The 230,686-nt window shown below is 70.1% G+C and carries 192 protein-coding genes and 1 other RNA gene (2 of these 193 cut by a window edge); 85 read left to right on the forward strand and 108 right to left on the reverse strand.

What is annotated here, in order from left to right; translation table 11 throughout:
- The 4 genes from ggt to OHA25_RS57890 all read left to right on the forward strand — a co-directional run.
- A protein-coding gene (gene ggt / locus OHA25_RS57875) for a gamma-glutamyltransferase (protein WP_327585277.1) crosses the window boundary here: on the forward strand, positions 1-1,258 show its 3' portion. 473 nt of this gene lie to the left of the window's left edge; 1,258 of the gene's 1,731 nt are visible here — the last part of the coding sequence; its start codon lies beyond the left edge, outside the window; the stop codon is at positions 1,256-1,258.
- 91 nt (positions 1,259-1,349) lie between these two features.
- Positions 1,350-1,550, forward strand: coding sequence for a hypothetical protein (locus OHA25_RS57880; protein ID WP_327585278.1), 201 nt, complete (start codon positions 1,350-1,352; stop codon positions 1,548-1,550).
- A gap of 90 nt (positions 1,551-1,640) precedes the next feature.
- On the forward strand, positions 1,641-2,525 hold the full coding sequence (locus OHA25_RS57885; protein WP_327585279.1) for an urease accessory protein UreH domain-containing protein: 885 nt from the start codon (positions 1,641-1,643) through the stop codon (positions 2,523-2,525).
- A 52-nt stretch (positions 2,526-2,577) separates the two neighbouring features.
- A complete protein-coding gene (locus OHA25_RS57890; protein ID WP_327585280.1) occupies positions 2,578-3,963 on the forward strand; it encodes a tetratricopeptide repeat protein in 1,386 nt (461 codons plus the stop codon).
- On the opposite strand, the gene OHA25_RS57895 is transcribed toward OHA25_RS57890, so the two are convergent.
- Positions 3,960-4,328 carry a VOC family protein gene (locus OHA25_RS57895; RefSeq protein WP_327585281.1) on the reverse strand — a complete coding sequence of 123 codons (369 nt, stop codon included), beginning with the start codon at positions 4,326-4,328 and terminating at the stop codon, positions 3,960-3,962. The two genes, OHA25_RS57890 and OHA25_RS57895, sit on opposite strands and share 4 nt — an antisense overlap.
- 60 nt (positions 4,329-4,388) lie before the next feature.
- On the opposite strand from OHA25_RS57895, the gene OHA25_RS57900 reads away from it, so the two are divergent.
- Both OHA25_RS57900 and OHA25_RS57905 read left to right on the forward strand, forming a co-directional pair.
- On the forward strand, positions 4,389-4,706 hold the full coding sequence (locus OHA25_RS57900) for a PadR family transcriptional regulator (protein ID WP_327585282.1): 318 nt from the start codon (positions 4,389-4,391) through the stop codon (positions 4,704-4,706).
- Complete coding sequence (locus OHA25_RS57905; protein ID WP_327585283.1) at positions 4,703-5,152, forward strand: VOC family protein; 450 nt, start codon at positions 4,703-4,705, stop codon at positions 5,150-5,152. The genes OHA25_RS57900 and OHA25_RS57905 overlap by 4 nt, the downstream gene beginning before the upstream one ends.
- On the opposite strand, the gene ald is transcribed toward OHA25_RS57905, so the two are convergent.
- Together ald and OHA25_RS57915 are read right to left on the reverse strand one after the other, a co-directional pair.
- On the reverse strand, positions 5,149-6,258 hold the full coding sequence (gene ald / locus OHA25_RS57910) for an alanine dehydrogenase (RefSeq protein ID WP_327585284.1): 1,110 nt from the start codon (positions 6,256-6,258) through the stop codon (positions 5,149-5,151). The genes OHA25_RS57905 and ald overlap by 4 nt on opposite strands.
- 52 nt (positions 6,259-6,310) lie before the next feature.
- Entirely contained in the window at positions 6,311-7,693 is a 1,383-nt protein-coding gene (locus tag OHA25_RS57915; RefSeq protein ID WP_327585285.1) for an aspartate aminotransferase family protein, read from the reverse strand.
- A 235-nt stretch (positions 7,694-7,928) separates the two neighbouring features.
- On the opposite strand from OHA25_RS57915, the gene OHA25_RS57920 reads away from it, so the two are divergent.
- A complete protein-coding gene (locus OHA25_RS57920; protein WP_327585286.1) occupies positions 7,929-9,281 on the forward strand; it encodes a dipeptidase in 1,353 nt (450 codons plus the stop codon).
- An 8-nt stretch (positions 9,282-9,289) separates the two neighbouring features.
- Here the strand turns inward: OHA25_RS57920 and OHA25_RS57925 are convergent, their stop codons facing one another.
- Complete coding sequence (locus OHA25_RS57925; protein WP_327585287.1) at positions 9,290-9,745, reverse strand: NUDIX domain-containing protein; 456 nt, start codon at positions 9,743-9,745, stop codon at positions 9,290-9,292.
- A 40-nt stretch (positions 9,746-9,785) separates the two neighbouring features.
- Between OHA25_RS57925 and OHA25_RS57930 the strand changes: the two genes are divergently transcribed.
- Positions 9,786-10,412 (forward strand): class I SAM-dependent methyltransferase family protein, encoded by a 627-nt coding sequence (locus OHA25_RS57930; protein WP_327585288.1) that lies wholly within the window; start codon positions 9,786-9,788, stop codon positions 10,410-10,412.
- Between the two features lie 125 nt (positions 10,413-10,537).
- Here the strand turns inward: OHA25_RS57930 and OHA25_RS57935 are convergent, their stop codons facing one another.
- From OHA25_RS57935 to OHA25_RS57945, 3 genes are read right to left on the reverse strand one after another with little or no spacing between them, the layout of a single operon-like run.
- Positions 10,538-10,723, reverse strand: coding sequence for a hypothetical protein (locus tag OHA25_RS57935; protein ID WP_327585289.1), 186 nt, complete (start codon positions 10,721-10,723; stop codon positions 10,538-10,540).
- Positions 10,723-11,271, reverse strand: a complete 549-nt coding sequence (locus tag OHA25_RS57940) for a helix-turn-helix domain-containing protein (protein ID WP_327591203.1) — start codon at positions 11,269-11,271, stop codon at positions 10,723-10,725. Before OHA25_RS57940 ends, OHA25_RS57935 begins: the two co-directional genes overlap by 1 nt.
- A 21-nt stretch (positions 11,272-11,292) precedes the next feature.
- Positions 11,293-11,799 (reverse strand): pyridoxamine 5'-phosphate oxidase family protein, encoded by a 507-nt coding sequence (locus OHA25_RS57945; RefSeq protein WP_327585290.1) that lies wholly within the window; start codon positions 11,797-11,799, stop codon positions 11,293-11,295.
- 76 nt (positions 11,800-11,875) lie between these two features.
- Between OHA25_RS57945 and OHA25_RS57950 the strand changes: the two genes are divergently transcribed.
- Positions 11,876-12,514: an alpha/beta fold hydrolase gene (locus OHA25_RS57950; RefSeq protein ID WP_327585291.1), complete on the forward strand. Its 639-nt coding sequence runs from the start codon at positions 11,876-11,878 to the stop codon at positions 12,512-12,514.
- Here the strand turns inward: OHA25_RS57950 and OHA25_RS57955 are convergent.
- A complete protein-coding gene (locus tag OHA25_RS57955; protein WP_327585292.1) occupies positions 12,493-13,017 on the reverse strand; it encodes a cysteine dioxygenase family protein in 525 nt (174 codons plus the stop codon). The two genes, OHA25_RS57950 and OHA25_RS57955, sit on opposite strands and share 22 nt — an antisense overlap.
- Before the next feature lie 116 nt (positions 13,018-13,133).
- Between OHA25_RS57955 and OHA25_RS57960 the strand changes: the two genes are divergently transcribed.
- The 3 genes from OHA25_RS57960 to OHA25_RS57970 all read left to right on the forward strand — a co-directional run bounded on the left by OHA25_RS57960 (position 13,134) and on the right by OHA25_RS57970 (position 20,497).
- On the forward strand, positions 13,134-14,009 hold the full coding sequence (locus tag OHA25_RS57960; protein ID WP_327585293.1) for a LysR family transcriptional regulator: 876 nt from the start codon (positions 13,134-13,136) through the stop codon (positions 14,007-14,009).
- Between the two features lie 21 nt (positions 14,010-14,030).
- Entirely contained in the window at positions 14,031-14,657 is a 627-nt protein-coding gene (locus OHA25_RS57965; RefSeq protein WP_327585294.1) for a LysE family translocator, read from the forward strand.
- A 101-nt stretch (positions 14,658-14,758) separates the two neighbouring features.
- Positions 14,759-20,497 (forward strand): hypothetical protein, encoded by a 5,739-nt coding sequence (locus OHA25_RS57970; protein WP_327585295.1) that lies wholly within the window; start codon positions 14,759-14,761, stop codon positions 20,495-20,497.
- Here the strand turns inward: OHA25_RS57970 and OHA25_RS57975 are convergent.
- The 5 genes from OHA25_RS57975 to OHA25_RS57995 are packed head-to-tail and all read right to left on the reverse strand — an operon-like array spanning position 20,487 to position 26,670.
- Positions 20,487-22,073 carry an acyl-CoA synthetase gene (locus OHA25_RS57975; protein WP_327585296.1) on the reverse strand — a complete coding sequence of 529 codons (1,587 nt, stop codon included), beginning with the start codon at positions 22,071-22,073 and terminating at the stop codon, positions 20,487-20,489. The genes OHA25_RS57970 and OHA25_RS57975 overlap by 11 nt on opposite strands.
- A complete protein-coding gene (locus tag OHA25_RS57980; RefSeq protein ID WP_327585297.1) occupies positions 22,073-23,221 on the reverse strand; it encodes a thiolase domain-containing protein in 1,149 nt (382 codons plus the stop codon). The genes OHA25_RS57975 and OHA25_RS57980 overlap by 1 nt, the downstream gene beginning before the upstream one ends.
- Complete coding sequence (locus OHA25_RS57985) at positions 23,221-24,240, reverse strand: thiolase domain-containing protein (protein ID WP_327585298.1); 1,020 nt, start codon at positions 24,238-24,240, stop codon at positions 23,221-23,223. Before OHA25_RS57985 ends, OHA25_RS57980 begins: the two co-directional genes overlap by 1 nt.
- A complete protein-coding gene (locus OHA25_RS57990; RefSeq protein WP_327585299.1) occupies positions 24,237-25,136 on the reverse strand; it encodes a Zn-ribbon domain-containing OB-fold protein in 900 nt (299 codons plus the stop codon). Before OHA25_RS57990 ends, OHA25_RS57985 begins: the two co-directional genes overlap by 4 nt.
- Positions 25,126-26,670: an acyl-CoA synthetase gene (locus OHA25_RS57995; protein WP_327585300.1), complete on the reverse strand. Its 1,545-nt coding sequence runs from the start codon at positions 26,668-26,670 to the stop codon at positions 25,126-25,128. Before OHA25_RS57995 ends, OHA25_RS57990 begins: the two co-directional genes overlap by 11 nt.
- 115 nt (positions 26,671-26,785) lie before the next feature.
- On the opposite strand from OHA25_RS57995, the gene OHA25_RS58000 reads away from it, so the two are divergent.
- Positions 26,786-27,595, forward strand: coding sequence for a crotonase/enoyl-CoA hydratase family protein (locus OHA25_RS58000; RefSeq protein WP_327585301.1), 810 nt, complete (start codon positions 26,786-26,788; stop codon positions 27,593-27,595).
- Positions 27,596-27,636: 41 nt separating this feature from the next.
- Here OHA25_RS58000 and OHA25_RS58005 read toward each other — a convergent pair whose 3' ends face one another.
- The 5 genes from OHA25_RS58005 to OHA25_RS58025 form a co-directional block, all read right to left on the reverse strand.
- The gene (locus OHA25_RS58005; RefSeq protein ID WP_327585302.1) at positions 27,637-28,743 is read right to left on the reverse strand and encodes an NAD(P)H-dependent flavin oxidoreductase; all 1,107 of its coding nucleotides are present in this window, start codon (positions 28,741-28,743) and stop codon (positions 27,637-27,639) included.
- A gap of 84 nt (positions 28,744-28,827) precedes the next feature.
- Positions 28,828-29,565, reverse strand: coding sequence for an SDR family NAD(P)-dependent oxidoreductase (locus tag OHA25_RS58010; protein ID WP_327585303.1), 738 nt, complete (start codon positions 29,563-29,565; stop codon positions 28,828-28,830).
- Complete coding sequence (locus tag OHA25_RS58015) at positions 29,562-30,881, reverse strand: FAD-binding oxidoreductase (protein ID WP_327585304.1); 1,320 nt, start codon at positions 30,879-30,881, stop codon at positions 29,562-29,564. The genes OHA25_RS58010 and OHA25_RS58015 overlap by 4 nt, the downstream gene beginning before the upstream one ends.
- On the reverse strand, positions 30,878-31,765 hold the full coding sequence (locus tag OHA25_RS58020) for a decaprenyl-phosphate phosphoribosyltransferase (RefSeq protein ID WP_327585305.1): 888 nt from the start codon (positions 31,763-31,765) through the stop codon (positions 30,878-30,880). Before OHA25_RS58020 ends, OHA25_RS58015 begins: the two co-directional genes overlap by 4 nt.
- On the reverse strand, positions 31,762-32,682 hold the full coding sequence (locus OHA25_RS58025; RefSeq protein WP_327585306.1) for a DUF3068 domain-containing protein: 921 nt from the start codon (positions 32,680-32,682) through the stop codon (positions 31,762-31,764). Before OHA25_RS58025 ends, OHA25_RS58020 begins: the two co-directional genes overlap by 4 nt.
- A gap of 118 nt (positions 32,683-32,800) precedes the next feature.
- On the opposite strand from OHA25_RS58025, the gene OHA25_RS58030 reads away from it, so the two are divergent.
- Complete coding sequence (locus OHA25_RS58030; RefSeq protein WP_327585307.1) at positions 32,801-34,054, forward strand: acyltransferase family protein; 1,254 nt, start codon at positions 32,801-32,803, stop codon at positions 34,052-34,054.
- Here the strand turns inward: OHA25_RS58030 and OHA25_RS58035 are convergent.
- Complete coding sequence (locus OHA25_RS58035) at positions 33,991-35,979, reverse strand: hypothetical protein (protein ID WP_327585308.1); 1,989 nt, start codon at positions 35,977-35,979, stop codon at positions 33,991-33,993. The two genes, OHA25_RS58030 and OHA25_RS58035, sit on opposite strands and share 64 nt — an antisense overlap.
- A gap of 34 nt (positions 35,980-36,013) precedes the next feature.
- On the opposite strand from OHA25_RS58035, the gene OHA25_RS58040 reads away from it, so the two are divergent.
- A complete protein-coding gene (locus OHA25_RS58040; RefSeq protein ID WP_327585309.1) occupies positions 36,014-36,754 on the forward strand; it encodes a class I SAM-dependent methyltransferase in 741 nt (246 codons plus the stop codon).
- Here OHA25_RS58040 and OHA25_RS58045 read toward each other — a convergent pair.
- The 8 genes from OHA25_RS58045 to OHA25_RS58080 form a co-directional block, all read right to left on the reverse strand.
- Complete coding sequence (locus OHA25_RS58045) at positions 36,695-37,663, reverse strand: DUF3068 domain-containing protein (protein ID WP_327585310.1); 969 nt, start codon at positions 37,661-37,663, stop codon at positions 36,695-36,697. The two genes, OHA25_RS58040 and OHA25_RS58045, sit on opposite strands and share 60 nt — an antisense overlap.
- Positions 37,664-37,668: 5 nt before the next feature.
- Complete coding sequence (locus tag OHA25_RS58050; RefSeq protein ID WP_327585311.1) at positions 37,669-39,519, reverse strand: hypothetical protein; 1,851 nt, start codon at positions 39,517-39,519, stop codon at positions 37,669-37,671.
- Positions 39,516-43,667 (reverse strand): alpha-(1->3)-arabinofuranosyltransferase domain-containing protein, encoded by a 4,152-nt coding sequence (locus OHA25_RS58055; protein ID WP_327585312.1) that lies wholly within the window; start codon positions 43,665-43,667, stop codon positions 39,516-39,518. The genes OHA25_RS58050 and OHA25_RS58055 overlap by 4 nt, the downstream gene beginning before the upstream one ends.
- A complete protein-coding gene (locus OHA25_RS58060; protein WP_327585313.1) occupies positions 43,664-44,878 on the reverse strand; it encodes a glycosyltransferase family 4 protein in 1,215 nt (404 codons plus the stop codon). The genes OHA25_RS58055 and OHA25_RS58060 overlap by 4 nt, the downstream gene beginning before the upstream one ends.
- Positions 44,879-44,964: 86 nt before the next feature.
- Entirely contained in the window at positions 44,965-45,096 is a 132-nt protein-coding gene (locus OHA25_RS58065; protein WP_260477562.1) for a hypothetical protein, read from the reverse strand.
- Positions 45,097-45,220: 124 nt separating this feature from the next.
- Entirely contained in the window at positions 45,221-46,699 is a 1,479-nt protein-coding gene (locus tag OHA25_RS58070) for a hypothetical protein (protein ID WP_327585314.1), read from the reverse strand.
- Between the two features lie 71 nt (positions 46,700-46,770).
- Positions 46,771-49,029: an acyl-CoA dehydrogenase gene (locus tag OHA25_RS58075; RefSeq protein WP_327585315.1), complete on the reverse strand. Its 2,259-nt coding sequence runs from the start codon at positions 49,027-49,029 to the stop codon at positions 46,771-46,773.
- A 69-nt stretch (positions 49,030-49,098) separates the two neighbouring features.
- Positions 49,099-50,088: a hypothetical protein gene (locus OHA25_RS58080; RefSeq protein ID WP_327585316.1), complete on the reverse strand. Its 990-nt coding sequence runs from the start codon at positions 50,086-50,088 to the stop codon at positions 49,099-49,101.
- 126 nt (positions 50,089-50,214) lie between these two features.
- Between OHA25_RS58080 and OHA25_RS58085 the strand changes: the two genes are divergently transcribed.
- Positions 50,215-51,285: a S1C family serine protease gene (locus tag OHA25_RS58085; RefSeq protein ID WP_327585317.1), complete on the forward strand. Its 1,071-nt coding sequence runs from the start codon at positions 50,215-50,217 to the stop codon at positions 51,283-51,285.
- Between the two features lie 4 nt (positions 51,286-51,289).
- On the opposite strand, the gene OHA25_RS58090 is transcribed toward OHA25_RS58085, so the two are convergent.
- From OHA25_RS58090 to OHA25_RS58110, 5 genes are all read right to left on the reverse strand, one after another.
- Positions 51,290-51,841 (reverse strand): OmpA family protein, encoded by a 552-nt coding sequence (locus tag OHA25_RS58090; RefSeq protein ID WP_327585318.1) that lies wholly within the window; start codon positions 51,839-51,841, stop codon positions 51,290-51,292.
- Positions 51,825-52,418 carry a hypothetical protein gene (locus OHA25_RS58095; protein WP_327585319.1) on the reverse strand — a complete coding sequence of 198 codons (594 nt, stop codon included), beginning with the start codon at positions 52,416-52,418 and terminating at the stop codon, positions 51,825-51,827. Before OHA25_RS58095 ends, OHA25_RS58090 begins: the two co-directional genes overlap by 17 nt.
- A 74-nt stretch (positions 52,419-52,492) precedes the next feature.
- A complete protein-coding gene (locus tag OHA25_RS58100; RefSeq protein ID WP_327585320.1) occupies positions 52,493-55,342 on the reverse strand; it encodes an AfsR/SARP family transcriptional regulator in 2,850 nt (949 codons plus the stop codon).
- 19 nt (positions 55,343-55,361) lie between these two features.
- Entirely contained in the window at positions 55,362-57,212 is a 1,851-nt protein-coding gene (locus OHA25_RS58105; protein WP_327585321.1) for a serine/threonine-protein kinase, read from the reverse strand.
- Between the two features lie 31 nt (positions 57,213-57,243).
- Positions 57,244-58,212, reverse strand: a complete 969-nt coding sequence (locus OHA25_RS58110) for a GlxA family transcriptional regulator (RefSeq protein ID WP_327585322.1) — start codon at positions 58,210-58,212, stop codon at positions 57,244-57,246.
- Positions 58,213-58,312: 100 nt separating this feature from the next.
- Between OHA25_RS58110 and OHA25_RS58115 the strand changes: the two genes are divergently transcribed.
- The gene (locus tag OHA25_RS58115) at positions 58,313-58,720 is read left to right on the forward strand and encodes a hypothetical protein (RefSeq protein ID WP_327585323.1); all 408 of its coding nucleotides are present in this window, start codon (positions 58,313-58,315) and stop codon (positions 58,718-58,720) included.
- Here OHA25_RS58115 and OHA25_RS58120 read toward each other — a convergent pair.
- The 5 genes from OHA25_RS58120 to OHA25_RS58140 form a co-directional block, all read right to left on the reverse strand.
- The gene (locus tag OHA25_RS58120; RefSeq protein ID WP_327585324.1) at positions 58,668-59,828 is read right to left on the reverse strand and encodes an ARPP-2 domain-containing protein; all 1,161 of its coding nucleotides are present in this window, start codon (positions 59,826-59,828) and stop codon (positions 58,668-58,670) included. The two genes, OHA25_RS58115 and OHA25_RS58120, sit on opposite strands and share 53 nt — an antisense overlap.
- Complete coding sequence (locus OHA25_RS58125; RefSeq protein WP_327585325.1) at positions 59,825-61,216, reverse strand: hypothetical protein; 1,392 nt, start codon at positions 61,214-61,216, stop codon at positions 59,825-59,827. Before OHA25_RS58125 ends, OHA25_RS58120 begins: the two co-directional genes overlap by 4 nt.
- Before the next feature lie 147 nt (positions 61,217-61,363).
- Positions 61,364-62,206 carry a phosphatidylinositol-specific phospholipase C/glycerophosphodiester phosphodiesterase family protein gene (locus OHA25_RS58130; protein WP_327585326.1) on the reverse strand — a complete coding sequence of 281 codons (843 nt, stop codon included), beginning with the start codon at positions 62,204-62,206 and terminating at the stop codon, positions 61,364-61,366.
- A 66-nt stretch (positions 62,207-62,272) separates the two neighbouring features.
- Positions 62,273-62,881, reverse strand: a complete 609-nt coding sequence (locus OHA25_RS58135) for a hypothetical protein (protein WP_327585327.1) — start codon at positions 62,879-62,881, stop codon at positions 62,273-62,275.
- A complete protein-coding gene (locus OHA25_RS58140) occupies positions 62,878-63,741 on the reverse strand; it encodes a hypothetical protein (protein ID WP_327585328.1) in 864 nt (287 codons plus the stop codon). The genes OHA25_RS58135 and OHA25_RS58140 overlap by 4 nt, the downstream gene beginning before the upstream one ends.
- Positions 63,742-63,913: 172 nt before the next feature.
- Between OHA25_RS58140 and OHA25_RS58145 the strand changes: the two genes are divergently transcribed.
- Positions 63,914-65,026, forward strand: coding sequence for an SGNH/GDSL hydrolase family protein (locus OHA25_RS58145; RefSeq protein WP_327585329.1), 1,113 nt, complete (start codon positions 63,914-63,916; stop codon positions 65,024-65,026).
- Here the strand turns inward: OHA25_RS58145 and OHA25_RS58150 are convergent.
- The 5 genes from OHA25_RS58150 to OHA25_RS58170 are packed head-to-tail and all read right to left on the reverse strand — an operon-like array spanning position 64,998 to position 70,468.
- Positions 64,998-66,365 carry an alpha-L-fucosidase gene (locus OHA25_RS58150; protein WP_327585330.1) on the reverse strand — a complete coding sequence of 456 codons (1,368 nt, stop codon included), beginning with the start codon at positions 66,363-66,365 and terminating at the stop codon, positions 64,998-65,000. The genes OHA25_RS58145 and OHA25_RS58150 overlap by 29 nt on opposite strands.
- Complete coding sequence (locus OHA25_RS58155) at positions 66,358-67,185, reverse strand: carbohydrate ABC transporter permease (RefSeq protein ID WP_305919225.1); 828 nt, start codon at positions 67,183-67,185, stop codon at positions 66,358-66,360. Before OHA25_RS58155 ends, OHA25_RS58150 begins: the two co-directional genes overlap by 8 nt.
- The gene (locus tag OHA25_RS58160; protein WP_327585331.1) at positions 67,185-68,150 is read right to left on the reverse strand and encodes a carbohydrate ABC transporter permease; all 966 of its coding nucleotides are present in this window, start codon (positions 68,148-68,150) and stop codon (positions 67,185-67,187) included. The genes OHA25_RS58155 and OHA25_RS58160 overlap by 1 nt, the downstream gene beginning before the upstream one ends.
- Before the next feature lie 42 nt (positions 68,151-68,192).
- Positions 68,193-69,485 carry an ABC transporter substrate-binding protein gene (locus OHA25_RS58165; protein ID WP_327585332.1) on the reverse strand — a complete coding sequence of 431 codons (1,293 nt, stop codon included), beginning with the start codon at positions 69,483-69,485 and terminating at the stop codon, positions 68,193-68,195.
- A gap of 2 nt (positions 69,486-69,487) precedes the next feature.
- Positions 69,488-70,468 carry a carbohydrate kinase family protein gene (locus OHA25_RS58170; protein ID WP_327585333.1) on the reverse strand — a complete coding sequence of 327 codons (981 nt, stop codon included), beginning with the start codon at positions 70,466-70,468 and terminating at the stop codon, positions 69,488-69,490.
- A 144-nt stretch (positions 70,469-70,612) separates the two neighbouring features.
- Between OHA25_RS58170 and OHA25_RS58175 the strand changes: the two genes are divergently transcribed.
- Genes OHA25_RS58175 through OHA25_RS58185 form a run of 3 tightly spaced genes read left to right on the forward strand, consistent with a single transcriptional unit; the run spans position 70,613 to position 75,763 of the window.
- Positions 70,613-71,365, forward strand: a complete 753-nt coding sequence (locus OHA25_RS58175; protein WP_327585334.1) for a DeoR/GlpR family DNA-binding transcription regulator — start codon at positions 70,613-70,615, stop codon at positions 71,363-71,365.
- On the forward strand, positions 71,362-72,702 hold the full coding sequence (locus tag OHA25_RS58180) for a 6-phospho-beta-glucosidase (protein ID WP_327585335.1): 1,341 nt from the start codon (positions 71,362-71,364) through the stop codon (positions 72,700-72,702). Before OHA25_RS58175 ends, OHA25_RS58180 begins: the two co-directional genes overlap by 4 nt.
- Before the next feature lie 7 nt (positions 72,703-72,709).
- Positions 72,710-75,763 carry an alpha-mannosidase gene (locus OHA25_RS58185; protein ID WP_327585336.1) on the forward strand — a complete coding sequence of 1,018 codons (3,054 nt, stop codon included), beginning with the start codon at positions 72,710-72,712 and terminating at the stop codon, positions 75,761-75,763.
- A 61-nt stretch (positions 75,764-75,824) separates the two neighbouring features.
- On the opposite strand, the gene OHA25_RS58190 is transcribed toward OHA25_RS58185, so the two are convergent.
- From OHA25_RS58190 to OHA25_RS58200, 3 genes are read right to left on the reverse strand one after another with little or no spacing between them, the layout of a single operon-like run.
- Positions 75,825-76,151, reverse strand: a complete 327-nt coding sequence (locus tag OHA25_RS58190; protein ID WP_327585337.1) for a hypothetical protein — start codon at positions 76,149-76,151, stop codon at positions 75,825-75,827.
- Positions 76,129-76,449 (reverse strand): helix-turn-helix domain-containing protein, encoded by a 321-nt coding sequence (locus OHA25_RS58195; RefSeq protein ID WP_327585338.1) that lies wholly within the window; start codon positions 76,447-76,449, stop codon positions 76,129-76,131. Before OHA25_RS58195 ends, OHA25_RS58190 begins: the two co-directional genes overlap by 23 nt.
- The gene (locus tag OHA25_RS58200; protein WP_327585339.1) at positions 76,446-76,844 is read right to left on the reverse strand and encodes a type II toxin-antitoxin system RelE/ParE family toxin; all 399 of its coding nucleotides are present in this window, start codon (positions 76,842-76,844) and stop codon (positions 76,446-76,448) included. The genes OHA25_RS58195 and OHA25_RS58200 overlap by 4 nt, the downstream gene beginning before the upstream one ends.
- 313 nt (positions 76,845-77,157) lie before the next feature.
- Between OHA25_RS58200 and OHA25_RS58205 the strand changes: the two genes are divergently transcribed.
- Entirely contained in the window at positions 77,158-79,974 is a 2,817-nt protein-coding gene (locus tag OHA25_RS58205; protein WP_327585340.1) for an ATP-binding protein, read from the forward strand.
- A 51-nt stretch (positions 79,975-80,025) separates the two neighbouring features.
- Here the strand turns inward: OHA25_RS58205 and OHA25_RS58210 are convergent, their stop codons facing one another.
- From OHA25_RS58210 to ftsE, 6 genes are all read right to left on the reverse strand, one after another.
- The gene (locus tag OHA25_RS58210; protein ID WP_327585341.1) at positions 80,026-81,918 is read right to left on the reverse strand and encodes a hypothetical protein; all 1,893 of its coding nucleotides are present in this window, start codon (positions 81,916-81,918) and stop codon (positions 80,026-80,028) included.
- Between the two features lie 642 nt (positions 81,919-82,560).
- Positions 82,561-82,944, reverse strand: a transfer-messenger RNA (tmRNA) gene (ssrA, locus tag OHA25_RS58215).
- A gap of 312 nt (positions 82,945-83,256) precedes the next feature.
- On the reverse strand, positions 83,257-85,116 hold the full coding sequence (locus tag OHA25_RS58220; protein ID WP_327585342.1) for a penicillin-binding transpeptidase domain-containing protein: 1,860 nt from the start codon (positions 85,114-85,116) through the stop codon (positions 83,257-83,259).
- Between the two features lie 7 nt (positions 85,117-85,123).
- Positions 85,124-85,591, reverse strand: a complete 468-nt coding sequence (gene smpB, locus OHA25_RS58225) for an SsrA-binding protein SmpB (RefSeq protein ID WP_327585343.1) — start codon at positions 85,589-85,591, stop codon at positions 85,124-85,126.
- 48 nt (positions 85,592-85,639) lie between these two features.
- Positions 85,640-86,548, reverse strand: a complete 909-nt coding sequence (gene ftsX / locus OHA25_RS58230; RefSeq protein ID WP_305919236.1) for a permease-like cell division protein FtsX — start codon at positions 86,546-86,548, stop codon at positions 85,640-85,642.
- 20 nt (positions 86,549-86,568) lie between these two features.
- Entirely contained in the window at positions 86,569-87,258 is a 690-nt protein-coding gene (gene ftsE / locus OHA25_RS58235; protein ID WP_091079803.1) for a cell division ATP-binding protein FtsE, read from the reverse strand.
- A 202-nt stretch (positions 87,259-87,460) separates the two neighbouring features.
- Between ftsE and OHA25_RS58240 the strand changes: the two genes are divergently transcribed.
- The gene (locus tag OHA25_RS58240) at positions 87,461-87,652 is read left to right on the forward strand and encodes a hypothetical protein (protein ID WP_305919237.1); all 192 of its coding nucleotides are present in this window, start codon (positions 87,461-87,463) and stop codon (positions 87,650-87,652) included.
- A gap of 4 nt (positions 87,653-87,656) precedes the next feature.
- On the opposite strand, the gene prfB is transcribed toward OHA25_RS58240, so the two are convergent.
- Entirely contained in the window at positions 87,657-88,775 is a 1,119-nt protein-coding gene (gene prfB / locus OHA25_RS58245; RefSeq protein ID WP_327585344.1) for a peptide chain release factor 2, read from the reverse strand.
- Between the two features lie 96 nt (positions 88,776-88,871).
- Between prfB and OHA25_RS58250 the strand changes: the two genes are divergently transcribed.
- From OHA25_RS58250 to OHA25_RS58270, 5 genes are all read left to right on the forward strand, one after another.
- Entirely contained in the window at positions 88,872-89,918 is a 1,047-nt protein-coding gene (locus OHA25_RS58250; protein ID WP_327585345.1) for a hypothetical protein, read from the forward strand.
- A 99-nt stretch (positions 89,919-90,017) separates the two neighbouring features.
- The gene (locus OHA25_RS58255) at positions 90,018-90,251 is read left to right on the forward strand and encodes a hypothetical protein (protein WP_305919240.1); all 234 of its coding nucleotides are present in this window, start codon (positions 90,018-90,020) and stop codon (positions 90,249-90,251) included.
- Entirely contained in the window at positions 90,248-90,727 is a 480-nt protein-coding gene (locus OHA25_RS58260) for a Clp protease N-terminal domain-containing protein (RefSeq protein ID WP_327585346.1), read from the forward strand. Before OHA25_RS58255 ends, OHA25_RS58260 begins: the two co-directional genes overlap by 4 nt.
- Before the next feature lie 186 nt (positions 90,728-90,913).
- Entirely contained in the window at positions 90,914-91,816 is a 903-nt protein-coding gene (locus OHA25_RS58265) for an ABC transporter ATP-binding protein (protein WP_442942019.1), read from the forward strand.
- Positions 91,813-92,658 carry an ABC transporter permease gene (locus tag OHA25_RS58270; RefSeq protein WP_327585347.1) on the forward strand — a complete coding sequence of 282 codons (846 nt, stop codon included), beginning with the start codon at positions 91,813-91,815 and terminating at the stop codon, positions 92,656-92,658. Before OHA25_RS58265 ends, OHA25_RS58270 begins: the two co-directional genes overlap by 4 nt.
- Positions 92,659-92,739: 81 nt before the next feature.
- Here OHA25_RS58270 and OHA25_RS58275 read toward each other — a convergent pair whose 3' ends face one another.
- The 4 genes from OHA25_RS58275 to OHA25_RS58290 all read right to left on the reverse strand — a co-directional run bounded on the left by OHA25_RS58275 (position 92,740) and on the right by OHA25_RS58290 (position 99,287).
- Positions 92,740-97,614: an NAD-glutamate dehydrogenase gene (locus tag OHA25_RS58275; protein ID WP_327585348.1), complete on the reverse strand. Its 4,875-nt coding sequence runs from the start codon at positions 97,612-97,614 to the stop codon at positions 92,740-92,742.
- Between the two features lie 38 nt (positions 97,615-97,652).
- A complete protein-coding gene (locus tag OHA25_RS58280; RefSeq protein WP_327585349.1) occupies positions 97,653-98,456 on the reverse strand; it encodes a tryptophan 2,3-dioxygenase in 804 nt (267 codons plus the stop codon).
- Between the two features lie 88 nt (positions 98,457-98,544).
- A complete protein-coding gene (locus OHA25_RS58285) occupies positions 98,545-98,742 on the reverse strand; it encodes a zf-HC2 domain-containing protein (protein ID WP_305919245.1) in 198 nt (65 codons plus the stop codon).
- A complete protein-coding gene (locus tag OHA25_RS58290) occupies positions 98,742-99,287 on the reverse strand; it encodes a sigma-70 family RNA polymerase sigma factor (RefSeq protein WP_127939938.1) in 546 nt (181 codons plus the stop codon). The genes OHA25_RS58285 and OHA25_RS58290 overlap by 1 nt, the downstream gene beginning before the upstream one ends.
- Positions 99,288-99,404: 117 nt before the next feature.
- Here OHA25_RS58290 and OHA25_RS58295 point away from each other — a divergent pair, with 117 nt between their 5' ends.
- From OHA25_RS58295 to OHA25_RS58315, 5 genes are all read left to right on the forward strand, one after another.
- A complete protein-coding gene (locus OHA25_RS58295; protein ID WP_327585350.1) occupies positions 99,405-100,049 on the forward strand; it encodes a DUF4142 domain-containing protein in 645 nt (214 codons plus the stop codon).
- On the forward strand, positions 100,046-101,476 hold the full coding sequence (locus tag OHA25_RS58300) for a DUF1996 domain-containing protein (RefSeq protein ID WP_327585351.1): 1,431 nt from the start codon (positions 100,046-100,048) through the stop codon (positions 101,474-101,476). The genes OHA25_RS58295 and OHA25_RS58300 overlap by 4 nt, the downstream gene beginning before the upstream one ends.
- A gap of 109 nt (positions 101,477-101,585) precedes the next feature.
- Positions 101,586-102,404 carry a hypothetical protein gene (locus tag OHA25_RS58305; protein WP_327585352.1) on the forward strand — a complete coding sequence of 273 codons (819 nt, stop codon included), beginning with the start codon at positions 101,586-101,588 and terminating at the stop codon, positions 102,402-102,404.
- A 28-nt stretch (positions 102,405-102,432) separates the two neighbouring features.
- On the forward strand, positions 102,433-104,064 hold the full coding sequence (locus tag OHA25_RS58310) for an NADH-ubiquinone oxidoreductase-F iron-sulfur binding region domain-containing protein (protein ID WP_327585353.1): 1,632 nt from the start codon (positions 102,433-102,435) through the stop codon (positions 104,062-104,064).
- Between the two features lie 89 nt (positions 104,065-104,153).
- Entirely contained in the window at positions 104,154-105,584 is a 1,431-nt protein-coding gene (locus OHA25_RS58315; protein WP_327585354.1) for an FAD-binding oxidoreductase, read from the forward strand.
- Here OHA25_RS58315 and OHA25_RS58320 read toward each other — a convergent pair.
- On the reverse strand, positions 105,581-106,288 hold the full coding sequence (locus OHA25_RS58320; RefSeq protein ID WP_327585355.1) for a L,D-transpeptidase family protein: 708 nt from the start codon (positions 106,286-106,288) through the stop codon (positions 105,581-105,583). The two genes, OHA25_RS58315 and OHA25_RS58320, sit on opposite strands and share 4 nt — an antisense overlap.
- Before the next feature lie 225 nt (positions 106,289-106,513).
- Here OHA25_RS58320 and OHA25_RS58325 point away from each other — a divergent pair, with 225 nt between their 5' ends.
- The 4 genes from OHA25_RS58325 (at position 106,514) to OHA25_RS58340 (ending at position 109,309) form a co-directional block, all read left to right on the forward strand.
- On the forward strand, positions 106,514-107,161 hold the full coding sequence (locus OHA25_RS58325) for an HAD family hydrolase (protein ID WP_327585356.1): 648 nt from the start codon (positions 106,514-106,516) through the stop codon (positions 107,159-107,161).
- Between the two features lie 94 nt (positions 107,162-107,255).
- Positions 107,256-107,774, forward strand: a complete 519-nt coding sequence (locus OHA25_RS58330) for a DUF6912 family protein (protein ID WP_327585357.1) — start codon at positions 107,256-107,258, stop codon at positions 107,772-107,774.
- A gap of 88 nt (positions 107,775-107,862) precedes the next feature.
- Positions 107,863-108,489, forward strand: coding sequence for an HAD family hydrolase (locus OHA25_RS58335; protein WP_327585358.1), 627 nt, complete (start codon positions 107,863-107,865; stop codon positions 108,487-108,489).
- A gap of 91 nt (positions 108,490-108,580) precedes the next feature.
- The gene (locus tag OHA25_RS58340) at positions 108,581-109,309 is read left to right on the forward strand and encodes an HAD family hydrolase (RefSeq protein WP_327585359.1); all 729 of its coding nucleotides are present in this window, start codon (positions 108,581-108,583) and stop codon (positions 109,307-109,309) included.
- A gap of 302 nt (positions 109,310-109,611) precedes the next feature.
- Here the strand turns inward: OHA25_RS58340 and OHA25_RS58345 are convergent, their stop codons facing one another.
- Positions 109,612-111,129, reverse strand: coding sequence for a penicillin-binding transpeptidase domain-containing protein (locus OHA25_RS58345; protein ID WP_327585360.1), 1,518 nt, complete (start codon positions 111,127-111,129; stop codon positions 109,612-109,614).
- Between the two features lie 159 nt (positions 111,130-111,288).
- Here OHA25_RS58345 and OHA25_RS58350 point away from each other — a divergent pair, with 159 nt between their 5' ends.
- The 5 genes from OHA25_RS58350 to OHA25_RS58370 all read left to right on the forward strand — a co-directional run bounded on the left by OHA25_RS58350 (position 111,289) and on the right by OHA25_RS58370 (position 117,813).
- Positions 111,289-112,206, forward strand: a complete 918-nt coding sequence (locus tag OHA25_RS58350; protein WP_327585361.1) for a LysR family transcriptional regulator — start codon at positions 111,289-111,291, stop codon at positions 112,204-112,206.
- The gene (locus OHA25_RS58355) at positions 112,203-113,060 is read left to right on the forward strand and encodes a serine hydrolase (protein ID WP_327585362.1); all 858 of its coding nucleotides are present in this window, start codon (positions 112,203-112,205) and stop codon (positions 113,058-113,060) included. The genes OHA25_RS58350 and OHA25_RS58355 overlap by 4 nt, the downstream gene beginning before the upstream one ends.
- Before the next feature lie 58 nt (positions 113,061-113,118).
- Positions 113,119-115,086, forward strand: coding sequence for an acetoacetate--CoA ligase (locus tag OHA25_RS58360; RefSeq protein ID WP_327585363.1), 1,968 nt, complete (start codon positions 113,119-113,121; stop codon positions 115,084-115,086).
- A 182-nt stretch (positions 115,087-115,268) separates the two neighbouring features.
- Entirely contained in the window at positions 115,269-116,927 is a 1,659-nt protein-coding gene (locus tag OHA25_RS58365; protein ID WP_327585364.1) for an alkaline phosphatase D family protein, read from the forward strand.
- A 130-nt stretch (positions 116,928-117,057) separates the two neighbouring features.
- Positions 117,058-117,813 carry an SDR family NAD(P)-dependent oxidoreductase gene (locus OHA25_RS58370; protein WP_327585365.1) on the forward strand — a complete coding sequence of 252 codons (756 nt, stop codon included), beginning with the start codon at positions 117,058-117,060 and terminating at the stop codon, positions 117,811-117,813.
- Positions 117,814-117,840: 27 nt separating this feature from the next.
- On the opposite strand, the gene OHA25_RS58375 is transcribed toward OHA25_RS58370, so the two are convergent.
- The 5 genes from OHA25_RS58375 to OHA25_RS58395 form a co-directional block, all read right to left on the reverse strand.
- A complete protein-coding gene (locus OHA25_RS58375) occupies positions 117,841-118,668 on the reverse strand; it encodes a FadR/GntR family transcriptional regulator (RefSeq protein ID WP_305919261.1) in 828 nt (275 codons plus the stop codon).
- Between the two features lie 79 nt (positions 118,669-118,747).
- Positions 118,748-120,973, reverse strand: coding sequence for a hypothetical protein (locus OHA25_RS58380; protein WP_327585366.1), 2,226 nt, complete (start codon positions 120,971-120,973; stop codon positions 118,748-118,750).
- Positions 120,974-120,996: 23 nt separating this feature from the next.
- Complete coding sequence (locus OHA25_RS58385; RefSeq protein ID WP_327585367.1) at positions 120,997-121,818, reverse strand: carbohydrate ABC transporter permease; 822 nt, start codon at positions 121,816-121,818, stop codon at positions 120,997-120,999.
- Positions 121,815-122,678, reverse strand: a complete 864-nt coding sequence (locus tag OHA25_RS58390; protein ID WP_127933608.1) for a carbohydrate ABC transporter permease — start codon at positions 122,676-122,678, stop codon at positions 121,815-121,817. The genes OHA25_RS58385 and OHA25_RS58390 overlap by 4 nt, the downstream gene beginning before the upstream one ends.
- A gap of 6 nt (positions 122,679-122,684) precedes the next feature.
- Positions 122,685-124,034 (reverse strand): ABC transporter substrate-binding protein, encoded by a 1,350-nt coding sequence (locus tag OHA25_RS58395; protein WP_327585368.1) that lies wholly within the window; start codon positions 124,032-124,034, stop codon positions 122,685-122,687.
- A 123-nt stretch (positions 124,035-124,157) separates the two neighbouring features.
- Between OHA25_RS58395 and OHA25_RS58400 the strand changes: the two genes are divergently transcribed.
- Positions 124,158-125,387 carry a mandelate racemase/muconate lactonizing enzyme family protein gene (locus OHA25_RS58400; protein WP_327585369.1) on the forward strand — a complete coding sequence of 410 codons (1,230 nt, stop codon included), beginning with the start codon at positions 124,158-124,160 and terminating at the stop codon, positions 125,385-125,387.
- An 87-nt stretch (positions 125,388-125,474) separates the two neighbouring features.
- Here OHA25_RS58400 and OHA25_RS58405 read toward each other — a convergent pair whose 3' ends face one another.
- Positions 125,475-127,142 carry an alcohol dehydrogenase catalytic domain-containing protein gene (locus tag OHA25_RS58405; protein WP_327585370.1) on the reverse strand — a complete coding sequence of 556 codons (1,668 nt, stop codon included), beginning with the start codon at positions 127,140-127,142 and terminating at the stop codon, positions 125,475-125,477.
- 89 nt (positions 127,143-127,231) lie between these two features.
- On the opposite strand from OHA25_RS58405, the gene OHA25_RS58410 reads away from it, so the two are divergent.
- From OHA25_RS58410 to rhaS, 5 genes are all read left to right on the forward strand, one after another.
- Positions 127,232-128,209, forward strand: a complete 978-nt coding sequence (locus OHA25_RS58410; protein ID WP_327585371.1) for an AraC family transcriptional regulator — start codon at positions 127,232-127,234, stop codon at positions 128,207-128,209.
- A gap of 126 nt (positions 128,210-128,335) precedes the next feature.
- Complete coding sequence (locus OHA25_RS58415; RefSeq protein ID WP_327585372.1) at positions 128,336-129,850, forward strand: sugar ABC transporter ATP-binding protein; 1,515 nt, start codon at positions 128,336-128,338, stop codon at positions 129,848-129,850.
- The gene (locus OHA25_RS58420; protein WP_327585373.1) at positions 129,847-130,887 is read left to right on the forward strand and encodes an ABC transporter permease; all 1,041 of its coding nucleotides are present in this window, start codon (positions 129,847-129,849) and stop codon (positions 130,885-130,887) included. The genes OHA25_RS58415 and OHA25_RS58420 overlap by 4 nt, the downstream gene beginning before the upstream one ends.
- Positions 130,877-131,929, forward strand: a complete 1,053-nt coding sequence (locus OHA25_RS58425; protein WP_327585374.1) for an ABC transporter permease — start codon at positions 130,877-130,879, stop codon at positions 131,927-131,929. The genes OHA25_RS58420 and OHA25_RS58425 overlap by 11 nt, the downstream gene beginning before the upstream one ends.
- A gap of 11 nt (positions 131,930-131,940) precedes the next feature.
- Positions 131,941-133,005: a rhamnose ABC transporter substrate-binding protein gene (gene rhaS, locus OHA25_RS58430; protein WP_305919272.1), complete on the forward strand. Its 1,065-nt coding sequence runs from the start codon at positions 131,941-131,943 to the stop codon at positions 133,003-133,005.
- Between the two features lie 2 nt (positions 133,006-133,007).
- On the opposite strand, the gene OHA25_RS58435 is transcribed toward rhaS, so the two are convergent.
- Positions 133,008-133,667, reverse strand: coding sequence for a response regulator (locus tag OHA25_RS58435; RefSeq protein WP_305919273.1), 660 nt, complete (start codon positions 133,665-133,667; stop codon positions 133,008-133,010).
- Positions 133,668-133,689: 22 nt separating this feature from the next.
- Entirely contained in the window at positions 133,690-135,075 is a 1,386-nt protein-coding gene (locus OHA25_RS58440) for a sensor histidine kinase (protein ID WP_327585375.1), read from the reverse strand.
- Between the two features lie 135 nt (positions 135,076-135,210).
- Between OHA25_RS58440 and OHA25_RS58445 the strand changes: the two genes are divergently transcribed.
- The 5 genes from OHA25_RS58445 (at position 135,211) to OHA25_RS58465 (ending at position 141,285) form a co-directional block, all read left to right on the forward strand.
- Positions 135,211-136,128: an ATP-binding cassette domain-containing protein gene (locus OHA25_RS58445; protein WP_327585376.1), complete on the forward strand. Its 918-nt coding sequence runs from the start codon at positions 135,211-135,213 to the stop codon at positions 136,126-136,128.
- Complete coding sequence (locus OHA25_RS58450; RefSeq protein ID WP_327585377.1) at positions 136,125-137,702, forward strand: ABC transporter permease subunit; 1,578 nt, start codon at positions 136,125-136,127, stop codon at positions 137,700-137,702. Before OHA25_RS58445 ends, OHA25_RS58450 begins: the two co-directional genes overlap by 4 nt.
- Positions 137,699-138,475 carry an ABC transporter permease gene (locus OHA25_RS58455; protein WP_327585378.1) on the forward strand — a complete coding sequence of 259 codons (777 nt, stop codon included), beginning with the start codon at positions 137,699-137,701 and terminating at the stop codon, positions 138,473-138,475. The genes OHA25_RS58450 and OHA25_RS58455 overlap by 4 nt, the downstream gene beginning before the upstream one ends.
- Positions 138,476-138,812: 337 nt before the next feature.
- The gene (locus OHA25_RS58460) at positions 138,813-139,973 is read left to right on the forward strand and encodes an FxsB family cyclophane-forming radical SAM/SPASM peptide maturase (RefSeq protein ID WP_327585379.1); all 1,161 of its coding nucleotides are present in this window, start codon (positions 138,813-138,815) and stop codon (positions 139,971-139,973) included.
- Between the two features lie 10 nt (positions 139,974-139,983).
- The gene (locus OHA25_RS58465; RefSeq protein WP_327585380.1) at positions 139,984-141,285 is read left to right on the forward strand and encodes an HEXXH motif domain-containing protein; all 1,302 of its coding nucleotides are present in this window, start codon (positions 139,984-139,986) and stop codon (positions 141,283-141,285) included.
- Here the strand turns inward: OHA25_RS58465 and fxsT are convergent.
- Entirely contained in the window at positions 141,275-143,812 is a 2,538-nt protein-coding gene (gene fxsT, locus OHA25_RS58470; protein WP_327585381.1) for an FxSxx-COOH system tetratricopeptide repeat protein, read from the reverse strand. The genes OHA25_RS58465 and fxsT overlap by 11 nt on opposite strands.
- Before the next feature lie 146 nt (positions 143,813-143,958).
- On the opposite strand from fxsT, the gene OHA25_RS58475 reads away from it, so the two are divergent.
- From OHA25_RS58475 to OHA25_RS58490, 4 genes are all read left to right on the forward strand, one after another.
- The gene (locus tag OHA25_RS58475; protein WP_327585382.1) at positions 143,959-144,108 is read left to right on the forward strand and encodes a hypothetical protein; all 150 of its coding nucleotides are present in this window, start codon (positions 143,959-143,961) and stop codon (positions 144,106-144,108) included.
- A gap of 200 nt (positions 144,109-144,308) precedes the next feature.
- Positions 144,309-146,219 carry a tetratricopeptide repeat protein gene (locus tag OHA25_RS58480; protein WP_327585383.1) on the forward strand — a complete coding sequence of 637 codons (1,911 nt, stop codon included), beginning with the start codon at positions 144,309-144,311 and terminating at the stop codon, positions 146,217-146,219.
- A gap of 36 nt (positions 146,220-146,255) precedes the next feature.
- A complete protein-coding gene (locus OHA25_RS58485; protein ID WP_327585384.1) occupies positions 146,256-147,686 on the forward strand; it encodes an MFS transporter in 1,431 nt (476 codons plus the stop codon).
- Positions 147,687-147,750: 64 nt separating this feature from the next.
- The gene (locus OHA25_RS58490; RefSeq protein ID WP_327585385.1) at positions 147,751-150,498 is read left to right on the forward strand and encodes a P-loop NTPase fold protein; all 2,748 of its coding nucleotides are present in this window, start codon (positions 147,751-147,753) and stop codon (positions 150,496-150,498) included.
- A gap of 18 nt (positions 150,499-150,516) precedes the next feature.
- On the opposite strand, the gene nagZ is transcribed toward OHA25_RS58490, so the two are convergent.
- The 6 genes from nagZ to OHA25_RS58520 all read right to left on the reverse strand — a co-directional run bounded on the left by nagZ (position 150,517) and on the right by OHA25_RS58520 (position 156,484).
- Complete coding sequence (nagZ, locus tag OHA25_RS58495; protein ID WP_327585386.1) at positions 150,517-151,812, reverse strand: beta-N-acetylhexosaminidase; 1,296 nt, start codon at positions 151,810-151,812, stop codon at positions 150,517-150,519.
- A gap of 807 nt (positions 151,813-152,619) precedes the next feature.
- The gene (locus tag OHA25_RS58500) at positions 152,620-154,365 is read right to left on the reverse strand and encodes a putative PEP-binding protein (protein WP_327585387.1); all 1,746 of its coding nucleotides are present in this window, start codon (positions 154,363-154,365) and stop codon (positions 152,620-152,622) included.
- An 11-nt stretch (positions 154,366-154,376) separates the two neighbouring features.
- On the reverse strand, positions 154,377-154,640 hold the full coding sequence (locus tag OHA25_RS58505; RefSeq protein ID WP_327585388.1) for an HPr family phosphocarrier protein: 264 nt from the start codon (positions 154,638-154,640) through the stop codon (positions 154,377-154,379).
- Positions 154,641-154,724: 84 nt separating this feature from the next.
- The gene (locus OHA25_RS58510; protein ID WP_327585389.1) at positions 154,725-155,171 is read right to left on the reverse strand and encodes a PTS sugar transporter subunit IIA; all 447 of its coding nucleotides are present in this window, start codon (positions 155,169-155,171) and stop codon (positions 154,725-154,727) included.
- A gap of 9 nt (positions 155,172-155,180) precedes the next feature.
- Complete coding sequence (locus tag OHA25_RS58515; protein WP_305919282.1) at positions 155,181-155,417, reverse strand: PTS glucose/sucrose transporter subunit IIB; 237 nt, start codon at positions 155,415-155,417, stop codon at positions 155,181-155,183.
- A gap of 32 nt (positions 155,418-155,449) precedes the next feature.
- Positions 155,450-156,484, reverse strand: a complete 1,035-nt coding sequence (locus OHA25_RS58520) for an SIS domain-containing protein (RefSeq protein WP_327585390.1) — start codon at positions 156,482-156,484, stop codon at positions 155,450-155,452.
- A 198-nt stretch (positions 156,485-156,682) separates the two neighbouring features.
- Between OHA25_RS58520 and OHA25_RS58525 the strand changes: the two genes are divergently transcribed.
- The 4 genes from OHA25_RS58525 (at position 156,683) to OHA25_RS58540 (ending at position 160,747) form a co-directional block, all read left to right on the forward strand.
- Positions 156,683-157,423, forward strand: a complete 741-nt coding sequence (locus OHA25_RS58525) for a GntR family transcriptional regulator (protein WP_305919284.1) — start codon at positions 156,683-156,685, stop codon at positions 157,421-157,423.
- A gap of 53 nt (positions 157,424-157,476) precedes the next feature.
- Entirely contained in the window at positions 157,477-158,814 is a 1,338-nt protein-coding gene (locus OHA25_RS58530) for a PTS transporter subunit EIIC (RefSeq protein WP_442942021.1), read from the forward strand.
- A 69-nt stretch (positions 158,815-158,883) separates the two neighbouring features.
- Positions 158,884-160,182, forward strand: a complete 1,299-nt coding sequence (locus tag OHA25_RS58535) for a PTS transporter subunit EIIC (RefSeq protein ID WP_442942022.1) — start codon at positions 158,884-158,886, stop codon at positions 160,180-160,182.
- Between the two features lie 175 nt (positions 160,183-160,357).
- A complete protein-coding gene (locus OHA25_RS58540; RefSeq protein WP_327585391.1) occupies positions 160,358-160,747 on the forward strand; it encodes an Rv3235 family protein in 390 nt (129 codons plus the stop codon).
- Positions 160,748-160,811: 64 nt separating this feature from the next.
- Here OHA25_RS58540 and secA read toward each other — a convergent pair whose 3' ends face one another.
- The gene (gene secA, locus OHA25_RS58545; protein ID WP_327585392.1) at positions 160,812-163,601 is read right to left on the reverse strand and encodes a preprotein translocase subunit SecA; all 2,790 of its coding nucleotides are present in this window, start codon (positions 163,599-163,601) and stop codon (positions 160,812-160,814) included.
- A gap of 164 nt (positions 163,602-163,765) precedes the next feature.
- Between secA and OHA25_RS58550 the strand changes: the two genes are divergently transcribed.
- Positions 163,766-164,086, forward strand: a complete 321-nt coding sequence (locus tag OHA25_RS58550; RefSeq protein ID WP_305919287.1) for an HGxxPAAW family protein — start codon at positions 163,766-163,768, stop codon at positions 164,084-164,086.
- Between the two features lie 188 nt (positions 164,087-164,274).
- Positions 164,275-165,468: a winged helix-turn-helix domain-containing protein gene (locus tag OHA25_RS58555; RefSeq protein WP_327585393.1), complete on the forward strand. Its 1,194-nt coding sequence runs from the start codon at positions 164,275-164,277 to the stop codon at positions 165,466-165,468.
- Between the two features lie 32 nt (positions 165,469-165,500).
- Here OHA25_RS58555 and OHA25_RS58560 read toward each other — a convergent pair whose 3' ends face one another.
- The 6 genes from OHA25_RS58560 to mtrA form a co-directional block, all read right to left on the reverse strand.
- Positions 165,501-166,199 carry a response regulator transcription factor gene (locus tag OHA25_RS58560; RefSeq protein ID WP_327585394.1) on the reverse strand — a complete coding sequence of 233 codons (699 nt, stop codon included), beginning with the start codon at positions 166,197-166,199 and terminating at the stop codon, positions 165,501-165,503.
- Positions 166,200-166,362: 163 nt separating this feature from the next.
- Positions 166,363-167,031, reverse strand: a complete 669-nt coding sequence (hpf, locus tag OHA25_RS58565; RefSeq protein ID WP_305919290.1) for a ribosome hibernation-promoting factor, HPF/YfiA family — start codon at positions 167,029-167,031, stop codon at positions 166,363-166,365.
- Between the two features lie 629 nt (positions 167,032-167,660).
- Entirely contained in the window at positions 167,661-168,401 is a 741-nt protein-coding gene (locus OHA25_RS58570) for a ComF family protein (RefSeq protein ID WP_327585395.1), read from the reverse strand.
- Positions 168,402-168,432: 31 nt separating this feature from the next.
- Positions 168,433-170,166, reverse strand: coding sequence for an LpqB family beta-propeller domain-containing protein (locus OHA25_RS58575; protein WP_327585396.1), 1,734 nt, complete (start codon positions 170,164-170,166; stop codon positions 168,433-168,435).
- Entirely contained in the window at positions 170,153-171,892 is a 1,740-nt protein-coding gene (mtrB, locus tag OHA25_RS58580; RefSeq protein ID WP_442942023.1) for an MtrAB system histidine kinase MtrB, read from the reverse strand. The genes OHA25_RS58575 and mtrB overlap by 14 nt, the downstream gene beginning before the upstream one ends.
- Before the next feature lie 18 nt (positions 171,893-171,910).
- On the reverse strand, positions 171,911-172,588 hold the full coding sequence (gene mtrA, locus OHA25_RS58585) for an MtrAB system response regulator MtrA (RefSeq protein ID WP_043620615.1): 678 nt from the start codon (positions 172,586-172,588) through the stop codon (positions 171,911-171,913).
- Between the two features lie 478 nt (positions 172,589-173,066).
- On the opposite strand from mtrA, the gene OHA25_RS58590 reads away from it, so the two are divergent.
- From OHA25_RS58590 to OHA25_RS58610, 5 genes are all read left to right on the forward strand, one after another.
- Positions 173,067-174,113, forward strand: a complete 1,047-nt coding sequence (locus tag OHA25_RS58590; protein WP_327585398.1) for a glycerophosphoryl diester phosphodiesterase membrane domain-containing protein — start codon at positions 173,067-173,069, stop codon at positions 174,111-174,113.
- Entirely contained in the window at positions 174,110-175,366 is a 1,257-nt protein-coding gene (locus tag OHA25_RS58595; protein ID WP_327585399.1) for a DUF4129 domain-containing protein, read from the forward strand. The genes OHA25_RS58590 and OHA25_RS58595 overlap by 4 nt, the downstream gene beginning before the upstream one ends.
- On the forward strand, positions 175,363-176,577 hold the full coding sequence (locus OHA25_RS58600) for a DUF4350 domain-containing protein (RefSeq protein WP_327585400.1): 1,215 nt from the start codon (positions 175,363-175,365) through the stop codon (positions 176,575-176,577). The genes OHA25_RS58595 and OHA25_RS58600 overlap by 4 nt, the downstream gene beginning before the upstream one ends.
- 13 nt (positions 176,578-176,590) lie before the next feature.
- Entirely contained in the window at positions 176,591-177,547 is a 957-nt protein-coding gene (locus tag OHA25_RS58605) for an AAA family ATPase (protein WP_327585401.1), read from the forward strand.
- A 70-nt stretch (positions 177,548-177,617) separates the two neighbouring features.
- On the forward strand, positions 177,618-179,000 hold the full coding sequence (locus tag OHA25_RS58610) for a DUF58 domain-containing protein (RefSeq protein ID WP_327591207.1): 1,383 nt from the start codon (positions 177,618-177,620) through the stop codon (positions 178,998-179,000).
- 4 nt (positions 179,001-179,004) lie between these two features.
- On the opposite strand, the gene OHA25_RS58615 is transcribed toward OHA25_RS58610, so the two are convergent.
- Entirely contained in the window at positions 179,005-179,997 is a 993-nt protein-coding gene (locus OHA25_RS58615; RefSeq protein ID WP_305919298.1) for a stage II sporulation protein M, read from the reverse strand.
- A gap of 51 nt (positions 179,998-180,048) precedes the next feature.
- Between OHA25_RS58615 and OHA25_RS58620 the strand changes: the two genes are divergently transcribed.
- Complete coding sequence (locus OHA25_RS58620; protein ID WP_327585402.1) at positions 180,049-181,074, forward strand: RDD family protein; 1,026 nt, start codon at positions 180,049-180,051, stop codon at positions 181,072-181,074.
- A gap of 4 nt (positions 181,075-181,078) precedes the next feature.
- Here the strand turns inward: OHA25_RS58620 and OHA25_RS58625 are convergent, their stop codons facing one another.
- Positions 181,079-182,458 (reverse strand): LVIVD repeat-containing protein, encoded by a 1,380-nt coding sequence (locus OHA25_RS58625; RefSeq protein ID WP_327585403.1) that lies wholly within the window; start codon positions 182,456-182,458, stop codon positions 181,079-181,081.
- A gap of 88 nt (positions 182,459-182,546) precedes the next feature.
- Positions 182,547-183,932: an LVIVD repeat-containing protein gene (locus OHA25_RS58630; protein WP_327585404.1), complete on the reverse strand. Its 1,386-nt coding sequence runs from the start codon at positions 183,930-183,932 to the stop codon at positions 182,547-182,549.
- A 167-nt stretch (positions 183,933-184,099) separates the two neighbouring features.
- Between OHA25_RS58630 and OHA25_RS58635 the strand changes: the two genes are divergently transcribed.
- On the forward strand, positions 184,100-184,750 hold the full coding sequence (locus OHA25_RS58635) for a DUF305 domain-containing protein (protein WP_327585405.1): 651 nt from the start codon (positions 184,100-184,102) through the stop codon (positions 184,748-184,750).
- 60 nt (positions 184,751-184,810) lie between these two features.
- Here the strand turns inward: OHA25_RS58635 and OHA25_RS58640 are convergent, their stop codons facing one another.
- Both OHA25_RS58640 and ahcY read right to left on the reverse strand, forming a co-directional pair.
- A complete protein-coding gene (locus OHA25_RS58640) occupies positions 184,811-186,046 on the reverse strand; it encodes an adenosylhomocysteinase (protein ID WP_327585406.1) in 1,236 nt (411 codons plus the stop codon).
- Between the two features lie 351 nt (positions 186,047-186,397).
- Positions 186,398-187,825, reverse strand: coding sequence for an adenosylhomocysteinase (gene ahcY, locus OHA25_RS58645; RefSeq protein ID WP_327585407.1), 1,428 nt, complete (start codon positions 187,823-187,825; stop codon positions 186,398-186,400).
- A 103-nt stretch (positions 187,826-187,928) separates the two neighbouring features.
- On the opposite strand from ahcY, the gene OHA25_RS58650 reads away from it, so the two are divergent.
- Positions 187,929-188,258, forward strand: coding sequence for a MerR family transcriptional regulator (locus OHA25_RS58650; RefSeq protein WP_305919305.1), 330 nt, complete (start codon positions 187,929-187,931; stop codon positions 188,256-188,258).
- 3 nt (positions 188,259-188,261) lie between these two features.
- Here OHA25_RS58650 and OHA25_RS58655 read toward each other — a convergent pair whose 3' ends face one another.
- From OHA25_RS58655 to OHA25_RS58685, 8 genes are all read right to left on the reverse strand, one after another.
- Positions 188,262-189,200 (reverse strand): cation diffusion facilitator family transporter, encoded by a 939-nt coding sequence (locus tag OHA25_RS58655; protein ID WP_327585408.1) that lies wholly within the window; start codon positions 189,198-189,200, stop codon positions 188,262-188,264.
- Between the two features lie 49 nt (positions 189,201-189,249).
- Complete coding sequence (locus tag OHA25_RS58660) at positions 189,250-190,356, reverse strand: SIS domain-containing protein (protein WP_327585409.1); 1,107 nt, start codon at positions 190,354-190,356, stop codon at positions 189,250-189,252.
- Positions 190,353-190,520: a Trm112 family protein gene (locus OHA25_RS58665; protein ID WP_127939884.1), complete on the reverse strand. Its 168-nt coding sequence runs from the start codon at positions 190,518-190,520 to the stop codon at positions 190,353-190,355. The genes OHA25_RS58660 and OHA25_RS58665 overlap by 4 nt, the downstream gene beginning before the upstream one ends.
- A gap of 150 nt (positions 190,521-190,670) precedes the next feature.
- The gene (locus OHA25_RS61755; protein ID WP_442942253.1) at positions 190,671-190,814 is read right to left on the reverse strand and encodes an inositol monophosphatase family protein; all 144 of its coding nucleotides are present in this window, start codon (positions 190,812-190,814) and stop codon (positions 190,671-190,673) included.
- A complete protein-coding gene (locus OHA25_RS58670) occupies positions 190,814-191,236 on the reverse strand; it encodes an inositol monophosphatase family protein (RefSeq protein ID WP_327585410.1) in 423 nt (140 codons plus the stop codon). The genes OHA25_RS61755 and OHA25_RS58670 overlap by 1 nt, the downstream gene beginning before the upstream one ends.
- Positions 191,237-191,488: a hypothetical protein gene (locus OHA25_RS58675; RefSeq protein ID WP_327585411.1), complete on the reverse strand. Its 252-nt coding sequence runs from the start codon at positions 191,486-191,488 to the stop codon at positions 191,237-191,239. It abuts the gene before it with no gap.
- A gap of 87 nt (positions 191,489-191,575) precedes the next feature.
- Positions 191,576-192,367 carry an HAD-IIB family hydrolase gene (locus OHA25_RS58680; RefSeq protein WP_327585412.1) on the reverse strand — a complete coding sequence of 264 codons (792 nt, stop codon included), beginning with the start codon at positions 192,365-192,367 and terminating at the stop codon, positions 191,576-191,578.
- 37 nt (positions 192,368-192,404) lie between these two features.
- Positions 192,405-192,770, reverse strand: a complete 366-nt coding sequence (locus tag OHA25_RS58685) for a DUF3499 domain-containing protein (protein WP_305920342.1) — start codon at positions 192,768-192,770, stop codon at positions 192,405-192,407.
- Between the two features lie 307 nt (positions 192,771-193,077).
- Between OHA25_RS58685 and OHA25_RS58690 the strand changes: the two genes are divergently transcribed.
- The 5 genes from OHA25_RS58690 to OHA25_RS58710 all read left to right on the forward strand — a co-directional run bounded on the left by OHA25_RS58690 (position 193,078) and on the right by OHA25_RS58710 (position 196,829).
- Positions 193,078-193,518, forward strand: a complete 441-nt coding sequence (locus OHA25_RS58690; protein ID WP_442942024.1) for a metallopeptidase family protein — start codon at positions 193,078-193,080, stop codon at positions 193,516-193,518.
- Positions 193,519-193,804: 286 nt separating this feature from the next.
- On the forward strand, positions 193,805-194,188 hold the full coding sequence (locus OHA25_RS58695) for a VOC family protein (protein ID WP_327585414.1): 384 nt from the start codon (positions 193,805-193,807) through the stop codon (positions 194,186-194,188).
- A gap of 160 nt (positions 194,189-194,348) precedes the next feature.
- Positions 194,349-195,287, forward strand: a complete 939-nt coding sequence (locus OHA25_RS58700) for an ABC transporter ATP-binding protein (RefSeq protein ID WP_327585415.1) — start codon at positions 194,349-194,351, stop codon at positions 195,285-195,287.
- Positions 195,284-196,039 carry an ABC transporter permease gene (locus tag OHA25_RS58705; RefSeq protein ID WP_327585416.1) on the forward strand — a complete coding sequence of 252 codons (756 nt, stop codon included), beginning with the start codon at positions 195,284-195,286 and terminating at the stop codon, positions 196,037-196,039. Before OHA25_RS58700 ends, OHA25_RS58705 begins: the two co-directional genes overlap by 4 nt.
- Entirely contained in the window at positions 196,032-196,829 is a 798-nt protein-coding gene (locus OHA25_RS58710) for an ABC transporter permease (RefSeq protein ID WP_327585417.1), read from the forward strand. Before OHA25_RS58705 ends, OHA25_RS58710 begins: the two co-directional genes overlap by 8 nt.
- Before the next feature lie 44 nt (positions 196,830-196,873).
- Here the strand turns inward: OHA25_RS58710 and OHA25_RS58715 are convergent, their stop codons facing one another.
- The 4 genes from OHA25_RS58715 to OHA25_RS58730 form a co-directional block, all read right to left on the reverse strand.
- Positions 196,874-198,184, reverse strand: a complete 1,311-nt coding sequence (locus OHA25_RS58715; protein WP_327585418.1) for a DUF5719 family protein — start codon at positions 198,182-198,184, stop codon at positions 196,874-196,876.
- Positions 198,181-201,069, reverse strand: a complete 2,889-nt coding sequence (locus OHA25_RS58720; RefSeq protein ID WP_327585419.1) for a glycosyltransferase family 2 protein — start codon at positions 201,067-201,069, stop codon at positions 198,181-198,183. The genes OHA25_RS58715 and OHA25_RS58720 overlap by 4 nt, the downstream gene beginning before the upstream one ends.
- A 110-nt stretch (positions 201,070-201,179) precedes the next feature.
- The gene (locus OHA25_RS58725; protein ID WP_020546325.1) at positions 201,180-201,440 is read right to left on the reverse strand and encodes a WhiB family transcriptional regulator; all 261 of its coding nucleotides are present in this window, start codon (positions 201,438-201,440) and stop codon (positions 201,180-201,182) included.
- A gap of 318 nt (positions 201,441-201,758) precedes the next feature.
- Positions 201,759-203,594 (reverse strand): hypothetical protein, encoded by a 1,836-nt coding sequence (locus OHA25_RS58730; protein WP_327585420.1) that lies wholly within the window; start codon positions 203,592-203,594, stop codon positions 201,759-201,761.
- Between the two features lie 179 nt (positions 203,595-203,773).
- On the opposite strand from OHA25_RS58730, the gene cofD reads away from it, so the two are divergent.
- The 3 genes from cofD to OHA25_RS58745 all read left to right on the forward strand — a co-directional run bounded on the left by cofD (position 203,774) and on the right by OHA25_RS58745 (position 206,828).
- A complete protein-coding gene (cofD, locus tag OHA25_RS58735; RefSeq protein ID WP_327585421.1) occupies positions 203,774-204,712 on the forward strand; it encodes a 2-phospho-L-lactate transferase in 939 nt (312 codons plus the stop codon).
- Positions 204,709-206,013, forward strand: a complete 1,305-nt coding sequence (locus OHA25_RS58740; RefSeq protein ID WP_327585422.1) for a coenzyme F420-0:L-glutamate ligase — start codon at positions 204,709-204,711, stop codon at positions 206,011-206,013. The genes cofD and OHA25_RS58740 overlap by 4 nt, the downstream gene beginning before the upstream one ends.
- A gap of 80 nt (positions 206,014-206,093) precedes the next feature.
- Positions 206,094-206,828, forward strand: coding sequence for a lytic polysaccharide monooxygenase (locus OHA25_RS58745; RefSeq protein ID WP_327585423.1), 735 nt, complete (start codon positions 206,094-206,096; stop codon positions 206,826-206,828).
- Between the two features lie 61 nt (positions 206,829-206,889).
- Here OHA25_RS58745 and OHA25_RS58750 read toward each other — a convergent pair whose 3' ends face one another.
- The 7 genes from OHA25_RS58750 to OHA25_RS58780 all read right to left on the reverse strand — a co-directional run bounded on the left by OHA25_RS58750 (position 206,890) and on the right by OHA25_RS58780 (position 216,370).
- On the reverse strand, positions 206,890-208,638 hold the full coding sequence (locus OHA25_RS58750) for a substrate-binding domain-containing protein (protein ID WP_327585424.1): 1,749 nt from the start codon (positions 208,636-208,638) through the stop codon (positions 206,890-206,892).
- Positions 208,639-208,713: 75 nt separating this feature from the next.
- Positions 208,714-211,284 (reverse strand): bifunctional FO biosynthesis protein CofGH, encoded by a 2,571-nt coding sequence (locus OHA25_RS58755; RefSeq protein WP_327585425.1) that lies wholly within the window; start codon positions 211,282-211,284, stop codon positions 208,714-208,716.
- Between the two features lie 49 nt (positions 211,285-211,333).
- A complete protein-coding gene (locus OHA25_RS58760; protein ID WP_327591208.1) occupies positions 211,334-212,227 on the reverse strand; it encodes a DNA-3-methyladenine glycosylase family protein in 894 nt (297 codons plus the stop codon).
- A 53-nt stretch (positions 212,228-212,280) separates the two neighbouring features.
- Positions 212,281-213,360 carry a sugar phosphate nucleotidyltransferase gene (locus OHA25_RS58765; protein WP_442942026.1) on the reverse strand — a complete coding sequence of 360 codons (1,080 nt, stop codon included), beginning with the start codon at positions 213,358-213,360 and terminating at the stop codon, positions 212,281-212,283.
- 32 nt (positions 213,361-213,392) lie between these two features.
- Entirely contained in the window at positions 213,393-214,508 is a 1,116-nt protein-coding gene (locus OHA25_RS58770; protein WP_327585427.1) for a glycosyltransferase family 4 protein, read from the reverse strand.
- A 93-nt stretch (positions 214,509-214,601) separates the two neighbouring features.
- Positions 214,602-215,489 (reverse strand): lysylphosphatidylglycerol synthase domain-containing protein, encoded by an 888-nt coding sequence (locus tag OHA25_RS58775; protein WP_327585428.1) that lies wholly within the window; start codon positions 215,487-215,489, stop codon positions 214,602-214,604.
- Positions 215,490-215,542: 53 nt separating this feature from the next.
- A complete protein-coding gene (locus OHA25_RS58780) occupies positions 215,543-216,370 on the reverse strand; it encodes a class I SAM-dependent methyltransferase (RefSeq protein WP_327585429.1) in 828 nt (275 codons plus the stop codon).
- A gap of 82 nt (positions 216,371-216,452) precedes the next feature.
- Between OHA25_RS58780 and OHA25_RS58785 the strand changes: the two genes are divergently transcribed.
- Both OHA25_RS58785 and OHA25_RS58790 read left to right on the forward strand, forming a co-directional pair.
- On the forward strand, positions 216,453-217,571 hold the full coding sequence (locus OHA25_RS58785; protein ID WP_327585430.1) for an SPFH domain-containing protein: 1,119 nt from the start codon (positions 216,453-216,455) through the stop codon (positions 217,569-217,571).
- 20 nt (positions 217,572-217,591) lie between these two features.
- On the forward strand, positions 217,592-218,647 hold the full coding sequence (locus OHA25_RS58790) for a hypothetical protein (RefSeq protein WP_327585431.1): 1,056 nt from the start codon (positions 217,592-217,594) through the stop codon (positions 218,645-218,647).
- Between the two features lie 31 nt (positions 218,648-218,678).
- Here OHA25_RS58790 and OHA25_RS58795 read toward each other — a convergent pair whose 3' ends face one another.
- From OHA25_RS58795 to OHA25_RS58805, 3 genes are all read right to left on the reverse strand, one after another.
- Entirely contained in the window at positions 218,679-220,700 is a 2,022-nt protein-coding gene (locus OHA25_RS58795) for a transposase (protein ID WP_327585432.1), read from the reverse strand.
- A gap of 184 nt (positions 220,701-220,884) precedes the next feature.
- The gene (locus OHA25_RS58800) at positions 220,885-222,525 is read right to left on the reverse strand and encodes an LCP family protein (RefSeq protein ID WP_327585433.1); all 1,641 of its coding nucleotides are present in this window, start codon (positions 222,523-222,525) and stop codon (positions 220,885-220,887) included.
- A 168-nt stretch (positions 222,526-222,693) separates the two neighbouring features.
- Positions 222,694-224,193, reverse strand: a complete 1,500-nt coding sequence (locus tag OHA25_RS58805) for a hypothetical protein (RefSeq protein WP_327585434.1) — start codon at positions 224,191-224,193, stop codon at positions 222,694-222,696.
- A gap of 92 nt (positions 224,194-224,285) precedes the next feature.
- Between OHA25_RS58805 and OHA25_RS58810 the strand changes: the two genes are divergently transcribed.
- From OHA25_RS58810 to OHA25_RS58820, 3 genes are read left to right on the forward strand one after another with little or no spacing between them, the layout of a single operon-like run.
- Positions 224,286-226,277 (forward strand): glycosyltransferase family 39 protein, encoded by a 1,992-nt coding sequence (locus OHA25_RS58810; RefSeq protein ID WP_327585435.1) that lies wholly within the window; start codon positions 224,286-224,288, stop codon positions 226,275-226,277.
- A gap of 56 nt (positions 226,278-226,333) precedes the next feature.
- On the forward strand, positions 226,334-227,263 hold the full coding sequence (locus OHA25_RS58815) for a glycosyltransferase family 2 protein (protein ID WP_327585436.1): 930 nt from the start codon (positions 226,334-226,336) through the stop codon (positions 227,261-227,263).
- A 4-nt stretch (positions 227,264-227,267) separates the two neighbouring features.
- The gene (locus OHA25_RS58820) at positions 227,268-228,329 is read left to right on the forward strand and encodes a glycosyltransferase family 4 protein (RefSeq protein ID WP_327585437.1); all 1,062 of its coding nucleotides are present in this window, start codon (positions 227,268-227,270) and stop codon (positions 228,327-228,329) included.
- Here the strand turns inward: OHA25_RS58820 and OHA25_RS58825 are convergent.
- A complete protein-coding gene (locus tag OHA25_RS58825) occupies positions 228,230-229,189 on the reverse strand; it encodes a lysylphosphatidylglycerol synthase transmembrane domain-containing protein (RefSeq protein ID WP_327585438.1) in 960 nt (319 codons plus the stop codon). The genes OHA25_RS58820 and OHA25_RS58825 overlap by 100 nt on opposite strands.
- A gap of 271 nt (positions 229,190-229,460) precedes the next feature.
- On the opposite strand from OHA25_RS58825, the gene OHA25_RS58830 reads away from it, so the two are divergent.
- Positions 229,461-230,686 carry the 5' portion of an acyltransferase family protein gene (locus tag OHA25_RS58830; RefSeq protein WP_327585439.1) on the forward strand. Its footprint extends 202 nt past the window's final position, so only the first 1,226 of its 1,428 coding nucleotides appear in the window; it begins with the start codon at positions 229,461-229,463; the stop codon falls past the right edge of the window.

Raw genomic sequence — 230,686 nt, forward strand, 5'->3', positions numbered from 1 at the left:
GGCCATCGAGGTGGCGGCCAAGGGCTTCGTCGTGGACCAGACGTTCTACGACCAGACGGCCGCCAACGCCGCCCGCTTCAAGGACTTCACTTCCACGGCCGCTTTGTACCTGCCGAACGGCGCCCCGCCGCCCGTCGGCTCGGTCTTCAGGAACCCGGAGCTCGCGGACACGTACCGGGAGCTGGCCAAGCGCGGCCCCGGCTGGTTGTACGGCGGCCGGCTCGGCGAGGAGATCGTGACCACCGTCAAGCAGCCCCCGGTCACCCCGGGCAGCACCCGCAACGTGCGGCCCGGCCTGATGGAGCTGGCGGACCTGCGTGCGTACCGCGCCCTCATGCGCGAGCCGACCAAGATCTCCTACAAGGGCATGGACGTCTACGGCATGGCTCCCCCGTCCTCCGGCGGATCCACCGTCGGCGAGGCGCTCAACATCCTGGAGTCCCTGCCGGAGGTCGGGCTGCACGAGTACCTGGAGGCGTCCAGGCTGGCCTTCGCCGACCGCGGCAAGTACGTCGGCGACATCCCCGGCGTCCCTCTGGAGGAGCTGCTGTCCGACGGCTTCGCCAAGGAGCGGGCGTGCCTGATCGGCGAGCGGGCGATGACGCACCCGGCCGCGCCGGGCAGCCCGGACGGCTCGTACGAGCCCTGCGCCCAGCCCGTCGGCAGTGCCACCCCGGTCGCGGACGAAGGCCCCGAGACCACGCACCTGGTCGTGGCCGACCGCTGGGGCAACGTGATCGCCTACAACCTGACCATCGAGTCCACCGGCGGCAACGGCATCGTGGTGCCCGGTCGCGGCGTGCTCCTCAACAATGAGCTGACCGACTTCACGCCCGGCCCGGCTCCCGGCGACCCGAACCTGCCGGGCCCGGGCAAGCGGCCGCGCTCGTCGATGGCGCCCACGCTGGTGTTCGACGACGGCAGGCCGATGCTGGCGGTCGGCTCCCCCGGCGGCTCGACCATCATCACGACCGTGCTGCAGATCCTTCTCAACCGGTACGAGTTCGGCATGAAGCTGCCCGAGGCGCTGGCCGCGCCGCGCGCCACGCAGCGCAACACCGCACAGACGCAGGCCGAGCCGGCGTTCCTGGCCCTGCACCAGAAGGATTTGATGGACCGCGGGCACAGCTTCGCCCCCAACCCGGAGATCGGCGCCGCCACGGCGCTGGAGTTCCTCGGCGGGGGCCGCATCCAGGCCGTGGCCGAGCCGGCGAGACGAGGCGGCGGCAGCGCGATGGTGGTGGTGCCGACCAGATAAACCTCACCAAGGGTGCAACTACTGTCACTGGCCGCGTCCAGGAGGTCGCGTTACGTTGCGTATACGGCTTCCGAATGAGTGGGGGACACGCATGCAGTCCATCGCCAGGTTCTGCGGCCAGTGCAGCTGCGGTTGCCCTGAACTGTTCGTCGACCGGGACGCGCCCGAGGAGCGTCAGGTCATCATCACCGACGACTTCGGGCAGCGCGTGGAGATGAGCCTCGACCAGTTCGGCTCCATCGTGGAGGCGGCCAAGAGCGGGTCCCTGGACAGCCTGGCGCTCGTCCACTGAGCGCGCGGGAGCGAACCCGACGCAGTGAGCGGAGTGGAGGCCCGACGAAGGAGGGACTCCGCGAAGCGAATGAGGAGCGGTGAGCGACCAGTGAGCACAGCAGCCAGCTTGCTGGCCGGTGGGATTGCCGCGGGGCTGGTGGCCGGGACCGCGACCTGCACCGCGACGCAGGGCGGGCTGCTCATGGGCCTGGCCGGTCGGCCTCACGGGCGTGATCCGGCGCTCGTGGGGTGGTTCCTGGCCGGGCGGCTGGCCTCGTACACGTTGGCCGGGGCGCTGCTCGGGCTGCTCGGCTCGGCCATCAGCCCGCCGCCCGCGGCCCGTGCGGCGCTGCTGGTCGCCGCCGGTGTCACGGTGATCGTCTTCGCCGTCAGGGTCATGCGGCGCGGGCACTGCGCGGCGCCGCGCGACGGCCAGGTCTCCCGCTACAAGGCCCCGCTGCTGGGCGCGGCCACCATCCTCGTGCCGTGCGGCGTCACGCTGAGCATGGAGATGATCGCCGTCTCCAGCGGCTCGCCGCTGGCGGGCGCGGCGGCCATGGCGGGTTTCGTGGCCGGCACCGCCCCGGCGTTCGCGCTGCTCGGCTACGTGTTGCGGCGGGTCTCCCGCACCAGGCTCGCCAGGCTCACCGGGCTCGTGGCGATCGCCGCCGGGCTCTGGACCGTCGGTGCCGGGCTCAACCTGGGCGGCTGGCTGCCCGCGGCCCCGCCCCCGGCCGCGGCGCGCCCCGTCTCGACGACCGTCACCGTGTGGGCGACCCGGGACGGCTACCGCCCGGCCATGGTGCCGGCGCCCGCCGGCGTCCCGGTCGAGATCGTCTTCAAGCAGGCCGACCGGGGTTGCACCGGCACGGTCGTGATCGGCGGGCGCGACATGGCGCTGCCGGCCACCGTACGGCTGCCACCCCAGCCACCCGGCACGCTGCGGTACGTCTGCGGGATGGGCATGTACGCGGGCTTCATCAACTTCTCCTAGTGTGTCGGCCATTACGGTTCGCGATCGCGTGATCACGTGCCACCCTGTCGCCATGGCCTGGCAAGGAGAAGTGGCGGCGCCTGCCATACCGGCGCCCCGCGTGGGAGACGAGCCCGAGCTGCTGGCCGCCGCGCGCGCAGGCGACCCGCAAGCCGCGCACCGGCTCGGCAAGCTCTATGCGCAGCATGGCGACCGGGTGGCCGCCAGGCACTGGTGGGAGCGGGCCGCCCTGAGCGGCAACGTCGACAGCGCCTTCAACCTGGGCGTCTGGCACGAGAAACACGGCAGCCTGGACGCGGCGATCACGTGGTACGAGACGGCCGCCGCGACCGGCGACGCCGAGGCCGCGACCAACCTGGCGACGCTTCTGCTGGAGCAGCGCGGCGACGTCGCCGGGGCCAGGAGGTGGTTCGAGAGCGCGGCCCTCGCCGGTTCCCGGGCCGCGGCGCGCAGGCTGGCGCTGGTGTGCGAGGACGCGGGCGAGCTCGGCGGGGCCCGCGAGTGGCATCGCCGCGCGGCGATCGACGGCGACCCGGCCTCGGCGCACGACCTCGGCTTCCTGGCCTACGCGGCGGGCGACGACGAGGAGACCGTGCGGTGGTGGGAGTACGCCGCCAGGGCCGGCCACGCCGAGTCCGCGTACTGCATGGGCCTCTACCTGAACGCCGGGCGCGACCCCGAGGGCGCCGAGGCGTACTTCCGGCTGGCCGCCAAGAGCGAGCACCCGGGCGCCGCCTCCTGGCTCGGCGGGATCGCGCTGTCCAGGGGCGACCTGCGTACCGCACGGGCCTGGTTCGAGCAGGCCGCGAACGCGGGCCGGGTCGAGGACCAACGGATGGCCGGGTTCGTGTGCGTGGAGCTGAGCGACTGCGGGGCGGCCAGCCACTGGTTCGGCCGGGCGGCGGCCGGCGGGGACGCCGAGTCGGCCTTCAACTACGGCCTGCTGCTCATCGCCGAGTTCGGTGACCTGGCCGGCGGCCGGCACTGGTTCCGCCAGGCCGCGCTGGCCGGCCACCACGGAGCGGCGCTCGAGCTGGGCGGGCTGTTGTCGGTGGCCGGCGAGCTGGGCGAGGCGCGGGAGTGGCTGTCCGACCCGCCGCCGCCTGCATGGGCCGGCCCCGCGGAGCCCGAGCTGGCCGCGCGGGCCGAGCTGGCCGCGGCCGCCACCGGCCGCAGAGGCGGGGTCCCGCTGGACGTGGCGGCGCTGACCGAGGTCCTGGGCACCTGGGACGTGGTGACCAGGCCGCTGCACGACCATTCGGACGTGGTGGGGTGGCTGGTGCGGCGCAGCGGAGTGCACGTGAGCGCCATCGAGCACCTGGCTTCGGTACGCGGCACGTTGCTGCGCCCGGGCAGCGCACCGTGGCCGAGTCCCGGCGAGATCCAGCACGTCCTGGCCACGGCCAGGGACCTGCGCAAGCGGCTCGGCGTGCGTTAACGCTGGCCGAGGTGGAACAGGTGGCCGTCCTCGTCCTTGAAGACCGCCGACCAGCCCCACGGCTCCTGCTTCGGCGCCTGCGTGAACTCCACGCCGCGGGCGGCGAGCTCCTCGTGCGTCTTGACGATGTCGTCGGCCTCGAACAACACGTAGTTGGGCATGTCCTTGACCATCGCGGGCCACTTGGGGTCGGCCTTGAGGATGGCCAGCCTGGTGCCGCCAGCGGGCGGCTCGACCTCGATCCAGCGGTCCTCGCCGTAGGGCATGTCCCTGGTGACCGTGCAGCCCACCTTGCCGCTCCAGAAGTCGAGGGCACGCTGCTGGTCCTCGACGTAGATGGTGACCTGGCTGATGCCGAGCGCCATTGCTCCTCCTCCGATTGTATCCACGTTGGATATAACCATCGCGGTGTTATCGTGTCAATCATGCTCACCGCGGCCGGGTTCCACGTTCTGCTCGCCCTGGCCAGCGGCGCGGGGCACGGCTACGCGGTGATGCGGTTCGTCGAGGAGGTCAGCGGCGGCGCGATCCGGCTGGGCCCTGGCACCCTTTACCGGACGATCAGCCGCCTGGTGGCGGACGGCCTGGTCGAGGAGTCCGACGTCGCCGACCCCGCGGCGCCGCACGATGCCAGGCGGCGCTATTACAAGCTGACACCGGAGGGCGAGCGGGCCGCGCGAGCCGAGGCCGAGCTGATGACCCGCGTGGTCGGCGCGGCGCGTGAGGCAGGATTGATCGCATGACATCGCTACGGCCGCAGGGGCTGTGCCCGCACCTGTTCGTGCGCGACGCGCAAGCGGCGATCGCTTTCTACCGCGAGGGCCTGGGCGCGGTGGAGGTGTTCCGCAACACACTGCCGGACGGAACGATCCTCTTCGTGGAGCTGCAGCTCGGGGCCGGGCGGCTGCTGGTGAGCGAGGAGACGCCGGGCCTGGGCGCGCTGGCGCCGCCGACGCTGGGCGGCAGCCCGGTGCTGATCCTGCTGGAGGTGGCGGACCCCGACGCGGTGGCCGAGCAGGCTATTGACGCCGGGGCCGAGGTTGAACAGCCGGTGCGGGAGGTCTTCTGGGGTGAGCGCTACGGCGTGCTGCGCGACCCCTTCGGCCACCGGTGGGCGGTGACGACGGCCAGGGAGCAGCTGACGCCCGACGAGATCGTGCGGGGCACGACGTACCGCCCAGAGGACTAGACGACCTCGGCGACCGGGGTGAAGGGCAGGCCGAGCGCCTCGGCGACCGGCTGGTTCGTCAGCAGGCCGGCGTGCGTGTTGAGGCCGCCCGCGAGGGCGGTGTCGGCCTTGACCGCGTCGCGCCAGCCCTGGTTGGCCAGCTTGACCGCGTACGGGAGGGTCGCGTTGGTCAGGGCGTACGTGGAGGTGTTGGCCACCGATCCCGGCATGTTGGCCACGCAGTAGAAGACCGACTCGTGCACCTTGTACGTCGGCTCGGCGTGCGTGGTCGGGCGCGAGTCCTCGAAGCAGCCGCCCTGGTCGATGGCGATGTCGACGAGCACCGAGCCCGGCTTCATCCGCGCGACCAGGTCGTTGGAGACCAGCGTCGGGGCCTTCGCGCCGGGGATCAGCACCGCGCCGATGACCAGGTCGGCCTGCAGGACCTCCTGCTCGATCGCATAGCGCGTGGAGACCAGGGTCTTGAGCCGGCCCTGGTAGATGGCGTCGATGGAACGCAGGCGGTCGATGTTGGTGTCGAGGACGGTGACCTCGGCGCCCATGCCGACGGCGATCTGCGCCGCGTTCAGCCCGGAGACCCCGCCGCCGATCACGACCACCCTCGCCGGGGCCACGCCCGGCACGCCGCCCGGCAGGATGCCGCGACCGCCGTTGAAGCGCATCAGGTTGTACGCCCCCACCTGCGGCGCCAGGCGGCCGGCGACCTCGGACATCGGGGCGAGCAGCGGCAGCGCGTTGCCGACCTGGACGGTCTCGTACGCGATGCCGGTCGTCTTCGCGCTCAGCAGCGCATCCGTGCAGGCGCGGGAGGCGGCCAGGTGCAGATAGGTGAACAGCACCAGCCCCTCACGCAACCGGTGGTACTCCTCGGCGATCGGCTCCTTGACCTTGAGCACCATGTCCGCCTCGCCCCACACGGCGTCGGCGCCGTCGAGGATCTTCGCGCCCGCGGCGAGGTATTCCTCGTCCGTGATGTGCGAGCCCAGGCCCGCGCCCCGCTGAACGAGGACCTCGTGGCCGTTGCGCACCAGTTCGTGAACGCCCGCGGGCGTGGCGGCGACGCGGTACTCATGGTTCTTGACCTCGGCAGGGACGCCGATCTTCATTGGAGTGGTTCCTTTCGGGAACCGGCACAGCGATGTGCCGGATGGAGGGGTATCAGAGCCGGGCCCAGGCCTCGGTCAGCACGCTGCGGAGGACCGAGCCGATCTCCTTGAATTCCTCGGGGCCGGCGACCAGCGGGGGTGCGAGCTGGATGACGGGGTCACCGCGGTCGTCGGCGCGGCAGTAGAGCCCGGCGTCGAAGAGGGCCTTCGACAGGAAGCCGCGCAGGAGCCGCTCCGACTCGTCCGCGGTGAACGTCTCCTTGGTGGCCTTGTCCTTGACCAGCTCGATGCCCCAGAAGTAACCGGCGCCGCGCACGTCGCCGACGATCGGCAGGTCGCTCAGATCGTCGAGGGTCTGCTTGAACAGGGGCTCGTTCCTCGTCACGTGCCCGAGCAGGTCCTCGCGCTCGAAGATGTCGAGGTTGGCCAGGGCCACGGCCGCGGACACGGGGTGCCCGCCGAAGGTGTAGCCGTGCGCGAACATTTCGTCGCCGTTCTTGAACGGCTCGAACAGCCGATCGTGCGCGATCATGGCGCCGATGGGCGAGTAGCCGCTGGTCATGCCCTTGGCGCAGGTGATGATGTCCGGCACGTAGTCGAACTTCTGGCCGCCGAACATGGTGCCCAGCCGGCCGAAGGCGCAGATGACCTCGTCTGAGACCAGCAGCACGTCGTACTCGTCGCAGATCTCGCGCAGGCGCTGCCAGTAGCCGGGGGGCGGCGGGAAGCAGCCGCCGGCGTTCTGCACGGGCTCGGCGAAGACGGCGGCCACCGTGTCGGGGCCCTCCATCTCGATGGCGCGGGCCACGCGGTCGGCGGCCCAGATGCCGTACTCCTCGGGCGTCATGCCCTTGACGCCGGTGATCTCGTCGGCACGGTAGTGGTTGGTGTTGGGCACGCGCACGGACCCGGGCACGAGGGGCTCGAACATCTGCTTGAACGCCGGGATGCCGGTGATCGACAGCGCGCCCTGCGGGGTGCCGTGGTAGGCGATCTGGCGGCTGATGACCTTGTGCTTGAGCGGCTTGCCGATCAGCTTGTAATACTGCTTGGCCAGCTTCCACGCGGTCTCGACGGCCTCGCCGCCGCCGGTGGTGAAGAAGACGCGGTTCAGATCGCCGGGAGCGAGGGCGGCCAGGCGCTGGGCCAGCTCGGCGGCCTTGGGGTGGGCGTAGGACCACAGCGGAAAGAACGCGAGCTCCTGGGCCTGCTTGGCGGCGGCCTCGGCCAGCTCATGGCGTCCGTGGCCGACCTGGACCACGAAGAGCCCGGCCAGGCCGTCGAGGTAGCGCTTGCCGTGGATGTCGTAGACGTACGACCCCTCACCGCGCACGATGGTGGGGATCTCGGACTGCTCATAGGCGCTGTGCCTGGTGAAGTGCAACCACAGGTGGTCTTGCGCGGCCTTCAGGACATCGTGTTCCGGCTGCGTCATGGTTATCTTCCCTCGTCTCTGAACTCCCCACAGTCTGCATGTTCACCTGCGGTTTGCCAAGCGAATCGGTCGCGCCATTGTGGATGAAAGTCGAGATCCGCAGAACCACTATGTAACAGCAACGAAATCCGCATGTAGATTGACCCGGTGGTCACGCGTGTTCCCACACCCAGGGGTCCTGGTGTGATCCAATGAGAGACAAACTGTCCAGATTTGTTTACCGGGGGACCCGTCCGTGACTCCTGATCAGATTGAGAGCGCCGTCGCCGCCTCGATGCCCCAGGCCGTCGAGGAGCTCAAGCGGCTGGCCGCCATCCCCTCCGTGGCCTTCCCCGGGCACCCGCAAGAGCCCGTTCTCGCCGCCGCCGCGGTGACCGAGGAGCTTCTGCGTTCCGTCGGCCTGCCGCACGTCCAGCAGGTGGCCGTCGAGGGCAGCTTCCCCGCGATCTACGGCGAGGCGCCCGCGCCTCCCGGCACGCCGACGGTCCTGCTGTACGCGCACTACGACGTGCAGCCCGCCGGCGACCCGGCCGCCTGGCGCACGCCGCCCTTCGAGCCGACCCTGATCGACGGCCGCCTCTACGGCCGCGGCTGCGCGGACGACAAGTCGGGCATCATTTCCCACGTCACCGCCCTGCGTGTTTTCCAGGGCCGGTTCCCCGTGGGCATCAAGGTCATCATCGAGGGCCAGGAGGAGTACGCGGGCGAGCGTCTGGAGGCGTTCGCCGAGCGCAACCCCGACCTGCTGCGGGCCGACGCCATCGTGGTGGCCGACACCGGCAACCCGCGCGTCGGCGACCCGGCCGTCACCACCTCGCTCCGCGGCATGGCCGCGTTCACCATCGAGGTCCGCACCCTGAGGGAGGCCGTGCACAGCGGCTCCTTCGGCGGCGCCGCTCCTGACGCGCTGGCCGCACTGATGCGCATGCTGACCGCGCTGCACGACGACAACGGCGACATCCGCGTGCCCGGGCTGCCGCGTGGGTCCTTCCTCGGGCAGGGGCCGTCGGAGGAGGAGTTCAGGAAGACGGCGGGCGTTGTGGACGGCGTGTCGCTGGTGGGCTCGGGGTCGCTGGCGGACCGGCTCTGGTCCTCCTACGCGATCACCGTCACCGGCCTGGACGTGCCGACGGTGTCCGGCGCCGTGAACGCCGTGCAGCCGGTCGCGCGCGCCCGCGTCACGGTGCGCGTGCCCCCGGCCGGAGACCCGAAGACGACCGTGAACGCGGTGGTGGAGTTCCTGCGCCAGGTGGCCCCGTGGGGTGTGCAGGTGGCGTTCGGCGACTTCACGGTGGGCTCGGGCTTCCAGGCCGACTCGGGCGGCAAGGCCCGTTCGGCCCTGAACCGGGCGATGGAGCGCGCCTTCGGCCGGCCGCCGCGCGACGTGGGCGCGGGCGGCTCGATCCCGCTGGTCAACACGCTGCTGCGGCAGTTCCCCGCGGCGGAGATCCTGCTGTTCGGGGCCGAGGACGAGGACGCGGCCATCCACGCGCCGAACGAGCGGGTGGACCTGGAGGAGCTCCGCAAGGTGGCCACGACGGAGGCCCTGTTCCTCCAGGAACTCAGCCTGCCCTCGCTGGGCATCTAAGTCGGTCGTCAAAGGTGTGAGCAGAGCTCGAGAAGCTGCCGGTGGGAGCCCTGTGTTCCCTCCGGCAGCTGATCGGGCCGGCACCACTTCGCTTCAAGGATCTCCAGCGGGTCGAGCTTGAGCGTGCCGCCCGTCAGCACGGCCTCGTAGGCCACCTCCACCCGCAGCGCGAAGCCGCTCTTCAGCCGGATGAGCCGGCCTGCCTTCACGGTGAGTCCGGTCTCCTCGAAGACCTCCCGTTCGACGGTGCGCTCGAACGTCTCCGACCGCTTCGCGTACCCGGTGGGGAACCCCCACTGGCGGCCCTCCGGCCAGAGCCGGTGCTTGAGCACCAGCACCTGCCCTTCGTCGTCCCGTACGACCCCCGTGACACCGACCATGAACGTGGCGTGCTTCAGCCACACCAGCCGCCATTGCAGGCGGCCGCCCAGAGACCGCCACACCCGGGTGAGCAGCCGTAGCACTGTGCCCCCTTCGACTTGATCGTTCCCTAGAGTCTGTCTCATGGACTGGCAGGAATGGCATGACGAATACGATCGCCCGGACTCACGCCTATCCCAGCGGCTGCGGGTCGTCCAGGGCCGTCTCCGGCAGGCGCTGGATGCCGCTGCGCCGGGGCCGGTGAAGGTGATCAGCCTGTGCGCGGGGCAGGGCCGCGATCTCCTGCCCGTGCTGGCCGACCATCCACGCCGTGGTGACGTGCGAGCGCGTCTTGTGGAGCTGGATCCGGGTAACACCGCGGCCGCGCGATCCGCAGCCGAGGCCGCCGGGCTGGATCAGGTCGACGTGGTGACGGGCGACGCGACGCTCACCGACCAGTATCACGGCATGGCGCCGGCCGACATCGTGATGTTGTGCGGGATCTTCGGCAACATCGCCGAAGACGACATCAAGCGCGCCGTCGGGTTCTCCCCGCAGCTGTGCGCCGGCGGCGGCGTGGTGATCTGGACCCGCCATCGCCGTGCGCCTGACCTCGTTCCGGTGATCTGTGCCTGGTTCGAAGAGCTCGGTTACGAGCGGGAATGGGTGTCGGATCCCGGCGCGGACTTCGGTGTGGTCGTCCATCGTTTCACCGGCCCGTCCCGGCCTCTGGCGGTCGGTGAGCAGATGTTCCGCTTCGCCAGTCGATAAGCGCAAGGCGGAGCCATGGCCCGGCTGTGTACGAGGCGCCGGGCCCCACGATCGGAACGGAAGCCGCGAGGGCAGGTGCACGCCCGCCACCGGCTCAGTTTGATGCGGCACCAACTTCAGCTGGATCAGTAATGCGCGGCGCGGCGGTGGACCAGGCGGAGGCCCGTTTCCACCAGGGCCCAGCCCAGGCGGGTGCGTAAGGTACGCATCACCGGCTCGGAGGCGGGAGCCGCCAGGCGGTGGTGCGCGGCCTCGGCGCGAAGCTCGCGGGCCCGCGCTCTCTCGATGTACAGGAAAAGGTCGGGATCCATCAGCTCTCCTTACCGCCGGGGCTCCACGATCGGAACGGGAAGCCGTACAGGTGGACGGCGACGTTCTCGCGGCCTTCCGTGTCGCCTGCCTCGCGAGCCGCCACGCCGTGCGCCCGCCACTTCGCGGCCAGTTCGTTGAGCTCTTCGCCGAGGCGGCTCAGCTCGTCGGGCGTGAGCAACATCAGGTATTCGGCGCTGAACGCCGCGTTGCGCCAGGCGTCGTCCCACGTCGGCTGGGTGTCGAGATAGCTCTCGTACAGCTCGTGCTGCTGGCGGGCATGCATACGACTCACGGCGGAATGGGCGGCGGCTCGCTCCGGGGCGTCGCGGAAGTCCTCGTCCCTGGTGGAGAGGCCGGCGGCGGCCGGCCGCCACCACCGCTCCCGGGCGTCCCCGCTGCCCGCCTGCGCCTCCTCGATGAGGCCGTGGGCGGCCAGCTTGCGCAGGTGGTAGCTGATCAGGGAGACAGCCTCGTCCACTTGGTCGGCGAGTTGCGAGGCCGTCGCCGTGCCCGCCACATTGAGGGCGCGGTAAAGCTTCATGCGCAGCGGGTGCGCAACTTTTCTTTTCTATCTCGGGAAGCGCCAGCTGGTCTGGCTGTATTCGCCCTTGCGGAAGCCCAGCACCTTGGCCGGCCGCACTTCGAACACCAGCGCTTCCCCGCCCTGCGGGTGGGTGAACACGCCGTCCCCCACGTCGAAGTGCCACGCGCTGCCGTACTTCGCCTCCCAGGCGGTGGCGAGGACCTTGAGCTTGCCCGGGTCGGTGACGCGCTCGGCGGCGCCCTCGACCACCAGGTCGAGCCCTTCGTGCAGGGCGCTCGCGCCGGTCGTGAGCGCGCAGTTGCGGTTGGACTCCAGGTTTCTGGCCTTCTGCTCCTCGGCGCCGGTGCAGAAGTAGATCGCGTCGTCCTGCCAGACGGCCAGCAGCGTGGTGACGTGCGGGCGGCCGTCGGCGCGCACGGTGGTCAGCCAGTACGTTTCCGCACGTTCCAGCTGGTCGCGGGCCTGAACCCAGGAGGTCGCGGTGGCGTTCGGGTCGCTGAAACGGGCATCCAGTTTCGTGGTCGGTTCCATGGCATCTCCTAAGCCGGGCTCCTACGTTTGGATGGACCTACCGGAGCTCAGGAACTCATCGGCGGAAGGTGAAGCGATGGCGACGTTCGCGCTGATTCACGGTGGCGGCGGGTCCGCCTGGGAATGGCATCTGGTGGCGGAGGAGCTACGCGGCCGGGGACACGAGGTCGTGGCGGTGGACCTGCCGATCGAGGACGAGTCCGCCGGGCTGTGGGACTATGCCGACGCCGTGGTGGACGCTGTCGGGGAGCGGCGAGACCTGGTCGTGGTGGCACATTCGTGGGGCGGGTTCGTCGGCCCGCTCGTCTGCGCCCGCCTGGCCGCCGACCTCCTGGTACTGGTCACGGCCATGATCCCGGTGCCGGGCGAACCGCCGAGCGACTGGTGGGGCAACACCGGATTCGGACACAAGGACATCAGCGACCCGATCGGGTTGTTCCTGCACGACGTGCCCCGGGAGCTGGCGGAGGAAGCGGTCAGGAGAGAGCGCGAACACGTGGGCATGGCGTACGGGGAGCCGTGGCCGCTGGAGGCGTGGCCGGACGTGCCCACCAGGTTCCTGTTGTGCCGCGACGATCGGTTCTTCACGCCTGAATTCATGCGCGGTGTCGTCCGCGACCGGCTCGGCATCACGCCGGACGAGATCGACGGCGGGCACGCCCCCATGCTGGCGCGTCCCAAGGCGCTGGCCGATTACCTGATCGGCAGGTCGTAGACGCGGCGGACGCTGCTGCCGAGCCGGCTCACGTCGGCCCCGTACACGTGGATGGACACTCCCACCTCACCGCTGGTGTTGCGGACCTTGTGGATGTCCCCGGGCGGGGCGAACCCGCTGACCTCCCCAGGCCGGTTGTCGGCGCGGCCGATCTCCAGCAGATGGTCGCCCATGTCCCGGTAGAGGGTCTCGTGCTCGATGCCGCTGATGATGCCGAACGTGCACCACGCCACGTGGTCGTGGATCACCGTCTCCTGGCCGGGGCGCCACACCACCGACACGATGGAGAAGTCCTCCTGGGCGTGGAGCGGGCGGGAGACGTACCCGTCGGGCGAGCCTTCGCGCTCCTGCGGCGTGAGGATGTCGAGGCGGGGCAGGCGGTCGCGGAGCAGGTCGGAGACGGTGTACGCGGTGCGGCGGGGACCGAGCCGCCGGGCCACGATGTCAGAGATGCCGGTCACGAGCGGCTCGAGGCCCGGTCTGGCCAGAGTGATGGTGGGCATATTCATGGTGTCCCCCTAGGGAATGAGGATAATCATCCTTCCCCTTCTACGGTCCTACGCCGCGACCGATAGGTCCAACAGAAGTCTTATGGGCGAGCCATAGATATGATTGATGAATGCTGGATGTCGTCCGTCTCCGTGTCCTCCTCGCGGTCGCCCGCAAGGGCTCGCTGACCGCGGCCGCCAAGGAGCTGCACTACTCGCAGCCGTCCGTCAGCCACCACCTCGCCCGGCTGGAGGCCGAGACCGGCGCCCGGCTCATCCAGCGAGCGGGCCGCGGCATCAGGCTCACGGACGCGGGCAGGCTGCTCGCCGAGCGGGCCGCGGAGATCATCGGCCGGCTCGACGCCACCGCCGAGGAGCTGGCCGCACACGTGGGGATGCGGGCCGGCCGCGTGCGGCTGGCCGCCTTCCCCTCCGCGCTCGGCACCTTCGTCCCGAAGGCGGCGACGGTGCTGGGCGAGGCGCATCCCGGCCTGCGCCTGCACCTCACCGAGACCGAGCCCCCGGAGGCGCTCAGGCTGCTGCGGGCGGGGCGGGTGGACGTGGCGGTGGTGTTCAGGTACGACGACACCGCGCCCGAGGACAGCGGCATCACCATGATCCATCTCCTCGACGACCCCAGCTACCTGGTGTCCCGCGCGCCCACGGACGGAGAGCTGGCCGGGCACGCCGAGGCGTCCTGGATCGCGGGCTGCGACCGGTGCCGCAGCCACCTGCTGGACATCTGCGAGAAGGCGGGGTTCGAGCCGCGGATCTCGTTCACCAGCGACGACATCGTGGCCGTGCAGGCGCTGGTGGCGGCGGGGCTCGGGCTGACGATGCTGCCGGGACTGGCGTTGCGCGCCCACCGGCATCCCGACGTGGAGGTGGCGGAGGTGCCGGGCTCGACCAGGCACGTGTACGCCGCCGTCTACGGCGACCCGCCCCACCCACCGGCCACCGGTGCGCTGCTGGAGGCCCTGCGGGAGGCGCTGAAAGAAAGGCTTTGACGCCGCTCCTACGATGGCTTCATGCCGGATATTTCGACACTCGCCCTCTTCAGTGTGGTCACGCTCGGCCTGCTCGTGGTGCCCGGGCCGGCGGTCCTGTACATCGTCACCCGGAGCGTCTCCCAAGGCCGCGCGGCAGGCATGATCTCCGTGCTGGGCGTGCACGCGGGCTCGGTCGTGCACGTGGCCGCGGCGGCGCTGGGCATCAGCGCGCTGCTGGCCGCCTCCGCCACGGCGTTCACCGTGGTCAAGTACGTCGGCGTCGCCTACCTGGTCTGGCTCGGCGTACGCAAGCTGGTGCGGCGGTCCGAGGGTGAGCAGGCGATCGAGCTGCGGGTGCAGTCGAAGCAGCGGCTGTTCTGGGAGGGGTTCGTGGTGAACGTGCTCAACCCCAAGACGGCGATCTTCTTCCTGGCGTTCCTGCCGCAGTTCGTCAAGCCGGACGCCGGCCCGGTCGGGCCGCAGATGCTGCTGCTCGGGCTGCTGTGGATCGTGCTCGGCATGGCCTCCGACGGCACGTACGCGATGCTCGCCTCGGCGCTCGCCGATAGGGTACGCCGCTCGGCCCGCGCACGCCGGCGGCTCGATGTGGGCAGCGGGCTCGTGTACCTCGGGCTGGCGGCCTGGCTCACCACCGAGAAGGCGTGACAAGCCAGGAAATTTCTGGCCCTTAGTGCGATAGTGAGATCAAACGCTGATCGAGGGGACGGCACGTCCGGACGTACCAAGTAGGCCTATAGGCGGACCCCATGGACACGCCACCGCACCGCCTCGGGCTCGAGCGGGCCGTCGAGGTTTATTCCGGTCACGATGACCTCGTCGGCGTGACCGGTTCGGGCTATGCCATCGGCGCCGATCTCGTGCTCACCTCCGGCGACCTCGTCGATCCCGAGGCGCCGTGCCGGGTGCGCGCGGCGTGGTCGCCGCGGTGGGTCCGCGCCGAGGAGGTCTGGCGGGGGCGCGGCGGCACCGGGGCCGCGCTGCTGCGGGTGACCGGCGCCTCGTCCGACGAAACACCCTGGCGTGGGGTGCCGGGCATCGACCACGTGCGCTGGGCCCGGGTCGGTCAGGGACCGTACAGGCTGCGCTGCGTGGCCAGGGGCTTTCCCAGGGACGGGGAGGGGGCCGCGCAAACATTGTCGGGTCTGGTGGACCCGCCTGCGGGCGCGGTGTCGAAGGCGCTGGCGGCCGGTGTGCTGGATTCCCTGCCGATCGCCCTCTGGGAGGGCATGTCGGGCGCCGCCCTGCTGGCCGAGCCGGCCGGGCAGGTCATCGGCGTGATCGTCACCGGCCGCGACGGGTACGCCCAGCGGCGCCTCGACGTCATCCCGGTGACCGCGTTGCTGAGTGACGAACGCTTCCGCGAGCTGGCGAACGTGCCGCCCGGGCGGCTCGAAACCGTGGCCGAGGGCGACCCGTCGGTGCTCCTGCCCGATCTGCTCTCGCCCGCCCGCGAGGACCTGCCGCCGGACTGCCCGGACTGGAGACTGCTGATGCCGCGGCACGCGGTGGTGCCGTTCCTGGGCAGGGCGGAGGAGCTGGCCCGGTTACGGGAGTGGGCCGACGAGCCTGGGGCGCTGTCGATCGCCGTGCTGAGCGGGCGCCCCGGCACGGGGCGGACCAGGTTGGCGGGCGAGCTGTGCGAGGTGCTCGAGCGCGCGGGGTGGGACGCCGGGTTCCTGCCGCTGGGCTCCGTCTGCGCCGCCCTTTCCGGTGAGGCGGCGGCCCGGGCCGTGACGTTGGACGTGCTGCGCCCGACCCTGCTGGTGGTCGACCACCCCGAGCCGTCCTCGCCGCTGGTCGGAGAGCTGGTGCGGCGGCTGGCCAAGCACGAGCACAACCCACCCGTACGGATCCTGCTGCTGGTCCGTGAGCCGGGCGAGCCCGAATGGTGGCGGCGGCTCGACACGGCCGCGGGAGGCTGGCTGCGGCGGCTCAACACCGCGACCGTCCAGCTCAACGCCCGTCCGCTCACCCTGGACGAACGGACCGAGCACGCGCACGCGGCCATGAAGGCGTTCGCGCCCAGCAGGGCGGCCCTTCCCTGGCCGCCTCCTCTCGACGACCCCGACTTCGGTCTGCCGCTCCATGTCCACCTGGCCGCCCTGACGCGTCTGCGGGACGGAGCTCACGGCAACGTCGAGGCGGGCGGGCTGGTGGACCGGCTCTTGGAGCGCGAATTCGAGCAGTGGGCGCACGTGTGGCCGGGTGAGCGGGTGAACGACCTGCCAGCGCGGCACGCCGTAGCGGTGGTCACGCTGACCGCCCCGGCCCCCGCCGAGCTGCCCGGCCTGCTGACGGCCGTGCCGGGTCTCCACATCGGCGCCGCGATGCAGTGGCTCGGCCGGATCTTCGACGACGGCCGGCCGCTGGGGCCGGATGTGCTGGCCGAGCGGCTTCTGGCCGAGACGCAGGACCTGGACCGGCTCGTGCTCGCCCTGCACGATCACGAGGGCCGTACGGCGCGGCACCTCGTGCGCATGCTCGACGCCCTCCGGCTGTCGGCGGGCTCGGGGCAGGTCAGGTCGGCGCTGCGGGGGCTGGTGGCGGCCAGGATCGACAGCATGGTGGCGGAGGCCGCGGCGGCGTCGGGGACGCGGCTGGGAGACGCGCTCCATGCGGCGCTGGGGTTGTTCACCGGCGATCGGGAGATCGCGCGCGCAGGAGCTCGCGCTGCCGGGCTCCCGGTACGGCGGGACGTGCGGCTGGGGCTGCGGGCCCTCCACGTGACGATCGGTGAGCTGGCCGTGCGGCACCTGCGGGCGGAGAGCAGGCCCATCGCGCTGGCCGGTGCGCTGTCGGTGTTGTCGGAGCGGCTGGCGGCCGCGGGCCGGGTGGGTGAGGCGGTCGTCGCGGCCGCCGAGGCCGTCGACATCTTCGCCGCCGCTCCCCCGTACGAGGCGGCGGGCGCGCAGGCGGAGGCTCTGGACAACCTGGGCGCTTGCCTGTTGCTCGCGGGCGAGCCCGGCAGTGCGCTCAAGCCCGTCCAGGAGGCGGCGGCGAGGTTCCGCATCCTCGCCGAAGAGGAGCACGAGCCCCGGTATGCGGGGCGGGCCGCGCGGGCGCACTACAACCTGGCGTGTGCGCTGCTGGGAGTCGGGCGGACGGACGAGGCCGTCCAGGCGTTCTCGGCGGCAGGCGGCGATCCCGAGGTCGCGGCGAACGTGGCAGGCGTCCTGTCCGCCGCCGAGCCGCTGCCCCCGTTCGAGGAGCTCATCACCGCCGCGCCGCTGGCGCCGTTCGAGGGTCTGGAGGACGGGCCACCCACCGCCGCGCTTGCGGAGCTGGCCGCCTGTCTCACCATCGCCGCCACGACGGCCGTCAGGACCGTCGCTCCCACGGACCGCGACCTGGCCCACCGCCTCCACCTGCTCGCGGCCTGGCTCCACGACCGCGGCAGGACCACCGATGCCCTCGTCCCTGCGGCCGAGGCGGTGGCGCGGCTGCGCGGCCTGGCGGCTGAGGAGCCCGGGCTGCGGTTCCTGCTGGCCACAGCGGCCGGCCTGCTGTCCCAGCTGCACGGCGCTCTGGACGACCTGGACGCCGCCGCGCGGGCCGCCGCCGAGGCCACGCGCAACCTGCGTGCGCTCGTCGTGCTCGATCCCGGCGAACATCGCCCCGCGCTGGCCGGGCAGCTGCTCGACCTGGGCGAGCTCCTGCTGCTGGATGACCGCCCCGAGGAGGCGCTCGACCCGCTGCACGAGGCCATGGGCGTGGCGGACGGGCGGCACCCGCAGGCCAGGGCCAGGCGGCTGCTCGGCCTGTGCCTGGACGAGCTGGGACGCTCCGCGGACGCCCTGGCGCAGCTCGAGATCGCAGCCGAGCTGTACGACGTCCTGAGCGCGGACGACGACGCCTACCGGCGCCATCTCGCCGAGATACGAGCCCGGCTGGGCCGCACGCGAACGGTCCCGGCGCCGGGCGGCGCGCGGCACTGGATGCTGGCGCTGGTCACCTCCCGGCCCGACGAGGCCGTGGCACGCGCTGAGCAGCTGGTGACCGAGCGCCGCGAGTCCATCGAAGGCGCCGGCGAGCCGAAGCTCGAGGAGATCCACGCGTACCTGTCCGCCCAAGCCATGCTGGCCCGCGCCTGGTCGGACGCGGGCCGGGCGGCGGACGGGCTCGCGCTGGCGATGCGGGCGGCCGAGCTGCTCCAGCGGCACGCGGGACAGGATCGGCCGCACGCGATGGCGGTCGGCCAGGTGGCGGCGGCACTCGGGCGCACGCTCGTGGGCCTCGGGCGGCACAAGGAGGCCGTACCCCACCTGCTTACCGCCATCGAGTCCCACGGGCAGGCCGGGGCGAGCCCGGCGTCGGGGAAGGAGCTGGCCGAGCTGCTCATCCTGGAGGCCGTCGCGCTGTCCCACGCCGCCTGCGCGGCGGACGCGGAGGCGGCGGCGGATCGGCTGGTCAGGCTGTACGCCGCGCTCGTGTCCGAAGGCATCGAATCCCCCGTGGCCCTCGCCGGGGCGCTGCTCCTCCAGGGCGGCATCCGCTTCACCCGGCAGGACATGGGCGGCGCGCTCAAGTCGGCGACCCGGGCTCTCGACGTCCTCGCGCAGGAGCCGTCGAGCGGCGATCGGCTGGTGAGCGCCGCCTGCCTGGAGCTGAGCGGCCTGTGCCTGGCCGAGCTGCACGACGAGGACGCCGCCAGGAGCAAGCTGGCCGAGGGCACCGCCTTGATGGCCGAGCACGGTCCCCCGCCCGCCGATCTGGCGGAGGTGCACCTGTCGGCCCTGGTACGCCTGGCCAGGCTGCGGGCCCGCGAGGAAGGCCCGGCCGCCGGGATCGTCATGTACGCCCGGATCCTGCAGACGCGCCCGCTCCCGGAGGCCGGCGTGCTCAGGACCCTGATCGACGAGCTCACCGCGTACCTGAGCGATCTGCCGGACGGCGCGGATCTGGCCGTGCTGCTGCCGCCGCTCACGACCTTCACCGAGGCGCTCGAACGCGAGGTGCCGCTGAGCGCCGACGCCGACCTGCACGACAGGCACGCCCGCTGCTTGTCCCGCCTCAGCACCGCCGCCGCGCAGGCGAACGACACCGAGAGCGCCGTTCAGGCCGCCAGGCTGGCCGTCCGCGTGCACCGGGCCCTGACCGCCTTCTCCAGCGCACACCGCGGCCGGCTGGGACTGGCGCTCGCCGCCCTCGCCAGGCTCGACCGTACCGATCTGGCCGCCGCCGAGCAGGCGATCGCGCTGCTCGACGACGCGGAGCACGGCAGGGAGCTGGCCTCCACCCTCGCCCGGTACGCGGCCGAGCTGCTCGAGCGCGGCCGCCCTGTGGAGGCCCTGGCCCACTGCGAACGGGCCGCGGACCTGTGCGACGAGCTGGACGACCCGGCCGTCGCCGCCGCCGTCTACGCCCAGCTGGGCGACAGCCTGGCCGCCCTGGACCGACCGCACGCCGCGCTGGAGGCGGTCACGTGGTCGCTGGCCGAGCTGGAACGGGCGTCCGAGCGTGGGCAGGAGCTGCCGCACGTGCGCGCCCAGGCCATCGTGGTGCGTGGGAGGGTACTGCGGGCCTCGGGGCGGACGCACGAGGCGCTGGCGCACCTGGTGGAGGCGCTGCAGATCTACACGCGGCTGTCGCACCGATCGGCCACCGCCGAGGTCGCCGCGATGATCGCCGACGATCTGCTGGCCGGCGGCCGCGCGGAGGAAGCCGCCGAGTACGCCAGGACCGCCACGACCGGACACGAGCCGGGCACGGTCAAGCACGCGCTCGCCCTCCAGCGGCTGGCCAGGTGTCACATGATGCTGGGCGAGCTGACCGAGGCCAACGCCCTCGTGGAGCAGCTGATCCCCCTAGCCAGACGGTCGCCGGACGATCTCACGTACCGGGCGATCCTGGCCGACTCCCTGGCCCAGAGCTCGGAGCTGCTGCCGCTGCTGCAGCTGGACGGCGGCACCGAGGCCGAGGCCAGGGCCCGCGAGGCCATCGCGATCTACGACGACCTGATGACCACGGGCATGAACGCCGAGGCCCTCCATACCAGCCGGGCAGGAGCCAGCCTCACACTGGCCGCCGCCCTGCGGATGCGCGACCTCGCCGCGGACGCGGTGCGGCCGCTCCGCGAGGCGGTGGCGGCGCTGGAGAGGTACGCGCCGGGCAACCCTCCGCTGTCCGGGCTGCTGGCCAGGGGGATGCTCATGCTGGGCGACGCACTCATGGAGGCGGGTCGTCCGCTGGAGGCCGGTCTGGTCTTCCACCGGGGCACGCAGGTGACGCGCGACGTGCTCTCCAGGGCCGTCGCGCACGCCCGGCTCGGCCTGTGCCAGCAGGAGCTGGGCAGGGACGACGCGGCCGACGCCGCGCTCCGGGTCGCGGCGGGGCTGCTGTGTGAGCTGCTCGCCGGCGAGCGCGACGAGGGCCTGGCGGACCTGCTGCGCGACGTGCTGCGCAGCAGACTGACGCTCCTGGAGAAGGCCGGCAAGGGCGAGGAGGCGCGGCAGGTCGAGGACGACCTGCGCGCCCTCAGGACGTGATGGCCTGCACCGTCTCCCGCGCCCACCGGTAATCGGCCTTGCCGGCCGGCGAGCGCACCATCGTCTCGACGAACGCGTACGTTCGCGGCACCTTGTACCCGGACAGCAGCTTCCTGCAGTGCGCGTCCAGTTCCTCGGCCGTGACCTCGACACCGGGCCGCGGCTCGATCACGGCCGCCACCTTGTTCCCCCAGCGCTCGTCCGGTACCCCGGTCACCACCGCGTCGAACACCGCGGAATGCCCCTTGAGCACGGCTTCGACCTCTTCGGGGAACACCTTCTCACCGCCGGTGTTGATGCACTGCGAGCCCCGGCCGAAGACGTTCACGGTCCCGTCGGTGTCGACGGTCGCCAGGTCTCCGGTCAGCAACCAGCGCGCGCCCTGCTCGTCGGTGACGAACGTGCGGGCGGTCTTGTCCGGGTCGTTGTAGTAGCCGAACGCGACCCGCCCCGACCGCGCCACCGTCCCGAGCTGCCCGGACCCGGGCTCGACAGGCCGGCCCTTCTCGTCGAGGACGGCCAGGTTGACCACGGAGTTCGGCTGGTAGCGCAGGCCGGTCTCCGGCGACGACCCGGCCGTGCCCGACGCCGTGTAGCCGGACTCGGTCGAGCCGAAGTTGTCCAGGATCATGACGTTCGGGAGCAGCTCCTGCAGCCGGTCGCGGACCGCGCCGGACAGGATGGCGCCGGTCGAGCTGATCACGATCAGCGACGAGACGTCGTAGGAGCCCTGCGCCAGCGCCTCGGCCATGGGCCTGGCCATGGCGTCGCCGGTGATGTTGATGGTGTTCACGCGCTCACGCTCGACCGTCCGCCACACCTCGGCGCCGTCGAACTTGCGGATGTACGCGACGCTCCCGCCCATCCACCACGTGATGAACGTGGCCATCTGCGCGGCGCCGTGCATCAGCGGCGCAACGGGGAACATCAGCAAGGGACCTGACGCGACCGCGGCGTCGATCACCTCCTGCGGGGTAGCGCGCGGCTCGCCGTACGGGTTGCCGCCGCCGAAGCCCATGAACAGGTCCTCGACGTGCCACATCGCGCCCTTCGGCATGCCGGTGGTGCCGCCGGTGTAGATGATGTACACGTCCTGCCCGGAGCGCGGCGGGAAGCCCCGCTCGGGCTTGCCCTGCTCCAGCGCGGTCTCGTACGGCACCGCGGCGCCGATCGCCGACTCGCCGCCCACCGAGATCAGGTGCTGCAGCAGCGGCGCCTCGCCGGCGACGGCGGCCACGCGCGCGTCGAACTCGACGTCGTAGATCAGCGCCCGGATGTCGGAGTCCCGGTACAGGTAGAGCAGCTCGGCCTCGACGTACCGGAAGTTGACGTTGATCGGCACCGCCCGGATCTTCAGCGCGGCCAGCATGCCGGCGATGTACGGGATGCCGTTGTAGAGCTGGATGCCGACGTGCTGGCCCGGCTGGATGCCCAGATCCATGAGGTAGTGGGCGAGCCGGTTGGCCTCGGTGTCCAGCTCTGCGTAGGTGCGGCGATCATCGCCGCAGATGACGGCGGTCCGGTCCCCGATCGCGTCCGCTAACCCCTCGTACAGGTCCGCGTGGTTGAACTCCATCAGAGTTTCTCCCGTCCGACGATCCACATCGCGAAGAACTGGGCTCCCCCGCCATAGGCGTGACCGAGCGCCGTGCGGGCGCCGTCCACCTGGTGTTCGCCGGCCATCCCGCGCACCTGCAGCGCGGCCTCGGCGAACCTGATCAGCCCCGAGGCCCCGATCGGGTTGCTGGACAGCACCCCGCCCGAGGCGTTCCACGGAATGTCACCGTCGAGCGCGGTCGCGCCCGACTCGGTGAGCTTCCATCCCTCCCCTTCCGCCGCGAACCCCAGGTTCTCCAGCCACATCGGCTCGTACCAGGAGAACGGCACGTACGTCTCGGCCACGTCGATCTGCCGCCTCGGGTCGGCGATGCCGGCCTGGCGGTAGACGTCGGCGGCGCAGTCCTTGCCCGCCTGCGGGTTGACCGTGTCACGGCTCGCCCGGAAGATCGGCTCGGAGCGCATGGCGGTGCCGTGCACCCAGGCCGGGGTGCCGGTGACCGCGGACTCCGACGACAGGACCATGGCGCAGGCGCCGTCGCTGGACGGGCAGGTCTCCAGGTAGCGGATCGGCTCCCAGAGCATGGGCGTGGATTCGACCATCTTCTGGTCGATGCCGGGGATCTTGAGGTGCGCGTACGGGTTCTTGAGCGCGTTGATCCGGTCCTTGACCGCCACCAGCGTGCCGATGTGATCGGGGGCGCCGGATCTGCGCATGTACTCGCGGATGTGCGGCGCGAAGTAGCCGCCCGCGCCCACCACCAGCGACGAGCTGAACGGCAGGTGCGTGGACAGGGCCCAGGTGGCGTTGGACTCCGACTGCTTCTCGAACGCCACGACCAGCACCCGGTCGTGCACGCCGCCCTGGACGAGGCTGGCGCCGACCAGCGCGGTGGAGCCGCCGACGCTGCCCGCGGTGTGCACCCGCATCATCGGCTTGCCTGCCGCGCCGAGCGCGTCGGCCAGGTACGCCTCCGGCATCATGACACCCTCGAACAGGTCCGGCGCCTTGCCGATGACCACGGCGTCGATGTCCTTGAACGTCAGCCCGGCATCCTCCAGCGCCCGCAGCGCCGCCTCGCGCACCAGCCCGGCGATCGACACGTCCCTGCGCCTGGTCGTGTAGTGCGTCTGCCCGACGCCGATGACCGCGCAACGGTTACCCATCAGGCCTCCAGTACGGTGACGAGATTGTGCTGCAGGCACGGCCCACCGGCGGCGTGGGCGACGGTGCGGTGGGCATGGCCGTCGAGGATGCGTTGCGCCGCCTCGCCGATCCGGATGAGCCCGGTGGCCATGACGGGGTTCGCGGCCAGCGGCCCGCCCGACGGGTTGATCACCGTGTCGCCGGTCAGCTCCAGCGCCTCGCGCAGGATGATCTCCTCGTGCGGGAACTGGGCGTGCAGCTCGGCCACCTCGACGGGCCCCTTGCCCACCCCCGCAGCACGCGCGGCGTCGGCCGCGGAGGCCGACCGGGCCAGGTCGCGCAGGCCCAGGTAGTGAGGCTCGATCCGATGCGCGATGCCCCTGATGTAGGCCGGACTGGCGGACAGCTCACGGGCCAGGTCGCCGGTCGCGAGCACGATCGCGGCCGCGCCGTCCGTGATCGGCGGCACGTCCGTCTGTTTCAGCGGCTGGACGGCGAAGTCCTCGTCCTCCGGCTCGGGCAGGTCCAGCGCGTACGGGTTGGCGCGGCCGTCGGCCCGGCTGCGGCGCACGATCTCGTCCAGTTCCTTCCGGTCCGCGTCGACCGCGGCGGCCTGGAGTGCGGCGTAGGAGAGCTGGTCGAGGCCCAGCGGAGCCAGGTAGTAGGGGTCGAGCTGGAGCGTCATGATCGTGCGCAGGTCACCGAGCGACGACTTGCCGAACCCGTAGACCAGGGCCGAGTCGACGTCGCCGTGCTGGAGGCGCACCCATGCCTCGTACAGCGCCCAGGCTCCGTCCATCTCCACGTGGCTCTCCGAGATGGGCGGCCAGGCGCCCAGCGCGTCGAGCGCGGACACGAACGAGAACGGCGCGCCCGCGAGATAGTCGCAGCTGCCCGAGCAGGTGAAGCCGAACCGCTCCAGCCCGGTGCGCCGCTTGACCTCCTTGATCACGGGCAGGATCAGCTCGGGCTCGGTCAGGCCGGTGTCGTGGGGGGTGTGCCGCGTCTGGGCGAACGCGACGATCGCGACCTCTCTCATGACAACTCCACGTCGGGCTCGCCGGTGGGGGCGAACCAGCGGATGTTCGCCATGGACGCCGTGCGCTCGCTCTCGGGCACCCACACGGCCTTGACCCGCATGCCCTGGCGCACCTCGTGCGCGGGCACGTCGCCGGTCAGGGCGATGATGGGGATGTCGGCCCCGTCGAGCAGGATGTACGCCGACACGAAGGGCACTTCAGGGGCCCGCGGGTCGGGCAGGTTGTTGATGGCGAACGTGGTGATCGTGCCGGTGTCGGGAAGCTCGAGCGTGTCGGGGATGGCGTTGCCGCATTCCGGGCAGGCCGCGCGGTAGGGGACGTACACCTTGGCGCAGTGGTCGCAGCGACCGCCGAGGAAGACACCCCGCTCGATGCCCTCGAGGAAGACGCGGAGCGCGCCGCCTGCCTGGAGGCGGTACTCGGCACGCACCTGGGAGACGATCTGCGTGACCTCGGGGACGAAGTGCGCGATGTCGGTGATGTGCCCGGTGGGCTGGTCGCGCCACACGGGCCAGACCCGCATCCCGGTCTTCATCGCCTTGATGTGCTCGGGACACACCGCGTGCACCAGCGCCGTGTCGGCGCCGTCGAGCTTGATCAGCGCCCAGGCGAAGGGCCGGTCCAGCGGATGACCGTCGAGGGGCTCGTGCACCCACGACCACGTGGTGACCGTGCCGGCCGGGCCGACCTCGACGTACTCGCCGGTGACCGGCTCGCCGGTGGCGGGGTCGTACTCGAGGGGCGGCACCAGCACCCGGCCCTCCGCCGTCCGCGTCCCTACGATGCGGCGGGCGCGCAACTCGCTCAGGAACCGGCCGACCACCGGCCCGGTCGAACGGGTGTAACCGCCGGGGAACTCCAGGACGTGCTGAGCGACCAGCGGATCAGATGGCACGGTCGTGTCCCTCCCAGTAAGGGGCGCGGAGTTTGCGTTTGAGCAGCTTGCCGTTCGGCTCGCGGGGCATCTCGGCGATGAAGTCGACGCTCTTGGGCCACTTCATCCGGGCCAGCCGGCCCTCCAGCGAGGCCAGGAGCTCCGCGGCCAGCTCCGGGCCCGGCTCGACACCCGCCGCCGGCTCGACCACGGCCTTGATCTGCTCGCCCCACTCCTCGTCGGGGATGCCGAACACGGCCACGTCCGCCACCTTCGAGTGGATCATGAGCTCGTTCTCGATCTCGGCCGGGTAGATGTTCGCGCCGCCAGAGATGATCATGTCGGCCTTGCGGTCGCAGAGGTAGAGGAAACCGTCCTCGTCCAGGTATCCGATGTCGCCGACGGTGAAGAAGTCCTTGAGCCGGTTCGCGGCCGTCTTGGCGGGGTCGCCTTTGTACTCGAACGAGGCGCCCATCATCTTCATGTAGATCGTGCCCGTGGCGCCGGTGGGCACCGGCTCGCCCTGCTCGTCCACGATGAGCAGCTCGCTGATGGGCCAGGCCTTGCCGACCGTGCCCGGATGCGTCTTCCAGTCCCCGGGCGTGGCCAGGGTGCCGCCGCCCTCGGTGGCCGCGTAGTACTCGTAGACGCAGTCTCCCCACCAGTCCAACATCGCCCATTTCACGGGGATCGGACAGGGGGCGGCCGCGTGGATCATCCACGTGAGCGAGGACAGGTCGTACTGCTTGCGGGTCGGCTCGGGCAGCGCGAGCAGCCGCTTGAAATGCGTCGGCACCAGATGGGAGTTGGTGACGCGATGCCGCTCGCAGAGTCGCAGCAGCTCCTCGGCGTCCCACTTGTCCATGTAGACCAGCGTGTGCCCCATGTGCAGGGCCGTGCCGCCGAACTGGGTCACGGCGGTGTGGTAGCAGGGCGAGGTGACCAGGTGGGCGTTGGGCCGGCCCGGCGTGATGCCGAACAAGCCGAGCAAGAACGTCATGAGCTCAGCGGAGTCGTCCGGATCCAGGCCGCTCAGCGGGCGTTTGACGCCCTTGGGCTTGCCGGTGGTGCCCGACGTGTAGTGCATGGTGGCGCCGGCGGTGCGATCGGCAGGCGTGCTGTCGGGCCGTCCGTCGGTCAGCTCACTCGCCGCCCGGAATCCCGGCCCTTCTCCGAGGAGGAAGCGGCGATCCGGCTCGATGGCCCGCGCGCCCTCGGCCCCGGTCGCGGCGAAGCGGGGATGGACGAAGAACGCCTTGGCCTCGCTGTCGGAGACGATGTAGGCGATCTCCGAGCCGGTGAGGTGCCAGTTGACCGGCGTGTAGTACCAGCCGGCCTGCATCGCGGCCAGGTAGAGCACCAGGCCGTCGGCGCCGTTGGGCACCAGGCCGCAGATGCCGTCGCCGGGCTTGAGCCCGAGGTCGCGCAGGCCGTGGACGAGGCGGTTCGATCGGGCCAGGAGCTCGCCCGCGCGGTGCTCCGTGCCGTCGGGATCCACGGCCGCGATCCACTCGGGATCCGCCTGCGCGAGCCTCCAGAAACCGAGCGTGCCCATATGCACTCCCTCGCAGCGCCGGCAAAAACAGGAACCTGTTCTCGTTCGCTGGTGGGAGCGTATCCTGGGGCCGAAGTGCGTAGCAAGCGCTTGATTAGAGACTTCGGAGGCATCCGTGGAGCTTCTGCTGATCAGCACCCCCCACTGCCGAGTGGAGCGCGACGGCCACGTTCTCATCGTCACCATGAACCGGCCGGAGGCCCGCAACGCGCTCTCCTCGGACATGCTGATCGGCTTGGCCTCGGCGTGGGCGTACGCGTCGGCGGAGCCCGGGATCAGGGCGGCGATCCTGACGGGCGCGGAGGGCACGTTCTGCGCGGGCGCCGACCTCAAGGCCATGGGACAGCCGTCGGCGGACCCCGAGGTCCAGGCCAGGGCCGCGCAGATCCCCAACTTCCACTGGAAGGGCCTGCTGCGGGAAGACCTGCCCACCAAGCCGATCATCAGCGCGGTGGAGGGCTACGCGGTGGCCGGCGGGACCGAGCTGCTGGTGGGCACGGATCTGCGGGTGGTGGCGGAGTCGGCCACGCTGGGGTTGTTCGAGGCCAAGCGCGCGCTGTTCCCCATGGGCGGCAGCGCCGTCCGGCTGCCCCGGCAGATCCCGTACTGCCACGCCATGGACCTGCTGCTGACCGGCCGCGCGGTCACGGCGGCCGAGGCCCTGTCGATGGGGCTGGTCAACCGCGTGGTCCCGGACGGCCAGGCGCTGGCGGCGGCCCGCGAGCTGGCCGACGACGTGGCCGCCTCCGGCCCGCTGGCGGTCCAGGCGATCCTGCGCACGTACCGGGACACGCTGGGGCTTTCCGAGCCGGAGGCCCTGAAGGTCTCCGACGACCTCGGCTGGCCGGTCATCGGCTCCGAGGACGCCAAGGAGGGCACGCGCGCTTTCCGCGAGAAGCGCGCGCCGCGCTACGAGGGCCGTTGAGGCCGGCGACGGTCCCCGGCTTCGGCCGGAGACCGTCGCGCTCAGTCCTCAGTGATGCGCGAGAGCCGGTCGAGAGCCTCGCCGTACTCCTCCACCAGCCCGAACACCACGTCCTTCGTGGAGCGGACCTGGTTCATCACCCCGATGATCTGCCCGGCGGGGAAGGTCGCCAGCTCGCTGGCGTCCGAGCGGCCGATGCGCCGCAGCGCGTCCGAGACCAGCATGAACTGCAGCGGCATCGGCAGCGTGCCCGGCGACTCCTCCGACTCCCACGCCTCCGTCCACTCGTTCTTGAGCAGCCGCGCCGGCTTGCCGGTCCAGCTGCGCGAGCGGACGGTGTCCCGGGAGGTGGCCTCCAGGATGCGGCGCTTGGCCATCTCCGGGGTGTCGGCCTCCTCGACGGTGAGCCACAACGAGCCCGTCCAGACGCCCTCCGCGCCCAGCGCCATCCCCGCCGCCATCTGGCGGCCGTTGCCGATGCCACCGGCGGCCAGGACGGGGACGTCCACGGCGTCCACCACCTGAGGGATCAGGACCATCGTGGAGATCTCACCGGTGTGGCCGCCGGCCTCCGTGCCCTGGGCGACCACCACGTCCACCCCGACCTCGACCTGCTTGAGCGCGTGGCGGGGCGTGGAGGCGAGGGCGGCGACCTTCACCCCGTGCGCGTGGGCCAGGTCCACGACGTCGGCGGGAGGCGGGCCAAGCGCGTTGGCCAGGAGCGCGATCGGGTGGCGCAGGGCCACCTCGACCTGCGGGCGGGCGGTGGCGTCCGTCCAGCCCAGCAGGACCTTGCCGGCGTCGGCGTCCGAGGACAGGGGCGGCACGCCGTGCTTGGCCAGGAGGTTCTCGACGAACGAGCGGTGCCCGTCGGGAATCATCGACTGCAGGCGGCCCACCAGCTCCTCGGGCGCGAACTCGGCGCCCTCGTAGGACGCGGGCATGACGACGTCCACGCCGTACGGCTTGCCGTCCACGTGGTCGTCGATCCATTTGAGCTCCATCTCGAGCTCTTCAGGCGTGAAGTAGAGAGCCCCGAGCACCCCCATACCGCCCGCGCGGCTGACGGCGGCCACCACATCCCTGCAGTGACTGAAGGCGAAGATCGGGAGCTCGATTCCGAACATGTCCGTGACACGTGTCCGCATGAGCCGACGATAAGTCGCGCACCCACCAAACTGCAACGCGTTCTACTCTAGAACCTTTGGTCGGTCACTCTGATGGAACGGGTTCTAACGCGGCATCCTGCGCCACAGGGCGCGGGGCAGCAGCCGCAGCACCCCGAAGACCGGCCCGAGCGCGCGCGGCACCCAGACGGAGGACGTGCCCTCGCGCAGCGCCCGCACCGTGGCCGCGGCCACCTGCCGGGGCGTGGAGGACAGCGGGGCAGGGGTGAGCCCTTTCGTCATCCGGCCGATCACGAAGCCCGGCCGCACGATCAGCACTCGGGCGCCCGACCCGTGCAGGGCGTCGCCCAGTCCTTGAGCGAACCCGTCGAGCCCGGCCTTGGCCGAGCCGTACACGAAGTTGGCCTTGCGGACCCGCGCGCCCGCCACGGACGACAACATCACCAGCGTGCCGTGTCCCTGCTCGCGCAGCACCCCGGCCGCGTGCAGCCCCACCGACACGTGGGCGCCATAGTTGACCGCCACGTCCCGGGCTGCGGCCGCCGGGTCGGCGTCGTAGTCCGCCTGGCTCCCCAGCACGCCGAACCCCGAGATCACCACGTCGAGATCGCCGACCAGCTCCACCGCCTTGTCGAAGACGGCGCCGTGCCCGTAGACGTCCAGCGCGTCGAACGGCAGGACGTGGACCTCCGCGCCCAGCGCGGGCGGGACGAACTCGCCGCGCACGGCCAGCACCACCCGGCTCGCGCCCTGGGCCACCAGCAGCCGGACGATCTCCAGGCCGATCTCGCTGCGCCCGCCGAGCAGCAGCACGGTGTCGACGGCGCCGAGAGCGTTCTTCACAGCCGGAGCCTCCTGGCCAGGTCGGAGCGGAACAGCCCGGCGGGATCGGCCTCGTCCCTGATCCGCCGCCACTGCTCCAGCCCGGGATACATCGCCGCCATCATGTCAGCGCGCAGCCGCGAGTCCTTGGCCAGGTAGACCCGTCCGCCGACCTCGGCGACCTGCCGGTCGAAGCCGCGGAGCAGGCCAGCGAGGCCGCGCTGCCCGACGGGGATGTCCAGGGCCAGAGTCCAGCCGGGCATGGGGAACGACAGCAGCCCGCCCGACTCCGGCCCGAACCTCTTGAGCACGGTGAGGAACGACACGGTGCCGTGCGCCGACAACGACCCGACGATGTCGCGCAGGGTGTCCTCAGCGCCGAAGGGCACCACGAACTGGTACTGGACGAAGCCTCGCGAGCCGTAGACGCGGTTCCAGTCCTCGACGAAGTCGAGCGGGTGGAAGAACGGCGCGATGCCCTGCACGATGGTCCGGCGCCGCGGCGCCTTGCGATACCAGACCTCGTTGAACGCGCGCACACTCAGCCTGTTGAGCAGCCCGCCTGGCACCCATGCAGGAGCCCGCAGCAGCGCGCCCGGCGCGAAGGCCGGCGGCTCCTTCCCTTCAGCACGTGGCAGGTGATCGCCCCTGGTGAGCACGCTGCGCCCCATCGCACGGCCGCGGGCGAGCAGGTCGATCCAGGCCACCGTGTAGCGGTAGCGGTCGTCGGTGGCCGCCATGGTCGCCAGCGTCTCGTCCAGGTCGCCGGTCCGCTGCACGTCCACCCGCATGAGGGAGGTCTCGACGGGCACGCAGGCGAACGTGGCCTCGGCGATCACCCCGGTCAGCCCCATGCCGCCGACGGTGGCCCAGAAGAGCGGATCACCGGGGCGCAGCGTGCGGACCGTCCCGCCGGCGGTCACCAGGGTGAGCGAGCGGACGTGCGCGCCGAAGGAGGAGTCGCGGTGGTGGTTCTTGCCGTGCACGTCGGCCGCTATGGCGCCGCCGACGGTGACGTGCCGGGTGCCCGGGCTGACCGGGACGAACCAGCCCCGGGGGACGAGCGCCGTCATCAGGTCGTGCAGGCTGACCCCGCCGGAGGCGGTCACCAGGCCGGCCGCCTCGTCAAAGGTCCACGTGTCCAGGCCGGTGCAGTCGAGGACGAGGCCGCCGGCGTTCTGTGCGGCGTCGCCGTACGACCTGCCCAGGCCGCGCGCCACCGCGCCCCGCCGTGGCGCTGAGGCCACCAGCTCGCTCAGGTGCTCGACGGAGCGGGGCCGCGCGAGCGTGGCCGGCGTGGGCGCCGTGCCCCCCCAGCCGGTCAGGAACGTCGTCATGTGTAGATCCCCAAGGCCACCAGCACGATCAGCCCGGCGGCGAACAGCAGGGTCGGCCGGTCGCGGGCCGCCAGCTCCTCGGGCTCCTCGCCCCTCCCCCGGTCCACCAGCAGATTATGCCGGAGCACGAGCAGGAGGAACGGGATGATGCTGAGCCCGTAGAAGAGGTCCGCGTGCGCGTTGAGCGCCCACAGGCAGTACGTCACGATCATCGCGCCCGAGCACATGATCCGGACCTGGGCCAGGTAGGCGGGAGAGTAGGCGGCCAGCGTCGCGCGGGTCCCCGTCACGCCCTGGGTCCGCAGCTCCGCCTCGCGCTTGCCCACCACCAGTTGCAGGGCCGCCAGCGAGATGACCACCAGGAACCATCCGGTCACCGGCACGTCCACCGCCACGGCCCCGGCGTAGGCCCTGATCACGTGGCACCCGGCGACCGCGATCAGGTCCACGACCTCCTGGTGCTTGAGCCACACCGTGTACGACAGCGTCAGCGCCACGTAGCCGGCGACCACGGCCGGCGACTGCCAGCTCCCGGTGAGCGCGGCCACCGCGGGCGCCAGGATCAGCAGGGCGACGCCGGTCACCCGGGCCGTCCGCACGGACACCTCACCCGCCGCGATCGGCCGGTGCCGCTTACGCGGGTGCAGCCGGTCGGCTTCCACGTCGGCGGCGTCGTTGAGCAGGTAGGCGCCGCTCGCCGCCAGGCAGAACGCGACGAAGACCAATAACGTCGCGAGCAGGCTGCCCGGCTCACCCAGCACCCCGGCGGCCGTGGGCGCGGCCAGGACCAGCACGTTCTTCACCCACTGGCGCGGCCTGGCCGCTCTGAGTAACGCGAGCGCGGGCGCGGCCGTGCGGGGCCGCGACACCACGCCTTGGCTCATGAGGTCCTGCGGCCGCGCACGGTCAGGAAAACGCCTCCCACGAACAGCACGATACCGACCACCGCGAGCACAATCGGCAACGTGGTCCTGATCAGGGTGATCTGGCTCTTGCCCTCGCGTGCGCTGGTGACGAGCTCGTTGACGGTCTCGTCGGTCATCTTGGCCGTGGCCACGAAGGCCTTGGAGCGCTCGACGCCGTCCTGGCTCTTGAGCACCTCGTTGCGCTGCTGCTCCTGACGGACGGGGGCGCCGGTGGTGGGCTCGATCCAGTAGGTGACCGTGCCGGAGTAGACGCGGTTGAGCTGCACGTCACCGGACTCGCCCATGCCGAACAAGGCGGCGGGCACGTTCAGGGTCTCCGTCTGGGTCTCGGGGACGACCTGCTCGAACTTGTAGGTGTTCAGGCCGTTGACCTGCTCCTCGCCGACGAACTTGGCCTCGAACGCCTTGCCCGCGCTGGAGTTGAAGACCAGGTAGGCCTTCTTCTCCACGTCGAACGGGAACTTGTAGATCTGGCCCTGCAACTGCACCGGAGCCTTGTCGATGCTGACGCCGCAGCAGTTGAGCCCGACGCCCGAGCGCTTGTCGAAAGCGCTGCGCCGCTCGGTGAAGTTGATGCCGGGCTTGCCGTTGGTGACGTCGTTCACGGCGGTGAACTCGTCCCACACGACCCGGTCACCGGACGCCTCCTTCACGTCACCACGGGTGGTGACGATGATGTCGAGGTCGGCGGTGAGCACCTTACCGTCGGGGACGCTGAAGTACTGTGCGCCGGTCGCCTGGAGCTTGGTGATCCCGTAGTGGTCGCCCGCGGCGGCCATGAGCGCGGGCGCCACCTGGAGGCGCATCAGCGGAGCCAGAACGATGAGGAATGCCCCGACGGCGATGAGGACGCTGCCTACGACGACCCGGTTCATCGACCCTCCATGTGCAGGTGCACGGACGCCTGTCTGGGTGATTAAGTAACTGAAACTAGTTCCTACTCGCCGGTATGTTATTGCGGTGAGTGACCGACGTCACCAGGGATGCGGAAACGTGACCGAAACAGGTTCTACATCGGCGGGGGTGCCCGCGGTCTCCGGACACCAGGCGTCTCTCGATGGCATACGTGCGGTGGCCGCGTTCGCCGTCCTGGTCTTCCACGTGGCGATGGAGGCGGGCACGGCGCTGGAACCGGGTTTCCTGGGTGGCGTGTTGTCCAGGGGCGAGATCGGCGTGCCGATCTTCTTCACGCTGTCCGGCCTGCTGCTCTATCGTGCTTGGGCCGCGGAGGTCCTGATCGGAGACCCGGCTCCCAGCACGCGCCGCTACCTGTGGAGGCGTTTCCTGCGCATCATCCCCGCCTACTGGCTGGTGGTGGCCGTGGCCCTGCTGCTGTGGGGCGAGGTCCACCGGTCGGATCCGTGGACGTGGGGGAACATGTTGTTCCTGGTGCACATCTACGACACGAACCCGTGGTGGTTCGGCCTCGGGCCCAAGGGGCTCGGGCAGATGTGGAGCCTGGCGGTCGAGCTGACGTTCTACCTCACGCTCCCGCTGGTAGCGGCCGCGCTGCGGGGGTTCGCGCTGCGGGCGGGACCGGACATGGGCGCCAGGGCCAGGCGCCTGCTGATCGGGCTGGTGGCCTTGGCCGCCCTCTCCTACGTGTACACGATCTTCGAGTATTTCCCCGAGTACCGGCCGTGGATGAACGTGTGGCTGCCGCGCTCGTGGACGTTCTTCGTGCCGGGCATGGCGCTGGCGGTGCTGACCGTCTGGGCCCGTGCGGATGACGGCCGCATCCGCCGCCTGTGCGCGGCCCTGGCCTCCTCGTGGGGCACGTTGTGGCTCATAGCGGGGCTGGCGTACCTGATCGCCGCCACCCCGGTGACCGGGCCGCGCTTCGTCGGTCTGGGCGGCATCTGGACCGCGTTCTACGAGCAGGCCCTTTACACGGTCATCGCCTTCTGTCTCGTCGCGCCCGCGGCCCTGGAGCCGGAGCGCGCCACGCCGGTGCGCGCGCTGCTCGGCGGGCGGGTCATGAGCTATCTCGGCCGGATCTCCTACGGCGTCTTCCTGTGGCAGTTCGTGGTCATCTACCTCTGGTACGACTTCACCGGCCAAGAGCCGTGGTCCGGCAACCTGCTACTCAACCTGACCGCCGTCGGCGCCATCACGGTCGCGCTCTCCGGGCTCACCTACCGCTACGTGGAGGAGCCCGCCAGGCGGCTGATCCGCTTCATCCCTCAGAGCGCCGGAGGGGCCGGTCCCGGCTCGCCGAAGGCCACCGCCCTCAGGCAGAACGCCTGACCCTGGCCGCCGCCCGCGCTGATCCGCATGCCCTTGCCCGCCCCGTCGTGCGGAACGTAGAACAGCGCTCCCATGGCGCCGGTCGCGGGCAGCGTGGCCGCCCGCTGGGTGCCGCCGAGGTCCACCACGACCTGCACCGGCTGGGGACTGACGTACGCCATGGCCACCACCATGCCGGGACCGCCCAAGGACTCGACGGGGAAGACCCGGGCAGCCGGGAAACACTTCCGGCCCTTGACCGCGTCGAAGAAGGGCGCCACCCGGCCCACGAGGACGAGCTTGCCCGTGGCGTCGAAGACGTACGGATCGGCCGACGGCTGCGGCTCGCGCATGCGCTCTCTGATCTCGGGGTGGGCCAGCGGCGCGAGCACGTAGGACGTCAGGCGGCGCGGCCCGTTCCAGGGCAGGACGATCTCCGGCGGCACGGGACGCGCGTAGATGTCGGCGTCCGGCGCCGCGGTGGCCAGCGAGGCCCGCGCGTTGTCCAGGTAGCTCCTGACCTTGTCCCCGCTGAGCGTGTCGCCGAAGGCGTTGATCGAGACCAGCGACACGGCCACGAAGGCGACGGTCAGCCCGCCTGCGGCCAGCGACAGCGTGCCCGGAACCGGCCTTCGGCGGGTGTCGTCGGGCTCGCCCTCGACCGGCTGCCAGGCCAGCGCCAGGCACAGGGCGACCAGCACCGCGGCGTCGGCGACGTACCTGGTCTCCGCGCCCACCAGGTCCCACGCGGTGGCCCGCGCGATCACAGTGGGCACCGCGTCGGCCACGACGACGTAGGCGGCCAGAATCGCCCACGCCCGCCACGCCCGCCTGCGGTACACGCACGTGACCACGACGAGTAACACGATCACGGCCCATGAGCCGATCACGGTGGCCTGGGCCGGGTCGGCCAGCCCTCCGGTGGCGGTGAGCCCGCCCCAGCGCAGCGGGCCGCCGACCGCGCCCGTGGGGAAGGTCTCCCCCAGCAGCCTGCGCAGCAGCCCGGGGACGATCTCGGCCTTCGGGCCGGTCAGCCCGTCGGAGCCGGCGCTGTCACCGCGCAGCCAGTACAGCACGCCGTACCCGGCCAGCAGCAGGCCGTGCGCCCACCAGACGGGCCTGCGCAGCTCGGTCAACAGCGCGCGAGCCCACAACCCCTTGCCCAGGTAGGCGCTGGTGATCCCGAGCACCACGAAGGGGATGAACACTCCCTTTGTGGAGAAGGCCATCCCGACGGCGGTCCAGATGAGGGCGTGCCAGCGGCCCTTGCCCTCGCGGACGTATCTGATGTGCGAGGCCAGCGCGGCGATCAGCGCGAGTTGCAGTGGCACCGCGTTGAGCGCGGCCGACCACCAGCTCATCGCGGGCACGGTGAGCGGGGCGAAGACGTAGACGGTCAACGCGGCGAGCACGACCGCGCGGTCCCCGAACAGCCGCCGCAACAACACGAGGAACACGATCGAGGCCGCCGCCTGGAGCGCGAGGGTGACGAACGAGACCAGCGCCCAGTTGTACGGTGCCAGCGACGTGAGCACCCACACCAAGGCCAGCGCGCCGGGCATGAGGTGGCCCTTGTGCACCCGGGTCAGGTACTCCCAGGTCAGCCCGCTGTCACTGGCGCCGGCCACGAAGAGGAAGTCGTCCTCGACGAAGTACGCCTTGCTGAGTACGCCGGCCTTGAAGACCAGCGAGACCAGGATGAGCAGCAGGCCGACACCCATGACGGGCCCGGTGCGGATCGCGGGCAACGTGATCTGCACCGGCTCAGGGCGTCCGGCGTCGTCAGGCGGCGTCGTTTCGGTTTCGGAGCGCTCGACGTCCTCAGCCGGCGGCGCTTCCGTGCCGGAGGGCTCGACCTCCTCAGCCGGCGTCGTGCCCGCTTCAGACCGCTCGACGTCCTCGGTCTGCGTCGTTTCCGTGTCGGAGCGTTTGACGTGCTCGGGCATCGTCATTTCCTTCCGCTGCAGTAAGCTCCGCGCCGTGGACACCCCCGAACCCTTCCGAGCGGATCTCGGCAGATCCGTCCGGTTGCTGCGTGCCTTCCGCCTGGAGCAGAGCGATCCGGATTTCTTCTACGGCACCCTGGCCAGTGACACGGTCGCCCAGCTGGCGACCTACACGGATCTGGCCGGCGCCACGGTGGCCGACGTGGGGGGCGGCCCCGGTTACTTCGCCGACGCGCTGCGTGCCGTCGGCGCCCGGCCTCTGTGCGTGGACTGCGACGCCGGGGAGATGCGCCTGCGCGACGGGGTGCCGCCGCGGGACTCGATCCTGGGCAGCGCCCTGGACTTGCCCCTCGCCACGGGCTCGGTGGATGTGTGCTTCTCGTCGAACGTGCTTGAGCACGTCCCCGACCCGCTCAGGATGGCGGACGAGATGGTCAGGGTCACCCGTCCCGGCGGGATCGTCTATCTGTCGTACACCGTCTGGCTCGGGCCGTGGGGCGGCCACGAGACCTCTCCCTGGCACTACCTGGGCGGCCACTACGCCGCCCGGCGGTACGCGCGCAGGCACGGCAAGACGCCCAAGAACGTCTACGGCGAGAGCATGTACGCCATCGGGGTGGCCAAGCCGCTGGCCTGGGCCCGCCGGTGCCGCGACGCGGAGATCCTTGATGCGATCCCTCGCTACCATCCCCGCTGGGCCCGGCATGTCGTCCACCTACCTGGCATCCGCGAGCTGGTCACCTGGAACCTGCTCCTCGTCCTGCGCCGCAGGTGAGCGCCGCCGCATGAGCCAGATGGCGGTCACCACACAGCCGGCGCCGAGCGCGCCGCCGCCCACCGGCGCGACCGTTCCCAGCAGCAGGATCCAGCGGCGGTAGGCGGCCGCGGTGTTCAGCGCCGCCACGACGTCGGTCTCGGTGGTGCGGAACGCCGCCTCCAGCGCGGTCAGCCGGCCCCGCCCGTCGGCCGTGACCAGCGTCTCCTCCACCTCGTCCAGTGTCTTGATCGGCTGGCCGCTGATCGGCTCCACCCAGTACGTGCGGCGGATCTCGGCGTACCGGCCCAGACCGACGTCGCCCTTGCCCGGCAGCCCCAGAAGGTGACGCGGCAGCGGCGCGGTCTCGCCGGGGACGAGCCGGCGCGGTGTGCGCTGGACGTAGCGGTAGGTCTCGACGCCGCGCACCCGCTCCACCCCGTCGAACGCGGCCGTGACCGGCTGACGCAGCCGCAGGTCGAACAGCGTGTAGTCGCGGCGTTGGGCGTTGAAGGGCCAGCGGAACGCCTGTCCCGACTGCTCGATCGAGGTGTCCTCGTCCAGGTATTCGCCGCAGCAGTTGACAATGGCGCCGGTGCGGCGGTCGAAGGCGAGGCGCCGCTCGTGGTAGTCCAGCCGCTCGCCGTCCCGCGTGGCCATGGAGATCGACTCGCCCCACACCGCGCGGTCGTCGTCACCGGCCAGCACATCGCCGATCAGCCACCGGGTCTGCACCAACTCCCCCGCCGCTGGCCGCATCGTGGCCGGGTCCAGGTAGGTCGCAGACTCCGCCACCGACCGGGTCATGCTCTGCTGCTCCAGCGGCGCCTTGAGCAGCTGGCCGTACACGTACAGGCGGGTCAGGGGGATGAGCGTCAGCAGGAAGGCGCCCACGCCGGCCAGCACCAGCGCGAGGTTCCTGCGGCTCATGACGTTCACGGTCGCGGCACCGCCTGTCCCGGCGTCACGTCGCCGATGCAGACGCCCGGCGGCATGTCGTGCACGACGATGCGGTCGGCGCCCGGCTCGGCGAGCATGAACACCTTGCCCAGGCCGGAGCGCAGTTCCACGTCAACGGCGCGCTCGCCCATCCAGAACGTGATCTTCGTGTCCGCGCGGGCGGCGTACCCGAGCTTGACCAGGGTTCCCTCCAGGCGGCTGACGCGGTTGTCCAGCGGCACCTGCACGGTTCCGTTGGTGACCGGCCAGCACCGGTCCCGCGTCGCCGGGACGAGCGGGATTCCTTGGACGTCCGCGGGCCGGAGGTGGCCCTGGTCGTCGAAGACCATGCCGTCGAGCGCCGCGGGTGGCGCCTGCATTCTGGCCCTGAGCTGAGGTGTGGCCATGGCCCCCAGCACCCTGGAGGTCAGGCTGTAGGTCTTGTAGCTCGCCGGCAGCACGTCGGACGGCACGAGCCGGTCGTAGATCACGGTGCCGGGCGCCGCCTTGACCAGGTCGGCCCGTGCGTTCTCGATGTAGTGGTAGCGCCGGTCCGCGCCCAGGTAGCCGGTGAAGAGCGTGACCGTGACCAGCGACGCGCCCACGAACAGGCCGAGCGCCGCCCCGCAGATCCCGCTCACCCGTTCCCTGCCGGGCAGCATCCTCCGGTACGGCTCCGCCTCACCGGGAAGCGGTAGCAGCACGAGCCCGACGACCAGCGCGATCAGCGGTACGGCGTCGGCGACGTACCGCGTGTCCGTGCCGGCGAACGAGCCGAGCAGGTGAACCCGGCCCCACAACACCGGCAGAGCGTCGGCCACGAGCACGTACCCAAGCAACAGCGCCCAGGCCAGACCCGCCCGCCTGCGGTAGTACGCGGTGACCGCCACCAGGGCCACGAGGGTGACGAGGGAGGCGATCACCACCGGCAGCGGCGGCGAGGCCACTCCCCAGTCGCCGCCGGCGAACCACCGCCATGGGCCGCCGAGCACGGTGGTGGCAAGGGTCTTGCCGAGCAGCTCCCACAGGAATCCCGCGGCCTGGTCGAAGATCGGCAGTCCTCCGGTGTTGGGCGACGAGAGCGCCCGATACACATAGAGAGCCCCGAAACCCACCAGCACGAGCAGGTACATCGACCAGGCGACCACGTACTTGCGTAGCGCGGCGCGCAGACCGCCGTGATAGATCACCGTCAGCGCGAGCAGCACCAGCGGCAGAGCGAACCCCTTGACGAAGCCGAGCAGCCCGAACAGCACCCACAACGCCGCGGCCACAGCGTGCCGAAGCCGCCCGGTACGCAGGTGCAGCCAGTGCGAGGCGATCGCCATGGGCAGGGCGATCTGCAGGAAGACGGTGTTGAGCGCCGCCGCCCACCACACGAGCGCCGGCACGGTGATCGGCGCGACGAGGAAGACCAGGAGCGGCGCGAGGATCGCCGACCGCTCGCCGAACACGACGCGGAGCATCCGCAGGACGGCGAGGGCGGCACAGGCGTGCAGCACCAGGATCCCGCCGGCCGCGTACCCCCAGCCGAAGGGCTCCAGCCTGGACGTGAGCCAGGCCAGCAGGAAACCGCCCGGCATGAACTGGCCGAAGTGGATCCGGGTCAGGTAGTCGAAGGAGAGATCGTTCTCCATCGCCCTGGCCACGAACTCGAAGTCGTCCTCCTTGAAGTAGGAGCTCTGGAGGATGGCTGCCTTCCACGCCATGACCGCGCCGATGAGCACGAGCGCGACCAGCAGGACGCCGTGTCGCCGCGCCCACCGGGACGCCGCCCCGGCGCTGCGGGCCATCGGCCCCGGGATGGTGAGGGCGAACCCGGTGCGCGGCTTGGTGGTCTCGGTCATGACACGCTCGTCATGGTCGGGCCGCCCGCGGCGACGGGTACGGGGATCTCGATCCGCTTGGCCGGCGCCCGCCTGGCGGGGACCTCGGCGAGCAGCTGCGCCAGCAGAGGCAGGCAGAGCAGCTGCGGCCACAGACCGCCCACACCCGCGGCGACCAGCACCGCGGCGGCCAGGTAGAGGGCGACACCGGCCGGCGGGCCCAGCAGGAGGCGCCCGCGGGTCCGCAGGCGCCCGTGCTCGGCCTCGCGCAGCGGGCGCAACCGGGTTCCGAGCGCACAGACCACGCCGACGACGCCCGCGCCAGCCGGTCCGCCGACCCAGAACCCCAGGGCGACGGCGAAGGGCAGGACATGGGCCGGGCGCAGGCGAGCGGGCCGGATCGGCGCCAGGTGCCGCGGGGGCAGGCCCGTTCTCGCCAGGGCGAGGAGCGCCACCAGCAGCGCCAGGGCGCCGCCCGCGGCCAGCCCGGCCCGGTAGGCGCCGTCGGGCTCGTAGGTGAGCGTGACGGTGCCCACGGTGTACTCGGGCAGGAACCACGCCTGCCGCCAGCCGTCGAGCCGGACGGGTTTCAACTCGACCGCCCCCAGCTTGGCCCGCCACCCGGCGTTGAAGTTCTCGTTGACGACCAAGTAGGAGTCGACGGTGACGCCGACCTTGACCACGCGCTCGGCGGCGTCCCACGACTGCACGGCGACGTCGTTCATGTCCACGGGGTTCATGTCCAGGGCGGCGGCGCGGACGCCCGGCTGGGGGCTGACGATGGCGGACTCGATGCGGTAGGACTCTCCAGGGCGTACGGACATGCGGGACTGACCGGCCGCGAGCCGCTGCGGCTCGCAACTCCTGAACGTGATGGGTTTTCCGATGACCACGTCGTTGAGCGTGCCATCGACGACCTCGGTGTGCACGGTGTCGCCGTCAATGGTGAGCGTCGGGCCGAACCCGCAGGGCATCCTGAGCGGGAAGCCGGTCAGCGCGCCGAGCGGGCGCACCCCGGGGAAGGCGAGGTCGCTGATCTCGATGGAGCGGCCGCCGGACGCGCCGAACTCCAGTTTGACCTTCTGTGCGTCCATGGCGGGGAAACGGATGAGGCCGTCCTTGCCCACCCAGCTCTGCCGCACCCCGCCCTCGGCCCGGATCGTCACCCGGATGGGAGGGGCGCCGAGGTAGGAGTCGGGTGTGACGACGCGGATTTGCGACAGCCGCGTCCTGCGGGCCAGCTCGACGCTCAGCGTGGGCCGCGGGTCGAGCGGATCGGCGAACCAGGCGGTCTTCGGGTCCCCGTCGAACGCCCACCGGCCGGCGGCAGCGCCGTGCTCGACCGCGGTCGAGGACGCCTGCACCTTTATGGCGTCGCCGGGCAGCGTGCTGAGCCGCTCGATGGCGGTGCGCTCGGTGAGCACCGCACGGCCGGAGACGGCGTACGAGCCGTCCTTCCTGACGGTGAACGAACGGTCGAAGCCGTTGCCGTCGTCGCCGAGGACCTCGTGGCCCTTGGCGCAGCTCCAGGCGACGGAGCCCTTGACGCATCCGGGGACGTCACCGGTCCTGCTGACCGCGACCGAGACCGGCTCGCCCGAGCCTACGCCCGGGTCGGGCACGGTGATCGACCGTCCGGCCTGGACGCCGGGGATGGTCAGCTCGGTGATCCCGACGCGGCTGCCGAGCCTGCTCTGCGGCTCGTAGCCGGTGGCGGTGACCTTCACGCGCAAGCGGCTGATCGGGCCACTCGGCACCGCCAGCTCCTGCGGGTCCGCGGTGGCGCGTACCCGCTGGCGCAGCGAGCCGGTGTCGGTCTCCACCGCCACTTCACTGGGCGGGGGGCCGATGGGCGCGTTCTCGAAGGTCACCTTGATCGTGGCGACCGTCAGAGGCTGGGTGAAGGTGACCTCCAGCCACTCGCCGACCGCGCCGTTCCAGCCCGTGGACCGCCAGCTGGTCCGCCGGTCGCCGTCGAGGGCGGCGAAGGGCTGACGGCCGGGCTCCCTGGAGCGTGGGGATGCCGTGACATCGGCCTCGGAGCTGGATGCCGTGACCTTCGCGATCCCGGTGAGCGTCGCCGTGGCCAGGTATTTCTCCCATCCGGGATCGAGGATGTCGTTCGACGGCAGGTTGCCGCGGAGCTGCTCGTCGGCGGTGAGCGTGGCGCTGGCGTTGCGGCGCAGGTCGGGGTAGGAGAGCTCGCGGCGGCGCAGGGTGTCGGTCAGCACCGTGTCGCCGGCGGGCACCTGGACCTGGCCCTGGTCGTCGTTGAGCAGGACCGGGCGGTCGTCGTCCAGGAGGCCCTGCTCGGCCAGGTCGAGCAGGGCCTCGGGGGCGCCTCCCACGCGGAGCGGGCGGGTGGCCTCGACGGTGCCGACCAGCGGTGCGGCGTCCGCGACCTTGTAGATCTCGACCGCGTGGTAGGGCTGGTCCACCCAGGCGGCCGCCTTGCCGTACTGGCCGATGCCGACGCCGGGCCCCATCTGGGCGGCGAGCGAGATGCCGGGCGAGTCCTCGAGTGCCTGGTGCACGCGGATCGGCCAGGCCGTGCCGATGGTGGCGCGATCCAGGTCGTTGCGCACCACCAGGTACGTCACTCCCATGCGGCGCAGCGTGGCCGTGAGCCCCGCCGACCCCTCGCCGGCGGACAGGCGCTCGTCGATGGCGGCCATGAGCCGCGAGATGCCGGCCGACCCCCACGGCACGATGGTGTGCGTGGCCCAGCGGCCCTGCGAGAGCGCCTGCAGCGGCTCGTCCAGGGGCCGCCCCCAGAGGTACTCACCACGTTTGGCGCCGGGCACGGCCAGGACCATCCCGTCTCCGGCGTTGCGCCCCAGCCAGGAGACGGTCTGCTTCCAGTAGTCGGGGATCGCGGTGAAGCCGCCGGTCGGCGCGAGCCCCGCGTACAGGATGGGCAGGGTCGACAACCCCATCAGCCCGGCGGCGGCGACGGTCAGCGGCGTGCGCCAGCGCAGCCGGACCAGGGACAGCAGCCCGGCGACGCCGAGCGCCACGGGCAGCCTGACCAGAGCGTCGAACTTGTGCAGGTTGCGGAAGACGGCGAGCGGGCCGTCCAGCAACTCGACCATGAGCTCGTGGTGGGGCGTGCCCGGGTGGCCCGTCGTGATGACGGCGACGCCGCACAGCACACTGATCAGGAGAAATGACCGCTCGGGGAGCCTGCGGAGGGTGAGGCCGGCGAAGCCGAGCGCCGCCACGGCCGCGGTGACCACGATCAGCCACGGGACCGTGGACTGCTGGTTGGCGTCGGGCAGCCAGGTCTGCCCGTCCACCGTCAGGAAGCTGAGCCAGCTCGACGTCCCGCGCAGCGCGTTGACCAGCGACGTGACGCTGGTCGTCGCGCTGGCCGTCTCGATGAAGGGCAGGAAGGAGAAGATGTAGCCGCCCAGCGTCAGCAGCGGGGCGGCCCACCACATCGACGCCAATGTAATGAGCGCCAGCCACCATGCGGTCAGCCGCCACTTCTCCAGCCCGCCGCGCCTGGTGAGCAGGTACAACAGCGGGACGACGAGGACGGCGGCCTCGGCCACGGCGTTGACTCCGCCGCAGAAGAGGAAGGCGAGCGCGGACAACGCGGCCGCCCGGCGCGGTGACAACTCCCGTCTGGCCCCTTTGACCAGGGGGAGAACAATCCACGGCAGGACGGCGCTGGGCAGGAACTCCGAGGAGTTGATGCCGATGAGCGCCTGGGCGTGCGGCGCGAGCGCGTACACGAAGCCGGCGAGCACGCGGGTGAGCGGGCCGCCGATGCCGAACGCGCGGGCCAGCTGGACCACGCCGAGGAACGCGGTGCACAACACCAGCGACATCCACAACCGCTGGACCGTCCAGGCCTCCATGCCGAGTTCGAGGCCCAGCGCGTAGAACGGGCCCATCGGAAAGAGGTAGCCGTAGGCCTGGTTCTGCAGGTGGCCGAAATAGGCGCCGTCCCAGAGGTGCAGGGCCCGGCCGAGGAAGCCCAGCGGGTTGACCGCCATGTCGAGCTTGGTCTCGGGGATGATCTTCTCGGTTGAGGTGTTGAACGCGATGGCGCCGAGCAGGAGGCAGGATGCGAGCAATCGCAGCCTGTGTCTGATCCGTGTCTCGTAGCTCTCGGCGGTGGACTCCGCGAGCTCCCCCCGGAGTCCAGGCGAGGCTTGGGTCACTGATAGGCTCCGCCGCAATCTTGGAGTTTTGCCAGGATAAGTCCGGTTATGCTAGCCCCCGTTCGAGCCCACGTAAATTCCCGCGCCCAGGCGCGGCAGGCGTCGGCCACCTCTGTCCGGCGGGCCGGGTCCGACAACTCCTTGAGCGCGCGTTCGACGACGTCCGGCAGGGTCTCCCCCTCACGCACGAGCCATCCGGTGACGCCGTGGCGTACGGAGTCGCGCAGCCCCGCCACGTCGTAGGCCACCGTCGGCACCCCGAGCGCGGCGGCTTCGATCACGGTCAGCCCCCAGCCCTCGAACTCCGAGGCCGTCACATTGAGCCGCGCGGCGGCGAGCAGCGCGTTCTTGCGCTCCTCTGGCAGGAATCCGTGCAGCACGACCCGCCCGCACAGCCCCTTGCCCGCGACCTGCCTGGTCAGCGGGCCCTGCTCGGGTCCGCGCCCGATGACGTGCACGGTCAGCCGCGGCCAGGCGGCGTGCAAATCGGCGGCCAGGTCGACGACCCGCTCGATGCGCTTGTGCCCGACCAGGCGCCCGGCGTACACGATCGCGGGGTCGCCATGGCCGGGCTCCGGCGGCCCGCCCTCGGGCGCGGCGCAGCCGTTGGGCACGATGGTGACCGGCGCGAGCCAGCGGAGCTTCTCCACCAGTCCCTGCTTGGACGACTCGGAGACGGTGATCGTCAGGCAGCGGCGGTAGAGCATCCGTGCGACCGGCCCTTCGATGAAGCAGCCGATCCTGGCCAGCCACCGCGGGAGGAAGGCGTGGAACTGCCGGTCGTGGACGTGGTGCACGAGGCAGACCACGGGGGTGCGGCGGCGTACCACGAGCGGCGAGAAGAAGGGGATGCCGTTCATCGTGTCGATCACGATGTCGACCGAGCGCCGGTGGAACAGCAGCCAGAGCGGCACCAGCAGGTAGACCAGATAGGGATTGCCCATCCTCCGCACCTGGATGCCTTCCAGTGCCTCGGCGGGGCGCTGCCCCCGCTGGCGGCCGGTCACGAAGACGACCGAGGCTCCCTGGGCCAGCAGGAACCGGCTGACCTGCCAGGCGTACTCCTCTGCGCCGCCGGCGGTCGACTGCCGGGGCTCGCGAAAATTCAGCATGGCGACGCGGACCCCGGCGAGCGGCTGCTCGTCCCCCGAGGAAGAGGTCAGCGCTGCCAGGCCTGCCGCCTCGGCCCGGTGCTCACCGGTAAAGACCACCGTCACTCCTCGTCAGCTGGCATGCGGGCATGACGGAGCCACACTCCGTGCTGCTGAGCTGGTATGGCCCCGTCAAGCGGGGAGGATCACCTGGTGCCGTAGTTGTAGAGCGGCTGGTTCGGCGGGGTCAGCGAAGGTGACGCCACATTGACCACGGCAACGGATGCACCAACCGCCAGCAGAGCTCCGATGGCCAAGGCCACGAGAAGTCGCAACAACAGAGCACTCCTTCCGATCGGTGGCGCAGTGTGCCGAGACTAGAACGTGTTCCGGCTTGAATCCATAAGATTGGTCAAACCGTGATAAAGCAAGTTACTCTCTGGTATATCACGAAACGCCGGGTCAACGCCGCAGCAAGTGGAGTTCTTGGCCGCGGAAAATGGTCTTGAAGCCGTCCACCTCAAGCAGGAACCCGTTCTGACTTGCCGGCGCCAGGACGTACCTGACGGGCAGCCGAGCGTGATCACCGGCGGCCAGGAGCTCGCCTGCGTGCCGGTTGAGCGGGTCCTCGCCGCGCACCCGCAACCGGCTGCCGTCCGGCAGCCCGACGTACAGCGTGTCGTCCCAGACGACCCGGCGCGCGAAGAGCTTCGTGGCCGGGTCCAGCACGATCCGGCCGCCGTTCCAGGCGAAGGCACGGTGCGCGCCCCAGGGCAGCGACAGCAGCGCTCCGGGGACGGGGTCGGCGTTGACGATCCGCTGCACGGCCGTCCAGTCCTGCGGGTACGTGACCGCCGCCAGCCGCCCGAACCCCCCGAACGCGAGCGTGGGCAGCACCAGCACCGGCGCCACGATCCCGACCAGTGCGGGCGCCCCCTCCTTCAAGGCCGCGGCCAGGCCGACCGCGACCAGGAGGGCGAGCGGCGCGAGATAGACCTGGCCGTCGCGCAGCGGCCCGAATCCCGGCCAGAGGGCGATGAGCCACTTGAGCGCCTCGCGGCCGGCCGTGAACGCCCCCAGCGCCGCCAGGCAGAGCCCGGCCGCCGCGGCCACGGCCAGCCCGCCCCACCACGCCGGCCGGTCCTGGGCGGCGCGGAGCCGTACGTAGCCGAAGACGCCCACCGCGACCAGGAGCAGGCGCGCGGTGGCGAGCCACCACGACTCCTGGCCGGGCAGCCCGGCGTCGGCGCTCCAGATGCCACCCAGGGAGAGCAGGCTGCCCACGACGCCGAAGGGCCCGTCGGCGCGCGCCGCGAACGCGTCGACCCCCGCCGGGTCCGTCACCGCGCCCGAGGTCAGCGCCGGAACCGCCCAGGGCAGGCTGAACACGATCAGGATCGCGGCGACCACCGGCACTGCGCGGCGCGTGACGGCGATCGGCATCAGGGTGAGCGCCGAGACCAGCATGGCCTGGAACCCGCCGATCGCCGCGGGGAGCAGCGCCAGGGCGAGCCGGGTCCAGTGCGTGCCCACGGCCCGCACCGCCCACGGCAGGCCGGCCACGCCGAGCAGCAGCGCCCACTGGCCGAGCATGAGCCGCTGCGCGAGATAGATGTTCCACGCGTAGCAGGCGGCCGCGGCCAGCCGCGCCAGCCTGCGCTCCGGCGGCACCAGCGCCGCCGCGCCGGTCGCGGCCAGCACGAAGATCGCGACCAGCATGCCCTTCTGCACGATCTCCACGGGCAGCACCTGGGACAGCAGCGCCACCACCAGATCGCTGGGCACGGCACGGGGGAAGCCGCCGCTGTCGGGCAGGAGCGGCGGGTCGGGCACGAAGAGCAGGTCGTAGCGGAGCACCAGCCCCCAGCCCAAGGCGGGCCCCAGCGCCAGCACCGCCAGCACCACACCCAGGAGCGCGGGTGACGACCGGTCGACAGTCACCGAGCACCGCCTCTCCCCTGCCCCGGACATTCCAGGCACAGGGGAGCGTAGCCGCCGTAGCGTCACATGCGTTACTTGCCGGGCTCAGGGTCCCTCGGCAGGCCGAGCATCCGCTCGCCGATGATGTTGAGCTGCACCTCCGTGGTGCCGCCGTAGATCGTCATGGCCCTGGTGGCCAGCACCGCCCGGGTCCAGTAGCCGGCGTCGCCGAGCCTGGCGTCGGCCGCCGTCGTGGCGGCGGCGCCCAGCAACTCCACGGCCGTCTCGGAGACGTGCTGAGCGTGGGAGGTGGACAACAGCTTGCGTACGGAGGCGTCCGCGCCCGGCTCGTTCCCCGCGAGTTGCTTGAGCGTGACCCGCAGCGAGAGCGCGTTGATCGAGTGGCCCTCGCAGACGACCGCCGCCACCGTCTGCGCCTCGGCCGGCGTCAGCTCGCGGCCGAGCCGCCCGATGAGGCCGAGCAGGTCGGGCACGGACGCGCCGGTGCCACCCGAGCCGGACGACAGCGAGACACGCTCGTTGGACAGCGTGTTGCGGGCGACCTTCCAGCCCTGGCCGACCTCACCCACGACCAGGTCGTCGGAGACGAAGACGTCGTCGAGGAAGACCTCGTTGAACAGGTTCTCGCCGGTCATCTCGGTCAGCGGCCTGACGGTGACGCCGGGGGCCTTCATGTCGACCAGGAAGTAGGTGATGCCCTCGTGCTTGGTGCCCTCGCTGGAGTTGCGGGCGATGCAGATGCCCCACTCGGCCACGTGGGCGACCGAGGTCCAGATCTTCTGCCCGGTGAGCTTCCAGCCGCCCTCGACCTTCTCCGCCTTCATCTGCAGCGAGGCCAGGTCGGACCCCGCACCGGGCTCGGAGAACAGCTGGCACCAGATCATCTCACCGCTGAGCGTCTTGGGCAGGAAACGCTCCTGCTGCTCGGGGGTGCCGTACACGGCGATGGACGGCACCACCCACGCGCCGATGATCAGCGCGGGTGTGCGAACCTTGGCGGCCTTGAGCTCCTGCGCGATCAGCACCTGCTCCAGCGGCTTGGCGTCGCGGCCCCACGGCTTGGGCAGGTGGGGCATGACGAAGCCGCGCGCGGCCAGCGCCCGCTTCTGCTCCTTGCCCTCGAGCCGGGCGATCTCCGCGATCTCGGCGCGGATGCCCTCGCGCAGCTCTTCCGCGTCCTCCGGCAGGTCGATCTCCATGTCGCGGGAGACGCCCTGGAGCGCCAGCGAGGCCACCGTGGCGGCCCACTCGGCCGACGAGCCGAGCAGGGCGCGCAGGGTGAGCGCGCGGCGGTAGTAAAGGTGCACGTCGTGCTCGAAGGTGTAGCCGATGCCGCCGAACGTCTGGATGGCGTCCTTGGCGCACTGGACCGCTGCGTCGGGGGCCATCACGCCGGCGATGGCGGCGGCGTAGTCCAGCTCCTTGGCTGTGCTGATGGTCGCGCTCCCTCGGGCCTCCGTTGGCATCGGGCTGAAAGCCCCCGCTCTCTCCGGCCCGGCTCGCCGCTCCGCGGCGCGGGTGGCGTCCCAGACGGTGGCGCGCGCCTGTTCCAGCGCGACCAGCATGCGGGAGAGCTTGTGCTTGATGCCCTGGAACTGCCCGATCGGGCGGCCGAACTGCACGCGGACCTTCGCGTAGTCCGCCGCGGCGGACAGGCACCAGGAGGCCAGGCCCGTGGCCTCGGCGCCGAGCAGGATCGCGGCGAGGTTGCGTACGTCGGAGGCCTGGACGCCGCCCAGGATGCCCTCGGCGGGCACGGCCACCTCCGACAGCTCGACCTTGGCCACCGGCCTGGTCAGGTCGAGGGACTTGATCTCGGTGACCGTGGCGGAGGAAGCGTCGATGAGGATCCACTCCTCGCCCTCGGCCGTGGCCACCGGCAACACCAGCGCGTCGGCGAGCGAGCCGCCGAGCACGGGCTCGGCCGTGCCGGAGACGACGAGGGAGCCGTCCTCGGCAAGGGTGCCATGCAAGTCGCCGGCCAGCGCGACGGCGCCGGTGCGGGTGCCGTCGGCGAAGGATTCGAGGTGCTCAGGACGCTTCGACACGTTGATCACGGCGCTGGCCAGCACGGTCGGCACATAGGGGCCGGGGGCCACGCGCTCGGCCAGGGCTTCGACGGCCACCGCCGTCTCCAGCAGCCCGTAGCCGGAGCCGCCGTATTCCTCGGGCACGTGCAGGCCGAGCAGCCCCTGCTCGGCGAGGCCGGCCCAGAACGGCGGACGCCCGTCCGAACCGGCGCGCGCGAGCTCCGAGGGGATGTTCCGCTCGGCCCAGCCGCTCACCGACTCGCGGAGCGCCTCATGCTCCTCGCTCAACCCGATCGCCATTGCTCATCCTCCAGCCAGGTCCGAGTCATGCCCAGAACCATATTCTAGAGGATGCTTCTGACTCCCTGGCTAGAGCGGGCGAACCTGCAGGGCGAGGGTGTTCAGATCGCGCCAGCGTGCCTTGTTCGACTCGGGGATCGAGGCCATGAGCATCGCCGGCTTGGTCTTGCCCACCTCGACCACCGTCACCATGGCCTGCGCGACCTCCTGCTCGCCGTCGTTGGTGTAGGTCACCTTGTAGCCGAGCGTCCAGCCCTTGCCGAGCGGGATCTTCTTGGAGGCGGTCCACTCGACCGTGGCGCCCTTGGGGTATTGGGTGCGGATGCTCCAGCGGACGGCCTGGGTGGCGATCTCCCGGTAGTCGGCGTCCGAGCTGGGCTTCTTCTCGGGCGACTCGCCGGGATACATCGCCGAGGCGATCAGCGTGAACGGCATCTCGACCTTGCCGATCCGCTGCGCGATCGAGTACGGCGGGTAGGACCTGGCCTTCCACGGCGAAGCCAGCCGCGGATAGCTGATCCCGGACTTGGTGTCCGTGATGGTGCCGGTGACCACGGACGCCGTGCCCGAAAGGTTCTTGTACGCCTTGCTCTCCGGCACCGGCGGCAACACGATCGGGCTCTCGCTGACGGTCGGGCTGGGCGAGGCCGCCGTGGGCGTGGCCGACGCCGTCGGTATGGGGGCGACGCGGACGACCTGCTCGCCCGGCTGGTTGTTGGTCGGCACGTCCCCGGAGAACACCACGAAGATCAGCCCGACCGCCAGGACGGTGGCGAGGATGGCGCCGAACAGGTAGACGACCTTGATCGGCAGGTCCCCGATGCGGCGGGCCGGGGGCTCGGGCGGCAGCACCGGCGGCATGGGCGGCAAGGGTGGCGGCTGCACCGGCGGCTGGATGGGAGGCCCGGCCGGGGGCGGGGTCGAGGGCTTGATCGGCACAGAATTCCCCGGCGCCGGAGGGCGAGGGATCCTGATCGTCTCCTCCGCAGGCAGGACGACCTTGCGGAACGGGGTGGTGGGTGAATCGAAGGAAGGTTTCTGGTCGCCGACGTCCGCCATGGCCTTGAGGTTACGTCACTACAGAGAGGGATAATTCCCCTACTCCCCCTGCAGAATCTAATTCTGTACGGTCAGCGGATATTCCGTGAAGCGTATCTTTCCAGTTGAGCTGGGCAGGGACCTGCCATGAGGGAGCCCATCAGGCAGATCATCGCGGGACTGCTTGCCGTGCTGCTCACCGGCTGCGGCACGATCACCACGACCGGCACCGCCTCGCCCACGGCCACGTCACCGTCGCCATCACCGACGGCGACGGCCGCCGGCCCGGCGCAGTCGCTGGAGGCGGCGTACGAGCAGGTGATCACGGATGTCCTGCCCTCCATCGTGCAGATCAACACCAAGGCCGGACTCGGCTCCGGCATCGTCTTCGACTCTCAAGGGCACATCGTCACCAACGCCCACGTGGTCGGGCAGGCCACGCAGATGAACGTCACGATCGCCACCGGAGGCGCGCCCCGCCCCGCCCGCCTGGTGAGCTCCTTCGCCGCCGGCGACCTGGCGGTGATCAAGGTGGACAAGCCCGACGGGCTGCGGCCGGCCAAGTTCGGGGACTCCTCCAAGCTGCGGGTCGGGCAGATCGTGCTCGCCATGGGCAACCCGCTCGGTCTGTCCGGCAGCGTGACGAATGGGATCGTCTCGGCGGTCGGACGTACCGTCACCGAGCCGGAGAACCCCGGCTCCCCCGGCGCCACGATCGCGGGCGCGGTCCAGACCTCGGCCGCGATCAACCCGGGGAACAGCGGCGGCGCGCTCGTGGACCTGTCCGGCCAGGTGATCGGCATCCCCACGCTCGCCGCCAGAGACCCGGAGCTGGGCGGCGGCGCCGCACCCGGCATCGGTTTCGCGATCCCGAGCAACACCGCCACCGACATCGCCGGCCAGATCGTCAAGAACGGCAAGGTCACCAACACCCGCCGGGCCGCGCTCGGCATCAGGGGCCGCACCGTCGTCGGTCCCGACGACGAGCCCAGCGGGGTGGGCGTGGTCGGAGTGGAGCCGGGCAGTGGCGCGGAGAAGGCGGGCATCCGGCCCGGTGACATGATCGTGTCGGTCAACGACAAGAAGACGCCCACCATGGCTGAGTTGTCCGAGATCCTCACCACTCTCAAACCGGGCGACCAGGCCCGGGTGGCGGTGATGCGGGCCGGCGCCCAACAGACGCTCAACGTGACGCTGGGGGAGCTCCCGGGCGACTGACCGATCACTGCTTGGCGGTGAAGACGATCTCCACGCGGCGGTTCTTGGCCCGGTTCTTCTCCACCGGCTTGCCCTGCACGATGTTGGGCAGCTTGGGCCGGCTCTCGCCGTACCCGCCGGTCTGGAGTGTCATGCCCTGGCCGGTCAGGAGCCCACGCATGGCCTGCTGCACGGCCTGCGCCCGGCGCCGCGACAACGCGACGTTGTAGGCGTCGCTCCCCTGGTCATCGGTGTGCCCTTCGATCTTGACCACGCCACCCGCGCCTTCGGCGTTGACCTTCTCCGCCACCTGCCGCAGCCGCTGCCGGGCCTTGGCGGTCAGCTGCCACTTGTTCAGCGGGAACAGCACGTCGCTGGTCAACGCGACCGTCACCTGGCGGCCTTGCTTGGTCTCGCTCTCGGTGCCGTCCATCGACTCGACCTCGCCGATGATGTCCTCGACGGGCAGGACCAGGTTCTCGACCGGACCGGTGGCGTCGGATGGGAGCTCCGGCACGCTCGGCGCCGGGGTCGGGGACAGGACGAGGGCGACGGCCAGGCTAAGAGATCGGAACATCGGTGAACACGCCGAACTTGGGCATCTCAACGTTGATCTTGGTGACGTCCGCGGGCGGCGCGGCGAAGACGGCGTACAGCGTGGACGCCTCGCCCTCCTCCAGGAACTGGCCTTGGGTGCCGGAGCACACGCATTCGGCGTCCTCGCCGGTGCCGTTGCGGGCGACCCGGTAGCGCTTGGCGTTGACGGGGTCGATCAGGGAGACGCCGGAGACCGTGAAGTCCAGCGCGGCGGTGCCCAGGCCGTTGTGCACGTTGACCTTGCCGTCGGTCGCGGTGACCGTCCAGTTGAGACTGACGATCCTGCCCTGGCGCTTGAGTGCGGTGATCTCGACACGGGCCTTGCCGAACGTGCCCCCGCCCACCTTGGTCTCGCGGGCTGCGATCACCTGGTCTTGTTGCGCGGGCGCGGTCTGCTGCTCCTGGGCCTCCTTGGGAGTGGGTGTCGCCTGCTCGTCCGAGACGGCCTGCGACTGCCTCTCCTCGCCACCGCCGCCCTGCTGGCCCGGAAGCATTCCGCAGCCCGCCAGCGCGACGGAGCTCGCGGCCGCGACGGCCAGCGCGATCGTCCTTCGCATGATGTGATCACCTTCGTCGTTCGGGGATGTGGCTCTCACCCTAGGGACGCGACCTTCAGGATCCGCATAGTCCGCTATATGCGCTGACCACGTCGCCTGCGAGCCTCCTGTGCGAGCCGTACGGCCTCGGCCTTGCCTTCCTGGTCGCCGAGACCGTCAAACTCTCCCATAGCACGCACAAGAGCATCAACAGCACCATCAGTATCGTCACTGTCCAGAGCGGTGCGGGCTACCAGCATGAGGGCCTGCGCGGCGTTCCTGCGGTCGCCGTACTGCGTGAACGTCTCCAGCGCCTCACGGGCGGCGCTCGCGGCGGCGTCGAGGGCTCCTTCCGCCCGCGCCACCGCGGCCAGGACGAGCAGCGCCTCCGCCGCGCCGCGTGGATCTCTCAGATCCCGGTACGCGGCCAGGCTCTCCCGCAGCAGCGGCTCATCCTGGCGCAGGGCACCGAGCGCTCGCAGCGCATCCGCCCGGCCGCGCCGGTCGCAGGCTTCCTCGAACGCGCTCAGCGCCCGCACGAAGGCCTGCTCGGCCTGCGCCACCTGCGGCGACGGGTGCGTGGACCCGGGGCGGGGCTGGGATTGGAGTGTCTGGACGAGGCCGAGCCTCAGCGTGATCCTGGCCAGTTCGAGCCCTTCAGCCAGTGGCTGGGCCGCTCGCAGGGCCGCCGCGGCCGCCTCCGTGCGGCCTTCGGCCCTATGCAGGTCGGCCAGGCCCCGGAGCAGGAGCGCCTCTCCCTGCCGATGGCCCGCCGCCCTGGCCGCGTCCAAGCCGATCGCCGTGGTCGCGTGCCAGTCGTCGTGGTGGGCGCCCAGCTCGAACAGCGGCGTCAGGTAGAAGGCCAGCCGCCAGGCGGCCTCGTACAGGCCGGCCCGGTAGAAGTCGTCGACGGTCGCGACGAGGAAGCGGCGTTCGGCGCTCAACCACCGCGCCTCCTGGCGCAACCACCCGGTTTCCAGGGCCGGGTCCACCGGCGGTCCTCCCGCCGATCCGGTTTCCGGGGCATGGTTCCCCGGCGGGTCATGGTCGGGACGGTGGACCTCGGTGCGGCCGGTGCCGGGCTCGGCAGGCAGCAGGGCCGCCCGGGCCTGGCGGGTACGCTCCACGATCGCCTCCGCCCGCACCGCCAGCACGCCGCCCGGGCCGCCGTCCTCCTCGGCCAGCCGCTCGGCGGCGTAGAGCCTGGTCAGGTCGTGCCAGCCGTAGCGTTCCTGGCCGGCCTCGTCAAGCCCGCGCGACTGCAGCAACCCGGCCTCCGCCAGCGGCTCCAGCTCCGCGCCGAGCACCCAGGAGGCGAAGTCGGGTGCGGACCACGCGCCGAGCTCGCGCAGCAGCCGGCGTTCGGAATCGGGCAGGCCGCGGTAGCCGAGTGCCAGGCTGCCGCGTACGGCCAGGTCGCCCGCGCTCAGCTCGTCGAGCCTGCGCCGCTCGTCCCCGAGGCGGCCGGCCAGGTGCTCGAGCGTCCAGCCCGGCTTCCTGGCCAGCCGGGACCCGGCGATACGCAGGGCCAGCGGCAAGTGACCGCAGAGGCGGACGATGCGCCGGGCGGCCTCGGGCTCGGCGAGGACCCTCTCGTGCCCGGCCACTCCGCCGAGCATGGCTACGGCCTCGTCCTCCTCCAGCACACCCAGCTCGTACGCCCGCGCCGCCTCCAACCCCGGCAAGGACGACCGGCTGGTCACCAGGGTGAGGCTGCCCGGCCCGGTCGGCAGCAGGGGGCGTACCTGGGCCTCGTCGGCGGCGTCGTCCAACACCACCACCAGCCGTCTGCGGGCCGTCATGGTGCGGTAGAGCCGTACGCGATCGTCCAGCGCCGGAGGCACCGCGCCGTCCGGGCAGCCGAGCGAGCGCAGCAGATCCTCCAGCACGGCGCTGGGCGGCCGGGCGCCGAGCGCGGCGTAGAGTCGGCCGTCCGGGAGATCGATCCCGGTGGCGGCATGCACGGCCAGCGCCGACTTCCCGCAGCCGGGCGGGCCGTGCAGGACCAGGTGCACGGGTGCCGCCTGCGCCTGCTCGCGGGCGGTCCGGTGAATCCAGCCAAGTGCCTCCTGCCGCCCAGCGAAGTCGGAAATGTCCGGCGGCAGCTCATCACTCACCGCACCGGCACGCCGCCCGCCGTCGATCGCCACCCCCAGACCCACACCGTCCGGCGGCTGATGGCCTCCGTGCGCCGGCCACGAGGGGTCGTCATGTGATGGCTGCGGGGCGGCGTCGGACAAGACCCGCTGCTGGGCGGCGATCAGGTCGGCGCCGGGCTCCAGGCCCAGCTCCTCGACCAGCGTCCGGCGCGCGTCCTGGTAGGCGCCGAGCGCTTCCGACCGGCGTCCCGCCTGGTGGAGGGCCTCGATGAGGCGCACCCAGGCGCGTTCCCGCAGCGGGTGCGCGCCGACCAGCGCCCGCAGCTCGCCGATCACCTCAGCGCCCCTGCCCAGCCGCAGGTCCAGCTCCACGCGCTCCTCCAGCGCGGTCAGGCGCAACTCCTCCAGCGGTACGGCGTGCGCCCGGCGCAACGACGACGACTCGATGTCGGCCAGCGCCTGCCCCCGCCACAACCCCAGCGCCGTCTGGAACCCGTCCGCCGCCTCCGCGACCTGACCCGCCGCCCTGGCCTGCCGCGCCGCGGCGACCAGTCGCTCGAACCGGTGGCAGTCGACGTCGTCCGGCACGACCTCGATCAGGTAGCCGCCGGGAACCGTACGGATGCCGTCGACCAGCTTGCGCAGCGCGCTGACGTACACCCTGAGCACCGACTCCGCGGACGCCGGCGGCCGGTCGTCCCAGACCACGGAGATGAGCCGCTCCACGGGCACCCGCTCGGGGGCGGACAGCAGGAGCGCGGCCAGCAACGTACGGTGCTTGGCCGGTCCCGGCGCCCGGCCTCCGTCGACCCGCAGCGGCCCCAGCACGCCGAACCGCACCCTCACTCACCCCTCGACCGGCACGTCACCGGCCCACCGGCCTGAGGGTGAACGAGTCGAAGCGGACGCGTGCGGAGGCGGTGGCGCCGGCGGCGGCGTGCACGCCTGCCTCGTCCGGGGTGTACGGGGCGTCGGCGTCGGACGCCTCGGCGACCAGGCGCTCGTTCAGCCACATGCGCAACGTCACCTTGTTCCCGCTTCTGGCGCACTCGGCCACGATGCGGTTGACGGCGGTGACGGGCTCGTCGGCCGGGCCGTGCAGGGTCGTGCCGCGCGTGCCCGTGCGGCGCTTGACGATCGTGATCTTTCCCGAGCCGGTCACCGCGAACTCGTAGCGGTATCCGGAGCCGGCCGAGCCGTGGCACCACACACCGTACTCCCCGCTTCCCTGAGTCAGGGTGGCCTTCGTGCTGACGATCACGCCGCCGCCGGGCTCCTGCCGGGGCGCCGACTTCCACAGGCGCCAGCCGGGGTTGACGGTCAACTCGTAACCGGTGCCCGCCTGGCGTGCGCTGCCGCCCTCCGACGTGCCGACCGCCCAGGCGTCGGCGAAGTCCGCCTCGTACGGCCAGGTCTCCTGCCGGAGCGCGGGCACGGCCAGCGCCGCTCCGGCCACCAGGGCCGCCACGGCGGCACCGGCGACCCACGGCCACCGCCGCCTCCGCCGTCCGCCGGTCGGTGCCCCACCCGCCCCCAACACCGAGTCCCGCCCCCCGTCCCCTGCGGCCCGCGCCATGGAGTACCGGTCGTCCAACTGCGCACCGCCCGACTGCACACCGCTCGACTGCGCATTGCCCGACCGCGCGAGGCCTGCCCCTGCGCCGACGGAGGGCCATGCGCCGGAGGCGGGCGCGTCGACAGGTCCGACGCCGGAGGGGGGCGCGCTGGTGGGCTGGGCGCCACCCACCTGTGCACCTCCCTCCTGCGTACCGGCCGACCGAGTGCTGCCCAGCCCTGCGCCGGTGGAAGGCCGCGCGCCGAGGGCGGGCGCATCGGACGGCCGCGCGCCGGGAGTCGGCGCAGCGGCGGCCGGGAAGGTCGTGGAGGTGCCGGTCCACGTACGTTCTACTACCTCGGTGGCCGTGGCCAGGCGGGTGCCGCCGACCAGCTCGGAGAGCAGTCCCTGGGCGGTGGGCCGGAGGCGGGGGTCCTTGGCGAGCGCCCGCGACGCCACCTCCCTGATCCCCTCGTCCAGCCCGTCCAGCCGCGGCACTTCCTGCATGATCCGGTACAGCACCTCACCAGGCGCCCCGCCCCCGAACGGCAACCGCCCGGTCCCCGCGAACGCGATCACCCCACCCCAGGCGAAGACGTCGGCAGCCGGCGTCAGCACCTCGCCGCGCACCTGTTCGGGCGCCATGAACGCAGGCGTGCCGAGAATCGCCTGGCTGGCCAGGCTGTCGTGGTCCACCAGCTGGGCGATGCCGAAGTCGATCACACGCGGCCCGAGCGGCGAGAGCAGCACGTTGGAGGGCTTCAGGTCGCGGTGGATCACCCCGGCCCCGTGGATCGCGCTCAGCGCGGTGGCGATCCCGACCGCCAGCGCCTCCAGGTTCCCACCGGACAAAGGCCCCTGATCGCGTACGACCTCCGCCAGCGACGGCCCTTTCACGTATTCCGTGACGAGATAGGCGACGTCCCCATCGATCCCCGCGTCGAGCACGGGCGCGGTGCAGAACCTGGCCACCCGCCGGGCCGCCGCCACCTCGCGCTCGAACCGCCGCCGGAACGCCGGGTCGCGGGCCAGCTCGGGATTGATGACCTTGACGGCGGCCAGGCCGCCGGTGGGCGTGGCCGCGAGGTGCACCTCGCCCATGCCGCCCCGGCCGAGCAGGCGCCGCAGCGCGTACCCGCCTATGAGCCGGTCACCATTCATCCCAGACACATTAGCCAGGTGAGCGCAGAGGTCATCCGGCGGCTGAGGACTGGGTCAGCCGGTAGCGGGAGGGCGGGACGCCGTACCGGTCGATGAAGGCCTGCCGCAGCGTCTCCGCCGTCCCGAACCCGCACCGGACCGCGATAGACGCGATCGGCAGCGACGTGCTGGCCAGCAGATGGGCGGCGGCCTCGGCGCGGGCCTGGCGGACGTACCGGCCCGGCGTCTGCCCCAGATGCTTGAGGAACAGCCGGGTGAGGTGCCGCTCGCTGACACCGGCCGCCTCCGCGAGCGTGAGCGTGGACAGGTCGTCGGCGAGGTGGGCCGTGATGTGCTCGACGGTCCGCCTGACCAGGCTGTTGACGGGCGAGGGAGGGCTGACGAACATGCTCATCTGCGCCTGGTTGCCGGGGCGTTGCAGGTAGGTGACCAGGTTCCTGGCCACGGTCCTGGCCAGTTCGGGGCCGTTGTCCTCTTCGACGAAGGCCAGCATGAGGTCCAGCGCGGCGGTGATGCCGGCGGAGGTGGCGACGTTGCCGTCGCGGACGAAGATCGGATTCGGATCGACGACGACCTCGGGGTATCGGCTGGCCATCAGCCGCGCCTGATCCCAGTGCGTGGTGGCGCGCCGCCCATCGAGCAGGCCGGCGGCGGCGAGGACGAACGCTCCCGTGCACACGGACGCCACGCGGCGGCTCTCCCGGGCCAGCCGGCGGACATGGCTGACGACCAGCGCGTTGCCGGCGGCGTCCTCGTGGCCGATCCCGCCCGCCACCACGAGGGTGTCGAGCGGTCCGGTGACCCGCTCCAGGGTCAGCTGGGGTTGCAGGATGAGCGCAGTGGCGGTGGTGACGGCGTGACCGCCGGGCGTGGCGACGCGATACTCGTAGTACGGTAACGCGCCGTGCCAGTTGGCGCTTTCCAGCGTCGTGGTGATGGAGGCGATCTCCAGCAGCTCCGCCGCCTCGTACGCCACCACCACGACCCGTCGTCGGTCCATGGGACCGACTGTAGGTCCGAAAGACGTACAACCCAAGTTTCCGGACCTCCCCTTCCCCGCGCCTTGGCCCGTGGCCATGCCCTCCGGGACAGTCGGAGACATGACGACGACAGCAGCTACGAAGCCCCGCCGCCGCTGGGGCAGGTTCACCCTCCACTACGTCGAGATGATCATCGCGATGTTCGTCGGGATGTTCGCGCTCGGCGCCCTCCTGGACGTCCTGGGCCTCGGCGTCTCCTCCAGCGAGTACCCGGAGCCGGCCTATCTGATCATGGCCTTCAACATGTCCGTGGGTATGGCCGTGTGGATGCGCATCCGCGGGCACGGCTGGGCCGCGACGCTGGAGATGTGCGCGGCCATGTTCGTCCCGGTCGTGCCGCTCTTCCCCCTGTTGTGGCTCGGCGTCATCGACGGCCACGGGGTGATGATGGTCGCGCACGTGGCGATGTTCCCGCTCATGCTGGCGGCGATGTTCCGCCGCCTCGACGAGTACGCCGGTTGCCATTGACCGCCTTGCGGTAGCCGTCCAGGACGTCCTGCCGCAGCAAATGCCCGAACCCGGCCCCCTTCAGCCGCATCCCCAGTGCCGCCGCGTCGGTCCCGAGCGCGGCGGCGGTCTCGGGCAGGCTCCAACCGTGCTCGGCCAGCTTGCTCAGCAGGTGGCCGCGCCGGCTCTGCGCCTCCGAAAGACGGAACGTCTTCAGGTACGCCAGCCGCCCGTCCCCATCGATGATCGTCTCGCCGATGTGGTTCTCACTCTTCCGCTCGAACGCCGGCAGAAAACGGCTCAGCGTGAACCGGCCGAGCCGGTAGACCTCCTCCACGTGCGCGGGGGCCTGGAGGAGACGGGCGGCCATGACCGAGCCGTGGAAGTCGGCCCACTCGCGCTCCCGCAGCAGGGCCTGGGCCCGCAGATCGGCCAGGGAGGAGACCGTGGTCTCGTCGATGACGGCGGGGAAGTCCCTGGCCGGGTAGAAGAGCGCGTACTCGTAGACCAGCTCGCCGTACAGGTCCCTGATGAGGGTGGGGTGCAGCGCCCGGTAGTCCTCCGGGTGCGGCACCACGAAGGCGCTGGCCAGCGTGTCGCCCGCGTACAGCAGCAGCCCGCACTGCCCCGGGTAGATCTCGAACACCTTGAGCGCGTCGTCGAGCCCGCGTACCTCGGCGCCTGTGTAGGCGTCCTCGGCGCGTGCCGACAGGCCGTGCGCGATCGCGTGGCGCGACCACTCCTCCCAGGCGATCACGGGGCCGCCGAAGTGCAGCGCGAGGAAACCCTCCACCGCCAGGTGCAGCGGCAGGAACCTGAGCCGGTTCGTGTCCACCCGGCGGGCCATCCTGCGCCGGGTCCTGATGCACATGTGGCGCAGCGGCTGGCCGAGCTGGGTGCCGTACGCCGCCGCCGGGGTGCCGTCGCCGGTCCACGACGCGACGAAGGCGTGGGGGACGTACGACGTGTAGACGGTCTTGTCGGGCAGGAACACCACGGACGGCTCGTCACCGTAGACCTTGGCGTGCAGCCGCAGGTCCTCGATGGGCTCGCGGCGCACGAGCGGCACCAGCCGCATCGCACCCCAGGTCTGCGCGGGCCGCGTGTCGAGACCGGTGAGATCGATCATCGTGCCTCCAGCTGCGCCGCCCGGTCCGCCAGGTACGCCCGCAACTCGGCGAGCCCCGTCCTGCCCTCCGCGAACCTGGCCAGCTCCACCAGCGCCGGCAGGTCCTCGGCGTCCCTGATGCCGGCGGTCGGCACCATCGGCGACAACCGCCGCACGTCGAACTGGTCCGCGTCGTAGACCGGGTTCACGTGCACGATGCCCACGTCACCGCCGGGGTCCAGCTTGCGCCGCCAGACCCGCAGCACCTCGCCCGCCAGCCCCGGCGGCGCGTTGTCCCAGCCGTCGGAGACGATGACGAGCATGCCGGGCCGCGCTTCGAGCGCGTCGAGCACCCGATGCCCCAGCGGCGTCGGCCCGGACGGCCGGGTCTGGAGCGGGTCGGTGCGGCCCGACAACCACAGGCCTCGATAGGAGCCGGCCAACGCCTCCAGCAGGTAGTGGCAGGCCAGCGCCACCGCCAGAGGACGCCGCCGCTTCACCGGCGAGCCGAAGGAGGAGAAGCTGTCGTCGAGCACCGCCGCCACGTTTCCCCACGTGCCCGCCCGTGCCCCCGCCACGCGGGCGGCCGCGGCCCGCAGCGCGCCCATCAGCTCGGCGCGGCGCCGTGTGCGTGTGTGGATGGGCAGCGCCAGCACGTACGAGGCCAGCCGGACCAGCGGCATGGCGGCCAGGTCCGCCTCGGTGTCCAGGCCGTCCTTGCTCGCCGACTCGGCGAGGCGCAGTCGTTCGAGCCTGGTCAGCTTGGGGGCGATGCGTTCGAGGAACACCATCCTGCTGATGCCGTGGCGGGCGGCGAAGCCCTCGGCGACGGTGTACGGCAGCTCGTACAGAGCAGCCTTGTCGTAATGTGCGCGCCGCCACGCCTCCAGCACCGGCGTCTCATAACGGGCGCGACTGAACGGAGCGAAGAGGAAGTCGCCCAGCTCGCCCGGCAGCCGCAGGTGCACGTGCCGCACCGCCGACTTCACCCCCGCTCGATACTTGACGGCGTCGAAGGCCAGGTCGGGGCGGCCGGCCAGCCACTCGCGGACGAGGGCGCGGGTGCGCCGGTTGTTGACGCCGTCGTGGCGCAGCCGCTGGAAGAGCCGGTAGACGCGGGGCGGGCTCATCCTGGCCAGCCGCCGCGCGATCAGCCGCCCGTCGCCCTGCCCCGGGTGGGCCAGCAGGGTGGCGATGACGATCGCGGCGTTGTGGTCGTTGATGTCAAGCGCGAGCGTGGCCGCGTACAGGTCCGGGTAGTTGCCGTGGATGTAGCGGTGCAGGAAGCCGAGGGACAGCCGCTGCTGACCGGCCGCGCTGTGGAACTCGCGCTGGCCGGTCGAGGTGATCGCCGCGTTCGCGAAGAGCAGCACGTCCTCGCACTCGATCAGGTCGGCGTAGGTCTCCATGGGCTCCCCGAGGTCGCGGACTGGCCGGGGAATGGGGGCACGAACTGCGAAGCATCGCGGTACAGGCGGGTTCCGGAAGTCGCACCGAAGTCCCGCGGCCAGTCTGGTTCCGGACCTTACCGGGGCTTTCTGGACAACGCGACGGGTTTACGCGGCCGCGCGCTCGCTGTCGTGCGCGCGCAGGAACTGCTGGAGCCCCGCCAGATCGTCGGTGTTGATGTGGTCCACGTCCGCCGCGATCAGCTCACGCCAGAGGGCATCCCGGGCCGGACCGGCCGCGTCCGGGGTGGCCCAGAACCGCACCCGCTGCCCGTCGCGGTGCGCGGTGGCCACGATCTGCCGCAGCTTGTCCCGCTCGGCGGCCGGCATCTCACCCTCGCCGAGCCAGGTGAAGTGCCTCGTCCAGTTGTCGCTGATCAGCGGGATCAGGGCCGGGTTACCCTGGCCGAGGTCGGCCATGCGCCCGTCGTAGAAGGCGTAGCGCCGCTCCTGGGCGGCCATGAGGTCACGCGGCCGGTCCCCGCTGATGACCACGGTGATCGCACCCGGCTTCACCTGGCCCTTGTGGTAAGTGGTGAGCATCTTCCGGTAGGACGCCAGCACCTTGTCGAGCTCGGTGTACGTGGCCGCGCCGTTGTTCTTGATGTCCACCAGGAGCTGGAGCTGCTGGCGGCTGCCCGGGAAGACGTGCCCGTGGCCCTGGCGTACGCGCTGGGCCAGCGGGTCGAGGTAGAGCGACTGGAGCGTGCGGCCCGGCCGCAGGTCCTCCGGGTCGTGACCGACGCGCAGCTCGCCCTCCACCAGGTAGATGTCCGCCTCGACGCTGGTGAACCCGTGGTCGAGGGCGTCCAGGAGCGGCCGTTCGTGCTCGTAGTCGTTATGGGCGTGCGCCCGGTGAAGGGGCTCGGCGCCGCCGGCCGCCGCGGCGGGAAGGGCCGTCAGCAGAACGGCTCCGGCGGCGGCCAGCACACCCAGGACTCGACGCAACATCGCATCTCCTTACGAGGTCAGGGATGCAGGTCACACTATTTGCGTCAGATGTGACAGAAGTGAAGTTCAGCGGAATTCATGGCTCTTCGCGGGCCGCCTCCTGATCTCGCCGAGCGTGGCGCGGCTGGACCGGATGTCGGAGATCAACACGTACGAGACGAGCAGCAGCCCCAGGCAGAGGGCGTCGGCCGCCCACCAGGGGATCTCCGCGAGCAGCAGGTTCCCGTCGCTGTCGCTCAGCGACCTGATCACCATCGTCACCACGGCCACGATCAAGGTGACCAGTAACCAACTACGCAGGCGCGGCAGACTCCCCTCGTTCCACAGCCGGATGCGCCAGCTCATGAACACGGCCAGCACGCCGAGTAGGGCGCAGAACCCGATCAGCCACCAGGGCAGGGTGAAGGCGGTCTGCGCGGCGATCTGCTCCCGCGCCGTACGCAGCTCCACCTCGGCCTTCTGCCTGGCCTGCTCGGCGGCGTCGAGCTCGCGCTGCAGCTGGGCCACGCTCTTCTCTTGGCGCGTCGGCGGCGAGGAGTCCTCCGTCGGCAACATCCGCGCCACGACGGTCAGCATGATCGCGACGAACGACAACGCCAGGACGATGGCCATGAACAGGTCGATGAAGCGCAGGTCGAGCGGCGGCGCGAACGGCCTGGCGGCCCGCTTCCTCACGGCTCCCTCACCAGCGTGTACTTCTGCGGCCGGCTCTCCACGGCGCTCAACCGCTCCACCGCGGTACGCAGCGCGTCCAGCCCTTTGACGAGTTCCTCGGTCCTACCCCTGGACAGGGCGAGCTCCTGGGTGAGCCCGTGCATCGCGGGAGCGGCCTGCTTCGCCGGCAGGCGCGCGATGTAGGTGAGGAACACCTCGTCGGCGGCCGCCACACCGGCCCGCTCCGCCCGCTCCACCAGGGCCATCGCGCCGAACGCCAGCACGCTCAGGAACAACGCGACCAGGGTGACGCCGAACGCGGAGGCCAGCTCGGGTAGCACGTGCTGCTTGAGCGCGGCGATCAGCACGCCCGGGTCCGCCTGGTTGTCCAGGGCGTTCGAGAACGAGTTGACCATCGCGCCCATCGTCAGCGCGGTGCCGATGAACCCGAAGACCGGCAGTGCCCAGATGAGCGCGTGGTCGAGGTGGTGCTTGTTGGCCATCTCGCCCTCGTCCAGCGCGGACCGGGCGCTCAGCACCGCCTCGCAGTCGTTGCCGGCCTCGGCGGCCTCCTTGAACAGCTTGAGCCGCCGCGCCACCAGCGTGTCATCGGTCGGTCGTACCGCCTGGACGCTCACCACGGCCCGCGCCGTCGCCGCGCTCTCCCGCCGGATGTCCGGCACGGCCCTAGCGATCCTGAGCACAGTGGTCAGGAACACCGCGATGATGAGCGTAACCACGAGCTCGGCGGCCGCCGGCGCCGTGGTCGCGCCCACGGACACCAGCAACATTTCCACAACCCCGGCCGCCATGAGCAGCGCGGAGACTATCAACCCCACCACGGGCGCGAACGCCGAGTGACGCCAACCGTACCTTGACACCCTTGAACCCCATCCGACACGTTAATTGTCAAAGACCCACCTAAGCACACGGAAAGCAACCTTTGGGTGACAGTGTGGTGCCATATCGGGGGTTCTCGTCGGATGTGCGATCTGCCGGTAGGCGCGGCAAGCCCAGCCAGATCGAAAGCCGTGATGTCCTGAAGGAGAATCTGTGCGACCCTTACGTCTGACCGCAGTCCTGGCCGCGTTGGTGGCCGCCATGGCGTTGCCCGGCACGGCCGGCGCCGCTGTCCCGCAAGCGCCGGCATCTGGTGTCCTGGTCAAAGCGCACACCGCCGGACGCGTGAAGGTTGCCGGGGACTCCGTTCAGTACAGCTGGCCCGGCGTCTCCTTCGAAGGCCGCTTCCGCGGCACCGGCGTCGGGATCACCCTCAACGACTACGACAACGACTACGACGTCGAGGTCGATGGCGCGACCGTCGCCACCCTGGTGACCCCGGGCCGGACCACGTACTGGGTCAACGGTCTCACGCGCGGCGTACACCGCGTGCGACTCGTCAAACGTACCGAGAGCCCGTGGGCCACGAGCGCCTTCGGCGGCTTCGTCGCCGCCCCCGGTGGCGTGATCCTCGGCAAGCCCGCCGCCCGCCACCGGCAGATCGAGTTCATCGGCGACTCCTACACCGTCGGGTACGGCAACCGCTCCGACAGCCGCGACTGCACCAACGACAAGCTCCACCGAACCACCGATGCCAACCTCAGCTTCGGCGCCCTCACCGCGCGCCGCCTGAACGCCGACTACCAGATCAACGCCTTCTCCGGCCTCGGCATGGTGCGCAACTACAACGGCAGCAACCCCCAGGTCACCTACCGCACGTACTACGACCGGGCGCTGCTGAACGTCGACGGCGATGTCTGGCAGAACCCGGGCACCTGGCGGCCGCAGTTGGTCGTGGTCGGACTGGGCATCAACGACTTCTCCACCGCCATCAACCCAGGCGAGCAGTGGACCCCGGAAACCCTGGCGGCCGCCTACCGCACCGCCTACCACGCATTCCTCGACAAGCTCCGGGCCCAGTACGGCCCCGGCACGATGATCGTGGTCAGCGCCACCTACATGTCCAACACCACCGTCTTCGCCGAGACCGCTCAGCGGATCGTCCAGGAGCGCAACAGCAGCGGCGACGACCGCGTCCGTTACTGGTACTACAGCGAGTCAGGCCTGGACTACATGGGCTGCCACTGGCACCCGTCCGTCCACGACCATCAGATCATCGCCGAACGGCTCGACGCCTTCATCGCCACCCTCCCGCTGCGCTGGTAGCCGGGCCTCGCAGGAGGGCGAATCGGAGCACTGTGGGCAGCGGTGTGCCGAGTTCGACGGACGTGACCAGGATGCCGTCCGGCACGGCGTCGGCCCGTACCGGGAGGTCGTCCAGGCGGACCACCGTGGCCGGATCCAGCAGCCCCGGCCGGGTCTTCAGCACGACCTGGCCGCGGGCCGAGTCCGGGACGTCGGCGAGGAAGGCGAAGGCGTGCTGGTCGTCGTGGGTCCAGCGGATCCACGCAGCGCCGTCGCACGGCTCGGTGGCGCCCGGTTCCAGCGGCCTGGTCGCGTACAGGGCGCTGCCGTGGCCGGCCATCCACGACGCGATGCCCTCCAGGACGGCACGCTGTTCTCCGGGCAGCGTGCCGTCGGCCTTCGGGCCGACGTTGAGCAGCAGGTTGCCGCCTCGTGCGGCGACGTTCACCAGCAGGCGGACGGCGCCTGCCGGGTCCAGGAGGTGCTCCGGGCCTTCGTTGCTGTTGTAGCCGAAGGACAGGCCGATGCCGCGGCACTGCTCCCAGTGCGCGGCCGTCTCGTTCTGGCGGTTCGCCTGGTATTCGCTGGTCAGGTAGTCGGCGTGGGCGCCGTCCCACCGGTCGTTGACCACGCCGTCCGGGACGGTGGCGTAATAGTGGGCGAACAGGCCCGGCAGGTCGGCCAGGCCCGCGTCGGGCCAGCCGATGTCGTTCCACAACACATCCGGCCGGTAACGGTCGATGAGATCGTGGACCTGGCGCAACGCGTAGGCGGCGTAGGCGGCCTCGTGGGGGCGGCACTCGTCGATCAGATCCTCGTGCTGGATGACGGCCCGGCGGCCGGCGTGCCAGTCGAGCCCGCCGGAGTAGTACACGCCGAATCGAAGGCCGCGGGCCCGGGTGGCGGCGGCGAGATCGGCGACCAGGTCACGGTGCGGGCCGCGGTGCACCGTGTTGCGGGTGCCGGTGCCCGGCGCGTCCCACAGGGCGATGCCGTCGTGATGCTTGGTGGTCACGACGACGTAGCGGGCACCCGCACGGGCGAACACATCGATCCACTCCGCCGGGTCGAAGAGTTCGGCCTTCCACGCGTCGAGGAAGGTGTCATAGGGAAGGCCGCCGTGCACGGTGCGGTGGTGCTCATGGGCGGGGCTGCCCTCGATCTGGCTGGTGTTCCAGTACCACTCGGCGTACGGGTTGTGGGCGAACCACACCTCCGGGTCGACGGCCCCCAGCTCACCGGTGGGCTCGGCCCACGCCGGCACCGAGTACGCGCCCCAGTGGATGAACACGCCGAACTTGGCGTTGGCGAACCAGGCGGGCATCGGGCGGCCCTCGTCTCCGGAAGGAAGATCACCCACGGAGCGCCCCCTTCATGGCGTCGCGGATGAAGCCGCGGGCGAACAGCACGAAGACCACCGCGAGAGGGAGAACGGCGACCAGCGCCCCCGTGAGGACCAGGCTGTAATCCAGGTTGTGCACGGTGTTCAGCTGGGAGAGCGCGACCTGCAGGGTGAGGTTCGACGGGTCGACCATGACGATCAGCGGCCAGGTGTAGTCGTTCCAGGCGGCGATGAACGTGGTGATGCCGAGGAAGGCCAGGCCGGGCCGGATGGCGGGCAGCCCCACGTGCCAGTACTGCCGGAAGAACCCGCAGCCGTCGATGCGCGCCGCGGCGAGCACCTCGTCGGGCACCGCCCCCTTGATGTACTGGCGCATCCAGAAGATACCGAAGGCGTTCGCGGCGGCCGGGACGATCAGCGCGTTCAGCGTGCCCACCCAGCCCAGTTCCACCATGATCACGAATTGCGGGATGAGGGCGAGTTGCATCGGCAACATGTACGTGAGCAGCAGCAGGCCGAACAGCACCCGCCGCCCGGGGAACTCGTACTTGGCGAAGGCGAAGGCCGCGATCGAGTCGAAGAACAGGACGAGCGCGGTGGTGCAACACGCGACGATCAGCGTGTTCAGCATCGAGCCGAAGAGGTCGATGGAGCTGATCAGCCGCCCGAGGTTATCGAACAGCGCCGGCCCGAAGGTCACCTTTGGCGGCACCTGGTACATGTCCTTGGTGGTGTTGGTCGCCATGACGGCGGTCCAATAGAACGGGAACAGCGAGACGAGCGCGCCCGCGACCAGGACGAGGTGCAGGGCGGCGGCCCTCAGCCGCGTGACGGTCATCACAGCCCCCGTTCCCGGCGCTGCACGAGGCGCCAGTTGATCGCGGTGAACAGCAGGATGACCACGAACACCGCCCACGCGATGGCGGCGCCGTACCCGTAGTCGTTGTTGCTGAACGCCTCGCGGTAGAAGTACAGGATCGCGGTGAGCCCGGCCCCGCCGGGACCGCCCGAGCTGGCGTTGTTGGCCGAGTTGATGCCGAAGAGCACCTGCGGCTCGGTGAAGGTCTGCATGCCGTTGATCGTCGAGACGACCACCGTGAACAGGATGATCGGGCGCAGCATGGGGATCGTGACGCGGAAGAAGAGCTGCACGGGGCCCGCGCCGTCGATCTTGGCGGCCTCGTACAGCTCGCTCGGGATGGCCTGCAGGCCGGCGAGGTAGATGATCGCGTTGTAGCCGGTCCACTGCCAGCCGATGATCGCGGCGATGACGATTTTGATCGTCCACTCGTTGACCAGCCACGGGACCGGCGAGGCCGACAACCCCTGCAGGATGGCGTTGATCAGCCCGAAGTTGGTGCTGAACACCGAGCCGAAGAAGATCGTGACCGCGACGACCGAGGTGACGTTCGGCACGAAGTAGGCGATCCGGTAGAACCCGGCGAACCGCACGGCCGAGTTGAGCATGTTCGCCACGACGAGAGCCAGGAACAACATCGGGATCGTGGACATGAACCAGATCAGGAAGGTGTTCTGCAGCGCCCGCCAGAACATGCCGTCCTGCATCAGCAGTTCGAAGTTACGCGGGCCGACGAACTCCATCTCGCCCAGGCCGTCCCACTTGTGGAACGCCAGATAGAGCGAGAACAGCACCGGCACCAGCATGAACACGGTGAAGAGCAGGAAGAAGGGCGAGATGGACAGATATTGCGGCCAATAGCGGCGCCATGCCCTCGCCGGCCGGGCGTGCCGGGCGTGGGCGGGCCCGCCACGGCCGGAGGCGGCCGCGGCGGGTCGGGGCATATCCGTGGAGGTGCGGGCGGACATGAGGGGGATGCCGTCCTCTCAGCTCACGCCCTGGCGCCCGGCGATCTGTTTGGCCGCGCTCACCGCGTCGGTCCACGCCGTATCGGCGTTCTTGCCCTTGGTCCAGACATTGATGATCTCGTCCTTGAAGGGCTGGGCCACGGCCGCGTCCGCGGGCGCCTCGTACTGGACCGGGATGTTCTTCGCGGCCGGCCCGAACACCTCGATCGTCTTCTGGTCCCCGAAGAACGGGTCCCCTCCGGTCAGCGCGGGCAGGTCATAGGAGGCGGGCGTGGAGGGGAACAGCGCCGCGTCGGTGAAGCCTCGCGCCTGGTTGTCCGCGCTCAGCAGCCAGGTGACGATCTGGAACGCCAGTTGGGGATCCCGGCACTCCCTGGGCAGCGCCAGGAACGACCCGCCGATGTTCGCCGGCCCGCTTGGCATGGGCGCCACCCGCCATTTGCCCGAGGTGGCCTCCACGCCGCTCTTGAGGTCCAGCGCGAACCAGGCCGCTCCCACGGTCCCGGCGATCTTGCCTTGGGCGGCGGCGGCGTTCCAGTCCGCGCCGTCGTACTTGGGTGCGATGACGCCCAGCCCGTTGGCCTTGATCACCATGTCCCAGGCGCCGCGGATGTGCGGCTGGTCGCCTATGAACTTGTTGCTCTCGTCGATGAAGCGCTTGGGGCCCTGGCCGACCATCTTGTCGAACAGCCCTTCGGCCGAGTCGATGATGAACGCGTCCGGATTGGCCTTCTTCAGCTTCACCCCGGCCTCGAAGAACGTGTCCCACGTGGACATGGACGTGCCGACCTCGGTGGGGTCGCTCGGCAGGCCTGCCTTCTCGAAGATGTCGTCGCGGTAGAACAGCGCGGTGGGTCCGATGTCGATCGGGAATCCGATGAGCTTGCCGTCGGTGGTGGAGCCCTGTTTCCACTTCCACTCGACGTACTGCGAGGCCAGCTTGTCCGCGCCGAGGGTGTTGAGGTCGATGAACCGGTCGGACTCCGCCAGCATGGAGGAGATGTTCTCGCCCTTGATCCCCGTGATGTCGGGCACGAACTTGCGGCCGTTCATCGTGGCGATCAGCTTCTGCTTGAAGTCGCCGCCGATCACCGACGGCTTGAGCGTGGTCTGGGCGAACTGTTTGACGGCGTCGGCCACGACCTTGTCGCTCAGGCCGCCACCCCAGTACCAGAGGGTCAGCTCCGTGGTGCCGCCGCCGCTGCCGGCAGCGGTGCCGCCTGAGCCACCGCAGGCGGCCGTGCCCCCGATGCCTGCCGCCGCTAGGGAGAGAAGTCCGGACTGAATGAGCCTTCTGCGGGAAAGTTCCATTTCTAACCCTCCGGGTTATGGGGGATGACATCGGGGATGAAGCCGTACTCGTGGCGCAGCCGCTGGTCGGTGAGATCCCGCCACCAGCCGGCCACATCGGCCCAGCCAGGCGCCGAGGGCGCGCCGCCCACCCGCCGCACCGACAGGGCCGCGACGAGGTTGGCGAACCGGATCCGCTCGGCGAGCGGCCAGCCGGCCAGGGTTCCCACGACGAGGGCCGCGCCGAACACGTCTCCGGCGCCGGTGGGGTCGTGGACGTCCACCGGCAGTCCGGGGACGTTCGCGTCTTCGCCGCTGATCGCATCAACGGCGAGGACGCCATCACCTCCGCAGGTGACGACCGCGAGCGGCACCAGATCCCCCAACCTGGAAAGCGCCGCCGCGGGTGTGTGCGTTCTGGTGTAGCTCATGGCCTCATGAGCGTTGGGCATGAAGGCGTGGCACCCGGCGAGCTGATCGAGCATCGCCGACGACCACTCCTCAGTGGGATCCCAGCCCACGTCGGCGAAGACCAGGCCGCCGGTCCGCGCCGGCCACTCCACCGGCTGCGTGCCCAGGTGGACGATCGCCGCCCGAGCCGCGGGAGGATCGCCGATCATCTGGTCCGCCCCCAGGGGTGGCGGGGAGCCGTGGGTCACCAGGGCGCGATCGCCCTCGTAGGCCAGGGAGGCGGTGGTCGGGGTGGACCATCCGGAGAACAGACGGGACCGGCTGAGGTCGACGCCTTCTTCCTCGCTGAGCGCCGTCCAGCAGTAGCGGCCGAAGGGATCGTCGCCGAAGGCCGCCCCCAGGCCGGTCCGCATGCCGAGCCGGGCCAGCGTGAACGCGAAGTTGGCGATCCCGCCGGGCCCCGAGGCCATCTCGGTGGTCCAGATCTCCATTCCTGGCTTGGGCCCCTGGTCCAGGCCGGCGAAGACCACGTCGAAGAAGAGCAGGCCGGACACGAAGACATCGAGTTGCGGCTGGACCGCGTTGTCTGGCATCGCTCCGCCCACTTCTGGCGCACTGGCACCTTGCCGAATTTAGGCAGGATCGTGCACCCTGCTGAGCGGCTGTGCAATAGTTTGCTCGAGAATTCCTAAAAATTCCTCTGGCAATGATCGTGTTTGAGCGCTACTGTCCCAGTCATGCTCCGGGACCGACGCCACGAGATGATCGTGCGCATTGTGCGCTCAGAAGGCCCCGCCACCGTCGAGGCGCTGGCCGAGCGCCTCGATGCCAGTCCCGCGACGATCCGCCGCGACCTCGTGCAGTTACACGATGACGGGCTGCTCCGGCGGGTCTACGGCGGCGCCATGCCGATCGACGAGCGCGACGATCCGTTCGTGGATGTAGCCGCAGTCCGCGGAGCCGAGAAGGACAGGATCGCGCAGAGATGCGCAGAGATGGTCAAGGACGAGGAGACGATCCTGCTCGACATCGGCACCACCGCGCACCGCGTCGCCAGTTATCTGCGCGGCCGGCCTCTCACCGTCGTCACCAGCAGCCTCGCCGTTCTCGAGGAGCTGCAGGACGAGGAGGACATCCAGCTCATCATGCTGGGCGGCATGGTCCGTCGCGACTACCGGTCGCTGGTGGGCTTCCTCACCGAGGACAACCTGCGCCAGATCAAGGCCGACCGGCTCTTCCTCGGCACCAGCGGGGTGCGTCCCGGCGGACACGTCATGGACACCACCGTGGTGGAGGTGCCGGTCAAGCGGGCCATGATCGCGGCGAGTGACCAGGTGGTCCTGGTCGCGGACGTCGGAAAGTTCCCCGGCACCGGGATGGCCCGGGTGTGCGGTCCTGAGGATCTCGACGTCATCGTCACCAACGCCCCGGGCGACCAGGCAACGCTCACCGCCATGCGGGAGGCGGGGGTCGAGGTGATCACGGTATGAGGCTGACCGTTCTCGGCGGCGGCGGGTTCCGCGTACCGCTCGTCTACCGTGCCCTGCTCGCCGATCGCGGCAAGGGCCGGGTCACCCACGTCACGCTCCACGACCTCGACGCCTCCCGGATCTCGGCGATCCAGCGGGTGCTGGGCGAGCTGGCCGACGGGGTGCCCGACGCGCCCGAGGTGCATGCCACCACCGACCTCACCGAGGCCGTCTCGGGAGCCGACTTCATCTTCTCCGCCGTCCGCGTCGGCGGTCTCGAAGGACGCGCCACCGACGAGCGGGTGGCCCTCGACGAGGGCGTGCCAGGGCAGGAGACCGTCGGCGCCGGCGGCATCGCGTACGGCCTCCGCACGGTCCCCGTCGCCTGCGAGCTCGCGCGGCGCATCGCCGAGGCGGCGCCCGAGGCGTGGGTCATCAATTTCACCAACCCCGCGGGCATGGTCACCGAGGCGATGTCCCACTACCTCGGCGATCGGGTCATCGGCATCTGCGACTCGCCGATCGCCCTGGGCCGTCGGGTGGCCGGAGCGCTCGGCGTGGACCCCGCGACCGTGTGGCTCGACTACGCCGGGCTCAACCATCTCGGCTGGCTACGCGGCCTCCGTGTCAAGGGCCGCGACCTGCTCCCCGATCTCCTGCGGGACGCCGACGCGCTGGGCTCCTTCGAAGAGGGCAAGCTCTTCGGCGTCGAGTGGCTGCGCGCCCTCGGCTGCATCCCCAACGAATACCTGCACTACTACTACTTCACCCGGGAGGCGGTGGCCGCCGCGCGCGCCGCCAGGCAGACTCGCGGCTCCGTGCTCATCGACCAGCAACGGCGGTTCTACACGCACACCGGCGGCTCGGCGCTGGCCGCGTGGGAGAGCGTCCGGCTGGAGCGGGAGGCCACCTACATGGCGGAGGCCCGCGAGGCCTCGGGCGCCGGCGAGCGTGCGCCCGGAGACCTCGAGTCCGGCGGCTACGAACAGGTCGCCCTGGCCCTCATGCGCGCGATCGCGCTCGACGAGCGGACCACGCTCATCCTCAACGTCCGCGGGCGGGGCGCGATCGGCGGCCTCGATCCGGACGCCGTGGTAGAGGTGCCCTGCTTCGTCGACGCCAACGGCGCCCGCCCCATCTCGGTCGATCCGCTCCCCGGCCATGCGCTCGGCCTGGTGAGCGCCGTGAAGGAGGTGGAGCAGGCGGTCATCGAGGCGGCCGCCACGGGCTCGCGCGCGGCGGCGCTGCGTGCCTTCGCCCTCCACCCGCTGGTCGACTCCGTCACGGTGGCCGACCGGCTCCTCGACCGATACCAGCGCGAGCTGCCTCAGCTCGGCTACCTCCGCGGAAGGAACTGACACCCCGATGCACGACGACAGGAGCCTCGTCGAGGACCGGATCGACCGCGTGCTCCGGGAACGCATCGCTCCCGCCGTGTACGCGGAAACCGTGCCGCTCGAGCTGGCCGCCTGGCACGTCCCCGACGAGCCGGTGCCCGTCGCGGAGGCGTTGGCCGCCGGCTACGAGCCGTTCGAGGTGGGCACGCGCTGGGGACGCCCCTGGTCGACGACGTGGCTGCGCGCCACCGGATCCGTTCCCGAACGGTGGGCGGGACGGCGCGTGGAGGCCGTCTTCGACCTGGGCTTCGTCGGCGACTGGCCGGGCAACCAGGCCGAGGCGCTGGTGTACGACCTGACCGGCCGGCCGATCAAGGGCATCGAACCGCGCAACCAGTACGTCCCGATCGCCGGGGACCGGGTGGGCCTGCTGCTGGAGATGGCCGCCAACCCCGACATCCTGGCGAACGGCTTCCTCCCGACCCCTCTGGGCGACAAGGCCACGGCCGGTGACGAGCCGCTCTACCGCCTCGCCCGTGCCGATGTGGCCGTGCTCGACGAGGAGGTCTGGCACCTGCGGCTGGATGTCGAGGTGCTGCGCGAGCTGATGCCCGAGCTGCCGATCGGCGATCCCCGGCGGCACGAGATCCTGCGCGCCTTGGAGCGCAGCATGGACGCCCTCGACATCCACGACGTGGCCGGCACGGCGGGGGCGGCCCGCGCCTGCCTGACCGGTGTGCTGTCCTCGCCTGCCCACGCCGGCGCCCACACCATCTCGGCGGCCGGCCATGCGCACATCGACAGCGCCTGGCTGTGGCCGATCCGTGAGACCAAGCGCAAGGCCGCCCGCACGTTCGCCAACGTCACGGCCCTGGCGAACGACTATCCGGAGTTCGTCTTCGCCGGGCCGCAGGCGCAGCAGTACGCGTGGGTCAAGGAGCGCCACCCGGAGATCTTCGAGCGTATGCGCAAGGCGGTCGAGGCCGGGCAGTGGGTGCCGATCGGCGGCATGTGGGTGGAGGCCGACGGCAACCTGCCGGGCGGGGAGGCCATGGCCCGGCAGCTCGTGCACGGCAAACGCTTCTTCTTGGAGGAGTTCGGAGTCGAGTGCCGCGGCGTGTGGCTGCCCGATTCCTTTGGCTACACGGCGGCCTATCCGCAGCTCGCCAGGCTTGCCGGGATGGAGTGGTTCCTCACCCAGAAGATCTCCTGGAACCAGACCAACAAGTTCCCGCACCACACCTTCTGGTGGGAGGGCATCGACGGCACCCGCATCTTCACCCATTTCCCGCCGGCCGACACCTACAACGGCACGTTCGAGGGTGCTGAGCTGGCGCACGCCGTACGCAACTATGCGGAGAAGGGAGCGGGCACCCGTTCGCTGCTGCCCTTCGGGCACGGCGACGGCGGCGGCGGCCCCACCCGGGAGATGCTGGAGAAGGCGCGGCGGCTGCGCGACCTGGAGGGCTCCCCCCGCGTGGTGATCGAGAGCCCGGAGGAGTTCTTCGCCGCCGCCCACGCGGAGCTGCCGGACGCGGCCGTGTGGTCCGGCGAGCTCTACCTGGAGCTGCACCGCGCCACCTACACCAGTCAGGCCAGGACGAAGGCCGGCAACCGGCGCAGCGAGCACCTGCTGCGCGAGGCGGAGCTGTGGGCGGCGACCGCCGCGGTGCACGCCGACATCCCCTACCCCTACGCGGAGCTGGACCGGCTGTGGAAGACGGTGCTGCTGCACCAGTTCCACGACATCCTTCCCGGCAGCTCGATCGCCTGGGTCCATCGCGAGGCAGAGGTCACCTACGCCCGCGTGCGTGCGGAGCTGGAGGAGATCATCACCTCGGCCGTCTCCGCCCTGACCGGCGCCGGCGAGGCGACCTGGGTCTGCAACGCGGCGCCGCGGCCGCGCGCCGAGGTGGTGACCGCTCCCGACGGCTCGGCCGTCTTCGTCGAGGTCCCGGCCTCCGGCATGGTACGCCTCGAGGCGCCATCGTCCCCTTCTCCGGTCACCACGACCACCGGCGAGACCGGGACGGTGCTGTACAACGGCCTGATCCGCGTCGAGCTGGACGCGGCCGGCCTGCTCTCGTCGGTCCTCGACGTGGCGGCCCACCGCGAGTTGCTGGCCCCCGGCTCCCGCGGCAACCTGCTGCAACTGCACACCGATCTGCCCAACCAGTGGGACGCCTGGGACCTCGACGCGCACTATCGCCGCCGGCGCACCGACCTCGACGAGGCGGAGGCGATCACCATCGTCGACGCGGGCCCGCTCGTCGGCGCCGTACGCGTCGAGCGCCGCTTCGGGGCGTCCAGGATCACCCAGACGGTCCGGCTCACGGCGGGCAGTCCCCGGGTGGAGATCGAAACCGAGATCGACTGGCACGAGCGGGAGAAGATCCTCAAGGTGGCGTTCCCGCTCGACGTCCATGCCGACCGCTCGGCCGCCGAGATCCAGTTCGGTCACGTGTTCCGGCCCACGCACGTCAACACGAGCTGGGACATGGCCAGGTTCGAGATCTCCTGCCACCGGTGGGTCCATCTCGGGGAGCCGGGATACGGCGTCGCGCTGGCGAACGACGCCACCTACGGCCACGACGTGACCCGTACGACGCGTGCCGACGGCGGCACCACGACCACGGTGCGGCTGAGCCTGGTCCGCGCGCCGCGCTGCCCCGACCCGGAAGCCGACCAGGGGCGCCATCGGATGACCTACGCGCTCGTCCCCGGCGCCGCCATCGGCGACGCCGTGGCGGCAGGCTACGCGCTGAACCTCCCGCTCCGCGTGACGAGCGGCGGTACGGCTCCGACGCCCCCGCCGCTGGTGACACTCGAGGGGACCGCCGCCTGCATCGAGGCGGTCAAGCTCGCCGACGACCAGTCGGGCGATGTCGTCGTCCGGGTCTACGAGGCGCTCGGCGGGCGGGCCACCACCCGGCTGCGCGCTTCTTTCCCGGTCACCGGCGTGACGATCAGCGACCTGCTGGAACGTCCCCTGCCAGGAAACCCCGTCACCGTGGAGGCCGACGGCGGCATCCCGATCTCTTTGCGGCCGTTCCAGGTGCTGACCTTGCGGCTGCGCCGCTGAGTCCCGTCCAGAAGGGGGACAGTTGCTCGGACTGGCACCCGGGACTCCCCGCCGGTGCGGGTCAGAGGTGCCAGTCGCAGACGTAACTGGCTCTGGCCGCCCCACCACCGCTCCACACGTACGAAGCGCATGCTGACGGTTCGCTTTGTGCGTCGGACCAGCCGCCGCCCGATTCCACCGTGTCCGCCAGGAGCCGGACGGCCGGGAACCCCGCGGCCCATGCGAGGGGCACCGCGATCAGCGCGAGCGCCAGCGCCGCCAGCAGCACCCACGGTAGCGAGCAGCTCGACTCCTGTCGCGGCAGCGGCACGCGTGCGGCCACCGTCTCGCCTGCCTCGCAGACGTACTGCGGATCGGCAGCAGCGTCAGCTGACTTTGAGTTGCTCATCTCCGAAGTCGGCTACGAGTTTCAGGGTGCCGCCAAGCGCGGCGACGTAACGATCCAGGACCTCGCGGGTAGACACGTCGCCCTTCTCTATCTGGGAGACACGAGCAACGGACACGCCCATGCGGTCGGCGACCTGCGCCTGGGTGAGCCCGCGACGCTGTCGCATCTCGGCCAGCCGCCAGCCCTGAGCCTCCTCACGCAACTGGCGAACCTCGTCTTCAAACTGTTCGGCCCCACCGGCGGTGTCCACTGCACGCTCCAGATGCCCGCTCTCGCGCCACCTGCGGTAACCGCTCATCCGTCCATCTCCTTGTGCCGCTCTACCAGGTAGAACTCGTACAGCTGCTCGGCTCGCGGTATCGCCTCGCGATACCACCTTTCCCAGTTGCCGGCCTTGTCACCGGCAACCAGCAGGATCGCCGCTCGCCACGGATCGAACACGAACAGAATGCGGATCTCGCTGCGTCCGGTCGACCCAGGACGCAACTCCTTCAGATTCGGGATCTTCGACCCGGCGATCGTGTCCACCAGCGGCCGTCCCTCGCCGGGACTGTTGCGTTCCAATATCAGAATCGCTTGGTTCACCAGCTTGTGTGTCTGCCGATCGCTGTCGTACAACTCCTCCAGGAACTTCCCCACCTCATCGGTAAAGAAGATCTCCCACTCGTCCAGCGACTCCCTTATCCGCGACACTTAAGAATATCCTAAACTCGGCGGACCAGGCGAGGGACGAGATCAGGATTCCGCCGCGAGACCGCCCCCTGTGGCACCGAAACAATTCACGAGCCACGCGCTGGCGGCCGGGGCAAGATGATCCCGTGAACCACGTCCTGTGCGGGCTCGCCGCCAACCCAGTACTGCCATCCGATCTGGGCCAGTTGCAGGGCGAGTAGACCCTCCATGGACATCGGCGTGTATCTGTAAGATCATCTGACTGTTGACCGTGCTACCGATCCTGGCGTGATCGCCGGCTTGCGCACCGGCGCTCAAGGTGACCGGAGGACGCGTGACCAAGGCGAGAGTGGGATCTGTCCGGCCGCTGTGGCCTGAGCTGGTCGGGCGGGCCGGCGAGCGGGCCCGGATCGAGGCGGCCGTCACCGACGCGGGATGCCGCTTGGTCCTCATCGACGGTGAGCCGGGGGTGGGCAAAACCCGGCTGCTGGAGCACCTGGTCGAACGGGCACACGCGGCCGGGCGGACCGTGCTCGCCGGCAGCGCCACCGAGTTCGAGCGCCTCGTCCCGTTCGGCATGTACGTGGATGCCTTCACCCAGCTGTCCGACGGCACTCCGGGCGCCGATGATCTCGCGGAGGCGGCGCTGCGTACCCTGCTGTCGGCGGGCGCGGCCGATCAGGGGCAGTTGGATCGCTACCACACCTATCGCGGCATTCGAGCGCTCCTGACCCACCTGGCCGCCGACCACGGCACCGTTCTGGCACTCGACGACCTGCACTGGGCGGACACGCCGTCACTCGAACTGACCGAGTTCCTACTGCGCCGCCCGCCGGCCGCCGGGTTCCTGCTCGCGATCGCCTGCCGGTCGAGCGTGATCCCGCCGGTGGTGTGCGATGCCGTCGCCCGGCGGGATCCGCGCGTCATCCGGCTGAGCGTGGCTCCGCTCGATGAGGACGCGGCGGCGTCACTGATGCCGTCCGATGTGGACCCGCGCCGGCGGCGGTTGATGTACCGGGTCAGCGGTGGCAATCCCCTGTTTCTGCAGGCGTTGCTGGACGCCGGCGACACGACCCTGGCGGAACTGGCCGACGGCCGGCCCGGGGCGACACTCGCCCTTGAGCAGACACTGCTGGCGGTGCTGCGCCGTGAGCTGGACCAGCTCACCCCGACCGGCCGACGGGCGGCCCACGCGGCGGCGGTCGCCGGCGAGCTGGCATCGCTCGTCGTCATCTCCCATGTCGCCGAACTCGACGCCGCGACCGCCGCTGCCGCCATCGACGAGCTGTGCAGGCAGGGTCTCGGCACGTTGGCGGGCGCGCGGTTCGCGTTCCGCCATCCGCTGGTACGCGCCGCCGCGTACGACACGTGTGGAGCGAGCTGGCGCGTTGCGGCCCATGCCCGGGTCGCCGACTACTTACGCCGCAACGACGGATCGCTGGCGTTGCTCGCCCACCACACCGAGCGGTGCGCCGAGCACGGTGACGAGCAGGCCGCCAGGACGCTGGCCGACGCAGGCATCGCGTACCTGAACTCGGCGCCGGCGACCGCGGCGCGGCTGCTCCGCGAGGCGCTGCGCGTGCTACCCGAACGCGACGACCTCGTGCCGTATCGCGGCCAGCTGCTCACCGGCCTGGCGCGGGGCACCGGCGTGATGGGCTCCTTGGCAGAAAGCCGGCGCATCCTCCACGAGGTCATCCACCTGCCGCACGACGTGGCCTCGGCGGCGGTGGCCTTCTCCTCCGTGATATCCCGCATGCTCGGTCAGTTGGACGAGGCCCGGGCCCTGGTGAGCGCACAGACCCGCCGGGCCGGGCAGGACCGGCGAGTGCGGGCACAACTCCTGGTGGAGTTGGCCGCCGTGGCGATGTTGCGGGCGGATCCTGACAGTGCACGCCAGCATGCGCTCGAAGCCGTCGGGCTCGTCTCGAAAACAACCGATCCGGCGCTCGCCGCTGCGGCGTACGCCCTGCTGGCCCTGGCGTGCCTGCAGGACGGCGACATCACCGCAGCACGGACACACAGCAGGCGAGCTGGGTGTCTGATGGACAGTGCATCGGACACCGCCCTGGTGCCGCACGTCGAACTCGTCGCGCCGCTGTCCTGGAGCGAGATCAGCTTCCAACGGCCCGCCGACGCCGCGCGCCACCTGGCCCGGGGCATCGACCTCTCGACGATGTCCGGCCGCAGCTACGCGATGCCGTATCTGCTGATCGTCCAAGCCCGCCAGGAGGCCAGGGCCGGCCGCCTGACGGAGGCCATCGACATCGCGGAGCACGCCGTCGCGGCATCCGAGTACATCCAAAGCAGCGAGACGCTGGCGATGGCCCGGTGCGTCATGCTGTTGCCGGTGCTGTGGCGGGACGGCGTTCGTCCCGCCATGACACTCGCCGACCAGATCGCCGCCGCCGGTCCCGGGTCGGCGTGGTGGCAGGCGATGGCGTACGTGTCCGTCGCCCGGGTCCACCTCGCCTCAGGCCGTGCCGAGCCGGGTTATCCGCTCCCGTCGGTCCTTTCCCGCGACACCGAGGTGGAACGGCTGGCGGTGCAGTCGATCCGCGCCGGAGCCGAGGGCGACGTCGGTACCGCGCTCGCCCGGTCGGCGGCAGCGATCGAGACCGCCGACGGCCTCGCCTACCACCTCGGCACCGCGTACGACGCCCGCGCCCGCGCATTGTGCGGCCGCGACGACCTGGCTGGAGCTGCGGCCGCCGCCCAGATCGCCGCCGAGCGGTTCGGCGAGAGCGGCGCCGTCGTCGAACGCGGCCTGGCGCATCAGCTTCTCGCCACCATCTACGGCCGCATGGGGGACGCGGCGCCGTGCCGCGCCGAAATCGGCCGGGCCAAGGCCGCCTACAAGGAATCGGGCGCGGACTGGCTCGCCGGTCAGCTGGCCCGGGTGGAGCGGCAACTCGCCGCGCGGGGCCCCCGGCACGCGGCGCGGGAAACAGCGCTGACGACGCGGGAGCGGCAGGTGGCCGAACTCGTCAGCCAAGGGTTGACCAACCGGGAGGTGGCCGAGCGGCTCCAGGTCAGTCAGAAGACGGTGGAAACCCATGTCGCCCGCATTTTCAGCAAGTTCGACGTGCGTTCCCGGGTGGCGCTGGCCAGACGGCTGGCGGGCCAGGGCGACCTCCCGGCGATCGGATGACGGCTGGAGCCGCCGGACGGCATGCGCCCGCCCGGCGGCTCCGGCTGTGGTCTAAGCCCACTCCTCGTTTGTTATCTCGGTGACGTCGTCGTTGACGTTGATGTTGGGCATGCAGGGATCCGGTTTGGGTACGATCTTCGAGAACTGGATCCAGATGAGCTGGATGGGCACTTGCAGGCCGCCCCCGCTCACCACGGACGTCGAGGCCTGCATGGCCGTACCGGTCGGAACCGCTGTTACGGGAGCGCAGGGATCCCCGTTGGGGGTGTTCGTTGCCCCACCAGTGCCACCCGATTCGCCAGTGCCGCCCGTGCCACCAGTGCCGCCCGTGCCACCAGTGCCGCCGCCCGTGCCGCCAGTGCCGCCAGAGCCGTCCGAGCCACCCGAGCCACCCGAGCCACCCGAGCCACCGGAACCACCCGAGCCGCCAGAGCCACCCGAGCCACCCGTGCCACCCGTGCCGCCGCCAGTGCCACCCGAGCCGCTCGTCTCTCCGGTCGGGTAGGTGTACGTGGCGGGAATCCAGCTGTACCCCGGATCACTGCCATAACCGCCGCCGCTGCCGCCGCTCACCACCGGTGCCCCCGGAATCGCCGGCAGCGGGATCGGATCGGTCACCACGGTCACCGGGAAGTTGGTCGTACCGTTCGGGCCGATGTAATGGCAGACGCTGTCCACGTCACTCCCGTCGCACATCAGCTCCGGGTGAGCGCGTGCCCATTCTTCGAACGCCCGCTCGCCGTCCGGGTCCTCCACCCATGCCCGCGGATTGGTGTTGACGTGAGTGAAGTCGGGCCCGTCCGGGAAGAGGTCCGGGAACTCGCGGGCCATGAAGCTCGCCAGCGCCTTGCCGATTGCCACGGCGCCCGGCTCGTTGGGGTGGAAGCTCTCCTGATTAATCTTGAAAAGCTTATTCACCCCCAAGAGCGTGTACCGAGTCTTCAGCCCGTTGAAGTACGAATCCGGCTGGCCAAGTTCATGACCGGCCACCGCGCTGGGGACGTTCGGTCCCGGCGCGTTCGGGTTGAACACGTGGACCTTGATGTGCGGAAACCTGACGCGGAACCGCTCGACCGCGTCTGTGATCGCTTTGTTCACTGCGACCGCGAACGGATACATCTCGTCCAGGGCGGCGCCTGTGATCTGCTTCGTGTCGGCGTTGCCGGACGCCTTGACAGCCAACGGGTAGAGCGCCACGACGATCTCCGCCTTTGTCGCCTTCGCACTCGTGTCCACCAGGGCCTGTTCGACGTTCTGAGAGACCTGCGGCATCCGCTTCGTCAGCTTTTTCACCTCGAGCCTGACGTCGCGCGCCTGGTGCTTGTACGCCTCCGGGTCGTGGATGTCCTCATCGGCACCACCTACGTAGTGGGCCGCGATCGCGGTCGCCAGCAGCGACCCGAAGCCGGCGTCGTTGCCGCCGAGCCCGAAATAGACGATGTCGGAGTCCTGGGGAACGCCATTGATCTGGGGCGGGTTACGCACCACGGTGCAATTCTTGTCTTCGCAATGCGGGCTCATGAGATGTTTGGTCTCAGCCCCCGACGACGCGTTGAAGTGCATCTCGTCGGCGCCCCAGGTGGAGCGGATCTCGACGGGCCGAATCGTGTACGTGCCGACGGGATAGCGGCCCTGCTGCAGAAAGGCCCATGCCAGGTGAGCCGGCGCATAGCCGGACTGATGCCGCCAGTCCTCGGGGCCCGGGTACCCAACGTAGACGCTGTCATGGCTCGCACCTTCACCACTCGTGTAGCTATCGCCGACCACCGCAATTTTGTACTTCCGCTTCGTCGGCGTGGGTGTGGGCGTCGGCGCGATGGTCGGAGGGGGCGTGGGGAACGTCGGGACGGGCTTGAGCGTCGGCTTGGTCGGCGGCGGCGCTACAACAGGCGGCCCGGCAATCGCCGGAGCACTGGCCAGCATGATCGCGACAAGGGCGGCCACAAGCGCTGTCAGGGCCAGCCGCCATCGCCGTAATCGGCGGGGAGGTCGCATGGACAAGCCTTCCTATCGTGGGGTCGAAACGGGCGTGCCTTGCTGCACGATCATCCGCCGCCACGCGACCGCTAACATCAGGTGCTCCCCACCCGACCACCCCGACATCCACCGACGGAAGCCATCGCCCCAGGCGCCGGGCCCGACCTGGCCGTCGGCGCCATAAGGCGAATCGTGGGTCCCGCCGCCGGAATCGGTGCGGATCAGTGCCCGCCGCTTGCGGTGCTTCCGCTTGGATAGCTGAGACGGTGCCAGCGAGGTGGCCACGAGCGTCGCCAGGTACTCGTTGCCGACTTGCGCCAACGTGAGGACCTCGGTCGGCTGAGTAGGACCCGGTCAGGCCGTCGCGGCGGCCGCCCTCGCGCCAGCGGACTCGGTAGGAGACGGAGCCGTCCTTCTTCTTCCTGTAGTCGATGCCTTCGGCCTTTGCCACGGAACCTTCTGTCCCTTCGTCGGGGGCGGTTCCGCGAACGTAGGCACCGACCTGGGCTTACGCCCCCGTCCGATGGCCCGTGCGTCCATGCTGCGTCCACGAACAAAAAAAACCGCCCCTGCCTGTCGATGTTCCGACAGGTCAGAGGCGGTTTAATCTGGTGGAGGTGGCGGGAATCGAACCCGCGTCCTTCAACCCCAAGTCAGGGCTTCTCCGGGCGCAGCCTGCTGTGCTTTTCTCGGCCCCGGCGATCACGCAGGCGAGTCGCCGACGGGCCCAGCCACTGTTTGGTTTCCCGATCTCCCCCGTGGCCGGGTCGATCGGTTGAGCCTTCTAGCGATGCCAGATCCCGGGCCGAAGGCACTCCCGGGCTGACAGTGGTTTCGCTGCTTAGGCAGCGAGGGCCAGGGAGTCCCTGGCCGCCACAGTGCTCTTGGAATTGGCACTTGTTGTTTGCGGTCACAGGATTAACGAGGTTATGTCCGCAGTCCTCGGCCCGCTTCACCTGGCTTGCAAAGTCGAAGTCGAAGCCAGTCACCCCCTGTGCAGTTGTCAACACGCCCTCCGTGGAAGGCGCGCAACATGAATCTACAGGGGACAACGCCCTCAACGCCACCTTAATTCCCCATGGCGAAACCCCCGGGAGAGTGGCACAGCAGCTCGCGCTCCCGGGGGCCGACCGGCAGGGTCGAGCCGGTCCGGACGGCAGGACTTCCCCCGAGATGAAGTCCTGATCTCATCACGGCGACTGGATCCGCAACCCCCCGAGCGGGCCCAGTCACTCAGTAAGACGCCACCGCGGCCCCGGTTGGTTGCTCAGCGTCGCGACATTTTCACGGTGAGCTCACCACGGCTCACGACGGGTCCTGCAGGGCCTGGAAAAAGCCGCCCGCGACCGCCGACGCGTTGTAGTTCTTCGACAACACCGCAACGGCCACGTCCCCCTGCCAGCCGACGAACCACGTCAGCTGGTCCCCGGCCGTCGCCGTCACCCCGTAGACCTTGCCCTTGCCCGCCTGAGCGGGCGTGCCGAAGGCGCCGGCCCGCATCATCGGCCTGAGCGCCGCGAGCACCCGCGGATCAACGGGCACAGGGGCGGGCTGGGTGATGGGCGCGGTCTCGACCGACGGGTCGGGCGACTTGGGGTCGGTGACGAGCACGGGCGAGCGCCAGGTGCCCGAGGACACCGCCGCGGCCACCAGTGCCATGCCCAGCGGGCTCACCTCGACGTTCTGGCCCGCGATCGCCTTGGCCTTGTCGGCGTCGCTGGACAACTTGGGGAACGAGCCGCTGAACGACTTCAGCGGCAGCCGCCACGGCTGGCCCACGCCGAACGCCTCGGCGCTCTTGCGCAGCTCGTCGGCCTCGACGCGGCGGGCGAGCGAGGCCAGGGCGGTGACGCAGCCCTTGGCGAAGTTGTCCTGGAACGTGGCCGACGTCGTGCTGCCGGCCGCCTGACCGGCGGCCACGAACCTGGCACCGCCGACCGTGCGTTCCTGCGGGCAGTCCAGCCGCTGCTTGGGGTCCATCCCGGCCCTGACCAGCGCGTCCGCGGCAACGATCGAGAATGCCGTGCCCGCCGGGTATTTGCCGGCCAGCGCGTCCTTCTCCTGATGCATGCCGCCGTGGGTGGCCACCGCGCGGATCTCGCCGGTCTTCCGGTCCACGGCCACCAGCGCGCTCGTGTCGCTGTCGGCCACCGCCTGCTCGGCCGCCGCCTGGATGCCGCGGTCGATGGTGGTCTGCACCGACACGTTCTGCCGGCCCGGCCACTCCTCCAACAGGGCGGCCTGCTTGCCGGTCTTGAGGTCGAGCGTGATCACCCTCGTCTGCGTGGAGCCGGTCAGGTAGCTCTGGTAGGCCTGCTGCAGCCCGCTCTTGCCCACCGAGTCACCGGCCCGCTGCGGGCCGCCGAGCTTCTGCTCGTATTCAGGGGTGAGCGCGCTGACGGTGCCGACGATCTGCCGGGGAGCGTCGGGGTTGACGGGCTGGTCCTGCTTCTGGGTCTCGATCTCCGAGATGTCGTCGAGCCTGGGCTTCATCTTCTGATAGAGCGAGCCGCCGAACGTGACCAGCGGCACGAACTTGTCGGGCGGCGAGGAGCGGATGCGGCTCAGCAGCCGGTCCTGGGCGTATCCCGTGATCTCCGACAACCTCGCGACGACCTCTTCAGCCTGATCGCCCAGCTTGGCCGGATAGACGCCGACGCTGTAGACCACGGAGTCGGTCTGCAGCGCCTCGCCGGTCCAGTCGACCACCGGCTGGCGCGGTTTGGGATCGATGTCGACCGCGAACCGCTGCCCCTGCTTCAGCTCCGGATGCAGCACCGAGGGCGACCAGCGCACCTTCCACGCGCCGTCGACCAGGTGGAGCGGCAACATCCCGTCGTACTGCCAGAGCGGGTTGTTCTCGCCCAGGTCGACCTCGGCGCGGAAGGCGGCCGTGGACTCGTCGCCGTTCATGCTCAAGTTTTTGATCTTGAAGCGGAACGAGGCCGCGTCCAGCTCCAACTTGGCGTCGGACAGGGCCTTGCGTACGGTCGCCTGATCGCCGTCGGTGCGTCCCGCGGCCAGGTCGTAGTCCTCCGTCTGCCAGCCCACGAGGAAGTCGCGCACCGCGTCGTGCGGCGACGGCTCCTCGAAGCAGCCGGTCAGCATCGTGCACGCGACCGCCAGGGTGGCGGTCGCGGAGAGCGTGCGGCGCAGGCGTCTCATGCCGATCTCATCGGTTGCGGTGGCGCAGGGCGCGGGCCATCTCCCGTTTGGCCTGCTGCTCCGCCAGCGACTGCCGCTTGTCCCAGTCCTTCTTGCCTCGGGCGAGACCGATCTCGACCTTGGCGCGGCCGTCCTTGAAATAGAGCGCCAGCGGCACGATCGTGAGCCCGCCTTCCTTGGTTTTGGCGGCGAGCTTGTCGATCTCCTTGCGGTGCAGCAGCAGCTTGCGCTTGCGGCGGGCGGCGTGGTTGGTCCACGTGCCCTGCGCATATTCGGGAATGTGCACGTTGAGCAGCCACGCTTCGTTGCCGTCGATGCTGGCGTAGCCGTCGACGAGCGAGGCGCGGCCCTCGCGGAGCGACTTCACCTCGGTGCCCTGCAGCACGAGACCCGCCTCGAAGGTGTCTTCGACGTGGTAGTCGTGCCGAGCACGTTTGTTCTGGGCGATGACCTTCCGCCCGGTCTCACGTGGCATGCTTCGACTTTACCGGCGATCCTCCGTACCTCGGGTACGTCGCGGCGGCTACACCCGAAGGTAGCGGCGGAGCGTGACGAACGAAGCCAGGATACAGATGAACACACCGATGATCATGGTGTACGTGATCGTCTGCGCCACGGTGTCCCAGCCCAGCTGAGCGGTCGCATCGCCGAAGAACTTGCCGAGCTCCTCGAACAGCAGGACCTTGGTCACGATCAGGATGACCGCGGCGAACACGCCACCGATCAGGCCCGCGATCACGCCCTCCATGACGAACGGCAGCTGGATGTAGAGGTTGGACGCGCCGACCAGCCGCATGATGCCCGTCTCTCTGCGCCGGTTGAACGCCGAGAGCCGGACCGTGTTGCCGATCAGCAGCGCCGCGGCGAGCACCAGGGTGATCGCGACGCCCAGCGCGTAGAAGGCGAGCTTGTCGAGCATCTGGAAGAACGGCCCGATCAGCTGCTTGTGGTCGGTCACCTGCGAGACGCCCGGCTGGCCCTGGACCGCCTGGATGATGGGCTGGTAGTTGTCCGGGTCGGCGACCTTGATGCGGAACGACTGCGGCATGTCCTCGACCTGGGTGGCCTTGACCAGAGCCGGATTGGAGGCGTAGGCCTCCTGGAAGTTCTGGTAAGCCGTGTCCTGGTTCTCGAAGAAGACGTCCTTGACCCCTTGGGTGCCCCGGATGTGCGCCTCGAGCGCCTTGATCTGGGTCTGCGTGATCGCCTTGCCGTTGCACGCCGGCATGGCGGTCCCCTTGTTGCACAGGAAGACCGAGACCTCGACCTTGTCGCCCCAATAGCCCTTCATCAAGCCGACCTGGGCGTTGATCATCAAGCCGACGCCCAGCATCGCCATTCCGACCGCCACGGTGATGATGACCGCGATCGTCATGGTCAGGTTGCGACGGAGGCCGATCCAGACCTCGGAGAAGATGAAATTCGCCCGCATGTTGTGTCTGCAGCTCCCTGTCAGTACGCCTGGCCGTAAACGCCACGCGACTGGTCACGGACGATCTTGCCGTCCTCCAGCTCCACGACACGCTTGCGCATGGAGTCGACGATGGCCGCGTCGTGCGTGGCCATGACGACCGTGGTGCCAGTCCTGTTGATGCGGTCGAGCACCTTCATGATGCCGATGCTCGTCGCGGGGTCGATGTTGCCCGTGGGCTCGTCGGCCAACAGGATCATCGGCCGGTTGACGAACGCGCGGGCCATGGCGACGCGTTGCTGCTCGCCGCCGGACAGCTCGTCGGGCATGCGGTGGGCCTTGCCTTCGAGGCCCACCAGCTCGATGACCTCGGGCACCACCTTGCGGATGAACCGCCGGGGCTTGCCGATGACCTCGAGGGCGAACGCCACGTTCTCGTAGACGTTCTTGTTCGGCAGGAGCCTGAAGTCCTGGAAGACGCAGCCGATGCGGCGGCGCAGGTGCGGCACCTTGAAGTTGGAGAGGCGGGCCAGATCCTTCCCCGCGACGTGAATCGCGCCGGAGTTGGGCCGCTCCTCCTTCAGGATCAGACGCAGGAACGTGGACTTGCCTGACCCCGAAGGGCCGACGAGGAACACGAACTCGCCCTTGTCCACGTCAACGGAGACGTGGTCGAGAGCGGGCCGGTTCTGGTTCGCGTAGACCTTGGTGACATTATCGAAATGGATCACGAGAGCATCACGGCATGCCAGTCTAGGGGTCAGGACGGAAGCGAGGGTGGCACATGCCCACTTCCCGCCGCTGGCCGATCGGGGACCTCGTCTTTACTGATGATCGACGTTCCGATTGGCCAGAGCACAGTCTAGGGGGAAGACTGGCATGGAACGTCCATAACGGAAACAAAACGATTGTGCGGCTACACTTGGGGCTGTCATGAGTTGTGAACACCTCGTATGCGCGCAGTGCGCCCACCCCGTGATCGAGGGACGCTGCGCCCTCTGCCGCGCCAACAGAGAGCGGATGCACCACCACGGCTTCGCCGGGCTGTCACCCGCCCTCATCATCCTGCTGCTCGTCGTCCTGCTCTTCGCGAGCCTGGCGCTCAAGCACCTCAGCGGGCTCTAGGGCCCTAGGACTCCGCCCCCGACTCCTGCCGCCGCATCCAGCGGATCTCCGACTCGATGAACCCGTCGAGGTCGCCGTCCAGCACGGCCGACGGGTTGCCTGCCTCGGTGCCCGTGCGCAGGTCCTTGACGATCTGGTAGGGGTGCAGCACGTAGTTGCGGATCTGCGTGCCCCACGACGTGGTCGTCGCGCCACGCAGCTCCGACATCTTCTCCGCCTCCTCCTGCCGCTTGCGCTCGAGCAGCTTGGCCTGGAGCACGTTCATCGCGCTGGCGCGGTTTTGCAACTGCGAACGCTCGTTCTGGCAGGAGACGACGATGCCGGACGGCAGGTGCGTGATCCGCACGGCCGAGTCGGTCGTGTTGACGCCCTGGCCGCCGGGGCCGCTCGAGCGGTAGACGTCGATGCGGAGCTCGTCCTCGTTGATGTCGATGTGGTCGGTCTGCTCGACGACCGGCACGATGTCCACACCGGCGAACGACGTCTGCCTGCGCCCCTGGTTGTCGAACGGGCTGATGCGGACCAGACGGTGGGTGCCGTGCTCGCCACGCAGCGTGCCGTAGGCATAGGGCGCCTTGATCGTGAACGTGGCCGACTTGATGCCGGCCTCCTCCGCGTAGGAGGTGTCGTAGACCTCTGTGGCGTAGCCCTTGCGCTCGGCCCACCGCAGATACATCCGGAACAGCATCTCCGCCCAGTCGGCGGCGTCCACGCCGCCGGCCTGTGAGTTGATCGTGACCAGTGCCTCGCGGGCGTCGTATTCGCCCGAGAGCAGGGTGCGTACCTCGAGCGCGCCGATATCGGACTTGAGCGACTCGAGCTCCTTGTCAGCCTCGGCGCGCGTGTCGTCGTCGCTCTCCTCGGCCGCCAGCTCGTAGAGGACGGTCAGGTCGTCGAGGCGGCGCGCGACGCCCTCGACGCGGTTGAGCTCTCCCTGGAGATGGGAGAGCTTGCTCGTGACCTTCTGGGCCTGCTCAGGGTCGTCCCAGAGGTCGGGCGCGGCAACCTGCTGCTCCAGCTCTGCGATCTGCTTGCGCAGCGCGTCGAGGTCGAGCACGTCCTGGATGCTGCGGACCGTGCCCGCGAGCTCGTTGATCTCTTCTGCCGGATCGATGCCTGCCACGTCTCCCTAGGGTACGCGCCTCGCGGGAGAACTCCGTCCTCCAACCCGGGACCCGCCCAAGGCGTCGCCTTCCCGCGCACCCAATACGATGGCGACGTGCGTGTATTCGGGCGGCGGAAGGTGCTGGCGCTCGCCGCCGGCGTGCTGGCCGCGGCGAGCGCCTGCACGGGCAATGCGCCGCCGCCCTCCCCCTCGAAGCAGGCCGTGTCCGCCTCCTCGACGCCCACGCCCTCCGCGAGCGCGGTCGCGATCACCAGGGCCGAGGCGGCCAAGGAGTTCCACGACATCCTGGTCACCGACGACGCGCTGCGGGTGAAAAGCGACGAGGAGGACCTGGAGGGCCGCCTGGACCTGGCGGCCAAGGACCTCACGACCGGCGGGCAGGTGCTGCTGACCGTGGCGGCATACCTGTCGACCGACTACGCGCCGCCCCGCTACAAGTGGGGCCCGCCCACGCTCTACGTGCCCAGGTTCGTCCCAGAGGAGAAGGCGCCCTGGTTCAGCGCGCTGGCGACCCGCGACGGGCGGCCGACGCTGCTGACGTTCGCCAAGTCGGCGGACGACTGGCGGCTGAGCTCCGTGGCGCAGCTCCTGCCGGGACAGCAGCTGCCGGAGATCGAGCTGGACGCCGAGGGCTATGCGACGGCGCTGGCTCCCGACGACAAGACCGTCACGATCAGCCCGCAGTTCATGCAGCCCGTGCACGCCAGCGTGGCCGAGACCGGGACGGCCGGGGTCACGGCCGGGCTCCTCGCGCCGGGGCCCTATACGACCGAGGTGGCCGAGCAGATCGCCGAGCTGCGGCAGAAGGCCAAGGGCGACAGAAAGGTCGGCGGCTACAGCTACGACTCGATCTTCAGCGCCGACAACTTCCCTGTGTACGCGCTGCGCACCAAGGACGGCGGGGCGCTGATCCAGTATTCGCTGTCGCGGACGTCGACCACGACGACGAAGACGGCCGAGGACGACTACATCCCGGTGCCGGAGTCGGCCCGATGGGCGATCAGCGCGCCGGTGCTGCGCCGCACGCTGCGCCTGATCGAAACCCACCAATATGCCACTGCCGTCCCGCCGCTGTCCCGCCCCTCCGCGGCGGCCGTGATCGCCCACGAAGGCGCTCTCACCCGGGCCTCCGGTCAATAACACCCAAGAAGAGGCCATTTTTACGGCAAGCCACCTTGCCCGCACACGCTAAGCAACCGCAGTTGACTAACCTTCCTTTAGTCAACTACGGTTGCTTGCATGCCGGCAGATGATGTTTCCGTACCCAAAGACCCCGCGGACGCGCTCGCGGCCGTGATGGCGTTGCGGCGCCTGGCCGACCAGTTGGAGGACGCCGCCGTCGAGCAGGCCATGCGGGCGGGCTGGAGCTGGCCCGACGTGGCCGAGGCGCTCGGCGTCACCCGGCAGGCGGTCCACAAGAAGCACTCCAAGCGGCTCATCGCGGCCGGCGTCACGTTGAGGAGACGACAATGAGCGCGATCGACCACTACATCCAGGCGATCATCGTGGGAGGCGGGGCGGAGACGCTGGAGGACGGCTCCGCGGTGATCGAAGCGCACCATCTCCTGCTGGCGATCGCCACGCACGAGGGCACCGCCGCGCACCGTGTGCTGCTCGCGGCCGGCCTGGGGCGGCAGGCGATCAGGGAGGCGCTGGACCGGGAGTTCGAGCACAGCCTCAGCACGGTGGGGGTGTCCCTCGCCTCCTACGACCTCCCGAAGCCGAGCCGCGACCCCAAGCTGCCGAAGATCGGCGCGTCGGCCAGGCTCGCCCTCGAACGCGGCTTCGCCGCCGCCACCGGCAAGAAGGACCTGCGACCCGCGCATCTGCTGCTCGGCATCCTGGACACCGAGATCGGCACCGTGCCCCGCGCACTCACCCTGGCCGGCGCCGACCGGGCCGGCCTGATGGCACGCGCCCGGGAGACCCTCGCGCACGAGAGTTGGTAGCTCGGGTCTCCGAGCTACCCGATTCACCACCCCCATCCCCCTGTCGTCCCGGCCCTTGCCGCGGACCGCCCACGCGTAGCGATGCGGTCCGGCCGGTTCGGGTCGCGACCAGTCATGCCCTCGCGACGGGTGCCGCCGGCACGCGTCCCGTCACGGGGACGTCCGATCACGAAGAGAGGTCATTTCATGACCATGAGCGACCAAGCCGCGCTCGGCGTCGACGGGCTGCGCATGCGCTACGGCCCGGTCGACGTGCTGCACGATGTCACGTTCCAGGTCCGCCACGGCGAGGTCGTGGCCCTGTTAGGGCCGAACGGGGCGGGCAAGACCACCACGATCGAGATCCTGGAGGGCTTCCGCACCCGCTCGGCGGGCCGGGTCGAGGTGCTCGGCGCCGATCCCGCGCACGGCGACGAGCGGTGGCGGGCCCGGCTCGGGGTCGTGCTGCAGTCCTGGCGCGACCACGGCAACTGGCGGGTCCGCGAGCTCCTGGACCACCTCGGCGGCTACTACGCCGGCTACACCACCCCCCACATCCGGCGGCCGTGGGACGGCGCCGAGCTGATCGAGGCGGTCGGCCTCACCGGGCAGGCAGGCAAGAAGATCAAGACCTTGTCCGGCGGCCAGCGGCGCAGGCTGGACGTGGCGATCGGCATCGTGGGCCGCCCTGAGCTGCTGTTCCTCGACGAGCCGACCGCATCGTTCGACCCGCAGGCCAGGAGCGAGTTCCACGACCTCGTACGCGGCCTGGTCGACGCCCACGAGACCACCGTGCTGCTCACCACCCACGATCTGGACGAGGCCGAGAAGCTGGCCGACCGCATCGTCGTGCTGAACGGCGGCCGGATCATCGCCGACGGCACGGCCGGCGAACTGGCGCGGCGGATCGCCGGCGAGGACGAGGTGCGCTGGCTCCTCGACGGGCAGCGATTCGTCCAGAAGACAGCGGACTCGACCCGGTTCGCCCAGGACCTGTTCGCCCGGTACGGCGACGACGTCCAGGAGCTCGAGATCCACCGGGCCTCGCTGGAGCAGACCTATCTCACCCTGGTCCGCCAGGCCGAATCGACCCCGGAGGCGAGCCGATGAACCCCACCACGACGGCACTGCGCGCGGGGTGGTCCCGCGGCCTGATCGAGTTGCGCCAGTCCTTCACCAATGGGCCCGAGCTCTTCTCGCATCTCCTCTGGCCCGGCCTGATGGTGGCCACCATGTTCTTCATCAGGGACCTGTCGTTCGGCTCCAGCGGGCTCCTGCTCAGCACCCTGGCCCTGCCGAGCATCCTCGGGATGAACGCCGCGGTCGGCATGATCAGCATGAGCCAGCAGCTGACCGCCGACCGCGAGGACGGCACGCTGCTGCGGGCCAAGGCGACTCCGCACGGCATGCCGGCCTACCTCATCGGCAAGGTCATCTCGGTCTCCGGCGGCCTGCTCGCCGATCTGATGATCTTCCTGGTGCCCGGCGTGCTCATGGTCGACGGCCTGGCGGTCGGCCCGGGCTCCTGGCCCACCCTGGCCTGGGTGCTGGCGCTCGGCCTGGTCGCGACCTTGCCCATCGGCGCGGTGCTCGGCTCGGCGTTCGCCAGCGCCCGGGCCCAGGGGTTGCTCCAGCTGCCGTTCCTCGGCGTGATCGGGATCTCCGGCATCTTCTATCCGATCACCGCACTGCCCGAGTGGCTCCAGTGGATCGCCCAGATCTTCCCGGTCTACTGGATGGGGCTCGGCATGCGCTCGGCCCTGCTGCCCGACGCGGCGGCGGCCATCGAGATCGGCGAGTCCTGGCGGCACCTGGAGACCGCCGGCGTGCTGGGCGCCTGGGCGGTGCTCGGGCTGCTCGTGGCGCCGGTGGTGTTGCGGAGGATGGCACGCGGGGAGTCGGGGTCGAGCGTGGCCGCCCGCCGCGAGCGCGCCCTGCGGCGCGTCGGCTGAGCACACGCCTGGGAGCGGCGCCGTGACGGCCCATGGCGCTGCGGCGGCGGACAGAGCCGTCGCAGCGCCGATGGCGAAGGGCTACGCCTCCGTGTGCGGGAGGTTGCTGGCGGCCACCAGCGTGCGGATGGCACGCAGCGCGACCGAGAGCGTGGCCAGGTCGAAGTTGTCGCTCTCCCAGATCTCCGACAACGTCTGCCTGGCCCGGGAGACGGCCGCGGAGTTGGCCTCGGACCAGCGGGCCAGCCGCTCCTCCGGGGGCAGCCCCGGCTTGCTGTGGGCCAGCACATCCCTGGTCAGCGAGGCGTGCGCGGCGTACAGGTCGTCGCGCAGGGCCGAGCGGGCCATGGAATTCCACCGGTTGTCCCTGGGCAGGGCGATGATCCGCTCCCTGAGGCGGGCCATCTGGAGGCGGTCGGCCAGGTCGAAGTAGACCTCGCCGACCTCGTTGACCGGCCGTCCCGTCAGCGAGGAGACCTCGACCAGATCCAGCGTGGAGTACGCGGGCACCGTGCCGGCCACCCGCTCGGCCAGCTCCAGCGGCACGCCCCGGGCCACGAACGAGTCCCGGCGCTCCTCGTACGCCGCCAGGTCGGGCCCGGTGAGCATCTTCGGGATGTGCGCGACGAGCCCGTTGACGCCCTTCATGAAGAAGCTGACGGACCCGGCCAGGTCGAGCGGCGGGCGCCGGTTGACCAGCAGCCAGCGGGTGCCGCGCTCGACGAGCTTGCGGGCCTCCAGCAACATGGCGATCTGGACATCGGTGTTCACCTTGTTGTCCAGCGACTCCACGGCCCGGTAGAACGACGGCAGGTCGAAGACCTCCCGCGCCACCAGCCAGGCCCGCGCGATGTCGGGCGTCGAGGCGCCGGTCTCCTCGGCGAAGCGGTGCATGAACGTGGTGCCCATGGAGTTGACCAGCTCGTTCACCACACAGGTGGTGATGATCTCCCGCCGCAGCGGGTGCCCGTCCATGTAGGTCCTGAAGCGTTCCCGTAGGTCCGACGGGAAGTACGACACCAGCCACGACTCCAGGTACGGCTCGTCGGGCAGGTCGGAGGCGAGCAGCTCGGCGTCGGCCACCAACTTGGTGTAAGCCAGCAGGACGGAGAACTCGGGCGCGGTCAGCCCGAGTCTGGCCTGGCGGCGCTCGGCCAGCGTCTTGTCCGAGGGCAGGAACTCCAGCTCCCGGTTGACCAGCCCTTCGCGCTCCAGCCGCCGCAGGTAGCGGGCGTGGATGTGGAGCATCTCGACGGACTGGGCACGGGCGGCGGCCAGGACCACGTTCTGCGCGTAGTTGTCCCGCAGCACCAGCGCCGCGACCTCGTCGGTCATCGCGGTGAAGACCTGGTTGCGCTGCTTGTCGGTCAGCTCGCCGTCCCGGACCACCTGGTCGAGCAGGATCTTGATGTTCACCTCGTGGTCGGAGGTGTCCACCCCGGCCGAGTTGTCGATGAAGTCGGTGTTGACCAGCCCGCCGTTCAGCGCGAACTCGATCCTGGCCAGCTGGGTGAAGCCCAGGTTGCCGCCCTCGCCGACGACCTTGCAGCGCAGATCGGTGGCGTTGACCCGGAGCGCGTCGTTGGCCTTGTCGCCCACGTCGGTGTGGGACTCGGAGGCGGCCTTGACGTACGTGCCGATGCCGCCGTTCCACAGCAGGTCCACCGGGGCCCGCAGGATGGCACTGATCAGGTCGTTCGGCGCCAGCGAGCTCACCCCGGCGGGGATGCCGAGCGCCTCGCGCATCTGCGCCGTGATCTGGATGGACTTGGCGGTACGCGGGAAGACGCCGCCGCCCGCCGAGATCATCTTGGTGTCGTAGTCCTCCCACGAGCTGCGCGGCAGGTTGAACAGGCGCTGCCGCTCGGCGTAGGAGCGGTCGGCGTCGGGGGACGGGTCCACGAAGATGTGCCGGTGGTCGAACGCGGCCACCAGCCGGATGTGCTGCGACAGCAGCATGCCGTTGCCGAACACGTCGCCCGACATGTCACCGATGCCGGCCACCGTGAAGTCGGTGGTCTGCGTGTCCACACCCATGGTGCGGAAGTGGTATTTGACCGACTCCCACGCGCCCCGGGCGGTGATGCCCATGGCCTTGTGGTCGTAGCCGACGGACCCGCCGGAGGCGAACGCGTCGCCCAGCCAGAACCCGTAGTCCTTGGCCACGCCGTTGGCGATGTCGGAGAAGGTGGCGGTGCCCTTGTCGGCCGCCACGACCAGGTAGGGGTCGTCGCCGTCGTGCCTGACCACGTCGGGCGGCGGCACGACCTTGCCGTCCACGAGGTTGTCGGTGACGTCCAGCAGCCCAGAGATGAAGGTCCGGTAGCAGGCCACGCCCTCGGCGAGCAGAGCCTCGCGAGTGCCGCCCACTGGCGGACGTTTCACGACAAATCCACCTTTGGACCCAGTCGGGACAATGACGGTGTTTTTCACCATCTGAGCCTTAACCAGGCCCAATATCTCCGTCCGGAAGTCCTCCATCCGATCGGACCACCGCAGCCCGCCGCGTGCCACCTTCCCGAATCGCAGATGCACGCCCTCGACCCGGGGCGAGTAAACGAATATCTCGAACTTCGGCCGCGGCAGCGGAAGCACGCTGATGGCCTGCGGATCGAACTTAAGTGAAATGTACGGTTTGCGCCGTCCATTTACCGTTTGGAAGTAGTTCGTCCTCAATGTCGCCTGAATCATCTCCAGGTACGCCCGCAGGATGCGGTCCTCGTCCAGCGAGGCCACCTCGTCCAGCGCCCCCAGGGCCTCCTCGTGCAGCGCGTCCAGGAGCTCGGCCCGCACGTCGTCGCTCCGCCGCGGATCCAGCCTGGCCTCGAACAGGCTCACCAGCAGCCGCGCCAGCCGCACGTTGCCGTTGAGCACCCGCTCGATGTAGGACTGCGAGAACGTGCTCCCGGCCTGGCGCAGGTAGGTGGCGTAGACCCGCAGGATCTCCACCTCCTCCCAGGTCAGCCCGGCCCGCAGGATGAGCGCGTTGAAGTCGTCGGCCTGCACCCGCCCCTTCCACAGCGCGGTGAGCCCGTCCTGGAAGAACCGCTTGAAGTCGTTCCTGTCCACCTCGTCGGAGGGCGTGTAGCGCAGCCCGAAGTCGTAGATCCAGGCGTTCTTGGTGTTGGGGTCGTTGTCCCGGTCGATCTCGTAGGGCCGCTCATCGACGACCTCGACGCCGAGCCGCTGGATCAGGGGCAGCGCCTGGGACAGCGAGATGGGCGAGCCGACCTTGTAGATCTTGAGCCGCCGCTCCCCCTCGGTCGCGTCGTACGGCTCGTAGAGGTTGATCCCAACCTGCTCGTCGTCGCCGGCGGCGACGAGCTCCTCCAGGCGGCGCAGGTCCACGACGGCCACCTTGGGCGGGAAGTCCGCCTTGTATCCCTCGGGGAACGCGGAGGCGTACCGCCGGGTGAGCGCGGGCGACTCCTCCTCGGCGGTCATCTCCCCCAGCGCGGCGGCCAGGTCGTCCTCCCAGGAACGGGTGAGCGCGGCCAGCCTGGCCTCCAGCTCCTCCACGTCTCCGCTCGGCGGCGGCAGCTGCCTGCCCCGCTCGCCCCGCACCACCACGTGCAGCCGGGCCAGCACCGACTCGCCGATCATCGCGCTGTAGTCCAGCGACTTGCCGCCCAGGGCCTTGAGCAGCACCTCCTGCATCTTCAGCCGCACCTTGGTGGTGTAGCGGTCACGCGGCAGGTAGATCAGGCAGGAGATGTAGCGTCCGTAGTCGTCGCGCCGCAGGAACAGCTTGACCTGCTTGCGCTCACGCAGCCGCAACACGCCCATGGCGATCGGCAGCAGCTGCTCGACGGAGGTCTGGAACAGCTCGTCGCGCGGGAACGTCTCGAGGATCTCGATCAGGTCCTTGCCGTCGTGGCTGTCGGGCTGCAGCCCGGCCGCGTCGAGCACGTCGGCCAGCTTGCGCCGCAGCACCGGGATCCTGGAGATCGACTCGTTGTAGGCGACATGCGTGAACAGGCCGAGGAAGCGCCGCTCCCCGATCACCTCGCCCTCGGGCGAGAACGTCTTGACCCCGATGTAGTCGAGGTAGGTCGCCCGGTGCACGGTGGCACGGGAGTTGGCCTTGGTGATGATCATCAGGTGCTTCTCGCGTGCCTTGGCCCGCACTTCGGGCGGCAACACGGAGAAGCTGGCCGAGCCGGGCCTGTCGTCACGCAGGATGCCCAGCGCCGCCCCTGGCAGCGAGCGCAGCGCCTCGCCTTCGTCGGTGTCCTCGAGCCGGTATTCCCGGTAACCGAGGAAGGTGAAGTGCCCGTCGGCCAGCCAGCGCAGCAGGTCGATGCTGTCCTCGACCTCCGCGGGCTCCAGCGGCGGCGGGTTCATGCTCAGGGCTTCGGCGGTCTGCACGGCCAATCCCCGCATCTTCCTGAAGTCCTCGACCGCGTGGCGCACATCTTCGAGCACCCGCTGGAGGTCGGCCTCGAGTCCCTTGAGCACCGCGGGATCGGACTGCCGGTCGATCTCGATGTGCATCCACGACTCGACCAGCATCTGGCCGGTGACGTCCTCCTGGCCGCGGCCGAGCATGCGGCCCGTCATGTCGCGGCGCACCCGCATCTGCGGGTGGACCACCAGGTGGGTGCCCAGATCGTGCCGGTCGAGCTCCATCGACACCGAGTCGACGAGGAACGGCATGTCGTCGGTGACCACTTCGACCACCGAGTGGCCCGGGTCCCAGCCGTGCTCCTCCAAGGTGGGCGCATAGGCCCGAACCACCGCCCGGCCCTGCGGGCGCACCTCGGCCAGCTGGCGTTGCGACATCGCAGGGCCGTACACGTCGACCGGGTTGCGGTCGAGCAGGTCCTCGGGCGCCACGTGACGGTAGTAGAACCGGAGGAAGGACAGCGCCTCCTCGGTGGTCACGTGTTCGCTGCTCGCCGCACAGCTCTCGGCGGCTCGCTGCAGCAGCTCATCCTTGGCCTCGTCGAGGGGCATCGTAGGTCTCACTCCTTTGTGAGGGTTCGCCGTGGCGTTCATAGCCAGGCCCTTAGTTCCCACAGCAGCGGGAAGTAGTGCAGGCGCGCCCTACTGCGCAGATAGGGTGCGCCGGTCGAGCCGCCGGTGCCGGACTTGGTGCCGATCTGGCGTTCGACCATCTGAACGTGACGCATCCGCCACAGTGCGGTGGTCTCGTCGTGGGTGAGGAGGTCCTCGGCCAGCTGCCACAGGTCGTCGTGGGACCGGCGGTCTCTGGCCACGGCCAGCAGCGAGGCCATGATCTCGTCGTCCGAGACCGGCAGGCCACGCTGGGCGAGGGCGGCCAGGTAAGCATCCCACAATGTGGGCTCGTCCAGCCTGCGGCGCAGCCTGGCGAGATCGGTGTCCGAGGCATGGCGGAAGCTGCCGACGTAGCGCTCGTCCTTCAGCCCCGACAGGAACTCCAGCTCGCGGAACTGCACCGACTGGAACCCGCTGGCCGGCGCCAGCTTCGCGCGGAACTCCAGGAAGTCCTGGGGCGTCATCGTCTCCAGGACCTCGATCTGCTCGATCAGCACCCGCTCGACCGCGTGCACCCGCTGGAACAGGTGCCTGGCCTGCCACAGCTCGCCGCCGAACATGGCGGCGCGAGCGGCCTCCAGCTCGTGGAGCAGCAGCTTGAACCACAGCTCGTAGACCTGGTGGATGGTGATGAAGAGCAGCTCGTCCGGCACCTCGGACTGCGGCTGCTGCTGCGCGAGCAACGCGGGCAGGCAAAGGTAGCCGCCGTACGACAGCCGGCCGCCTTCCTCTCCGAACTGCCGATCCGGGGGACCGGGCGCATCACCCTCGATGCCCACCGAACACCTCCCCCTGAACCACCCGGCTTTTCCGGTTGCCGGGCGTAAAGCCTCGCCGTACCGATACCACCCGAAAAGGGGACAGACGTCAACGTGACATGGACATCGGGGGGTCGTCGTCGGAGGCCGAGGGGGTGTTCTTGAGCGCGTCGAGCTGATCGGGCAGCTCGGCGAGCTGGATGAGCTCCGCCTGGCACTGCTCGCACGTGTCGAGGTGGCGTTCGAACGCCTCGTGCTCCTCTTCATCGAGGACACCAAGGACGTAGGCGGCCACCTCGTCATGCATCAGCCGGCTACCCCCTTGTCCCGCAGCAGCTCGCGGAGAGCCCGGATCCCGTAGTAGAGCCGGGACTTCACCGTGCCCGGCGGGATCCCCAGAATCTCCGCCGCTTCACTTATCGTACGGTCTCGAAGGTAGGTCTGCTCAATGACTTCGCGGTGTTCTTCGGACAGACTGCGGAGCGCGTCGGCGACAACGATCGCCGAGAGGGCTCGCTCCGAGCCGTCGGGCACCGCCATCATGTCGACTTCGGGCGGTTCGACCTCGTGAGGCCGCACGCTCTTCCGCCGACGCCCATCGATAACGATGCGGCGGGCCACTGTCAGTAGCCACGCCCATATGAGGCTTGGTTCCCATTGCAGTCTTGCCGAGTTACGCCAGGCTCTGACGAGCGTCTCCTGCACGACGTCTTCAGCCCATTGAAGGTCGTTACCTGTAGATTTGCGTACGTGGCGCAGCAGAGGGCCGCCGAACTCCTGGTAAAGCACCGCAATGCGATGCTCCGCCTCGGCATCCGCACTCTCGAACCTGCCGTCGAGGTGACCTAGCACGGGGCACATCTTTACACCTTTGTTATTGGTTCGGTAGCCACTCCGATAACTCCAGTCATTTCTAACTATCTCCGGCCATAGGTGAACCTGGCCCGGGGAGCCCGCGTACCTCCGACCATGCACAGGCTTTTGCGTGGCGAGCTCTTCATGCTCGGCGGCTTCGTCCTAGCCGCTGCGGTGACGATCGTGCTGGTCATGCCGCCGTCGATCGACCCCGCGGCCGCTCAGTTCACTGAGACACCCGCGGGACCGCTCACGGCAGCCGACCGCGACCTGCTGGTCAAGGTGCGACAGGCAGGCCTCTGGGAGATGCCCGCCGGCGACTACGCCAGGACTCGCGCCGAGTCCCCGCGCGTGAAGGAAGTCGGCAGGCTGATCATGGAGGAGCACGCGAGGCTGGACCAGTTGACCCGCCAAGCGGCGAAGAAGCTCGGCGTGGCCCTGCCCGACGAGCCCAACGCCGATCAGCAGCGGTGGCTTGCGCAGCTGGCAGCCGAGAGCGGCCCTGCCTTCGACAAGGACTACGTGAACCTGTTGCGTGCCGCGCACGGCAAGGTCTTCACCGTCGTGGCGGGCGTACGGTCCGGGACCCGTAATTCCGAGATACGGAAGTTCGCCCAGGAAGGCATCAACTTCGTCATGCGCCACATGGCGTATCTGGAGTCCACCGGCCTGGTCGACCACACCCAGTTGCCCGAGGCCCCAACGCCCCCGCCTGCACCACCCGTCGCTCTGGCGGTCGAAACAAGGAGACACATATGAGTAGATCCAGACGCATGGCCGCGGCCGTGTCCGTCCTGGCCATGGCGGCCACCGGGCTGGTGTCCGCGGCCGTGATCGGCGTCGGCCCTGCGATCGCCGACCACTGCGTCCCCGGAGAGGCCACCGCGAGCCCGAGTCCCTCGGCGCAGCAGCGGAACGGGAACCAGAACCAGCAGGATCAGGACCAGCAACAGGATCCAGGCCAGCAACAGGACCAGGGCCAGCAGCAGGATCAGGGCCAGCAGGGCGCTGACCAGCAGCAAGGCACCGGCCAGCAGCAGGACGCCGATCAGCAGGCTCCCCAGGGCGGCGGCGCCGCGATCCTGGACCCGGCCGCGTCTCCCGCCCCCGAGGGCGACGGCCAGACGCAGGCCCCCGAGGGCGACGACCAGGCCCAGGCTCCCGAGGAGGAGCAGAGCGCCTCGACGTTCTCCCGCCGCGGCCGGCCCACCAGGACAGCCACACCGACCCCGACCCAGTCCGAGACCCCCGACGAGCAGCCGAGCGGCACCGCGTCGCCCTCGCCCACCGAGACCGGGAACGGCGAGGAGGAGGCGTGCGCCGACCTCGGCCCCTTCCCCGAGGACTTCATCGACATCCGCCAGGTCCCGCCGCGCCAGCTCGGCGCGCGGATCGGCAGGAGCGGCTCGCGCGGCACGTTCGTCTCCCAGTGCGGCCGCAACGAGAACCGCCACAACAACCCCGACAACTTCATCGTCGCCCCCGGCGTGAGCAACGGGGCGCACCACCTGCACGACTACGTGGGCAACGTGTCGACGGACGCGTTCTCCACCGACGAGAGCCTGGCGGCGGCGGGCACCACCTGCCGGCTGAACGACCGGTCAACCTACTTCTGGCCCGTGCTCAGAGACCGCAACTCGGACCAGAACTCCAACGACCCCGACGGCAACGTCGGCCAGGTGCTGACGGCCCGCGCGGTGCAGCTGCAGTTCCGCGGCAACGCGACCTCCAGGGTCGTCGCCATGCCGAGGTTCCTCAGGCTGATCACCGGTGACGCCAAGGCCGCCACCAACGGCGGGGCCAACGCGCGGGCCGCGTGGAGCTGCACGGGATTCCAAAACCGTATAGCGACCGACAAATACCCGCTTTGCCCGCGCGGCAGCCTCGTTCTTCGTATTCTGGACTTCCCCAGTTGCTGGGACGGTCAGAACACCGACAGCGCCAACCACCGCACACACGTGGTCTTCCCCGGCCAGAACGGTGCTTGTCCTCAGGGCACCCGGGCGGTTCCGCAGCTTCGCATGACCCTCGCGTACTCCGTGCCGCAGGGCCAGTCATTCGCGGTGGACGCCTTCCCTGAGCAGAAGCACAACCCGGTCACCGACCACGCCGACTTCGCCAACGTCATGCCCGATCGGCTGATGCGCTTCGTCGTCGATTGCATCAACCGGGGCCGCCGTTGCTGACCCTGAAAACCGCGCCCTGAAGGGCAATTCCGCCTTCCGAGTCGCACCCTCACTCGACCTTGGAGGGAATGAGATGCTCCACAGACGACACCCCCGGCACGCTCCCACGATGCTGGATACCCGAAGCATCCGGCTGGGAGCAAGCGCGACCGTCATGGCCCTCCTGCTGTCGGCGTTCGCGCTGACCAGGACGGAACGTGGCATCACGCTGCTCGGCCGTGGGGTGAGCTTCCTCGAGTACTACGCGGGCGTGTTCGGTCTGGTGCTGCTGACCGCGACGGTCGCACTCGGCATCATCACCACGGAACGCGTCTTCCTGTCGCCGGCCAACCGGGTCAGGGCACAGCTCGCGCACCGGGCCACCGCCCTCATCGGGCTGGCCTATCTGGTCACGCACATCTCACTCATGATCAGTCTGGGGCACGTGCCGCTGGGGGCCGCGGTCGTGCCGGTGGCCGGGATCTACGTGGCACTCGGGACGCTGGCCTTCGATCTGATGATCGTGGCCGTGGTCACGGGAATGCTCAGGGGTCGTTTCGCCGTACGGGCCAAGCCGTGGATGTGGCGGGTGCTGCACTCGTCCGCGTACGTGGCCTGGCCCATCGGCATCATGCACGGACTGACGGCCGGCCGCCCGCCGGCCGGATGGGTGGCCTGGTCCTACGTGGCCAGCCTGGCGGCGGTCGGCGGGGCGCTGATCGTGCGCGTGCTGGCCTCGCTGCGCCGGCCGCCGGTCGTACCCGAGATGGTCGAAGCGCCCGCGGTGACCTCCCCCGCCGCCGTCGGCGTGCCCGTCGAACGGCCGGAGACGGCCGCGACGCGGAACGCGGCCGCCGCCGAGGCCGCCAGGGCGGCCGCCGAGTCGGCCAGAACGAACGCACCGGTGAGCCTCGCCGAGGCTCGACGCAGATACCGGGAGGCCGGATGAACCCGAACGTCATCGCAAAGGAGCGACCGTGATTCCGGCTCGAGTGCCACGGGTGTTACGCATGGGTCCGGCCCGGCTGACCGCCGGGCTCGACCACTGCCGCCGCCTCGACCTGCCCGCCCACCGCACGCTCCACGGCGTCGTGGAGCCGCGCACGCTGGACGAGCTCATCTCGTACGCCAACGAGGTGGACATGCGCGGGCGGGGCGGCGCCGCCTTCCCCTTCGCCCGCAAGCTGCGGGCCGTCGCCGACGCGGTGGGCCCGGGCGGCGAGTGCGTCATCCTCGTCAACGGGGCCGAGGGCGAGCCGGCCAGCTCCAAGGACGCCATGCTGCTCACCCGCAACCCCCACCTGGTCCTCGACGGCGCGGTGCTGGCCGCCGAGGCGCTCGGCGCCCGCGAGGTGGTGCTCGCCACGGCCGGGGGCGAGGTCGCCGAGGCGTCCGTCGCCGCCGCCGTGGCCGAGCGCCGGGCCGCGAACGTGTCCGGCGGGGCCGAGAGCCGGGTGCCGATCCGCGTGGTCGGCATCAAGGAGCGCTTCATCTCCGGCGAGGGCGGCGCGCTCGTCAACGCCGTGAACGGCGAGATGGGCATCCCGCCCGGCCGCAAGAGGCGGGCCGCGACGAGCGGCGTGGACGGGCTGCCGACCCTGCTGTCCAACACCGAGACGTACGCGCAGCTCGCGCTGCTCGCCGAGTACGGGCCGCAGAAGTACGCCGAGGTCGGCACCGGCAAGGAGCCCGGCACGATCCTGCTCACCGTCAGCGGCGGCGCGGCCCACGGGGCGGTCATCGAGACGCCGACCGGCACCATGCTGGCCGACGTGCTCGACCTGTGCGAGGCCGAGATCGGCGACGGCGTGCTCATCGGCGGCTACCACGGCGCGTGGGTGTCGGCCGAGGCCGTCCAGACGGCCGTGATCTCGCGCGAGGGCATGAAGGCCGCCGGCGCCACCTTGGGGGCCGGGATCATCGTCCCGCTCGGCGAGTCCACCTGCTCGCTGGGCGAGGCCGCCAGGGTCGCCTCCTACCTGGCCGCCGAGTCGGCGGGCCAGTGCGGCCCGTGCCGCCTCGGCCTGCCGGACGTGGCCAGGCTCATGTGCGACCTCGTCGACGGCAAGGGCTCCGTGGACGCGATCCGGCGGTCCGTACGCCTGGTCGAGCGGCGCGGCGCGTGCTTCCACCCGGACGGCACGGCGAAGTTCGTGTTGTCGGCGCTGGACGCGTTCGAGACCGAGATCGCGATCCACCTGGAGCACGGCTCGTGCGGGCGGCCGGTGCGCGGTGTGCTGCCGATGCCCGAGCGCGAGGCCGAGATCTCCTACCGCCTGGAGGTGGATTGGTCCCGCTGCCAGGGACACGGACTGTGCGCGCACCTGCTGCCCGAGTTCGTGGACCTGGACGACTACGGGTTCCCGTCGTTCAGGAGCGTCCCCGCGTGGATGGCCAAGGAGGCGCGGCGGGCGGTCGAGATGTGCCCGGCGCTGGCCCTCCGGCTGGCCTCCAGCAGCGGCGACGGGCACGGCGGACCGGGACCGAAGACGAGCGGGTCGCCGTTGCGGCTGGTCAAGGACGGCATGATGAAAGCAGGTTCGAGTGTGCCACGGCTGACACGGGTAGGCGCCGCTCCGAGCGTGAGAGCCCGAGGGACGGCCGGATGACCTCTGGGTGAACGCATGGGCAGTGCCGAACCCGGTGGGCCATCCGGGCGTCTCACCAGTCGATTGACGTCGATGACGAGGAGGCGCCGATGGACCGCCGGGATTCGCCACGCCGGGAGACGCCCGTGGACCGGCGCGGTTTCCTGCGTGCCGCCGCCCTGGCCCCGCTGGCCGCACTGGCCGCGCCGCCGCCCGACTGGGCGCGGTTGCGCCGGCGGCTGGCGGGGACGCTCGTGCTTCCAGGGGACGCGGGGTACGCCACCGCCCGCCGCCTGTACAACCCGGCCTACGACCGGATCAGGCCGGGCGGGGTCGTGTACGCCGAGAACGCGGCCGACGTGGCGGCGTGCCTGGCGTTCGCGAAGGCCGCCCGCGTCCCCGTCACCGCCCGCTCGGGCGGCCACTCGTACGCGGGCTGGTCCACCGGCACCGGGGTGGTGATCGACCTGTCCAGGATGAGCTCGGTCGCCTACGCGAACGGCCGGGCCACGATCGGCGCCGGCGCCAAGCTGATCGACGTCTACGACCGGCTGTCCCGGCACGGCGTGAGCGTGCCCGCGGGCACCTGCCCGACGGTGGGGATCAGCGGGCTCACGCTGGGCGGCGGGATCGGGGTCGTGTCCCGCAAGCATGGCCTGACCTGCGACGCCCTGGAGTCGGTACGGGTCGTCACAGCGGACGGCCGGGTCCTGGACTGCGACGCCACCCGCAATCCCGGGCTGTTCTGGGCCTGCAGGGGCGGTGGCGGCGGCAACGTCGGCGTGGCCGTGTCCTTCACGTTCCGGACCTTCGAGACAGGCGACGCGACCGTGTTCTTCCTGCACTGGCCGTGGTCCAGGGCGCGGGCGGCGGTGCGGGCGTGGCAGTCGTGGGCCCCGTCGGCGCCCGACGAGCTGTGGTCGTCGCTGCACCTGGCGCGGTCAGGGAGCGGCCTGGACGTGGAGCTCGTCGGCACCTATCTCGGCCGCAAGTCCTCGCTCGACCGGCTGCTGGCCCCGCTCGTGCGGCGGATCGGCCGGCCCTCGTCGCGCTCGGCGCGGACGGTCTCCCATCTGGAGGCCATGAAGATCATGGGTGGCTGCTCGTCGAAGCCGGTGGCCGAGTGCCGGCGGATGCCGCGGACGACGTTCTCCGCCAAGTCGCACATGGCGTACCGAAGCCTGCCCGAGGACGGGATCCGGGCGCTGGTGAGGGGGGTGGCTCGCGGCGGGCGGCACATGGTGCTGATGGACGCCATGGGAGGCGCGATCCGCCGGGTGGATCCGACGGCGACGGCGTTCCCGCATCGGGCGGCGCTTTTCAGCGTTCAGTATTACCAGGACGGAATGGAGCGGTCGTGGCTGCGCGCCCTCCACACCGACATGTCCAAATATTTCGGCATTAATGCCTACGTGAATTACATCGACCCTGATCTGGAAAATTGGCGTACCGCGTATTACGGGCCGAACGCGGCGCGACTGGCCGAGGTGAAGGCCACCTACGACCCCGGCCGGCTCTTCCGGCTCCCTCAGGGCTTTTAGATCTTGCCGCGCACGTACACGCGGTCGCCGATCCCGACAAGCTCGTACAGGCGCTTGGAGACGGCCAGCGGCAGGCGTACGCAGCCGTGCGAGGCAGGCCACGGCGGCACGCGCGTCGCACCGTGCATCGCGACGCCGCCGACGAAGTAGAGCGAGTTGTACATCGCGCCCAGCCGCCCGGTCGTCCAGCCGGGCGCCCGCCGCGTGACGCGGAAGTCCCCGGTCGGGGTGACCGCGTTCCCGCAGTGCCCGTTGAGGCAGAACGGCTGCTCGGCGCCGGAGGAGATGTGTGAGATCAGGACCGGCCGGTTGTGGCGGTAGACGGTGAGCAATTGGTCGCGCAGGTCGATCTCGACCCTGTCCGCACCCCCGTTGGGGACCATGGGGCGGTTGCGGCTCGGCCCCTCCAGCGCCTTCCAGACCTCCGGGCCGACCGTGCCGTTCGGCCTCAGCCCGCCGCTCTTCTGCACGGCCCAGACCGCGAACATGGTCTGCTCGTCGTAGACACCGTTGATCTTGCCGTAGTAGTAGCCGCGGTTATGCAGCCGCTGCTGCAGCAGCGTGACGCTCTCGCCGCGGTCGCCCGGCTTCAGGACCGCCACCTCCGTGCCCGTTTCCTCCTCCGCTCCGGTGGGCGTGCTCACCAGGAAAGGCAGGCCACAGGCGAGAATCAGAGCGGCAATTCCCCGTACCTTTGTGCTCATATATCGACGCGTACCCGGATCGCCGAGAATCCACCTCCAATAGAGGTTTTGGCAAGCAAAAGCTCGTCGATCTAACGAGTCTCACTAAATGCGTCATTTCGGAAATAAGTCGTGAGCGGGTCGGCCGCCGGGCGACCGGCCATCGGCGTCGGTGGCGCATGTCGCCGGGCCCGCCGATCCCGCGGAGGTCTTACCCTAGAACGAGATTCGAGCCAGGAGGTATGCGTGGTCACGGGTGTGCTGATCGACTGGGGCGGGGTGCTCACGACCAGCCTCTCCGACGCCATCGCCAAATGGATCGAAGCGGACCGGATCGACGGCGAGCACTATCGCCACGTGATGCGCGAGATGGTCGACCACGCCTACAACGGCGACGGCGAGAGCACCATCCACGCGCTCGAACGGGGCGAGCTCGACGGGCCCTCCTTCGAGCGCGATCTCGCCGCCCGCCTGCTGACCCTGGACGGGGTGCCGCCGGTGGCCGACGGGCTGCTCGCCCGCATGTTCGCGGGGTTCGAGCGGGTCGAGGCGATGTACGACATGCTGCGCGACGTGCGCGAGCACGGCGTCAAGACCTGCTTGGTGTCCAACTCCTGGTCCAATGAATACCCGCGGGACGACTGGGACGGGCTCTTCGACGCGGTGGTGATCTCCGGCGAGATCGGCATGCGCAAGCCCGAGCCGCGCATCTTCCACTACGCGCTCGGCCAGGTCGGCCTGCCGGGCGAGGAGTGCGTGTTCATCGACGACATCGAGGCCAACATCGTGGCCGCCCGCGCGCTCGGCATGACCGGGATCCACCACCGCGACACGAACTCGACCCTTTCGGAACTCGAGTCTCTCCTACGCCTCACGTTGCGGCGGGCATCATAGTGACCTCAACGGCTGAGACGGATTCGCGACGAAGCGAGGACCTCCGTCTCAGCGCGCCGAGCGGAGCTCGGCCAGAAAGCACGAAAGGTTCCTGATGCGCGTCTATCTGCCGTGCACTCTCCCGGCCCTGGCCAAGGCAGTCGAAGCGGGAGAGCTGGGCCCGGCCCCGCTGACCGGCTACGCGGTGACCCCAGCCCTGACCGAGTGGTACGCCTCGGGGGACACCGAGGAGCTCGAGTACGTCGCACTGACCGAGGCGGCCCGCGCCTCGCTGCGGATGCTGGCCGCCGACCGCGCCGACGGCGTGGCGGCCGCGCCCCGCCGCGTGGTGGTGGCCGCCGAGGTGCCGGACGGCGCGGTCTCCGCGGGCGTCGATCTCGAGGAACGCGCGCGGGTCCGCCTGTCCGAGCCGGTCCCGCTGGCCAAGGTGGCTTCGGTGCACATCGACGATTCCGGCGCGACTCCCGACATCGAGGCGGCGATCGGCGCGTTGCCCGCCGCCGACCAGGGCGACGACGACGCCCGGTTCACAGTGGACGGGGCGGAGGCCCACGAGCTCATGTGGTACGCGACGCAAGAGATCCCAGACCTGCTGAGGTCACCCTCGTCGTGAGCTCCCCGCCTGCGCGCGGGGCCGCGACCGGTCAAGGCCCCTCGCCGTTCACAGGAATGTCACGGCCACCCACTAGGCTGGACGCCAAATGACGAAGCACATTGTCTGGGATTGGAACGGCACGCTGTTCCACGACATCGACGCCGTGGTCGGGGCCACCAACGAGGTCTTCAAGCCATACGCGCTGCCCGCGCTGACCGCCGACGGCTTCCGAGCCGTCTACACGCGGCCCATCTGGGTCGCCTACGAGCGCCTGCTGGGCCGTCCGCTCGCCGACGGTGAGTGGGAGCTGCTGGACAACGGGTTCCACGAGCACTACTACCGGCTGAGCGACGCCTGCGGGCTGGCCGCCGACGCCGAGCTCGTGCTCACCGGCTGGACCGGCAGCCAGTCGCTCTGCTCGATGGCGCCGCACGCGCACCTGGTGCCCAAGGTCGACTCGTTCGGCATCAGCAGGCACTTCACCAGGATCGACGGGCTGCTCGGCACCACGGGCGGCGAGAAAGCCGCGCACATGACGGCCCACATCCAGGCCATGGGCGTGGACCCGGGCGAGATCCTGGTGATCGGCGACAGTGTGGACGACGGGCTCGCGGCCAAGTATGTGGGGGCCAAGGCCGTGCTCTACACCGGCGGCATGACGACGCGGGCCGAGCTGCAGAGCACCGGGCTGCCGGTGGTCGACACGCTGGCCGACGCCCTGGATTACGCCTAATACCACCGAAATCGCGCACGGGGCGAACGTCGGCCGGGCGCCGCCCGTACCCTTGCAGTGTCCCCCTCAGGAGGCTGCCATTAATCGCCTTGTGCTGTGGAACGTCGACCTGACGCTGGTCGACGTCGCCATCGTGTCCAGAGACGCCTACGCGGAAGCCTTCCGCGCCGTGACCGGCCGGCCGCTGGTCAAACTCGTAGCGCCGATGGGCCGCCCGGACTCCGAGATCGTCTTCGAGACGCTCGCCGTCAACGGGATCCAGTCCGAGGACGATCATCTGCCCCGGTTCCTGTCGGCGCTCGCCGCAGCCTTCGCCGACCGGCGCGGGCGGCTGGCCAAGGAAGGGCGGATGATGCCGGGGGCCAGGGACGCGTTGAAGTCGGTGTCCAGGCTGGACGGCGTGGTGCAGACCGTGCTGACGGGCACGATCAAGAGCAACGCCGTGCACAAGCTGAAGGCGTTCGGCCTCGACAAATACATCGACTTCGAGCTCGGAGGCTACGGCGAGGAGCCCTATCCCAAGGCGACGTTGCTCCAGGTGGCCCAGGGACGGGCCAAGCAGCGCCTGGGGACCGCATTCACGGCGGCCAACACCGTGATGATCGGGGACTCTACGCGGGACGTGCAGGCCGCCAAGATCGGCGGCGCGGCGATGATCGGCGTTGCTTCGGGGCGCTCGATGGCGAGCGAGCTTCGGGAGGCCGGCGCCGACGTCGTCCTGCCGGACCTCTCCAACGCCTCGGAAGTGGTGGCCGCGGTCGCCGGACTCACCTCCCCGGCCCGGCCACAAAGCCGCCCGGCCCCCGCCCCGCCGCGGTAGAGCCTGCCGACCGGCCCGACCCGACACGGCCAACCGGCCCGACCCGACACGGCCAACCGGCCCGACCCGACACGGCCAACCGGCCCGACCCGACACGGCCAACCGGCCCGACCCGACACGGCCAACCGGCCCGACCCGACACGGCCAACCGGCCCGACGGGGCGCGGCCAGCCGGGCCGGAGTGGACGGGCCGGAGTGGACGGGCCGGAGTGGACGGGACCGGGTGACGGGACCGGGTGACGGGACCGGGTGACGGGACCGGGTGACGGGACCGGGTGACGGGACCGGGTGACAGGACGGGGTCAGGGTAGGGCGGTGAGGAAGCGGGAGGCGATGGGGGCGGCCACGGCGGAGCCGGCGCCGGCGCCTTCGACGATCACGGCGAACGCCAGGTCGCCTTTGTAGCCGATGAACCACGAATGCGCGGGTGGTTCCTTGCCGGAGCCGTACTCGGCCGTGCCGGTCTTGCCGGCCGTGCCCGCCGGGAAGCGTACGGCGTGGGCGGTGCCATCCGTGACGACGGCGGGCATGAGCTTGCGCAGTGCGGACACCACGGCGGGCTCCAGGGGCCGGGGCCCAGAGTCCTGCCCGGTCGGCTCCTCACTGACGAGCCGGGGCGGGACCCAGGCGCCGGAGGCGACGGCGGCGGCCACGGAGGCCATGTTGAGCGGGCTCGCCAGCACCCGGCCCTGACCGATCGACGCGGAGGCCAGGTCCGTGTCGTCCTTGGGGTCGGGGAACTCGGCCCGTACGGCGGGCACGCCGGGCGTGATCGCCGTCCCGAAGCCGAAGCTCCTGGCGACCTCGGCCAGCCGCGCACCGCCCAGCGAGGCCACGCTCAGCTCACCGAACGTCGTGTTGCACGAGTGCGCGAACGCCTCCTGGAACGTCAACGTCCCGTAGTCCTTGAAGCCGGCGTTGTGGAACGGGAAGCCGCCGATGTTCTTCTCGGCCGGGCACGCGACCTGCTCCCTCGGCGAGACCCCGCCCGCGACCAGCGCGGAGGCCGTGACGACCTTGAACGTCGACCCCGGCGGATACTTGCCGAGCAACGCCCGGTTGAACCCGCCCGGCTTGTTGACCACGGCCAGGATCTCCCCGGTCGAGGCCCGCAGCGCCACCAGCGAGGCCGGCTTGCGCACGCCCTCCAGAGATGCCGCCCCGGCGCGGTGGACGGCCAGGTCGAGCGTGGTCTTGAGCGGCCGGTTCCCGCCTGCTTCGACGACCGTCTTGATGGGCTGGTCCCCCTGGTAGAGGTCGATTCTGTAGCGGGCGGGGGCCTTGAAGCGGTCGGGGTAGGTCTGCTTGAGGCCCTCGACGAGTTGCTGCACCGAGCCGGGCGCGTCCGGGGTGTTGAGGGGGGTGCCGTCGGCGGCCAGGACCCGCAGCGGGTCGCCCTGCTCCGCGACCACCCGCAACGAGTGGCCCGCCTTGAGCAGGGGGTGCAGGGCGGCCGGGCTCCAGGCGACCTTCCACGTGCGGTCCCGCTCGACGAACCTGAGCTCTCCGTCGTAGTCCCAGTCGAGTTGCCGCCCGCTCAGCCTGGCCTGGAACGTCACGACGCCACCCATGTCCTCGGCCGTGGCCGCGAAAACCCCCGTCGGCGCGTGTCTGCGGAAGGTCGCCTCCGTGACCTTGAGGTCGGCATGGAACCGTCGGTGCCGGGCCTCGAAGTCGGCGGGCGGGTCGGCGACGAGCGCCCGCATCGCCGCATAGTCCTGCGCGGTCCAGGCGGTGAGATACCGGTCGGCCGTCTCCTCCGGCGTGCCCTGCGTACGCAGTGCCCAGATCACGCCGCCCGCCGCGACGGCGGGAACCAAGAGCCCCGCCGTGATCCACAGCCACCTTCGCGACCGCGGCCGTCGTCGTATTGTCCCCGTTTGTGGTGCCATGACCGAGAGGACACCAGAAGCGCGACAGGAGTGTCCAATATTGATATGGCTGCCTCACCCATATAAATCTAGATATAGTTGCTGGTTATGGACCTGGTCCGCCATCTTCGCTACTTCATCGCGGTGGCGGAAGAGCTTCACTTCGGCAACGCCGCGATCCGGCTCGGCATGGCCCAGCCGCCGCTCAGCCAGCGCATCAAGCGCTTGGAAGAGGAGCTCGGCACCCGCCTGTTCGACCGCTCCGCCCGCCAGGTCCGGCTCACCGAGGCGGGCAGGCTGGTGCTCGGCGAGGCCCGCGAGATCGTGGCCAGGGTGGACCGCCTGCACGAGCTGGCCAGGCACGGCGAGGACACGGTGCTGAAGGTCGGCGTCCCGCCCGACCTGGCCGCCGCCGTGATCGCCGCCCTGGTCGCGGACTTCCGCGAGACCCATCCCGAGGTACGCCTCGCGCCCACCGAGATCTGGACCGCCGACCAGGTGACCGCGCTGGCCGAGGGCATGATCGACGTCGGGCTCGTCCGGCATCCGGTGACCGCGCCGGGACTGCGCTTCGGCGATCCGCTCGTCCAGGTGCAGGGCGTGCTGCTGGCCGCCGGTGACCCGCTGGCCGGCGTGGGCGAGGTGCACCTGGCCGACCTGGCCGGGCGGGAGCTGCTGATGCCGCCCAAGGACGGCGAGCCCGGCATGTACGCCGAGACGCTGGCGGAGTGCCGCCGCCACGGCTATGTCCCCCCGCAGGTGCACCAGGGCGCCGGGCTCGGGCTGGTGCTGGCGGGTGCGGCGGTGGCGTTCGCGCCGAAGGCCGAGGTTCCGGGGCTGGCGTGGCGGCCGCTGCTAGGCTCGCCGATCGCCTACCGGGTCTCCACGGCCTGGCGGGTGGCCACGGGCCCGATCGACGATTTCTCGGCCGTGGCCGTACGGACGTTGAAGGAGAGCGCCGGGATGACGGACGAAGGCGCCGTGCCCGCGCGGCGGGTCAGCCGCAGGCCGGGGATGCTGGCATGAGCGAGCCTGACTTCGAGACGCTGTTCCGGATGGCGGGCGTCGCCGGCTGGCTGTACGCGGCCGACATCGACTCCGGGCGGGAAATCGACCACGGGGCCGACGAGCCGTTGCCCACGGCGTCGATGTTCAAGGTGCCGCTGCTGGTCGAGTTCTGCCGGCAGGCCGACGCCGGGCTGCTCGACCCGACGAGCCGGGTGACGGTGACGGCCGGCGACCGGGTGGCAGGGCCGACGGGCATCTCGGCGATGCTCGACGACGTGACGATCTCGCTACGCGACCTGGCGTACCTGATGATCGCGGTGAGCGACAACAGCTCGGCCGACGTGCTGCTCGGGCGGGTCGGGATGGACGCGGTCAACGCCATGCTGGCGCGCCACGGGCTGACGGCGACCCGCGTGACGCAGAGCGCCAAGGAGCTCAACGAGAGCATGCGAAAGGACACCGGGCACGGGTGGCCGTACCTGGATCCGGACGAGGTGGCCCGGCTCAGCGCGCTGGACCCGGCGCGGGCGAACCGCAGCACGCCGCGGGAGATGGCCCGGCTGTTCGGGCTGATCTGGCGGGACGAGGCGGCCTCGGTTGCCTCCTGCGCCTGGATGCGTACCGTTCTGAACATGCAAGTGTGGCCGCACCGGCTGGCCTCCGGCTTCCCGTACGACGACGTCGCGGTCAGCGGCAAGACGGGCACGCTGCCGACGCTGCGCACCGAATCCGGCGTCGTCGAATATCCCGACGGCAGGCGCTACGCGGTGGCGGTCTTCACCCGTTCCTTCAGCACCGCGCTCAACCAGCCGCGTGCCGACGCCGTCATCGGCACGGCCGCGCGTATGGCGGTGGACCACCTACGGAGATAGTCAGTTGTGTGGGGGGTACAGGTATGTCCTCCCACTGATCGGGCGACAGGATGGGCACATGGTTGCTGAGGGCGAGCTTCTCTGGGAGCCGAGCGAAGAGGTGGTCGAAAGGGCCCGGCTGACCCGCTACCTGGAGTGGCTGGGACGGCGGGAGGAGTCCTACGAGGACGTGTGGCGGTGGTCGGTCGACCAGCCGGCTGCGTTCTGGACGTCGATCTGGGACTACTTCGACGTCATCGGGGAGCGCGGCGGCGGCCCGGTGTTGTCCGGCACCATGCCTGAGGCCCGGTGGTTCGCCGGGAGCTCGCTCAACTACGCCGAGAACGCCTTGCGCGGGACCGAGGGCACCGCGCTGGTCTTCGTCTCCGAGGACGGCGCCCGCCAGGAGCTGAGCCGCGCCGAGCTGCGTGAGGAGGTCGCCCGCGTGCGGGCCGGGCTGCTCAGGCTCGGCGTGCAACGGGGCGACCGGGTCGCCGGCTACCTGCCGAACATCCCGCAGGCTCTGATCGCCTTCCTGGCCACCGCCTCGCTGGGCGCCATCTGGTCGGCCGGCTCGCCCGACTTCGGGGTGCCGAGCATCGTCGACCGGTTCAAGCAGATCGCGCCGAAGGTGCTGATCGCGGTCGACGGCTACCACTACAACGGCAAGAGCTACGACCGCTCGGCCGCGGTCAACGAGATCGCCGCCGAGTTGCCCTCGCTGCGTGCCACCGTGTGGATCCCTTACCTGGCGGCAGCCGACGAGGGCCGCGCGCCGCAGCAGGCCGAGCCCACTCCGGCACACACCCAGGAGATGCCGCACGGCGAGGTGATCGGCTGGGAGGGACTGCGGGCCGAGCTTGGGCCGCTGGAGTTCGAGCGGGTGCCGTTCGATCATCCCCTGTGGATCCTCTACTCCAGCGGCACGACCGGGTTGCCGAAGCCGATCGTGCACGGCCACGGCGGGGTGGTCCTGGAACATCTCAAGTCGCTCGCCTTCCACCAGGACCTGGGCGAGGGCGATGTGTTCTTCTGGTACACCACCACGGGCTGGATGATGTGGAACTACCTCATCGGCGCCCTGCTGGTGGGGGCCACGCCGGTCCTGTACGACGGCTCGGCCACCCATCCGTCGCCGGCCGCGCTGTGGCGGATCGCCGATTCTGAGGACGTGACGTACTTCGGAGTCGGGGCGCCGTACATCATGGCCTCGCTGAAGAGCGGCGTGCGGCCGTCCGGGCTGGAGCGGCTGCGCGGGGTGGGGTCGACCGGGTCCCCGCTGCCGCCGGAGGGGTTCGCGTGGGTGGCGGCCGAGCTGCCCGGGATCCCGATCGGATCGTTCTCCGGCGGCACGGACGTGTGTACGGGCTTCGTCGGGGCGACCATGCTCCACCCGATCAGGGCGGGGATCATCCCGTGCCGGTCGCTGGGCGCGAAGGTGGAGTCGTACGACCCCTCGGGCAAGCCGGTCGTCGGCGAGGTCGGCGAGCTGGTGCTGACGCAGCCGATGCCGTCGATGCCGGTGATGTTCTGGAACGACCCCGGCGGCGAGCGCTACACCGAGAGTTACTTCGACGTCTATCCGGGCGTGTGGCGGCACGGCGATTGGATCAAGATCAACGAGGACGGCAGCTGCGTGATCTACGGGCGCTCCGACTCGACGCTCAACCGGGGCGGCGTCCGGATGGGCACCAGCGAGTTCTACCGCGTCGTCGAGCGGTTCGAGGCGATCGCCGACAGCCTGGTGATCGACACCGGCCAGCTCGGGCAGGAAGGGCGGCTGCTCCTGTACGTGACGCTCGCCGAGGGCGCCGAGCTCACCGAGTCGCTGGAACGCGAGCTCTGCACGGCCCTGCGCGAGGAGCTGTCACCCCGGCACGTGCCGAACGAGATCCGCGTGGTGCCCGGCATCCCCCGCACCCTGTCGGGGAAGAAGCTGGAGGTGCCGGTACGCAAGATCCTGCTCGGCACGCCGGTGGAGGAGGCCGCCAATCCCGACGCCATGGCCAACCCCGAAGTGCTGCAACACTTCAGGCCGCGGCAATGAGCGGCAGGTGATCGGTCGCCCGCACGCCGCCGTCCACGCCATAGCCGACGCGCTTGGCGGCCAGGTCGTATACCCAGCGGGCGACGATCATTTAGCACAAAGCCACGATAATTCAACCTCTTGATCACTTTTGGCTTCTGCGGTCATGGTGGGGTAGACCCATGATCGACAGGAGCTCGCGCATGAACAGGTACAGCCGTCGAGGATTCCTCACAGCGACGCTGGTCGCGGGCTCGGCCGCCGCGATACCGGGCTGGGCGGGGACGGGAACGGCGGCTGCCGCGAGCACCCCGTTCACCCTCGGGGTGGCGTCGGGCGATCCGGCGCCCGACGGGGTCGTGTTATGGACCAGGCTGGCTCCTGAGCCGCTCGCCGTGGACGGCCGCGGCGGTATGCCAGAGCAGGCCGTACAGGTGCAGTGGCAGGTCGCCGCCGATGACCGGTTCCGGCGTGTCGTTCGCGAGGGGATCAGCCTGGCCAGACCGGAGCGTGGGCACACCGTGCACGTTGAGCTGCACGGCCTGCGTCCCGGCAGGGAATACTTCTATCGGTTCCGCGCGGGCGGCGAGATCAGCCCGGTCGGCCGGACCAAGACCGCGCCTGCGCCGGGGGCTGACCTGAGCGCCCTGGCCTTCGCCTTCGTCTCCTGTCAGTGCTGGTACGAGGGCTTCTACACCGCCTACCGGCACCTGGCCCAGGAGGACCTGGACGTGGTCCTCCACCTCGGCGACTACATCTACGAGTACGGCGTGGGCGCCACCGGCGGGGTGCGCGGGGTCAGCCTGCCCGAGCAGTACCTGAAGGAGACCTTCACCCTGACGGAGTACCGCAACCGGCACGCCCTCTACCGGACCGACCCTGACCTGCAGGCCGCGCACGCGGCGTTCCCCTGGATGGTGACGGTCGACGACCACGACGTGGAGAACAACTGGGCCAAGGACATCTCCCAGGTCGACACCGAGCCCGACCAGGACCCGCAGGTCTTCCTGCAACGGCGGGCCGCCGCCTTCCAGGCGTACTACGAGCACCTGCCGCTGCGCCGCGCCTCCATGCCCGGAGGGCCTGACATGCGGCTCTATCGGCGCGCGTCCTTCGGCAGGCTGGCGACCTTCAACGTGCTCGACACCCGCCAGTATCGCGACGACCAGGCATGCGGCGACGGATTGGACGTCGGATGCGCGGACCGGCTGGACCCGAACCGGACGATGCTGGGCGCCAGGCAGGAGGAGTGGCTGCTCGGCGGCCTCGCGCGCTCGCGTACGACGTGGAACGTGCTGGCGCAGCAACTGCTCATGGCGCCGCTCGATCACGACGCCAGTCCTGACGTGCAGGCCTTCGGCATGGATCTGTGGGACGGCTACGCATCCGCCCGCGCCCGGCTGCTGTCGGGGATGGTGGAGCACAACGTGCGCAATCCGGTGGTGCTGTCCGGTGACATCCACCGCAGCCTGGCGGCTGAGCTCAGGCCCGACTTCGACGACCCGAACTCTCCGGTCATGGGCGTGGAGTTCGCCGGGACCTCGATCGCCTCCGGTAAGGACGGCGCCGACCAGGACGGGCTCGGGCAGACGTTCCTCGCCGCCAATCCGCACCTGAAGTTCCACAACGTTCAGCGTGGCTACGTGCGCGCCACGGCGACTCCGGAGACGTTGACCGTCGACTACCGGATCGTGCCCTACGTCACGCGGCCGGGAGCGCCCATCTCGACTCGTGCGACGTTCGCGGTGGAGGCGGGCAACCCCGGCCTGCACCAGACGGCGGACAACCCGCCGATCGGCGTTCGGACCATTCCGGACGTGGCCGGCGAGCTGGACCATCTCGCCGAGCAACCGCAACGCTGACCCCGTCGGGCCGGCAGGTGGGACGGCGTGCTTCCGAGCCTGCGCCTCCCACCGGCTGGCCTCGAGGGAGAAGACCTCCTCTCCGGCGTAGGATTCTGGTTTTACCGGTCAAACCAGAGGAGGATAGATCATGCCCGTACTTGCGGGACGCTCCGCGTTGATCACCGGTGGCGCAGGAGACATCGGTGCCGCGATGGCCGCCGAGCTGACTCGCAGGGGAGCTCGCGTGACGCTCCTCGACGTGAAGTCGCCGGCCGAGGCCCGCCCGTGGATCGCCACCGCATCCGCGCACGGCAAGGTGGGCTATGTGCAGGCCGACGTGCGCGATCGGACGTCCCTGGACGCCGCCGTCGACGAGGTCGGACATCTCGATATCGCCATCGCCAACGCCGGCGTCGTCAAATCCGCCCCGTTCCTGGAGATCTCTGTCGAGGATTGGGAACAACAGCTGGCGATCAATCTCACCGGCTGCTTCCACACGGCCCAGGCGTCCGCACGGCGCATGGTGGCCCAAGGATCTGGCGGGCGCATCGTGCTGACGGGATCCTGGGTCGGCACGGTGCCGTGGCCGGAGATCGCGGCCTACAGCGCGTCGAAGGCCGGCGTGGCGATGCTCGCCCGGTCGATGGCCAAGGAGCTGGCACCGCACGGCATCCTCGTCAACGCCCTCGCGCCGGGAATTGTGGCCGCGGGGCTGGCCAAGTGGCAGTTCGACAACGAGCCCGCCTACGCCGCGCGGGCCGCCCAGGCGATTCCGCTGGGAGTTCCGCAATCCGCCGAGCAGGTGGCCAGGGTGGCCGCGTTCCTGTGCTCACCCGACGCCGACTACATCACCGGCACGACCCTGCTGGCCGACGGCGGCTGCTCGCTGTTCAACCAGGACTGACCAGGTCGGTGGCGGTTGGAGATGACCCTAGCGCTGACGGGAGTTGGGCTCCAGCCGCAGCAGGTCGTCGTCAGGGCCGTCGAGCGCGGTCAGCACCGATTCGATGATGCCGTCCAGTGACACACCCGGCCCCATCAGCCGGGTGAGCTCGCGGCGGGCGAGCGTGTCGAGCCCCTTGTCGAGGTCTTCGCCGTAGTGGTAGTGAGCAACTGACAGGTGCCCCTCCATGGCGCGGCGAGCCCGTTCGGTGTCGCGGTCGGCGATCGCCGCGAGGATGTCGTCGTGGTATGGAGCGCCCTCTCGGACGATCGTGGGGTCGGCGAGGCTGCGCAGCATGTATTCGAAGGTGAGCCCAGCGATCGACAGGAACATCACCTCCAGCACGGAGTTGCGGGCGGCCCGCGCGATGAGGATGTGGAAGGCGATGTCGGCGCGGGCCTTCTCGACGACATTCCCGGCCATCTCGAAGGCGCTCAGCATCTTGCGCAGCGCGGTCAGATCGTCCTCGGTCGCGTTTCGCGCGGCCAGCACGGCGGCGTGGGTCTCCAGCATGATCCGCGCGTCGGTCACCTCACGCGGGGTGGCGTTGCGCCGGCGGTAATAGGCCTCCAGCGGGCGGATGCTGTCGACGCTGCTCGGCTCGCGGACGAACGTGCCGCGCCCGGGAATGACCCGGACCAGCCCACGCTCCTGTAGTTCCTTGATGACTTCGCGGACGGAGGGGCGGCTGAGCCCGAAACGCTGGGCAAGCAGTCGCTCGGAGGGAAGCCGGCTTCCCGGGCTGATCTTCCCGGTGAGCAGGGCGTCCTCGAGATAGGTGGACAGCATGTCACGCGGAACGGCGTCAATCGTCACCGGTGATCCTCCCCGACAGCACCCCGCGCGGTCAGACCGGATGCTATGTCCCGCCCTCGCCGGAGGCAAACGTCCCTGATCATGGTAGCCGACGGTAGGTCATGCGGACGGTGACGTCGTCGGCCGTGGCCAGCTGGATCCACCCGTCGGCGGGCGGCACCGCGCGGCCGTCGACGGTGATCTCGGTGGGCCGCTCCGCGGCCCCCTCGGGAAGGGGCAGGCTCAGGGAGAGCCGGTCCGGTGCCGGGTGGGCGCCGCCGTGGCGGGTGTAGCGGACGGTGACCGTGATCACGTCCATGTGCTCGGTCGTGACGTGCAGGCTGACCGGCCCGAAGCGGGTGGCGCTGCGCTCCAGCTCGATGGTCTGACCGGCCCCGAACCACCCAGCCGGTACGGCGGGCAGCAGTTCGAGTGTGTCGTCCCGCTCGAACAGCAGCAGATGCCTGACCAGCCGCACGAATTCGGCCGAGGCCCAGTTGTGCGGCATATCTCCCCACAGCTGCCCGTTGCCGGTGGCGGTCAGCGACTGCTCCTCCCGCCAGACGCGGGTGGGCGCGGCATGGTTGGCGAAGGCGTAGAGGTAGTCGACCGCCTTGTCGGCACGGCCCGCGTACAGCCACGCGTGCGCGGCGAACGAGGCGGCGTAGGGCCAGACGGCGCGGTAGGGCAGCCAGCCGGTCTCGGCGGGAATCCCCTGCTCGTCATCGAGCGCGTCGAACAGCGCCAGCAGGTCGGTGACCACGGGGTCGCCGGGCTCGAACACCTCGCCCGGCCAGATGGCCTGGCACAGCGCCCACGTGGCGCTGCCGGGCCGGATCCGATGCCATGCGGCCACGTCGGCCTCGACGGGACCCGCGTGGTAGTGATGCGAGCCGCTCTCCGGGTGGATCATGGGCAGGTACGCGAGTCCTTCCTCGCGGTGTCGGCGGGCCGCCTTGTCGAAGTTGACGCGCAGCTGGAGGTACTGCGCGTGAATCGCGTCGCGATCGGATGCGCGGCCGAGCATCGTCGCTCCCCTGACCGCGGCGCGCAGCCCCGCGAGCGTCCACAGCGTGGTGGTGTACTCCGCCCGTACGCCTGCCACTCCTCCGTCGGCGAACGCCGGCGGCATCAGGCCGTGCAGCGGGTGACCGATGGGCAACGCGTCGGCCTGGCGGCGCAGGTCGGCGATGTGGTCGATGGCGCGCAGCACCACCGGCCAGTGCGAGCTGAGCGCGCCGCGCGGGTCGGCGCTGAGCTCTGACTGCCGCACCAGCGTGGCGATCGCGATCGCGGTCTCCTTGATGTGCGGTGCCAGCTCCAACCCGGTGATGGAGCCGTCGGGTCTGACCCGGCGCAGGAGCACCCGCACACCGGCGTCGGCGTCGGCGGCGAAGCCGAGGTAGCGGGCCGCCTCCAGGATGAAATGGCCGTCGACGATCCACAAGCCGCGGTAGACCGTGGCGCCGACCTGCGGCACCGGCAGCCCGTCGCGGATCTCCCGCGCCTGCAGGAGGTTGCGCACGCAGGCCACCAGCAGGTCCTGCACGGCCGGATCGGGCACGGTGATCGGCAGCCGTAGCGCTGGAAGCTCGTCCCAGAAGGCGCGGGCACGGGTCAGGGCGGCCTCGGCCCAGGCCAGGTCCGCGATGGCGGGCGTCTCGGCCACGGCCGGCTGCGGCAGGACCAGTGCCCCGCCGATCCGCCCGCCTGGTCGCAGGATCTCGGGGGTGACGTCGAGACCGGTGGCGGGGTGGAATCCGGTCGGGTGGGAGAGATGGAGCCGTTGCGGCCGGTGGATCAGGGCGACAGGGCCGAGCGGCGTGCCGTCTTGTTCGGCGGTGTCGTCCACCCAGATCGGCTGGGCAGGAGCCTGCTCGGGCGCCACCGAGTAGGCGACGTGGAACGGTGTCGTGCCACCCGTCAGCACCGCGTCGCGGTCGTGGTGGTCGATGTGCAGTCCGGTGAGCACCTCGCCGTCGTCGCCGATGTGCGTCAGCTCCCACATCACGACATCGGCGCGGAAGCCGTCGTGCTCGTGGGCGAAGGCGGTCAGCGTGAGCTCCAGCCGGGGGTAGCGCATGGTGGTGACCACGATGGGGCGTGCGGCGGACTCGGTGCACTGGGTCACCGACACGGGCCGGTCGGCGGTCTGGGCGGAGAACTCCACGACGGTGGCGAAGTGCCAGGCCGCGAGGTGCGTCTGTGTGAAGCCGTAGAGCAGGGCACCGTCCTCGCGGACCAGGGTCTTGTGCGGGTCGTCGGGCAGGCAGATCGCTGTCCAGCGCGACGGGGGCGCGAACCGGAAGTCGATGGCGTGGGACACGTACGGAGCCTTCCTTCTAAGGGTCAGCCCTTGACGGCGCCCTGCAGCATGCCGCGGATCACATGGCGTTGCAGGAAAAGGTAGACGAGGACGACGGGGACGGTGACGATGAGGGCCCCGGCCGACAGGCCGGCGACGTCGGTGGTGCGCTGGCCGACGAACAGGCCGAGGCCGGCGGGTGCGGTACGGACGGCCGGATCCTGCAGCAGCACCAGCGACAGCAGGAACTCGTTCCAGCTCCAGACGAAGAACAGGACCATGAGCGTGGTGACGGCGGGCCGGGCGACAGGCAGCAAGATACGGAACAGGACCGTGAAGGAGTTGGCGCCGTCCATGCGGGCCGCCTCGATCAGGGCGCGGGGCGTGGAAAGGAAGAAGGCCCGCATCCAGAACGTGCCGAACGACACCGACAACCCTATCTCGGGCAGCATCAGGCCCAGGTAGTTGTCGGTGAGACCGAACTGGCGCAGGTCGTAGTAGAGCGGCACGACGGTGGCCTCGTACGGCATGACGATGCCGATCAGCATCACGTAGAACAGCGGGGTGCTGCCGCGGAACCGCATGGTGCCGAAGGCGTACCCGGTCATGATCGACAGCACCGTCGCGACCGGGACCACCACCACCGCGACGATCACGCTCGAGGTGATGAGGTCGCCGAAGGAGCCGGTGGTCCACGCCCGCGCGAAGTTGCCCCACTGCGGATCGTCTGGCCAGCTCAGGCCGGTGACCGGCGCCCCCTGGGGCTGCAGGGCGACCGAGAGGATGCTGAACAGGGGGAGCAATACGGCAAGGGCGAACAGGCACAGGAAGGCGTAGGCGCCGAGCCGTTCGAAACGGGCGTTCACAGCTTCTCCCGCAGCAACCGGGTGATCAACAGGACCACGGTGAAGATGAGCACGGTGAGCATCACGGCGACCGCACACGCTTCGCCCACGGCCCCCTGGCGGAAGGCCAGCTTGTAGATCTCGAAGCCGGGGACGTTGGTGGCGTTGCCCGGGCCGCCACCGGTGGTGACGTAGACCAGGTCGAAGGAGCGCAGCGCGGCGATCGTGGTGAGCGTGAGCCCCACGGCCATCTCCTGCTTGAGTCCTGGCAAGGTCACCGCGAAGAACTCCCTGACCGGTCCGGCTCCGTCGACGCGGGCCGCCTCGTACAGACTGGCGTCAATCTTGCTGATGCCGGCCAGGAACAACACCATGCACAGCCCGGACATCACCCAGGTGCCGACCAGCCCGAGCGCGGGCAGCGCCCAGGTGAAGTCGCCCAGCCAGGCGCGGGCCAGCCCGTCCAGGCCGACCGCGGACAGCAGCTGGTTGATGGTCCCCTCGTCGGCGTACATCCACCGCCACGCGATGCCGACCACCACCGCGGTCACCACCTGGGGCAGGAAGATCACGGTGCGGAAGAAGCCCAGCCCGCGCAGCCGGAACCGCGACAGTACCGAGGCCAGCACCAGTCCCAGGCCGACGGGCAGCGCGGCGAAGAAGAACAGAAACACCATCGAGTGGCTGAAAGCGGTGCGGACGTCGGGATCGGCCAGCTGCTCGGTGTAGTTGTCCAGCCCGGTCCAGGTGCCGAGGGTGATGCCGTCCCAGTCGTACAGCGACAGCCAGGCGGTGTGCCCCAGCGGCACCAGAACGAACAGCGCGAAGACCAGGAAACCGGGCAGGATGTACAGGTAGGCGACTCTGGAGTTGGCCCTCATATCGCCCTAGCCGTTGCCGCGTTCGTCGGCCCAGTTCTCCTGAACCGTGGAGATGAGCTTGTCCGGCGTCGTCTTACCGGCGATCAGCTGCTGGACCGCGGGGAAGAGGGTGTCGCCCATCGACGGGGTCGCCCAGTCGAGGTAGAGCGCCAGCCCGTCGTCGGCGAGAACCTGCTGCCAGGTCTCCACCAAACCCTCCTGCGCACTGCCCGCCTTGGGCTCGCCCGCGTCACGCTCGGCGACGGGCAGGTAACCGCCCTGGAAGAGCGTGGCCGCGTTCTCCGGCCGGGTCATGAAGTCGATGAAGTTGGCGGCGACGTCGGGGTATTTGGTCTTGGCGGAGATGCTGAACGGCGAGGTGGTCGCGCCCGTCGCGCGGACCGGGTCACCGGCCTTGACCGGCGGCATCGCGGTGAATCCTGCCTTGCCGTCCATGTTCTCGTCGATACGCGACCTGTTCCAGCTGCCGGAGACCATGAAGACGCCCTTGCCCTTGATGAACTTGCCGACGCCGTCGCTGTCGGAGGTGCCGTTGGCGGAGGAGTCGATGTAGCCGGCCTTGGCCCATTCCGCGAGGGTCTTGGTGGCCTGCTGCACACCGGGACTGTCGAAGGTGGCGCCCTTGCGGCCGTAGACCCAGTTGAGCCCGTTCTCGTGCGGCTCGTACTGAGCGATCAGGTCGGACAGCACGTGATTGCCCGGCCAGGCCTCCAGGTTGCCGAGCTGGATCGGCGTCTCGCCCGCCGCCTTGGCCTTGGCCAGCGCGTCCTGGAAGGCGGCCAGATCCTTGAAGGGGGTGGTGATGCCGAGCTTGGCGAGCTTGTCCCGGTTGTAGTAGATGCCGACCAGGTTGCCGCCCAAGGCTATGCCGTACAGCTCGCCGGTGCCGAAGGTCTTGCCGTCCTTGGAGAACCGGGCCTGGTCGAGCAGGCCAGGCTTGAACCGCTCGCTCCAGCCGTACAGCTTGGCGTACTCATCCAGCGGCCGGAGCAGGCCCGCCTGGACCAGCGGGCCCTGCATCGTCTGCGCCTGGCCGGCCTGGGCGATGTCGGGCGCCGATTCCGAGGACATCTGCAGCTTGATGTTCTTGCCGTAGTCGGCGAAGGCCGTGTACGTCGGTTTGATCGTGATGTTGGGGTGAAGCTGCTGATACTTGGCGGCCAGCTGCTCGATCGCCTTTCCCTGGCCGCCTTCCTCGAAGTGGCTCAGTGTCAACGTGACCGGCTCGGTCGGTAGCGCACTGGACACGGCCTTGCCCGCGTCGGGGGCTTCGGTGGGTGCGGCACCAGGGGCGCAGGCCGTCACGGTGGCGGCTATGAGGGCCAGGCCGGCGATCGTACGTGTCGTCAACGTCATCGCAGACTCCTTTGCGGGCTTACCGGTCAGACCACCATCTAGGTAAACGGGAGGTTTCGTCAACCATACCGACCATCATCCCGGAGTTGCGGTCAGACCAGTCTGGCCGATAAGAAGACATGCATGAGCATCGAAGGCATCGAGACACTCGTCGTCGAGGAACTGCCCAACCTGCTGCTGGTTCAGGTGCACCTCGAGTCGGGCATCGTCGGGCTGGGCGAGACCTACTACGGGGCCTCAGCGGCCGAGGCGCACCTCCACGAGGCTCTGGCGCCCGCCCTGGTCGGGCGCGCCATGCCGCGGGACGCGGACGAGCTGCGGGCGCTGCTGACGGAGCTGGAGGGCTATGTCGGCTACCTGGGCAGCGGCGCCGAGGTCCGCGCGCTGTCGGCCATTGACCTGGCACTGTGGGACGCGATGGGCCAGGAGGCCGGCCTGCCGCTGGCCGAACTGCTCGGCGGCCGGGTCAGGAGCGACGTGCAGATCTACAACACCTGCGCGGGCCCGCACTACATGCGCCACCCCAGCGGCCAGAAGTCGGCCAACTGGGGGGTGGCCGGCGAAGGACGCTACGAGGACCTCTACGGTTTCCTCCACCACGCCGACCGACTGGCCGAGGATCTCCTGTCCGAGGGGGTGTCGGCCATGAAGATCTGGCCCTTCGACGTCTACGCGGAACGTTCGGCGGGACGCGAGATCAGCCGGGCCGACCTCGATGCCGGACTCGGCCCCTTGCGCAAGGTGCGCGACGCCGTCGGCGATCGCATGCGCCTCCTCGTGGAGCTGCACGGCTTGTGGGAGCCTTCCGTGGCGCGGGTCATTCTGGCGGCGCTCGCGGAGTTCGATCCCCTATGGGTCGAGGACCCGATACGGCCGGATCGCTACGCAGAGCTCGGCGAACTGCGAGCGACCAGCCCGGTTCCGATCGCCGCCGGTGAGACGCTGGGTGGCCGCACGGCCGTGGCCCCTCTGCTCGATCGGCGCGGGGTGGACGTCCTCATCGCCGACCTCGGCTGGTGTGGCGGGATCAGCGAAGTCCTGGCTCTGGCCGAGCACACGCTCGCGGCCGAAGTGCCCCTCGCGCTGCACGACTGCAGCGGGCCCGTGGTGCTGGGCGCCTCCGCGCACCTGGCCGTCCATCTGCCGCACGTGTTCATCCAGGAGACCACCAGGGCCTACTACTCCAGCTGGTATCCGCAGCTTGTCACCGGCCTGCCGGACATCTCCGCCGGTCGGCTGAGCCCGGGCACGGCCCCCGGCCACGGAGTCCGGCTCCGCCCCGATCTCGACCAGAGCGCCACTGTACGCCGCCGCGTAACCGGCGCCACCCATCCCCTCCCGCTGGCCCGATAACCAGCGCTCGCCTGGCCCCTCGGAAGGCTGTTCAGGTGACGACGGGGCGCTCAGGCATGTGGTCACGGCATTTCCGCCGCAGACCACTTAGGGATAGAGCGTGATTTTTCCGTGCGTGTCGCCCGATTCCGCCCTGCGGTGGATCTCGGGCAGCTCGGACAGGGCGTGTGACTCCGCGACCTCCACCGCGAGCCGTCCCTCGTCGATCAGGGCCGCCATCGCAGCCAGTTGCCCGGGGTCGTAACGCGTCACGAAATGTGTGCCGCCCTCGATGGGGGTGGCGATGGTGACGATCATCCGGCCCAGCCCGGCCAGGGCTTTGGCCGCGTCCTCGGGGATCGGGATCAGGTTCAGCAGCACGTCCATGCCGCCGGGCAGCGGAGCCTCGGTGTAGTCGACGACTTCGTCGGCACCGATCCGTCTCACCGCATCGGCGCTGCGCGGTCCGGCCGTGGCGGTCACGTGCGCGCCTGCCAGCTTGGCCAACGGCACGGCGAACCGGCCGACGCCGCCGCCCGCGCCGTTGATCAGCACGCGCTGCCCCGGCGTGATGCGGGCGTGCTCGAAGATCGCCTGCCAGGCGGTGAGCCCGGCCACGGGGATGGCGGCCGCGGCCGCGAGCGGAATGCTCTCCGGCCTTTTGACCAGGACGTCCGCGGGCGCGGCGACGTACTCGGCCGCGGCGCCGCTCACCATGCCGAAGACTCGATCCCCCGGTGCCAGGGTGGTGACGCCCGCGCCGGTCTCGACGACCGTGCCGGAGACGTCCCAGCCGAGCGTGTGCGGCAGGGTCGCCTGGAACACCTCGGGGAGCAGCCCGGAGCGCAGGCCGACCTCCGACGGGTTGAACGAGGTGGCCGCCACCTCGACGAGCACCTCCCCGGGTCCCGGACGGGGCGTGGGAACCTCGTCCTGGCGGATCACCGAGGCGTCACCGAACCGGTGGATACGTGCTGCCCGCATCGTGGGCGCCGCCTTCGGAGGGGTCCGGAACGCGCCGGCGTGCTCCACCACCCATTGCCGGAAGGTGCTCGCGGGGCTCTTCGTGACCTCCTCGACCGTCGAGGTGACCGATGCCTGCACCCGGCTGCCCTCGGCCTGGGCCTGGAGGACGCCTTCCACCGCCTCAGGTGGCCAGCCCCTGGCCAGGAGGTCCGCGCGGGCGCGGTCCAGCGGGATCTCCTCCCAGCGGGCGGGTATCCCGGTGACCTCGGAGATGATCCGCACCTGGTCGGCCTGCGTGATCACTTCGGGGCCCGTCAGCTCGTACGCCGCGCCGTGGTGCCCCTCGTCCAGCAACGCCCGCACGGCCACGGCCGCGATGTCCCGCTCGTGCACCACGGGGCCGGCGGCCTGCCCGTACGCGCCGCGCACCGCTCCCGCCCGCACCTGCCTGGCCCACCGCAAGGCGTTGGCCGCGAAGGCGTGCGGGCGCAGGAACGTCCACTCCGTCCCCGACTCTTCGATCAGCCGCTCGACCTCGCGTTCCTGATCACGCCGCGCCACCGACGAGAGGTAAACGACACGCAGGGCCCGCCCGGCGACGGCCTCGACCACCGCCCGCGCCCCCTCGGCCGTGGCGAACGGCCACAGCAGGAACACCGCCTCCACCCCGTCGAGCGGCATCGTGGCCGGATCGGTCAGATCACCCGTGCTCCTGCTCAGTGCCAGGGGCTCGGCCCCGGCTTCCTTCAACAACGCCATGACGTGCCGGCCGACGGTTCCGGTCGCGCCGGTCACCAGGACTCGCTTCATGGGCACAACCGTAGAGATGTCGGGAGAGATGCCCAATGCGTTGTTATCTGAGATTCATACGTCATCGTCTCAGACGCTAGAGTCGCGCTATGGACGTACTTAGCGACGTGATCGCCGTCATGCGCGCCGGACGGCCCCGCTCGGCCCGCGTCGAATGGCGCGCGCCCTGGGGCCAGCGCTTCCCCGACGTCCCCGGGTCGGCCGGGTTCCAGGTGGTCCTGCAGGGGTCGGGCTGGCTGCTCCCTCCTGGCGAGGAGCCGATCGCGCTGTCCGTCGGGGACGTGGTGTTCTTCCCGCACGGCGGCAGCTACGCCATGGCCGACAGCCCGTCCACGCCGGTGGCCGAGCCGCAATGCGACCCGCTGACGGAGGACCTCGACTTGTTCTCGTCCGCGTCGGCCGGCGGCGGCCCGGGCGCCGTGACGGTCCTCCTTTGCGGCGGATACCGGCTCGACCCCACCCGAACCCATCCGATCTTGCACGACCTGCCGGCGCTGATCCACCTGCCGGCCAGGCTCGGCGGCAACCCGGAGCTGCGGGCAGCCGTGGAGTTGCTGGGCGCGGAGATCCAGCGCCCTCGGCTGGGCGCCGACACGGTGGTCTCGTCGCTGTTGGACATGCTGCTGCTGTTCATGCTGCGGGCCTGGTTCGACGCCGAGCACGGGCACTGCGCGGTCTCGGGCTGGGCGCAGGCGCTGGCCGATCCGGGCATCAGCGCCGCACTCGACGCCATGCACCGCGATCCGGCGCATCCGTGGACGGTGGCGGAGCTGGCCGGGCGTGCGAGGTCGTCGCGGGCGGCGTTCGCGCGCCGGTTCACCGCCCTGGTGGGGCAGCCACCGCTGGCGTACCTGACGTGGTGGCGCCTGTCGAGCGCAGGCCGGCTGCTGCGGGAGTCGGACGCGCCGCTGAGCGAGATCGCGGTCCGTGCGGGCTACGGCTCGGAGTTCGCGTTCGCCAACGCGTTCAAGCGGCAGTACGGCCTGGCGCCCGGTAGATACCGCCGCAACCCCTGCTCGGCGCCGGCGGCTGACACGGTTCCCACCAGAGCTGTTGTTAAAACGTAACAATCAGCCTAACGCCCGGACACATCGCAACTTTCTGGAAAGCTGCCCTTAACAGGGCATTGACGCGCCCCTGGTTACTGGCTTACTTTCCATCCACCGATTAAAACGATTTTGCCAGGGTGTGGCATGCCAGATACTCCCGTGCTGTCCCTCTCACGGGTCAGCAAGGCGTTCGGCGCGGTGCGGGCCGTACGCGAGGTTTCTCTAGAACTGTATGCGGGTGAGGTCCATGCCCTCGCCGGTGAGAACGGCGCGGGCAAATCCACGCTCGTGAAGATCCTTTCGGGCGTGCACCGGCCTGACTCCGGAGAGATCCTGCTGGACGGCGCGCCGGTGGAGTTCGCCGGTCCCGCCGACGCGCAGCAGGCCGGGGTCGCGGTGATCTACCAGGAGCCGACCCTGTTCCCCGACCTGTCGGTCACCGAGAACATCTTCATGGGGCGCCAGCCCCGTGGCCGCCTCGGCATCGACCGGCGGGCCATGCGCGCGAGCGCCGCCGCGTTGTTCACCAGGCTGGGCGTGCAGCTCGACCCCGACCAGCCGGCCCGCGGTCTGTCGATCGCCGACCAGCAGCTCGTGGAGATCGCCAAGGCGCTGTCGCGGCAGGCCAGGGTGCTCATCATGGACGAGCCGACCGCCGCGCTGTCCGGCAAGGAGGTCGCCCGGCTGTTCGGCGTCGCCAAGGCGCTGCGCGAGCAGGGGTGCGCGCTGCTGTTCATCTCGCACCGGCTGGAGGAGATGTTCGAGCTGTGCCAGCGGGTCACGACCCTGCGGGACGGCGGTTTCGTCGCCAGTGACCTGATCGCCGACATCACGCCCGACGACCTGGTGCGCCGCATGGTGGGCAGGGAGCTGGAGGCCCTGTTCCCCAAGCAGGAGACGACCGTCGGCGCGGTGGCGCTGAGCGTGCGCAGGCTCACCCGCGAGGGTGTCTTCACCGACGTGTCGTTCGAGGTGCGGCGCGGCGAGATCGTCGCGCTGGCCGGGCTCGTGGGGGCCGGGCGCAGCGAGGTCGCCAGGGCCGTGTTCGGCATCGACCGGTGGGACGCCGGCAGCGTCGAGGTGGACGGCAAGCGGCTGCGGCCCGCCAGCCCCACGGCGGCGATGGCCGCCGGGCTGGCCCTGGTCCCCGAGGACCGGCGCCAGCAGGGGCTCGTCATGGACCTGTCGATCGAGCGCAACATCGGCCTGGCCGGGCTGGCCGCCCTGCACCGCGGGCCGCTGATCTCGCGCCTCGCCGAGCGGCAGCGGGCCAAGGACTGGGCGGTACGCCTGCAACTGAAGTTCGCTCAGCTGACGGACCCGGTGAACGTGCTGTCCGGCGGCAACCAGCAGAAGGTCGTGCTGGCCAAGTGGCTGGCCCGCAAGCCGTCGGTGATCATCGTGGACGAGCCGACCCGGGGCATCGACGTGGGCACGAAGGCCGAGGTGCACCGGCTGCTGTCGGAGCTGGCCGGGACCGGGGTGGCGGTGCTGATGATCTCGTCCGAGCTGCCCGAGGTGCTGGGCATGGCGGACCGCGTGCTCGTCATGCACGAAGGACGGCTGGTCGCCGAGATCGACCGCGCGCAGGCCACCGAGGAGAACGTGATGGCCGCCGCGACCGGAAGGACCACCACTGAAAGGAGGGATGTCGGATGACCGCCACCGCGACCCGGCCCGCGAGCGCCACGCGCAACGGCGGCCGACGGCTCGTCGACATGGTCGCGCGGGTGCGGGAGCTGGGCATCCTGGTCGCGCTCGCCGCCCTGTTCGGCGTCACGGGGGCGGTGAACCCGAGCTTCCTGACCTACGGCAGCCTGCGCGACATCCTGCTCAATTCCGCCATCGTGGCCATGCTCGCCGTCGGCCAGACACTCGTCGTGATCACCCGGAACGTGGACCTGTCGGTCAGCTCGGTGGTCGGGCTGTCGGCGTTCGGGGGCGCGCTCGTCCTCGCCGACAACCCCGGCGTGCCGATCCCCGTCGTGATCGTCGGCTGCGTGGTGCTCGGCGCGGCCTGCGGGGCGATCAACGGGCTGCTCGTCGGGGTGGCCAAGGTGCCCGCCCTGGTAGCCACGCTCGGCACCCTGTACGCCTTCCGCGGCATCGACTACGCCTGGGCGGGCGGCCGGCAGGTCAACGCGGCCGACATGCCCGACGGCTTCCTGTCCCTGGGCTCGCGCTCGGTGCTCGGAATGCCGCTGCTCGCCCTGGTCGCCCTGGTCGTCCTGCTGGTCGTCGGCTGGATGCTGCGCAACCTGCGCTCCGGCCGCGAGCTGTACGCCATCGGCTCCAACCCCGAGGCCGCGGTGCTGGCCGGGATCCGGGTACAGCGGCGGATCATGGCGGCGTTCGTCGCCAACGGCGCGCTGGCAGGGCTCGCCGGCGTCATGTGGGCGGCCCGCTTCGGCACCGTGGACGCCACCGTGGCCACCGGCAAGGAGCTCGACGTGATCGCCGCCGTCGTGGTGGGCGGCGTGGCGATCTTCGGCGGCAGCGGCACGGTCTACGGGGCCGCCCTGGGGGCGTTGCTGCTGGCGAGCATCACGAGCGCGTTGGCCGTGCTCCGGGTGGACGCACTCGCCCAGACCGCCATCAACGGCGCCCTGCTGATCGCCGCCATCGTCCTCGACCGGCTGCTCGCCCTGCGGGTGGCCGCCGCACTCCGCCGCCGGAGGTTCCACGATGACCACTGACCGGCTCCGCCAGTCGGCGACCACTGACCGGCTCCGCCAGTCGGCGACCACTGACCGGCTCCGCCAGTCGGCGACCACTGATCTGTTCCGCCGGTGGGAGACGCTGATCCTCGCCTTGCTCGTCGGCGTCGTCGTCTGGGCGTCGCTGGGCGTGGACGGGTTCGCCAACGGCTCCAACGTCTCGTTCCTGCTGCTCGACACTACTGAGATCGCCCTCATGGCCCTGACCATGACTCTGGTCATCGTGGCCGCCGAGATCGACCTGTCCGTGGCCTCCACGCTCGGCCTGTCCTGCGCCGTGCTCGGCTGGCTGTGGAACTCCGGGCTGCCGATCGAGGCGATCATGCCGATCTGCCTGCTGGTCGGCGCCCTGTGCGGCGCGTTCAACGGCCTGCTGGTCACCCGCCTCGGTCTCCCCTCCCTGGCGGTGACGATCGGGACATTCGCCCTGTTCCGGGGTCTGGCGTACGTGATGCTGGGCGACCAGGCGGTGGCCGACCTGCCGCCGGCCTACACGAGCCTGGCGACGGCCTCGATCGGCCCGATCCCGCTGATGACGGTGCTGGTGGCGCTGCTGGCGGCGGTGGCCGCCGTGGTGCTGCACGCGACGGGCCTCGGCCGGTCGATCTTCGCGCTCGGCTCGAACGAGGAGGCGGCGTACTTCTCCGGCATTCGGGTCAAGCGCATCAAGTTCTGGTTGTTCGTGGCCTCCGGGGTCATGGCCTCGCTCGCCTCGCTGGTCTACACGTTCCGGTACGCCAGCGCGCGTGCCGACAACGGCGTCGGTCTGGAACTGGCCGTCGTGGCCGCCGTGCTGCTGGGTGGAGTGTCGATCTTCGGCGGCCGCGGCTCACTGCCCGGCGTCCTCATGGCGGTCCTGCTCCTCGGCGTCGTCCGCAACGCGCTGATCCTGGCGGACGTGGCCAACGAGGTGCTCAATTTCGTGACGGGCCTGCTCCTCGTCGCGTCCGTGCTGGCGCCTAACTTGGGGGCGGTCTGGCGACGGCGCACATCACCACAAATGGAAGGGAAGTCCCCATGAAGAAAATGGGAATGCGTCATACAGCACTCCTGGCCGGGCTCGTCCTGATGACGGCCGCGTGCGGCGGCACCACCAGGACCGACGTGCAACAGCAGCAGTCCTCCGCCCCGGCCACCGCTGCGTCGTCAGCCGCGGCCAACCCGAACGCCCCGCTCAAGCAGGGACTGAAGATCGCCTTCCTGCCGAAGCAGGTGAACAACCCGTACTTCACGATCGCCGACAACGGTGGCGTCGAGGCCGCCAAGGAGTTCGGCGGCGAGGGCAAGGAGGTCGGCCCGTCCGAGGCCAGCGCCTCCTCGCAGGTGTCCTACATCAACACGCTGATCCAGCAGAAGCAGGACGCCATCGTCATCTCCGCCAACGACCCCAACGCCGTCGTGCCCGCGCTCAAGCAGGCCAGGGCCGCCGGCATCAAGGTCGTCAGCTACGACTCCGACACCGCCCCCGAGGGCCGGGACGTGTTCGTCAACCAGGCCAGCCCCGAGGACCTCGGCCGTACGGAGGTGCAGCTCCTGGCCGAGCAGATCGGCCACAAGGGCAAGATCGCCATCCTGTCCGCCACGCCGAACGCGACCAACCAGAACACCTGGATCGAGTTCATGAAGGACGAGCTCAAGAAGCCCGAGTACAAGGACATGGAGCTGGTCAAGGTCGCCTACGGCAACGACGACGACCAGAAGTCCTTCACCGAGACCCAGGGTCTGCTGCGCTCGTACCCGGACCTGGCGGGCATCATCTCCCCCACGACCGTGGGCATCGCCGCGGCCGCCCGTTACCTGTCGGACTCGCCGTACAAGGGCAAGGTCAAGCTGACCGGGCTCGGCACGCCCAACCAGCTGCGCAAGTTCGTCAAGGACGGCACGATCGACGGGTTCGAGCTGTGGAACCCGGCCGACCTGGGCTACCTGGCCTCGTACGCGGGCGCCGCCCTGGCCTCCGGGCAGATCACCGGCGCCGAGGGCGAGAAGTTCAAGGCGGGCAAGCTCGGCGAGTACACGATCGGGGCCAAGGGCGAGGTGCTGCTCGGCAAGCCGACCGTGTTCAACAAGGACAACATCGACGACTTCGACTTCTGAGTTCATGACCGGCTGCGCGGCACGACCAGGCCCGTCTCGTACGCGGTGACGACGGCCTGCGTCCTGTCGCGCAGCCCGAGCTTGTTCAGGACCCGGCTGACGTGGGTCTTGACCGTCTCCTCCGTGACCACCAGCCGGACCGCGATCTCCGGATTGGACAGCCCCTCGGCGACCAACCGGAGCACCTGCGTCTCGCGCGGCGTCAGCGTCGACAGCGCGGGCGCCTGCGATCTCGGGCCGAGGCGGGCGAACTCGCTGATCAGCCGCTTGGTGACCGCCGGCGCCAGCAGCGCCTCGCCGGCGGCGATCACGCGTACGGCGTCGAAGAGCCGCTCGGCGGTGACGTCCTTGAGCAGGAAGCCGCTGGCACCGGCGCGCAACGCGTCGTAGACGTACTCGTCCAGGTCGAACGTCGTCAGGATGAGCACCCGCGGCCCGTCCGCGCCGGCTCCGGCGAGCTGCCTGGTGGCCTCGATCCCGCCCATGCCCGGCATGCGCACGTCCATGAGCACGACGTCGGGGGCCAGCTCGCGGCAGATCCGCACCGCCTCTGCCCCGTCGGCGGCGGTGCCGGCGACCTCGAAGTCCGGCTGGGTGTCGAGCAGCTCGGCGAACCCGGTCCGGACGACCAGGTGATCGTCGGCGATGACCACACGGATCATGAGTCGCTGGCGTCCTTTCCTGTCACGGGGCGTTGCCCGTCACGGGGGCGTTGCCGGTCATGGACGCGTCGTCGGCGTCTTTTCCGGGCAGGCGTGCCTCGACGAGGAAGCCGCCGCCGGGCGCGGGCCCGGTCCGCAACTCGCCACCCACGGCCACGGCACGCTCCCTCATACCCGCCAGGCCATGGCCGGCCTGGTTCCCGCCGGACGGTCCTGGCCCGTTGTCGCGGACCGTCACCCGCAGGGCGTCGTCAGCGTAGTGCAACTCCACGTCCACGGCCGCACCGGGCGCGTGCCGCCGCGCGTTGGTCAGCGCCTCCTGGATGATCCGGTACGCCGCCAGCTCCACCCCCGGGTCGAGCTCGACCGGCGCACCGCGGAGTATCAGCCGGGTCCCGGCACCCGACGCCTCGCGTGACTCGTCGAGCAACTCGTTGAGCTCGTGCAGGCGCAGGCCTGGCTGCGGCCGCCAGGTCGCCTCCGCCTGCGCGTCCTCGCGCAGCACACCGAGCAGCCGCCGCATCTCGGTCAGCGCCGCCCTGGCGGTGTCACCGATCGCCAGCAACCGCTCCGCTCCGGCGGCAGGCATCCCGGGAACCGCCAGCCGGGCGGTCTCCGCCTGCACGGCCACCATGGAGATGTGGTGCGCGACGACATCGTGCAGCTCACGGGCAATCCGCGCGCGCTCGCCACGGGCGGTGTGCTCCAGCAGGCTGTCCGCGACAACCTGCCTCACGACGGTGTCAGCCATGGCCTTGCGACCAGCTCGCCGCGCGATCCCGCCCAGCGCCGCGGCGGGGACCAGGCAGGCCACCACCAGCGTGAGAACCGGTACCAGGCCGCCGCCCGTCGCGCCGGTCGCCTCCAGCGCCACAGCCAGCACCGGGAACGGCACGGTGACGAGCACGGCCGGGGCCGGCGACGCGTGAAGGCCACACCGGTAAGCGGCGACCAGCTGTGCGATCACACCGGCCACGGTCAGCGTGTGGAAACCTGCGATCGACAACACACTCGCCGCACAGATCAGGACCGCGGCCAGGAGCGGCTGTCCCCAGAGCAGGAGCAGCGGAAGGGTCGTGGCCAGGGCGAGCAACGGGAAGACCACGATGGCGAGTGGCGCACCCTGCGGCAACCCGTCCCGGGTGCCCGTGGACGGCGGGAAAGCGCCGTTCGCCGGCGCGTCCACGGCCCCCGCGTCGGTGGCGCCGGTAGGGGGTGGGCCACCGGTGCGGGCGGCCGGATCGCCGGCCGGCGCGCTCACCGTATGTCCCATGACCGGCTGCGTGTCGCTGCCTCCTCTGATCGACTCGGCCAGGGCGAGCAGCACCAGCAGCGCAAGCAGCACTCCGACGGCCACCTGATCCCGGTGTCCCCGCCAGGTCCAGCCCCGGTCTCGCGCGCGCTCCACGGAAGCCATTGTCACGGCCTGCGCCGCGTCCTGGCATCCCTCACACGAGGGACCCCCGTAGCTGCCGCCAGTGACAGCCCGGATCGCTCCGCCGCGTGACGACCGCGGCGACGTCGGATGCCTAGTCTGCCTGGCGTGGAAGCAACCATCGAAGTCAGCGGGCTGCGCAAGCGGTTCGGCCAGACCCTGGCGCTGGACGGGATGACGTTCACCGTTCGGCCCGGCCAGGTCACCGGTTTCGTCGGTCCGAACGGCGCCGGCAAATCCACCACGATGCGGGTGATCCTCGGCCTGGACGCGCCCGACGAGGGCCGCGCCCTGATCGGCGGCCAGCCGTACACGAGTCTGCGCACCCCCCTGTGCCACGTCGGCGCGCTGCTGGACGCCGGCGCGCTGCAACCGAGCCGCACCGCGCGCAACCACCTGCTCTGGCTGGCCCACTCCCAAGGGCTGGGCGCCGGGCGGGTGAACGAGGTCGTGGCGCAGGTCGGGCTCGAGTCGGCGGCCAAGCGCAAGGCAGGCGGGTTCTCGCTCGGCATGCGCCAGCGGCTCGGCATCGCCGCGGCGCTGCTCGGCGACCCGCCGGTGCTCATGCTGGACGAACCGTTCAACGGCCTCGACCCCGAGGGCATCGTGTGGATGCGCGGTTTCCTGCGCGCGCTGGCCGCCGAGGGACGTGCCGTGCTGGTGTCCAGTCACCTGATGAGCGAGCTCCAGGACACCGCCGGCCATCTCGTGGTGGTGGGCCGGGGCCGGGTGGTCGCGGACACCAGCGTGGCCGACCTGATCGCGGCCGCGTCCGACGGCCGGGTGACGCTCCGTACGCCGGAACGGCCCGCGGCGATGCAGGCACTGGCTCAGGCCGGCGGCACGGTCACCGTCACCGACCGCGACACGATCAACGTGTCCGGGCTGGCGGCCGAGCACATCGTGCGCCTGCTGGGCGCCCAGTCGATTCCGTTCTCTGAGGTGAGCGCGCACCGCGCGACGCTGGAGGAGGCGTACCTGGACCTGACCAGGGACGCCGTGGAGTTCCGTGGAGCGGCCCGATGAGCAGCGCTGTGACCCCCCATCGCTCGGGCCTCCGTGTCGTGCGCGACGGCTTCGCGCAGCTGCTGCACGCCGAGTGGACCAAATTCCGCACCGTCCGCGGCTGGGTGGCAGGCATGGCGGTCGCGGCGCTGCTCATCGTGGGGCTCGGGCTGCTGTCCGCCACGGGCAGCCACTCCTCGTGCATGAAGGGGCCGGTCGAGGAGCCGTGTCCCGCTCCCATCCTGGGACCTGGCGGCGAGGCAGTGGTGGACAGGTTCTACTTCGTGCACCAGCCGCTGGACGGGGACGGCACCATCACCGTACGCGTGAAGTCCATGACCGGCGAGATCCGCAAGCCCGACGTCACCCCCGGAGTCAGGAACACCATCACCGGCGTCGTGCCCTGGGCGAAAGCCGGCGTCATGATCAAGGAGAGCACCAAGCAGGGCGCTCCTTACGCGGCCATGATGGTCACGGGCAGCCACGGTGTGCGGATGCAGCACAACTTCACCGAGGATGTGGCGGGCCGCCCTGGCGGCGTGTCAGCGGAGTCCCCGCGCTGGCTGCGGCTGACCCGCACGGGCGACACGATCATCGGCGAGGAGTCACCCGACGGCAGACAGTGGACCCGGGTCGGCACCGCCCGCCTGGCCGGGCTGCCCACTCAGGTCCGCATCGGGCTGTTCGCCGCCTCCCCCGGCGACCTGACCGTGACGCCGAACACCATAGGCGGGTCCGTCGCCGCCTCCCGGTTCGCGGAAGCTACCGCCGTCATGGACCAGGTCAGCATGCGGTGGAAGGGAACCGGAGCCACCTGGAAGATCGACGACATCGGAGTCACGACGGGGCTCGACGGTGTGACGCCCCATCACCCGGGCAGGCTGGAGCGCTCCGGCGGCACGTTCACCGTCACCGGGGTCGGGGACATCGCGCCGCTCACGGGCGACGCCACCATCGAACGCACGCTGACTGGCGCCATGGCCGGACTGATCGCGGTGATCGTGGTGGCGGTGCTGTTCGTGACCACCGAGTATCGGAGGCAGCTGGTCCGCACGACACTGCTCGCCAGCCCACGGCGCGGCCGGGTGCTGGCCGCCAAGGCCGTCGTGATCGGCGCGGTGACCTTCGTCGCAGGGCTGGCAGCCGTCGCCCTCACTCTCCCGCTCGGCCGGCGGATCCTGCGGGGCAACAACATCTTCACGCTCCCGGTGCCCACGCTCACCGAGCTGCGCGTGGTCGCCGGCGTCGCGGCGCTGCTCGCCGTGATCGCCGTTTTCTCCCTCGCCCTGGGTGCCTTGTTCCGGCGCAGCGCCATGGCGGTCATCGTGGCCATCGCAGCGATCCTGGTCCCGTACCTTCTCGCGACCGCATCGATCCTGCCCGAGAACGTGTCGGACTGGCTGCTGCGGATCACGCCCGCCGCCGGATTCGCGATCCAGCAGAGTGTCCCCGAGTACCCGCAGGTGATCTCCCACTACGCGCCGGTGGCCGGCTACTACCCGCTGGCGCCGTGGGGCGGTTTCGCCGTGACGTGCGGGTACGCGGCGCTGGCCCTCGTCCTGGCGGTGCGCCGGCTGCGCCGGAGCGACGTATGAGGCGGGAGATCCACGCCGAGTGGACGAAGCTACGCACCATGCCCGGGCCCGGCTGGCTGCTGGCCGGGATGGTCGTGCTGACCGTGGCACTGAGCGCCGTGGCGGCCGGCGCCGTGACCTGTGGGTCGGCCGGCTGCGGCCAGGACGCGGCCCGGCTCGGCCTCATGGGCGTGCAGCTGGGTCAGGCCGTGGTCGCCCTGCTGGCCGTCCTCGCTGTCTGCAGTGAATACAGCACCGGCCTGATCCGCACCAGCCTCACCGCGATGCCGCGCAGGACCACCATGCTGGCCGCCAAGGCGAGCGTGCTCACCGGCCTGACGCTGGTCGCCGGGACGGTCGCGGTGCTCGGGTCCGTGCTGGCCGGGCGGCTGCTCCTGCCGGGGAGCAGCTCCACCGCCGCACCCGGCTACGCGCCGCTGTCCCTGGCCGACGGGCCGACGCTGCGCGCCGCCGTCGGCTCGGTGCTCTATCTCGGGCTGATCGCCCTGCTCAGCGTGGGCGTCGCCATCGCCGTACGCGACTCCGCGACGGCCACCGGCGGCGTGCTCAGCCTGCTCTACCTGTTTCCGCTGGCCATCCGCATGGTCGCGGACGAGGAGACGCAGCGTTTCCTCTGGAGCATCTCGCCGACGAACGCCGGGCTGGCCATCCAGGCCACCACTGACGCGGCCGTCCTGCCCCTCGGCCCATGGGCGGGGCTGGGCGTGCTCGCGGCATGGGCGGCCGCGGCGTTGCTGACCGGCTGGGTGCTGTTGCGACAGCGGGACGCCTAACCGAAAACCACCCAAAGGGTGCTCGCCGGCCTGTTCGTGGCCAGCGGGTTGCGCGGCACACACTAACCCGCGCTCGGAGAAACGCATTCACGTAAGGCGGTCGGCCGCCGTGACACGTCAGGTGGCCGATCGGCCGTCCGAAAAGGTGATAAATGTCTATCACGGCGCTCTCTGCGCATATGCCATCAGTGACCTGCCGCATCACATTAGTCCTCCACAATTGGCCGTGACTCGGCTAGCATCGTGAACCACTCGGATAATTCCGTCGGTGCGGGGTGTTTCCAGGTTGACCTACCAGGGGGACGACCGAGCGCTAGAGTGGCCCGCCACTCTTGACGTGACCAAATTGCTGGACAACGGTTGGCGCCCGTACCCCTTCCGACAATTCCTGCTAAAAGTTCACAGTCGTTGCAATCTCGCCTGCGACTACTGCTATGTCTACAATCTCGCCGATCAGAGCTGGCGGTCCCGGCCCAAAATCATGGCGCCCGAACTCGTCACCGCCGCCGCAGAACGCATCGCCGAGCACGCCACCGCGCACAGGTTGCACTCCGTCAGGCTGATCCTGCACGGCGGCGAACCCTTGCTCGCCGGGCACCCGTACCTTCGCAAGATCGTGGACACCGTCCGCGCGGCCGCGGGCCCGCACATCCGAGTGGACGCCGCCGTCCAGACCAACGCCGTGCTCCTGAACGAGGACACGCTGCGATCCTTCCGGGACCTCGACGTCAGCGTGGGCGTGAGCCTCGACGGCAGCAGGCGGGCCAACGACCGCAATCGCCGCTTCACGGACGGGCGCAGCAGCTACGACTCCGTCGCCACCGCACTCGACCTGCTGCGGACCCCGCCGTTCCGGCACCTCTACAGCGGGCTCCTATGCACGGTTGACCTGGCCAACGACCCCCTGGAGACCTACAAGTCGCTGCTGCGCTTCGACCCCCCAGCCATCGACTTCCTGATCCCGCACGGAACGTGGGAGTCCCCGCCGCCCGGCCGCTTCCCCGACAGCGAGACGCCCTACGGCGACTGGCTCGTCGCCGTGTTCGATCGCTGGTACGCCGACAGCGGGCGCACGGTCGTGCGGCTCTTCCAGGAGATCGTCAATCTACTGATGGGCGGGGCCTCGGCCAGCGAGGCGGTCGGCCTCACGCCGTCCTCCCTGGTGGTCGTGGAGACCGACGGCACCATCGAGCAGACCGACTCACTCAAGGTCGTCCGGCAAGGCGCTCCGACGACCGGCCTGAACGTCGTCGACCATCCCTTCGACACCGCGCTGCGGCACCCCGGCATGGTGGCCAGGCAGCTCGGCTGGGATGCGTTGAGCGACACCTGCAGGGCGTGCCGTTTCGCCCGGGTCTGCGGCGCCGGCCTCTATCCACACCGCTACCGGCCGGGCACGGGCTTTCTCAACCCCTCGGTCTACTGCCCCGACCTCTACCACCTGATCGGGCACATCCGCTCCCGCCTCGTCGGCGATCTTCGCCGGGCCACTCGCTGAAAGGATCCCCATGCGCCCACGGGACCACCGGATACCCGACGACGCTCTCCAGCGACTCGCCGCGGGCGGTGGCGGCGCCGCCGCCGTCCGCCATCTCGTCGCGGCCGAGCAGAGCAAGCATCGGCTGCTGATGATTCTCATGATGCGGCTGAGCGCCGACCTCCGTCACCCGCACGCCGCAGCCGCCGAGCACGCGTACGAGCTCCTCGCCGAGGCCGAGAAGAAACAGCCCGGGGCGGTGCGCGGCGTGATCGGCCATCCGGCGGTCGGTGCCTGGCTCAAGGAGACCGTACAGGCCCTGCAGCGAGGAGAACCCGGCAGGCCCGGTCCCGCCCAGCTCGGCGCGGTCGCCGCCGTGGCCGCCGTCAGGGCCGGACTCCCCTGTCGCGCCGAGGTGCCCGCCCCGGACGGCACGATCATGCTTCCCGCCCTGGGCCAGATCGTGCTCGGCACCGGCGCGGATGGGGCCGGGCTGGTGGACCTGCGGGTGCATGCCGGCGGGCAGGTGACGGCCGGCGGCGTGCACCTGCGCCCGGACGAGCCGGAGCGGCCCGGCTGGCGCCCGCTCCGCCAGGTGACCACGGCACAGGGTGACCTCACCCTGCTGGTGGACGACCTGGATCCCTTCCGGTGGCCCCGCGAGACCGTCATCGAGGGGCGCCTGCCGGACGGCGAGCTGAACGCCTGGCGCGCCGGTCTGGAGTCGGCCTGGGCCATGCTCCGGCAGCACCACTGGACGATCGCGGAGGAGACCCGCGAGATCGTCTCCGTCCTGACGCCCATCCAGGGCCCGGACCAGGGCATGAACAGCGCGTCGCAGGGCGCCAGGTTCGGCGCGGTCGCCATGTCCACCCCGCCCGACGGCCGGTGGCTGGCCTCCACCTTCGCCCACGAGGTCCAGCACGCCAAACTCGGCGCGATCCTGGACGTCGTGCGACTGCTGGAGCCCGGCAAGGGCACCTACTACGCGCCGTGGCGGCCGGATCCCCGGCCGCTGTCCGGCCTGATCCAGGGCGCGTACGCGTACCTGGGCGTCAGCGGCTTCTGGCGGCGGCAGCGGGCGTTCGAGCCGGACCTGCGGCCCCACATCGAGTTCGCCCACTGGCGGGAGTCCGCGCACGCGGTGACCGGCACGCTGCTGGACAGCGGCCAGCTCACCGCCACGGGCGAGCGGTTCGTCACCTCCATGCGGCGCACGCTCTCGGCCTGGCTGGCCGAGCCAGTGCCGGACGAGGCGCTGCGCGCCGCGCGTCAGGAGGCCGAGGCGCACCGCGCGGCCTGGGGGGCGGGCAACGAGCCCGTCACAGGCTGAAGGGGTCGAAGTCCCAGTTGAACCGCTCGCCCTTGGCCGCGACCATCCTCTCGGGGTGGCTGGGCGGGAGCAGCTGCTCGTACTGGGCCATCGTGCTCTCGTACAGGGCATTGCCCTTCTCGGCCTCGCCGACGGCCCGCATGTCGATCGAGAGGTTGACGGAGGCGGCGAGGGACAGCAGATTCTGTGGGCCGTAGAAGTTGCGGATCTGGTCCAGGACCTGCGCGCCCAACTCACATGCCCCATGGACGTCGCCCAGCGCGCCGAGGTCGCTGGCGAGGTTGATGGTGCTGCTGAAGCTATAGATGTGGTCGCGGCCGACCTTGTCCAGCAGGCCGGCGCGGGCCTCCTCGTCCATTTCCTTGGCTCGTTGCGCGTCGCCGCGCAGCCGGTAGAGCAGCGCGATGTTGATCATGCAGCCGTACGTGAACGGGTGATCCTCCCCGAACGTGTGCTTATAACGCGGCAGGGCCTCGCGCGCCCGCACCATGGCCTCCTCCGGCATGCCCGCTTGGCGCAACGTGTTGCTGAGCGCGACCGTGGCGGCCATCGTCTCGGGGTTGTCGGGCCCGTAGAGCTTGGTGAGCCTGGCGTGCGTCTCCTGAATGAGGTCGAGCGCCTCCTCCAGATCGCCGTGGCGGCGCTTGGCGATAGACAGGTCTCGGGCGGTCATCAACGTGAGCGCGTGCTCGATCTGCAGCTCGCGGATGCCGTGCGCGTAGGCCTCCTCGCCCACGTCGCAGGCGCTGGCGTGGTCGCCGGACAGGCGAACCACCCGCGCGAGGCCGTTCCACGCCAACTGCACGTCCCACTTGCTCACTCCCTGGCGCGCGCTGCTCTGCTCCACGAACGCCAGCCGCTGTAGCTCGAGCGCGGTGTCGTACTGCGCGAGCAGGGCGTGGTCCAGCGCAAGGTTGTTGATCGCGCGCAGCGTGGGTGGGGCGAACGGGCCGAACGCCCTCTCATGCGCCTCCAGCGACGCCTTGTCCTGTTCGAACGCCTCGTGGAAGTTGCCCTGGGCACGCAGGTTGGCCGCGTAGGTGCGGGCCATCCACAGAGTCTCCTCGTCCTCGGGGCCGAACTTCTCGCGCATGAGGTCGAGCGTCTTCTCGTTCAGCGTGTACGACTCCGTGTACGCCCCGGTCTGCCACAGGACGTTTCCTAAGTGCCGTCGCAGGCGCAGCACGTTGCCGCTGCTCGGCCCGCCGGCCTCGGTCCAGTGCTGGAGGAACTCCTCGCCGAACGACTTGGCCGAGTTGTAGTTGGCCACCCGGTACAGGTAGCGGACGATGTCGATGCCGAAGCGCTGCACGTCCTCGTCAGGGCACTGGACGACGCCGGAGGGGCGCACGTGCGGGAGGAGGTTGGCGAAGCCCTCCCAGTCGGCGGTGTTCTCGGGATCGGTCGGGGCGCCGCTGGCCAGCAACAGGTGCACCTCGTGCCGGATCTGGTCGCGCTCCTCCTTCTTGAGTGAGTCGCGAAGGAGCGCCTGGACGAGCCGGTGCACCTGCACCGTGCCCGCCTCCTGCTCGACCTTCACCAACGCGAACCTGTTGAGCTCGGCTATGGCCTTGTTGAGCGTGAGCGGATTGGCCAGGATCGGCCCCATACGCTCGGCGCCGCTCTTGTTGCCGCGGCGGAAGACGTCGCGCGGGATCGGGTCGGGGCCGAAGAAGGCCAGGCAGCGGAGCACCTCGGCGGCCTCGCGCATCCGATTCTCGATCTCCAGCACCGACAGCTGCCAAGCCGCCGTCATCGTGTGCGGGTATTCCGTGGACTTGCTCGCGCCGAGCAGCGCCCGAGTCTGCTGGCTCAGCAGCTCGATGTACTCGTCGGTCGTCATGCCGGTCATGGCCTGGAGGGCCGCGGCCTGCTCCAGTGCCAGCGGAAGGTCTCCGAGCTCGCCCGCCAGGCGCTCGGCCTCCTTCTGGGCCACGTCGCGCTGCAGGCGCTTGCGCAGGAAGGCAACGCTCTCCGAGGTGGAGAAGACGTCGACCGGTACGGTGTCGGCCACGCCGCTCCACCGGCTGTTGCGCGAGGTGATGAGCACGTGTCCAGGACCGCCCTGTGGGATGAAGTCCTTGATCTCCTCAGGCTCGTCCGCGTTGTCGAAGATGAGCAGCCACCGGTCGATGGGGTCGCCGCGTTGCAGCGCGTCGCGAACCGCGGCGGCCGCCTCCTCGATGCCGGCGCTGCTGGCCGACGGCAGCTTCAGGTCGTTGGTGAGCGCGGCCAGGGTGCTCGGCACCAGCATCGGCTGGTCGGCGGGAACCCACCAGACGAGGTCGTAGAATCCGCGGTACCGCCAGGCGTACTCGATGGCGAGCTGGGTCTTCCCCACTCCGCCCAGGCCTTGCAACGCCTGCGGCAACGGCACGACGGCGGCCGTCGTGGTGCTCTCCAGGCTCGCCCGCAACTCCTCGAGCAGGTTTTCCCGCCCGGTGAAATGCTTGTTTCGCCCCGGAATCCTCTTGCCCCAGATCGGGGGCATACGAGGCACCGCCTGGGTGCCTGCCCGCTCACTCACGTCTTCCTCGCCCTCCCGTCCACCTGTTACCGATCCTACGATTGATTCTGATTAAAGGTGGCCCGAGAATCTAATTGAAGCCCAATCGGGGCTTGCCACGGCGAGGAAGTTTCGGACAAGCCAAAATTGGCACATGAGGAGGGTTTGTGGGCGACGACAACACCACCGGGCTCATCGACGTCAGCGATATGGATCTGGACGATCTGCGGCAGCTGCAAAACCCCGCTATCTTCCGGGCGTTGCAGCAGGTCACGGACACCAGCGGCACGGTGGCCGGCTTCCAGTCGGTCATTTGAGCTGAGCAGGCAGGCCCGGCCGCGGCGGGCCCCGCCACGGGAACACCGTCTTCTGTGCCATTCAACACGGGCACCGGCGGCGGCACCGAGTAAGGTGGGAGCACTTCCATTTTCCGTCCACCTGTTTTGTACCAACGGCCTTTGTCCAGCATCGCGAAGACGGATGGAATAGAGACCCGACTCGACCGGCGGAGTGTGGCATGACTTCCAGCGGCGCAGGCCAACAACCATTCGTCGGCCCGCAACCGTTCCGCCGGGAGGACGCGGCAAGATTCTTCGGGCGCGAGCAGGATGTCGACGAGCTGACGAGACATTGGCTGGCGAATCGCCTGACCATTCTGCACGGGCCGTCCGGCGTGGGGAAGACGTCGCTGGTGACGGCCGGCGTGCTGCCACGCCTCGACCTGTCCAGGGTCGACGTGCTGCCCGTGGGTGAGGTCGCGCGCCCCTCCTTCGTGCCCGCCGCTGTCATCCCCGAGGACAGCGATCCGCACGTCTTCGCCCTGCTCGCCTCCTGGTCCCCCTACGAGAACCCGATCAGGTTCGCCGGGCTCACCGTCCGCTCCTACCTGCGCCGGCACCACTGGAGCCCTTACGGCCGGAAGATCATGGCCGTGCTGGACCACGCCGAGGACGTCTTCACCGCCTTCTCCCGGCACCCCGACGACCACACGCACATCCTCGACCAGCTCGGCGCCGCGCTCGGCGGCGATCTGCCACTCCACCTGCTGGTGGTGGTCAGCGACGAGTACGTCGAGACCCTGCGGCGACATGAGGGGTTACGGGCGCACATAACCCGGGGGGCGTCGTACAAACTGGAGCCGCTGAGCCACCAGGAGGCGCTGGAGGCGTGCCGGCGGCCGCTCGACGGCATCGGATGGGCGTTCGAGCCGGGCGCGGCGGAGCGGTTCGTCGAGGATCTGGGCAGCACGCGGCGGACCTCCGGCTCCTCGTCCGCTCCGGCCGTGGAGCCCCTCCATCTCCAGCTCGCCTGCTCCGCCCTCTGGGAGGCGGTGCGCGGGGGCCAGGCGCCGATCGACTCCGGCGACCTGGTGGACGTCGACGAGGTCCTGACCCGCTTCTGCCACCGCGTCCTGCGGGAGGTGGCCCACGACCACCTGCAAGGCGACCTGGAGCGCCTGCTGACTCTCGTACGGCCGCTGGTGGACACGGAGGCCGGGGACGGCGTGGAACCGCCGCAGCGGATCGCTGCGGCGCTGGCGGCGCGCCACTTGCTCAGGTTCGGCGAGAAACGGCGCTACGAGATGCCGGTCCGGCTCGTCGGCCCGTTCCTGCGCGCCGCAGCCCACGCGTCCGTCCACACCGAGTCCGCCGCAGGCGACCGGCTCGCGGCCGCCGGGGCCGCCTTACACAGAGGCTGGTTCGACCTCACCGAGAAGCTTGCGCACGAGGAGATCAGGGATCCCTCCGGGCCGCGATCCCGGGCGCGGGCCGAGTCGCTGCTGGGCGACGCGGCGTACCTGCATGGTGACCTCGACGCCGCCCTGGGCCACTACCGGCAGGCGACCCGGCTGTTCGACGCGCTGCGGGGCACGGACCAGATCGTGGCCACCCTGCTGACCGCCGTCGGGCGGATCCTCATGGACCAGAACGCCTACCGGGCCGCGGTCACGGAGCTGCGCTCGGCGGTCCGGCGCAGCCCCGAGCCCGTCATCCAGACCGAGCTCGCCTGGGCCCTATGGTACCTGGGGCAGGAGAGCGGAGCCGTGGACGTCCTCGACGGCGCGCTCCGCTCCGACGGCAACACCCCCGAAGCCCTGCGGGCCCGCGGCGAGATACTCTCGGACCTGGAGGATCCGCGGGCGCTCAACGACCTCGACCGAGTACGCCCGCATGAGCTGGCCTCCACGCAGGCGGCCTACGCGCTGGCGCTGGCACGTCAGGGCGACGTGCGCGGCGCCGTGGAGGCCGTGCCGCCACTCGACGTGGACAGCGATCCCGCCACCCTGCTGCGTGCCGCGCGGGTGATGAAGGCCGCGGGTCGCGACTCGGAGGCGGCGCGGCTGGCGTTGCACGCCCGCCAGAGCCGGGGCCGCCGCCCTCTACCTCCGCAGCTGACCGCCGAAGCCGATCGCCTGATGGCGCCTTAGCAATGTATTCGTCAACGTGACCGGCCATGTGTGTGAATGGCATTGCGAGGGCCGGTGGTGCTCTATTCTCTGAGCGTGCCTCGGCTCCGGTCGGTGCACCGAATACTCGCTAGAGCGCACAACGTCCGAAATTCGCGAGCCGTGGTGACGGGCGTGCGGCAGATTCGGTGCTTCAAAGAACTTCTCACCGATTACCCGCAGTTTCGGTGGTCCTGGGTGGGATCGACCGTTTCCATGCTCGGCAGCCGCACGATCGGCGTCACGTATCCGCTGCTGGCCTACATGCTCACGGAGTCGGCCGCATGGATCGGGTGGGCAATGGTCGCCTCCACCGTGCCAGCCCTGCTCACGTATATCCCGGCTGGAGCGATCATCGATCGGTTCGGCCCCCGGCTGGTCATGAAATACAGCGAGCTCGTCCGCGGCACGCTCGTCGCAGCGCTCTGCGTCCTCCTGGCCTTCGACAGGCTGGAGATCCACCATCTCATGGTCATCGCTTTGATCGAGGGCGCACTGTCGGTCACCTCGTCGGTCGCGGAGACGGCGCTGATCCCAGCCACCGTGAAACCGGACAACGTCGAGACGGCGCTGGCCATCCACGAAGGCTCGGTGCACGGAATGGTGCTTGCGGGCCGGCCGCTCGGCGGGCTGCTCTTCGGCATCGCGCCGGTCTTCTCCTTCGTGGCGAACGCGGCCATGTTCTTTGCCGCCGCCGCCGTGCTGCATCGACTAAATCCCGACATAATTGCCAAAAAGCCGCGAGGAAGGCTCCTGGGTGAAATGCGCGCCGGCCTGGAGGAGTTGTGGAAGCACAAATTCCTCAGATCCGCGACCCTGATCACCGCTTTCATCAACCTCATGGTGCAGGGCTTGATCGTGGTGTTCCTCTCGGAGGCGACCGAGGAGCAACTGCCGACAGTGCTGGCAGGCGTAATCCTGGCGACGTCCGGAGTCGGAGGCGTCATAGGCGCGCTCATCTCCCCCAGACGGCAGCACATCTGGCAGAGGATCGAGGAGAAGGCCTCGCGGCGGCGCTGGATCACCCGCCTGGTCAGCAGGCTGGGCTCATCCCAGCAGGGCCGGTCCATGATGCTCGTGCACCTGTGGACGTGTGTCGCCGCGCTCATGCTGCCGCTGCTGTTCGCCCAGCTGCCGCTGACGTTCGCGATCGCGTTGCTCACCATCGGAGTGACGGGCGGGCTGAGCAACGTCACCATGCGCACCGCGCTCAGCCGCGTGCCGTCCGATCGGGTGGCCCGGGTCGTAGGCGTCTCCCGGCTGGGCAGCTACAGCGCCGTCGCCATCGGGCCGCTCCTTGCGAGCCTGTTCGTCGAATGGGTCGACCCCTTCTTCGCGCTGCTCATCCTGTGCGCCCCCGTGGTCGTGCTCGCCGGGCTCATGACCACCGTGCCCGCCCTAAGGAACAGCCTGACCTCGGCCAACCAGAGAGCCGCCCTCGTGCCCTAGGCAGCCTCATAACCGATCTATTACGAGTAGTGCATTCCACACCACTATGGGTTGCAATTTAGGCATGCCGAGTGGACGGCGCACGCTGTTGCCCTTTTGCCTCGTCGTGGCCGCGCTTCTCGCGCTCCTCTGGCCGTCCCCGCGGGCCGATGCCGCCGCTGGACCCGAGTTCCTGGAGCAGGACCAGCTCTCGATCCCCTTGGAGCGCCTGGCGACGGGGACGTGGCAGATCGTGGTCATCAATCCCGGGTCCGCCGCGGACGTGGAGATACGCGTCGCGGGCTCCGTCTCGGACGCGCTGGCGCTCAAGGACGGCGGCCACATGCACGTCGGCCCCGGAGGGACGGGCACCGTCACCCTGGTCGCGGGCAAGCGCCCGCATGCCGGGACCGGCCAGCTCGTCCTGATCTCCTCGGCGGGCGTCGACCGGCTGCGGGTCGCGGTGACGCCGCCCGCCCCCTTCCTGCAGCGCTATCCCTTCGTGCCTGCCGTCGCGGGTGTCCTGGCGCTCGCGGCGATCGCCGGCACCGTGTTCTGGCGCCGGGGCCGTCGGCGGCGCCAGAACACGGAGAGCGCCGGACCTTCGCCACGCGGACCCGTCCAGCGAGACTCCAGGGGGTTCACCCACAGCGACGAGCCCGCACAGCGGGACGGTCTGCGGCGCGAGGAGTACGCCCGGCACCTGGCCGAGCTGGCCCGCTACGCGTCGCCGCCCATGGTCATCGGCGTCTTCGGCGAGTGGGGCACCGGCAAGACCTCCATGCTCATGCAGGTACGCGACCGGCTGAGCGAAGCCCCCGAGTGCGCCCACGTCTGGTTCGCCCCCTGGCGGCATCAGTACGACGACAACCCAGTGCTGCCGCTGCTGCACGTCATCGTCAAGGACCTCGCGCTGGAGCGCAGGCATAACGTCCAACGGACGCTGCGGACCATCTCCGACGTGCTCGGCTCGCTGGTGTTGTCCACCTCGCTCAAGATCAACCTGTCGGACGTGCGGCAGTCCATCAAGGACTACGACAGCGAGCACTTCCGCATCCGCTCCGAGCGCACCCGTCTGGACGAGTACCTGGGCGAACTCATCGACGAAGCGCTGGCCGCGTGCGGGAAGGAACGCCTGGTCGTGTTTGTGGACGACCTGGACCGGTGCGACGCCGACCGCATCACCTCGCTCCTGGAGTCGCTGAAACTGCACTTCAACCGCGACAACTGCGTCTTTTTGCTCGGCGTGGCGAAGGGCCCGCTGATCGAGGCCGTGCGGGAGAAGTACAAGAACCCGGTCGGCGACTACCTAGACAAGATCATCCAGTTCCCCTTCGAGATGCCGAGGCTGTCCGAGGAGGACTTCGCCCGTTACCTGGACGGTCTGCTCACCGACGAGATCCGCACCGCGGGCGACATGCTCAAATGTGGGCTGCGGCGCAACGCGCGGGCTATCAAGCGCTTCGTCAACGTGCTCATCCTGCAGGACCGCGTGGCCAAGGACCGGCGGCTCGATCCGTACGACGTCTCGATTCTGGCCGCCGTCCTGCTGCTCAGGGACGGCGCTCCGGACGACTATGCCCGGCTCATGGAGGACCCGGCCCTGCTGCGGCGCCTCGCGCAGGAGGCGGACGGCGAGCCGGACGGCTGGAGCGAACTCGCCGTGAGCATCGTCCGCGAGCTGCGCGGGATGCCGGGCGGTGTCCCGAACGACATCCTCGCCTACATCGACCTGGTCAGGGAGTCGCCGGTGCCGCCGTCCAGCGACCTGATCGCCGGCGCGCCGCCGAAGCAGGAGGAGCCCGCGTCGGAGCTCAGCCGCCAGCTCGAGTTGCGTGCGGTGCTCGAAGACCTCGCCGTGGACGTGCGCACACGGGTGGACCGCCTGGTGGAGGACGACGGCAGACTGCTGGAGCCGGTGGTGCGCGTCCAGGGCGAGGAACGGACGGGCATGGCGAGCCTGCACGACCTCCTGTCCCGGGAAACGACGAAGCTGTTCATCTCGGGTGCCCCCGGTGTGGGGAAGAGCGTGGTGGCAGCGCGGCTCGCGCGCTGGCTGGCCGAGCGGCGCGCGCCGCAGACGCCGGTGTTCCTGCCGTTCGGCGTGCTGAAGACGGAGTTCCGCGAATACGAGCGGTGGGTGACGCACGCCCTCGTCGCCGAGTACAGGCTCTCGGCCGCCAACGCCAATGCCGTGGTGGTGCGGGGCTCTCTCGTGCTGATCCTCGACGGGCTGGACGCGCTGGAGCCGAACAAGCGCGCCGGGTTCCTGGAGTGGGCGCGAACCAGCAGGTGTGGCGTCGTCATCACCGGCCGGGACGCGGCGGCCTCCGGCTTCGACGTGGCCGAGGTGCTCGGCGTGTCGGCGGTGGAGGCCCGCCGCCGGTTCGAGGCCGTGCTCGCCGCCAACAAGGTCGAGCCGGACCGGCTGCTGGGGCTGACCTCCGAGCTGATGAGCTCCCCCTTGCTGCTGCGGGTGCTCACTGATGACCAGGCCTGGGTCGAAGCCCTTCCCAAGGATCCGGTCGACTTCCTTGCCTGGTACGGCGCCCGCGGCCAGCAGGCGATGACCGCTGCCGGCTTCACACCGGACGCGGTCACGCGGGGCCTGCACGGGATCGCCCGCGCCACGGGCAACTCACGCAACCCCACCATCTCCGGCGACGACGCCGACATCAGGACGAGGCTGCGGCATGCCGGCATTCGTGCCGTGGACGTGCCGGCCTTCCTGAGAGCCGCGGTCGAGGCGGGGCTGCTCCGCGAGGCCGCTCCGCAGGCCTACCACTTCGTCCATCCCCTCCTCAGGAAGCAGCTGGCAGGTGCCGCCGGGTGACCGCCGCCTCCGCGCGGCTCAGTCGCCGGTGCTCTCCACCCGCGCGGCCAGCTTGCGGTGCTCCGGCGAGCGCAGCACGCCCGCCGCCTCCTCGGCCGACGCCGTGGGCGCCTCGGTCAGCAAGCCCCTGGCCTGCTTGAGCGTGAGCAACCGGGTCACCGACTGGTCGAGGCGCTCCTTGCTGATCCGCCCTGACTTCACCGCCGCCAGCACCGCCTGGTAGGCCTTGGGCAGGTCGTTCGGCATGAGCAGCAGGTCAGCGCCGGCCAGCACGGCGCGGACCGCGATCTCGCCGTCGTTGTATTTCTGCCGCACACCGGCCATGTTGAGCGCGTCCGTGGAGATCACGCCCTTGAAGCCGAGCTTCTCCCGAAGCAGGCCGGTCAGGATGGGTTTGGACAACGTGGCCGGGTCGCCCGACGGGTCGAGCTTGGGGAAGACGATGTGGGCGCTCATCACGGCGTCCACCCCGGCGTCGATCGCGGCCTTGAACGGGGGCGCGTCGATGCGCTCCCACTCGGCCTTCGAGTGCTTGATCACGGGCAGACCGGTGTGGCTGTCGACGGTGGTGTCGCCGTGGCCGGGGAAGTGCTTGGCGGTGGCGGCCACCTTCGCGTCGGCGAACCCCTTGACCGCCGCCTCGACCATCGTGGCCACCTGCTTCGGATCCTTGCCGAACGCCCGCGGGCCGATGACCGGGTTCTTCGGATTGACGTTCACGTCGGCGACCGGAGCGAAGTCCAGGTTGACGCCGAGCGCACGCAACTCCTGGCCGGTGGCCTCGGCCACGGCACGCGACAGCTCCGCGTCCTTGGTGGCGCCGATCTGGGACGCGCCGGGGAAGTCGGTCATGAGCGCGGACATCCGCGACACCAGGCCGTTTTCCTGATCGGTGCCGATCAGCAGCGGGACCTGCTTCGACGCCCGCTGCATGCCGTTCGTGAGGCCGACGACCTGGCCGACGCTCTTGACGTTGTGCGGGAAGAGGATCACGCCCCCAAGGTGGTATTTGGCGATCACCTTGGCGGGGGTCTGGGCGGCGTATCTCGCCTGATTCTCGCCCGAGGCCGTGTCGGCGGACGTGCCGTACAGGACCGGCATGAACAGCTGGCCGACCTTCTCCTCGGCGCTCATCTTCGACAGAACGCGCTCGATCGGGTCCGGCTGGGCCTGCGCTTGGGGCGGGCTCTGCGTGGTGGGCGCGGGCGGTGCGGCCTTGCCCCCGATCGGGGTTGCCCCCGCCGCGCCGCCGCCATCGCCGCAGGCCGCCAGAGCGATCACCAAGAGGCTTGCCGTACCAATCCGTCGAAGCATGCCTCCAAAGGTATCCATCCGACGACCCTGCTGGGCCGGCGCGCAAGCGAAGCGCCCCGCTACGCCCGACCAGCCCGTTTCCGCGCCCAGCGAAACACCGGGCTGGCACCACGCGGACGAACACGCCACAGCCCCCCAACCGCTCACACAAGCAACTTAGGCCACAGCCACAGCTCAGGCCGACCGCTCACACGAGCAAACCAGCCACAGCCCAGCCCAATCGCTCACATGAGCAACTAGCCACAGCCCAGCCCAGCCGCTCACACGAGCAAACCAGCCACAGCCCAACTGCTCACACGAGCAACCAGCCACAGCCCAACTGCTCACACGAGCAACCAGCCACAGCTCAGGCCAGCCGATCCGAGCCGAGCCGCTCGGCGAGCAGCGCGCCACAGCCCGATACGGCCAAGCCAGACCGGCCGGTGAGAGCAGGCCGGTGAGAGCAGGCCGGTGAGAGCAGGCCGGTGAGAGCAGGTCAGCGACCGCGCAGGCCGACGACACCGCGCCCGCGACCACACAGACCGACCACCGCGTCCACGACCCCCAGACCAACGACACCACGTCCGCAGACTGACGACACCACGTCCACGACAACGGGCCAGCGATCACGGCGGCGGACGACCGACACCGGGTCGACGACACCCCGTCCACGACAACGGGCCGACGACAGCAGACCGACGGCAGCGGGCTGGCGACAGCGGGCTGGCGACAGCGCGTCCACGACAGCAGGTCGGCGACAGCGGGTCGGCGGTCACGGCGGACGGCCGACGTGCTGCCATCCCGGGCCGGAGGAAGCGTCGCGGGCCGTTACAGCCCGAGATGGGCGAGCGCGGGGAGGTGGACGCGGGCCGCGGCACGGGCGTCGGCCGGCGTCGTACGCGCCCGCGCCGCGTCGGCCGCCAGCCGGCACTGCGTGAGCGTGTGCGCGGCCAGCGCGGCGCGTACGGCGGCAAGCGCGCCGGCCCCCATCGACAACGTCGAGGCACCAAGCCCGACCAGCACGCAGGCCATGGCCGGATCGGCGGCCGACTCGCCGCAGATCCCGCACGGCTTGCCCGCCGCGGACGCGGCACGCGCGGTCATGGCCACAAGGTCGAGCAGTGCGGGCTGCCACGGATCGTGCAGCGCGCTCACGGCGCCCAGCTGGCGGTCGGCGGCGAAGGCGTACTGGGCGAGGTCGTTGGTGCCGATCGAGACGAAGTCCACAGACGCCAGCAAGTCCCTGGCCCGCAGCGCGGCCGCCGGGATCTCGATCATCACGCCGACACCTGCCAGCCCCCTGGCCCGGCACGACCGCGCGAACCACGCGGCCTCCTCGCCCGTGGCCACCATCGGCGCCATCACCAGGAGATCCTCGGACGCCACGGCGGCGATCGCCGCCAGTTGCGCGTCCAACACCTCGGGAAATCTCCTGAGCCTCCGCAGCCCGCGCTCCCCGAGCACCGGATTCGGCTCAACCGAGGACGAGGCAGAGGACGAGGCAGAGGGCGAGGCAGAGGGCCAGGCTGAGGCAGAGGACGAGGCTGAAGCCGAGGCGGCCGAATCCGAGGCCGCAGTAGGCAGGAAGGCCAGCGGCTTGTCCGCACCCCCGTCCAGCGTCCGCACGACCACCTTCCCTCCGGGGAACGCCTCCACAGCCGCCCGGTAGGCGCGCGTCTGTTCCTCCAGAGAAGGCGGCTCGGCCCGGTCGAGGAAGAGGAACTCGGTCCGGTAGAGCCCGATCCCCTCGGCTCCGGCGGCCACGGCGGCCTCCAGCTCGGCAGGCCCGCCGACGTTCGCGAGCAGCGGAACCGGGTGCCCATCGGCGGTCCTGCCCGGACCCCGCGAGGACGCCAGCGCCGCCTGCCTGGCCGTGGCCGCGCTGAGCGCGTCGGCGACGTCCGACTCGGCCGGTTCCACCCGTACGTCGCCGGAGGTGCCGTCGGCCATCACCCGGACGCCGTTCGGGATGCCGGTCGCGCCCCGGCAGGCCACGACGGCAGGCACGCCCATGGCCCTGGCCAGGATCGCGGTGTGGCTGGTGGGACCGCCTTCCTCGGTGACGAACGCCGCGATCTGCCCCTTGGCCAGCAACGCGGTGTCGGCAGGCGCGAGATCCCTGGCGACCAGCACGTACGGCTCCGCGGGCGCCCCCCGCAACCCCGGCATCGCCTGCCCGTACAGCAGCGCGATCACGCGGTCCCTGATGTCGTTCAGATCGGCGGCCCGTTCCCCCAGGTAGCCCCCGGACCCGGCCAGCACGTCCCGATATTTCGTGAATGCCTCAAAAACCGCCCTAGGTGCGGCCAAGCCCCGGTCGATGAGGGTACGCACCTTCACGACCAGACCGGGGTCCTCGGCCATCAGCGCCTGGGCTTTGAGTATCTCCTCGGCCTCGCCGCCCGCCTGGTTGCCGCGAGCCTCCAGCTCGCCCGCGACCTGCCGGAGCGCGGCCATCGCGCGCTCCTTCTCCTGATCCGCCTCGCCGGTGTACGTGGCGCCCTTGGGGGGTTCGGGCACAGAGACGGTCAACACGTACGCGGGGCCGTGCCCGATGCCCGGGCTGACCCCCACCCCCCGGAGGTTCACGGCGTACCGGCGATCTCGGCCAGCTCGTCGAGAATCTCTTCCGAGCCCTCGCCCTCCGCACTGATCACCACGGTCTCGCCCTGCCGGACGTCCAGCGCCATGATCGCGAGGATGCTCTTGCCGCTGACCGGGGCCTTCGCGCTGTTCATCTTCGCCACCGTGATGTCCATCGGGGCCTTCATCGCCCGTTGCACGAACGTCGCCGCGGGGCGGGCATGAAGTCCCACCTCCGCCGCCACGGTGACCTTGCGCTCACCCATCAACTTCTCCTTCTGTGCCGGTCCAGACCAGCTGGACGCGCGTGGTTGCGACTGCCGTGCATATTGTGTCGAAGAACGCGAGTCCTATTCCCATCGGAAGAGCTCGTCTCCGACGTGCACGGCCCCCTCGGCGACCCCGGTCACGGCCTCCGACAGGGCGTCGAGCGCGACCACCGGGCAGACCGGCGAGCGGCCGCCCGCCTCGATCGTCGCCGGGTCCCACGCCACGACCGGCTGGCCCGCGCTCACCCTGTCGCCCTCCGCCGCCAGCAGCTGGAACCCCTTCCCCTTGAGCTGGACCGTGTCGATGCCCAGATGCACCAGCACACCCTTGCCGTCGTCCCCCACGATGACGTACGCATGCGGATGCAACTTCATGATTTTTCCCGCGATGGGGGCCACGGCCTTGCCCGGCCCCCGCAGCGGATCGATCGCCGTTCCCGGCCCCACCATGCCCGCGGAGAACACCGGATCGGGCACGGCGGCCAACCCCACAGCTGCCCCCTCAACCGGGGCGAGAACAGTCGTCATGGTCTCGCCTCAGCCGATGATGTCCTCGATGTCGCTGGCGATCGTGTCCGCCTCCGGCCCGACGACGACCTGGACCACATTCCCCGCGGCCATCACGCCATGCGCGCCGGCCGCCTTGAGCGCGGCCTGGTCGACCTTGGACGCGTCGTGGACCTCCGTACGCAAGCGGGTGATGCAGGGCTCGATGTCGATGATGTTGTCGGCGCCGCCGAGCCCGGCGATGATCGCGTTCGCATCCGCCGCCATCCGGCCTCCCTAGCTCTTGTGACCAGGTTAAATCAGTCGGTCTGGGTGACCTTGTTCAAACCGCGCGGCGCGTCGGGGTCGATGCCGAGCCGGCGGGCGAGCGCCTCGGTGAGCAGCTGCCCAGGGACGATCAGCCCCATCGGCGCCACCCATTCGGGCAGGTCGGGGCCGTTGAGAGCGGCCGTGCCCGCTCTGGCGAGCGCGTCCCCGCCCCCGATCGTGTACGCCGCTGCCCCCGCGGCCACCACCCGCTCGGCCAGCGCGACCGTGCCGGACAGCGTCGGGCTGTTCTCGGCGGCGACCAGCAGCGCCGGGGTGTCGGCGTCGACCACGGCGATGGGACCGTGCAGCAGGTCGGCGTACGACAGGCCCATGGCGTGCAGGTAGCAGGCCTCCTTGAGCTTGAGCGCGGTTTCCAGCGCCGTCGAGAACGCCAGCCCGCGCCCGGAGACGACCACGCCCGGCTTGTCCAGCAGCCCCTCGACCACCGCTTCGACCTCACCCGGCTCGGCGATCAGCTTCTCCACCGCCTCCGGCACCCGCAGCAGCTCGGCCACGTCCACGTCGGCGCCCAGCCCCAGCGCGAGCACGGCCAGCGCGGCCAGCTGCGTCGTGTACGTCTTGGTCGCGGGGACCGCCTTCTCCTCCCCCGCCTCCGTGCACAGCGCCACGTCGGAGGCCTGCGCGAGCGGGCTGTCCGGGCCCCCGTTGGTGATGCCGACCGTCGCGGCCCCGCAGTCCTTGGCCCAGGCCAGCGTCTCGACGATCTCCTCGGTCCGCCCCGACTGCGAGATCGCCACGGCCAGCACGCCGTCCAGGTCCAGCTTGCGCTTGTACGTGGTCGCGATCGACGGCGCGGCCAGGGCGGCCAGCCGGCCCGTGTGCGATTCGACCAGGTAGCGGCCGTAAACTGCTGCGTTGTCGGAGGTGCCCCGCGCGATGAACAGCAGCTGGCGAGTCTGCTCGCCCACCGCTCTCACCTCGTCGATCCTGGGGAGCAGGGAGTCCAGTGTGGCCCGCAGCGCGGCCGGCTGCTCGGCGATCTCGCTGCGCATCTTCGTGGTCATCGTGGGCTCGTTCCCCTTCGGGCTTGACCGTCTTTCGCGTAATGTGGTCTAGTCCGGACTAGACCAGTACGAACCATAGCCTATGACCAACAAACAAGAAATCTGCCCATGGCCTGCCGCACTCCTGTAGTGCCTGGTGAGGGCCGTAGCGGCAGTCCATTTCGCAGATTTCTCGTTTGACCGACGAGAGGAGGATGCGTGGCGCACATCGATCCGGACAGCCCGGTGCCCAAATACTTCCAGCTTCGCGAGATCCTGCTGGACCTCATCGACAGCGACGAGCTGAGCATCGGCGCCGCCATCCCGTCCGAGCGCGAGCTGTGCCAGCGCTTCGGCCTGTCCCGCATGACCGTGCGGCAGGCCGTCGACCACCTCGTGTCCGAGGGCCGCCTGCACCGCGTGCCGGGCAAGGGCACGTTCGTGGCCCGGCCGAAGATCGAGCTGGCGCTGCAGCTGACGTCGTTCACCGACGACATGAGGGCCCGCGGAATGGTTCCCGGATCGCGCGACCTCGACAGGAGGATCGTGCGCGCCAGCGCCCACCTGGCCAAGGAGCTGGGGATCCAGCCGGGCGAGGAGGTGCACTTCATCGAGCGGCTCCGGATGGCCGACGGGGAGCCGCTGTCCATCGAGCGGGCGCACATCCCGGTCAAACTCGCCCCCGACCTGGCCGAGCACAACCTGTCGGACAAGTCGCTGTACGAGCTGCTGGAGAGCCGCTACGGCCTGGTCATGGACGCCGGCGAGCTCACCATCGACGGCGGCATCGCCGACCCGAGCGACGCCGATCTGTTGAAGCTGCCGCGTGGCGGTGCCGTGCTGCTGCTGCAGCGCAGGTCGTTCTCCGGCGGCGTCTGTGCGGAATTGGGCGTGTCCACCTATCGCGCCGACCGCTACCAGTTGCGCACCATTCTGGAAATGCCCGTAAGACGGGGCTGAGGGCCGTACGCTGCCGGGGTCGCCCCCGGATCCCACCCCCCGGAGGAACGCCGGTGAACGAGACCGCCGCCGCCCGGCCCTCGCCGCTCGCGCGCGTCATGACCGTGCTCCAGCGGCTGGGCCGCTCCCTGATGCTGCCCATCGCGGCCCTGCCCGCGGCCGCCCTGCTGCTGCGCTTCGGGCAGCCCGACATGCTGGGCTCCAACGGCGGCGAGCCCGGCGGGCTGGCCGACGTGGCGGGCTTCGCCTGGATGAACCAGGTCGCCGAGGTGCTGGCCGCGGCCGGCGCGGCGTTGTTCGAGAACCTGCCCCTGTTGTTCGCCGTGGGCGTCGCGATCGGCTTCGCCCGCAAGGCCGACGGCAGCACCGCGCTCGCCGCCGTGGTCGGCTACCTGGTCTTCGACCGCGTCAGCAAGGTCATGTTCTTCGGCTCCCAGATCCGGGACACCGTCTCGATCAAGGAGGTCCAGGGCCAGGGCGTCGTAGAGATCATCAACTACGGCATGCAGAACCCCACCAAGGTGCTCGGCGGCATCGTGATAGGCCTGGTCGCCGCGTTGCTGTGGCAGCGCTTCCACCGGATCAAGCTGCCGTCGTGGCTGGCGTTCTTCGGCGGGCGCCGGTTCGTGCCGATCATCACCTCCATTGTCGCGCTGGTCATCGGCGTGCTCTTCGGCTGGCTCTGGCCGGTGATCGGCGAGTGGATCCGGCACGGGGGCGAGGCCCTGGCCGCGATCGGCCCCGTCGGCACCGGCATCTACGGTCTGATCAACCGCCTGCTCATCCCGCTCGGCCTGCACCACTTCGTCAACTCGGTCGTCTGGTACGTCGTCCCGCAGTGCGACGTGGGCGGCCGCGTGCTCGGCGGCGACTGGAACTGCTATTTCGGCGGCGCGCCGCACTCCGGCCAGTTCATGGCCGGCTTCTTCCCGATCATGATGTTCGCCCTGCCCGCCGCCGCCCTGGCCATGTGGCGAGCGGCGCCCAAACACCGGCGCGCGAGCGTGGGCGGCATCATGTTGTCGGCGGCGCTGGCGTCGTTCGTCACCGGCATCACCGAGCCGATCGAGTTCGCCTTCATCTTCGTGGCGCCGCTGCTGTTCGCCGTGCACGCGGTCCTGACCGGGCTGGCCATGGCGCTGACCACGCTGATCGGCGGGCAACTGGGCTTCGGGTTCTCGGCCGGGCTGCTCGACATGTTGCTGAACGCCAGCAAGTCCAACACCGAGAATCTGCCGGGCATCCTGCTGCTCGGCCTGATCTACGGCGCGGTCTACTACGTGGTGTTCACGTTCCTGATCCGCCGCCTCGACATCATGACCCCCGGCCGGGAGCCCGAGCCCGACGTCGACTCGGGCGAGACCGGCCGGGTCGCCCCGGGCGCGACCTAGCGCGGTTTTCTCCCCGGGTGCCCGTGGTAGGAACCCACCATTCCCCTGCGAACGGATCACCGAGCGGGGGTGAGTGCGGCGATGGGCGGCGGCTCGGCCCAGTCATCAGCCTGGTCATCGATCTTCGGGGTGCTGCAGCGCATCGGGCGCTCGCTCATGTTGCCCATCGCCGTCCTGCCCGCCGCCGGCCTGCTCTTCCGCTTCGGCCAGGACGACCTCCTCGGCGCGAACGGCCTCGGCAGCGTGCTGCCGTGGCTGCTTCCCGTGGCGAAGGTGCTGGCGGCGGCCGGCGGCGCCCTCTTCGAGAATCTGCCGCTGCTGTTCGCGGTGGGTGTGGCGATCGGCTTCGCGCACAAGTCCGACGGCACCACCGCGCTCGCCGCCGTGGTCGGCTATCTGGTCTTCGACCGCGTCACCAAGACCCTGTTCTTCGACGCGGGCGAAGGCGCCGTCTACGACAAGGTCCTCCTCGTCCTGCGGGACGGCACCCGTACGCTCAACGTCGGCGCGCAGAACCCGACGGGCGTCCTCGGCGGCATCGTCATCGGCATCACGGCCGCCCTGCTGTGGCAGCGCTTCTACCGGCTCAAACTGCCGGCGTGGCTGGCCTTCTTCGGGGGACGCCGCTCGGTCCCCATCGTCACCGCCGTCGCCGCCCTGCTCCTGGGCGTGGCCTTCGGCCTGCTGTGGCGTCCGGTCGGCGACTGGCTGACCGCGGCCGGCGACTGGCTCTCGGCCCACGGCACCGCCGGCGCCGGCATCTACGGCGTCGCCAACCGTCTGCTCATCCCCGTGGGCCTGCACCACTTCCTCAACACCATCGTCTGGTTCACGCTCCCGGAGTGCCATGCGGGCGTGAACGGCGCGATCCGCGACGCGGCCGGGGACCTGAACTGCTATTTCGCCGGTGAACAAGGCGCGGGCAGCTTCATGACCGGTTTCTTCCCCGTCATGATGTTCGGCCTGCTGGGCGCGGCCATCGCCATGTGGCGGGCCGCCCCACCCGACCGCCGCCGTCCGGTCGGGGGGATCATGTTGTCGGCCGGTCTGACGGCCTTCGTCACCGGGATCACCGAGCCGCTGGAGTTCGCCTTCATCTTCGTGGCGCCGGTGCTCTTCGCCGTGCACGCCGTCCTGACGGGCCTGTCGATGGCGCTGATGGCCGAACTGGGCGTCCGCCTGGGTTTCACGTTCTCGGGCGGCGCCATCGACCTGCTGCTGAACGCCAGCAAGTCGAACACGCACGGCCTGGGATTGCTCATCGCCTTTGGGATCGCCTATTTCTTCATCTACTACGTGATCTTCTCCGTGCTCATCCGTGCCCTGAACCTGCCCACACCCGGCCGCGAGGTTACGGGCGAGTCATAGCGTCCGGCGACCCCGGCCCATAACAACGGCGAAGGGACCCAACTCGCCTATCACTTTCCTCGCCGGAACGTACAAAAGGGATTGGAAGCCATGGAAGCTGGCGGCCTCCGTATATCCCGGCCGAGCCGAAAACTCTTATAGGCGATTGTTTCCCGCCCAGGAATTTGGAGGACGCGTGTCGGCAGCACCGCAGAACCCGCAGGTCGATGGAGCCCTGGCCCTGGACAGCCAGCCCCTGATATGGGGACCGCCGGGCGCCACGCCGGACGAGCGCAAACTGCGCCACTTCGGGCAGGCCCTGGCCGAGGTGCTCGCGGGCCGGCGGGCCCCGGAGACCCTCGCCGACCGGCTCACCTCCCGGGCCTACCGCGAGCTACTCAAGGCGGGACGAATGATCCGGACGAACCGCCCGCCGTTCGCCGGGAGCATGCACGTGAAGGAACCCCGGGACGGGGCGGTCGAGATGTGCGTGCTCGTCCACTGCGGCGAGCGCAACCACGTCCTCGCCGTGCGGCTGGAACGGCGCGGCGTCCACTGGCTGTGCACCGATTTCGAGACCGCGTAGCACAACGAAGACCCCCGCCTTCTCGGCTGGTGAAGGCGGGGGTCCTGGCGAATGGCCCAGGTGATCAGGCCGCGTGCTTCGGGTCGCCGTGGCAGCGCTTGTACTTCTTGCCGGACCCGCACGGGCACGGCGCGTTGCGCTCCACATTGCCGTACGCGGCCCGCTCCGCCTGAGTGGTGCGCACCTTGGTGTGCTCGACCCCGCCCTGCTCACCGGGCGCGGTGTATTCGAGCTCGGCCGGCCGCTCAGGCCCGCGCAGCCCGCGCGCGATGATCGAACGGGTCTCCGCGATGACCGCGTCCTCTTCCTCCACGATCGGGTTTTCCTGCACCTCGACCTCGAGGTTGAACAGGAAGCCCACGGAGTCCTCCTTGATGCCCTCGAGCATCGCGGTGAACATCTCGTAGCCCTCACGCTGGTATTCGATCTGCGGGTCCTTCTGCGCGTAGGCCCGCATGCCGATGCCCTCGCGCAGGTAGTCCATCTCGTAGAGGTGCTCGCGCCACTTGCGGTCGAGGACGGACAAAATGACCCGGCGCTCGATGTCGCGCATGGCCTCCGCGCCGAACTCCGCCTCGCGCCGGGCGTACGCCTCGAGCGCGTCGTTCTTGATCTTCTCGCTGATGAACTCGGCGCTGAGCTCCTCGCGGCCGCCGGCCTCCTCGACGAGGTCGTCGATCCGGACCGAGACCGGGTAGAGCTCGCCGAAGGCCTTCCACAGCTTGTCGAGGTCCCACTCCTCGGCGAAGCCCTCGGCCGTGGCGCCCTGGACGTAACCGTCGATCACGTTGCCGATGAAGCCCTGCACCTGCTCGTGCAGGTCGGCGCCCTCGAGCACGCGGTGGCGCTCGGCGTAGATGACCTTGCGCTGGCGGTTCATCACCTCGTCGTACTTCAGAACTTCCTTTCGGATCTCGAAGTTCTGCTGCTCGACCTGGTGCTGGGCGGAGGCGATGGCCTTGGAGACGATGCCGGACTCGATCGGCTGGTCGTCGGGGATCTGCAGCCGGGTCATGATGATCTCGACCCTGGCCGAGTTGAACAGGCGCATGAGGTCGTCGCCGAGCGACAGGTAGAAACGCGACTCGCCGGGGTCTCCCTGACGGCCGGAACGACCGCGCAGCTGGTTGTCGATGCGGCGCGACTCGTGGCGCTCGGTGCCGAGGACGTAGAGGCCGCCCAGCTCGACGACCTCGTCGTGCTCGGCCTTGACCGCGGCCCTGGCCTTTTCCAGCGCCTCAGGGTAGGCCTTCTCGTATTCCTCCGGCGTCTCGACCGGGTCGAGCCCGCGCTGGCGCAGCTCGAGGTCGGCGCGGAATTCGGAGTTGCCGCCGAGCATGATGTCGGTGCCTCGACCGGCCATGTTGGTGGCGACGGTGATGGCGCCCTTGCGACCCGCCTCGGCGATGATCGTCGCCTCACGCGCGTGGTTCTTCGCGTTGAGCACCTCGTGCGGCACGCCGCGGCGCTTGAGCGCCTTGGACAGCCGCTCGGACTTCTCCACCGAGGTCGTGCCCACGAGCACCGGCTGCCCGGCCTCGTAGCGCTGCTTGATGTCGTCGACCACCGCGTTGAACTTGGCGTCCTCGGTCTTGTAGACCACGTCCGCCTGGTCCTTGCGGATCATCGGCCGGTTGGTCGGGATGGGGACGACGCCGAGCTTGTAGGTCTGGTGGAACTCGTTGGCCTCGGTGGCGGCCGTGCCGGTCATGCCGGCCAGCTTCTCGTAGAGGCGGAAGTAATTCTGCAGGGTGACCGTGGCGAGCGTCTGGTTCTCGTCCTTGATCTTCACGCCCTCTTTGGCCTCGATGGCCTGGTGCATGCCCTCGTTGTAGCGGCGGCCGTGCAGGATGCGGCCGGTGAACTCGTCGACGATCAGGACCTCGCCGTCGGCGACGATGTAGTCCTTGTCCTTCTTGAACAGCTCCTTGGCCTTGAGCGCGTTGTTCAGGAAGCCGACCAGGTGGGTGTGCTCAGGCTTGTAGAGGTTGTCGATGCCGAGCCAGTCCTCGACCTTCTCGACGCCGGACTCCAGGATGCCGACCGTGCGCTTCTTCTCGTCGACGATGTAGTCGCCGGTGCTCTCTTCGCCCGGGTTCTTCGCCTCGACGCCCTTGCGCAGCCGCGGCACGATCTTGGCGAACTCCTGATACCACTTCCCGGACTGCTCGCCGGGACCCGAGATGATCAGCGGGGTCCTGGCCTCGTCGATCAGGATCGAGTCCACCTCGTCGACGATCGCGAAGTAGTGGCCGCGCTGCGCGCACTCCTCGAGCGACCAGGCCATGTTGTCGCGCAGGTAGTCGAAGCCGAACTCGTTGTTCGTGCCGTAGGTGATGTCGGCTTCGTATTGCTTGCGGCGCTCGTCGGGCTGCTGGCCGGAGATGATGCAGCCGACCTCGAGGCCGAGGAAGCGGTGGATGCGGCCCATGGTCTCCGCGTCACGCTTGGCCAGGTAGTCGTTGACCGTGACGACGTGGACGCCCTTGCCGGTGATCGCGTTGAGATAGGAAGGCAACGTACAGGTCAGGGTCTTGCCCTCACCGGTCTTCATCTCGGAGATGTTGCCCATGTGGAGGTTGGCGCCACCCATGATCTGCACGTCGTAGGGTCGCTGGCCGAGCACGCGGCGGGCCGCCTCGCGCACGGTCGCGAACGCCTCGGGAAGCAGATCGTCGAGCGTTTCGCCATCCGCGTAGCGTTGCTTGAATTCGTCCGTCATCGCGCGCAACTCCGCGTCGGACAGGCTCGTGAAGTCGTCCTCTATGGAGTTGACCTGGTCTGCGATCCGCTTGAGCTTGCGCAGGATCTTGCCTTCGCCGGCACGTAGGATCTTGTCGAGAATGGCTGCCACTTTATGTAAAGCTCCTCGCAGGTCTACCCCGGCGGCGCCGCCAGGAGGAGAGGCCGAGACAAACTTCCCCGCCTGCCATCGTAGGCGGTTCAGCAACCAGACACAGCCACCGTGCCGACAAGGGCGCGGTACGCGTCTGGGAGAATGGGGGCAAGGCAGAGGGTATGCCGGTTGAGCGCCGGCCCGCATCAATAGCGGCAAAACCGGCAAAGGAAGGATTGGTCATGGTTGAGGGGAAGAAGTCGGAGCATACGGAGAATCTGGGCAGCCACGGCGGGCGTGCGTCATCGTGGCTGGCGGTGACCATCATGCTGGTCGGATTCACCGCCGCCGGCTTCGGGCTGGTCGCCACCAGTTGGACGCTCATCTGGGTCGGCGCCGGTCTCTTCGTCGTTGGCGGCATCCTCGCTCTCGTCTTCGACATCTTCACCGATGTCGTGATCGACGCGCCTCGCGTAGGCATGCGCGCCGAAGATCATCGTTGAACCGCGCTTCACAGGCGGGCGCCCGAACCCCATCGGTTGCCCGCCTTTTTGCGTTCCCGCCCAGCAGGGCCGGCACGCCGTGGATGCCGGAGCCCGCTCGGTCACCCACCGGCCGCGCTCGCCCTCAGCGTTTTGTCGGTGCCCGGCGCTAGATTTCGGCGTATGCATCGTCCTACACGAACGCTGACATGACCGGCCCGACGGACCTGACGGCCGACGAAGCACGCCGGATCATCCTGCGCTCGCAAGGCCTGATCGGCGCCGCGCCGCGCCAAGGCGGGGTGCACGCCATGCTGCGCAGGCTGGGCGCCGTGCAGCTCGACACGATCTCGGTCCTGGCCCGCTCCCACGAGCTGGTCGCGTACGCGCGCCTGGGCGCGGTGGGCAGAGCCAAGGTCGAGCGCGCCTACTGGCACAACCCCGCCCAGAGCTTCGAATACTGGTGCCACGCGGCCTGCATCCTGCCCATCGAGCACTGGCCGCTCTACGCGTTCCGCCGCCGCGCCTACCGCGACCGGAAATACCGCTGGCACGAGGTCCCCGACAACGTGGACAAGCTCCTGGAGCAGGTGCGCGAGTCGGGCCCGCTGATGACCTCCGACGTGGGCGGCGCCAAGAACGGCGGCCCCTGGTGGGACTGGTCGGACTCCAAGATCGGCCTGGAGTGGCTGCTGGACATCGGCGAGCTGGTCTGCAGCCGCCGCGTCGGCTGGCGCCGCGTCTACGACCTGGCCGAGCGCGTGGTCCCCGCCGACCTCCTCGCCGAGGACCTGACGGACGAGGAATGCGTCGTCCGCCTGGCCGCCATCGCCGGCCGCTCGCTCGGCGTGGCCAACAGGACCGATCTGATCGACTTCCTGCGGCTCAAGGGCCGCTACGCGGCGATACTCGACGACGTGCTGCTCAGCGGCGCGGCCGGACTGACGCCGGTGACCGTCGCGGGCTGGCCGGGCAAGAAGGGCCAGGCCAACGCGTGGGCGGATGCCGCGGCACTGGAGTCCGAGCCGCGTGGCCGCCACCGCACGACGCTGGTGTCGCCGTTCGACTCGCTCATCTGGCACCGCGGCCGCACCGAGCGCGTCTTCGGCTTCACCTACACGCTGGAGCTCTACGTCCCCAAGCACAAGAGGGTCCACGGCTACTTCACGATGCCGGTGCTGGCCGGCGGCCGGCTGATCGGCCGCGTCGACCCGGCCCGCGAGGGCTCCACCCTAGTGGCCAGGCAGGTCAGCCTGGAGCCTGGCCTGTCCCCGGCCAAGTGGGCCGGCGCGTTAGCCGATGCCCTGTGGTCGGCCGCCGAATGGGTGGGCTGCGACGCGATCCGCGTCGAACGCGCCGACCCGCCAGAGCTCGTGCCGATCCTCAACGCGGCCGGCACGTAACCCGCTGGACGATCCAGCGGGCCACGACCTCGCTACGTGATCTCCAGCATGCGCTCCCGCACCGCGTAGACCACGGCCTCCATCCTCGAGTGCAGTTGCAGCTTGTCGAGAATGTTGCGCACGTGGTTCTTCACGGTGTTCTCGGAGATGAACAGCTGCTTGGCGATCTCACGGTTGTTCATGCCCTTGGCCACCAGTCGCAGGACCTCCATCTCCCGTTCCGTCAGACGGGGCACGGGCAGCTGGGGCGGGCGCTCGGACTCCTTGCGGCTCATGTTTTGAAACTCGCTGATGAGCTTGGCCGCCATCGCCGGGTTGATTAACGACTGGCCCTCGTGCACGCCGCGCACCGCGGCGGGGACGTCGTTGATCTGGACGTCCTTGAGCAGGTAGCCGGTGGCACCTGCCTTGATGGCCTCGAAGAGGTCTTCTTCCTCGTCGCTCACCGTCAGCATGATGATGCGGGTGCTCGGGACGGAGGCCTTGATGCCCTTCGCCGCCTCGATGCCGTCCTGCCGTGGCATGCGCACGTCCATGAGCGCGACGTCAGGCATGAGGCGATCGGCGAGTTCGACCGCCTCCTGCCCGTCGCTCGCCTCACCGACCACCTCGATGTCGGGTTCAGCGGCCAGCGCCAGCGCCAGGCTTCGCCTGATCAGCTCGTGATCGTCGACGATCAGCACGCGGATCGGCTCGCTCGCTGACGTGCGAGCCTCGCCTGTTTCGGTCACGAGGCCTCCCTGATCCGCCTCGCGCCCGCACTTCGCTCGCTCATCCGAACCTGACTGAGCTCGCTCACGTCTCCTCCTCGTCGGGGGGCCAGAGCCGTTGAACCGCCATGATGGCATGTAACCAGCGGTTCTCGGGTGGTCGAGAAGATCTTTTAGCGCGCGATCAGGGCTCTACGAGCCGCAACACGCCGTAGTTGTACCCGCGTCGGTTGTAGACGACGCTCGGCTGGCCGCTCTCCTTGTCGCGGAACAGGTAGAAGTCGTGCCCGACCAGCTCCATCTCGAGCAGAGCCTGGTCGATGGTCATGGGCTCCGCTTTGTGGAACTTCTCCCGGACGACGAGTGGCCCCTCGCCGTCCATCTCGATCGGGACGATGTCGTCGTAGAGCTGGTCGCTGCGCTCCTGCAGTTCGTCCTCGCTCGGCTCCGCCTGCTCGGGGACGAGGGCCTCCTTCCGCGGTGCCAGGCCTGCGGCCTCGGGGAGCGTCGCGGTGATCTCCGCCACAGAGGGCGGGCAGTGGCTGCCGTGATGGACCTTGCGCCGGTCGGCCAGCCGCCTGAGGCGGCCTTCCAGCTTGTCGAGGGCGACGTCGAGGGCTGTGAATCGGTCGTCGGCCGAGGCCTCGGCGCGGATGGCCGGTCCTCGGGAGTGAATGGTGAGCTCCACGCGCTCGCGCTGACTGGCAAGACGCGGGTTGCGTTCTTTCGACACCTCCACATCAACTCGGATGAGTTTGTTGTCCAGACGTTCGATCCTGGCCAGCTTGGTCGTCACGTGGTCACGGAACCGGTCACTCACTCCGGTGTGCCGGCCCTTGACGATGATGTCCATGCAACAGCCCCCCTTTCGGTCTAACGACTGAGCAAGAGCGCCCGACGACGTGCTTGCCGGGCGGGGTCTTCTGTCTGCCTTTCTGTCACCGTTACCCTCTTCCGACTCACGGTCTCCGGGAACTCGGGTGGCACCCGTCCGGCCGACCTGGTCTTCGACCCCACATCCGCCTGCTGAGGATTTCGCAGCTCTGTTGCCACTACTGCCCTTCTCTTCTGGCGAGGGGTATCTGACCCCTCGGGAAGGCAGGACTTATCCCTAAGCCGCACCGTGATCGGTCGACAAAGAGTCGCCTTACGTGGACCGTTTTGCCTGCGGCTGGCATCGGCTAGCAGAGCCGGGAGCCCCGACCCTGCGCAACCACGGACCCGAACGGGTGCCATGTCAGAACGCTATCCGCATCCAGGGCGAATGTCAGCCGGAGGATCGGCCAAAGGATCACTTTCCGTGATTTTCGGATGGTCCGCGAGGCCTGTTTGATACCCCATTTAACCGATCGGCAACCCTTACCAGGACGAGCTTCCCTTCCGCCTAGCTGCCCCACCACGTACCCGGAGGAAGTGATATGTGACCTTCCGGTGAGACTGTTGATTTGGATCTTTCTTTACTCACCGTGACCGTAATGCTTTTCAAGATCTTCGGCGTGTCGCCGCGACAGTCACGGCCATGGGCACGCTCACCCCGGCCGCCCGCAGCGCTCTGGCGGCCTCGACGACGGTGGCGCCGGTCGTGACGATGTCGTCCACGAGCAGCACAGAGGCCGCTGGAGGCCCTTTCGCGGCGAGCGCGACTCTGAGGGACCCGGCGAGGTTGGCGGCCCTCTGCGGCGAGCTCAGGCCTGCCTGGTCCACCACCCGCCGTGCCTGGCTCAGCGCCGCCCACGGCACCGCGGGGACGCCGAACATCCGCAGCCTGCGCACCGCCAGCTCTGCCAACCGGCCCACCGGGTCATGCCCTCTGGCGCCGATGCTCGCCCGCCCGCTGGGCACCGGCACGACGGCGAACCCCCGCGCCGCCCACGGCGCGCCGGTGCGACCGATCGCCGTGAGGGCGGTGAAGGCCAGCGCCTCCGCCAGCACGCCGGCCAGCGCCACCGCGCCCCGCTCCTTGTACGCCACGATCGCCTTGCGCACCGCCCCCTCGTAGGGGCTCGCCGACCAGCAGTCCGGCGTGCCGGGCAGCCGCGGCCTGGGCAGGCGCCGGGCCGGCCGGGCGGTCAGCTCGGCCAGGCAGCGGCCGCAACAACGCGCCCCCTTCGCACCGCAGCCGGCGCAGGTCTGCGGCAGGACGAGATCGAGCACGACGCTCAGCACGCGGCCCAGCATGCCGCCCGCCACCGACAATTCCCGCCCACCATCCCCCACGACCACCGGGCAGAGACGCCGGCCCCCGGCTCTGGCCTCAGCCCAGGGGGAACAGCGGGGTCTCGACGTCAGAGTCGATCTTGGAGGTCCAGCTCTGGTCCTCGTTGAGCTCCAGGAGCTTGGCCCCCTGCCCCTTCTTCTCCGGCTCGGACTCCGCCAGGACGCGCTCGTTCAGCGCCGCCAGGGCCTGGAGCGGATCCTTCAGCGGAATCTCGACGACCGCCCCGTCACCGACGTCGATCTCGTTCAGTTTCTGCCCCGCCTTGGTCTGGACCAGCACGAGCAGATGCTCGTCATCTCGCCACGCGGCATCCCGGATCTCGTCCCCCGCCTCGGTCGTGGTCAGGGACCGAAGGTTGCTCAGCTCGAGCCCTCCCATGACCGTCAGCGCGCCGAGCCAGACGGTGTTCTTGCCGGTCGTCACCACGACCCGCACTCCGTCCCTGGCGACGCGCAGGTTGGTGACGTCCAGCTTCTCCACTCCGGGCGCGGACACCGTTTCCGGCCCACGCTTGGCTGCCGGGTCGTACCGCAGCACGGCCCTGTTCCTGCGGTCGAAGGTCCACAACGACCCGTCCCGGTGCCACGACGGCGGGGTCAGGTCGGTGCCCTGGATGACCTCCTGCCACTGCCCTCCCTGCGCGAGGGGGGCCGCCGAGATGCCGGTGGAGGTCCTGGCCGCGACGTAGGCGCCCTTCTTGGATATGGCGAAGTCGGAGTAGCCCTGGCGCTTCTCGCCGGCCGGTCCCGCCACGGCGCCGCCCGGCCCGTCCTTCGCCAGGTAGTGGACGGCGCCGTCGCTGACGTAGTAGGCGCTGTTGCCGCTGTTGTCCAGCCAGCGCTGGTCGTCGGTGTTGGGGTGGTGGCTCGTGTACGGCTCCCCGTCCAACAGCACCGAAATGCTGCGGCCCTTGGCGACGTCGTTGTTGTTGAGGCTGTACCTGATCTGCGCCATGAGGGCGTCCTCGCCACTCAGGTCCAAAAGGTCCAGCGGGCCAGAAAGGTTGATCACCACGCTCTCGTCCTCGGCCGATCTGACCGACTCGACCTTGGTGCCGGGCGGAAAGGCCGTGGTCGCCGCGCCCACCAGGGCCCCGCTCGGCTGCTTCAGCAGGCGCTCGAGTATGACCTTCGCGTACGTCTCCGCCGGCTTCAGCCGCAGGCGCACGTTGTCCACGACGAGCCTGTCCTGCGTGCTGCCGTTGAGGTAGTAAAGCTTGGTCGGCCGGTACGCGCGTTCCACGTCCGACCTGGTGAGGATGAGCCCATCGGGCAGGCCGCTGACCCGGTAGCCGCCTTCCTTGACCTTGACCAGGTCGAAGGGCCTTCCCCAGTTCCCGGACTGCGGCACGTAGGTGCCGTCCTCTTCGATGCGGGCCACCTGCTTGGCCTTGAGCGTGACCCGCTGCGCGGACGCGGCACCGTCCTCCTCGGGCAGGTCGACCTGCAGATGGTCGTCGAGCACCGTCACCGCCCCCGAAGGGGTCCAGCCCTTGAGTGCGTCGGCGGTCAAGTATTGGGGCAGGACCGTCGGGTCGTCGGCGTAGGCGGCCATGGCGGCCTGCAGGCCCCTGATCGTCGGCTCGATACCCCAGCCGGGCTGCGGCAAGGTGGCGATCATGCGCTGGAACGGCTTGGTCAGCGGGTCGGCGCCGGCGGCGTCGTTCATGGTGTACGGGCCGCTCACCGGGATCACGGTGCAGCCCGAGCCGGCGCAGACCACGGCGGCCGCGAGCACGACGACCGCCCAGAGCCGCCTAATCCTCGTCATGGACGTCCCCCGAAGCAGGCAGCAGCACGGGCGTCATCGCCCCGCGCCACGTACGCCGCATCTCGATCTCCGGCGGAACCAGCGACAGCGGCGAGCCCTTCAGCTCGGCCCCGGCCGCCCTGGGCAGCGTCAGCCTGAACTGCGAGCCCTCGCCCGGCTGCCCCCAGGCCTGCAGCCAGCCGCCGTGCAGCGTGGCGTCCTCGCGGGAGATCGCCAGCCCGAGGCCGGTGCCGCCGATGGTCCGCGCCCGCGACGGGTCGGCCCGCCAGAACCGGTCGAAGACCATGGTGTCCTCGCCCGCCTTCAATCCGATCCCGTGGTCGCGTACGGCGACGGCCACGGCGTCCCGGTCGGCGCCCACGGTCACCACGATCTCCCTGCCCTCGCCGTGCTCGATGGCGTTGAACAGCAGGTTGCGCAAGATCCGCTCGACCCTGCGGTTGTCGATCTCCGCCATGCAGGGCTCGGCGGGCAGTCGCAGGTCGAAGCGGGTGCCGTGCCGCTCGGCCAGCGCCTCGGAGTCCTCGATCGCGCGCAGCACCACCCGGCGCACGTCCACGGAGTCGAGGTCCAGCGTGGCGGCGCCGGCGTCGTAGCGGCTGATCTCCAGCAGGTCGGCCAGCATCGACTCGAACCGCTCCAGCTGCGCCTGCATGAGCTCGGCCGAGCGGGCGGCCATCGGGTCGAAGTCCTCGCGGGCGTCATACAGCAGGTCGGCGGCCATGCGCACGGTCGTCAGCGGGGTGCGCAGCTCGTGCGAGACGTCCGAGACGAACTGCCGCTGGACCTGCGACAGCTCCTCAAGCTGGTGGATCTTGAGCGCCAGGTTCGCGGCCATCTCGTTGAACGAGTTCGCCAGCCGGGCGAGGTCGTCCTCACCGCGCACTTTGAGCCGCTCGTCGAGTTTGCCGGAGGCCAGCCGCTCGGCGGCCTGCCTGGCGAGCCGTACCGGGGTGACGACCTGGCGGGCGACCAGGTAGGCGATGGCGGCCAGCAGCAGCACGAGCCCGAGGCCCACCACGACGAGGGCCAGCCGGACGCTGGACAGCAGCTCCTCTTCCTCATCGAGCGGGAAGAAGTGGTAGACCTCGTAGTTGTCGCCGGTGTAGGAGTGCACGACGCCGCCGACCACGAACGTCAACCGGGGCTGGCTCTGGCCGCTGAACATGATCCGGTCGATGGAGTGGACGGTCTTGCCGTACTCCAGCTTCTCCACGTTGCGCCGCACGCCGGCGCTGACGTTGTGCGGCACGTTGGCGGGCACGACGGTGCCCGAGGCGCGGGACTGGCCCGGGCTGGCCTCGTTGAGTATCAGCACGTCGTAGCGCTTCTTGGAGCCGTCGTCGCCGGAGCCGGTGACGGTGTCCATGACGTCGTCGAGCGGGTTGGCCGACGTCTTGCCGCCGTCGGCGACCTCGGCCGCCTGGTCGTCCACCTCGGGGGCCAGCGCGTCGGCGATCTGCAGGCGGTCGGCCATCGCCTCGCTGGCAGAGGACCGGGTCCTGCTGTCAACGACCGACTTGTTGATCTGGGTGGACAGGAACACCCCCAGCACGACCATCACGACCATGGAGATCACCAGCGTGCTGGTGACCACCTGGAGCTGGAGCGAGCGCCGCCAGACGCGGCGGGCCCGGCCGGCCGCACGGCGCACCCGCCGACGGACTCCGCCGAGAATCTGGCGGAGTGTCCGTCGGCGGGACCTCTTCTGCTTCGTCGGGGGCATGTCAGGGGGAGGCGAAGGTCAGGCGGGGCCGGCTTTATAGCCCACGCCGCGGACCGTGACAACGATCTCGGGGTGCTCGGGGTCCTTCTCGATCTTGGCCCTGAGTCGCTGGACGTGCACGTTGACCAGCCGCGTGTCGGCCGCGTGCCGGTAGCCCCAGACCTGCTCGAGCAGGACCTCGCGGGTGAACACCTGGCGCGGCTTGCGGGCCAGCGCGACGAGCAGGTCGAACTCGAGCGGCGTGAGGTTGATGGTCTCCTCGCCCCGCTTGACCGAGTGACCGGCCACGTCGATGGTGATGTCGCCGATCTGCAGGATCTCCGGGGTCGGCTCGTCGGTGCGGCGAAGCCTCGCCCGCACCCGCGCGACCAGCTCCTTCGGCTTGAACGGCTTGACGATGTAGTCGTCGGCGCCGGACTCCAGGCCCAGCACGACGTCTATCGTGTCGCTCTTCGCCGTGAGCATGACGATCGGAACCCCCGACTCAGCCCTGATCCTGCGCGCGACGTCGATGCCGTCCGCGCCGGGCAGCATCAGGTCGAGCAGCACCAGGTCCGGGCGTGTATCCCGGAACGCGTCGAGGGCCTTGTCGCCGTCTGAGACAAAGGATGGTTCGAAGCCCTCTCCCCGCAGCACGATCCCGAGCATCTCGGCGAGAGCGGCGTCGTCGTCGACGACCAGCACGCGACCTTTCATGGCCCCTCATTCGTTCTACGCATTGTGGGACATACCCGCACGATCGCTGAAGGTTACCCTTGGTCGGCCTATGAGTGTGACCTGAGACCCACAAAAGGCGAATTTTAGGCCCGCCCCGCGACCGCAATCTCAGTCTGCGGTAACAGAGCAACTTTCGGCCATCCCCGGACGTGAACCTTGACCCGATTCGCCCGAGAATGCGGGCAAGATGGGACAGGGAATCGCTTCCGTGACACCAATGCCCCGTTCAGCGTGCCAGGATTGGGATATGTCAGACGGTCACGGTCCCACGCCCGAGACGCCATCAGGCTGGTCGGCCGAACAGCCCCCGCCCTACAGCGCCCCGCCGGCCTCCCCGTGGACCGCCCCGGGCGCACAGCAGCAGGCTCCTTACGGGCAGCCGTACGGAGAGCAGCCCTCTTACGGACCTGGGCCCCAAACACCATATCCGCCCCAGCCACAACCCGGTTACGGCTACATGCCGCCTCCGCCCGCGCCGGCGCTGCGGCCGGGCATCATCCCGCTGCGCCCCCTCGGCCTCGGCGACATCCTCGACGGCACGATCAAGTTCATCCGGTCCAACCCGAGGTCAGTGCTGGGCCTGTCGGCCATCGCCGCCCTGCTCGTCTCCGTGCCCCTGGCCATCGGCCAGGCGTTCGTGCTCAACACCATGGGCGGCGCGCTGGCCGACCCCACGACACCGGCCGACGAGCTCACCGGCGTCTACGGCGTCGCCGCCCAGTACGGCGGCACGCTGATCTCCTACGCCATCCAGTTCGTCGTGGTCACCCTGTTGACCGGCGTGCTGACCCGCATTCTCGGCCGGGCCGTCTTCGGCGGCAACCTCACGGCGGGCCAGGCATGGCAGCTCGTCAAGGGCCGGATCCCGGCGTTGTTCGGCGTCGTGGGGCTGCTGGCCGCCATCATGCTGGTGCCCATGGCGCTCTTCGTGCTGCTCTTCGTGCTGCTCATGACGGCGATCTCGGCGGGCTCCTCCAGCAACGGGACCATCGGCCTGATGATCGGGCTGATCTTCCTGTTCGTCATCGGTTACTTCGCTTTGTATCTCTTCATCAGGACCCGCTTCGCGTTCGCCTCGCCGATCGTGGTCCTGGAGGGCAAGGGCCCGATCGAGGCCATGCGCCGCTCGTGGCGCCTGGTCACCGGCGACTTCTGGCGGGTGCTCGGCATCCTGCTGCTCACCTCCCTGCTCGTCGGCCTGGTGGCGTTCGTCGTGTCGGTGCCCTTCACGCTCGCGGGCACGCTGTTCGGCATGCTCGGCACCGGCTCGGTGGCCAACGCCGTCGTGTCCGCGGTGCTGATCGCGCTCGGCGCCACGCTCAGCGCGATGTTCACCTATCCCTTCGAGGCAGGGGTGGCCGGCCTGCTCTACGCCGACCGGCGCATGCGCAGCGAAGCGTTCGACCTGGTGCTGCAGACGGCGGCCATCGAGCAGCAGCGCCAGGGTTGGGTGCACGCCTCGGCCGACGAGCTCTGGCACCCGTCCAACTCCGCCAGGTCGTGAGCCCGATCGACAGGGAGGAGGCCGCGCGCCGGGCCGCGGCGGAGCTCCTCAAGCCTGACTACGAGAAAGAATCCTTGGTCGACCTGCTCTACCGGCATTTCACGCAGTTCCTGGGCGACCTGGTCGACGCGGCCACGGGCGGCGGGCCGGCGGGCGGGATCATCGCGGCCATGCTGATCGGCCTCATCCTCGTGGGCCTGATCGTGCTGATCTCCTGGCGGCTGCGCAAGACCGCGCGCAAGAACGCGCTCGCCGGCGGCGGACTGTTCGGGGAGCGGGCGATGACCGCGGCCGAGCACCGGCAGGCCGCCGAACGGCTCGCCCTCGAGGGGCGCTGGGGCGAGGCCATCCAGGAACGCCTGCGGGCCATCGCCCGTGACCTGGAAGAACGGGCGCTGGTCGACGGCATGCCGGGACGCACGGCCGACGAGCTGGCCGCGGAGGCGGCGGTGGCCCTGCCGGGGTTCGCCACGCAGCTGGCGGCGGCGGCGCGCTCGTTCGACGACGTCACGTACGGCGGCGTGCCCGGGACGCGCGAGGCCTACGAGTCCATGGCCCTCCTCGACGACCACCTCCGCCAGGCCCGCCCCGCCCCGCTGACCACCGCCGCCGAGGCCCGCGTTCCGGTCGGCATCGGTGCTCCTTCCGGCACCGGGGTTCCGCCGGGCGTCGTCCCTGGCCCCGCGCCGCACGGCCCGCACCGCCCTGCCGGCGGCCCTGCCGGCGGCCCTGCCGGCGGCTCGGCCGGCGGCTCGGCCGGCGGCTCGGCCGGCGGCCCGCTGAGCAGCCTGAGCCGGGGACCCGGCTCAGGACCGCTGGGCATGCCGTCGGCGGGCTCGCCCGCTGGTCCGCCCACGAGCCCCAGCGCGGCACCGCCAGCAAGCCCCGGCGCGACGCCGCCGACGAGCCCCGGCGCGGCGCCGCCGACGAGCCCCGGCGCGGCGCCGCCGACGAGCCCCGGCGCGGCGCCGCCGACGATGCCCGTGGCGGGGCCGCGCGGGGCGCAGGTGGGTGAGCCTGCGGTGAGCCCGGCCGCAGGGTCGGCTGCAGGTCCGGATGGCGATCCGTCCGCGGAGCCATCGGTCGAGCGGCGAGGGGACGCACCCCACTCGACCGGCGAGGGGCCCTCCGACGAAGCCGACGGCAGGCCGGCGGGAGGCGCGGCGGACCAATCCGGCGCAGCGGAGGCGCGGGGTGAGGCTGACGAGACCGGGGAGCGGCGCGCGCCCGAGTCCGGCGGAGGGCAGACGTGAGCGTGATCATGCGTCAGACGGTGGCGCCCGGCGGGCCGCAGGCCGGCACCGCGCCCGGCGGGTCAGAACCCACCTCCCCCACCGCCCGCTCCATCTGGACCGCCGGCCGCATGATCGTGCTGCTCGGCGCCGTTCTCATCCTGGCGGCGGTGGTAGGAGTCCTGATCACCCCATCCCAGGGCCCGTCCCGCCCCTTCGACCCCACGGACACCTCCGTGGCCGGCTCCAAGGCGCTCGCCGAGCTCCTGCGCTCGCGCGGCGTCAAGGTGGACAGGGTCGACTCCGTGCAGGCGGCGGCCGACCTGACCGCACGGGGCGGCAACCGCCTGCTCCTGATCACGGACACGACGTACTTCGACGAACACGCCCTGTCCAGGATCCCGGGCGACCGCCTGATCGCCGGCGACGTCTTCGGCCTCCAGGCCCTCGCCCCCGGCGTACGCACCCGCCCGGAAGCGGCCCGCCCCCGCTCCCGCGAGCCGCAGTGCCAGTTGCCCGCGGCCAGGCTGGCGGGCAGCGCGTACATGGGCGGCGTGGTGTTCGACGCCCCGGCGGGCGGCACCGGCTGCTACCCAGCGTCCGGCGGCGGACACACGCTGGTCAGCTACCCGAACGCGGGTGGCGTCACGACGGTCGTCGGCGACGGCTCGTTCATGACGAACCGTCGGCTGGCCGAGGACGGCAACGCGGCGCTCGCCCTCAACCTGATCGGCACCGGCCGCCCCGTCACCTGGCTGATCCGCCCCGAGCGCCCACCGGCGACGGAGCTGCCCGGCGAGCGCGGCCAGTCGATGTACGACCTGATGCCCGACAACATCCGCTGGACCATCTACATGGCGATCATCGCCGTGGGCGTCACCGCGCTCTGGCGGGGCAGGCGTCTGGGCCCGGTGGTGGCCGAGCGGCTGCCGGTCATCGTACGGGCGGCCGAGACGGTCGAGGGCCGTGGCCGCCTCTACCGGGCCAGACGCGCCAGGCAACGCGCCGCCGAATCGCTGCGCGCGGGCACGATCGACCGCCTGACCCCCAGGCTGGGCCTCACGTCCGGCGCGGGCCCGCAGGAGGTCGTCGCGGCGCTCGCCGCCCGTACCCGGCAGGACTCCCACCAGGTCGGCGCGGCACTGTACGGACCACCCCCGGCCGACGACGCCGCCCTCGTGGCCCTGGCCGGATACTTGGACTTCATCGAAAGGCAGGTCAGTGAACTCTGAGGAGACTTTCCGCGTGACGACCTCGGCCGACGCCGCCAGGGACGCGCTCGGCGCGCTGCGGGCCGAGGTGTCCAAGGCCGTGGTGGGGCAGGACGCGGTGGTGACGGGGCTGGTCATCGCGCTGTTGTGCAGGGGGCATGTGCTGCTCGAAGGCGTGCCCGGCGTGGCCAAGACGTTGATGGTGCGTACGCTGTCGTCGGCTTTGTCCTTGGACTTCAAGCGGGTGCAGTTCACGCCCGACCTGATGCCGGGCGACGTGACGGGGTCGTTGATCTACGACACGAAGACCGCGGAGTTCGAGTTTCGCGAGGGGCCGGTGTTCACGAACCTGCTGCTGGCCGACGAGATCAACCGTACGCCGCCGAAGACGCAGGCCGCGCTGCTGGAGGCGATGGAGGAGCGGCAGGTCAGCGTGGAGGGCTCGGCCAGGCCGCTGCCCGACCCGTTCGTGGTGTGCGCGACCCAGAACCCGGTCGAGTACGAGGGCACCTACCAGCTTCCCGAGGCGCAGCTCGACCGGTTCCTGCTGAAGCTGACCGTGCCGCTGCCGCCGCGGGAGCAGGAGATCATGGTGCTGGAGCGGCACGCCGGCGGATTCGACCCGCGTGACCTGTCCGAGGTCAAGGCGGTCGCGTCGGCCGAGGACCTGGCGGCGGGGCGGGAGGCGGCCGCGAAGGTGCACGTGGCGCCCGCGGTGCTCGGTTACATCGTGGACGTGGCCCGCGCCACCAGAAGCTCCCCTTCGCTGCAACTGGGGGTCTCCCCGCGTGGCGCGACGGCGCTGCTGGCCGCCGCGCGGGCGTGGGCGTGGCTGTCCGGCCGCACGTACGTCACGCCGGACGACGTGAAGGCGCTGGCCAGGCCCGCGCTGCGGCACCGCGTGCAGCTCAGGCCGGAGGCCGAGCTGGAGGGCGCGACCGCGGACGGCCTGCTCGACGGCATCCTGGCCTCGGTCCCGGTCCCGCGCTGATGTCGGCTCTGACGGAAACCGGCATGGCGGTGAACCCATGTCTGACGGAAACCGGCATGGCGGTGAGCCGATGGCTCTGACGGGACGTGCCGGACTGGTCGCGGCGCTCGGGATCGTGGTGGTGTTGCTCGCGCCCCAGCCCGGCCCCGCGCTCGCGGGCGTGTGCCTGCTGCTGGCCGCCGCGATCGTCGTGGACCTGGTGTTCGCGGGGGCTGTGCGGCCGTTGCGGTTCCACCGCTCCGGCGACACGCTCGTACGCCTGGGCCAGCGGGCCACGGTCGAGCTGATCGTGGAGAACCCGGGCGGCAGGCGGGTACGCGGCGTGCTGAGGGACGCCTGGCCGCCTTCCGCGAACGCCACCCCGCGGGTCGCCACGCTGGACGTCCCCAAAGGCGAGCGCCGCAAGATCGTCGTGACGCTGGACCCGACCAGGCGCGGCGACCGGTCGTCGGTGGCGGTCACGGTGCGTTCCCTGGGCCCGCTCGGCCTCGCCGCCCGCCAGGGCAGTCATCGGTCGCCGTGGACGGTGCGGGTGCTGCCGCCGTTCCTGTCGCGCAAGCATCTGCCCTCGCGGCTGGCCAGGCTCCGGGAGCTGGAGGGCCAGCACCCGGCGCTGGTACGCGGGCAGGGCACCGAGTTCGACTCGCTGCGCGAGTACGTGGTCGGCGATGACGTGCGCTCCATCGACTGGCGGGCCACCGCGCGCCGCCACGACGTGGTCGTGCGCACCTGGCGCCCGGAACGCGACCGCCGCGTGCTGATCGTGCTCGACACCGGCCGCACCTCGGCGGGCCGGGTGGGCGACGCACCGATCCCCATGGCCGGCGCGGCGGCGGGCGGCGGCGGGCTGCTGGTCAGGCCGGATCCGCGGCCCGCAGGCGCTCGGCCGGGCTGGCCGCGGCTCGACTGGTCGATGGACGCGGCACTGCTGCTGGCCGCGCTCGCCGCCAGGGCCGGCGACCAGGTGGACTTCCTGGCCTACGACCGGGCCGTACGCGCCTGGGTGGCCGGGGCGTCCCGGACGGAGCTACTGTCGTCGCTGGTCAACGTGATGGCGCCGATCGAGGCCGAGCTGATCGAGGCCGACTCGCAGGGCATGGTGGCGGCCATTCTGTCGCGGGCCAAGCGGCGCTGCCTGGTGGTGCTGCTGACGGACCTGAACTCGGCGGCCCTGGACGAGGGGCTGATGCCGGTGCTGCCGCAGTTGTCGTCGCGCCATCTGGTGCTGGTGGCCGGGGTGTCCGATCCGCGGGTGGCGGCGATGGCGGCCCGCCGGGGATCGGCCGAGGACGTGTACGACGCGGCGGCGGCCGAGCACAGCCAGCTCGAACGCCGGCGCATCACAGCCCGGCTGCGGCGGCACGGGGTGGAGGTCGTGGACGCGCCGCCGGAGGACATCGCGCCAGCCCTCGCGGACGCGTACCTGGCGCTGAAGGCCGCCGGACGGCTGTAGGCCGTCAGGCGGTGGGGGCGACGTCGGGGGCGCGTTCGAGGTCGCCGGTCTCGTTCTCCCGCAGGGCCCGGCGGCCGAAGACGATCACGTACGTCAGGAAAATCGCCTCCGCGAGCACCCCGATGCCGACCCGCGCCCACGTGGGCAGCCCCGACGGGGTCACGAACGCCTCGATCAGCCCCGACACGAACAGCACCACGACCAGCCCGAGCGCCACGCTCATCACCGCCCGGCCCTGCTCGGCCAGCGCGTCCACCCGCCGCCGCGGCCCGGGGTCGATCGCCGTCCAGCCCAGGCGCATGCCCACGGCCGCAGCCAGGAACACGGCGGTCAGCTCCAGCAGGCCGTGCGGCATGATCAGCCCGAAGAAGATGTCCAGCTTGTCCCTGGAGGCCATGAGACCGCCGGCGACGCCGACATTCTCGGCGTTCGCGTAAAGCGCGTACGGGATCGGCAATCCCAGGAGGACCGAGTAGATGATCATCAATGCGGAGACCCACGCGTTGTTGATCCACACCGCGCTGGCGAAGGACGCGGCCGGGTTCTCCGAGTAGTAGTCGGCGAAGTCGTGCTCGACCAGCTGGGTGATCTCGTCCTCGGTGTAGATCGACGCCTGGACGTCGGGATTGCCCGCCACCCACGCGCCCATCACCCAGGAGACCGCCACGAACGCCAGCGCGCTCGCCAGCCACCACCACCGCGCCCGGTAGGCCACCACGGGGAACGACACCGTGAAGAACCTCACCAGCTCCCGCCACGCGGGCGTGTGCGCGCCGGTCACCGCCGACCTGGCCCTGGCCACCAGCGCGGACAGCCGGCCGGTCAGCATCGGGTCGCCGGCGGAGGAGCGGACGATGGACAGGTGCGTCGCCACCCGCTGGTAGAGGTCGACCAACTCGTCCACCTCGGCGCCGGTCAGCGACGAGCGGTGCTTGACCAGGTGGTCGAGCCTGTCCCAGGCCTGGCGGTGTGCTGCGATGAACGCGTCGATGTCCACCTGAACATTCTGGCCGCTCGATCACCCGTACATAGCCGTTAGGCTCCACATATGTCAGAGGTTGTGACCGGCGACGCCGTCGTCGTCGAGGTGCGCATCGCGCAGATGCCCTCCCGCGCGGTGGCGATCATCATCGACATGGCCGTGCAGCTGACCGTGCTGGTGGGCGTGTACGCGCTCTTAGGCGCATTCGCCTTCATCTCGGACACGGCCATGCTCACAGCCGTCATGATCGCGCTGGTGGTGCTGGTGATGGTGGGTTATCCCGTGCTGTTCGAGTCGCTCAGCAGGGGACGCAGCCTCGGCAAGCTGGCGCTCGGACTGCGCGTGGTCAGCGACGACGGCAGCCCTGAGCGGTTCAGGCAGGCGTTGTTCCGCGGGCTGGCCGGGATGGTGGAGTTCTGGCTGCTGTACGGCGCGCCTGCGCTGATCTCCTCGCTGGTGTCGCAGCGGGGCAAGCGGCTCGGCGACATCTTCGCGGGCACGATCGTGATCTCCGAGCGGGCGCCGCGCGACAGGGGCCAGATGATCGTGATGCCACCGCCGCTGGCGAGCTGGGCGGCCAGGCTGGAGTTGTCCCAGCTGCCCGACGAGGTGGTCCAGGCCGCCCGGCAGTACCTGTCGCGGTGGCACGACCTCTCGCCGCAGGTGCAGCATGAGATGGGGGTGCGGATCGCGACCCAGGTGGCGGCGTCCGTCTCGCCGGCGGCGCCGCCGGGGGTGCCGCCGCACGCGTACCTGAGCGCCGTCCTGGCCGAGCGCCGCCGGCGGGAGGAAACGCGCCTCGCACAGCGCGCCGGCGCCGCCTCCGCCAACGGCGTGCCGCAGCCAGGCCCGTACCAGACGCCCCAGCCGGGCCCGTACCAGGGAGCTCGACCGGCCGCATACCCGCAGCCTGACCCTTACGGACAGCCCGGCGGTCCCTACGGACAACCTGGCCCTTCTGGACAGCCTGGCGGTCCCTACGGACAACCTGGCCCTTCCGGACAGCCTGGGCCTTATGCGCAGCCCAGGCCGCCGGCGCCCGCCCCGGAGCCGCCGAAGGCGACTCCGGGTGGGTTCGCGCCACCTCAGTAAAGGATCAGTGCCATCCGCCCCGGTACGACTCCTGCGTCTGCACGTTCAACCGGCCGGTGCGAACGTACTTGGCGCTGTCCGTGAGCGGATCGTTGATCTTGAGGATGTCGAGGCCCTCATGGAAGTCGGCCCCGTAGATGTAGCCGTTGTAGTAGTAGGCCGACCAGATGCCGCCTCCGCCGCCGGCCGCGCGGGGACCGCGCTCGAAGTAGCCGATCTCCTTCGGGTTGGCGGCGTCGGTGAAGTCCCAGATCGACAACCCGCCCATGTACCAGGCCTGGACCATGATGTCGCGGCCCTTGACCGGGATGAGCGAGCCGTTGTGGGCCACGCAGTTCTCGGAGTCGGCCTGGTGACGCGAGATCTTGAAGTAGCTCTTGAAGACGAGCTGCCCGTTCACGATCTCGTAGATCGCGTCCGCGCCCTTGTTCGGGCCCGTCGCCTCATTGCAGGTGGCCGCTCCGCCGCCACCGAGCTCGTCGGTGAAGACGACCTTCTTGGCGTCGTTGCTGAAGGTGGCCGAGTGCCAGAAGGCGAAGTTCGGGTCCGTGGTCCTGGCGGTGACCTTCGGGTTGAGCCGGTCGGAGATGTCGAACAGCACGCCGTCGCCCATGCACGCGCCCGCCGCGATGTTCTTCTCGGCGTAGGCGGTGATGTCGTGGCAGCCGGTGGTCGGCACGAGCAGGCCGGGCTGATCGTGGTTGCCGCCGTCGGGGAAGACGAGCGGGGTTGCCGCGACCGCCGCCGCGGTCGGGTTGTCCAGCGGCACCTTGATGATCGAGATCTTGTCATGCGGCGGCATGCAGTCCGGGAAGTTCTCGGCCGGCAGGTATGACGACACGTAGACGTAGACGTTCTTGTGCTTGTCGCGCCCCTTGCCCGGCACCAACGTCAGGGTGTGGGAGCCGCAGTTGGTCTCGACCGACTTAATGTACTTCGGGTTGGCCTTGTCGGAGATGTCGAAGATCCGTACGCCCTCCCACGACTCCTTGATCGACGCAGATTGCGACGAGCTGCTGCACGAGTCGTTGTTGCGGGAGGAGTCGACGGCGCCGAACAGCAGGTTGCCGTAGACGCTGACATCCATCTGGGAGCCCGGGCAGACGACGGAGCTGACGACCGTCGCCTTCTTGGGGTCCCTGATGTCGTAGATCGAGAAGCCGCCATAGTTGCCGACGTAGGCGTAGCCGTCCTGGAAGGCGATGTCGGTGTTGATGGTGCTTGCGATCGGGGCGGGTTTGGGGATGTTGAGCACGTGGGTCACGTTGGGGCTCATGACCACCGTGTCGGGGGGTGGGATGTCGGCGGCCAGCGCGGGCATTCCGGTCAGCGCTAACGCGAAAGCCGCCGCTGCCGCTACGAGGGTACGGCGCGGAGTGGACACTCGGGAGCCTCCTTGATCACTTATGTCCCGATGGAGCAACGCTGACGAGGACCCCGGGTCAGGGGGCCTCGTCAGCCGATGAGAACGGTCAGTGGTGGCCGGGGTACGAAGCCTGCGTCTGCGCGTTCAGGGAACGCATCTTGACCCAGTTCGCCTGGTTCGTCCGCGGGTCATTGATCTTCAGCACATCCAGGCCCAGGTTGAAGTCGGAGCCGTAGATGTAGCCGTTGTAGTAGTACGCCGACCAGAAGCCGCCGCTGAGGGCCGGCGCGGTGTTGTCCGGTCCCCGCTCGAAGTAGGCGATCTCCTGCGGGTGCGCCGAGTCGGTGAAGTCGACCACCGAGATGCCGCCCTGGTACCACGCCTGCACCATGATGTCGCGGCCCTTGACCGGGATCAGCGAGCCGTTGTGGGCCACGCAGTTCTCCGTGTCGGCCTGGTGCCGTGCGATCTTGAAGTAGCTCCTGAACTGGAGCTGCCCGTTCACGATGTCGTAGTACGCGTTGGCGCCCTTGTTCGGCCCGATGGCCTCGTTGCAGGTGGCCCGGGTGCCGCCGCCGAGCTCGTCGGTGAAGATCACCTTCGTGCCCGTGTTGTTGAAGGTCGCCGAGTGCCAGAACGCGAAGTTCACCTCGTCGCGCACGGTCGCGGTGACCTGGGGCTGCTCGGGGTTGCGGATGTCGAGCAGGATGCCGTCACCCATGCAGGCGCCCGCCGCGATGCCCTTCTCCGGGTAGGCCGTGATGTCGTGGCAGCCGGTCGTGGCCGACTTCCCGTTGGGGTAGGGCAGCGGGACACCGCCGTAGCCGCCCTGCGGGAACAGGTTCGGCGTGGCGATCACGGTCGCGGCCGTCGGGTTGTTCAGCGGCACCTTGATGATCGAGATCAGGTCGTGCGGCGTCTTGCAGTCCGGGTACGTGTCGTTCGGGTTGTAGGACGAGACGTAGATGTAGACGTTCTGACGCGAGCGGTCGGGCACCAGTGTGTGGGTGTGCGAACCGCAGTTGGTCTCGACCGCCTTGATGTACTTCGGATTGGCCTTGTCCGAGACGTCGAAGATCCGTATGCCCTCCCACGACTCCTTGATCGTCGCAGACTGCGACGTGCTGCTGCACGAGTCGTTGTTCCGGGAGGAGTCGACGGAGCCGAACAGCAGGTTGCCGTAGACGGACACGTCCATCTGGCCGCCCGGGCAGACCACGGAGCTGACGAGCGAGGTCCGCTTCGGGTGCTTGACGTCGTAGATGGAGAAGCCGTAGTAGTTGCCGACATAGGCGTAGTCGCCCTGGAAGGCCATGTCCGTGTGGATATCGGCCAGCGCTTCGGGCTTAGGCACGTTGGTGACGTGCTCCATGTTGGGGCTCATGACGATCTGACCTGGAGCAGGGATGTCTGCGGCCTGGACGGGCAGGGTACTGCCCGCCAGCGCCACGACCGCCGCAACGAGGATGAGGGCCCTGCGCGGGGTTAACACTGGTCAACCTCCAATAAAGGGGGCGTAAATCTACGTAATCCTCGCGTCTCCGGCCCTGAAGGACCAGTGTCCAACCTGTCAATTTTTGTTCCTGTTCACCCCCTTTCAATTGGGACGTTTTTCACCTAGAGTGCGCATTCTCCACCACATCAGTCAGGGAGGGCTGGGTGCGCGCCGCGCTCGGGTTCATTGCAAGCACGGTCCTTGCAGGCACGGTCATCGCTCTCTCCGGCTGCACCTCCAGTACGCCGCCGCAAGCCCCGCGGGCCGACTCGACCGCGCCCGTGATCGCCCCCGGCCGCCCCGGTGAGCTGGCCAAGACGCTCTCGCCTGGCGAGGCCGCCACCGCCGTGCCCTCACCCACCGCGAACGCCGCCGACGTCACCTACGTGCAGGACATGATCGTCCATCACCAGCAGGCGCTAGACATGGCGTTGCTCGCGCCCAACCGGTCGGACTCGGCCAAGCTCAAGAGCCTGGCCGACCGGATCAAGGCGGCTCAGGGGCCGGAGATCCAGTTCATGACGGGCTGGCTACGCGAGCTGGACCAGAAGGTGCCCGACCATCACGCCGCGCACGACGGCATGCCGGGAATGGCCGCGCCCGAGCAACTCGAGGCACTGAAGGCCGCCACGGGCAAGAACTTCGACCGGATGTTCCTTGAGCTCATGATCAACCACCACCTCGGCGCGATCAAGATGTCCGAACAGGTGCTGACCAGCGGCTCCCACATCAGGATCGAGGAACTGGCCAGTGACGTCAGCGTCACCCAGGCAGCCGAGATCCGCCGCATGCAGGAAATGCAGTCGGCCCTTTAGCCCTCGCCCTGCCACGCATGCAGGCGGGCCCTCAGCCCTCGCACTGCCACGAGTGCAGTCTCAGGAGCCCGCCCGCCACGAATGCAGGTAGTCCTCCTGCTCGGGGGTGAGCGTGTCGATGCCGATGCCGGTAGCGGCCAGCTTGAGCCTGGCGACCTCATGGTCGATCTCGCCCGGCACGTCGTAGACGCCAGGCGCCAACTCCGCCCGCGCGCCCACCAGCCACTCCACGGCGAGGGCCTGCGCGGAGAACGACATGTCCATGACGGCCGCCGGATGCCCCTCCGCGGCGGTGAGGTTGACCAGCCGCCCCTCGGCCAGCAGCAGCAGCCGCCGGCCGTCGGGCATCACGTACTCGTCGGTGTTGGGGCGCACCCCCCGGTGCACCTCCTGGGCCAGCTCGTCCAGCGCGCGCACGTCGATCTCCACATCGAAGTGCCCCGCGTTGGCCAGGATCGACCCATCCTTCATGACCGACAGGTGCTCGCCTCTGATCACGTCCCGGTTGCCGGTCACGGTCACGAACAGATCGCCGAGCATCGCGGCCTGCGCCATCGGCCGCACCTCGTAGCCCTGCAGGGTGGCGTCGAGCGCCTTGACCGCGTCGATCTCGGTCACGATCACCCGCGCCCCGAACCCCTTGGCCCGCTCGGCCACCCCACGCCCGCAGTAGCCGAACCCCGCCACGACCACGGTCCGCCCAGCGAGCATGGTGTTGGTCGCCCGCATGATCCCGTCAAGCGTCGACTGCCCGGTGCCATACCGGTTGTCGAACATGCGCTTGGTCCGCGTGTCGTTGACCGCCACCACAGGAAACCGCAGCGCCCCCTCGGCCGCCATCTGCCGCAACCGAATGATCCCGGTTGTGGTCTCCTCACACCCGCCGCTCACCCGCTCGAGCAGATCAGTCCGCTCGGTGTGCAGGATGTTGACAAGATCACACCCATCATCGAGTACGAGGTCGGGCTCAAGATCAAGCGCCTGGTGAATATGCCGGTAGTAGGTGGCCCGGTCCACTCCAGCCCGCGCGTGCACGCCGATGCCATAGGTCCGCAGAGCCTCGGCAACATCGTCCTGCGTGGAGAGCGGATTGGAAGCGGCCAGCTCGATCTGCGCACCGCCCGCCTTCAAGGCCCCCATGAGCACCGCCGTCTCAGCGGTGACGTGCAGGCACGCCGCGATCCGCAGCCCGTCAAGCGGCCGTGAGAGCGCGAATCGCTCACCGATCGCGGTCAACACCGGCATCGAACGAGCAGCCCACGAGATCTGCCGCTCACCGCTTTCACTGACGTCCATGGGTGCCTGCTAACCGAAGAAGACGGCCAAGAATACGCTCGTCACGGCGAGCACCCCGTGAGCCTTCACGACCGGCCATGACAGACGGGAACCGGGTGCGGCGCGTGCGGTGACCTTGGGCGACCGTAAAAGAAGGTGGTTGTGGAGCTCCAAAGGAGCTCCGGGAGGAGAGAACCCCTCCCGGTTGTGGAGCTCCAAAGGAGCTCCAGGAGAAGAAAACCCCTCCCGGTTGTGGAGCTCCAAAGGAGCTCCAGGAGGAGAGAACCCCTCCCGGTTGTGGAGCTCCAAAGGAGTTCCGGGAGGAGAGAACCCCTCCCGAAACTCCTGAATCTTCTCCGAGAGAGAGAAGATTCAGTACCGGTAGTGGTCGGACTTGTAGGGGCCCTCGACGTGGACGCCGATGTAGGAGGCCTGCTCCTTCGTGAGCTCGGTGAGCTTGACGCCGAGGGCGTCAAGGTGCAGGCGGGCGACCTTCTCATCCAGGTGCTTCGGCAGCGTGTAGACCCCGATCGGGTATTCGGAGGTCTTCGTGAACAGCTCGATCTGCGCGATCACCTGGTTGGTGAACGAGTTGGACATGACGAAGCTCGGGTGCCCGGTCGCGCAGCCCAGGTTCATGAGCCGCCCCTCGGCGAGCACGATGATCGAGTGCCCGTCGGCGAAGACCCACTCGTCGACCTGGGGCTTGATGTTGTTCCTGACGATGCCCGGCAGCTTGGCGAGGCCCGCCATGTCGATCTCGTTGTCGAAGTGGCCGATGTTGGACACGATCGCCTGGTGCTTCATCTTCGCCATGTGCTCGGCGGTGATGATGTTGAAGTTGCCGGTGGCGGTGACGAAGATGTCGGCGATGCCGACGACCTCGTCCAGCGTCGTCACCTGGAAACCGTCCATGGCCGCCTGGAGCGCGCAGATGGGGTCGATCTCGGTGACGATGACCCGGGCGCCCTGGCCGCGCAGCGCGTCGGCGCAGCCCTTGCCGACGTCGCCGTAGCCGCAGACCACGGCCACCTTGCCGCCGATCAGCACGTCGGTCGCCCGGTTCAGGCCGTCGATGACGGAGTGGCGGCAGCCGTACTTGTTGTCGAACTTGGACTTGGTGACCGAGTCGTTGACGTTGATCGCCGGGAACAGCAGCTGGCCGTTCTTGTGCATCTCGTAGAGCCGGTGCACGCCGGTCGTGGTCTCCTCGGTGACGCCCTTGATGCTCTCGGCGATCCGCGTCCACCTCTTGTCCGAACCGACCGTGCGGGTGAGCAGGTCGATGATGACGTGCCACTCCTCCGGGTCGTCGGCGGTGGCGGGCGGCACGGCGCCGGCCTTCTCGTATTCGGCGCCCTTGTGAACGAGGAGCGTGGCGTCGCCGCCGTCGTCCAGGATCATGTTGGGGGCGTCACCGTTGGGCCAGGTGAGCGCCTGCTCGGTGCACCACCAGTATTCCTCCAGCGTCTCGCCCTTCCAGGCGAACACCGGCACACCCTGCGGGTTGTCCACGGTGCCGTTGGGTCCGACGACCACCGCGGCGGCGGCGTGGTCCTGCGTGGAGAAGATGTTGCAGCTGACCCAGCGGACCTCGGCGCCCAGCGCCACCAGTGTCTCGATGAGGACGGCCGTCTGGATCGTCATGTGCAGGGAGCCCATGATCTTCGCACCGCGAAGGGGCTGGGAGGCCGCGTATTCCTTGCGGACCGACATGAGGCCGGGCATCTCGTGCTCGGCGAGCCGGATCTCCTTGCGGCCGAACTCGGCAAGTGAAAGGTCGGCGACCTTGAAGTCCATCGGGTGTCCCCTCGCGCTGACGGTGATTCTCGGGGACGAGTCTAGGCCCCGCATGACCGGGATCGCATTCCCAGCACGCTGAAACTGACGTAAGAATGTAAGAATGCGCATCACGGAAGCAGCCAAGCGGCTCGGCATGTCCCCACGAATGCTTCGATACCGGGAGTCTCTCGGGCTGCTGCCGCCGGTGCGGGAGCAGGGGGCGCACCGGCGGTTCGGCCCCGATGAGCTGGCCGCCGTGGCTCAGGGGGTAGAGCTGGAGAAGCGGTTCGACGTGTCGCCGGCCGAGCTGGCGTTCGCGCTGCGGGTGCTGAGCGAGCCGACGGTGGCGGCCGCCGTACGCGACCTGGGGGTGCGGATCGGCCGCATCCAGGTGCCCCGCAGGGCCCTCGACTTCGAGAAGGAGAAGGCCCTGCGGCTCCTCAGGCGGTGAACGTCATGAGGTCGTCTCGGCGGCCGTGGCGCGCTCGCGGTCCAGGTCCGGCTCCAGGTAGATGACCCGGGCGATCGGCACCGCCTCGCGGATGCGGCGCTCGGCCTCGTCGATGCCGCGCGCCACCTCCGAGGCCGTCTCGTCGTGCGACACGGCGATCTTGGCGCCCACGAGGAGCTCCTCCGGCCCGAGGTGCAGCGTCCGCATGTGGATGATCCTTTCCACCTCCGGCGCGCTCTCCAGCGCCTGGCGGATCTGATCCTCCATCTCCAGCGAGGCGCCCTCACCGACCAGCAGCGACTTGGTCTCGATGGCCAGCACGACCGCGATGACCGCGAGCAGCACGCCGATCATCAGGGTGCCGACGCCGTCCCAGACGCCGTTACCCGTGACGACCGCCATCGTCACGCCGAACAGCGCGAAGATCAGGCCGAACAGCGCGCCCAGGTCCTCCAGCAGGATGACGGGCAGCTCCGGCGCCTTGGAGCGGCGGATGAACGCCCACCACGACTGCTTGCCGCGCACGGCGTTGGACTCCTGGATCGCCGTACGGAACGAGAACGTCTCCGCGATGATCGCGAAGATCAGCACTCCGAACGCCCAGATCGGCGAATCCACCTTGTGCGGATCCTGGATCTTGTGCACGCCCTCGTAGAGCGAGAACGCGGCGCCGATCGTGAACAGCACGACGGCCACCACGAAGGCGTAGAAGTAGCGCTCGCGCCCGTAGCCGAACGGGTGCTCCCTGGTGCTGGCCCGCTGCGCCCGCTTGCCACCAACCAGCAGCAGCACCTGGTTGCCCGAGTCGGCCACGGAGTGAATGCCCTCGGCCAGCATCGACGAGGAACCGGTGAAGGCCGCGGCCACAAACTTCCCCACGGCGATGGCCAAGTTGGCGGCCAATGCCGCCACGATCGCTTTAGTTCCGCCGCTCGCGCTCACGGGTCTTCTCCACTCATAAAGATCACGTATTAAGGCCTGGAAAAGGATCCTATTGCGAAATTCTGGCCTTCAGCTCAGTGATCGCTGACACAGGGGTCGGATCCACTCCATATCCCAGCGCCAGGTACGTGCTGGCGTAGTCGCCCAGGGCGATCAGCGAGGCGATCCGCTCCAGCGGATGCACCCCCTCGGCCGTGAGCTCGGTGACCCTGACGTCGCGGTCGCGCGCCAGCCGCAGCACCGCCTCGCGCCGCCGCGCCACCTGGGGGTGCTCTTCGACGTCACGCATGACCACGAGCCGGAGCGTGAGTCCGGCGGTGTCGGCGAAGATGTCGTGCTCGGCCATCGGCCCGTCGAGGGCGGCCACCTGGTTGTGGCCGGCCTCGGGCAGTTCTCCGTAAACAGCGGGATATTTCGCGTTCGTGTTGAGCTGGCAGGCCAGCCGGTACGCGGCCACGGCCGCCACCGGCGACGACCCCCAGATCATCGGGACGCTCTCGGCCAGGTCCATGGCGAGCGACTTGCCGGGGTTGATGAACGACTCGCTGGACGGCCGGCACCGGTGCGCCATGTCCTCCAGGGCCTTGGCCACCCGCTCGAACAGGTCCGCCTCCGCCGGCACGAGCCGCAGCTCGGCGGCGGCCACGATCAGGGGAATGGTCAGGAGCCAGACGTTCGCCCTGGACTGCCCGTCGACCGGGACCGCCACGTAGACGGCCGATCCCTGCACGGCGATGGCCTCCAACGGGGAACCCGAGGGTCCGACGCCGAGCAGCGTAGAGCCGCGGCGCACGGCCTGGGTGGCGACGGACAGCGTCTCCTCGGTGTCGCCCGAGCCGGAGACGGCGATGACCAGGTCGGTGGCGCCGACCCAGCCGGGGAGCTGATAGGAACGCAAGGTCACGATGGGCAGCGGCACGCCGTTGCCGGCCACCGCCGCCAGGATGTCGCCCGCGATGCCGGAGCCGCCCATGCCCGCGACCACGATGGCGCGCGGCCGCCCGTGGGCGGCCAACCGGTCGAGGCGGGCCTCGACGGCCGCACGGTGGCCGGTGCGTATGTGAGCCGCGGATGAGGCGACCGCGGGCAACATCCCGCCAGGGTCGCCTTCACTGAGGTGAGCCTGGTCGTCGAGCCGGCCGGGCTCCCAGGTCACGGTTTCCTGGCCTCGTCGACGAGCAGGACGGGGATGTCATCCCGGACCGGATAGATCAGGCCGCAGCCCGTGCAGGCCAGCTCCTCGGCCTCGCTGTCGGCACGCAGGGGCGCCTTGCACGCCGGACAGGCCAGGATCTCCAGCAGCCAGTCGTCGATCTTCACTCTTTCACCAATCTCGCTTTCACTCGTTAGCTCGACCGTAACATCACGGTGTCACCGGTCAGGCGGATCGAGTCCGACGAATGATGGTCTGTATGTGGTGGAACACCGCTTGACTCGCACCACAGTGCGTGAAGTTGCGCTCGGCCTGCGTCACGGCGCTGGAATAGTCGATCGGCGTCCCGTCGAACGCCGTCCAACGGCCCCCGCCTCCTCCACGATGATCTGCGGCGCGACATTGTCCCAGATCTTGGAGGTCTGGTTCAAGAACGCACCGTAGCGCCCTCTCGCCACCATCACGATGCCCGCGCGACCTCGGGGTGCGCCGGATCCGCGTCAATGCCGTAACAGAGCATTCGACCGGCGACGCCACCGTTGCCGGCGACGTGGATGGGCGCCCCGTTGCAGGTCGCTCCCTCGCCCTTCTGAGCGCTGTAGATCTCGCCAAAGGCGGGCAACGCGATGCCACCGGCGATGGGCGTCGCGTCCTCCAGCACCATGATCCCGTAGTGCGGCAGTCCGGCCGCGAAATTGCTCGTGCCGTCGATCGGGTCGATGACCCACGTATAGCGCAGCAGCAGCTTCCCTATCGCGGTGTCCGCTTCGGTGAGGACCTGATGCGGGTCGCTCTCCTTGTATCGCGTGCTCACTTTGCCGAATTTGTCGCGAGCGACGGCTGACGCCACGTCGAGCACCTGCTCGATGAATTGTCTGTACATTTATTCCACGCCCCAGCGTACCGTGACGGACTTTGGGAGATTTCGGGGCTCGTCGATCTCCCGGTTCAAATGAAGGGCGTGATATGGCAGAGGCTGGTAGTCGGAGAAGCTCAGAAGGTCGGCTTCGTCGAGGTCATCGGGTCCGAATCCGATGATTTCCCCTCCGCGGGCGGCGACCTCGCTGACATTCGCCAAGGTCGCCGTGAAGAGATCACGGTTGGCATGTGGCGAAGGTATGAGGGCAACGGTCACGGCCCCGGGCGCTATGAGCGAAATCGTGCCATGCTTAAAGAATCCAGTGGGCCCACGGTGCGATCAATGTAACCTGCCTTCGCTGGTTCATCGAGCCTCGATGCCGAGGAAGCTCTCGACGAATTCCGCCGTCTGCTCCCAGCCCTCTACCGCGACGCACTCCACGCCCATCGCCTTGACGGGATAGTCATTGCCGCCCTCGTCGAGACGATCACCGACAAACAGCACGTCATCAATTCCGAGGCCAGTAGCCTCGAGCAAACGGCCGATGCCATACGCCTTGTCGACACCCTTTCGCGTGATGTCGACCGACGTCGAGCCACCACTGCGAACCTCGAGACCAGGCAGGCGTTCCGCGACATGCGCGCACAATCTGCGCCGCTTGGAGCCGTCGGGATCCCAGGCATATTTCGAGCTGGGCGGGGCCTGCTGGCCCAGGGCAGAGAAGGTGATCTGACTGCCTCGGTCCTCGATGATCTCCCCCCAGGGATCATCAGCCCACAGATCGAGCTCCTTGGCGCTCTGTGTGAGCACCTGGATGATCTCAGCCTTCTCGGCGTCACTGAAGTCTTCGGCATAGACGAGGCGCCACTCGTCCTTCTCCCAACGGTAGTAGCGCGTCCCGCACGTCGGCATGAGATGCAGCCTGGCGCGATGCCGGTCGCCGACCGGCAGATGCCTCAGCACCTGGTTCTGAAACTGGCTGAACTGGCCGCCGGAGATAACGCAGACATCCACCACATCGAGCAGACGGGCCAGGAGCTCCGCCATTCGATCATCAATCTGGGACTTGGACACCGCCAAGGTGTCATCCAGATCGAAAGCGAGTAGGGAGAATTGGCGGTTAATCGGAACTCCTACGAAATCGACCGCGGGCACGTGCCTCGACTCTACCGGCGCAGGCAGGCGACGCGCTTCATCGATCCCGGTTCGGATTGGCCGAGCGCAGGATCCGAAGATGGCCGCGTCGTCCGACCTCGACGGCGTCGCCGACGGGCTCAGCACCAGCCCGTGCCGGCCTGGCGGCCTCCCTGACCGCGTTGGCCAGCGCCTCGAGATCGTCGGAGCTGGGCGAGGCGCCGTCCGTCGGCAGCCGCACCACCTCCCAACCGCGGGGAGCGGTCAGCCGCTCGGCGTGTTCGGCGCACAGGTCGTAACAGTGTGGCTCCGCGTACGTCGCCAGGGGGCCGAGAACCGCGGTCGAGTCGGCGTATACGTACGTGAGCGTGAAGACGGCAGGCTGGCTGCAAGCGGTGCGGGAACAGCGGCGGACGGGGCTCACGGAGGGACCGTATCTGGTAAGCGTGCGAGGCGCCACTACCTGAGCGCTCTTAACGAGCGTGTCGCCACAATTCGGACACCTGTCGCAGCCTTTCCACCTACATGCCCCGATGACACCACCGCCCACCACCTGGCCGTATCCCGAGACCACCGCAATTGTCCCCCACAAAAGGATCACTTAACGGTCACCCTCACACCAGCACCACCACGCGGCCCCACTGCCCGGCGCAACGATCAGATGACGATCACCCACCGAAACGGCGCCGCCACCCTGAGAACGGGAGCGGCCTCCCCTTAGACTTGCCCCTGTGACTCCGAAGCGCGGTCCCAGACGGCGCGATCGCCACGGTCGCGGCCTCCGCGGCCCGCTCGCCCCCTCCCACGTTCCCATGGCCAAGTCCCGCAGCGAACGCTTCGACGACCTCGTCCTCGACGCCGTCGACCGCCTCCGCCCCCGCTGGGAGCGGCAACTGTCGGCCGTGGAGTTCGCCGTGGAGGAAGTGCCGCCGCTGAGCGAGCTGGACGACGGACCGCGCCTGACCTCGGACCCGATCCCGTTCGGCCGCGCCGACGCGGCCACCGGCCAGAGCCCGGCATCGGTGGTGGTCTACAGGCGACCTTTGGAGGCCCGGGCAAGGGACCGCGACATGCTGGGCGCCATGGTCCACGACACGGTGGTGGAACAAGTGGCCGTCCTGCTCGGCCTCTCCCCCGAAACCGTCGACCCCGGATATGACGACCGCCGCTGAACGGGCATCGAAGGGCATCCGCAGACTCGATGACACCACTTCAGTCCCTCGATCAACGGCTTGTACTGCTCACATGCCCAATTCTTGGCCCAGCGCAGCAATATGGACGTGAGACGTTCAGCATGTCCGGCTGCACACGCTTGGCCTGGACGTCTGCCACCACGTCACCTCCTCTTCGCAGTATCCGCAACAAACGCAACAAACGCAGGTCGCTTCACAGACACAGCGATGAGTTCTGCCGGCTCAACAAGTCCAACCCTGCGAGCCGAACGACAGGAGGCCCGACATGGGCGAGCGAGTCAGCACCGCGATCACCGGCATCAGGACTGTAGCCATCCCCGTCACCGACCAGGACCGCGCCGTCGAGTTCTACGTGAGCACCCTGGGTCTGGACAAGCTCCTGGACGCCCCGATCGAGCAGCTTCGCGGGCGGTGGATCGAGGTGGCGCCTTCAGGATCGACGACCTCGATAGCGCTCGTTCCCGCGTCCCCAGAGGCCCCGACCGGCGTCGAGACCGGCATCCGCCTCACGACCGCGGACGCCGCATCCCTGCACCATGAGCTTGTGAAGCGCGGGGTCGACGTGGACGAGTTGCTGCTCTGGGAAGGCGTCCCGCCGATGTTCACCTTCCGCGACCCGGACGGCAACGGTCTCGTGATCGTCGAATAGCGAAAGGGGCTTCGCCAGGGCGAGCAATCTCGACAAGGAGTTCACCGCGACACTGCTGAAGAGCCCGAGCCAGGGGGCTGGACGTACGTCGTGATGCCGGTGGCCCGGATAGCCATGAAAACAACTTGCAGCGCGGGCACGGCAGAGAAAAGATTTCTGCATGATCCGGGTCGATGGGTTAACCAAGGTCTTCCGCCGGCCACGCACCTTCTCCGGACCCTTCGGAGCTTTTCGCACGCTCGTCACCCGCCAATACGAGGAGACCACAGCCGTCGACGATGTCAGCTTCGAGATCGAAGAGGGCGAGGTCGTCGGTTACCTGGGGCCCAACGGCGCCGGCAAGTCCACCACCATCAAGATCCTCACCGGGATCCTCACGCCGACGAAGGGCACCGTGGAGGTCAACGGCCTGGTGCCGTGGCGTGACCGCTCGGCCAACGCGCGCCACGTCGGCGTCGTCTTCGGCCAGCGCAGTCAACTGTGGTGGGACCTGCCGCTGATCGAGTCGTTACGCCTGGTGGGCTCGCTCTATGACGTTCCCGCTCCGCGCTTCGAGACGTCGCTGAAGAAGCTGCGCGACCTGCTGGGGCTGGACGACTTCCTCGACACTCCGGTCCGCCAGCTCAGCCTCGGCCAGCGGATGCGCGGCGACCTGGCGGCGGCCGTGCTGTATGAACCTCCGCTCCTCTATCTCGACGAACCGACCGTCGGGCTGGACGTGCTGGCCAAGGAGGCGGTCCGCGACTTCATCGTCGAGACCAACCGCGTCGGGCGGACCACCGTCATCCTGACCACGCATGATCTGGCCGACGTCGAGGCGCTGTGCAAGCGGATCATCCTCATCGACCACGGCCGGGTGCTCTTCGACGGCACCATCGACGCGCTGGTGAACCAGCCCAGGCGGCTGGTGGTCCTGCTGGAGTCCGAGCCGGAGCAGGTGCGCGGCGTGTCCCGGGACGCCGACGGCCGCTACGTCTTCGACATCCACGACGACCTGCCAGGCCTGATCGCCTCGATCGCCGCCGAGCAGACCATCCGCGACATGTCGATCGAGGAGCCTGACCTGGAGAGCGTGATCAAGGGGATCTACACCCGATGACCCGCATCGGCTTCCGCCTGGCCCTGGCCTACCGCAGCAACATCATCATGACCTGTGTGGCACTCGTCGCCCAGGTGTTCCTGTTGCGCATGATCTGGACGTCGGTGTACGGCTCGCGCCCCGCGGCCGCCGGCCTCACGCTGGAGGCGCTGCTGGCTTACCTGACCTTGGCCAACTTGCAGGCCTTCGCCACCCACACCGTCGTCTCCAGCACCATCCACCACCGCATCCGTACCGGCATGGTCTTCTTCGACCTGGCCCGGCCGATCGGCTACCTGCGGCAGATGGCCGCCTTCCAGATCGGGAACACCCTGGGCGGGCTGCTGATGCTCGCGCCGGTCATCCCGGTGGTCCTGCTGGTCGGCTCGATCACCGTGCCGGTCAACGGTCCCGGCTATGTGATCACGCTCGTGCTCGGGTACGTGATCGCCGTGCAGCTGGCGCTGCTGATCAGTCTGATCGGCTTCTGGACCATGGAGATCGGCGCCATCTCGCTGCTCTACCGGCTCGTCAGCCAGTTCTTCGCCGGGACGATGGTGCCGCTCGCCTTCTTCCCCGGCGTCCTCGGCGAGGTGGCCGAGATCCTGCCTTTCAAGTACATGGGGTACGTGCCCGCGGCGGTCTACGTCGGGCACATTTCCGATATCGCAGGTCCTGTTGTGGTTGAGCTCGCCTGGATCACAGGGCTGGGGGCCGTACTCGTCCTGACCTGGTCCCGCGCCCATCGAAGGGTGGTGATCCAGGGTGGCTGAGGTCCTCCGCGCCCTACGCCTGTACGTGCTCCTCCAGCGCGCCTCGGCCCGCGGCGCCATGCAATATCGCCTCAACACCGTGATCGGCATCATCAGCGGCGCCATCTGGCAGGGCACCGGGTTCGCCTTCATCTGGGTGGTGATGCACACCTTCCCGTCGCTGGCGGGCTGGGGACTTGCGGAGATCGCCTTCCTGTACGGCCTGCGCCTGACCGCCCACGCCCTGGCGATGATCCCCCTGATCAGCGTGAACGACATCCACTCGGTGGTACGCAACGGTGAGTTCGACCGCTTCCTCCTCCGACCGCTCAATCCCCTCGTCCAGCTCATGGGCAACCGAATGGGCATCAGCCAGATCGGCGACCTGCTCGTGGGCGTCACGCTCCTCGCCGTCGCCGCCCAGAACGCACATGTCCAGTGGAACGCCTGGCTGATCGCCTTCTGCTTCGTGGCGATCGTCGGCGGCGCCCTCATCGAGGCCGCTTTCTTCGTCGCCCTCTGCTCGCTGTCGCTGCGCATGATCGACACATTCGCCCTGCGTGTCTTCGTCGACGACATCTTCAGCAAGTTCGGCTCGTACCCGATGAAGATCTTCGGTAGCACGGTCGAGTGGCTGCTCACCTTCGTGTTGCCGGTCGCCTTCGTGGCGTACGTACCCTCGGGCGTCGTGCTGGGCAAGCTCGACAATCCCTGGGCCCTGGCGGCCCCTCTGCTGGGTGTGCTCCTGGTCGCGCTGGCCTACCTCATCTGGCGGCGTCAGCTCGACCACTATCAGAGCGTCGGCCACTGACCTCGGCGAAGAGCGCTGGAGGCAGGGTCATCGGCGCCGAAGAGCTACGGCTGGACCACGTGAGGCGTGTCGGTGAGAGGAGGGAGCAAGGTCCACCTGCGGGCCTGCGCCAGGGGCTGGGCCGTGATCAGCAGGCCGGTCTTGAGGCGCTCCTCCACCACTCTCCCGCCGTACACCTCCCCAGACACGGGTGTGACGACGACCGCGAAGTCGCCCTTGGCCTTCAGCGGGACGTTTCGCGTCCGCGCCGCCGGGACCTCCACGTCGAACGGTGGCTCCGCCTCTCCCTTCCCCGGCACGATTTGTACCCGTACCTTGCCGGGCCGTCCACCCAGTGCTGTGAGGATCAGGCGGGAGCCGGTGCCGTTGCGGGCCACCGCGCTGCCCAGGTCCAGCGAGGGTGTGCCGGCGGTGAAGGCGATGTCCGAGCGGCCGCCGGTGCCGGTCATCACCAGGCCGGCCACGATCGGGGTTTCCGAGGTGAGGACGAGGGCCGCCGAGGAGCCACCCACGCCGGTGGTCACGTCCACTGAGACGACGCTTCCCGCCGGTACGTCCACCGTCTCGCGGCCCCTCATGGCGTACTCGGCGTCCTCGCTCACCGCCCTCACCCGCACGAGCGCGTCGGTGTCGCCGGGGGCGGCGACGAGGAGCTCGCGGCGGCCGCCGCCGCCCGGAATCCCGGGGACGACGACGCGCGTCGCGGGTGGCGCGGCGGCCGGGAGCCAGTCGACGCCTCCGGTCTCGAGCGTGGTGCGGGCGCCGACGGCGACGCGGCCGAAGATGGTGGTGACGCTCACGGCCATGATGTCGGCCGACGGGGCGAGCGTCCTCATGTCGATTTCGCGGTGCTCGCCGGGCGCGACCTCCAGGCCGATCCCCTTGTCGCCGGAGATCAGGCCCTCGGCCGCGTGGACCTGTACGTCGGCCAGCGCCGGCGCCTTGTCCGCGTTCGTGAGGTGCAGGATCACGCCGGCGTTCGCCGGTCCGGGGCCGAGCAGCCAGGTCACGGGGGCGGGCTCGGTGCAGCGTACGCCGGCCAGGCCGCGTGCGGCGCCCCGGGTGACGCGGGTGGTGTAGCCGGCCTCCAGCGCTGCGGGGCCCTTCGTCACGTACGGCTTGCCGTCCGCCATCGTCTCGTGGGACAGGCCGCCGGGCAGGTACACGCCGACCTTCTCCCCCTTCGTGCCGGGACATACGGCGGTGACCGACTCAACCGCCACCTTCCGGGGTGCAACCTGCCCAGGAGCGGCGGGGGCGGCCGGTCGGGTGACGTACGCCACGCCGTACAGGGCCACCAAGGCCACGACCACCAGCGCCGGCAGGCCGAACCTGTTCTCGACGAAGGACTTCATGACGCCCCCACCAGGACCGCACCGGGTGCAGGCTCCACGGCCTCCTGCCGGCTCTCACGCCGCCCCGGCGCGGCCAGCACGGCGAACACCAGCACCATCGCGGCCTGCGTCCACAACCACGGCTTGTGCAGGGCGCTCTCGGGCTGCGCGGGCACGCGGGTGACCGGTTCGACGACGCGCCACAGGCCGCCGGCCTCCGACAGGCTCATGCGCTGCAGCGCAGGCTGGGAGTCGAGCGTCCTGCTCAGCTGCGGCGCGACCGGCGGCGCCACGGCGACCATCGCGATGCCGTGCTGCGCCAGCGTGGCCGCGTCGCCGCCGCGCCCGCCGGCCAGCCCTTGGGCGGCGGTGGAAACGCGGGTGCGGGCCTCGGACGCGACGGGCAGCTCCGCTTCGCCGAGCAGCGGGGTACGCCCGTGCAGCACGGTGAACTCCGACCCCTTGATCACCAATGTGCGTTCCCCCTGGACGGTCTTGGAGGCGGCCAGGGCGGGCAGCACGTCGGGCGCGTCCCCGGCGAGCGGACCGCGGACCCCGGTGGCCACCCAGTAGCCGGCGGCCAGCAGCGGCGTGCTGAAGGCCACGCCCACCATCACCGTCGCCCCCAGCCGCCGCAGGCCGCCCCCGGCGCGCAGCCCGGCCAGGCGGTGTGCGGTCAGGCCCACGAGGACGACCAGCCCCATCCCCGCGAACGCCAGCGGTACCCCAGGCCACACCCGTGTGCCCTCGACAGAGAACCGGGTGACCAGGATCGCGGCGAGCATCCCGTACAGGGCGACGCCCCAGCCGACGGCGACGATCATACGCCGGCGGCGCAAGAGCAGCGCGGACAGAGCCGTCGCCAGCAGCCCCGCCGTCACCCAGAACGGCGGCAGCCCCGGCCCGCCAGGGGCCAACGCCAGCAACGACTCGGGGGCCGGTGCGGCGTCCACCAGCGCGGGATCGTGCAGCCCGGCCTCCAGCAGGAGCCTTCCTGGGTCGCTCACCAGAGTCGCGAGCCACGGGAACAGCAGCGCCACCGGGACGAGCAACGCGATGGCCATGGACACCGCGACACCATCCCGCCGCCCCAGGCCAGGTGCGCGGCCATCCCGGCCCACGCCGCCGGCGCCGGCCCGCCGGCCCGCACGGCTCCGCCGCGTCGCACCACGCCGTCGTCCCGCCGCCAAGGACAGTCCGCCCAGCACCGCCACCATCGGGTACACCAGCGGCACGAACGCCGTCCCCACCCCCAGCAGCAGCCCCAGCGCCCAGGCGGCGCGGCGGGCGGGACGGCGTTCGGCGGACAGGAGGGTCGTGGCGAGCGAGGCGTAGACCGGCAGCAGCACGAACACCACCGCCGTGCCCAGCCGTCCCGCCGCGATCGCGCCGGTCGCGACGGGCAGCAGCGCGTACGTCCCCGCCGCCCACGCCCGCGCGGGCACCGAGGGGATGAAGTGCCGCGTGGCCAGGTACGCGGTGGCGCCCGCCAGCGGCACCGAGCCGAGCAGCAGCACCGACACGGCCAGCCACGTCTTGCCGAACGCGAGCGTGGACACAGCGGCCACGACCGCGACGTACGGCGGCGCCCAGGCGTCCGAGCCGAGCCCGATGTCGTGGAATCCTTCGGTGTAGAACGCCCAGAGGTCGCCGGCGCCGCCGATCACGGGCACCAGCGCGCCCCCGCCGAGCCGGTCGCCGCCGAGCAGCGACCGCTCGGCGACCAGCGAGATCGCGGTCAGCGCGAGCATGAGGACGACGCCTGGGCGGGCCAGGAACCGTTTGACCGCGCCGGTGTCCGGCGGCGGGAGCACCTCGTCCTCCTCCGCGGACACGTGGTGGTGGCGGCCGGCCGAGTCGACAGGGGCCTCGCCGGCGAGGAAGCTCTGCGCCATGTCGATCAGCCGCTGGTAGGCCGCACCCGGAGGAGTCATCAACCGCTTGATGCGGACATATCCCTTCTTGCGGCCGTGGCGGCGGGCGCGCCGCGCCCTGAGCAGCCGGAACGGGTGCACCAGGATCGACCCCATGGCCACCATCTCGTCCAGCGCGTTCGCGGGCTGTTTGCTGACGAGGAACAACAGCGTGCGGAAGGCCGAGCCGAGCACGTTCCGTAGCAATGCCCACACCATGGCGCGAAAGGGCAGGTTCGCCATGACCACGAAGATCGCGTTTCGCCTGTCGAGCCGGCGCGGATGGTCGCCGCTGACCGTGATGCGCCGTCGCCTGCGTGCCGCCGCCTCGGCATGCCAGGCCACGGCCGAGGTCACGACCAGGACCTTGTGCCCAGCGTTGCGCACCCGCCAGCACAGGTCGAGGTCGTCGCGGAACAGCGGGAAGAACGGGTCCAGCCCGCCGATCTCCTCCCACACCTCGCGGCGGATCAGCATCCCGGCCGTCGACACCGACAGCACGTCGCGCGTGCCATCGTGCTGGCCCTGGTCGAACTCGCGCGGCTCCAGCCCCGTGTCCCTGCGCCCGGTACGTCCCACCGTCACGCCGATTTCGAGCAGCCGTCTCTGGTCGAGCCAGTCACGCAGCTTCGGTCCGAGCACGGCCGCCTTGGGATCGTGGCCGGCCGCGGTGAGCAGGGCTTCCAACGCACGCCTGTCGGGGGCGCAGTCGTCGTGAAGCAGCCAGATCCACTCGTCGGGCCCGCGCGAGGGCAGCCTCTCGAGCGCCTCGGCGACGGACTCGGCGAAGGCGGTCGAGCGCGGCAGGGAGATGACGTTGCCGCTGCCGAGCGTCTGGGCGAGCAGGTCGGCCGAGCCGTCCCTGCTGCCGTTGTCGACGCCGGCTACGCGATCGGGTCTGCGGCTCTGGCCGGCCAGCGCACGCAGCGTCTCTCCGAGCCAGCGCGCGCCGTCGTGGGCGACGACGATCACAGTGACGTACGGGCGGGACATGGGCGGGTCACTCCTGGGGGGATGATCAGGCGCGCCCACCCTACAGGCGAAATCGGGTCAAAGGGGTGCGAAGAGGGTCACGCGGCAGTGCCGCGTGACCCTCTCTATGACTAAACGGCCTGGCGTTTGATCCGTCTGCGCTCCCGCTCGGACAGCCCACCCCAGATGCCGAACCGCTCATCGTGCTCGAGTGCGTACTCAAGGCACTCGGCACGGACCTCGCACGATCGGCACACCTTTTTGGCCTCTCTGGTGGAGCCGCCCTTCTCCGGGAAGAACGCCTCCGGATCGGTCTGCGCGCACAACGCGCGCTCCTGCCAGCCGAGTTCTTCAGCGTCAAGCTGATCCTGTGCGATGACCGGATCGGTCACTGCACACCTCCCTGCCGCCCGCCCGCAATGGAGCCCCCCATGGACGCCTTCCTTAGTACCCACCCACCGGAAGGCGTAACAACATGGTTGTAATTACACGCGCGTGTCGTAGCTGACGTCAAGCGGCATGCAGGTATCCGGGGAAAGACTAGACCTCGCCCCGGTGTGCATGGCATGTGATGTTCTCGCCCAGCCCACCCCATCCGCGCAATGGTTTCGGTCAGGCTCGTTCAACCTGCCAGCGGTCCGAACCGTATCAGGGCGGGATAGACGCCCGCCCGCGACGCACCCTCTCTCTAGCTGTTCATTGCCGGTCCGTTACCTGCGTGGCTCGTTGGGGGTATATATGGCGGTCGGGTCAATGGGGTCGTCCCCCGGGCGGCCGCCGAGGGGATCTCCCCGGTACGCCGACGGGTCGAGCCGCATCGTCGACTCCCCCTGGTCCTGCCCGCCGGCCGGCGCCTGGTGGGTCGGCTGGTAGGGACGGGGCTCGTATGCGCCCTGCTGGGGTTCGTACGCGCTCTGCTGCTGGGGCGGCTGCTGCGGCTGGCCGAACGGGTCGTACGGCCCTGCCTGGGCGGCGTAGTCCGGCACGCGCAGGTCGGGCGCGGTGCCGGCGGTGGCCGTGTGCTGGTACGTCTCCGCCTGCTGGTAGGCGTCCATGAGCTGCTGGGAGCGCGGGTCCACGGGCGGGTCGGGCTCCTGGTAGGCGTTCGGGGTGGCGTACTCGGAGCCCGAATAGCCGGTGAACGGGGTGCCGCCGTGCTGCGGCTGGTCGAACGCGCTCTGCCCCTTGTACGGCGGCTGGAACGGGACGTTCGGCGAGGTTTCGCCCGTCGGGTAGGAGGGCTGCTCGGCCGGGGTGTCGAAGACGTCCTGCGGCGCGTACGGGCTCTGCTCGTTCGCGGGGGGCGCGTAGGGGTCGTTCGCCGGGGGCGGCGCGTACGGGTTCGGGCTCGGCTGGGCGTAGAGATTCGGCTGGCTGTCGGCCGGGACGTAGGGTGCCGGCTGGTACTCGGCGGCCGGGGTGTTGTACTCCTGGGCCGGCGGGAAGCCCTGGGGCTGCTGCTGGTCGGACGGCGCCGGCGGGAGCGCGGCCCTGACCGGCTGGTATGCCTCCGGCTGCGGCCGGCCGTAAGCGGGCTCGGCGGTCTGGTGGGGCTGGGCCTCGGCGGGCGGCGCGTAGTGCCCGGGCTGACCACCGCCGAAGCTCGGCGGCTGCTGCCCGTATCCAGGCTGCTGCCCCGACGGCGGCTGCTGCCCATAATCGGGCTGCTGGCCGTAGGCGGGCGGCGCCTGCTCGGGCTGGCCGTAGCCAGGTGCCGCCTGCTCCGGCTGACCATAGGCGGGCTGCTGGCCGAAGGCGGGCTGCGCCTGCTCCGGCTGGCCGGAGACGGGCTGCTGGCCGTAGGCGGGCTGCTGCCCGGACATCGGCTGCTGGCCGTACCCGGCGGGAGGCTGTTCCTGCTGACCGAAACCAGGCTGCTGCCCGGACGGGGGTTGGCCCATCTGCGGCTGCTGACCATAGCCGGGCTGCTGACCGTAGTCCGTCTGCCGGCCGTAGTCCGGCTGGTGACCGGAGGGCGGCTGCTGACCGTACCCGGCGGGAGGCTGCTGTCCATAGCCGGGCTGGGGCTGGCCGTAGGCGGCGGCCGGATCCTGCGGGCCACCGGCGAACGGCGGCTGCTGGCCGAACTGGGGGTGGTGGTAGATCTGCGCGGCCGGACGCTCGGGCAGGACCTGCGGGATCAGGTACACGAGCGCGATGGCGGTCAAGGCCAGCTGCGGCACGCCCAAGAGCACGAACTCCACGACGTCACGGGCCCCGTCACCGGCGAACAGCCCGAGCAGGAGCGCCAGCATGCCGAACACCGACGCCAGGAGCAGCCCGACCGCCGCCCCGTACATGATCGGCTTGGCTTTGGGCGACGGCTGGCCGACTTTGGTGACCAACAGGACCGCACCCAGCAACAACGCCACGGCGACCGGACTCGTCACGCTGAAGAAGTTCGAGGCCGCGCGGCCCGTGAAGGTCGAGCTGGACGACGAGCCGATCAGGATGTGACCGATCGCCAGCAGCACGTTCATCAGCCCGGTGACGAGCATGACCCAGGCGGCCGGCTCCTTCAGCCGGGCGACGTCAAGTTTGCTCACAAATACCCCCAACGGACCCTTTAGCCCGAAGGGAGTTTGCCACATCGTCAAGTCACGCGACGGGAGTCCCAGCAACCCCTTTCATCTCAATTAGGCCTACACCAGCAAGTACAGCTCTGAAAGTGGGGAAAACCACTCCCGCGGCAGGCCTGTCAGAGGCCGGTGAAAGACTGGGCCGCATGCACATCGTGTCACTCGCCGGCGGCATCGGCGGCGCCCGTTTCCTGCGCGGTCTACGCGCGACCGAGCCAGAGGCCACGGTCACCGTCATCGGCAACACGGGTGACGACATCACCCTGTTCGGCCTGCGGGTCTGCCCCGACCTCGACACCGTGATGTACACACTTGGCAACGGCATCGACGAGGAGCAGGGCTGGGGCCGGGCCAAGGAGTCCCACGTGGTCAAGGAGGAGCTGGCCGCGTACGGCATGGAGCCCCAATGGTTCGGGCTCGGCGACCGCGACTTCGCCACCCACATCGTCCGCTCCCAGATGCTGGCGGCCGGCTACCCGCTCTCGCAGATCACCGAAGCTTTGTGCGCGCGCTGGCAGCCGGGCGTGCGGCTGCTGCCGATGAGCGACGAGCGCTGCGAGACGCACGTGGTGATCGAGGACGAGCACGGCAAGCGCGCCGTGCACTTCCAGGAGTGGTGGGTACGCCTGCGCGCCTCCGTCCCCGCCCACTCGTTCGCGCTGGTGGGGGTGGACACGGCCAAGCCGGCGCCCGGCGTGCTCGAGGCCATCGAGCAGGCCGACGTGGTCATCCTGCCGCCGTCCAACCCCGTCGTCAGCATCGGCACGATTCTCCAGGTCCCGGGCATCCGCGACGCCCTGACCGCCAAGACCGTGGTCGGCGTGTCGCCGATCATCGGCAGCGCACCGGTGCGGGGCATGGCCGACGCCTGTCTGACGGCCATCGGGGTCGACACGAGCGCTCAGGCCGTCCTGGAGCTCTACGGCTCGGATCTGATCGACGGCTGGCTGGTGGCCGAGGAGGACGAGGGCGTCGCGCTCGACGGCGTGCGGGTCATCGCCCGCCCGCTCCTCATGCACGACGCCGAAGCCGCGTCCGCCATCGCCCGCGCGGCGCTCGACCTGGCCCTGGAGCTCGCCCGATGACCATCGCACCACGTCCGGATCACGCGGGCGCCCCACCCCAGCGCATCGAAGTGATCGCCGTAGCGGGCATCGACGAGGTGCGGCCGGGGGACGACATCGCGGCCCTGCTCGCGGACGCGGGTCTCCAGGACGGCGACATCCTGGTCGTCACCTCCAAGATCGTGAGCAAGGCCGAGGGCCGGATCCGCCGGGCGCCGGACCGGGTCCAGGCCATCGAAGACGAGACCGAGCGCGTGGTCGCCAGGCGCGGCGACACCGTGATCTCCCAGACCCGCCACGGCTTCGTCATGGCCGCCGCCGGAGTGGACGCCTCCAACACCGAGCCGGGCACGGTGCTGCTCCTCCCCGAGGACCCCGACGCCTCGGCCAGGCGCATCAGGGCGGGACTGGCCGCCAGGGTCGGCGTGATCGTCTCCGACACGTTCGGCCGGCCGTGGCGCAACGGGCTCACCGACGTGGCGATCGGGGTGGCGGGCATGCGGCCGCTGGACGACTTCCGCGGCACGTCCGACGGTTACGGCAACCAGCTCAGCGCCACCGTCACGGCACTGGCCGACGAGATCGCGGGCGCGGCCGAGCTGGTCAAGGGCAAGCTCGATGGCGTGCCCGTGGCGATCGTCCGTGGGCTGTCCCACCTGGTCACCGACGACGACGGGCCCGGGGTGCGCCCGCTGGTGCGGGCCGCCGACGACGACCTGTTCCGGTTCGGGTCGCGGGACGTCGTGTTCGCGCGCCGTACGATCAGGGAGTTCTCCGACCGGCCCGTCGACCCCGAGGCGGTGCGCAGGGCGGTGGCGGCGGGCATCGCCGCGCCGGCGCCGCACCACACGACCCCGTGGCGGTTCGTGCTGGTCGAGTCGCCGGAGACGCGGACGAAGCTGCTCGACGCGATGCGCGAGGCGTGGATCGAGGACCTTCGCGGCGACGGGTTCAGCGAGCAGTCGATCGCCAAGCGGATCAGGCGGGGCGACGTACTGCGTCACGCGCCCTACCTGGTGGTGCCGTGCCTGGTGATGGAGGGCTCGCACACCTACCGCGACGCGCGGCGCAACGCCTCCGAACGGGAGATGTTCGTGGTGGCGACCGGCGCCGGGGTGGAAAACTTCCTGATTCAGCTCGCCGTCGAAGGGCTCGGCTCGGCGTGGGTGTCGTCCACGATGTTCTGCCGCCCGATCGTCCGCGCGGTGCTCGACCTGCCGGAGTCGTGGGATCCGATGGGCTGCGTGGCCGTGGGCCACGCGGCGGCCCCACCCCGCGATCGGGCGCCCCGCGATGCTGCGGACTTCATCGTGACGCGCTGACAAGGGGTCAACAGACCATTTACCGTTAGGAAAGTTTCCTTTACATTTGGAGCATCCCCCCATGTAAAGGAGCCGCTTCCATGCGAAGGATGCTCACGTTAGTCGCCGTGGTGGTGATCGCCCTCGCCACCACGCTCTTCAACACCACCCCGGCGTTCGCGCACGGGTACGTCAACTCGCCACCGAGCCGGCAGGCCAACTGCGCCCAGGGCAAGGTGCCCAACTGCGGCAACATCATCTACGAGCCGCAGAGCGTGGAGGGGCCGAAGGGCCTGCGGAGCTGCCACGCCAACCTGTCGCAGTTCGCCCAGCTGAGCGACGAGAGCAAGCCGTGGCCGGTGGCGTCGGTGGGCAGCACGGTGACCTTCACCTGGACGTTCACCGCCAGGCACGCCACCAGCACCTACGAGTACTACATCGGCAACACCAGGGTGGCCGTGTTCAGCGGCAACAACCAGCAGCCGCCGGCGACGGTCTCGCACACGGTCAACCTGTCCGGCTACTCCGGCCGCCAGAAGGTCCTGGCGATCTGGAACATCTCCGACACCGTCAACGCCTTCTACTCCTGCATCGACCTGCAGATCGGTGGCGGCGGCAACCCCACCCCGACGCCCACCCCGACCGTCACCCCCACGCCCACCCCGACCCCGACGCCGACGGCCACCGCCCCCTCGGGCACGTGGCGGGCCGGGGTCGCGTACGCGGTCGGCACCACGGTGACGTACAACGGCGTGAGCTACCGCTGCATCCAGGCGCACACGTCACTCGCCGGCTGGGAACCGCCGAACGTCCCGGCCCTCTGGCAACGACTCTGACCCACTGACGCGCAAGGGGGCGCACTGGGGCGCCCCCTTGCGCGTCTGCGCCGCGGAACCCTCAGGCGGTCGGTTTGCACGTGGGATGGCACAGGCGGCGGGCCAGGGCGGCGAGGAAGACGTCGATGATCTCCTCCGGCTCCTGCGCCACATGCAGCGACCCGTTGGTGGCCGCCGCGATCTGCCCCAGACTCCCCCGATCCACATCCGCCCCGAAGGCGATGATGACGATCTGCACGGGCCGATCCGGCTTCCAGTCGCGCCGCAGCACCTCGAGGAGCTGCGGCAAGCGGGTGCCCTTGCCGTCGTCCCTACCCGCCGTGATCACCAGGAGCGTGTTGTTCATGTCCTCCCGGTACTCCCCGGCGACCTCCCGGAATCCGCTGAGAATCGAGTCGTACAGCGAGCTGTCCCGTCCCGGATGGGCGGTGATCGTGGTGGTCATCTCGCCGAGGCGGCTCCTGCGGATCACCTGACCGCTCTCCGGCTCGTTGATCGGCCCGAGCCCGACGCGTTCCTGGTATCCCTTGATCCGCCCCAGCCCGTCCGCGAACTCCCACAACCCCATGTGCGTGGAATCAGGGAAGAGCTGCAGCCCGATCTTGGCCGCGTCCAGCGCCACCCTGACCCGGGTGCTGCCCTTCAGCGGCTCGGCCATGTGCTTGGAGGTGTCGGCCAGCACGAGGATGTTGGTCGGCGGGGCCAGCCTGCTCCAGGCCCGCAGCGCCTCGTCGATGTCCTGCGGCGACACCGACGACCTGGTCTTCGGGGCGGCCGGCGGGATCTGTGGCCCCGGCGAGATCGGCCCCTGGCTGCCGTCGCCCGACCTGAACCCCGCCCGCCGCACGATCTCCTGCGCCCGCGCCCCCTTCAGCCATGCGGCGAACGCGGCGGACGCCTCGGCCACCGTGGGGTCGGTGGCGGTGACGACGTACGGGTAGTCGAGGCTGATCGTGCCCTCCCGCGGGTGCAGTGCGACGACCGGGTCGGCGGAGGGACGCAGGTTGTGGTTCCACACCGACTGCTCCGGGACGATGACCACCGGGCGCTGCCAGAACGAGCGATCGTCGACCGCATCCAGCATGCTGCGGTAGTCGGGCGCGGAGCCGGCCTGCGCCCAGCGGACGAACGCGGTGAGCGCCTTGTCGGCCTCCGGCCCGGTGCCGACGACGTCCCTGGCGGCGGCCACGGTCGCGATGCCCGCCCCGGCCAGCGACGGGTCCGGCACGCGTACGACGTCAGGCTCGTCCGAGGTGGGCGTCAGCCGCCCGCGTACGGTCGAGGGGAAGACCATCCGCCAGTTCATCTCGGTCTTGCCCACGGAGAATCGTTGCGCCAGCGACGAGCGGGTGGCGAACACCAGCGGCGAGGTCGCCACCACGCTCTCCCCCGCCGGCAGCGCGCTCGCGCCCTGCTGGCGGGCCAGCCTGATCCAGGCCGAGGAGTCGGCGATCCAGCCGTCGGGCCGCTCGCTCAGCACACCCGCCCGGTCGCCGATCAGCGTGCGCAGAACGGTGGCCGGCGGCTGCTCGGTCACCTGGATCAGCACGCACCGCCGGCCCGCCGACGTCTTCGTCTCGTTGAACCGCCCGGCGGCCTCCATGACGGCGGGGGCCACGTCGACCGCGGCGGCCACGCTGACCAGAACAGGCTCTCGTGTGGAGCACAGCGTGCCGACGCCGCCGAACACCACGACGACGGCTGCGGCGGCCACGGCCACGGCCGCGAGCCCCGCCAGCATGCCGCGCTGCAGCGCCTTCCTGCGTCGCTGCTCAGGGGGCAACGCGGCGCGGTGTCGACCCAACCGCACGGTGAACCTCTCTCCAGGGGAGTGACGATTCTCCCAGCGACTCCCATAGCCTCCGCAAGCCGTTATTAGAACATGTTACAACTGAGCGATCGGCAACACTCTCCTGACGCTCTGGCAGACCCCGTCGCTCGCGGCGGACGCCTGCAGGCGTTCAGGGGCCGGGACGCCGTAGTCGGTGGTGCGCTGCCTGACCGGCCTGCCGCTGACCTCGACCATCGCGCGGAGCTCACTGATGGTCTTGTACGAGCCGTTCTCCGAGCCGGCCATCCTGCTGATCGTCTCCTCCATCAGCGTGCCGCCGAGGTCGTTCACGCCGCCTTGGAGCACCTGGCGGCACAGGTCGTCGCGGAGCTTCACCCAGGAGCACTGGATGTTGTCGATCGCGCCGTGCAGCAGGATCCTGGCCAGCGCGTGCACCGCCCGGTTCTCCTGGTGCGTGGGGCCGGGCCGGGCGACGCCGGCCAGGTAGATGGGGGCGCTGGTGTGCACGAACGGCAGCAGCACGAACTCCGAGAACCCGCCGGTCTGCTCCTGCAGGCGCCTGATCAGCTTGATGTGCCTGACCCAGTGCAGGTGGGTGTCGACGTGGCCGTACATCATGGTGGACGTCGTCGGGATGCCGACCTTGTGCGCGGTCGTGATGACGTCGATCCACTCGTTCGTCGGGAGCTTGCCCTTGGTCAGCACCCAGCGCACGTCGTCGTCGAGGATCTCCGCCGCCGTCCCGGGCAGCGAGTCGACACCCGCCTCCTTCGCCGCCTCCAGCCAGTCCCGGACGGACATGTTCGTCCGGCTCGCCCCGTTGATCACCTCCATCGGCGAGAACGCGTGCACGTGCATGTCCGGCGTCCGCGCCTTCACGGCCCTGGCGATGTCGAAGTACGCGCTGCCGGGCAGGTCGGGGTGGATGCCGCCCTGCATGCACACCTCGGTCGCTCCGGCCTCCCAGGCTTCCTGCGCCCGGTCGGCCACCTGGTCGAGGCTCAGCGTGTACGCGTCGGCGTCGGTGCGGCGCTGTGCGAAGGCGCAGAAGCGGCAGCCGGTGTAGCAGACGTTGGTGAAGTTGATGTTCCTGTTGACGACGTAGGTGACGTCGTCGCCCACGGCCTGCTTCCTGAGGGCGTCGGCGAGGGCCGTCAGCTCGTCGAGCGCCTCGCCGTCCGCGCCGAGCAGCGCCACGGCCTCGTCGTCGGTCAGGCCCGCCGGATCAGCCTCGGCCCTCCTGAGCGCCTGCCACACCTCCCCCGCCACGCCACCCGCCGACACAGGGCCCGCCGGGCCGAGGCGGTCCCGCAGGGCGTCCCAGTCGCCGTAGACGTGGTCGAAGTCGTCCCGCCGGTCCTGGGCGCGCCCGGACGTGTCCACCTCGACGTGCAGATCCACGCGCCCCGACGCGGCGAAGCCGCCGTCGGGCTCCTGCCAGGGGCGGCCCTCCAGCACGGCGTCCTCCCGCGCCAGCCCGGTGGCCGGGTCCGCCAGGGCGGCGACGTGGGCGGTCAGGCGCGGGTCCAGCCACGGCTCCCCGGCCAGCACGTACTCCGGATAGATCGTCAGCCGCTCCCGCAGCCGGAACCCCGCCTCCCCCGTACGGGCGGCCAGCTCGTCGATCTGCGGCCAGGGCCGTTCGGGGTTCACGTGGTCGGGGGTCAGCGGCGACACCCCGCCCCAGTCGTCGATCCCGGCCCGGATCATGAGCTCGTACTCGGAGTCCACCAGGTTCGGCGGCGCCTGGAGCCGGACGCGGGGGCCGAGGACCAGGCGGGCCACGGCGATGGTGGCGGCGAGCTCCTGCAGGTCGGCGTCGGGCAGCCCGCGCATGGCGGTGTCCGGCTTGGCGCGGAAGTTCTGGACGATGACCTCCTGGATCCCGCCGTACTCGCGGGCCACCCGCCGGATCGCGAAGATCGACTCGGCCCGGTCCTGGACGGTCTCCCCGATCCCGATCAGGATCCCGGTCGTGAACGGCACGTTGGTCCGCCCGGCGTCCTCCAGGACGCGCATCCGTACCGCCGGGTCCTTGTCGGGCGAGCCGTGGTGCGGCTGCCCCTTCTCCTCGAACAGCCGCCGCGACGTCGTCTCCAGCATCATCCCCATAGACGGCGCGACGGGCTTGAGACGCTGCAAGTCACGCCAGCTCAGCACGCCGGGGTTGAGGTGCGGCAGCAGCCCGGTCTCCTCCAGCACCCTGATCGCCATCGCCCGCACGTACGACAGCGTGTCGTCGTAGCCGTGCGCGTCCAGCCACTCGCGGGCCTGATGCCAGCGGTCCTCGGGCCGGTCCCCCAGCGTGAACAACGCCTCCTTGCACCCCATCGCCGCCCCCTGCCGGGCGATCTCCAGCACCTCGTCCGGGCTCAGGAACGGCGACTCGAGCTTGTGCGGCGCGGTCGCGAACGTGCAGTATCCGCACCGATCCCGGCACAACCTGGTCAGCGGGATGAACACTTTCCTGCTGTAGGTGATGATCCCGGCCCGGCCGGCCGCCTCCAAGCCGGCATCACGCACGCGGGAGGCGTGTTCCAGGAGTGAGTCGAGGTGGGGCCCACGAGCGTGCAGCAGTACGGTCGCCTCGGCGACATCGAGGCTCTTGCCGTCGCGGGCGCGGGCGAGAGCACGGCGGAACGCGGAATCACTGACCAGATCCATAAAGGCACAGTACGACGGGCTGGGTTCGCGACCCGCACCTAGGGGCCGGTCAGAAGGACCTGTAGTCCCGGACGGACATCCGCGGCCCGCGCGCGGGCGGGCGCAGTCCCGAGAGCGTGATGAGCAGCGTCGCACGGTGCCGATGCCCCTCGTACGGCTCCAGCAGCCGCAACATCCCGGGATCGTCGGTCTTCTCCCCCGTCAGGGCGTATCCCACGATCTTGGCCAGATGGAAGTCGCCCACGCTCACGGCGTCGGGGTCGCCCAGGGCGCGCTGGCGCACCTCGGCGGACGTCCACACCCCGATCCCCGGCAGGGCCCGCAACAGCCGGTCGAGCTCCTGCGTGGTCGTGGCGGCCTCCAGCTTGTCGGCGTGCCAGGCGGCGTTGGCGATGGTCCTGGCACGGACGGCCTCGGCACCCGATCGGTGCCAGTGCCAGATCGGGATCTGCCGCCATACGGCCGCCTCGGGGATCACCCGCATGCCCTGGGGCGCCGGGCCGGGAGCGGGCTCTCCGTAGCGGCCGAGCAGCCACCGCCACGCCCGCCACGCCTCCCGCCCGACGACCTTCTGCTCCAGCACGGCGGGCACGAGGGCCTCCATGACGCGGCCGGACCGCCCGATCCGCAGCCCCGGATGTCTCCGGGCAACGTCCACCAGAAGCTCGTGTTTGATGACAAATCCGGAAACATCGTCGTCGGCCCCCACCAACGCCGGCAGCGTCTCCAGCGCCCACTCCGCCCCCGGGCCCCACGCCTGCCCGTGCACGCATCCGCCCTTGAGGCTCACTCTGAGCGTGCACGGCCCGTCGGACGTCCTGGAGGTGCGCCACACGGCCCCGTCGGGGGTCTGCCGCCAGGTGGGATCGCCGTTGCCGTGCCTGTGCGGCGACAACGCCAGCCCCACGTCCAGCGGCCCCTCGGGCGCCCACCTGCGCTCCATCACCGATCCAGTCTGCCCCACCCGCTCAGACGTTCGGACCAGGTATGCGATCCTCAGACGTCGCTGGAATAACGCATCGCGCGCTCGGGCAGCTCGATTCCCGGCCAGATGCGCACGCCGTGCTGCAGCTCGTTGCCGGCCCCGACAATGGCCCCGTCGCCGATCACCGCGTCCCGCATCACCGTGCCCACGCACACCCGCGCGCCCTTGCCGACCACGGAGTCCGTCACGGACGCGCCTGCTTCGACGACGCAGTCGTCGATCAGCACCGAGCCGACCACCGACGCCCCGGCCTCGACGACCGCCCGCGCGCCGACCACCGTGCCGCCCCGGACCTTGGCCTCCGGCGAGATCCGGGCCCCGGCGAGCGCCAGGTATTCGCCCGTCGGCCCCGGCAGCGCGGGCGAGTGCAGCCGCCCCAGCACCAGGTCGCGCGAGCCCTGCACGAACGCGGCGGGAGTGCCGACGTCGAGCCAGTAGGTGCGGTCGGCATAGCCGAGCACGAGCTGCCCCGACTCGATCAACCCTGGGAACGTCTCCCGCTCCACCGACACGATCTGATCTTTGGGGATCGAGTCGATCACCGACCGGGTGAAGACGTAGCAACCGGCATTGATCCGGTTGGTCACCGGATTGGGAGTCTTCTCCAGGAACGCCGTGACCCGCCCGGTCTCGTCGGTCGGCACGCACCCGAATCGCGTGGGATCGTCCACTTCAGTCAAATGGAGCGTGACAGCGGCCCGCTGTGCGAGGTGCATACGCACTTGGTGCTCGATGTCGTGTCCGGACAGGATGTCCCCGTTCAAAATGAGCACGGGGTCGTCCGGGCCGGAGGTGAGCGCCTCGGCGGCGTTGCGGATCGCCCCGCCGGTGCCGAGCGGGGTCTCCTCCGTGATGTATTCAAGCGAGAGCCCGAATGCCGCCCCGTCACCGAAGACCGGCTGGAACATGGACGCCTTGTAAGAAGTCGCGAACACGATCCGGCGTACGCCGAACGATCGTGCCCGGGCCAGCTGGTGGGCCAGGAAAGGCACTCCGGCAGTGGGCAGCAGTGGCTTCGGCGTGCCCAGTGTCAGCGGACGCAGGCGCGTGCCCTGCCCCCCGACCAGGAGGATCGCCTCGAGGTCTGGCAAAGAGCTCTCCATCACTCCGTGAGATTATCGGACTATTCGATGGCGCGTTGATAAGAGCTGAGATGCGCCTCGGCCGAGGCGTCCCACGTGAATTCACGTGCTCTGGCCAGCCCGGCCTCCTGCAGCTGCTTTCTCCGTTCTGCGGAGGCGAGCAACTCCCCGAGTGCCGCGGCGATGCTGTCCGCGTCCGGCTCAGTGTAGGCCACCGCGTCCCCGCCCACCTCGGGCAGCGAGGTGCGGTGTGTCGTCAGCACGGGCGCGCCGCAGGCCATGGCCTCGAGCACGGGGAGCCCGAACCCCTCGCCGCGCGAGGGGAAGGCCACCACGAGCGCCCCGCCGAGGAACCCGGACAGGTCGGGCGCCCGCAGGTAGCCGGGCCGCACCACCCTGACCGTGGCCTCGACCTCCCGGCAGGCGGCGTCGACGTCGTCCTCGTGCACGCCGCCGCCGAGCACCAGCGCGGGCGGCTTCTCCAGCCGCTTGACCGCGGTCGCGAACCCGCGGATGAGGTTCGGAACGTTCTTACGCGGATCCAGATTGCCGAGGAACGCCACATACGGCTGGCCGTGCAGCCCGCACCGCATCGCGGCCCGGCGGATCTCGTCCTCGCTCGGCGGGTGGAACTGCGCCAGGTCGACGCCGTGGTAGGCGACGTCGATGCGGGTCGGGTCGGCGGCCAGCACGCGTACGAGTTCGTCGCGCGTCGCCTTGGACGGCACGATCACCCGCTGCGCGTGGCGTACGGCGGTGCGGGTGGCCGAGCGGAAGAACGACGCCCGCGGGCTGTGCTGGTCGGGCTCGGTGAACCAGGTGGCGTCGTGCACCGTCACGACGGTCGGCAGACCCGAGCTGAGCGGGATGGAGTAGTAGGGGGCGTGGATGACGTCGGCCCCGGCCTGGCGCGCGAGCAACGGCAGTCCGGTCTGCTCCCAGGCGAGCCTGGCGGCCCTGTTGGTGATCGCGACGGGTCCGGAAAGCACATCGGCGGAGGGCGCCAGCCGCCGATATCGATCCGCTTCGGCCCGCTGGCATACGACGGCGAGGTCGGCGCCGGCCCGGTGGAGGGCCGCCACGAGCCCATCCACATATCTGATCAACGCGCCGCGGTCCGCGGGGACGGCCGCCGCATCGACGAGCACACGAGGCATACGTAGATCTTCTCCCCTCAAGATCAACGTGGGACTGGACGTCCCCCTCTAAAGTTCAGCTTATGACCAGCCTCCCCTAAAAGGTGCGTCAAATCACACCGAGTCCCGACGCGCCGCAATTCCCGCCAGGCCGGCGCAGATCAGGTCCCCTAGGACGATGACGATCCGGGAGGAAAGGGCGACCGCAATGGCGGAGCCGCGGTCGAGGTAAGGGGCCATCACCGCGACCATGGCGACCTCCCGCACGCCCGCGCCCGCCGGGATCACGAAGGTCATGATGCCCAGGCACCACGACAACGCGAACGCGCCGACGGCGAACAGCAGGCCGCCCTGCGGGGCGATCAAGTAAAGGTGCACACCGTAGGCCGTCCAGCCGGCCAGCGCCCAGCCGAGCGCGGTCAGCATGCCGCGCCGGGTGAGCGGGCGCTCGAGCGGCTCCCGCTTGAGCCGCCGCAGCCCGAACGCGATCAAGGCGTTGATGACCTTGGGCTCGAGCAGGACCAGCAGCAGCGGGATGAGCAGCAGCAGCCAGCCGTATCGGTCCCAGCCGAGCGTGCCGAGCGTGACCAGCAGTCCGGTGGCGAGCTGGATGGGCATCATCAGGAAGAACGCCGCCGCGCTGCGTGAGCGCGGCACGCCGAGGTCGCGGCCCATCTCCATCTGGGCGAGCACGGGCCAGACGGCGCCGGGGATGTATTTGCCGAGCTGGCCCACGAAGAACACCTTGGCCGCGGGCCTGAGCGGCAGCGGCGAGCCGAGGTCGGCCAGCAGGGTGCGCCAGGTCAGCATGGCCCCGAGCAGCGCGACGACCACGGCGGCCAGCGACCCGGCCAGCGCGGCCCAGGACAGCCGGGCAAATCCGGCGATCACGGCGTCCCACTGCGACGCCACGGCCCACCCGCCGAACCCGAGCGCGGCGAGCAGGAACCCGAACCGAACGAGCTTCTTCGCCAGCGACCGGCCGGGGCGGGACGGCTTCACTGCGCCCTCGTCGGCGGAACCGCCAACGAGAGCCGCCTCACGGGGATGCTCGCTCACAGCGGGCGCACCCGCTCGGGCGCCTGCGGCAGCGCCGCGCCCACGGGACGCCTCGGGGTCTTGGTGGCCACCCACAGGTATGTCGGCACGACCGGCAGCAGCAGCCTGAGCACCGCGCGCGGCGTCCTGGCCAGCGCGGCCTTCACCACTTTCCCCGGCAGGCCGGGGAACAGCTCGCCGCCGGCGAACCGGGTCGGCGTGGCGAGCACGGGGAAGGTGTAGTCCCACACGTGGAAGGCCCTGAGCATCTTCCGCAGCCCGCGCCGCGTCCTGAACCGCTCGTAGTAGTGATCGGCCCGCCCGAACGCCCGCACGTACCGATCGGCGAGCGCCGGAGGCAGGTAGGACAGGAAGGGCAGCTTGTAGTGCGGCTCCATCACCCCGAGCCGATTGCCCAGCCCCAGGTAGAGCACCCCGTCGTCGGAGAGCACCCGGTGCATCTCGGCCACCACCGCGTCCGGGTCGACGACGTGCTCGTAAATGTGGTTGAACACCAGCACGTCGATCGACCCGTCGGGGAACGGCAGCGCCGTGCCGTCACCGCACACGAACGCCACCCGCTCGCCGAACCGGTCGGCCGCCTTGCGCAGCCCCGGCACGTCGATGTCGATGCCCAGCGTGTGCCCGGCCCCGGCCTGCGCCAGCTCGTCGGCGATGAAGCCGGCCGAGCATCCCACATCGCCCACGGTCAGCCCGCCGAGCGGCCCGCGGAAGTGCTCCAGCACAGCGATGATCTTCGCTGCCTTCCGCCGCCGTTTCTCCTCGTCGAGCATGGCGGACTGGAACTGCGAGTATTCGAGCTGCGCGAGCCGTTGCTTCCCCACGGAGCCCCACAGTACCCATCTCGCCGCCAACCCGCTTTGGTACGGTGGCCGACCTGGCAGGAGAAGGACGTACGGGGGCGAAGTGGCGCTGTTCGACAAGATCCGCGGCGAATTCATCGACATCGTCGAATGGCTGGACGACAGCAGGGACACCCTGGTCTGGCGTTTCCCCCGCTACGAGAACGAGATCAAGATGGGCGCCCGGCTCGTGGTCCGCGAGTCGCAGGTCGCGGTCTTCGTCAACGAGGGCGAGATCGCGGACGCGTTCGCGCCGGGCACGTACACACTGGAGACCCGGAACCTGCCGATCCTGTCCACGCTGAAGGGCTGGAAGTACGGCTTCCAGTCGCCGTTCAAGGCCGAGGTGTACTTCGTCAGCACCCGCCAGTTCGCCGACTTCAAGTGGGGCACGCAGAACCCGGTCATGGTGCGGGACGCCGAGTTCGGGCCGGTGCGGCTGCGGGCGTTCGGCGCGTACTCGGCCCGGGTCACGGACGCGCGTGCGCTGCTGCGGGAGCTGGCGGGAACCGATCAGCAGTTCCGCACCGAGGAGGTGGAGGGCTACCTGCGCCAGATGGTCGTGGGCCGGCTCGCCCACGCGCTCGGCACGGCCGGCGTGCCGGTGCTCGACCTCGCCGCCAACCAGCACGAGATGGGGCGGCGGCTGGCAGAGGTCCTGACGGCCGACCTGGCCGGGGTGGGGATCGCGATCCCGACCTTCACGATCGAGAACATCTCGCTGCCGGAAGAGGTGGAGCGGGCGCTCGACAAGCGCTCGCAGATGGGCATCGTCGGTGACCTCGGGGACTACGCGCGCTTCCAGGCCGCGAACGCGCTGGAGAACGCCGGCGGCGCCGCCGAGGGCATGGGCCTGGGCATGGGCATCGCCGCCGGCCAGCACATGGCCGCCTCCCTCGCCCCGCAACCCCAGCCGGGCCAGCCACCCACCGCCCCGTACTCCCAGCCCGGCCAACCACCCACCGCCCAGCATCCCCAGGGACCCCCGCCACTCCCCCAGTGGTACCTCGGCATCGGCGGGGAGCGGCGCGGGCCGTACGACGAGGCCGCCCTGCCCGCCGCCGGGCTGACCCCGGACGTGCTGGTCTGGAGGTCCGGGATGCCGCAATGGGCGCCCGCCCGTGACGTTCCCGAGCTGGCCGCCCTGCTGCGTGACACGCCGCCACCGTTGCCACCTGCCTGAACACGCCCGAGAGGACCCCCGTGACCACCACCACTCCGGCGCACCCGTGCGCGGGCTGCGGCGCGAGCGTGGCCTTCGCCCCCGGCACGACGACCCTCCAGTGCCCGTACTGCGGCCTGCGGCAGGGCATCGCCCCACCCACCCGCGACGTACGCGAGCACTCCTACGACGCCTTCCTGGCCAAGCCCCGCGTCCACACCCTCGCATCCCGCCAGTTCACCTGCCCGGGCTGCGCCGCCCGCACGGAGAGCGACGCGATCTCCAAGGCGTGCCAGTTCTGCGGCACCGCCCTGGTGGCCGACACGGCGAACGACACCCAGATCGCCCCCGAGGCCGTGCTCCCGTTCGGGCTGGACCGGGGTGGCGCCAGGAACGCCCTGCGCGGCTGGGTGAAGACCCGCTGGTTCGCCCCGAACCGCCTCAAGAAGGTCAGCGAGGCGGAGACCATGAAGAGCACGTACCTGCCGCACTGGACGTTCGACGCGCACACGGTCTCGGACTACGTCGGCCAGCGCGGCGAGCACTACTGGGTCACCAAGCGCCATAACGGCACGACCCGCCGCGAGAGGCGCACCCGCTGGTACCCGGCCGGCGGCAGGGTGGCGCGTGCCTTCGACGACGTCGTGGTCGCCGCCACGACGCAGGCGCCCAGGGAGCGGCTGGACAACCTCCAGCCCTGGCCGCTGCAGCAGGCGGTTCCGTTCGACCCGGGCTACGTGGCCGGGCACCACACCCTGCGCTACGACACCGAGCCGCAGACCGGCCTGGAGCAGGCCAAGACCGTCATGGCCGGGGTCATCCACGACGACTGCCGCCGCGACATCGGCGGCGACGTGCAGCGTGTCACCTCGGTCGACACGAGCTACTCGCACGTCGCGTTCAAGCTGGTGCTGCTGCCGGTGTGGATCGGGAATTACGTGTACGGCGGCAAGACGTACCAAGTGCTGATCAACGGCATGAACGGCGAGGTCCAGGGCGACCGGCCGTACAGCGCGCTCAAGATCGCCCTGGCGGTGCTCGCCGCAGTGGCGCTCGTCGGGCTTGTCGTCTGGCTTTACCTGGCGAACCGCGCGTAGCGTCTGCGATTCTCTGTGTTTGCCTGAGGATTTACGGCAATCCGGGCGGGCGTGGCGCGTGGCGGGCCGCCTCCGTAGGCTCCCAGGGGGAGGACAGGGGTGGCGGTGACACGGTGGAAGCCGGTCCGGTGGTGAGGATCGCGTACAAGCCCTGTACGTCCCGCCGGTGGGCGAGATGCCTGGGGTGCCTGGCCCGCCGGACGCTGTCCCGTCCCGGGCGTGCCGGGGGCGGGGGCGGGCACCGTGCGCCGGTCAGGCACACGGCTGAACGTCTTGTGACATGTCGTGGCAGGGCGGTTGGTCTGCCGCCGTTGGGGGGTGGGGCGGTTCTTGTTGCGGTCCCGGGCTTGAGGGCGAGGGTGCACGTCGGTGCGGGTGCGCCGGGCCCGTCGCGCCGCACGGGTGGGTTTTTCCTGCGGCGCGAACGGGCCACGTTGCCCTCCCGGGTCACTGCGATGCTGCGCACGCCGGTCGTCGAGTCGGTGCGGGTGTGCTGTTGGGCGAGCAGGCCGCGGGCGGCGATCCGCTCGGCCGCGGCGTGGTCGCGGTCGCACGACAGCCCGCACGCCGGGCAGTAGGCCCACTTCCAGCCGCGCTCGCCCAGCCGGTCAGGCGCCGGAACATGCCGCAGCATGCTGCCACCTTCACCGCAGCGCGGGCAGTAGCGGGAGGTGCCCCGGGCGGGCACCGTCACCACCGCGATGCCGTCCTTGGCGGCCAGATGCCGGATCGCCTCGAGCACCGCGCCGCGTACCTGCCCTGACAGCGCGGCGTTACTACGACGCACCCCCCGCGCCTCCAGTGTGGCCAAATCCTCCAAGTAGATCACGCCAGCGCCGAGCGCGGCCGCCTGGTCGACCGCCCACCGAGCCGCCGACCAGGCCAGCGCCTTGTTCAGGTGCCGGATCCGGGCACACACCCGCTCATGCTCGACCTGAAGCACCCGATGCGCGCGCTCCAGCGCCACACGACGAGCATTGTCAGCATCGGCCGGGTCCAGCCCGGCCACCAGCGCCGCGCAGTGGTCGCGTTTAACGGCCAGGTGCTCGCGCTGGCCGCGCAGTCTGTGTAGCTTGGCCGAGATCGCGGTGGCGTCGTAGCGCAGCGTGCGCCCGTCGGAAATCACCCTGCCGTCGCGGAGTCGGGCAATGGCCCCGGTGAGGAGGGTGTCCACACCCCAGTCCAGGCCGAGCGCCATGGTGTGGCCGATGGCCGGGGCGGCCGGGATCTGCGTCTGGAACGGCAGATCGATGCGCACCTTGCCAGCGGCGATGCGCACCGTGGGGGTGCATAGTGTGGCCTGGTCCGAGACAGTGGGCGGCAGCGTGAACGCGATGGCATGCCACGCCCAATCCTTGCGGGAGGCGGGCGAGGCGGTCAGCGGCAACTGCACTCGCAATACGGCACCGGAAACACCGGTGCCCATGTCGCCGGTGCGGGTCAGGATGACCAACTGCTTGTCGGCCGCCGCCAGCACCGCCTGGGCGGCGGCCTGAGGTGGTTCTTCCACGTCGGTGATGTCGACCGGCAACACACCGTCGCGCTGCAGCACGGCGCAGATCTGGCGTGTACGGTTACGGATCTCCGCCGCGCTGACCCCCACCGGCAGCGCCGCGCGCAACGCCTTCCATTCCACTTCGGTACGTCGCCGCGGGTTCTCCGGCCAGGTGGCCAGCATCGCCGCCACGACGTCCCGCCGGTGCAGCGCCGCCCGCAGCATTCGGGCCGCCTGCTCCTCGGAACACCGCCGCACCCGATCCGAGCTATATACCCCGCCGTCGGTCACTCCGGCGGCACACCCCCAGCCCAGCCTCCGGATCGCCATCCACCCTTTGGTCGGCAACGCCCGCCCATCCGGCCCGACACCGGCGGCGAGCAGATCCAGATCCCGCGCATTCCACCGCTCAGCAACGATCCCGACGGTCATGGCCTGCATCAGCGCAATCAGCCAGGCCACCCGCTCAGCCAGCACCCGCTCGGCCGCCACCTGCCCGGTCACCTCGACAACGGCCCGATGCGCGGTACAGGTCGCGGTCGCCACAATCGCCGCCATGCGCACCCACCCTTCCCCGGGACCCGAACCCTTCACAACATCGTGCACACGTGACGTTACAAACAGCCACCGACAGTTCCCGCCCACCCCACCACTTGAAAAACGTCGGCACCTAAGCGACTCAAGGGTGGCCGTAACACACGCCCAGGTTCACTCGGCTGATCAGGACAACGCTCTAATCCCGCTAGGTGCACACGTTCGTCTGCTGCGAGGCCGTGATGGTGCTCTGCTTCACGCTGTCGGGCAGCTCGGTCACCTTGACGGACTCGAAGTCCTCACCGACGACAAGCTGGATCACCGGGCCGCTCTTGGGCGCGGTCCCCGCGGCCGCGGTCGCCGGGACGTACGCCTGCGCGTTGGTCGCCGGCACCTTGCCCGCCGCCGGAGCCGGCTTGGGCAGGACCGCGCCGGCGAGCGTGTCGGCGTAGTCGGGCGCCGTCTCGATCGTCTTGGCGTAGTGGATCTCGCTCTTGGCCATGCTCTGGCCGTCCGCGGCCTCGTAGTTGCCCACGCCCACGACGTTGAAGCCCTGCTCGGCGAGCTGGTCGGCGACTTCCTTGGCCTTGCCCACGGTCTTGGTGCCGTTGAGCACCTGGACCTTCACCTGCTGCGGCTTGACGGTTTCCTTGGGCTTGGCGCTGGCGCTGGCGGACGGCGCCGGGACGGCGACCTCGGTGTCGGTCTTGACCGAGGTGAACAGCTTGGTGGCGTCGGGCTCCTTCCACACCACGCGGGCCTCCGGGTTCTCGGGGTCGGGGACCCACGGGACCGTCGTGAACTGCACGCCCTTGGCCGTCAGCTGCTTGGCGCTCATCGCGATCTCGATGAGCCGCTCGGTGTCGTTGGCCAGGTCGGGGTCCATGGTGACGGACCCGGCCGCGGCGGCGATGAAGTCCCGCAGCTTGCCCACGTCGGTCATCAGATCGCTGCTGGTGGCCTTGGCGACGACCTTGCTCAGGAAGATCTGCTGGCGCTTGATGCGCTGGATGTCGCTGCCGTCTCCGTATTTGCGCAGGCGCACGTAACCGAGCGCCTTCTCGCCGTTGAGCAGGCTCTTGCCCGGCGGCAGGACCAGCTTGGACGCCTTGTCGTTGACGCCGGACTTGAGGCAGATCTCGATGCCGCCGAGCGCGTCGACGATGTTCTTGAAGCCGCTGAAGTCCACCTCGACGAAGTGGTTGATGCGGATGCCGGTGAGGGTCTCGATGGTGGACATCGTGCAGGCGATGCCGCCGGTGTTGTACGCCGCGTTGATCATGTCGCGGTGCGGCGCCATCTCCTGCTTGGTGGTCTCGTTCTTGCACCGGGGGATCTGCACCATCGAGTCGCGCGGGAAGCTGATCAGCCGTGCCTTGTCGCGGTTGGGCGAGATGTGCATCAGGATGATCGTGTCGGTGCGCTTGCCGCCCGCGTCAGCGGTCCTGGCCAGCTGCTGGCCGTATTTCGCGTTGCCCTCGCCCGCCCGGGTGTCGGAGCCGACGAGCAGCACGTTGAGCGCGCCCGTGTCCGGGGGACGCGGGTTGATGATGTCTTCCTTGACGCTCTTCTGGGTGATGTTGCCGAAGGCGTCCCGGTAAACGGTGTAGGCGGTCAGCGAGCCCGCGACCATGACCGACGTGACGCCGATGCTGATCCAGGCCAGCACTCGCATCTTGCCCTGGCCGCCCCCGCCGCCGCGGTGGCTACGCGACGGCCGGTCGTCGGGTGGCGGCGGTGGCGGGGCGGCCGCCGCGGCCCTGCGCGCCATCCTGCTGCCGGGCTGGGTGGGGGCGCCCCTGCGGTCCTGTGCCGGGTCGGCTACCGGCACGCTTCTGTACTCACTCATACGCCCCCTAGCCTCGTTCCTCGCGCTCGCGCGCCGGCTTGGTCGTTCCGCGCCACGAGACTAGGTCAGGTTCGGCGTGTCCGGTGTGACGACCGCCGGAAACGGCCGTGACCCGGGCGTGATGTTTCCGCGGGCAAGCATACTCAGAGCCGGACATGAGGTGGAATATCATTCGCTGAACTCTTTCTGGCTTCCTGACTGATTTCGCAGGTCAGGCCTGATGCACAGGGCCGCGGCAAGACAGGCCAGAGGTACGGCCGGCAACACATAGCGATAGTCGAACTCCGCCGCGGCGGCCGGTGTGATCAGCAACACAATGGCCACCGACCACGGCACCGGCCAGGACGGAGCTCCCGCGAGGCGCCCTGCCTTTCGCCTGCGCCGGAGCTCGGCGATGGCCGCTATGGGAGGCACCAGGAGGACCCCCAGGAGCAGCGGGCCGGGCAGCCGCACCATGCTCTGGTAGGCCCTCAGCCATCCGGCATAGGGCTCGACGATCTCCGTGCCGATCGCACCTTGCTCATAGAGCTTGGCATACTCGGCGCCGACCTGCGCGGGATAGCGCCCAGGTGGTCCCGGTGGCGTCACGGGAAACTGGTAATAAGCGTAGATCTCCTGGTCCGGATAGACCGGGCGGTCCCACCGGAACGTGCGGCCGAGCTCGGTCAGCACGGAGGCGGCGTAGTCGAGCGGCTGCTTGACGATCGCCAGGGTCGCGAACCTGGCCGCCAGGTCGTCGGTCTCCTTCGTGAACGTGATGCCCGGCAGCCGCACCAGAGGCGCGTCCTTGGCCCAGATGTACTCCTGGGACGGCGGACGCTGCTCGGGCGGGCGCGGGTCGCACAGGACCTTCAGGTCCGGAGGCGGGTCCATCCTTGCGCAGTCGGCGAACGACATCGTCCTGGCGTACAGGAAGGCGCCGTTCGCGCCGATGAGGCCGACCCGCTGGTAGGTGGCGTAGAACCAGGCGCCGTAGGCGACGAGCGGCACCAGGGCGGCCGCCAGCAGCACCCCGGCGTGCCCCACCCGTCTGCGCAGCAGCACCCCGGTGTGCCCCACCCGTCTGCGCAGCAGGAACCAGGCGGCGAACACCGCGATGAGCGGCTGGCCGACGGTCCTGGTCAGCGTGGCGGCGGCCAGCAGCAGCCCGATGGCGGCGACCGTGCTCGTCCGGCGCGTCGTGCACAGCGCCACGGCGGACACGACCAGGAACATGAACAAGGTGTCGGACACCAGCAGGTGCTCCAGCTCGACCTGGTAGGCGTCGAGCAGCACGGGCACCGTGGCCAGCGTCGCCGCCCACCGGGGAGCCTTTCTGGCAACCCGGTAGATGAGCACGCCGGTGGCCAGACCGAGCAGATGCTGGACCGCCGCCACCGCGGCGAAGGAATGGAACGGCTCCAGCAGCTTGATGAACATCGAGTAGCCGGCCGGGCGCACCAGGTCGGGGCGCGGCTTGAAGACGGTGACGATGTAGGTGTAGGTGTCGGGGAACCACAGGGCCGGGCGGTAGCCCAGCATGGCCAGGGCGCGCAGCAGCGTGCCGAGGGTGAGCACCACGAGGAACCACCGGTGCCGCCGGGCCACACCGGCCCACCGGCCGCTCAGCGCGGGCTCGGCCGCGCGAACCGCCGACGTCACCCGCCCATCCTCCTGCTTGTCCGGCACGTCGCGTACGCTACCGGCCGTCACACGACACCCGCGCCATGAGCGGCCGCCGTGTGATGGCGCACACGTGCACTGGGTACGCTCGCTCTCCGATGGAACTCGATCGATCCGGCCGGGTGCTCGCCGCGCTCTCGGTGGCGCCCGCGCTCGCCGTGGCGGGCTGGCTGCTGGCCGGGCTGCCGCTGCTACTGCTCGGCCGGTTCGCGCCGCTGCCCACGCTGCTGCTCGGCGTGCCCGCCGCCGCCCTGCTGTGCTGGGCGGGGACGCGACAGGCCGGCAAGGTGGTCGAGGCCACGGTCTGGCAGGTCGCCGGCGTGGTGGCGGTCGCGGCGGCGTCGGCCGTGTTCAACGGGTTCATGCACAGCGAGCAGTTGATCGTCAGGCGCGACCCGGCCACCTATGCGCAGTACGCCGCCTGGATCGCCGGCCACGGCGCGCTGCCCATATCCGTCCAGCCGGAGGCGTTCGGCGGGGCCGATCCTTGGCTGCTCTTCGAAGGCGTCGGGTTCTACGACGTGGACGGAGGGGTGGCGCCGCAGTTCATGCCGGGAGCGCCGATGATGTTCGCGCTCGGCCACTGGCTCGGCGTGCCGTTCGCGGTGCCGGCCGTGCTGGGCGGGCTGGCCGTGCTCACGGTGGCCGGAGTGGTGGCGCGGCTGGCCGGGGCCCGATGGGCGGTGCTCGCGGCACTGACCTTCGTGGTGAGCATGCCCATCCTCTACACCTCGCGGACCACGTTCAGCGAGATCCCGTCGCTGATCCTGCTGTTCGGCGGGCTGGCACTGGCGCACGACGCGCTCGGGCGGCCCGGCTGGGGCCGGGGGCTGCTGGCGGGGCTGGTGTTCGGGCTGGCCGTGCTGGTCAGGGTCGACGGGCTGCGGGACGTGCTACCGGTGCTCGCGTTCGCGGGGTTGCTGATCGCGATGCGGCGCTCGCGCCCCGCGGGCTCCGCCAGGCCGTATGGGGCGCTGGGGCTGCCACTGGCGGCCGGGCTGGTGGCCGGTGCCGGGCTCGGGATGTTGGCGGCGTACCTGCTCGCCAGGCCCTACTTGTCGTACCTGTCCGGCTCGGTCAGGCCGCTGCTGTTCATCTGCGGCGGGGTCCTCCTGCTCACCTTGGCCGGCACCGCCGCCGCGCCGATGCTGTCCAGGATCCGGCTGCCCAGGTGGGCGCCCGCGGTGGGGGCCGGGCTGGTGGTGCTGCTCATGGCCGCCCTGTACGTGCGCCCGTGGCTGCAGACCGTCACCCGCGACCCGGTCACGCCGGAAGATCAGCGCACGTTCGCGATGATCGAGTCGATCCAGCGGGCCAACGGCATGCCCGTGGACGGCCGGCTGCTCTACTTCGAAAACTCCCTGCACTGGGTGATCTGGTACGTCGGCCTCCCTGTGGTGGTGCTGGCCACGATCGCGGCGGCCGTGCTCGTCCGCAGGCTGCTGCGTGACGGCACGCCCTTCGACTGGCTGCTGCCGCTCGCGGTCATCGGCTGGACCACCGTGACCACGCTGCTCCGCCCCGAGATCACCCCCGACCACCCGTGGGCGGCCCGCCGCCTGGTCCCCATCGTGATCCCGGGGTTGATCCTGCTCGCCGCGTACGCGCTGAGCCGCCTGTGCACCAGGCGCTGGTGGGTCACGGCGGCGGCCGTCCTGGTCGTGCTCGTGCCGCCCGCCGTGACCTCGATCGGCACCGCGTTCACTCCGGTCGAGCGGGGGGAGGCGGCGGCCGTCGCGGCGATGTGTGCCAAGCTCCCGCCTGACGCGTCCGTGCTGGTCGTGGAGAGGGTCACCGGCGACCGGTTCACCCAGCTCGTCCGCGGGATGTGCGACCGCCCGGCCGCGGAGGTGAAGCGGGCCGGGGCGGAGACGGCGCCCGAGGCCGAGGTGCGCCGCCTGATCGAGCGGGTTCGCGCGGCCGGCCGCGTCCCGGTCGTGCTGGCCGCCGCGCCCGGTCAGGTCGCGCCGTACGGCCCCGCAACGCACGTCATAGCCCTGGTCACCCGCCAGGACGAGCGCTCGCTCGTCGACGCGCCGAACGGCACGTGGGGGCTGGGGATAGACGTGTGGATGGCCGTGGCCCGGTGAAGAGATCGGCCTGATGTGGACCTGGCCTTAAGGTGGGCACAGTAACCTCGAGCCCCGTGAGCACGCCTGAGACCCCCAAGAGTGGACCCGCCGTGGAAGAAGCGCCCTACGTCACCATCGTCCTTCCCTGCTACAACGAGCAGGATCACGTCATCGACGAAGTCGAGCGCATCACGAAGGCCATGGACTCGAGCGGCTACACCTATGAGCTCCTGGCCATCGACGACTGTTCCACCGACTTGACGCTGGCCAGGCTGCAGGAGGCCGCGCCCAGCTACCCGCATCTGCGCGTGCGCGCCTTCCACCGCAACGGCGGTTCCGGCACCGTGCGGCGCATCGGGTCGCAGGACGCCAAGGGCCAGATCGTGGTCTGGACCGACGCCGACATGACCTACCCCAACGAGCGCATCCCCGAGCTGGTGCAGATCCTGGAGAAGGATCCGACGATCGACCAGGTGGTCGGCGCACGCACCACTGAGGAGGGCTCGCACAAGCTGCTGCGGGTGCCCGCCAAGTTCGTGATCCGCAAGGTCGCGGAGATGCTGGCCGGTCAGAAGATCCCCGACCTCAACTCGGGGTTGCGGGCCTTCCGCAAGTCGGTGGCCAAACCCTATCTGCGGCTGCTGCCTCCCGGGTTCTCGTGCGTGACGACGATCACGCTGTCGTTCCTGTCCAACCAGCACGACATCTACTACCTGCCGATCGACTACGCCAAGCGGGCCGGCACGTCGAAGTTCAGCTTCGTGTCCGACGCCTACCGCTACATCCTGCAGGTGCTGCGGATGATCATGTACTTCAACCCGCTCAAGGTGCTGATGCCGCCCGCTTTGTGGCTGGTCGGCATCGGGTTCGTGAAGGGTGTCTGGGACATGGTCCAGCACCCGTTCTATTTCCCGGCCAACACCGTCATGATCTTCCTGTCCGGGATGCTGATCGGGTCCGTGGCGTTGCTGGCCGACCTGATCGTGCGCTCGCGGGGAGAGTAGGCTCGTGCGGATCGCGATCGTCGGGCCGACCTATCCGTACAAGGGCGGCGGGGCGCAGCACACCACGGAGCTGGCGCACCGGCTGTCGGCGCTCGGGCACGATGTGATGATCGAGTCGTGGCGGGCGCAATATCCGTCGTTCCTCTACCCGGGACAGCAGACGATCTCCACCCCCGAGGGCACGCCCTATCCGGAGACCGTGCGCAGGCTCGACTGGCGGCGGCCGGACGGCTGGGTGGCGGCCGGGCGGCGGCTGCGGTCGGCCGACCTGGTGGTGCTGGCCGTGCTGAGCCCGGTGCAGGTCCCCGCGTACTTGGGGATTTTGTACGGGATTTCGCGAAAAGCCAGGACGATTGCCCTCTGTCATAACGTCCTGCCGCATGAGTCGAAGCCCTGCGACGAGCCGCTCATGAAGGCCCTGCTCAAGCGGGTCGACGGCGTGCTCGCCCACTCCGAGCAGCAGGCCGGGCTGGCCCGAGGGCTCACGGGCAAGCCGGTCAGCGTGGCGGCGCTGCCCCCGCACCTGCCGTCCACCATGGCCGAACGTTCCTCGCAGGTGCACCGCCGGTTGTTGTTCTTCGGCATGGTCCGCCCGTACAAGGGGTTGGACCTGCTGCTCAGGGCGTTGCCCGAGGGCGTCTCGCTGACGGTGGCAGGTGAGTTCTGGGGCGGGCTCGACGAGACGAAGGCGCTGATCGACGAGCTGGGCCTCGGGGAGCGGGTGGAGTTGCGGCCCGGCTACGTGGCCGCCGAGGACGTGCCCAAGCTGTTCGCCGCGGCAGACGCGCTCGTGCTGCCCTACCGGAGCGCGACCGCGAGCCAGAACGTCTGGCTCGCCCACGAGCACGGCGTCCCCGTGATCGCCACCCGGGTGGGGGCGCTGGCCGACCACGTCACCGACGGCGTGGACGGGCTGCTCGTCGAGCCCGGCGACGCCGGCGCGCTGCGGGAGACTCTTGAGCGGTTCTACGCCTCGGGGGAGCCCGAGAGGTTGCGGTCGGGGGTCAAGGCCGTCGATCCCGAGCCGTTCTGGGCCGCGTACGCGGGGACGCTCCTGGGCACCTGACGGCCGAGCAGGAAGGAAACGCCCGCCGCCGTCGCGTCCGCCAGCGTGAACGCCAGCCGCGACACGATCGCCACGGCCAGCGCCGGTGCGGTGCCGATGACCGGCCCGAGCACGAGCACCAGCGCGCCCTCCCTGATCCCGACGCCCGCCGGCACCACGACGGTGAGGATGCCGGTCGCCCAGGCGAACGCGTAGGCCCCGGTCGCGATGATGTAGAGGTCCGCGCGGCCGCTGAGCAGCCAGATGTGGATGCCGTAGGCGAACCAGCCGAGCGTGGTCCACGCCACCGCGACGACCACGGTCCGGCCGGGCAGCACGCTCTCCAGCGGCTCCTTGCGGGCGATGCGCAGCGCCAGGTTGAGGCCCCAGGTGAGCACCTTGGGGTGCAGGCACACGGCGATCACCGGCACGAGCAGCGCCAGGAACCAGGCCTGCCGCACCGCGTCCAGCGTCCACAGGGTGGCCGCCGCGATCGAGATCGCCACCCCGATGTTGATCACCAGGCCGAGCGAGATCGTCGCGAACGTGCGCCGCGGCGGGCTCCCATGGTCCCGGCCCAGGTCCATCATCGCCGCGTACGCCCACACCGCGCCCGGGATGTATTTGCCCAGCTGGCCCACGAACATGATCCGCCCGGCGATCCGCAGCGGCACCCGCGTGCCCAGCCCCGCCAGGATCTCCCGCCAGGCCACCAGCATGCAGAACTGGCCGACCAGCACCGCGAGGAAGGCCCCCAGCACCGCCCACGGAGACATCGCCGCCACGGCGGCGGTGGTCTCCTCCCAGTTGCGCGCCAGGCCGTAGCCGAGGAATCCGACCGCGATCAGGGCGAGGACGATGCGCAGCAGCCGACGGAGCATTGGCTCAGGGTATAGACCGTTGTGCTGATTTGCTATGTGACCTGGGTGAGGGTGTGTCGCGGATCCCCCGTGAGGCGTCTTCGTGTGCCGGGAAGCGCAGACGCTCCAAGTTCCCTGTGTAACCGGACATCCGGGGCGTCATGAAGAGACAGGAGTCGTGGAGCGGGATAGTCTGTTGCGGGTCGGCGACGCAGCGCGACACCGCATCGTAAGGTGGCATTCACGTCGTGTTGTCGTCGTGTTCCCCGGCCCCTAGCGAAGAGCGACGCTCGTGTCTGACACCAGATTCTCTCGACCGGCTGCATCCCCGCCGAGCCCGGCGGGTTCGGAAGAGGGAGGTGGGCCCGCCAATACGGGCGCGCGGTGGCCGCTGCCGGAGGAGGCCTTCTGGAGCGAGCAGACCGACCCGCACGGCGTCCTGCCGGACGACCAGCCGGGCCCTCGCGCCGCCACGTCGCCGGCCGGTCCGCGCGCCGTCACCGCCGCGCCCTCCAGGACGCCCACCACGGCTCCCGAGGTGCCCGTCGGGCCGCCAGGCGCGGATGGGGAGCGCATCGGGCATGGAGAGCGCATCGGGCGTGAAGAGCGCATCGGGCGTGAAGAGCGCGAGACCGCGACGGACGAGCGCTCCCGAGTGCATGGGGTCGCGACGGACGAGCGGCCGCTGACGCAGGCCGAGCCGACGCCGGAGGCCGAGCCGGGCAAGCGCAAGCGCGACCCGTTCCTCGACAACGTCAAGTTCGTCCTGATCGCGCTCGTGGTCGTCGGCCACTCGCTGGTGCCGACGCTGTCGGCCGACTCCTCCAGGGCCCTCTACATCTTCATCTACACCTTCCACATGCCGTTGTTCGTGCTGATCAGCGGCTACCTGTCCAGAAACTTCTGGAACTCCAACGCCAAGACCAACAAGCTGGTCGACACGTTCCTGGTCCCCTACGTCGTCGTCGAGGTCGGCTACGCCGCGCTCCGCTTCTCCCTGGGCCAGAAGTGGAGCCTGACGATCATCGACCCGGCGTGGCTCAACTGGTATCTGCTGGCGCTGCTGTTCTGGCGGTTGTCCACACCGGTGTGGAAGCGGATGAAATACCCCATCCCGGTGGCCATCGCGATCTACCTGTTCGCCGGGTTCTCACAGATCTCCGGCGATTTCAGTATGGACCGCTTCTTCGGCCTCCTGCCGTTCTTCGTGATCGGCCTCGTGCTGCAGCCCGAGCACTTCGAGCTGCTCAACCGGCGGTGGATCAAGATCGTGTCCGGGTTCACGGTCATCGGCGCGGCCGCGGTGGCGATCTACGTCGCGCCCCAGGCGCCGCTCGACCCGTTCTACTTCAAGCACAGCTTCCAGGACATGGACCTTTCCTGGTACATGGGGCTGGGCCTGCGCACCGGGCTTCTGGTGTGCTCGCTGGCCATGTGCTTCGCCGTCCTGGCGCTGGTGCCCAGGGGTGAGACGTGGTTCTCCGACCTCGGCACCCGCACGCTCTACTGCTACCTCCT

Origin of the sequence: Nonomuraea sp. NBC_00507 (genome assembly GCF_036013525.1) — a bacterium.
GTDB lineage: Bacteria > Actinomycetota > Actinomycetes > Streptosporangiales > Streptosporangiaceae > Nonomuraea.

Excerpts from the sequence above, each read along its gene's own strand:
- OHA25_RS57880 (WP_327585278.1), top strand. The coding sequence starts at position 1,350 with ATGCAGTCCATCGCCAGGTTCTGCGGCCAGTGCAGCTGCGGTTGCCCT.
- OHA25_RS57890 (WP_327585280.1), top strand. The coding sequence starts at position 2,578 with ATGGCCTGGCAAGGAGAAGTGGCGGCGCCTGCCATACCGGCGCCCCGC.
- OHA25_RS57895 (WP_327585281.1), bottom strand. The coding sequence starts at position 4,328 with ATGGCGCTCGGCATCAGCCAGGTCACCATCTACGTCGAGGACCAGCAG.
- OHA25_RS57900 (WP_327585282.1), top strand. The coding sequence starts at position 4,389 with ATGCTCACCGCGGCCGGGTTCCACGTTCTGCTCGCCCTGGCCAGCGGC.
- OHA25_RS57905 (WP_327585283.1), top strand. The coding sequence starts at position 4,703 with ATGACATCGCTACGGCCGCAGGGGCTGTGCCCGCACCTGTTCGTGCGC.
- ald (WP_327585284.1), bottom strand. The coding sequence starts at position 6,258 with ATGAAGATCGGCGTCCCTGCCGAGGTCAAGAACCATGAGTACCGCGTC.
- OHA25_RS57915 (WP_327585285.1), bottom strand. The coding sequence starts at position 7,693 with ATGACGCAGCCGGAACACGATGTCCTGAAGGCCGCGCAAGACCACCTG.
- OHA25_RS57930 (WP_327585288.1), top strand. The coding sequence starts at position 9,786 with ATGGACTGGCAGGAATGGCATGACGAATACGATCGCCCGGACTCACGC.
- OHA25_RS57935 (WP_327585289.1), bottom strand. The coding sequence starts at position 10,723 with ATGGATCCCGACCTTTTCCTGTACATCGAGAGAGCGCGGGCCCGCGAG.
- OHA25_RS57945 (WP_327585290.1), bottom strand. The coding sequence starts at position 11,799 with ATGGAACCGACCACGAAACTGGATGCCCGTTTCAGCGACCCGAACGCC.
- OHA25_RS57950 (WP_327585291.1), top strand. The coding sequence starts at position 11,876 with ATGGCGACGTTCGCGCTGATTCACGGTGGCGGCGGGTCCGCCTGGGAA.
- OHA25_RS57955 (WP_327585292.1), bottom strand. The coding sequence starts at position 13,017 with ATGCCCACCATCACTCTGGCCAGACCGGGCCTCGAGCCGCTCGTGACC.
- OHA25_RS57960 (WP_327585293.1), top strand. The coding sequence starts at position 13,134 with ATGCTGGATGTCGTCCGTCTCCGTGTCCTCCTCGCGGTCGCCCGCAAG.
- OHA25_RS57965 (WP_327585294.1), top strand. The coding sequence starts at position 14,031 with ATGCCGGATATTTCGACACTCGCCCTCTTCAGTGTGGTCACGCTCGGC.
- OHA25_RS57970 (WP_327585295.1), top strand. The coding sequence starts at position 14,759 with ATGGACACGCCACCGCACCGCCTCGGGCTCGAGCGGGCCGTCGAGGTT.
- OHA25_RS57975 (WP_327585296.1), bottom strand. The coding sequence starts at position 22,073 with ATGGAGTTCAACCACGCGGACCTGTACGAGGGGTTAGCGGACGCGATC.
- OHA25_RS57980 (WP_327585297.1), bottom strand. The coding sequence starts at position 23,221 with ATGGGTAACCGTTGCGCGGTCATCGGCGTCGGGCAGACGCACTACACG.
- OHA25_RS57985 (WP_327585298.1), bottom strand. The coding sequence starts at position 24,240 with ATGAGAGAGGTCGCGATCGTCGCGTTCGCCCAGACGCGGCACACCCCC.
- OHA25_RS57995 (WP_327585300.1), bottom strand. The coding sequence starts at position 26,670 with ATGGGCACGCTCGGTTTCTGGAGGCTCGCGCAGGCGGATCCCGAGTGG.
- OHA25_RS58005 (WP_327585302.1), bottom strand. The coding sequence starts at position 28,743 with ATGCGGACACGTGTCACGGACATGTTCGGAATCGAGCTCCCGATCTTC.
- OHA25_RS58015 (WP_327585304.1), bottom strand. The coding sequence starts at position 30,881 with ATGACGACGTTCCTGACCGGCTGGGGGGGCACGGCGCCCACGCCGGCC.
- OHA25_RS58020 (WP_327585305.1), bottom strand. The coding sequence starts at position 31,765 with ATGAGCCAAGGCGTGGTGTCGCGGCCCCGCACGGCCGCGCCCGCGCTC.
- OHA25_RS58025 (WP_327585306.1), bottom strand. The coding sequence starts at position 32,682 with ATGAACCGGGTCGTCGTAGGCAGCGTCCTCATCGCCGTCGGGGCATTC.
- OHA25_RS58035 (WP_327585308.1), bottom strand. The coding sequence starts at position 35,979 with ATGCCCGAGCACGTCAAACGCTCCGACACGGAAACGACGCAGACCGAG.
- OHA25_RS58045 (WP_327585310.1), bottom strand. The coding sequence starts at position 37,663 with ATGAGCCGCAGGAACCTCGCGCTGGTGCTGGCCGGCGTGGGCGCCTTC.
- OHA25_RS58050 (WP_327585311.1), bottom strand. The coding sequence starts at position 39,519 with ATGACCGAGACCACCAAGCCGCGCACCGGGTTCGCCCTCACCATCCCG.
- OHA25_RS58075 (WP_327585315.1), bottom strand. The coding sequence starts at position 49,029 with ATGGCGATCGGGTTGAGCGAGGAGCATGAGGCGCTCCGCGAGTCGGTG.
- OHA25_RS58080 (WP_327585316.1), bottom strand. The coding sequence starts at position 50,088 with ATGGCGGACGTCGGCGACCAGAAACCTTCCTTCGATTCACCCACCACC.
- OHA25_RS58085 (WP_327585317.1), top strand. The coding sequence starts at position 50,215 with ATGAGGGAGCCCATCAGGCAGATCATCGCGGGACTGCTTGCCGTGCTG.
- OHA25_RS58090 (WP_327585318.1), bottom strand. The coding sequence starts at position 51,841 with ATGTTCCGATCTCTTAGCCTGGCCGTCGCCCTCGTCCTGTCCCCGACC.
- OHA25_RS58095 (WP_327585319.1), bottom strand. The coding sequence starts at position 52,418 with ATGCGAAGGACGATCGCGCTGGCCGTCGCGGCCGCGAGCTCCGTCGCG.
- OHA25_RS58105 (WP_327585321.1), bottom strand. The coding sequence starts at position 57,212 with ATGAATGGTGACCGGCTCATAGGCGGGTACGCGCTGCGGCGCCTGCTC.
- OHA25_RS58110 (WP_327585322.1), bottom strand. The coding sequence starts at position 58,212 with ATGGACCGACGACGGGTCGTGGTGGTGGCGTACGAGGCGGCGGAGCTG.
- OHA25_RS58115 (WP_327585323.1), top strand. The coding sequence starts at position 58,313 with ATGACGACGACAGCAGCTACGAAGCCCCGCCGCCGCTGGGGCAGGTTC.
- OHA25_RS58120 (WP_327585324.1), bottom strand. The coding sequence starts at position 59,828 with ATGATCGATCTCACCGGTCTCGACACGCGGCCCGCGCAGACCTGGGGT.
- OHA25_RS58125 (WP_327585325.1), bottom strand. The coding sequence starts at position 61,216 with ATGGAGACCTACGCCGACCTGATCGAGTGCGAGGACGTGCTGCTCTTC.
- OHA25_RS58130 (WP_327585326.1), bottom strand. The coding sequence starts at position 62,206 with ATGTTGCGTCGAGTCCTGGGTGTGCTGGCCGCCGCCGGAGCCGTTCTG.
- OHA25_RS58155 (WP_305919225.1), bottom strand. The coding sequence starts at position 67,185 with ATGACCGTCACGCGGCTGAGGGCCGCCGCCCTGCACCTCGTCCTGGTC.
- OHA25_RS58160 (WP_327585331.1), bottom strand. The coding sequence starts at position 68,150 with ATGCCCCGACCCGCCGCGGCCGCCTCCGGCCGTGGCGGGCCCGCCCAC.
- OHA25_RS58165 (WP_327585332.1), bottom strand. The coding sequence starts at position 69,485 with ATGGAACTTTCCCGCAGAAGGCTCATTCAGTCCGGACTTCTCTCCCTA.
- OHA25_RS58170 (WP_327585333.1), bottom strand. The coding sequence starts at position 70,468 with ATGCCAGACAACGCGGTCCAGCCGCAACTCGATGTCTTCGTGTCCGGC.
- OHA25_RS58175 (WP_327585334.1), top strand. The coding sequence starts at position 70,613 with ATGCTCCGGGACCGACGCCACGAGATGATCGTGCGCATTGTGCGCTCA.
- OHA25_RS58180 (WP_327585335.1), top strand. The coding sequence starts at position 71,362 with ATGAGGCTGACCGTTCTCGGCGGCGGCGGGTTCCGCGTACCGCTCGTC.
- OHA25_RS58185 (WP_327585336.1), top strand. The coding sequence starts at position 72,710 with ATGCACGACGACAGGAGCCTCGTCGAGGACCGGATCGACCGCGTGCTC.
- OHA25_RS58190 (WP_327585337.1), bottom strand. The coding sequence starts at position 76,151 with ATGAGCAACTCAAAGTCAGCTGACGCTGCTGCCGATCCGCAGTACGTC.
- OHA25_RS58195 (WP_327585338.1), bottom strand. The coding sequence starts at position 76,449 with ATGAGCGGTTACCGCAGGTGGCGCGAGAGCGGGCATCTGGAGCGTGCA.
- OHA25_RS58220 (WP_327585342.1), bottom strand. The coding sequence starts at position 85,116 with ATGAGACGCCTGCGCCGCACGCTCTCCGCGACCGCCACCCTGGCGGTC.
- smpB (WP_327585343.1), bottom strand. The coding sequence starts at position 85,591 with ATGCCACGTGAGACCGGGCGGAAGGTCATCGCCCAGAACAAACGTGCT.
- ftsX (WP_305919236.1), bottom strand. The coding sequence starts at position 86,548 with ATGCGGGCGAATTTCATCTTCTCCGAGGTCTGGATCGGCCTCCGTCGC.
- OHA25_RS58240 (WP_305919237.1), top strand. The coding sequence starts at position 87,461 with ATGAGTTGTGAACACCTCGTATGCGCGCAGTGCGCCCACCCCGTGATC.
- OHA25_RS58255 (WP_305919240.1), top strand. The coding sequence starts at position 90,018 with ATGCCGGCAGATGATGTTTCCGTACCCAAAGACCCCGCGGACGCGCTC.
- OHA25_RS58260 (WP_327585346.1), top strand. The coding sequence starts at position 90,248 with ATGAGCGCGATCGACCACTACATCCAGGCGATCATCGTGGGAGGCGGG.
- OHA25_RS58265 (WP_442942019.1), top strand. The coding sequence starts at position 90,914 with ATGACCATGAGCGACCAAGCCGCGCTCGGCGTCGACGGGCTGCGCATG.
- OHA25_RS58270 (WP_327585347.1), top strand. The coding sequence starts at position 91,813 with ATGAACCCCACCACGACGGCACTGCGCGCGGGGTGGTCCCGCGGCCTG.
- OHA25_RS58275 (WP_327585348.1), bottom strand. The coding sequence starts at position 97,614 with ATGCCCCTCGACGAGGCCAAGGATGAGCTGCTGCAGCGAGCCGCCGAG.
- OHA25_RS58285 (WP_305919245.1), bottom strand. The coding sequence starts at position 98,742 with ATGCATGACGAGGTGGCCGCCTACGTCCTTGGTGTCCTCGATGAAGAG.
- OHA25_RS58295 (WP_327585350.1), top strand. The coding sequence starts at position 99,405 with ATGCACAGGCTTTTGCGTGGCGAGCTCTTCATGCTCGGCGGCTTCGTC.
- OHA25_RS58300 (WP_327585351.1), top strand. The coding sequence starts at position 100,046 with ATGAGTAGATCCAGACGCATGGCCGCGGCCGTGTCCGTCCTGGCCATG.
- OHA25_RS58305 (WP_327585352.1), top strand. The coding sequence starts at position 101,586 with ATGCTGGATACCCGAAGCATCCGGCTGGGAGCAAGCGCGACCGTCATG.
- OHA25_RS58315 (WP_327585354.1), top strand. The coding sequence starts at position 104,154 with ATGGACCGCCGGGATTCGCCACGCCGGGAGACGCCCGTGGACCGGCGC.
- OHA25_RS58320 (WP_327585355.1), bottom strand. The coding sequence starts at position 106,288 with ATGAGCACAAAGGTACGGGGAATTGCCGCTCTGATTCTCGCCTGTGGC.
- OHA25_RS58330 (WP_327585357.1), top strand. The coding sequence starts at position 107,256 with ATGCGCGTCTATCTGCCGTGCACTCTCCCGGCCCTGGCCAAGGCAGTC.
- OHA25_RS58335 (WP_327585358.1), top strand. The coding sequence starts at position 107,863 with ATGACGAAGCACATTGTCTGGGATTGGAACGGCACGCTGTTCCACGAC.
- OHA25_RS58350 (WP_327585361.1), top strand. The coding sequence starts at position 111,289 with ATGGACCTGGTCCGCCATCTTCGCTACTTCATCGCGGTGGCGGAAGAG.
- OHA25_RS58355 (WP_327585362.1), top strand. The coding sequence starts at position 112,203 with ATGAGCGAGCCTGACTTCGAGACGCTGTTCCGGATGGCGGGCGTCGCC.
- OHA25_RS58360 (WP_327585363.1), top strand. The coding sequence starts at position 113,119 with ATGGTTGCTGAGGGCGAGCTTCTCTGGGAGCCGAGCGAAGAGGTGGTC.
- OHA25_RS58365 (WP_327585364.1), top strand. The coding sequence starts at position 115,269 with ATGAACAGGTACAGCCGTCGAGGATTCCTCACAGCGACGCTGGTCGCG.
- OHA25_RS58370 (WP_327585365.1), top strand. The coding sequence starts at position 117,058 with ATGCCCGTACTTGCGGGACGCTCCGCGTTGATCACCGGTGGCGCAGGA.
- OHA25_RS58390 (WP_127933608.1), bottom strand. The coding sequence starts at position 122,678 with ATGAGGGCCAACTCCAGAGTCGCCTACCTGTACATCCTGCCCGGTTTC.
- OHA25_RS58395 (WP_327585368.1), bottom strand. The coding sequence starts at position 124,034 with ATGACGTTGACGACACGTACGATCGCCGGCCTGGCCCTCATAGCCGCC.
- OHA25_RS58400 (WP_327585369.1), top strand. The coding sequence starts at position 124,158 with ATGAGCATCGAAGGCATCGAGACACTCGTCGTCGAGGAACTGCCCAAC.
- OHA25_RS58405 (WP_327585370.1), bottom strand. The coding sequence starts at position 127,142 with ATGAAGCGAGTCCTGGTGACCGGCGCGACCGGAACCGTCGGCCGGCAC.
- OHA25_RS58410 (WP_327585371.1), top strand. The coding sequence starts at position 127,232 with ATGGACGTACTTAGCGACGTGATCGCCGTCATGCGCGCCGGACGGCCC.
- OHA25_RS58415 (WP_327585372.1), top strand. The coding sequence starts at position 128,336 with ATGCCAGATACTCCCGTGCTGTCCCTCTCACGGGTCAGCAAGGCGTTC.
- OHA25_RS58420 (WP_327585373.1), top strand. The coding sequence starts at position 129,847 with ATGACCGCCACCGCGACCCGGCCCGCGAGCGCCACGCGCAACGGCGGC.
- OHA25_RS58425 (WP_327585374.1), top strand. The coding sequence starts at position 130,877 with ATGACCACTGACCGGCTCCGCCAGTCGGCGACCACTGACCGGCTCCGC.
- rhaS (WP_305919272.1), top strand. The coding sequence starts at position 131,941 with ATGCGTCATACAGCACTCCTGGCCGGGCTCGTCCTGATGACGGCCGCG.
- OHA25_RS58435 (WP_305919273.1), bottom strand. The coding sequence starts at position 133,667 with ATGATCCGTGTGGTCATCGCCGACGATCACCTGGTCGTCCGGACCGGG.
- OHA25_RS58450 (WP_327585377.1), top strand. The coding sequence starts at position 136,125 with ATGAGCAGCGCTGTGACCCCCCATCGCTCGGGCCTCCGTGTCGTGCGC.
- OHA25_RS58455 (WP_327585378.1), top strand. The coding sequence starts at position 137,699 with ATGAGGCGGGAGATCCACGCCGAGTGGACGAAGCTACGCACCATGCCC.
- OHA25_RS58465 (WP_327585380.1), top strand. The coding sequence starts at position 139,984 with ATGCGCCCACGGGACCACCGGATACCCGACGACGCTCTCCAGCGACTC.
- OHA25_RS58480 (WP_327585383.1), top strand. The coding sequence starts at position 144,309 with ATGACTTCCAGCGGCGCAGGCCAACAACCATTCGTCGGCCCGCAACCG.
- OHA25_RS58485 (WP_327585384.1), top strand. The coding sequence starts at position 146,256 with ATGGCATTGCGAGGGCCGGTGGTGCTCTATTCTCTGAGCGTGCCTCGG.
- OHA25_RS58490 (WP_327585385.1), top strand. The coding sequence starts at position 147,751 with ATGCCGAGTGGACGGCGCACGCTGTTGCCCTTTTGCCTCGTCGTGGCC.
- nagZ (WP_327585386.1), bottom strand. The coding sequence starts at position 151,812 with ATGCTTCGACGGATTGGTACGGCAAGCCTCTTGGTGATCGCTCTGGCG.
- OHA25_RS58505 (WP_327585388.1), bottom strand. The coding sequence starts at position 154,640 with ATGGGTGAGCGCAAGGTCACCGTGGCGGCGGAGGTGGGACTTCATGCC.
- OHA25_RS58510 (WP_327585389.1), bottom strand. The coding sequence starts at position 155,171 with ATGACGACTGTTCTCGCCCCGGTTGAGGGGGCAGCTGTGGGGTTGGCC.
- OHA25_RS58515 (WP_305919282.1), bottom strand. The coding sequence starts at position 155,417 with ATGGCGGCGGATGCGAACGCGATCATCGCCGGGCTCGGCGGCGCCGAC.
- OHA25_RS58520 (WP_327585390.1), bottom strand. The coding sequence starts at position 156,484 with ATGACCACGAAGATGCGCAGCGAGATCGCCGAGCAGCCGGCCGCGCTG.
- OHA25_RS58550 (WP_305919287.1), top strand. The coding sequence starts at position 163,766 with ATGCCGGTTGAGCGCCGGCCCGCATCAATAGCGGCAAAACCGGCAAAG.
- OHA25_RS58555 (WP_327585393.1), top strand. The coding sequence starts at position 164,275 with ATGACCGGCCCGACGGACCTGACGGCCGACGAAGCACGCCGGATCATC.
- hpf (WP_305919290.1), bottom strand. The coding sequence starts at position 167,031 with ATGGACATCATCGTCAAGGGCCGGCACACCGGAGTGAGTGACCGGTTC.
- OHA25_RS58575 (WP_327585396.1), bottom strand. The coding sequence starts at position 170,166 with ATGACGAGGATTAGGCGGCTCTGGGCGGTCGTCGTGCTCGCGGCCGCC.
- mtrB (WP_442942023.1), bottom strand. The coding sequence starts at position 171,892 with ATGCCCCCGACGAAGCAGAAGAGGTCCCGCCGACGGACACTCCGCCAG.
- mtrA (WP_043620615.1), bottom strand. The coding sequence starts at position 172,588 with ATGAAAGGTCGCGTGCTGGTCGTCGACGACGACGCCGCTCTCGCCGAG.
- OHA25_RS58590 (WP_327585398.1), top strand. The coding sequence starts at position 173,067 with ATGCCGCCTCCGCCCGCGCCGGCGCTGCGGCCGGGCATCATCCCGCTG.
- OHA25_RS58610 (WP_327591207.1), top strand. The coding sequence starts at position 177,618 with ATGGCTCTGACGGGACGTGCCGGACTGGTCGCGGCGCTCGGGATCGTG.
- OHA25_RS58620 (WP_327585402.1), top strand. The coding sequence starts at position 180,049 with ATGTCAGAGGTTGTGACCGGCGACGCCGTCGTCGTCGAGGTGCGCATC.
- OHA25_RS58640 (WP_327585406.1), bottom strand. The coding sequence starts at position 186,046 with ATGGACGTCAGTGAAAGCGGTGAGCGGCAGATCTCGTGGGCTGCTCGT.
- ahcY (WP_327585407.1), bottom strand. The coding sequence starts at position 187,825 with ATGGACTTCAAGGTCGCCGACCTTTCACTTGCCGAGTTCGGCCGCAAG.
- OHA25_RS58650 (WP_305919305.1), top strand. The coding sequence starts at position 187,929 with ATGCGCATCACGGAAGCAGCCAAGCGGCTCGGCATGTCCCCACGAATG.
- OHA25_RS61755 (WP_442942253.1), bottom strand. The coding sequence starts at position 190,814 with ATGGTGGCGAGAGGGCGCTACGGTGCGTTCTTGAACCAGACCTCCAAG.
- OHA25_RS58670 (WP_327585410.1), bottom strand. The coding sequence starts at position 191,236 with ATGTACAGACAATTCATCGAGCAGGTGCTCGACGTGGCGTCAGCCGTC.
- OHA25_RS58695 (WP_327585414.1), top strand. The coding sequence starts at position 193,805 with ATGGGCGAGCGAGTCAGCACCGCGATCACCGGCATCAGGACTGTAGCC.
- OHA25_RS58700 (WP_327585415.1), top strand. The coding sequence starts at position 194,349 with ATGATCCGGGTCGATGGGTTAACCAAGGTCTTCCGCCGGCCACGCACC.
- OHA25_RS58705 (WP_327585416.1), top strand. The coding sequence starts at position 195,284 with ATGACCCGCATCGGCTTCCGCCTGGCCCTGGCCTACCGCAGCAACATC.
- OHA25_RS58715 (WP_327585418.1), bottom strand. The coding sequence starts at position 198,184 with ATGAAGTCCTTCGTCGAGAACAGGTTCGGCCTGCCGGCGCTGGTGGTC.
- OHA25_RS58720 (WP_327585419.1), bottom strand. The coding sequence starts at position 201,069 with ATGTCCCGCCCGTACGTCACTGTGATCGTCGTCGCCCACGACGGCGCG.
- cofD (WP_327585421.1), top strand. The coding sequence starts at position 203,774 with ATGCACATCGTGTCACTCGCCGGCGGCATCGGCGGCGCCCGTTTCCTG.
- OHA25_RS58740 (WP_327585422.1), top strand. The coding sequence starts at position 204,709 with ATGACCATCGCACCACGTCCGGATCACGCGGGCGCCCCACCCCAGCGC.
- OHA25_RS58745 (WP_327585423.1), top strand. The coding sequence starts at position 206,094 with ATGCGAAGGATGCTCACGTTAGTCGCCGTGGTGGTGATCGCCCTCGCC.
- OHA25_RS58755 (WP_327585425.1), bottom strand. The coding sequence starts at position 211,284 with ATGGATCTGGTCAGTGATTCCGCGTTCCGCCGTGCTCTCGCCCGCGCC.
- OHA25_RS58760 (WP_327591208.1), bottom strand. The coding sequence starts at position 212,227 with ATGGAGCGCAGGTGGGCGCCCGAGGGGCCGCTGGACGTGGGGCTGGCG.
- OHA25_RS58770 (WP_327585427.1), bottom strand. The coding sequence starts at position 214,508 with ATGCCTCGTGTGCTCGTCGATGCGGCGGCCGTCCCCGCGGACCGCGGC.
- OHA25_RS58795 (WP_327585432.1), bottom strand. The coding sequence starts at position 220,700 with ATGGCGGCGATTGTGGCGACCGCGACCTGTACCGCGCATCGGGCCGTT.
- OHA25_RS58800 (WP_327585433.1), bottom strand. The coding sequence starts at position 222,525 with ATGAGTGAGTACAGAAGCGTGCCGGTAGCCGACCCGGCACAGGACCGC.
- OHA25_RS58810 (WP_327585435.1), top strand. The coding sequence starts at position 224,286 with ATGGAACTCGATCGATCCGGCCGGGTGCTCGCCGCGCTCTCGGTGGCG.
- OHA25_RS58825 (WP_327585438.1), bottom strand. The coding sequence starts at position 229,189 with ATGCTCCGTCGGCTGCTGCGCATCGTCCTCGCCCTGATCGCGGTCGGA.